A 163,188-nucleotide genomic window follows, 5' to 3' on the forward strand; every position below is an offset into this window, starting at 1 on the left:
GGCGGACATCGACAAGGGTGAGGACGAGCTCAGCAACATCCGCGTGATCCAGTCGGCCGGACCGCCGCCGAGCTGGATCGTGCAGATCCCGAGCACGCAGGTCTGGGATCCGCACGGTGGCGCGATCTCGAACGACCTCACCTCGGACATCGCTGCCATGCAGGGTGAACAGGCGGCGCTCGGCCAGGCGGTGAAGGACGCGATGGCCGCCGCCGGCATCGCTCCGACGGATCCGGTGATGCTCGAGGGCTTCAGCCTCGGCGGGATCACGGCCGGGTCGCTGGCCTCGGACCCGGACTTCGGATACAACGTCACGCACGTCGTCACGGCGGGTTCGCCGATCGCACGGTTCGACATCCCCGACGACGTGCAGGTCCTCTCGATGGAGTTCAACGAGGATCCGGTCGCCCGGCTCGACGGACAGGGGAACCCGGACTCGGCCAACTGGACGACGGTCCAGGGTGACGCCCCGAGACTGGGCGGCGTCAACCCGGAACAGCAGGACCCGGGGATCGCGGGTGCCCACAACGCGCAGCGGTACGAGATGATGGCCGACCAGACGTCGTCGTCGGGAGACCCGAGCGTCGACGCCTACCTGGACTCGGCGAGTGGCTTCTTCAGCGGTGATCAACAGGTGACCGACTACAGTCCTACGCGGAGATGATCGATCGCGGCCCGGGACCGGGCCGTCCGTCCACAGACCGTTCCCGACCGTGAGGCCTTCCATGCGCATCAGCACCATCGTCCGATCCGGCGCCGTGTCGGTCGTCCTGTTGGGGCTCCTGACCGCCTGCGGGACCGGAGCGCCGGCGGCGCAACGCACCCCGGCTCGTAGCCCGGACCGGCCACTGGCGGCCGTCGAGGAAGCGGTCGCCGAGATCCCCGGTGCCGACTTCAGAGCCGCCCGCGCCTGGGACGGCACGACCGCGTACGTCACCGCGACGCTCTCGGCGACCGACGCCTTCACCGGCGATCCCGGCGCCCTGGTCGACTACTCCCTGGCACAGCTCGCTTCCCAGGACGAGATCGACCGCGGACGCTTCGTGCGATTCGCCTTCGACGCGCCCGGACAGACCGTCGAGTCGACGATCGCCATCCTCGCCACGTTGGACATCGCGTCCGAGCAGTACGCCGGCGGCGATTCCGTGGAGCTCTCGAGCTCCGACCTCGACGCGCGGTACGGAAGCTGGCCCGGCGAGGTGCCGACCCTCCCCGCCGCGTTGGGCGGTGCGGGATGACGACGATCGAGACCGCGCGGTCCACCCACACCCTGCGGAGCGAGGGCCGGACCGACACCGGACTGGTCCGACGCCTGAACGAGGACGCGTTCTATGCCGGCGCGCCCGCCTTCGTGGTCGCGGACGGCATGGGCGGGCACGAACGCGGCGAGGTCGCGAGCCGCGAGGTCGCGGCGGCGCTCGAACGCGGCATCCCGATCGGCATGCCGACGACGACCGAGGCGGTCGTGACCACGATCGTCGCCGCCAACGCGGTCATCCGCAGCATCCCCACGCCGAACGGGGTCATCGGCACGACCGTCGCGGGCCTCGCGCTCGTGGCGCTGTCGCCGCAGACCGACCTCCACTGGATGGTGTTCAACGTGGGGGACTCCCGGGTCTACACCTGGGCCGACGGCGCACTCCGCCGGATCACCGTCGACCACTCGGCCGTCCAGGAGCTCATCGACGCCGGCTCCATCACGGAGGCGGAGGCGCGCGAACACCCCGACCGCAACATCGTGACGAAGGCGATCGGCGTCGAGGCAGGCATCGACCCGGACGTCTGGCTCCTGCCCGTCGCCGGGCGGCAGCGGTTCCTGCTGTGTTCGGACGGGCTCACCGGCGAGCTGTCCGACGAGCGGATCGCCGAGGTCCTGTCGCAGGGCTTCGAGGGCGCCGCCGACCGCCTCGTGGAGCTCGCGCTCGCCGCCGGTGGACGGGACAACGTGACCGCGCTCGTCGTCGACGTCGTGTCGACCTCGCTGATGTCCAGCGGCCCCGGCTACGATGACGCGGGTGGTCTCGGGTATCTTGAAGAGACGATGCCGCGAGGCTAGAGGAGTGGCCGTGTACTCGTACGAAATGGAACCGGCCGAGGTCCGCCGTTGGCTCGCTGTGGCGGGTCCCGGAAGACTGGTGCTGGTCGACGCCCAGGGCGACGACACCGCAGCTGCCGCATTCGCCGCAGACCTCCCGGGCGACGCGTCGCTGTCGTTGATCGTCGACCGCCTCGCGGCCGGCGGCCTCTCGAACACGCCCGCGTTCGCCGCGGCCGTCTGGGACGAATCGGGTGCGACGGTCATCGTGCGCGGGCTCGCCGCCGCCGTCGTGACGAGCGCCGCCGGGACCGAGACGGTCCTGGGTGCCCGCGCGACCACCTGGGTCGAGGAACACCACGCGGATGCGGTGAGCGTCACGCTCCGGAGCGACCAGCCGAACCCGTCCGGCGTGCGCCTCCCGCTCGGGTCGGGAGCCGTCTGGACGACCTCCATCACGGCGACCCTCGACGAGGATGCCACGGCTTCCCTCGCCGGTCCGGCCACCGACGAGCGCCGGTCGACCGAATCGTCCACCAGTGCGCCGACCGCGGCGGAACAGCTCGCGGCTCCGCCCGTGCCGGCCCCCGCCGAGCCCGCTGCATCCGCGGCGACCTCCGACGACGAGACGGACGACGAGGGGACCCCGGTTGCGCACGTCGAGCCCGTTCAGCCGCTCCACGTCGTGCCGTCCGTCTCCGACACCCAGTTCTTCCACGACGAGGACGACCCGGACGAGACCCCGACGACCCCGGAGGAGCCCGTCGACGAGGGCTACGACTTCCTGTTCGGCCAGACCGTGCTCCGTCCGGTCGGTGCGGCGGCGGTCGACGAGGCCGGCGACGCCGAACGCGCCGCGGCCGAGGCGTCGACGCACCAGCAGGCGGCCGCCACCGCCGTCGCAGCGCCGGAACCCGCAGCAGCCGGACCAGCGGACCTCGGCGACCACGACGGCCACACGATCCTCGCCGAGGATCTCGCCGCGTTGCGTGCGCGTCGCGCGGCCGAGACCCCGCCCGCTCGATCGACCACCCCGTCGGCCACGCCGCTCACCTACCTCGAGCTCCCCGGCGGTACTCGCCAATCGCTCGCCTCGCCCGTCGTGCTCGGCCGGGCGCCGAGCGTGTCGCAGGTCCCGGCGTCCGTCGTCCCGACGCTCGTCACGCTCACGGGTGACGACATCTCGCGGAGCCACGTGCGCGTCGCCGTCGAGGGCGGCACCGTCGTCGTCACCGACCTCCACTCGCGGAACGGCACGCAGGTCGTCCTGCCGGGTCAGGCGCCCCAGTCCCTCCGTCCGGGGGAGCCGACGCCGGTGATCGTCGGGACCGTCATCGACCTCGGCGGCGGCGTCGCGCTGCGCGTCCGAGAGGGCTGACGTGCGCCGTTCACCCTCGCAACCGCCGGCCATCCCCGGGCTGCGGTTCGAACGACAGCTCGGAGCCGGCGGGTTCTCCGACGTCTTCCTGTACGAGCAGCAGCTGCCGCGGCGCCAGGTCGCCGTCAAGGTCCTCCTCGCCGAGCACCTGAGCGAGCAGACCCGCGAGGCCTTCGTCGCCGAGGCGAACCTCATGGCGCAGCTCTCCGCGCACCCGTACATCGTCACGATCTACACGGCCGACGTCGCCCCGGACGGCCGCCCGTACCTCGCGATGGAGTACTGCGCGGGGCCGAGCCTCGCCGAACAGGCGAAGCTGCGGCGGTTCGCCGTCGCCGACGCACTGCGGACCGGCGTCCGCCTGGCCAGTGCGGTGGCGACCGCGCACGCCGCCGGCATCCTCCACCGCGACATCAAGCCGGCCAACGTGCTCACGAACGCGTACGGCTGGCCGGCGCTCACCGACTTCGGCATCTCGCAGGCCGTCGAACTCGAGGTGCCGTCGAGCGCCGGCCCCGGGCGACCGGGCGACGTCGGATCGACGGGGGCCTCGGGCACGCAGACGGTGGGGCTCTCCATCCCCTGGTCGCCGCCCGAGATGTTCGAGGACGAGCCGCATCCCGACGTCCGATCCGACGTCTTCTCCCTGGCCGCGACGGTCTACACGCTGCTCGCCGGACGCACACCGTTCGAGATCCCCGGGCAGTCCAACGGCGCAGCGGACCTCATCAGCCGGATCGAACGCGGCACCGTCACCCCGCTCGGGCGCGACGACGCACCGGCGTCCCTCGTCGCCACGCTGCAGAAGGGCCTCGCGAAGGACCGCGCCAACCGTTTCGAGAGCGCCGTCGACTTCGCACGCGCCCTGCAGCGGGTCGAGATGGAGCTGGCCTACGCGCCGACGCCCATCGACATCCCGAACCTCGTGCAACCGCTGTCGCAGGCTCCCCGACCGGACACGTCCACCAGTGCGTCGGACGAGACGCGGGTCCGGCAGGTCCCGACGGTCGAAGCCCAGCCCCGACCCGGCATGCCGAGCGTGCAGCCGTCGATCGGAGACGAGACGGTCGTGCGCTCGGCCGGGCCGCTCGTCCAACCGATCCAGCCGTCTGCACCGATCACCGTCGGAGCCGCAGCAGTGCCCTCCGAGACGATCCGGCGCGACCGTCTCGAGACCGCGGAGCCCTCGCCCGATCCGGCGCAGGACTCCGCCGCCGACGACGCCCGACGTGCCAAGAGCCGCAGACTGACCCGCCTCCTCGTCGCGGGTGGCGTCGCGGTGCTCGCGATCGGTGGGATCGCGGCGGGGATCATCTGGCAGGGGGCCGCCGCCGACCCGAAGCCGACGGCCGCCGCGACCGGGGCGCCGATCCAACTGAGCGATGTCCCCTCGCCGAAGCCGTTCGGCGTGAACATCAGCGAGGACGGCAGCGTCGTCACGTTCATCTGGGACAACCCTGACCCGCAGGACGGCGACTCGTACATCTACCAGGTGACGAGCAGCGGCAAGGATTCGCCGAAGGTTCCGACCTCGACATATGCGGTCGACCTGAAGCCGAGCGCTCCGGGCGCGCAACTGTGCATCGAGGTGGTGATCGTCCGAGGCGGCGTCACCTCACCCGATCCACTTGAGATGTGCTCGCAGCAGTAGCGGGAGCGACGCGTCGGACGGACGCATGGGGAGCGAAACGATGACCGACCACAGGGGGACCACACGATGACCATGGACGAGGCGACGGACACGGCGACGACGAAGGCGGCGGTGCGCGTCGAGTTCTGCGGCGAGGAGTACGCCGTGGACGCACGCAAGCCGTTCCTGATCGGGCGCGAGGGCGACCTCGTCGTCGACGAGAACCCCTTCCTGCACCGCACGTTCCTCAGCGTCACCTTCGATGCCGGGCTGTGGTGGCTCACGAACATCGGGAACACGCTCTCCGCGACGGTGACGGACACGACCGGCAATGTACAGGCCTGGCTCGCCCCGGGTGCACGCCTCCCGATCGTGTTCCCCGAACTCCAGGTGCTGTTCAGTGCCGGGACGACGACCTACGACTTCACGATCACCTCGGACCTCGAGTACTTCAGTCCGTCGCAGCTCTCGACGACGACGGCCGGGACGACGACGGTCGGGCCGATCCACCTGACGAGCAGCCAGCGCCTCCTCATCGTCGCCCTGGCCGAGGACGTCCTGCGCCAGGCGTCGCCCGGTCGCGGCGAGATCCCGGCGTCCGCCGCCGCTGCCGCCCGCCTCGGTTGGAGCCAGACCACCTTCAACCGCAAGCTCGACAACGTCTGCGACAAGCTCGACAAGTTCGGTGTCCAGGGGCTCCGCGGCGGGCCGGGGAAGCTCGCGACCGGCCGTCGCGCACGGCTGGTCGAGTACGCGGTCTCGACCCGACTCGTGGACGCCAGCGACCTCCCACTCCTCGACCACGCCGATCAGGCGGACGTCGGCGGGGGACATCCGGCTCGCAGTTGACCCTCGCAACCGTTTTCCATGACTGACTTCTTTGTTAGAGTGACTCCGCGTTTGCAGCGTGGCGCATCGACCGATGCCTGACCGAACATCACCTGGGGGACCGTGAGCAACTGGAGCGCCTGGCTGCGCAAGCGCAAGACGGCGGCGTCCATCACGGCCCTGTCGGTCCTCGTCGCCGTACCGGTGACCGCCGCGCTCATCCACCAGGGTTTTCCCGTCACGGAGGTCGACCTCGAGTCCCGCGACGTCTGGGTCACCAACGGCGAGTCGCTCCTCGCAGGACGGCTCAATGATCAGATCTCCGAACTCGACGGAGCGGTGTCGACGGCGTCCAACAACGCCGACGTGCTGCAGGACGGCGACGACGTCTTCCTGCAGGACAAGGCGCTGTCCTCGCTCGAACGGATCGACCCGGCCTTCACGAGCCTCATCCAGCGCGTCTCGCTGCCGACCGGCGCGACGGTGCACTACGGCGGCGACCGACTCTCGGTCGTGGCGGGGGAGACCGGCAAGCTCTGGTCCGTCGACGCCGCGGGGGAACTCCGGTTCGACCCGACGGAGACGAAGCCGATCGTCTCCATCGGCAAAGCCGGTCAAGCGGTCGTCACCTCGACGGGCACCATCCTCGCGGTCGCACCCGCGAAGGGGATCCTGTACCGCATCCTGCCCGACGGCACGAAGACCGAGTCGAAGCTCCCGAAGCTCGACGACTACCAGTTGAGTGCTGCCGGTGAGCAGGCGGTCATCCTCGACCTGAAGTCCGGCGACCTCGTGCAGCAGGACGGCTCCGTCGTCGAGCTGCCGGGCAAGCCGCTGAAGATTCAAGAGCCGTCGGCATCGGACGACGCCGCCGTCATCGCGACCGGCGACTCGCTCGTCCGCGTCCCACTCGGCGGCGGCGACCCGGAGGTGCTCGACGCGGACGTCACGACGGCGGCGACGAGTGCGGCCGAGGTCACGGCACCGGTCAACCTCGACGGCTGCATGCACGGTGCCTGGGCCTCCTCCAGCCGGTACGCGGCCGAGTGCGCCGACAAGAAGCCCGTCATCGAGGACATCAACCCGGAGACCATCGGCCAGCAGCTCGTCTTCCGGGTCAACCGCTCGGTCATCGCCCTGAACAACATCCAGACCGGCAACTCCTGGCTCGTGCAGGCGAACATGCGCCTCGTCGACAACTGGGACGAGGTGACGCCTCCGCAGGAGGAGGACGGCGAGGACGGCGATGAGAAGGCGTCCGAGCAGTCCTTCGAGGACACCCTCGCGGAGCGCACCGAGGAGAACCGTCCGCCGATCGCGCGCGACGACGCGTTCGGCGTCCGTCCGGGCCGCGCGACGGTCCTGCCGCTGCTCGACAACGACTCCGACGCGGACGGCGACGTCCTGACGATCCAGAACACCAGCGACGTCGCCGCGGAGACCGGCAAGCTGGAGTACATCGACGGCGGGCGTGCGCTCCAGTTCACCCCGGCCGAGGGCTTCGTGGCCGGGACGACCTCGTTCCGCTACTCCGTCAACGACGGACGACCGGGCGGCGTGGCCGAAGCGAACGTGAGCATCGCCATCAAACCGCCCGAGGTCAACGAGCCGCCGACGTCCCACCGCGAGGCCGCCGTCTCGGTCGAGGCCGGCCAGACGGTCACCTACAACGTGCTCGCCGACTGGCGCGATCCCGACGGTGACGACATCTTCCTCCAGTCGGCCTCGCCGGCGTCCAGCGACCTCGTCCGGTTCACCCCGGACGGCTTCGTCACGTTCACGCACGCGTCGCCCGAGATGGGTCCGCGCGACGTCAAGTTCGTCGTGTCCGACGGCGTCAACTCGGCGGAGGGCACCCTCAAGGTCGACGTGCAGCCCGCTGGAGCCCTGAGCCCGATCGGCACACCCGACTTCGTCTCGACGTTCGTCGGCGAGTCGGCGCTCGTCCAGCCACTCGCGAACGACCAGTCGCCGAGCGGCGCCCCGCTCGGTCTCATCGGCGTCGAAGCGTTGCAGGGTGGGCTCGTGTCCTCGCCGAGCCTCGAGAAGCAGTCCGTCACCGTGTCCTCGAACGAGCCCGGCACCTACTACCTGAAGTACACGCTCGGCGCCGGCATCGCCTCGAGCATCGGGCTCATCCGCGTCGATGTCCTCGAGAAGCCCACCGACGTGCGGCCGCCGGTCGCCGTCAAGGACGAAGGCTATCTGCGTCCGAACGAGACGATCACGATCCCGGTCCTCGCCAACGACGAGTCGCCGGGCGGGCAGGTGCTCGCCGTGCAGTCCGTCTCCGTTCCCGACGAGTCGACCTCGTTGTCCGTCGAGGTCCTCGACAGCGCGGTCATCCGCGTCTCCTCCTCAGCGCCGATCGAGCAGCAGCTCCAGTTCACCTACGTCGTGTCCGACGGCACCTCGTCGGCGACGGCGGCCGTGACGGTCGTCCCGGTGCCACCCCTGCCGAAGCATCAGGCACCGGTCGCGACCGACGATGCGGTCGTCGTCCGCGCGGGCGACATCGCCAACGTCGCAGTGCTCGAGAACGACTACCACCCGGACGCGGCGGTCATGCTCGTCGACCGCGAGCTCGTCGACGCCCCGACCGCGGGCCTCGCCTTCGTCGACGACGACGAGGTCCGCTTCCAGGCGCCGAGCGAACCGGGGACCTACACGACGACGTACCGCGTGTTCGACACCTTCGGTGAGGCCGACACGGCGACGGTCACCTTCAACGTGGTCGGTGAGGACAAGAAGAACAACCAGCCGCCCGTCCCGCAGTTGCTCACCTCGCGCGTGTTCGCGGGTGCGACGGTCCGCGTGGACGTCCCCCTCGACGGCCTCGACCCGAACGGCGACTCGGTCGTCGTCGACGACATCGCCTCGGCACCGCTGCTCGGCCGGGTCATCGAGCAGGGGAGCACCTGGTTCGTCTACGAGGCGGCTCCGGACTCCTCCGGCACCGACACCTTCCAGTACCGGGTCAAGGACACCTACGGTGCGGTCGCCGTCGGCACGATCAAGATCGGGGTCATCGGACGCCCGGAGGTCGACGGCCAGCCGAACGCGGTCGACGACTACATCGAGGTCCTCCCGGGCAAGGTCGCCTCGGTGCCGGTGCTCTCCAACGACTCCGATCCGAACGGCTACAAGCTGAAGCTCGAACCGAAGCTGCTCTCCGTCGACGACGGCCTCACCGCCGAGGTCAGCAAGAGCCGTGTCGTCATCGAAGTGCCGGAGGAGGAGGCGTTCTTCACGGTCCGGTACCAGATCACCAACGGCAAGGGGGGCATCGACAGCGCCTACATCCAGGTCAAGGTCACGAAGGACGCGAAGCCGCAGTTCCCCGAGGCTGACGACCACGTCCTCGAGGACGCCGACATCGTCGGCAAGAAGACCATCGACATCGACGTGCTCGACGGTGCGCAGAACCCCGGCGGGTTGATCGACGACCTGCAGCCGAGCCTCGAGGGCGCGAACGCCGCCTCGGGCGAGGTCCGCGACGGTGGCACCATCCGGGTGACCCTCACCGACCGACGTCAGGCGATCGCCTACCGGCTGACGGACCCGGTCACGCAGCTGAGCGGTGCAGCGTTCATCATCGTGCCGGCCGCGACCGACGGTGAGCCGCCACGGATGAAGAGTCCGTTGCCGGAGCAGATCGTCAAGGTCAACGAGACGCGCACCTGGAAGCTCTCCGACATCACCGAGGCGCCGTCCGGCAAGCCGGTCACGATCGCCTCCGAGGGTAGCGTCGTCAACTTCCGCGGGAACGGCACCTCGAGCTACGTCGACGACGCCACGATCACCTTCACGCCTGCCAAGGACTACCGCGGACCGGCCTCGGTGAGCTTCGAGGCCACGGACGGCCGCGAGAGCAAGCTGCTGACGCTGCCGATCACGGTCGGCGACCCGAACCTCGAGGACGTACCGCCGACGTTCACCCCGGTGACGATCCCCGTCGAAGCGGGTGAACCGGCGATCGTCGTGGACCTTCGCGCCTCGAGCGACCACCCGAACCCGAAGATCCTCGCTGCGCTGTCCTACCAGGGCCTCACCGGGACGACGGCCGGCGTCCAGGGCAGTCTGTCCGGGTCGCAGCTCACGGTGTCCGCGCCACAGGGTACCCAGCCGGGCACGTCCGCCACGCTGAACTTCACGGTGAGCTACAAGGAGTACTCGATCCCGGGAACCGTGACGGTCCAGGTCGTCTCGTCGTCCAGGCCGCTCCCGCGTGCCATCGACGACCGCGTCGAAGAGGGCCGCAAGAACAAGGCCGAGTCGATCAGCGTGCTTGCCAACGACTACAACCCGTTCCCCGACACCCCGCTCAAGATCGTCGACGCCACCGTGGAGAGCGCGCCGGCCGGTGGAGCGACGGCGACCTTCTCCGGGAGCACGGTGACGGTGACCCCAGGCTCGTCCAAGAGCGGGACCGTCAGCGTCATCTACACGATCCAGGACGCGACGAACGACCCCAACCGGAAGGTCCAGGGTCGCATCACTGTCATCGTGAAGGACGTCCCCGATCCGCCGACGATCGCGGTCAAGAGCGCGAAGAGCGGCAAGATCGTCGTCGTGGTCGGTGGATCGCCGGCCAGCAACGGTTCGCCGATCCAGTCGCACTCGGTGAAGTGGTCCGGCGGCGGCGACCGACAGTGCACTCCCGGCAACGACTGCTCCTTCGACGTGACGAACGGTCAGAATTACACCTTCAGCGCCTACGCAACCAACGCGGTCGGCAACAGCGCGAACTCGGAGACGGTCTCCGCCACCGCCTACGGCGTCCCGAGTGCCCCGCAGAATCTGTCGATGAGTGCTGGTGGCGACGCGCCGACGAGCCTGTCGATGCGCTGGTCGCAGCCGGCGGACACCGGCGGCGACGTCTCCAGCTACAGCTGGCGGCTCGTCAAGGGCTCGAGTCAGGTCTACAGCGGCACGACCGGAGGGACGAGTGCCTCGCAGGATGGTGTGTCGGCCGGCACCTACCAGCTGTACGTCTCCGCGACAGGAAAGGGTGGGACCGGGCCTGAGGCGGGGCCGGTCGAAGTCACCGTGAAAGACCCGCCGCCGAAGAACCCGAGCGGCTCGATCAGCCGCGGAGACGGGCCTGTCACCTGCCCGAGCGACAACCGTCCCGGCTGCTATCGCGTCGTCATCAACTGGAACGACTTCGAACCCGGCGCGTACAACATCCATCTCTATGAGAACGGCTCGGTCGTCAGCAGACTCGACGGCCAGAACATCGGCGCGAGTGGAAGCGCGCAGTTCACTCGGCTGTACGGCAAGACCAACTTCTCCCTGTACGTCAAGTTCACCCGTCTGTCGGACGGCAAGACCTGGGATGTCGCACAGACCAACGGCACCGACTGGTGACCTCCGTTCCGAATCCCACCCGATGAGAAAGCACCCCACACACCCATGACTGTCACGCAGGAACAGGCCACCTGGTTCGCCGATGCCTTCGGCAAGCTCGTCGGCAACGTCGAGCAGGCCATCCTCGGCAAGGAGCACGTCATCAAGCTCGTCGTCACGGCCATGCTCTCGGAGGGACACGTGCTCCTCGAGGACTACCCGGGCACCGGCAAGACCGTGCTCGCGAAGGCGCTCGCGAACACGCTCGACGGCACGAGCTCGCGCATCCAGTTCACGCCGGACCTCCTGCCGTCCGACGTCACCGGTGTGACGATCTACGACCAGGGCAAGGGGATCTTCGAGTTCCACAAGGGACCGATCTTCGCCTCCATCGTGCTGGCGGACGAGATCAACCGTGCCTCGCCGAAGACGCAGTCGGCGCTCCTCGAGGTGATGGAGGAGGGGATCGTCACGATCGACGGCACGAGCTACGAGGCCGGCCAGCCCTTCATGGTCATCGCGACGCAGAACCCGATCGAGCAGGCCGGAACCTACAAGCTGCCCGAGGCGCAGCTCGACCGCTTCCTCATCAAGACGACGCTCGGCTACCCCGACCGCCAGACCTCGGTGAACCTGCTGCTCGACGCCTCGAACCGAGCGCGCGCGACGAAGGTGCAGCCGATCATCGCCTCCAGCGCGGTCGTCACCATGGCGCAGCTCGCCACCGAGGTGCACGTCGACGCCAGCATCCTCGAGTACGTCGCCGACGTCGTCGCGGCCACCCGCGACGACCAGGACGTGGCGCTCGGTGTCAGCATGCGTGGTGCGCTCGCCCTCGTGCGCGCGGTCAAGACCTGGGCGATCTCGCAGGGACGCACCTACGTCACCCCCGACGACGTCAACGACCTCGCGCAGGCCGTCCTCGCGCACCGCATCATCATCGACCCCGAGTCCGACTTCGCCGGCGTGACCGCGCAGGACGTCGTCGCCCGGGTCCTCGTCAGCATCGCTCCGCCGGCGTACCGCGCAGCATGAGCGAGACCCTCGAGCAGCGCGCCGCCGCCGCGCCGGACGGATCCGATCCGGTCCACCCGGCGTCGGTCGGCGCGCCTGCCGAGGCGGGCCCGGACGGCCCCGATGCGCACGCCGACGGTGCGCCGGCCCCCGCTCGACGGCCGAACCCGTTCCGCAGCGCGCTCGACGGCGTCGGTGCCGTCGTCGTGCCCTGGGCCAGGGTCGTCTGGTCCGCCGCGCAGCCCGTGCTCGCTGTGGTCAGCGGCCTCGGCTGGGTGGTGCTCGCGATCGGCGTCATCGCGACCGTCGCCGGCTTCATCCTGGGGTGGGCTGAGCTCGTCTTCCTCGGCTTCGTGCCGCTGGCCGCGTTGCTGGCCTCCGTCGCCTACCTCTTCGGGCGGTCGACCTTCCGCATCTCCATCCATCTGAACCCCAGCCGGGTCACCGTCGGGGAGCGCGCGATCGGGCAGGTCCTCATCGCCAACCCCGGTCACCGCGCCACGACGCCCACGCGCCTCGAGGTCCCCGTGGGCTACGGCCTCGCGGAGTTCGCGATCCCGGCGATCCCGAAGGACGGCGAGCACGAGGAACTGTTCGCCGTCCCGACGAACCGGCGAGCCGTCATCCCGGCCGGGCCCGCCGTGTCGGTCCGTGGCGACCAGCTCGGTCTGTTGCGCCGCGAGGTGCGCTGGACGGAACCGGTCGAGCTCTTCGTGCATCCCGAGACCACACGCCTCCACCCGACGGCCGCCGGTCTCATCCGCGACCTCGAGGGCCTCGTCACGAAGACCATCACGAACAACGACATCTCCTTCCACGCCCTCCGCGGGTACGTCCCCGGTGACGACCGCCGCTACATCCACTGGAAGTCCTCCGCGAAGACGGGCCAGCTCATGGTGCGGCAGTTCGAGGAGACGCGGCGGTCCCAGCTCACCATGGTGATGACGACCGACTCCCGCTACTACGCCGACGACGAGGACGAGTTCGAGTTGGCGGTGTCGCTCACCGCGTCGATCGCGACCCAGGTGATCCTCGACCAGGTGCCGATCAGCGTCGTGACCGACCGGCTCGCGCTGCGGACCCACACCGTGACCTCCTTCCTCGACGACAGTTGCCGGCTGCAGCTCGCCGAGGGCACCTTCGACACCCCGCGCACCTTCGCCCGGGAGACCACGAAGCGCCTCCCGGCACCGAGCGTCGTCATCATCGTCGCCGGTTCGCGACTCGAGGCACAGGAGTACCGGGGGATCCAACGCCTCTTCGGTCCCGACGTCAACGTGTTCGGCATCCGCGTCGAACGCGGTGCACGGGCCGGCATCAAGGATGTCGCCGGGATGAACGTCATGACGGTCGGGGCGTTGAGCGACCTCGCCAAGGTCATGTCGAGGGCCCTGTGAGCGGGGTCGACGAGCGCACGACCGTGCGCCCCGGACGTGTTCCCGCCGGCTCGGCCGCGGACGTCGACGTCCAGGGCATCATCCCGACCTTCGTCGCGCCGTGGCCGTTGCCCGGCCGCTCCTGGATCGACCTCACGGTCGTCTTCGTCCTCGCGGCCCTCGGTCTGCTCGGCTTCGGTGCGGCCCTCAGCGGCACCGGGTTCCTCCTCGCCGGCCTCGGCGGTCTCGCGCTCGGCATGGCCGTCGGTGTCGCCTCGCACGCCCTCCGGTTGAACGCCCTCCTGACCGGCCTCTCGACGGTGCTCGTCTTCTACCTCTTCGGCAGTGCCCTGGCGATGCCGTCCGTGGCGACGTTCGCGGTCCTCCCGAACCTGCGGACCCTCGGTGGGATCAGCATCGGCGCGGTGTTCGGGTGGAAGGACTTCGTCACCCTGCAGACCCCGCTGAGCGCGCCCGCCTACATCATGACCCTGCCCTACGTCGCGGGGATACTCGTCGGGGTCGTCTCCGCCGTGCTCGCCGTCCGGTGGCTCCCGCGCCGTCCGCAGGTCGCCGTACGCTGTGCCATCCTGCTCGTCGGCCCGACCGTGCTGTACGCCCTCGGCGTCCTCCTCGGCACGCAGACACCGTTCCTGGCGGCCGTCCGCGGGATCGCGTTCGCGCTCATCGCCCTCCTCTGGCTCGGATGGCGTCCGGGCGCCGGTCGTGGCGAGAACGCTGCAGCGTCGACCACCGCCGTCCTCCGGCGCAAGAAGATCATCGGTACGGCCGTCCTCGCCGCCGTCGCGGTCGTCGTCGGCGGCGGTGCGGCCGTGGTCGCCTCGCCGTCCACGGACTCCCGGTTCGTCCTCCGCGAGGTCGTCACCCCGCCGTTCGACCCGCTGGAGTACCCGAGCCCGCTCGCCGGGTTCCGCGAGTACACGAAGGACCTCGCCGAGACCAAGCTCTTCACCGCCACCGGCCTCGAGCCGGGGGATCGCATCCGTCTGGCGGCCATGGACAGCTACGACGGACGCCTGTGGACCGTCTCGGGACCGTCCACGGCGACCGACGGCTCCGGTGCCTTCGAACTCGTCGGCGACCACCTTCCCGGACCGAAGCTCATCACCGCCGGTAGCGACCGTCGGGTGTCGATCGACATCACCGGCTACGACGACATCTGGGTGCCCAGTGTCGGGTACCCGAGCGCGCTCACCCTCGACGGCAAGGCTTCCGAGCGATCCGAGGACATCCGCTACAACGCCGAGAGCGGCGCGGCCGTCATCACCTCGGGCATCGGCAAGGGTGACGACTACGAGGAGCGGACCACGACGCAGGCGGTCCCGAGCGATACGGCCCTCGCGACGACCCCGACCGCGCCGGTCGAGCTGCCGCCCGTCACGAACATCCCCGACATCGTCGTCGCGAAGGCCTCGGAGTTCGTCGGCACCGAGACGACGCCGATGGGGCAGCTGCGCGCGATCGAGCAGACGCTCCGCACCACCGGGTTCCTCAGCCACGGGCTCGCTTCGGACAGCTCTCCGTCACGCGCCGGCCACGGCGCCGACCGCATGTCGGAGCTGTTCACCCGCACACCGATGGTCGGCGACGAGGAGCAGTACGCCTCGGCGTTCGCCCTCATGGCACGATCGCTCGGCTACCCCGCGCGGGTCGTCATGGGCTTCGCGCCCGAGGTGACCGAGGGCCAGGGTTCCGTGCAGGTCGTCGGGGACGACGTGACGGCGTGGGTCGAGGTGCCCTTCGAAGGGTACGGCTGGGTCGCGTTCTCGCCGACCCCCGATGAGACCGAGATCCCGCAGGACCAGGATCCCAAGCCCAAGACCGAGCCGCAGCCGCAGGTGCGTCAGCCGCCACGCAGCGACAACCTCGACGACAGCCTCCTCACCGAGGCCTCGATCGACGACGGGGACGACAAGGACAAGGACGACGGACTCGTGATCCCGGAATGGGTGTGGTGGCTCGCGCTGATCGTGGGTGTCCCGGTGTCGCTGTACGTCATCCCGCTCCTCGCCATCTCCGGTGCGAAGCGTCGGCGGACGAAGCGTCGCCGCGCGGCCAGTGGTGACCGCAGCGCCGCCGGTGCGTGGGACGAGCTGATCGACCGCTACGCCGAACTCGGGTACACGGTGCCCGAGGCCGCCACGCGGTCGACCACGGCATCCGCGCTCGGAGCCCAGGAACCGGAGGGCGCTACGACGCTCACCGCGCTCGCGGGGACGACCGACGATGTCGTCTTCTCCGGTCGTGACGTGGACGACACGACGGCCGACGAGCTGTGGCAGCGGTCGGAGGCCGAGGCGTCCCGGGCACAGGGAGCGCTCGGCTGGTTCGCCCGCCAGCGGAGCCGGTTCCGCTACCGGGCGAAGCGCAGTCTCGTGAGCCGGCTGCAGCCGTCCGGTGCGCTCGCCCGTCGAGCAGCACGCGACCAGCGCGCCGCCGGAGGCCGCTGAGGCCGATGCGGCCGCCGAGGCGCTACCCTCGGTGAGTATGGAGCGCTCGCTCGAGACCAGTGTGAGTCAGGCCGTCGACGCCTGGTTCCGGTGGCTGCCGCGCTGGCACCCCGCCGCCCACCGTGGACGCACCCGGATCTGCCGCCGGTGCATCGGGTCCCCGATCCTCCGCGCAGCGGGCCTCGTCGACGACGTCCCGCACCAGGTGCAGCACGGCCTCGCCACCCGGATGAAGGCCATCGTCGACCACGCGGTGGCCGAGTACACCGAGCGGAACCTCCCCGTCCTGCGCGCCGAACTACGCGCGGCGGACCTGCGCGAGGCGCAGCGCTCCTACCGCCCGGGGGAGGGGCTCGACCCGGAGTTCGACGGGCTGCAGCTCGACCCCGATCCGGATCCCGAGCAGCCCTACCTCTTCACCCTCGCGGAGCTCGGCGAGTCCCAGGCGAGGGCCGTCCCGCCACCCCCGCCGCTGTCGGACGACGCGAAGGAGGCGCTGCGCACCGAGATCGCCCTCGCCGACCAGTGCGCGAACGAGACGGGGCGCCGCATCTGCGAACTCCTCGTCGGGCACCGACTCGCCATCCACGACGCCGTCGAGCGGTACGTCGAACCGCAGGTCACCGCGCTCCTCGACGACCTCGCGCTGGAGCTGGATTCCCCCACCTCGCCCTGGTAGCCGTCGGGGTTCACCCGGACGCAGGAGGGGAGATCTCCCCATCGTGCTGTCCGACACCCGTCACTATACTTTCGAGCACTTGTCATCAGCACGATCCATGCTCATTGGGGGCGCAACACCATGACCGATCCCGGAGATCAGAACCCGCAGCAGCCCCAGTGGCAGCGACCACCCGCTCAGCCCGACCCGCAGCAGGGATGGCAGGGCAACGGCCCGCAGCAGTCGGGCTCAGGCCAGCAGCAGACGGGCCAGTACGGACAGCAGTCGCCGTACGGGCAGTCGCCGACGCAGTCGTCCGGCCAGCACAGCCAGCAGACGGGCCAGTACGGACAGCAGTCCGGTCAGTACAGCCAGCAGACGGGACAGTACGGCCAGACGGCGCAGTACGGGCAGCAGCCGACCGAACAGTTCGGTCAGCAGGGTGCCGGTCAGTACGGGCAGCAGCCCACGGGACAGTACGGCCAGCAGCCCACCGAGCAGTACGGCCAGGCGCCCTACGCGCAGGGCGCCGGCGGGTACGGCGGCGGCCAGCAGCCGCCCAAGAAGAAGCTCTCGAAGAAGGGGCTCACCGGCATCATCGCAGGCGGGAGCGCCCTCCTCCTCATCATCGTCGGTGGCATCGTCGGTGTCAGCGTCGGCAACGCCCTCCACGCCCCGGAGGTGACGGTCAAGAGCTACCTCGACGCCCTCAAGTCGGGCGACGCCGAACAGGCGCTCAAGCTCTCCGGTACCGAGGTGTCGGCGGCCGACGTGCTGCTGACCGACGACGCGTACAAGGCTGCGTCCGGCAAGGTCTCCGGCTACACGATCGGGAAGACGACGACCAGCGGGAACACCGCGACCGTCGAGGCCCGTCTCACCCAGGGGGGCGAGAGTGTCGACCAGGAGTTCACGCTCACCAAGGTCGGCAAGGACGCGGTGCTCTTCGACAAGTGGAAGCTCGAGGCTCCCGAACTCAGCACGGTCCAGGTCGACGTGGTCGCCCCTGAGGACGCGGTCGCGACGGTCGGCGGCGTCGACCTCACCGACGTCGAACCGATCGCCGAGGGGTCGTACCAGCTGCGCGCCCTCCCCGGTACGTACGACGTCGCCCTCAGCGAGAGCGACTGGTACACCGCCGAGGCGACGACCACGACGGCCGTGGGCTTCGGTCAGGCCGCGGAACCCGCGACGCTCGCCGTCGCCCTCACCGACGCCGGGACGACCGCCGTCGAGGAGGCCGTCAACGCGTACATCGACGGCTGCGGTGCGGCGACGGAGCTCGCCCCGGAGGGGTGCCCCTTCGAGATCCGCAACGACACCGGCTTCACGCCGTCCGGCGTGACATGGAAGTTCGACACGCGCCCGACCTTCACGGTCGGCGAGTTCTCGGGCGGCGGCTGGGCCGTCGACTCCGAGACCGTCGGACGCATGTCGATGACCTGCACGCTGACCGACCCCGCCACCGGCCAGACCGGCCCGGGCTACAGCATCAACCCCGTCGACTTCATCGTCGGCGGCACGGTCGAGGGCTTCACCGACGAGGGCGCGACCTTCGTCCCCTTCCCGTAGACCGACACCTGGACGACCCCTGGGAGCACTGCTCCCGGGGGTCGTCATCGTTTGACCACAGGTCGTCCGCGGGCTAGTCTTGGTTGGGTGTGCGCGCTGTCGTGCGCTCTCGTGCTGTCCACGTTCTCCGGAGCCTGGCTCGGGGGAGCGGACAGCAGTCTTGCACCATCGGGTTGATCCCCGCCGGGCTGGTCCCGGTTGCAGATCGCCCCCACGGCATACCCACCATGAAAGCGACGCGCACTCGCGCGGCGCCGGTGGGTCCATACGACCTCGTGGTCCGGGAGACCGGTCCACGAATGCTGCAGTACCACTGTCACCGTGCAGTCATCATCAAGGAGCAAGTAGTGCCAACCATTCAGCAGTTGGTTCGGAAGGGCCGCAGCCCCAAGGTCGTCAAGACCAAGGCGCCCGCCCTGAAGAGCAACCCCCAGCAGGCCGGCGTGTGCACCCGCGTGTACACCACCACCCCGAAGAAGCCGAACTCGGCGATGCGCAAGGTCGCCCGCGTGAAGCTGCGCAACGGCACCGAGGTCACCGCGTACATCCCCGGTGAGGGCCACAACCTCCAGGAGCACTCGCTGGTCCTGGTCCGTGGTGGTCGCGTGAAGGACCTCCCGGGTGTCCGTTACAAGATCGTCCGTGGCGCCCTCGACACGCAGGCCGTCAAGAACCGCAAGCAGGCTCGCAGCCGCTACGGCGCGAAGATGGAGAAGAAGTAATGCCTCGCAAGGGTCCAGCTCCGAAGCGCCCCGTCGTCGCCGATCCCGTTTACGGCGCCCCCATCGTCAGCCAGCTCGTCAACAAGATCCTGCTGGACGGCAAGAAGGGCCTCGCTGAGCGCATCGTCTACGACGCACTCGAAGGCGTCACCGCCAAGAACCAGCAGGATGCCGTCGTCACGCTCAAGAAGGCGCTCGACAACGTCCGTCCGACCCTCGAGGTGCGTTCGCGCCGCGTCGGTGGTTCCACCTACCAGGTGCCGGTCGAGGTCAAGCCTCACCGCGCCAACACCCTCGCCCTGCGCTGGCTCGTGAGCTACGCGAAGGGCCGCCGCGAGAAGACGATGACCGAGCGTCTCCAGAACGAGATCCTCGACGCATCGAACGGTCTCGGTGCAGCCGTCAAGCGTCGTGAAGACACGCACAAGATGGCCGAGTCGAACAAGGCGTTCGCGCACTACCGCTGGTAGTCGCCGCCCGATGCGAGGGCGGGCGACCCGCCCGCCCTCGCATCACCGAGTGAATCAGCTCACCCCTACCTATCCCCGGAGGACCCCGTGGCACAAGACGTGCTCACCGACCTGAACAAGGTCCGCAACATCGGCATCATGGCCCACATCGATGCCGGCAAGACCACCACCACCGAGCGCATCCTGTTCTACACGGGCGTCAACCACAAGATCGGCGAGACCCACGACGGTGCGTCGACGATGGACTGGATGGCGCAGGAGCAGGAGCGCGGCATCACCATCACGTCCGCCGCGACGACCTGCTTCTGGAACAAGAACCAGATCAACATCATCGACACCCCCGGCCACGTCGACTTCACGGTCGAGGTCGAGCGTTCGCTCCGCGTCCTCGACGGCGCGGTCGCGGTGTTCGACGGCAAGGAGGGCGTCGAGCCCCAGTCCGAGACCGTCTGGCGTCAGGCCGACAAGTACGACGTCCCGCGCATCTGCTTCGTCAACAAGATGGACAAGCTCGGCGCCGACTTCTACTTCACCGTCGACACGATCATCAGCCGCCTCGGCGCGAAGCCGCTGGTCATCCAGCTGCCGATCGGTGCCGAGTCCAACTTCGAGGGCGTCGTCGACCTCGTCGAGATGCGTGCGCTCACCTGGCGCGGAGACGCCAAGGGTGACGTCGAGATGGGCGCCAAGTACGCCATCGAGGAGATCCCGGAAGACCTCAAGGAGAAGGCGGCCGAGTACCGCACCGCGCTCCTCGAGGCCGTCGCCGAGACCGATGACGCACTCATGGAGAAGTACTTCGGTGGCGAGGAGCTGACCGTCGCGGAGATCAAGGCCGCGATCCGTCACCTCACCATCACGAGCACGATGTACCCGGTCCTCTGTGGCTCCGCGTTCAAGAACCGCGGCGTCCAGCCGATGCTCGACGCCGTCATCGACTACCTCCCCTCCCCGCTCGACGTCCCGGCCATCGAGGCCCACGACGCACGCGACGAGGAGAAGGTCGTGGAGCGTCACCCCGACTCGACCGAGCCCTTCACCGCGCTCGCGTTCAAGGTCGCGGTGCACCCGTTCTTCGGTCGCCTGACGTACGTCCGCGTCTACTCGGGTCGTCTCGACTCCGGTGCGCAGATCATCAACTCGACCAAGGGCAAGAAGGAGCGCATCGGGAAGATCTTCCAGATGCACGCCAACAAGGAGAACCCGGTCGACTTCGTCACCGCCGGTCACATCTACGCGGTCATCGGCCTGAAGGACACCACCACCGGTGACACCCTGTCCGACCCGCAGCACCAGGTCGTCCTCGAGTCGATGAGCTTCCCGGAGCCCGTCATCGAGGTCGCGATCGAGCCGAAGACCAAGGCCGACCAGGAGAAGCTGGGCACCGCGATCCAGAAGCTGGCCGAAGAGGACCCGACGTTCCGCACCGAGCAGAACACCGAGACCGGCCAGACGGTCATCAAGGGCATGGGCGAGCTCCACCTCGACATCCTCGTCGACCGCATGAAGCGCGAGTTCAACGTCGAGGCCAACGTCGGCAAGCCGCAGGTCGCGTACCGCGAGACCATCAAGCGCAAGGTCGAGAAGTACGGCTACACGCACAAGAAGCAGACCGGTGGTTCGGGTCAGTTCGCGAAGATCCAGTTCGATCTGGAGCCGATGGACGTCACTCCGGAGACGACCTACGAGTTCGTGAACGCTGTGACCGGTGGTCGCATCCCGCGCGAGTACATCCCGTCGATCGACGCCGGTTTCCAGGACGCCCTGCAGGTCGGTGGCCTCGCCGGCTACCCGGTCGTGGGTGTCAAGGCGATCATCACCGATGGTGCGGCGCACGACGTCGACTCCTCGGAGATGGCGTTCAAGATCGCCGGCTCGATGGGTCTCAAGGAGGCCTACTCGCGTGCCAACCCCGTCCTCCTCGAGCCGCTCATGGCGGTCGAGGTGCGTACTCCTGAGGAGTACATGGGCGACGTCATCGGAGACCTCAACTCGCGCCGTGGACAGATCCAGTCCATGGACGACGCCACCGGCGTCAAGGTCATCCGTGCCAACGTGCCGCTCTCCGAGATGTTCGGCTACATCGGCGACCTCCGGTCGAAGACCTCTGGTCGTGCCGTGTACTCGATGACGTTCGAGAGCTACGCGGAGGTCCCGAAGGCAGTCGCCGACGAGATCATCCAGAAGAACAAGGGCGAGTAGTCACTCACTCTCTCTTCACCGCGGTCCGGTCGGGTGTGCGAACACCCGGGCGGATCGCGTAACATGAATACACATCCCTGCAGTGCGTCGGGCATCGAATGGTGCCCGGCGTCCCGCACAACGTCCTGAGGAGGACTCACAGTGGCAAAGGCCAAGTTCGAGCGGACCAAGCCGCACGTCAACATCGGTACGATCGGTCACGTCGACCACGGCAAGACCACGCTCACCGCGGCGATCTCGAAGGTCCTGGCGGACAAGTTCCCGTCCGCGACCAACGTGCAGCGCGACTTCGCGTCGATCGACTCCGCGCCGGAAGAGCGTCAGCGTGGTATCACGATCAACATCTCGCACGTCGAGTACGAGACCCCGAAGCGCCACTACGCGCACGTCGACGCCCCCGGTCACGCTGACTACATCAAGAACATGATCACCGGTGCTGCGCAGATGGACGGCGCGATCCTGGTCGTCGCCGCCACTGACGGCCCGATGGCTCAGACGCGTGAGCACGTGCTGCTCGCCAAGCAGGTCGGCGTCCCCTACCTGCTCGTCGCGCTGAACAAGTCCGACATGGTCGACGACGAGGAGATCCTGGAGCTCGTCGAGCTCGAGGTCTCCGAGCTCCTCGCCTCGCAGGGCTTCGCTGAGGACGCACCGGTCGTCCGCGTCTCGGGCCTCAAGGCGCTCGAGGGCGACGAGAAGTGGGTGCAGAGCATCCTCGACCTCATGGACGCCGTGGACGCCAACGTCCCCGACCCCGTGCGCGACAAGGACAAGCCCTTCCTCATGCCGATCGAGGACGTCTTCACGATCACCGGTCGTGGAACCGTCGTCACGGGCCGCGCCGAGCGTGGCACGCTCGCGATCAACTCCGAGGTCGAGATCGTCGGCATCCGCCCGACGCAGAAGACGATCGTCACGGGTATCGAGATGTTCCACAAGCAGCTCGACGAGGCATGGGCCGGCGAGAACTGTGGTCTCCTGCTCCGTGGCACGAAGCGTGAAGACGTCGAGCGCGGCCAGGTCGTCGTGAAGCCGGGTTCGGTCACGCCGCACACGAACTTCGAGGGCACCGCGTACATCCTGTCCAAGGATGAGGGTGGGCGTCACAACCCGTTCTACGCGAACTACCGTCCGCAGTTCTACTTCCGCACCACCGACGTCACCGGCGTCATCACGCTGCCCGAGGGCACCGAGATGGTCATGCCCGGCGACACCACCGACATGACCGTTGAGCTGATCCAGCCCATCGCCATGGAGGTCGGCCTCGGCTACGCCATCCGCGAGGGTGGCCGCACCGTCGGCGCCGGCACCGTCACCAAGGTGCTCGCGTAAGCATCCGCTGACGCGAACCCCTGGTCGACCTCAGGGTCGACACGGTTCCACACGAAGGGCCCGGAGCATCACGCTCCGGGCCCTTCGTCGTGCGCGCCGTCGGCCGGTCGGCGACCCGGTGACTCATATGTAAGATATCGGGCGACCCATTCCGTATCGAGCCGCCCGAGGTGACCGTGTCCCGTTCGTCCAGCCGTCCGCGTCGTCTGCCACGCCCACGTGTCCTGATCCCGAGCGTCGTCGCACTATCCGTTCTGCTCGGCATCGCCGGCGCCACCGTGTCGGCGGCTGCGGAGGCCATGTCCGTCCGGGATGAACTCGAGTCGGTCCTGCCGGAGCTCGAGACGATCCGGGCGGGCGTCGATGGCGGCGCCACCGATGGGATCGACCCTGCCGCCGTGCAGCGCGCCGGCGACGCAGTCGAGCGGGCACTGGCGTCGACGCGGCGGCCTGACTGGTGGCTCGCCGAACGGGTGCCCGTCTCCGGGGCGAACTTCGAGGCGGTGCGCACGGCGGTCGAAGCCGCCCACGTGGTCGTCGACGAGGTCGTCGAGCCGGTCCTCGACCTGTCGCTCGACGGACTGGCGATCGACGGGCGATTGGACACCGAGCGGGTGGGGAGACTGGCCCGGACCTCGGCGCGCGCGCTCGAGCGACTCGAGGAGCAGGTGGCGCGCCTCGACCGCCTGGACCGTACGGTGCTCCTGCCGCAGGTGGCGTCGGCGCTGGGCGGACTTGACGGACCGCTGCGCGAGGCGTCGTCGCTCGCCGCGCGGCTCGCCCCGGTGCTGCGGGCGCTACCCGGGTTCCTGGGGGAGGAGGGACCGCGAGACGTGGTCGTGCTCTTCCAGAACTCCGCGGAGAGTCGAGCCCTCGGTGGCATCGCAGGAGCGTCGGTGCTCGTGCACGTCGAGGACGGAGTGCTCGGCGTGACCAGGACCCTCGGCGGCGCGGACTTCGTGTCGCACGCCGATCCGGTGGTACCGCTTCCGGCCGATGCCGACGCGCTCTACCGGACCGAGGGCTACGCTGCCGCCGGCACCTCCATCCATGAAGTGACGGCGCGACCGCACTTCCCCTACGGCGCGCAGGTGGCCTCGCGGCTCTGGCAGGAGAGCCAGGGTGTCACGCCGGACCTGGTGCTGGCCGTGGATCCAGTCGCGTTGTCCCGTCTGCTGTGGGCGACCGGCCCCGTGGTGCTGGCCGACGGCACGGAGGTGTCGAGCGACACGGTCGTCGACGAGCTCCTGAATCGTGTGTACCGAGACCACCCCGGTCTCAGCGACGAGGCGAACCGCGCGCAGGACGCGACCTTCACCGCCGTCGTACAGGCGCTCACATCGCAGCTGCAGGCGGGGTCCATGGTGGTGCCCAGGGCGATCGACGGTTGGGTCCAAGCGGTCGACGAGCGGCGTCTGCTCGCGTGGAGTCCAGACCGTGTCGAGGAGCGGGCACTGGTGCTCGCCGGGGTCGGCGGCACCCTGCCCGAGCGTTCGTCGCGCTCGGTGCCGTTCGGGCTCTACCTCTCGGACGCGGTCGGGTCCAAGCTCGAGTTCTACCTTCGGCAGCAGGTACGTGTCCGTGCGGGGTCGTGCGACGTCGACGGGACGCGCACGGTCATGGTCGCGTCGGAGCTCTCCAACACGATCGACACGGAGCCGGAGCTCGACACGGAGGCGTTCGACTACATCGCGGGGTTCCACGAGCGCGAAGGGCTCCCACGCGGTTGGATGCGCCTGCGGGTCATGGCCTACGTGCCCGACGGAGCCGACGTCCGCTCGGTTCGCGTGGATGGCGTCGAGGTCCCGTACACGGCCGGATCGGACGACGGACACCCGGTCGCCTACGTGGTGGTGACGATCGCTCCGGGCGCGACGGTGGCGCTCGACGTCGATGCGGACGTGTCCGGTGCCACGGTCGACGCAGTGCGGTTCACGGGTACCCCGGGGGTGCGTCCGGTCGAGGTCGACAACGTCGTCGAGCCCTGCTGAGCAGTGGTGCATCGGTGCCGGTGGCGCCCGAGACTGGGCGGATCCTGACCATCCGCCGCCCGCGACACGCCCGGGTTGCACGCATGGTGGATCCGTGGCAAACTAGTCCAGTTCAGTATTTCGGACGAGCGTGCCTGTGCGCGCTCCGGCGGATCACTGCCAGGTAGTGCATAGGAGCTCCCAGACGCGGCAACGCGACAGGGATCGAGCCTAGGCCGCGGGTAGCAGAACACCAATCACTTCATCGCAATCCAGGTCGCAGCAGTGCTGCGCCCAGCGCCGACCACGAGTCGGGGTGGAATCCGGTGGATGACCACGAGGGTCGCAAGACACGAGTGGTCGTTGACAGCAGAACAGTGGTGCGACACCAGTAGTGCCAATGGCGCGGAGCAACCGAACGTTGCAAAGCGCACGATATGCGTCCAATACGGAGCGATCCGCACGACGCGAGACAGAGAGTGAGTCACACATGGCGGGACAGAAGATCCGCATCCGACTGAAGTCGTATGACCATGAGGTCATCGATACTTCGGCGCGCAAGATCGTCGACACGGTCACCCGTGCAGGCGCAACCGTCGTCGGCCCCGTGCCGCTTCCGACGGAGAAGAACGTGGTCTGCGTGATCCGTTCGCCGCACAAGTACAAGGACAGCCGGGAGCACTTCGAAATGCGCACCCACAAGCGTCTGATCGACATCATCGACCCGACCCCGAAGGCCGTCGACTCGCTCATGCGTCTCGACCTGCCGGCGGACGTCAACATCGAGATCAAGCTCTGAGCTCGGTAGAGACGGAAGGAAGACATGTCTAACACGAAGACCAGCAAGGGTCTGCTCGGCACCAAGCTCGGCATGACCCAGGTGTGGGACGAGAACAACAAGCTCGTTCCCGTCACCGTCATCGAGATCACGCCCAACGTGGTCACGCAGGTTCGCACCCCCGAGGTCGACGGCTACGACGCCGTGCAGATCGCGTACGGCCAGATCGATCCCCGCAAGGTCAGCAAGCCTGACGCGGGTCACTTCGACAAGGCCGGCGTGACGCCGCGTCGCCACCTCACCGAGGTCCGCACCGCCGACGCATCCGAGTACTCGCTCGGCCAGGAGCTCACCGTCGACGGTGTCTTCGAGGCCGGCCAGAAGGTCGACGTCGTCGGCACTTCGAAGGGTAAGGGTTTCGCCGGTGTCATGAAGCGTCACAACTTCAAGGGCATGGGCGCATCTCACGGTGCTCACCGCAACCACCGCAAGCCGGGCTCCATCGGCGCCTCCTCGACCCCGAGCCGTGTCTTCAAGGGCATGCGCATGGCCGGTCGTATGGGTGGCGAGCGCGTCACCGTGCTGAACCTCCGGGTTCACGCCGTTGACGCCGAGAAGGGCCTGCTGCTCGTCAAGGGTGCCGTTCCCGGCGCTCGTGGCCGTATCGTATTCGTCCGCACCGCAGTGAAGGGAGCGTAGTTCCATGGCTATCGCTACTCTCGACGTGCTCGACACCAAGCTCAAGAAGGCCGGCACCGTCGACCTTCCTGCCGAGGTGTTCGACGTTCAGACCAACATCCCGCTCATCCACCAGGTGGTCGTCGCGCAGCTCGCTGCCGCCCGCCAGGGGACGCACAAGACCAAGCGCCGCGGCGAAGTGTCCGGTGCCGGCCGCAAGCCGTTCAAGCAGAAGGGTACGGGTAACGCTCGTCAGGGCTCCATCCGTGCACCTCAGATGACCGGCGGTGGCATCGTCCACGGTCCAGTGCCCCGCAACTACGCGCAGCGCACCCCCAAGAAGATGATCGCCGCGGCTCTCCTCGGTGCCATCTCCGACCGCGCACGCGGCAGCCGCCTGCACGTCGTCGACTCCCTCTCGATCGGTGAGAAGCCGTCGACGAAGGCCGTGTCCGAGTACCTGACGAACGTCGCTTCCTCGAAGCACGTCCTGATCGTCCTCCAGCGCGACGACGAGCTCAGCCTCCGCAGCGTCCGCAACCTGCAGAACGTGCACGTGCTGTCGTACGACCAGCTGAACGCATACGACGTGCTCGTCTCCGACGACATCGTCTTCACCAAGGCCGCCTTCGAGGCATTCGTCGCCAGCAAGACCGGCAACACGGCCGCAACCGAGGAGGTCTCGGCATGACCGCGATCAACAAGGACCCGCGCGACGTCATCTTCGCGCCGGTCGTCTCCGAGAAGAGCTACAGCCTGATCGACGAAGGCAAGTACACCTTCCTCGTCGACCCGCGCTCGAACAAGACCGAGATCAAGCTCGCCATCGAGAAGATCTTCGGTGTCGAGGTCGCTTCGATCAACACCCTCACCCGTCAGGGCAAGACCCGTCGCACCAAGTTCGGCACCGGCAAGCGCAAGGACACCAAGCGCGCCATCGTGTCGCTCAAGTCGGGTTCCATCGACATCTTCACGGCTGTTGGCTAAGACGGCCGGGAACGAAGAGGAATAAGAAATGGCTATTCGTAAGTACAAGCCCACGACTCCTGGTCGTCGCGGTTCGTCTGTCGCGGACTTCGCGGAGATCACCCGCACCACGCCGGAGAAGTCGCTGCTTCGTCCGTTGTCGAAGACCGGTGGTCGCAACAACCAGGGCCGCATCACGACGCGTCACATCGGTGGTGGCCACAAGCGCCAGTACCGTCTGATCGACTTCCGTCGCAACGACAAGGACGGCGTCAACGCCAAGGTCGCTCACATCGAGTACGACCCCAACCGCACCGCGCGTATCGCGCTGCTCCACTTCGTGGACGGCACCAAGCGGTACATCCTGGCTCCGAACAAGCTCAGCCAGGGCGACGTGGTCGAGTCGGGTGCCGGCGCGGACATCAAGCCCGGTAACAACCTGCCGCTGAAGAACATCCCCACCGGTACGGTCATCCACGCGATCGAGCTCCGTCCCGGCGGCGGCGCGAAGATGGCCCGCTCCGCGGGTGCATCGGTGCGTCTCGTCGCGAAGGACGGCCCGTACGCGCAGCTCCGTCTGCCGTCCGGTGAGATCCGCAACGTCGACCTGCGCTGCCGCGCCACCATCGGTGAGGTCGGCAACGCCGAGCAGTCGAACATCAACTGGGGTAAGGCCGGCCGGAAGCGCTGGCTGGGCGTCCGCCCGACCGTCCGTGGTGTCGCGATGAACCCGATCGACCACCCGCACGGTGGTGGTGAGGGCAAGACCTCCGGTGGACGTCACCCGGTCAGCCCGTGGGGCCAGAAGGAAGGCCGCACGCGCCACCCCAACAAGGAAAGCGACAAGCTCATCGTTCGTCGTCGTACCGCCGGCAAGAAGCGTAAGTAGGAGTAAGAGAAGATGCCACGCAGTCTCAAGAAGGGCCCCTTCGTCGACGACCACCTGCTCCGCAAGGTCGTCACGGCGAACGAGGCCAACAACAAGAACGTGATCAAGACCTGGTCGCGTCGATCGATGATCATCCCGGCGATGCTGGGTCACACCATCGCCGTCCACGACGGTCGCAAGCACATCCCGGTGTTCGTCACCGAGACGATGGTCGGGCACAAGCTCGGCGAGTTCGCGCCCACCCGCACCTTCCGTGGACACGTGAAGGACGACAAGAAGGGCCGTCGCCGCTAACGCGGTGACGTGAAGGAGGAAGAGAAATGGTGGAGTCGATCGCCCGCGTGCGACACATCCGCGTCACCCCCCAGAAGGCCCGTCGTGTCGTCGCGCTCATCCGTGGCAAGCAGGCTCAGGAGGCCTTGGCCATCCTGAAGTTCGCACCACAGAGCGCCAGCGAGCCCATCTACAAGCTCGTTGCCTCGGCCATCGCGAACGCTCGCGTCACGGCCGACAAGGACAACGTGTTCCTTGACGAGCAGGACCTGTACATCGCGAAGGCGTACGTCGATGAGGGTGCAACCCTCAAGCGTTTCCGTCCCCGCGCACAGGGCCGCGCGTTCCGCATCCTCAAGCGCACCAGCCACATCACCGTCGAGCTCTCGACGCCTGATGAGACTGCCGGCGCTGCCAAGGCCAAGAAGGTGAGCAAGTAATGGGTCAGAAAGTCAATCCATACGGCTTCCGTCTGGGAATCACGACCGACCACGTGTCGCGTTGGTTCTCCGACAGCACGAAGAAGGGTCAGCGTTACAGCGACTTCGTCGCGGAAGACGTCAAGATCCGCCGTCTGCTGGCGACCTCGCTCGACCGCGCTGGTGTCAGCCGCATCGAGATCGAGCGCACCCGTGACCGCGTCCGCGTCGACATCCACACCGCCCGTCCGGGCATCGTGATCGGTCGCCGTGGCGCCGAGGCCGAGCGCATCCGCGCAGACCTCGAGAAGCTCACGAAGAAGCAGATCCAGCTGAACATCCTCGAGGTCAAGAACCCCGAGGCCGACGCTCAGCTCGTCGCGCAGGGCATCGCCGAGCAGCTCTCCGCACGTGTGGCATTCCGCCGCGCGATGCGTAAGGGCCTGCAGGGTGCTCAGCGCACGTCCACCGTCAAGGGTGTCCGCATCCAGGTGTCCGGCCGCCTCGGCGGCGCCGAGATGAGCCGTTCCGAGTTCTACCGCGAAGGCCGTGTGCCGCTGCACACGCTCCGCGCGAACATCGACTACGGCTTCTACGAGGCGAAGACCACGTTCGGCCGCATCGGCGTGAAGGTCTGGATCTACAAGGGCGACATCACCAACAAGGAGCTTGCTCGCGAGCAGGCCAACCAGAAGTCGACGCGTCCGGAACGTCGCGACGGTGGCGACCGCCCCCGTCGGAACGCCGGTCCGAGCAGCGCCCCCAAGGCAGCTGCTGAGGCGCCCGCCGCCGCAGGAGTTGAGGCATAACCATGTTGATCCCACGCAAAGTCAAGCACCGGAAGCAGCACCACCCCGGCCGTTCCGGCCAGGCGACCGGTGGCACCAAGGTGTCGTTCGGTGAGTTCGGTATCCAGGCCCTGACGCCCGCTTACGTGACCAACCGTCAGATCGAGTCCGCTCGTATCGCCATGACGCGTCACATCAAGCGTGGCGGAAAGGTGTGGATCAACATCTACCCCGACCGTCCGCTGACCAAGAAGCCCGCCGAAACCCGCATGGGTTCCGGTAAGGGTTCGCCCGAGTGGTGGGTCGCGAACGTCAAGCCGGGTCGTGTGCTGTTCGAGGTCGCCGGAGTCGATGAGACCCTGGCCCGCGAGGCGCTGACCCGTGCAATCCACAAGCTGCCCCTCAAGGCACGCATCATCAAGCGCGAGGAGGGCGACGCATAATGGCGATCGGATCCAAGGAGCTCACCCCCGTCGAGCTCGACACCTTTGAAGACCAGCGCCTCATCGAGGAGCTCCGCAAGGCCAAGGAAGAGCTGTTCAACCTGCGCTTCCAGTCGGCCACGGGGCAGCTCGAGAACCACGGCCGCCTGCGCGCCGTGAAGCGCGACATCGCTCGCATCTACACGGTCATCCGTGAGCGCGAGCTCGGCATCCGGGCCACGCCGACCGTCGAGGTCGTCGAGGCCAAGGCTGAGAAGAAGACCAAGAAGGCCAAGGCCGCACCGAAGTCCGAGGACACCGCTGCAGTCGACGCCGAGACCACGAAGGAGGCCTAGACATGGCTACCGCTACTGACAAGGCCCCCGAGGGTCACGAGTCGGCCGAGCACGACGTCAAGGACGCCGCTGCTCGTGGCTACCGCAAGACCCGCCGTGGTCTGGTGACCAGCGACAAGATGGAGAAGACCATCGTCGTCGAGGTCGAGGACCGCGTGAAGCACCCGCTCTACGGCAAGGTCATCCGCCGCACCTCCAAGGTCAAGGCTCACGACGAGGCGAACTCCGCCGGCATCGGCGACCTCGTCCTGATCAGCGAGACCCGCCCCACCAGCGCCACCAAGCGCTGGCGTCTGGTCGAGATTCTCGAGAAGGCCAAGTAGGCCTCGCGGCTTACTGAGAGGAAAGCGAACAATGCTTCAGCAAGAATCACGAGTCAAGGTCGCCGACAACACCGGCGCCAAGGAGCTCCTGACCATTCGCGTGCTCGGTGGCTCCGGCCGCCGCTACGCGGGCCTCGGTGACACCATCGTCGCGACCGTCAAGGACGCGATCCCCGGTGGCAACGTCAAGAAGGGCGACGTCGTCAAGGCGGTCATCGTCCGCACCCGCAAGCAGACCCGTCGTTCCGACGGTTCATACATCAAGTTCGACGAGAACGCCGCTGTCATCCTGAAGGCTGACGGGGACCCCCGTGGTACCCGCATCTTCGGACCGGTCGGTCGCGAGCTTCGTGACAAGAAGTTCATGAAGATCGTCTCGTTGGCGCCGGAGGTTATCTAAGTCATGGCAAAGATCAAGAAGGGCGACCTGGTTCAGGTCGTCTCCGGCCCGAAGCAGGACCGCGGTGGTTACCGCGGCAAGCAGGGTCGCGTCATCGAGGTCCTGGCGGACAAGAACCGGGTGATCGTGGAGGGCGTCAACTACGTCACGAAGCACTCCCGTGTCGGCCAGACCCAGCGTGGAACGAAGACCGGCGGCATCGAGACCGTCGAGGCTTCGATCCACATCTCCAACGTCGCGCTCGTCGACCCGGAGACCAAGGGCCCGACCAAGGTCGGCCACCGCAACGAGGAAGTCACGAAGGACGGCGTCACCAAGACGGTCCGCGTTCGTTACGCCAAGAAGTCAGGTAAGGACCTGTAATGACCGACACAGAAGTGGCGACTGGCAAAATCCAGCCCCGTCTCAAGCAGAAGTACCGCGCTGAGATCCTTCCGCAGCTGCAGAAGGACTTCGGCTTCACGAACGTGCACCAGGTGCCCGGACTCGTGAAGGTCGTCGTCAACACCGGTGTGGGCGAGGCCGCTCGCGACAGCAAGGTCATCGACGGCGCTGTTTCGGACCTCACCAAGATCACCGGCCAGAAGCCGCAGGTCACCAAGGCACGCAAGTCCATCGCGCAGTTCAAGCTGCGCGAGGGTCAGCCCATCGGCGCCCACGTCACGCTTCGTGGCGACCGCGCCTGGGAGTTCCTCGACCGCCTGCTGAGCCTCGCTCTTCCGCGTATCCGCGACTTCCGCGGTCTCTCGGACAAGCAGTTCGACGGCAACGGCAACTACACCTTCGGTCTCCAGGAGCAGTCCATGTTCCACGAGATCGACCAGGACAAGATCGATCGTGTCCGCGGCTTCGACATCACCGTCGTGACCACGGCCAAGAACGACGACGAGGGTCGCGCGCTGCTCAAGGCGCTCGGCTTCCCGTTCAAGGCGGCTGAGTCCAAGTAGGCTGAGCTTCTGCCCGGTCCTCGGTGTATGTCGAGGACCGGGCTTCCGCCCGTTCGGGGCACTCCTGCCCAGAACGGTTCAACCACCACAGGTCGGCACCCTTGCACAGGATGTCGAAACCTGGTGAACAAAGGAAACACTCGATATGACCATGACAGATCCGGTCGCAGACATGCTGACCAGACTGCGCAATGCGAACTCGGCGCACCACGACACCGTGTCGATGCCGCACTCCAAGCTCAAGGTGAACATCGCCGAGATCCTCAAGTCCGAGGGCTACATCTCCGGCTGGGAGGTCGCTGACGCGGCCGTCGGACAGACGCTCTCGCTGAGCCTCAAGTTCGGCCCGAACCGCGAGCGCTCCATCGCCGGCATCAAGCGCGTCTCGAAGCCCGGCCTCCGCGTCTACGCGAAGTCGAACGAGATCCCCAAGGTCCTCGGCGGCCTCGGCGTCGTCATCCTGTCCACCTCCAGCGGCCTCCTCACGGACCGCCAGGCCGAGAAGAAGGGCGTGGGTGGGGAAGTCCTCGCCTACGTGTGGTAGCCAGTCATGTCTCGTATTGGAAGACTCCCCATCGACATCCCGGCAGGCGTCACCATCGACGTCGCCGGTCAGAACGTCACCGTCAAGGGCCCGAAGGGTGAGCTCCAGCTCACCGTCGCGAGCCCCATCGAGGTCAAGCTCGAAGACGCACAGCTGCTGGTCACGCGTCCCGACGACGAGCGCAACTCGCGCTCGCTCCACGGCCTGACCCGCACGCTCATAGCGAACCAGATCATCGGCGTCACCCAGGGCTACACCAAGGGCCTCGAGGTCGTCGGAACCGGTTACCGCGTCGCTCAGAAGGGCAGCGCCGTCGAGTTCGCGCTCGGCTTCTCGCACCCCGTCACCGTCGAGCCGCCGGTCGGCATCACGCTGACCGTCGAGGGCAACAACAAGCTCACGGTCGCCGGTATCGACAAGCAGGCCGTCGGCGAGGTCGCCGCCAACATCCGTAAGATCCGCAAGCCCGAGCCGTACAAGGGCAAGGGTGTGCGCTACGCCGGCGAGATCGTGCGTCGCAAGGCCGGAAAGGCTGGTAAGTAACCATGGCTCGTCCAACGAAGACTGCCGCACGTGGCCGTCGCCACACGCGTCTGCGCAAGAAGGTCGAGGGCACCGCGGTCCGTCCGCGCCTCGTCGTCAACCGTTCAGCCCGTCACGTGTTCGTGCAGGTTGTCGATGACACGAAGGGTCACACCCTCGTCTCCGCCTCGACCATGGAGGACACCCTCCGGACGTTCGACGGCGACAAGACCGCCAAGTCGCGCAAGGTCGGCGAACTCATCGCCGAGCGTGCCAAGGCAGCCGGCATCGACGATGTCGTATTTGACCGTGGAGGCAACCGCTACGCAGGTCGCGTGGCAGCAATTGCCGATGGTGCTCGAGAGGGCGGATTGAACCTGTGAGCGAAGACAACAAGCAGCAGCAAGAGCCTGTGGCGACCGTGGCCGAGGCCCCGGTCGAGACCGCGGCATCGACGGCGCCCACCGGCGACCGCGAGCCGCGCGAGGCGCGCCGCGGAGGCCGCGAGCGCAACCCCAACCGCGACCGCGGTAGCCGCGACAGCGACAAGAGCCAGTTCCTGGAGCGCGTCGTGACCATCAACCGTGTCTCGAAGGTCGTGAAGGGTGGTCGTCGCTTCAGCTTCACCGCCCTCGTGGTCGTCGGTGACGGCAACGGCATGGTCGGCGTCGGCTACGGCAAGGCTCGCGAAGTCCCGCTCGCGATCGCGAAGGGCGTCGAAGAGGCGAAGAAGAACTTCTTCCGCGTCCCGCGCGTCGGCTCGACCATCCCGCACCCCACCCAGGGTGAGGCAGCAGCCGGTGTGGTGCTCCTGCGCCCCGCCGCCGCTGGTACCGGTGTCATCGCCGGTGGTCCCGTCCGCGCCGTCCTCGAGTGCGCCGGCATCCACGACGTGCTGAGCAAGTCGCTCGGTTCGTCCAACACGATCAACATCGTCCACGCGACCGTCACGGCGCTGAAGCAGCTCGAGGAACCTCGTGCCGTCGCAGCCCGTCGTGGTCTCGAGTTCGACCAGGTCGCTCCGGCCCGCCTGCTCCGTGCAGAGGCAGAGGCCGTTCAGGCGGCCGCTGCTGCGAAGGTAGGTGCCTGATGGCCCAGCTGAGGATCACCCAGATCAAGGGCAGAATTAGTGAGAAGCAGAACCAGCGCGACACGCTTCGCAGCCTGGGTCTCCGTCGCATCGGTGCTGTCGTCGTCCGCCCGGACAACGCACAGAACCGCGGCTACGTGAACACTGTTGCTCACCTCGTACAGGTTGAGGAGATCGACTAATGGCTGAGAAGAACGAAACCACTGAGGAGAAGGCCCCCAAGGCCGCTGCCAAGGCAGCTCCGAAGACGGCTGCCGCGAAGGCCGAGCCCAAGGCGAAGGCGGCTCCCAAGGCTGCTGCAGCCAAGAAGCCCGCGAAGGACGAGCCCGCTGAGAAGCGCGAGCAGGTCCTGAAGGTGCACCACCTCCGTCCCGCCGCCGGTGCCAAGAAGTCCCGGATGCGCGTGGGTCGTGGTGAGGCGTCCAAGGGTAAGACCGCTGGTCGCGGTACCAAGGGTACGAAGGCGCGTTACAACGTCAAGGTCGGCTTCGAGGGTGGGCAGATGCCGCTGCACATGCGCACCCCGAAGCTCCGTGGCTTCAAGAACCCCTTCCGCGTCGAGTACCAGGTCGTGAACCTGGAGAAGCTCGCCGAGCTGTACCCGAAGGGTGGCGACGTCACCACGGTGGACCTCGTCGCCAAGGGTGCCGTCCGGAAGAACGAGAAGGTCAAGGTTCTCGGAAACGGTGACATCTCGGTTAAGCTGAATGTCGCGGTCGACAAGGTCTCCGGCTCAGCTGAGCAGAAGATCGTGGCAGCCGGGGGCAGCGTCAAGTAGCCCTCGGCCGGCTCCGCACAGGAGCTCACTCGGGTGGCCGGCATCATGCCGGTCACCCGGGCCGACCCCGCAACATCTCACAGGAGGCCCCTTTTGTTCAGCGCCATCGGCCGGATCTTCCGGACCCCGGATCTTCGTCGCAAGATCGGGTTCACGCTCGGGATCATCGCCATCTACCGGCTGGGGTCCTTCATCCCCGCTCCGTTCGTGAACTTCCCGAACGTGCAGCAGTGCCTCGCGAACCAGCAGGCCGCCGGCGCATCAGGCCTCTACGAGCTCGTCAACCTCTTCAGTGGTGGCGCGCTCCTCCAACTGTCCATCTTCGCGCTGGGCATCATGCCCTACATCACCGCGTCGATCATCGTCCAGCTCCTCCGCGTGGTCATCCCGCACTTCGAGACGCTGCACAAAGAAGGCCAGGCCGGTCAGGGCAAGCTGACGCAGTACACGCGGTACCTCACGATCTTCCTCGGCATCCTCCAGTCGACGACGCTCATCACCGTCGCCAAGAGCGGCGCGCTGTTCGGCAACCAGGGCGGCGTCTGCGCCGACCTCATCACCGCCCAGGGCGGCACCTGGTACGGCATGCTCCTCATGGTCGTCACCATGACCGCGGGCACCGGCCTCGTCATGTGGATGGCCGAGCTCGTCACCGAGCGGGGCGTCGGCAACGGCATGTCGCTCCTCATCTTCACCTCGATCGCAGCCACCTTCCCGGGCTCGCTGGCCGCCATCTGGACCGCGAAGGGCCCGGAGGTCTTCCTCCTCGTCCTCGCCGTCGGCCTCGTGATCGTCGGACTCGTCGTCTTCGTCGAGCAGTCGCAACGTCGCATCCCCGTGCAGTACGCGAAGCGGATGGTCGGACGCCGGACGTACGGCGGCAACAACACCTACATCCCCATCAAGGTCAACATGGCCGGTGTGGTGCCCGTCATCTTCGCATCCTCGATCCTGTACCTGCCTGCCCTCATCGCGCAGTTCAACCAGCCGACGACCGGCACCCCGGCACCCTGGGTCCTGTGGATCCAGCAGTACCTCACCAAGGGTGACCACCCGCTGTACATGCTCATGTACTTCCTGCTCATCGTCGGCTTCACCTACTTCTACGTCGCGATCACCTTCAACCCTGAAGAGGTCGCCGACAACATGAAGAAGTACGGCGGGTTCATCCCCGGCATCAGAGCGGGCCGCCCGACCGCCGAGTACCTCGACTACGTGTTGACGCGCGTGACCCTGCCCGGATCGATCTATCTGGGGTTGATCGCGCTCCTGCCGCTCATCGCCCTGGCGCTGGTCGGCGCGAACGCGAACTTCCCGTTCGGTGGGGCGTCGATCCTCATCATCGTGGGTGTCGGACTCGAGACGGTCAAGCAGATCGATTCGCAGCTCCAGCAGCGCCACTATGAAGGGCTCCTGCGTTGAGCGCGGCGTCCGGCAAGCCCCGTCTCCTCATCGTCGGTCCTCCGGGATCCGGCAAGGGCACCCAGGCGGCCTTCCTCGCGGAGCACTTCGACATCCCCGCGATCTCGACGGGCGACATCTTCCGCGCGAACATCAAGGAGGGTACGGCGCTCGGCAAGCAGGTCCAGGCGATCGTGAGCGAGGGCGGGTACGTCCCCGACTCCCTGACGAACGAGATCGTCCGCGACCGGCTCCACCAGCCCGACGCCGTCGAAGGGTTCCTGCTCGACGGGTACCCGCGGACCACCGACCAGGTCGTCGCTCTGGACGCACTGCTCGCTGAGAGCGACGCGAGCCTCGACGCCGTCGTGCAGCTGCAGGCCGACACGGAAGAGGTCGTCGCACGACTCCTCAAGCGTGCCGCCGAGCAGGGTCGCACCGACGACACGGAAGACGTCATCCGTCACCGGCTCGAGCTCTACGCGCACGAGACGGCTCCGCTGATCGAGGTCTTCACCGCCCGCGGGCTCGTCGTGGCCGTCGACGGTCTCGGCGAGGTGGACGAGGTCACCGCTCGGATCGACGCGGCCCTCGCTGCTCGAGGCATCGTCGTCCCGGCCGTCTGACCCTCGGGCACGTCCATCACGGTGTTCCGGGAGTCGATCGACAGGACGCCTGAGCCCGTCCGTGTGATGACGGCGGGGGAGCCGGTCGCGGCGGGTCCCGTCAATAGGTCGCGCGCTGCGGCGGACAGGCCCCGCCTGCTCATCGTCGGTTCCCCGGGAACAGGGAAGGGCGCGACGGCAGCGCTCCTTGCCGAGCGCTTCGGTATCCCGGCGATCTCCTCGAGCGACATGTTCCGCGCGAGCGTCACGCGTGGCACCGACCTCGGGAAGCAGCTGCAGGCCATCGTCAACGAGGGCGGCGAGGTCCCGGGCCCGCTCACGGACGAGATCGTGCGCGAGCGGCTCCACCAGCCCGATGCCTCGGACGGTTTCGTCCTCGACGGGTACCCGCGGACGGCCGACCAGGTCGCCGTGCTCGACGCGCTACTGGCCGAGAGCGGTGCACGCCTCGACGCCGTCGTGCAGCTGCAGGCCGACACCGAGGCGGTCGTCGAGCGACTGCTCGAGCGTGCTCCCGTGAAGGCGCGCGCCGACGCCGCGGCCGCTGAGGTGATCCGCCTCCGGCTGACCCGATACGAGCAGGAGACCGCCCCGCTCATCGAGGCGTTCGCGGTTCGTGGGCTCCTGGTGACCGTCGACGGTCTCGGCGACGTCGCCGAGGTGACCGCGCAGATCGATGCCGCCCTCGCCGAGCGCGGCCTGAACGTCCTCACGGACTGACCGGACGGGAGTCCACCACAGTGTTCCGAAAGTCCATCTACAAGACGCCTGACCAGATCCGCGCCATGATCGCGCCGGGGCTGGCCACGGCGGCATCGCTCGATGCGGTGCGCGCCCTGGTCGCCCCCGGGGTGACGACGCTCCAGCTCGACGCGGCTGCCGAGGCCGCCATCGTCGCCGCAGGCGGGCACTCCAACTTCAAGCTCGTCCCCGGCTATCGCCACACGGTGTGCACCTCGGTCAACGAGGACGTCGTGCACGGCATCCCCGGATCCCGCGTGCTGCAGGCGGGCGACATCGTGTCGATCGACAGCGGCGCCGAGATCGACGGTTGGAACGGCGACTCGGCGATGACCATCGTGCTGCCCGACCCCGCGCACCCGGAGCTCGTCAGCGAACGCGAACGACTCTCGGCGGTGACGGAGGGGTCGTTGTGGGCCGGGATCGCCGAGCTCGCGACCGCCCGGCACCTCAATCAGGTCGGTGCGGCGATCGAGGAGTACGTCGAGGACCACTCGCCCGAGGGGAAGCCCTACGGGATCCTCACCGACTACGTCGGGCACGGCATCGGACGCACGATGCACGAGGCACCGCCGGTGTTCAACTACCGGGTCCGCCAGCGTGGTCCGGAAGTGAAGCCCGGACTCGTGGTGGCCATCGAGCCCATGGTGGTGGCCGGGAGCCCCGACACCTTCGTCCGCGACGACGAGTGGACCGTGGCCACGCTCGACGGTGGCTCGGCGGCGCACTGGGAACACAGCGTCGCCGTGCACCGCGACGGCATCTGGGTCCTGACCGCCCACGATGGCGGTGCCGCGGCCCTCGCCGCGTTCGGCGTCACCCCGGTTCGTCCCGCCTGAGCGAGCGGCCGTCGAGTCGCCATCCGGGTTCCACCCGTCCCGGTAGAGTTGCTCGGCATGAGCGTGCCGATCGTGTTCCTTCTCGACGTCCTCCCCGCAGACACCGTCATCGACGGCGCCGACCTCGCGGCCTCGATCACGTCGGCCGGCGACGGGTCCGGCGTCCTGAGCGTCTTCGACCTCGGCCCCGCGCGGGGGGACGGGATCTTCGAGACGATCGGCGTCGTCGGTCGACACCCGCAGTCGGTCGAGGCGCACCTCGATCGCCTCACCGAGTCGGCGGCGATCCTCGATCTGCCCGCGCCGAACCACGCGCAGTGGCGGCTCGCCATCGCTCGCGCGGTCGCGGGACTCCCCGACGTCGATCAGAGCGCCGTCCGACTGGTCCTGACGCGGGGGAGTGGCGGACGCCCGACCGCGTGGATCTCCGCGACGCCGGCTGACGGCTTCCCCGAGCGCGAGACCGGCATCGAGGTCGTCCTGCTCGACCGAGGCCTCCCGAGCGACGTGCAGGAGCATTCGCCGTGGCTGCTCGCCGGAGCCAAGACGCTGTCGTACGCGGTCAACATGGCCGCGCTCCGTGAGGCGCACCGACGTGGAGCGGACGACGTGCTCTTCGTCAGCAGCGACGGCTTCGTCCTCGAGGGCCCCACCTCCACCGTGGTCGTGCGGATCGACGGGATCTTCGTGACACCGCCGCCCTCGAGCGGCATCCTGCCCGGCACGACGCAGCTCGCCCTGTGGGCGTATCTCGACGAGCAGGGGATCGCCCACGAATACCGGATGCTGACGCCTGCGGACGTGCTCGACGCGGAAGCGGCGTGGCTGCTCTCCAGCGTCCGACTGGCCGCGCCGGTGCGTGGCGTGGACGGACGTCCGCTGCCGATGGACGCCGGTCTCACGGCACAGATCAACGACGCGCTGCGCTCCCGCACCGACTGACGGGCCCTGGCCGACGTTGAGTTGGCGAAACCCGGAAACATAGCATAGAATCGATCTTTGGTGCTTTCTGCATGCCTTCGGCGAGCCGACATCCGCACCGCAATCCATCCGCACGACCAGTGCGACTCAACCTGAGCGACAGTGAGGCTATGGCCAAAAAAGACGGCGTCATCGAGATCGAGGGCCAAGTGGTCGAGGCTCTGCCCAACGCGATGTTCCGCGTTGAGCTGACCAACGGACACAAGGTACTTGCCCACATTTCGGGCAAAATGCGTCAGCACTACATCCGCATCCTCCCAGAGGACCGCGTGATCGTGGAACTGACCCCCTACGACCTGACCCGTGGTCGGATCGTCTACCGCTACAAGTAGGTCGCGCTGTAAGTAACGGCCGGTCGCGCCGCCACCATCCGGTGGTGGGCCCGGCACGATGACAGCGAAAAGAGAGAACTATGAAGGTCAAGCCCAGCGTCAAGAAGATCTGCGACAAGTGCAAGGTCATCCGTCGCAACGGCCGCGTCATGGTCATCTGCGAGAACCCGCGCCACAAGCAGCGCCAGGGTTGATCTCAGAGGACCTGCAGCACGCAGCCCTGAGCACCACAGCACCACCCCTCTAACGGCAGTTCCAGATCCCGCAGCACATCGTGCATCGCGGGTGACACCTCGGGTCGGAGGCCCGAGCACCGGAACTGCTCCACACCTCCACAACTCCTAGGAGAAGCCACCATGGCACGTCTCGCCGGCGTAGACATCCCACGCGACAAGCGCGTGGAAGTTGCACTGACGTACATCTACGGTGTTGGCCGCACGCGGTCACTCAAGACCCTCGCCGACACCGGCATCAGCGGAGACATCCGCGTGAAGGATCTCACCGATGACCAGCTGATCGCCCTGCGCGATTACATCGAGGGCACCTTCAAGGTCGAGGGTGACCTCCGCCGTGAGGTCGCCGCCGACATCCGCCGCAAGGTGGAGATCGGGTCCTACCAGGGCATCCGTCACCGTCGTGGACTTCCGGTCCGCGGCCAGCGCACCAAGACCAACGCGCGCACCCGCAAGGGCCCGAAGCGCACCGTCGCCGGCAAGAAGAAGGCTCGCTAGGCCCCGCCTAGTCGCCTCGTCATAGGACTCAGGAGATATTCATGGCAGCACCAAAGTCGGCCGTTCGGAAGCCGCGTAAGAAGGAAAAGAAGAACATCGCCGTGGGCCAGGCCCACATCAAGTCGACGTTCAACAACACGATCGTCTCGATCACCGACCCCTCGGGCGCGGTCATCAGCTGGGCTTCGTCCGGTGGCGTCGGCTTCAAGGGTTCGCGCAAGTCGACCCCGTTCGCCGCACAGCTCGCCGCCGAGTCGGCTGCGCGTCAGGCGCAGGAGCACGGCATGAAGAAGGTCGACGTCTTCGTCAAGGGACCCGGCTCCGGCCGCGAGACCGCGATCCGTTCCCTCCAGGCCGCAGGCCTCGAGGTCGGTTCGATCAACGACGTCACGCCTCAGGCACACAACGGCTGCCGCCCCCCGAAGCGTCGCCGCGTCTAATTCCTTCGGTTCACCGGCCGTGATCCGTCCGTAGCGATCGTCTGATCGCCGCGGACGGATCACGGCATGGTCCTGGTGACCAGGGCCAGCGAACACCATTCACTACCTCGCCAACGCAAGTGTCATATAGCGGACACTTAGCCGAAAGGAATCCATAGTGCTCATCGCACAGCGCCCTACGCTCACCGAAGAATCCATCTCGGAGTTCCGCAGCCGGTTCATCATCGAGCCGCTCGAGCCAGGCTTCGGGTACACCCTCGGGAACTCGCTCCGTCGCACCCTGCTGTCGTCCATCCCGGGTGCAGCCGTCACCAGCATCCGCATCGACGGCGTGCTGCACGAGTTCAGCACGATCCCCGGTGTCAAGGAAGACGTCACCGAGATCATCCTGAACATCAAGGGCCTCGTCGTCTCCAGCGAGCACGACGAGCCGATCACGGCGTACCTCCGCAAGACCGGCGCAGGCCAAGTCACCGCGGCCGACATCTCGGCTCCGGCCGGCGTCGAGGTCCACAACCCGGACCTCGTCATCGCGACCCTCAACGACAAGGCGAAGTTCGAGCTCGAGCTCACCATCGAGCGTGGCCGCGGCTACGTGTCGGCCACGCAGAACCGCAACGAGTTCAGCGAAGCCGGTCAGATCCCCGTCGACTCGATCTACTCGCCGGTCCTCAAGGTGACCTACCGCGTCGAGGCGACTCGTGCCGGTGAGCGCACCGACTTCGACCGCCTGGTCGTCGACGTCGAGTCGAAGCCGGCCATCACGCCGCGCGACGCCATCGCGTCGGCCGGTCGCACGCTGACCGAGCTGTTCGGCCTGGCTCGCGAGCTCAACACCGCCGCAGAGGGCATCGAGATCGGCCCCGCGCCGGTCGACGCCGTGCTGCCGGGCGAGCTCTCGATCCCGATCGAGGACCTCGACCTCTCCGTGCGCTCCTACAACTGCCTCAAGCGCGAGGGCATCAACAACGTCAGCGAGCTCGTCGCGCTGTCGGAGACGCAGCTCATGAACATCCGCAACTTCGGACAGAAGTCGGTGGATGAAGTTCGCGACAAGCTCACCGAAATGGGCCTCTCCCTGAAGGACTCGGTTCCCGGGTTCGACGGCGCCCACTTCTACAGCGGCTACGACGACGAGACCGTCTCCTAGCACGCGATCCACCTGACGACTTTCCAACCTGAAGAGAGACAAGAATGCCTACTCCCACCAAGGGACCCCGCCTCGGAGGCGGACCTGCCCACGAGCGTCTCCTGCTCGCCAACCTCGCTGCTGCGCTGTTCACCCACAAGCGCATCCAGACCACCGAGACCAAGGCGAAGCGCCTGCGTCCGCTCGCTGAGCGCCTGATCACCTTCGCGAAGCGCGGCGATCTGCACGCCCGCCGTCGGGTGCTCGCGACCATCACCGACAAGAGCGTCGTCCACGAGCTCTTCACGGAGATCGCGCCCCTCGTCGCCGACCGTCAGGGTGGCTACACGCGCATCATCAAGACCGGTTACCGCAAGGGCGACAACGCTCCGATGGCCGTGATCGAGCTCGTCCTCGAGCCCGTCACGCCGAAGGCGAAGCCGGCCAAGCAGTCCGCGAAGCACGCCGCTGCGCCGGTCGACGAGGCTGCGGCCGAGGAGACCCCCGCCGAGACCTCGGCCGACGTCGAGGCGACGGAAGCCGTCGAGGCGACCGAGACCGACGGCGAGTCCGTCGACGCCGGCGAGACCACCGACGAGGCTCCCGCGAAGGACGCCAAGTAGGTTCAGCGACACACGAACGGGACCCCGCTCTCCATCTGGAGGGCGGGGTTCCGTCGTTCCTGGCGGCGCCGCGACGGTGTCCTAGGCTGGAGACATGCCTACCACTCCCGCCGAACCGGTCGGCCCGCCGGCCCTGCCACAGCACCCCGACGTCGACCAGTGGCGTCCGGCGGTCCGCGCGGACATCGACGACATCGTGGCGCTGTGCCGCGCCATGGATCCGTTCGACAACCCCCACCGGGTGACGAGTCGCGACGAGATCGCGGACCAGTTCGACCACGCGTGGATCGACATGGACTCGGACAGCCTGCTCGCGATCGCCGCCGACGGCACGCTGGTCGCCTATGCGATGGTGATCCTGTCGCCCTCACGAGACGTGTCCGTGTATTCGTACGTCTTCGGCGGCGTGCATCCCGCATGGCGTGAGCGGGGGATCGGCCGAGCGCTGCTCGCGTGGTCGCTGGAACGGTCCGAGCAGCAGCTGGCCTCCGTCGAGACGGATGCGCCGGCTTCCTCGCGTGCCTACGTCGACGAACGGAACCCGGGGGCGGCCCGCCTGTTGGAGCGGTTCGGCTTCGCCGTGGCGCGCTACTTCACGATCATGGAACGCGATCTCTCCGCGCCCGTCGACGAGATCGACGTGCCCGACGGTGTCCGACTCGAGGCATACCACCCGGACGTGGCCGAACGTACGAGGGAGGCTCGGAACGACTCGTTCCGGGATCACTGGGGCAGCCTGGAGACGGTCCCGGCGATGTGGGCGCAGTTCGTCGGCGGATCCCACTTCCGTGACGACCTCTCGGTGGTCGCGATCGACGACGACGGACGGGTCGTCGGCTTCACGCTGGCCGAGGTGGACGAGGACAGCTGGTCCGCGCAGGGGTTCACCAGCGCGTACATCGCCCTCGTCGGAACCGTGCGCGACTGGCGTGGCCGACGACTCGCGCCGGCTCTGCTGGCCACAGCGCTCCGTCGGATCCAGGCGGCCGGCCTCGAGCGGGCGACGCTGGAGGTCGACACGGCCAGTCCCACCGGTGCACTCGGGCTGTACGAACGACAGGGCTTCGTCGCGACGACGCGTGATCTGGCGTACGTCCGTGAGCGCTGACCAGGTCGCGGTAGCGGACGTCCTCCCGACGCAGCGGTTCCGGCTCGCCATCGCCTACGACGGCACGGACTTCGCCGGATGGGCGAAGCAGCCGGGGCTCCGGACGGTCGAGGGGGTCCTGGAGGAGGCGCTCTACCGCGTGCTCGGGAAGACCGTGCCGCCGATGCCGCGGTTCGTGGTCGCCGGACGGACGGACGCCGGGGTGCACGCGGCCGGTCAGGTGGCCCACCTCGACCTCACCGAGCCACAGCTCGCGAAGATCACGCGATTGCAGGGGCGCCACGCTGAGTTCCACGACGGTACGCCGCGGAACGAGACCGCGAGCTCCCTCCTGGCTCGTCGACTGAACGGCGTCCTCGGGATGGACCGCGATGTCGTGATCCACGCGGCGGAACCGGCGGCGGAGGGGTTCGACGCGCGCTTCTCAGCGGTCTGGCGTCACTACCGCTACCGCCTCGCGGACGCCGACGTCCGCAAGGATCCGATCCTCCGGCGGACGACGAGCTGGACGACGGCGTCGCTCGACGTCGAGCTGCTCCACCGGGCGGCCACCTCGCTCGTCGGGCTCCACGACTTCCAGGCGTACTGCAAACCGAGACCGCGCGCGACGACCATCCGGACCCTGCAGTCCTTCAGCTGGGAGCGGGACGAAGCGGGCGTGCTCGTGGCGAGCCTCACCGCCGACGCGTTCTGCCACAGCATGGTGCGGGCTCTCGTCGGTGCCTGCGTCGCCGTGGGGGAGGGGCGCATGTCGCTCGAGGAGGTCGTGCGGCTCCGCGACGGCGGACGGCGCGAGATCGACTTCCGGGTGATGCCGGCGCGCGGGCTCACCCTGATCGCGGTCGGGTACCCCGAGCCGGGACTGCTGCACGCGCGTGCCGCCGAGACCCGACAGCGGCGGAGTCGCGAGCACGTGGAAGCGAGCGTCGAGTGACGTTCCCGGTCGGAATTGACCGCCGGGACGTCGTCGCGTAGACTCTCCCGTTGGTGCCTGCGCCTTCTGCGGCGCGGTACCCGAAGTTGAGCCCTCCACCTCGGGCGTTCCGTTCGGAACACCCAACAGGAGCGGGATTCACGAACGACCAACTCCGACCAGAAAGCAGCACTATTGTGACGCGCACGTATTCCCCGAAGGCCAGTGAGATCACGCACGACTGGGTCGTCATCGACGCCACCGACGTGGTCCTCGGCCGCCTGGCCAGCCACGCTGCAGCGCTCCTGCGCGGCAAGCACAAGGCGACCTTCTCCCCCCACATGGACGGTGGCGACTTCGTCATCATCATCAACGCCGACAAGGTGGCCCTCACCGGCGCCAAGCTCCTGCAGAAGAAGGCCTACCGCCACTCCGGTTACCCGGGCGGGCTCTCGGCCGTCACCTACGCCGAGCTCCTCGAGAAGAACCCGATCCGCGCCGTCGAGAAGGCGATCCGCGGCATGCTGCCGAAGAACACGCTCGGCCGCGACCAGCTGAAGAAGCTCAAGGTCTACACGGGCAGCGAGCACCCGCACGCCGCTCAGCAGCCCAAGCCGTTCACGCTCGACCAGGTCGCCCAGTAAGCACCGGACAAGAAAAAAGGATTACACAGTGGCGAACATCGCAGATTCCATCGAAGAGACCCCGCAGAGCTACTCCACCGAGTCGGCTCCTGAAGCAGCAGTCACCGCGCCTCGCGCCGTGCTGAGCGTCCCCGGCGCAGCCGTCGGCCGTCGCAAGCAGGCCATCGCCCGCGTGCGCCTCGTCCCCGGCAGCGGCACCATCACGGTCAACGGCCGCACGCTCGAGGACTACTTCCCGAACAAGCTGCACCAGCAGCTCATCAACGACCCGTTCACCGTCCTCGACCTGGCCGGCGGCTACGACGTCATCGCACGCATCTCCGGCGGTGGCCCCTCGGGCCAGGCCGGTGCGCTGCGCCTCGGCATCGCTCGCTCGCTGAACCAGATCGACGAGGAGAACAACCGCGCCACCCTGAAGAAGGCCGGCTTCCTCTCCCGCGACGCTCGCGTCAAGGAGCGCAAGAAGGCCGGACTCAAGAAGGCCCGTAAGGCTCCGCAGTTCTCGAAGCGCTAAGCGCTCAAGACAAGCGAAGCTCGATGCCTCAGCTGTTTGGTACCGACGGCGTACGCGGACTCGCGAACGCCGACCTGACGGCAGACCTCGCTCTCGGCCTTGCCCAAGCCACCGCAGTGGTGCTTGGGCAAGGCCGTAGTGCTGAGGCCCGCCGTGCCGCCGGGAAGCGCCCGGTCGCCGTGCTCGCACGCGACCCCCGCATCTCCGGCGAGTTCCTGTCCGCCGCGGTCGCGGCGGGCCTGGCGTCCTCGGGCGTCGACGTGCTCGAGGCCGGCGTGCTGCCCACGCCCGCGACGGCGTTCCTCATCGCCGACATCGACGCCGACTTCGGCGTGATGATCTCCGCCTCGCACAACCCCGCGCCGGACAACGGCATCAAGATCTTCGCCCGTGGCGGCACGAAGCTGCCCGACGCCGTGGAACGCCGGATCGAGGAATACCTCGACCGCCCCAAGCTCAGCCCGACCGGCGCAGACGTCGGCCGGATCATCCGCTTCGCCGACGCCGAGGACCGTTACGTCCTCCACCTGCTCGGCAGCCTCCCGAACCGTCTCGACGGCATCCATGTCGTCCTCGACTGCGCGCATGGCGCGGCTGCGGGTGTATCGCCGGAGACCTTCCGCGATGCCGGGGCCAAGGTCACGATCATCGGCAACGACCCCGACGGCATGAACATCAACGACGGCGTCGGCTCCACGCACCTCGACCTCCTGTCCAAGGCGGTCCTCGAGCACGGCGCCGACCTCGGCATCGCTCACGACGGCGACGCCGACCGCTGCCTCGCCGTGGACGCCGCGGGCAAGGTCGTCGACGGCGACCAGATCATGGCCATCCTCGCGGTCTCGATGCAGGAGCGCGGCAAGCTCAAGGACGACACGCTCGTCGCAACGGTGATGAGCAACCTCGGCCTGCACGTCGCGATGCGCGAACACGGCATCACCGTCGTCCAGACCGGGGTCGGCGACCGTTATGTCCTCGAAGCGATGAACGCGAACGCCTATTCGCTCGGGGGCGAGCAGTCGGGTCACGTCATCATGGCCGACTACGCGACCACCGGCGACGGCATCCTCACCGGCCTGCACATCGTGGCCGAGATGGCGCGCACCGGGAAGACGCTCGCGGAGCTCGCCGCAGTGATGCAGGTGTACCCGCAGATCCTCGTCAACGTCACGGGTGTCGACCGCACCCGCCTCGTCGGCGACGAGGTCGTCGACGCCGCCGTACAAGCTGCCGAAGCCGAGCTCGGAGACGACGGACGCGTGCTGTTGCGGCCGTCCGGCACCGAGCAGCTCGTCCGCGTCATGGTCGAGGCGGCCGACCAGCCGACCGCAGATCGTCTGGCGCACCGCCTCGCCGACGTCGTCCGCGAGCGACTCGCCATCTGAGTCGTCCGGCGGCTGGTCGGCACCGCAGCTGTGGAAGAGTGATCGCATGACTTCGACGACGACGGGCGCTGCCTCCGGGCAGCCGACGCCCTACGTGGAGATCGACCGTGCCGAATGGGCGCGACTCGCTCCGGAGACGGCCACACCGCTCAGCGAGACCGAGGTCGTGCAGATCCGCGGCCTCGGGGACCGTCTCGACATGCGTGAGGTCGAGGAGGTCTACGTGCCGCTCAGCCGGCTGCTGAGCCTCTATGCGAAGGGCACCCAGGACCTCGGGCGCGCGACGAGCCGCTTCCTGGGCGACCAGGCGCTCCGGACGCCGTTCGTGATCGGTGTGGCGGGTTCCGTGGCCGTCGGCAAGTCGACGATCGCGCGGCTGCTGCGCGAACTGCTGTCGCGCTGGCCGGACACCCCGCACGTCGAACTCGTGACGACCGACGGCTTCCTCTACCCGAACGAGGAGCTCCAGCGGCGCGGCATCATGGATCGGAAGGGCTTCCCGGAGTCCTACGACCGCCGTGCGCTCCTGCGGTTCATCACCGCGGTGAAGAGCGGCGCCGCCGAGGTGCGGGCACCGTTCTACTCGCACCTGCGCTACGACATCATCCCGACGGCGCAGGTCGTCGTCCGGCGCCCCGACGTCCTGATCGTCGAGGGCTTGAACGTGCTGCAGCCGGCTGCGACGGCGAGCGGACTCGCGATCAGCGACCTGTTCGACTTCAGCATCTACGTCGACGCACGGACGCGCGACATCGAGTCCTGGTACGTCGACCGCTTCATGGCGCTCAAGCGGGGCGCGTTCTCGAACCCGAACTCGTTCTTCAACGTGTTCGCCGAGCTCTCCGACGAGGAGGCGGCCGATCAGGCGCGCGGGTTCTGGCGCTCGATCAACGAACCGAACCTCATCGACAACATCCGCCCGACCCGCTCACGGGCGAAGCTCGTGCTGCGGAAGGACTCGGATCACACGGTGTCCTCGGTGCTGCTCCGCAAGCTCTGACCTGCGGCAGGGGAAGGGCCCGGGAACCGGTGGATCTCGGCAAGACCGTCCTGCTCCGAGGCTGAGCGCCGGCGCCTCGAGGTTGGTGCAGGATCCTCGCAAACTCGCGCGATTATGCTGCTCTACATGTGTGGAATCGTAGGATACGTCGGGAACGACAAGACGGTGGACGTCCTCATGGGCGGACTCAAGCGGCTCGAGTACCGGGGGTACGACTCCGCCGGGATCGCCGTGCTCGACGCGACGGGTTCGCTGAACACCCGGAAGCGCGCCGGGAAGCTGGCCGTCCTCACCGAGGACCTCGCCGCGAACCCCATCGCGCCGGGCTCGACCGGCATCGGTCACACCCGTTGGGCGACCCACGGTGGACCGACGGACCGCAACGCGCACCCGCACCTCGGTGACGAAGGGCGCCTCGCGCTCATCCACAACGGCATCATCGAGAACTTCGCCGAACTGCGCGCGGAGCTCCTCGCGGACGGCTTCACCTTCGAGAGCGACACCGACACCGAGATCGCCGCCGTGCTCATCGGCCGCGAGTACCGTTCCACCGGCGACCTCACTGAAGCCTTCCGTCGCGTCGTCGCTCGCCTGGACGGCGCCTTCACGCTGCTCGCCATGCACCAGGACCTGCCCGGTGTCGTCATCGGTGCGCGTCGGAACTCGCCGCTCGTCATCGGGCTCGGCGACGGCGAGAACTTCCTCGGGTCGGACGTCGCCGCGTTCGTGCAGTACACCCAGCGCGCGGTCGCGATCGGCCAGGACCAGATGGTCGTCATCACGCCCGACGACGTGACGGTCACCGACTTCTCCGGCAACCACGTCGTGACCGAGCCGTTCGAGATCCAGTGGGACGCCTCGGCGGCCGACAAGGGCGGTTGGTCGAGCTTCATGGCGAAGGAGATCAGCGAGGAGCCCGACGCGGTCGCGAACACGATCCGCGGGCGGGTCGAGGGCGGCCAGGTCGTCATCCCCGAACTCGCCGGTCTCGACGAGCTCTTCCTCGACATCGACCGCATCGTGATCATCGCCTGCGGCACCGCCGCCTATGCGGGCACGGTCGGCACCTACGCGATCGAGCGCTGGGCCGGGATCCCGGTCACCGTCGAGCTGAGCCACGAGTTCCGCTACCGCGACCCGGTCATCGACGCGCGCACGCTCGTCATCTCGGTGAGCCAGTCGGGCGAGACCATGGACACGCTCATGGCGGTGCGTTTCGCGAGCGAGTCCGGCGCGAAGACCCTGTCGATCTGCAACACCCAGGGCGCCACGATCGCGCGCGAGTCGGACGCCGTGGTGTACACCCACGCGGGGCCCGAGGTCGCGGTCGCGTCCACGAAGGCGTTCACCGCCCAGATCACGGCGCTGTACCTGTTCGGGTTGCACCTCGCGCGGGTCCGCGGCACCCAGACGCCGGCGTTCCTGGCGTCGCAGGTCGAGGAGCTGCAGGCCGTGCCCGACAAGATCGCCAGCATCCTCGGGGCGTCCGAGAAGATCGCGCAGCTCGCCCACTGGATGGCCGACTCCCGCGCGGTGCTCTTCCTCGGTCGCCACGTCGGATACCCGATCGCGCTCGAGGGCGCGCTGAAGCTCAAGGAGCTCGCGTACATCCACGCCGAAGGCTTCGCCGGCGGTGAGCTCAAGCACGGCCCGATCGCCCTGATCGAGCCGGGTCAGCCCGTCTTCGTCGTCGTCCCGAGCCCGCGCGGCTCGGCGATCCTGCACCCGAAGGTCATCTCGACCATCGAGGAGATCCGCGCACGCGGTGCCCGGGTCATCGCGATCGCTGAGCAGGGCGACGCCGCCGTCCTGCCATCGGCCGACGAGGTCATCCCGATCCCGCTCGCCGGTCCGCTGTTCGAGCCCCTGCTCGCCGTCATCCCGCTGCACATCTTCGCGATGGAGCTCGCGACGGCGAAGGGCCTCGACGTCGACCAGCCGCGCAACCTCGCGAAGTCCGTCACGGTCGAGTAGGGACGGTCCGCGAGGCCCGAGGTGGCCCGTCGTGCGGGCCTCCGGGCCGCACACGACGGCCGTAGAGTAGAGGGATGATCATCGGCATCGGGGTGGACCTGGTCGACCTCGCACGGTTCGAACGGGCGATCACCCGCACCCCGAACCTGCTGGCCAGGCTCTTCGTCCCGTCGGAACGCGACCTCCCGCTGCGCTCCCTCGCCGGCCGGTTCGCCGCCAAGGAGGCGCTCATCAAGGCACTCGGCTCCTCGGACGGCATCCGGTGGCAGGAGATGGCGATCGTGAACGGCCCCGAGGGGAAGCCCGACTTCGCGCTGTCCGGCGTCACGGCGGGTGTCGTGGCCGAGCGGGGGATCACCAGCATGCACCTGACCATGACGCACGACGCCGGGGTCGCCGTCGCCTTCGTCGTCGCTGAGCGGGAGGGATGACGCCTGTGCCCGAGCACGACCCGCGCCCGACCCGCGAGGCGATCATCGACCTCGACGCCCTGCGCCACAACGTCCGTCGCCTCCGCGAGGTGACCGGCGTCGGCGAACTGATCGTCGTCGTCAAGGCCGACGCCTACGGGCACGGTGCCGAGGCCATCGCCCGCGCGGCGGTCGAGGCGGGGGCCGATCGTCTGGGTGTCGCCGACATCACGGAGGGCGTCGCGCTCCGCGCTGCGGGAGTCACTGCGCCGATCCTCGCGTGGCTGCATGGCCCGCAGGCCGCCTTCGGCGCCGCACTCGACGCCGGGATCGACCTCGGTCTGTCGTCGGTGGCGCAGCTCGACCGCGTGATCGAGGCCGCTCGGGATCGGCCGTCCGTCGTGCCGGCCGTCCAGTTCAAACTCGAGACCGGCCTCAGCCGGAACGGTGCGGCGGAAGCCGACTGGCCGGAACTCTTCCGGGCCGCCGCAGCCGCCGAGACCGCTGGGCTCATCCGGGTCGACGGGCTGTTCTCGCACGTCTCCAACACCTCCACCGCCGACGACCGGGCCGCCGCTGCCCGCTTCGAACGCGGTGTCACCCTCGCCAGGGAGGCCGGTCTCGCACCGCGGAGTCTGCACCTCGCCGCGTCGGCGGCAGCGCTCGGTGAGCCGGCCCTCCGGTACGACGCCGTCCGCCTCGGACTCGCCGTGTACGGCCTGTCGCCCTTCGAACCCACCGAGGACGTCGACCGCTCGGCCGACGCCTTCGGCCTCCGCCCCGTCATGACCCTCCGGGCGTCGGTCGCCGCGGTGCGTCGGGTCGAACCTGGTGCCGGGGTGTCCTACGACTACAGCTACCGGACCAGCACGGCGACGACGCTCGCCCTCATCCCGCTCGGATACGCCGACGGCGTGCCGCGGAGCGCCTCGAACGCCGGCCCGGTCGTGATCAACGGACGCCGCTACCGGGTGTGCGGGCGGATCGCGATGGACCAGTTCGTCGTCGACGTCGGCGACGACGCGGTCGCGGTGGGCGACGACGCCGTGCTGTTCGGCGATCCGGCGTCCGGCGCGCCGCGTGTCGAGGAGTGGGCGGAGGCCGCCGGCACCATCAACTACGAACTCGTCACCCGCATCGGGCCGCGCGTGGTCCGGACGACCAGGGAGCGGTCATGACCGATCACGTCCTCACCCCGGGTACCGTCGAGGTGGCCACGCCCGAAGCGATGCACGCGTACGGCGTCCGACTCGGCACGGAACTGCGTGCAGGGCAGCTCCTGGTCCTGACCGGGCCGCTCGGAGCAGGCAAGACGACCCTCACGCGTGGGATCGGCGAGGGCCTCGGGGTCCGTGGCCCCGTCACCAGCCCCACCTTCGTGCTCGCCAGGACACACCCGAGCCTCGTCGGCGGCCCGCCGCTCGTCCACGTGGACGCCTACCGGCTCGGCTCGGCGCTCGAACTCGACGATCTCGACATCGACTTCGCCCGATCCGTCGTCGTGGTGGAATGGGGAGCCGGATTGCTCGACGGCGTGGTCCCCACCTGGTTCGAGCTCGTCATCGAGCGTCCGACCGGAGCCGGCGACGAGCCCGTGACGGACGATGCCGGCGAGGAACCGATCGAGCGCCGGACGCTCACGCTCTCGCGGTACCCCGCGACCGACGCCGGGTAGGCTGGACGACGTGCTGTTGGCGATCGATACATCCGCGGGTTCGAGTGTCGCCGTCGTCACTCTGGGTGGCGAGGTGCTGGCCGAACGGTCCTCCGACGACCCGATGCGGCACGCCGAGGTCATCGGGACGCTCGTCGCCGGATGCCTCGACGACGCCGGGATCGAGGTCGCCGCGCTCACCGGGCTGGTCGCGGGCATGGGGCCAGGGCCGTTCACCGGTCTCCGGATCGGGATCGCCGCGGCCCGCAGCTTCGGGATCGGCGCAGGCCTCCCGGTGCACCCCGTGGTGAGCCACGACGCGATCGCGCTCGACGCCTACCGGTCCGGTTCCGCCGCACCCGACGCCACGCTCCTCGTGGTCACCGACGCCCGCCGTCGCGAACGCTACTGGACGAGCTACGCCGGACTCGACGCAGCCGGCCTCCCGGTCCGCGTCGAGGGGCCGGCCCTTGCGAAACCCGACGACCTGCCGACCTCCGAGTCCGTGCGCCTCGACGCGCTGGTCGTCCCCGCCGGGGCGTTGGGACAGGTCGCCGCCGCACTCCTCGCCACCGACGGCGAGTTCGCGGGGGAGGAGCCGTTGTACCTCCGCTCGCCCGACGTCACGATGTCCGCGGGCACCAAGCGGGTGACGGCGTGAGCTGGTCGCTGCGCCGCGCCGGTGTCGCCGACCTCGACGCGATCATGCAGCTCGAGCACACCGTCTTCGTGAACGACGCCTGGTCGGCGGACATGATGCGCGCCGAACTGTCGTCGCCGCACGGGTACTACCTCGTCGCGACGGAGGTCGACGCCGACGACGCGACGCTCGCGGGCTACGGCGGGCTGTTCGCACCGTCCCGGTCCGACGACGCCGACATCCAGACCATCGCGGTCGCCGGGCACGCCAGAGGACGAGGCCTCGGACGACTCCTCATGCAGGCGCTCATCGAGCAGGCCAGGCAGCAGGACGTCGCCCAGGTCTTCCTCGAGGTCAGGGCCGACAACCCCGTGGCGATCGCGCTGTACCGGAGTCTCGGCTTCGAGGAACTCGGCGTCCGCCCTGGTTACTACCAGCCGGACGACGTCGACGCCATCGTCATGCGACTCACGGTCCAGCCGAGGCCGCCCATGCCCACCCACGGGCAGTCCCCGCTCGACCAGACCGATCAGCACCCCGGGAGCATCGCGTGAACCGTGCAGAACCGCTCGTCCTCGGCATCGAGACGAGTTGCGACGAGACCGGGATCGGCATCGTCCGCGGACACCACCTGCTGGCGAACACCATCGCCTCGAGCATGGACGAACACGCACGGTACGGTGGCGTCGTCCCGGAGGTCGCCGCGCGCGCCCACCTCGAGGCGCTCGAGCCCACGCTCACGGCGGCGCTCGCCGAGGCCGGCATCGCCCTGGCCGACCTCGACGCCGTCGCGGTGACGAGCGGCCCCGGTCTGTCCGGCGCGCTCATGGTCGGCGTCGGCGCAGCGAAGGCGCTCGCCGTGTCCCTCGGCAAACCGCTGTACGCCGTGAACCACCTCGTCGGGCACGTCGGCGCCGACGTGCTCGACTCCGAAGACGGGACGATCGAGTACCCGACGATCGCCCTGCTGGTGTCCGGCGGGCACACCTCGCTGCTGCTCGTGCGGGACCTCGTGTCGGACGTCGAACTCCTCGGTGAGACCATCGACGACGCGGCGGGAGAGGCCTTCGACAAGGTCGCGCGCATCCTCGGCCTGCCCTACCCGGGCGGGCCGCAGATCGACCGGGCGGCCGTCGGCGGCGACCCGAAGACGATCCGGTTCCCCCGCGGACTCAGCCTGCCGAAGGACATGGAGCGGCATCGGTACGACTTCTCCTTCTCCGGCTTGAAGACGGCCGTGGCACGCTGGGTCGAGGCGAAGCAGGATGCCGGGGAGCCGGTCCCGGTCGCGGACGTCGCCGCCAGCTTCCGCGAGGCCGTCGTCGACGTGCTCGTCTCGAAGGCAGTCAAGGCGTGCACTGAGCTCGGCGTACCCCGCCTGCTGCTGGGGGGTGGCGTCATAGCGAACGCACGGCTCCGCGAGGTGGCCGCCGAACGCACCGCTGCGGCCGGGATCGAACTGCGCATCCCGCCGTTGCAGCTGTGCACCGACAACGGCGCGATGATCGCCGCGCTCGCCGCGCAGCTCATCTCCGCCGGACACGAGCCGTCCTCGCTGGGCTTCGGCGCCGACTCGACTCTGCCGGTCACCGAGATCCAGGTGCACTGACCGCTCGACCAGCCGTCTCCCGACCGTCGACCGGATGCGCGGACGTCGGCGCATAGGATGGGCCGGTACCCGGTCACGGATCGAAGGAGCGGCGATGGATCAGCACGAGCACCCCGACGGACGACCTCAGCACCAGGACGGTGCGGTGGACGGGCAGTCGCGCCCGCCGCAGGCCGAGCAGCCGAACGGGCAGCCGCAGCAGCCGTGGGGCCAGCAGCCTCCGCCCCAGGCTCAGCCCCAGCCTCAGCAGCCTTGGCCTTCGTACCAGCCGCCGCAGCCGTCTCAGCATGCAGGTGTCGCGCCGCAGGGCCAGCAGCAGCCGTACCAGCCCCAGCCGCACGGACCGCAGCAGCCGTACCAGCCCCAGGGCCAGGCCTTCCCGCCGCCGACGGACTGGCAGAACGGCTCCGGCTCGCCCGTCACACCGCAGGCGCGCCCCGCACAGCAGGCTTCGTCCCCTTCGGCGCCTCCGTCGGGTTGGCAGGGCGACCACGCGACCTATCTGCAGACGGTGCCGACGGCGGTCTACCAGGCACCGAGCCAGGGAGGCTACGCCGCGTACCAGCAGTCGCAGACGCCGACCCCAGCCGCGTCGACCAGGACCTCGCGGAGCACCTGGTCGCTCATCACCGGTGTCGTCGGGCTCGTCGTCTCCGTCTTCGTCGGTTGGGGCTTCCCCCTGTCGATCGCCGCGATCGTGCTCGGGTTCGGAGCCAGACGCCGCGAGCCGCAGGGCCGAGGGCGCGCGCTCACCGGCCTCGTGACCGGGTTCGTCGGCCTCGCCTGCTCGGTCGGCTGGCTCGTCTACAGCGTCGTCGTGATCATCGGGTACGTCTCGACCTGATCCTCCTCGGGGCGCTGCGGCCCGACGGACGCCGTCGGGGTCAGGCGTCGGCGGCCGGCGTCACCCGTTCGACGAGCAGCGCACTGTGCTTGCCGGCGATCCTCGTGAGGATGATCGTGGCCGAGCCGTCGCCCTTGAGCGCGAGTCGCTTCCGGAACGCCGCGGGGTCGACGTCGACGCCGCGCTTCTTGATCTCGAGGACGCCGATCCCGCGATCCCGCATCGTGCGCTTGAGGACCTTCTCGTCCATCGGCAGTCGCTCGAGCACGCGGAAGGTCGTGGCGAACGGCGAGTTCGTCGCCGTGTCGGAGGTCAGGTAGGCGATGCCCTGCCCGAGCATGCCGGCCTCCAACCGGATGGCGAGGTCGCCGATGAGTCGGGCCCGGATCACGGACCCGTCAGGTTCGTGCACGTAGTCGCCGAGCTCCCGCACCGGGGCGTCGTCGGCGTCGGCCTCGGCGTGCAGTTCGTGGTGGACGCCGTCTGCGATGAGGAGCGCTGACCGTCGGACATCCGGACGGGCCAGCGGGCCGAACCAGAGCGCCATCTCGACGAGTTGTCCGTCGACCGACACCCACTGCGCCTCGGCGTCGTCGGGGATGAGGGAGCGGTCGAATCCGGGCCCGAGCTTGACGCCGACGGGCAGGCGCGCCGCCGCACCGAAGACCAGGTCGAGGGACGGGGTGTAGTCGGCGGCACTCGACAGCCGCGCGGTGTCGACATGTCCTGCGGTGCGGCGGGCGGGGTCGAACCAGACGGCGTCGAAGTCGTCGAGGGTGATGTCCTCGGCGGCGGCGTTCCGCACGCTCGCCATGGGGAAGGGGGCGAGGTTGTAGCTGGCGATGGCCGCGGTGACCTCGTCGATGTCGACCGCCGTGACCTCCAGGTCGAGCGAGGCCATGGCCATCGAGTCGGCGCCGATGCCGCTGCCGAGGTCGGCGATCCGCGTGAGGCCGGCCCGCGCGAACCGGCCGGCGTGCAGTGCGGCGACGGGAAGGCGCGTGGCCTGCTCGAGCCCGGCCTCGGTGAACAGCATGCGGCCGGCGAACGGGCCGAACTTGCCGACGGCCTTCTGCCTGAGCCGCGACTGCGTGAGGACCGCGGCGACCAGCTCGGGGGAGTGCCCCTCCTTGCGCAGCCGCCCGACCAGGCGGACGGCCTCGTCCTTCGTCGGGTAGGGCGGAAGGGAGTCGAGGAGCCTGAGGCCGTCGGCAGTGAGGAGTTCGACGAGTTCCGAACGGTCCATGGTCAGCGGGCCTCGGGCGGAGCGGGATGCATCCGGCAACGGTAGCAGCCACTGATTGGCACTCGCATTGCATGAGTGCCAGAAGATGCCTACACTGGAATCAGCACTCTCGCAGTGTGAGTGCTAACCACGTCTTCGTTTCAAGAAAGAGGTCAACCGTGTCGGTCTCCATCAAGCCGCTCGAGGATCGCATCGTCATCAAGCAGGTCGAGGCAGAGCAGACCACCGCTTCCGGTCTGGTCATCCCCGACACCGCCAAGGAGAAGCCCCAGGAGGGCGAGGTCGTGGCGGTCGGACCCGGTCGCATCGACGACAACGGCAACCGCGTCCCGCTCGACGTCGCCGTCGGCGACAAGGTGATCTACTCCAAGTACGGTGGCACCGAGGTCAAGTACGCCGGTGAGGACTACCTCGTCCTGTCCGCGCGCGACGTCCTCGCCGTCGTCGTCCGCTAGTCACCAGCGCACGGATCCGGCGGCTCAGGCCGCTCAACAGCCCGAATGGCATTCGCCGTTCGGGCTGTGTCCGTTTCCGGAGGGTGTCGCGGGGAGCAGCGGGTCTAGCCTGGACCAGTGCAGAACCCCAGCGATCCAGCCGACGTCGACATCCACACCGTCACCGTCGACGGGGGAGGCGACCGCCGTGCGAGCGTGGCCGTACCTCAGCAGGGAAGCCGGTCCGGACTGCTCTCGGCGGTCGCGGCCTACTGCCTCTGGGGAGCGCTTCCGCTCTACTTCATCGCCCTCGCACCGGCCGGGGCCTTCGAGGTGGTGGCGTGGCGGATCCTGTTCTCCCTCGTCTTCTGCGCCGTCCTCATCCTGGCGACCCGTTCCTGGCGTCGACTGTCCGGCATCCTCCGCCAGCGACGCATCGTCCTGACCATGGGTCTCGCCGGGGCGCTCATCTACGTCAACTGGCAGACGTACGTCTACGGTGCGCTCAACGGCCAAGTGGTCGAGGCGTCGCTCGGGTACTTCATCAACCCGATCGTGACCGTCTTCCTCGGCGTCTTCTTCCTCCGCGAGCGGTTGCGTCCAGCCCAATGGGCCGCGGTGGTCGTGAGCGTGATCGCGGTCCTGGTCCTCGCGATCGGGCACGGCAGCGTCCCCTGGATCGCCCTCATCCTGGCCTTCTCGTTCGGCCTCTACGGGTACATCAAGAAACTCGTGGGCGGCTCGGTCGACGCCGTGTCCGGGTTGACGCTCGAGACCGTGTGGCTCATGCCGGTCGCGACCGCCCAGCTCATCGCGGTCGGCGTGACCGGTGGGCTGACCATCGGCACCGCGGGCGTCGGGCACACCCTGCTGCTCGTCGGCGCCGGCGTCATCACCGCCGTCCCGCTCCTGCTGTTCGCGGCGGCGGCCCGCCGCCTCCCGCTCACCTGGATGGGTTTCATCCAGTACTTCGCACCGATCATCCAGTTCGTCGTCGGTGTCGCGGTCCTGCACGAGGCGATGCCGCCGGAGCGCTGGTTGGGCTTCGGTCTCGTGTGGCTGGCGCTCGCGATCCTCACCGTCGACATGCTCGTCGCCTCCACCCGGAGTCGTCGGGCCGCCGGGGCCGAACGGCGCCGCTCGATGAGGGTCTGAACAGCGGATTCCAGCGCTGATCGCGCGACCACTGCAGGAAAAGCGCGAAACAGGCCCTCCTGAGGTAACGATTTGGTCGTGTTACACGCTTGTAACGTCAACGACATTGTCCAGCGCACGTGCAGCGGATAACTTGACTCAACGGCAGCCCCTGGAGCTGCCACTCTTCTGACAAGCAAGGAGTACCATGAGCGTCTTTTCGAAGGCCACGGCCGCTCGCTCCCGCCCACGTTCCATCGTTCTCGGTGGTATCGCACTGATCGGAGCCAGCGCGCTGGTTCTGAGCGGTTGCGCCTCGAGTGGTAGCGGCGACAGCGGCAGCAGCAGCAAGCCTGCTGGCGACCTGACCCTGAAGCTCGGCACGGCGTTGCCGCAGACCGGTAACCTCGCGTTCCTCGGCCCGCCCGAGGAGGCCGGTGTCGGTCTCGCGGTCAAGGAGGTCAACGACGCCGACCTCGGCATCAAGATCGACCTGACGCTCGGCGACTCGGGTGACTCCGACAACAAGGCGTACGCGACCGAGGTCCCCCGTCTGCTCTCCGAGGGCGTCACGGCCATCATCGGTGCAGCGTCCTCGGGTGTGTCGAAGCTCTTCATCGACGAAGTCACCGGCGCAGGCGTCATCCAGTTCTCCCCGGCGAACACCTCCGCGGACTTCACGACGTGGGACGACAACGGTCTCTACTGGCGGACGGCGCCGTCCGACGTGCTGCAGGGCGAGGTCCTCGGGAACCTGATCGCGGAGGACGGCAACGCCACCCTCGGCATCATCTACCTGAACGACTCGTACGGCACCGGCCTCGCGAAGTTCACCAAGGAGGCGTTCGAGAGCGCCGGCGGTGAAGTGGTCGCCGAGCAGTCCTACAACACCGGTGACACCTCGTTCGACGCGCAGATCAGCGCGGTCAAGGCGGAGAACCCCGACGCGATCGCGATCATCGCGTTCGAGGAGACCAAGACGATCGTCCCCGGTCTCGCCGGCTTCCCGTCGGACAAGCTCTACTTCGTCGACGGCAACCTCGCCGACTACAGCGCGGACTTCGCTCCGGGCACCCTGACGGGCGCCAAGGGCACGCTGCCCGGTCTCGACACCGCGAAGCTCGGTGACTTCACCGACCGCCTCCAGGCGTTCGTGAAGGACGAGGGTGGCGAGCCGCTGAAGGATTACAGCTACGCGGCTGAGTCGTACGACGCCGTCATCCTGCTCGCCCTCGCGGCGCTGCAGGCCGGTTCGACCGAGGGTGCCGACATGGCAGCCGAGCTCCAGTCCGTGTCCGGTGGCAAGGACAAGGGCGAGAAGGTGACCACCTTCGAAGAGGGTGCGAAGGCCATCGCCGACGGCAAGAAGATCGACTACGACGGCAACTCCGGTCCGATCACGTTCGATGAGAACGGTGACCCGACCGAGGCGACCATCGGTATCTACCAGTACGGTGACGACAACAAGTACACCCGCACCAACTAGTCGCCAGCGCGACTGACGAGGCCCCGGAGCGATCCGGGGCCTTCGTCGTGCTCGCCCCCGACCCACCCCGAGTGTGGTGTGTCGTGTGTGGTGGTGCCAGCGCGGTGCGCTGACGCGAGCGCGGGTCCAGCGCGTGAGCGCGGGTCTCCGGAGACCCGCGCTCACGCGCCTGCCATGCGCTCACGCCGATTCCGACCCCATGCGGCTCAACGGGGCGCGCTCACGCCGGCGCACCGCGCTGACCATAGGGATGGGCTCCTGCCGGCGCACTGCGCTGACGGAGGGGGCGGTATGTTCCTGCCAGCGCACCGCGCTGACGGAGGGGGCGGCGTGTTCACGCCAGCGCACCGCGCTGGCAGCAGCGACCAGTTGGGCGCCCGGGTCAGCGGAACGCGCGATGCAGCCCTGCGCGTTCGAGTTTCGCAGCGAGCCGGCTCGGATGGACGAGGTCCTCCCAGGTGGCACGGACGACGGTGTACCCGAGCGCGCGCAGCCGGTCCTCCCGATGCTTCTCCGCCAGGACGATGTCGGCCACGTCCCGGCCCTGCGTGAACTCCTCTCGCACATATTTCTGGCGGCCGTCGAGTTCGAGGATGATGCGTTCGTCCGGCCAGACCGCATCGACCACGCCGATCGGTCCTTCCGCGTCGGAGAACGCCTGCTGGAGCACCGGCAGGGCGAATCCGAGCTGCGCGATCACGACCCGCATCTTCGATTCACCACCGTTCGCGGCGAGGGGGTCCGCGAATTCGATCGCGAAGCGCACCTGACGTCCTCCCCGTCTGCCCGGCAGGTCTCGGGCGAGCGAGCGGAGCGCCGTCTCGTCGGTGAGCTTGAGCCGGAGGGCTGCGTCAGCGACGGCCACGGCATCGTCGAGGCGGGCGATCCGCGCGAGATCGACAACGGTCCGAGCCGGGTCCGTGACGGCGAGCCCGTACCGCATCCGTCGGGCGACCGAGCCCTGCGTCGTGTGGCGGATGATGCCGGGTGCCGAACGCCCTCCGCGATCACCGCTCGTCAGCGTGTGCACCTCGGGAGGCCACGGGCCAACGATCGGGAGTCCCCACAATCGCGCCGCCGAGTAGTGGCTGAACACTGCGTCCTTCCGCAGCGCGACGGCCGCCGCATCGATCCGGACGCGGTAGCGGTCATCGGGGGACAGGGAACTCCAGATCGGTTCAGGGACGTAGATGCCCTTCCGCAGACGCACCAGATCGCCGTCGCGGTGGGCGGCGCTCACCAGACGCTCGGCACCGACCCGACGTGCGTCGCGGACGAGCAGGAGTCCGTTCGGGCGGAGGAGCAGGTTCAGATCGAAGGATTCCATCGACTCACCGTGCCCGTTCCCCTCGCCAGCACCTCGTGTCTTGGAAGAGATGTGGAGAACTCCTCCCGTCCGGCCTGCGGTGGAGCGAGGGTGAAATGGTGCCCAGCGCGGTGCGCTGACGCCAGCGCGGGTCGTCCCCCTCGGCGCGGGTCGCTGTGCCACGGGGGCGGTGATTCGGCGTGAGCGCGGCCCCAGCGCGTGAGCGCGCGCCTCCGGAGACCCGCGCTCACGCGCCAGGGCCGCGCTCACGTCAGCGCACCGCGCTGGCGAACACCGGAAGGGGGGAATGCACAACTCCTCCGTCCCCGTCTCAGGAGGCCGTCTTGGTACGACGGTGCCCCTCGGGGGAGGGAGGAGTTGTGGTTCGTTCACCGGTCGGGATCCGGTGGCTTCTGGCCCGTCACTCGGCCCACGGCCGGGACAGGCATGTTCGAGGGTACCGAAGTACCCGCCGACCCGCGAGTGGGGATCGCCCTGATCAGTCCTCGTCCTGGCCGAGCGTGCCCAGGTAGAGGCCGATCACCTTGTCATCCGAGAGGAGCTCGCGGCCCGTCCCGGTGTAGGCGTCACGACCCTGGTCGAGCACGTATCCGCGGTCGCAGATCTGCAGACAGCGACGCGCGTTCTGCTCCACCATGATCGTGGTGACGCCGGCTTTGTTGATGTCCGAGACGCGGATGAACGCGTCGTCCTGTCGGACCGGCGACAATCCCGCGGACGGCTCGTCGAGGAGCAGCACGTGCGGATCCATCATCAGGGCCCGCGACATCGCGACCATCTGGCGCTCACCACCCGACAACGAACCGGCGCGCTGCTTGAGCCGCTTCCCGAGTTCGCTGAAGATCCCGGTGACGAACTCGAGGCGCTCGTCGTACTGCTTCGGCTTCTGGAACAGCCCCATCTTGAGGTTGTCCTCGATGGTGAGGCTCGGGAACACGTTGTTGGTCTGCGGGACGAACCCGACGCCGCGGGCCACGAGCTTGTTCGCCCGGAGCCCCGTGATGTCCTCGCCGTTCAGCAGCACCTGTCCGCTGCGCACCTTCACCTGTCCGAAGATCGCCTTCAACAGCGTCGACTTCCCCGCACCGTTCGGTCCGATGATGCCGATGAGCTCACCCTTCCGGGCGGTCAGGTTCGCACTGTTCAGGATGTTCACGCCTGGCAGGTACCCGGCGGTCAGATCGGTGACCTCCACGACCATCTCGGCGGTCTTGACCGCAGTGCCGCCGACCGGCGCACCCTTCACGTCGCTCATTTCCGCTCCTCCTCGGGCTCGGCACCAGCCGCGAGCCGTTCGTCCTCGATCTCGGCGAGCAGCTCCTCGGCCGCAGCGCTGTCCTCTCCGGCGATCCTGCCGGTCACGACCCCGAGGTCGACGTCCTGATGGCTCCCGAGGTAGGCGTCGATGACGGCGGGGTCCTCCATGACGGTGTCCGGCGGACCCTCGGCGACGACGCGACCCTCGGCCATGACGACCACCCAGTCGGCGATGTGCCGGACCATCTGCATGTCGTGCTCGACGAACAGCACGGTCATGCCCTCGTCCTTCAACGCCAGGATGTGGTCGAGGAGGGACTGCGTGAGCGCCGGGTTGACGCCGGCCATCGGCTCGTCGAGCATGACGAGCTTCGGATCGCTCATGAGCGCCCGCGCCATCTCGAGGAGCTTCCGCTGCCCACCGGACAGGCTGGCGGCGTAGTCGTCACGCTTCGTGTCGAGCTTGAAGCGGCGCAGGAGGTCCATCGCCTTGACCTCGAGGTCCGCCTCCTGCTTCCGCCAGAGCGGCTTCACGAGGCTCGAGAAGATGCCCTCTCCGGTCTGGCCGGTCGCGCCGAGCTTCATGTTCTCGAGCACCGTGAGCAGGCCGAGCGCCTTCGTCAGCTGGAAGGTCCGGACCTGACCCATGCGGGCGACCTTGAACGCCGGGACGCCCCCGAGGCTCTTGCCGTCGAAGTTCCACGTCCCGGTGTTCGGCTTGTCGAAGCCGGTCAGCAGGTTGAACAGCGTGGTCTTACCGGCACCGTTCGGGCCGATGAGGGCGGTGATCGCGTTTCGGGGCACCTCCAGGTGCTCCACGTTCACCGCCTGCAGGCCGCCGAAGGTCCGGGTGACCTGGTCCGCGATGAGGATCGGGTCGACCTTCTTGACGCCCGGGACGATCTCGCCGACGTGGAGGCCGGTGGTCTTGACCGGTCGCGAGGTGGGTGAGCTGTTACTTGACAAAGGTCAGCTCCTTCTTGTTTCCGAGGATGCCTTGCGGCCTGAAGATGACGATCAGCATGAGCGCGACACCGACCAACACGTAGCGGAGCGTCGACGCCTGCGTCGAGCTCATGAACGGCAGGACGTCCGCCTTCACGAGCGCCGGGAGGACGTTCGAGAGGAACGCCATGATCACCCAGAAGATCACCGAGCCGAGCAGCGGCCCGAAGACCGTGGCGGCTCCACCGAGCAGGAGGATCGTCCAGATGAAGAAGGTGAGACTCGTGACGTAGACGCTCGGCACGACCGCGGAGGGGAGTGCCAGCACCACCCCGCCGAGTGCGCCGAACACGCCACCGACGACGAGCGCCTGCATCTTGTAGGCGAACACGTTCTTGCCGAGCGCCCGCACGGCGTCCTCGTCCTCGCGGATGCCCTTCAGCACACGGCCCCAGGGGCTGCGCATGAGGAGGAACACGAGGAGTGCGGCGACGGCGAGCAGCAGGATGCCGAAGATGCGGACCCACCACTGGTTGGCGTTGAGCTCCCACGGGCCGAAGCCGTAGATGCCCTCCGGGATCGGGTTCGCGGCCCGGAACCCTGCATGGTAGTTGCCGAGTCCGTCGGCCGAGTTGGTGAACTCGTCGAAGACCTGCGTGGTGAAGAGGAGCCGGACGATCTCGGCCGCCGCGATGGTGACGATGGCCAGATAGTCCGCCCGCAGTCGCAGGGTCGGGATGCCGAGGATGAAGGCGAAGACCACCGAGGCCAGGCAGCCGACGATGATGCCCGCCCACCACGGGAGGTCGAAGCTCAGGATCGAGATGGCGTAGCCGTAGGCGCCGAGCGCCATGAACCCCGCCATACCGAAGTTCAACAGACCGCCGTAGCCGAAGTGCACGGCCAAGCCGAGTGCTGCGAGCGCGTACGCGATCGTCTCCGGGCTGATGACCCAAGCGAGCGTGTTCGAGAGAATGCTTCCCCAGTCCATGCGCGTGCCCCTAACCGATTCTCTCGCGACGTCCGAGGATGCCCTGCGGTCTCACGAGGAGCACCGCGATGAGCACCACGAGGGCGCCGACGTACTTGATGTCAGACGGGATCCAGAGCGTCGAGACCTCGACGAGGATGCCGATGATGAGGGCGCCGACCATGGCGCCGAAGGCGGTTCCGAGCCCGCCGAGGGTAATGGCCGCGAAGATGAGGAGGAGCAGCTGCGCTCCCATGTCCCACTTGATGCCCGGTCGGAAGTACGCCCACAGGATGCCGGAGAGGCCGGCGAGGGTCGCTGCGAGGATCCAGACGATGCGGACCACGCGGTCGACGTCGATGCCGCTCGCCGCTGCGAGGCTCGGGTTGTCCGAGATGGCTCGCGTCGCCTTGCCGGTCTTCGTCTTGATGAGCCACCAGGCCACGCCGAGGAGCACCACGACGCTGACCGCCATGCTGATCATGTCGGTGACGCTGAGCGAGACCGTGCCGAACAGCTTGATGTTCTCCTCTCCCGAACCGGGCAGCTGGAACGTGCCGCCGCCGATGAAGTAGAGGAAGACGTAGCGGAGCGCCAGCGACAGGCCGATCGAGACGATCATCACCTGCACGATGCCGACGCCCTTGCGTCTCAAGGGTCTCCAGATGCCGGCGTCGAGCGCGAACCCGAACGCCGCACTCAACGCGAGGGCGATGATGATGGCCAGCCAGATCGGCCATTGCAGGAACACCCCGAACACGAGCGCCATGATCGCGCCGAAGGTCACCATCTCCGCGTGGGCGAAGTTGCTGAGTCCGGTGGTGCCGAACACCAGGGAGGCTCCGATGGCCGCGAGGGCCAGCATGAGCCCGAAGTTCAGGCCGTTGACGAGTCGTTCTGCGAGTTGATCCCAGAAGCTGACGGTGACGCGGACGCCCTCGCCGAGGAAGAAGTTCACTGACTTCGATTGGGTGAGGCCGAACTCGGCCTCGATGGTCGAGCCGCCCTCGGCGACGATGACGCCCTTCGGGAGGGTCTCCTCGTCGAGCGTTACCTTGTACGTACCTTTCTCGGGGACGCCGATCTTCCACTTGCCGTCGGCGTCGGTGTCGACATCGGCCTTGTAGCCGTTGCCGTCGACCGTGATGTTCACGCCTTCGAGTGGTTTGTCGTCGTACTTGACGTTCCCGGCGAAGTAGAAGTCGTACTCCTCGCCCACCTCGTCAGCATGAGCCGGGACGGCGCTCATGACGGACGTGAGGGTGATGGCCCCGAACAACAGGGCGATGAGGAGCACGAATCTCCGTGCCAGTCTCGGGTTTCGGGTCGTTCCAGCGAACTTCACTGCACCTCCAGTGCCGGGCCACTTCCGTGGACCGTTCTCCTGCGTCGGACAACGCTGTTCGACGATAGAACCTGATTATTGCCTACATGTTTCGCCCGTGCGTATTTCTCCGCATCGATTTGTCGGGATCGTGGAATAGGGGTAGGCCCTGCTCGGTTACGATGGTGATACCGGCAGGTCTGCGTTTCTCCGGTGTGTTCGTGGCTATGAGAGGGATAAATGGACCAGCCTGATCCGTTCGGATTCGTAGGACTCACGTATGACGATGTGCTGCTGCTGCCCGGGCACACCGACGTCATCCCGAGCGAGGCGGAGACCTCGTCCCGCCTGACGAAGCGGATCACCGTGAACACGCCGCTGCTGTCGAGCGCGATGGACACCGTGACCGAGGCCCGCATGGCGATCGCGATGGCTCGCGAGGGCGGCATCGGCATCCTGCACCGCAACCTGTCGATCTCCGACCAGGCCGAACAGGTCGACCGCGTGAAGCGGAGCGAATCGGGCATGATCACGAACCCGATCACCACCACGGCCGACGCCACCGTCGCCGAGGTCGACGAGCTGTGTGGCCAGTTCCGCATCTCGGGCCTCCCGGTCGTCGACGACAAGGGTGTGCTCGTCGGCATCATCACGAACCGCGACATGCGCTTCGTGTCGCCGTTCGAGAAGGCCACGACCCGCGTCAGCGAGGTCATGACGAGCACCGGTCTCGTGACCGCCCCAGTCGGCACCGACCGCAACGCGGTGATGGCGCTCCTCGCGCAGCACCGCATCGAGAAGCTGCCCCTCGTCGACGAGGCGGGCAAGCTCAAGGGCCTCATCACCGTCAAGGACTTCGACAAGAGCGAGAAGTACCCGCTGGCCACGAAAGACGACACCGGTCGTCTGCGGGTCGGTGCGGCCATCGGCTTCTTCGGCGACGCCTGGTCCCGTGCGGGCCAGCTGCTCGACGCCGGCGTCGACGTCATCGTGGTCGACACAGCCAACGGTGAGAGCGCCGGTGTGCTCGACATCATCCGCAAGCTCAAGGCCGACCCGGCGTTCGCCGGTGTCGACGTCATCGGTGGCAACGTCGCGACCCGCTCCGGTGCCCAGGCGCTCATCGAGGCCGGCGCGGACGCGATCAAGGTCGGCGTCGGTCCGGGCTCCATCTGCACCACGCGCGTCGTCGCGGGTGTCGGTGTCCCGCAGGTGACCGCGGTCTACGAGGCGTCGCTCGCGGCGCGCGAGGCGAACGTCCCGGTCATCGCCGACGGCGGTCTGCAGTACTCCGGCGACATCGCCAAGGCGCTGGTCGCGGGTGCGGACACCGTCATGCTCGGCTCGCTCCTCGCCGGCACCGACGAGAGCCCCGGCGACCTCGTCTTCGTGGGTGGCAAGCAGTTCAAGAACTACCGCGGCATGGGATCGCTCGGAGCCATGCAGACGCGTGGCGAGAAGACCTCGTACTCGAAGGACCGCTACTTCCAGGCCGACGTCCCGAGCGACGACAAGCTGATCCCCGAGGGCATCGAGGGTCAGGTGCCCTACCGCGGCCCGGTTTCCGCCGTCGCGTACCAGCTCATCGGCGGGCTGCGTCAGTCGATGTTCTACGTCGGCGCGCGCAACATCGGCGAGCTGAAGGCCAAGGGCAAGTTCGTCCGCATCACCTCGGCGGGCCTCAAGGAGTCGCACCCGCACGACGTGCAGATCGTCGTCGAGGCGCCCAACTACCGCAAGTAAGCACCCGCACGAACGCCGACGGTCCGGCAGGCTTCCGCCTGCCGGACCGTCGGCGTAGGTGTGGTCAGCGCATCCGACGTTTGTTCAGAGCGGTTAGCGTCACCCACATGACCAGGGCGAAGCCTCCGATCCACAGGGCATATAGCAGGTAGCCATCGAGGCCGAATCCCAAACGGACCGCCGTCGTGCCACAGATGACGATCCCGACAATGGTGCTGGCGAGGACTGATTGGCGGACGCGGAGAGGTCGCTTAGGAGGAACGTTGCGCGTCTCAGGGCTCATACGTAGACGCAGCGGCCTTGGTTGCCGCCGATGTAGATCTTCATCTCTCGTCCTCCTTGGCAGATGCCGTTCGTCGCGAGAGCGGTGGATGCGACCAAGAGGATGGCTCCGAAGACGACGCACAGCGCGGCGCCGACCCCTGGGAGGAGGCACAACGCTCCTTGCAGGGCCATCGCGCCTCCACCGATGATGAGGCCTTGGTCGAAGGCATTGAACAGGACATAGATTCCACCGGAGTCCTGCCCTCCGCCGAGACGCGTGTCGGAAGGGCCTTGTCCCACCGAGAAGCTGAACCCGTTCTCGAATACGAATGTCTCGATCGTGTCCTCACCTACCTGCTGTGTGGTGAACGGGACTTGTGCTGCCTTCAACTCCTCGACGGCCAGTCGAAGCTGTTCGGGAGTGATCTCGGGCTGAGCTGCTGTGCTCAGGGGCGTCGCGGTAACAGGTGGAGGAGCAGCGTTGGCTGTTGCCGGCGCAGCGAGAGCGATGACGACCGCCAGGATTGTTCCGAGACTGAAGGCCCTTGAAGTGGTGAGCATGACTTGGTATCCCCGTCTCTGACTGGCACGCCGCGGTGCGAACCTGGTCGTTAATATAGATATTTCTGAATCAAACGTCCAGAGTTTTGACGGGATCCGGTGTTCGTCCACCAGGCGACCGGTAGGCTGGTGCGGTGAGCATGGATATTGAGATCGGCCGGTCAAAGCGCGCACGGCGCGCCTACGCGTTCGACGACATCGCCGTCGTCCCGTCGCGGCGGACCCGCGACCCACAGGACGTCTCGGTGTCCTGGTCGATCGACGCCTACCAGTTCGAGATCCCGGTGCTCGCAGCACCGATGGACTCCGTCGTCTCGCCGACGACCGCGATCATGATGGGCCAGCTCGGCGGCGTCGGCGTCCTCGACCTCGAGGGCCTCTGGACGCGGTACGAAGACCCTGAGCCGTTGCTCGCCGAGATCCGGTCGTTGCCGGTCGGCCGCGCGACCGCGCGCATGCAGGAGATCTACTCGGAGCCCATCAAGCCCGAACTCGTCACGGCACGGCTCGCCGAGATCCGCGCGGCCGGTGTCACCGTCGCCGCCGCCCTCTCGCCGCAGCGCACCCAGGAGCTCTACGAGACCGTCGTCGCCGCAGGAGTCGACCTCTTCGTCATCCGCGGCACCACCGTGTCCGCCGAGCACGTCTCCAAGAACCAGGAGCCGCTCAACCTCAAGAAGTTCATCTACGAACTCGACGTCCCCGTGATCGTCGGAGGCGCGGCCACCTACACCGCAGCCCTGCACCTCATGCGGACGGGCGCAGCCGGTGTGCTCGTCGGTTTCGGTGGCGGCGCCGCTTCCACCACGCGTGCCTCGCTCGGTATCCACGCCCCGATGGCGACCGCCGTGGCCGACGTCGCCGGCGCACGTCGTGACTACCTCGACGAGTCCGGCGGCCGTTATGTGCACGTCATCGCCGACGGCGGCCTCGGGACCTCGGGCGACATCGTCAAGGCCGTCGCGATGGGTGCCGACGCCGTCATGCTCGGGACCGCATTGGCCCGTGCCACGGACGCGCCCGGCGGCGGCTGGCACTGGGGTGCCGAGGCGCACCACCTGCAGCTGCCGCGTGGTCGCCGTGTCGAGGTCGGCACCGTCGCGACCCTCGAGGAGATCCTCTACGGCCCGTCGCCGAAGTCGGATGGAACGGCCAACCTCATCGGCGCGCTCCGTCGCTCGATGGCCACCACCGGCTACTCCGATCTCAAGGAGTTCCAGCGGGTCGAGGTCGTCGTCGCGCCGTACCAGGGCGCCTAGCCCTGCCGGAAGCGAGCCGCTTCCGCAAGCGGTTGTCGGGTCGCATCGCGCCGACTAGCCTCTGAGGCAGAGCCTCGTGGACGAGCACCTGCCTCCGGCAGGATCATCGCGAGGGCGGTTCCTGCGAGCGGAGATCGACGATGGCCACCACCCACAACAACGTGTCACGTTCCACCAAGCTGGGGATGGAGGAGCGCGACGCCGCGATCGAAGCGTTGAAGTCGAAAGAGCTCGACATCCTCGTGGTCGGTGGTGGCATCGTGGGCACCGGTGCCGCGCTCGACGCCGTCACGCGCGGTCTGAGCACCGGTCTGCTCGAGGCGCGTGACTGGGCGAGCGGCACCTCGAGCCGGTCCTCGAAGCTCGTGCACGGCGGTATCCGCTACCTCGAACAACTCGACTTCCGACTCGTCCGAGAGGCGCTCATCGAGCGCGGGTTGCTGCTGCAGCGCATCGCACCGCACCTCGTGAAGCCGGTCCGGTTCCTGTACCCGCTCAACAAGCCGGTCTTCGAGCGTCTCTACATCGGCGCCGGCATGCTGCTCTACGACCTCTTCAGCTGGAGCGGTGGCCGTCCGCCCGGTGTCCCGCACCACCGGCACCTGTCCAAGCGTCAGGTGCTGACCTCGATCCCGAGCCTCAAGTCCGACGCGTTCGTCGGCGGACTCACCTACTACGACGCCCAGGTCGACGACGCCCGGTACGTCTCGTCGCTCGCGCGGACGGCGTCGGCCTACGGCGCGCACGTCGCGAGCCGCGTCCGGGTCGAGGGGTTCATCAAGGTCGGTCAGCGCGTCGTCGGGGTCAAGGCGCACGACCTGCAGACCGACGAACGCTTCGAGATCCGCGCCAAGCAGGTCGTCAACGCGACCGGGGTGTGGACCGACGACACGCAGTCGATGGTGGGGGAGCGGGGCCAGTTCAAAGTCCGTGCGTCGAAGGGCATCCACCTCGTCGTCCCGCGCGACCGCTTCCAATCGAACATGGGCCTCCTGCTGCGCACGGAGAAGAGCGTCCTGTTCGTCATCCCATGGGGCCGGCACTGGCTGATCGGCACGACGGACACTGACTGGCACCTTGACAAGGCGCACCCGGCGGCGACGGCAGCCGACATCGACTACCTGCTCGACCACGTCAACACGATCCTCGCCGTGCCGCTCACCCGAGAGGACGTCGAGGGCGTCTACGCCGGCCTCCGTCCGCTGCTGGCCGGCGAATCGGAGCAGACGTCGAAGCTCTCGCGCGAGCACCTCGTCGCCCACTCGGTGCCCGGTCTCGTGGTCATCGCGGGCGGCAAGTGGACGACCTACCGGGTCATGGCGAAGGACGCGATCGACGCCGCGGTGGACGCACTCGACGGCAAGATCCCGGCCAGCGCGACGGAGAACATCGCGCTGCTCGGAGCCGAGGGGTACCAGGCGGCCTGGAACAAGCGGGGCAAGATCGCGCGGGCCTTCGGGGTGCACACGGCTCGCATCGAGCACCTGCTGAACCGCTACGGGGTGCTGACGGACGAACTGCTCGACCTCATCAAGGAGGACCCGACGCTCGCCGAAGCGCTGCCGGGAGCGGACGACTACATCGGGGCGGAGGTCGTCTACGCGGCCTCCCACGAGGGTGCCCTCCACCTCGACGACGTCCTCGCCCGTCGGACGCGGATCTCCATCGAGGCCTGGGACCGCGGTGTCTCGGCGGCTCCGGTCGCCGCGAAGCTCATGGGTGGGGTCCTCGGCTGGGACGAGGAGCGCATTGAGAAGGAGGTCTCCTACTACCTGAAGCGCGTCGCCGCGGAGCGGGCCTCGCAGGAGCAGCCGAACGACGAGGCAGCCGACCGCGTGCGCCTGGAGGCACCGGACATCGTCCCAGGGGCCTGAACCAGCGGTGATCGCCCGCAGCGGAACGGCTGCGGGCGCCTCGGGCGGGCGGGCCAGGTGTGGCGGATAGACTAGGAGGACTGCCACAACAAGCCTGAGGAGTACAGCCATGGTGGATGTTCGGCGGGTCAAACTTCCCGGGGTCGGTGTGCTCCACACCTTCGTCACGGACGACGGCGGCAAGGTCGGCGTCATCGCCCACCGGTCCGGCCACAGCGACCTCATCACCTTCGCCGACCATGAGGACGGTGCCGACGCCGGCAAGGTGTCGCTCCGGCTCAACGAGGACGAGGCGCACACGCTGGCCGAACTCCTCGGTGGCACGCAGATCACCGAGTCCCTCAGCGCGCTCGACCAGATCCCCGGCCTCAGCATCGACTGGTTCACCGTCGATTACGAAGACCACATCGCCGGACAGCCGCTCGGCAACCCCGCCGAGAAGGGCATGGTCGGGCTGACCGTCGTCGCCGTCGTGCGCGGCGACTCCGCCAACCCGGCACCCGCGGCGGACTTCCGGGTCTTCCCGGGAGACACCCTCGTCGTCGCGGGCAGCCCCGAGAAGGTCGCCAAGGCCTTCGCCTACTTCCGTTCGGGCGCCGTCAAGAAGGTCGCCGTCGACGCTCCGCCCGGAGGGTAGGCATGCTGCACGCCGCGACCGACAACCCCCACCTCGGCCAGGATCTGCTCATCCTCGGCGTCCTGTTCGTCATCGCCTACATCCTCGGCCGCCTCGGCAAGCTGATCGGCCTCCCGTCGATCCCCGTCTACATGCTCGTCGGCTTGCTCGCGAGTCCGTACACGGGCTGGTTCCCGCTCGACTTCGCCAGCGCGCAGATCGAACTCATCGCCGTCTTCGGCCTCGTGCTCCTGCTGTTCAACCTCGGCCTGGAGTTCGATCAGGACGAGTTCTTCGGCAACGCCGGGAAGCTGATCGTCTCCGGTGGCTCCTACATCCTCGTCAACATGGCCGCCGGGCTGGTGTTCGGGTTCCTGGTCGGGTGGGGCACGCGGGAGGCGCTCATCATCGCCGGCATCACGGCGACGAGCTCGAGCGCGATCGTCACGAAGCTCCTCATCGAGCTCAAACGGCTGACGAACGACGAGACGCCGATGATCCTGGGCGTCACCGTGGTGGAGGACATCTTCATCGCGATCTACCTCGCCATCGTCGGTGTCGTCCTGAGCGGCGAGACCGAGGTGTGGCCGGTCATCGGCAAGCTCGCGATCGCCTTCACGTTCATCCTCGTGATGTTCGCGATCGCGCGGTTCGGCGGACGGTTCGTGTCGCGACTGTTCCGCACCAAGGACGACGAGCTCTTCACGATCCTGTTCTTCGGCCTCGCGGTCGCCTTCGGTGGCATCGGCGAGCTCCTCGGAGTCACCGACGCGATCGGCGCGTTCCTCATCGGCCTGGTCCTCGGTGCCACCCGGTTCCGCAACAAGATCGAGCAGATCGCGATCCCGCTCCGCGACGTGTTCGGTGCGTTCTTCTTCCTGAACTTCGGCCTCGCGCTCGACGCCACGAAGTTCGGCAGCGTCCTCGTCCCGGTCCTCCTCGCCGTCCTCATGACGGTGGTCCTCAACGTCCTGGCCGGTCAGTTCGTCGCCTGGCTCAACGGACTCGGTCCGCAGGCGGGGATCAACGCCGCGGTCATCCTGCAGAACCGCGGCGAGTTCGCCCTCATCCTGGCGACGCTCTCGCTGAGCGCGGGTCTCAATCCGCTCATCCAACCGTTCGCCGGACTCTACGTGCTCATCATGGCCGTGATGGGCCCGATCGTCGCCGGCCGGTCCGAGCAGATCGGCGCCGTCATCCTCCGTCCGCGACGCCGGAAGGCGCGCCGGGCGGAGCAGGTCGACACGACGGCGGAGGAGGCCATCGCGCTCGTCGAGGGCGAGGGCGTGGGCGACGACCAGGACCAGCCGCGCGTCGACACCGATCAGGCGGCCATCGACCGGCTCGTCGAGCAAGCGATGAACGACCAGGAACCACCAGCACGAAAGCGAGAGCCCGATTACTAGCACCGCCCCGTCGGCACCAGACCCCGACAACCACGGACAGGCGCGCCCGACGCTCCGCTCCGTCATGCTCCGTCCCCGGTGGATCGGCGTCCTCGTCCTCTGTCTCGCCGTCGCGGGCGCGTTCGCCGCGCTCGGGCAGTGGCAGCTCGCACGCGCCATCGAATCCGGGCAGGTGGTGCCGACCGAGACCGAGTCGGTCCGGCCGCTCGCGGACGTCCTCGAGCCGGGTGTCGGCATCCGGGAAGCGGACGCCGGCCAGCGGGTGAGCGTCTCGGGCACCTGGGTGCCGGAGGACTACCTCGTGGTGGGCGACCGGGTGAACGACGGCACGCTGGGGTACTGGGTGACGGGCCACCTGGCGACCGACCGCCCCGACCACGCCGGTCTCGCCGTCGCGCTCGGGTGGACGAAGGATCGCGAGGTCGCCGACCGCGTCGCGGAGGCGTTGAACGCGGACGCCCCCACCGGTGCCGTCGAGCTCGAAGGGCGACTGAACCCGCCGGAGGGCCCGGAGGAGCCGGCAGCGGACGCCGCACCGACCGACCTCGACAACATGTCGGTCGCCGCACTGCTGAACCGCTGGAACGACGCCGACGGCCTCCGGGTGTTCAGCGCGTTCGTCGTGGACGACGTCGCCGTCGACGGACTCGAGCCCATCTCCTCGCCCGCCCCCAGCCAGGAGATCCAACTCAACTGGTTGAACATCTTCTACGCGGCCGAGTGGGTCGTCTTCGCGTGCTTCGCCGTGTTCCTCTGGTTCCGGCTCGCCAAGGACGCCTGGGAGCGCGAGATCGAGGAGCTCGAGGATGCCGAGGAGCAGGCGGCAGCGCTCCGTCCGTGATGTCCGGTCGCCTGGCGGCCGCGGGTAAGATGGGCGCATGCCCCTCCAGCCGAAACCGTCGACGTTTCCCGCAATCCGAGGCGCGCTGAAGTTCTACCAGGTGGCCGCCCCCATCACCGGTGTGCTGCTCCTGTCGCTCTGCGCCGAGATGCTCATGAAGTACGCGTTCGGCCTCGAGCTCGAGCTCGGCGGTGCGTACGGCTTCCTCGCCTTCGTGCCCTCCGGCACCGCCACCGCGGTCAACCTGAGCACGGGCATCCTCATCATCCACGGCTGGTTCTACGTCGTGTACCTGTTCGCCGCGTTCCGGCTCTGGAGCCTCATGCGGTGGAACGTCCTGCGTCTGCTCTGGCTCGCGCTCGGCGGCATCATCCCGTTCCTGTCCTTCTTCTTCGAGAGCCGCATCCCGCGGGAAGTGAAGGGCTACCTCTCCGGCCGCGAAGCAGCAGCGGCCGCCGAACCCGTGGAGTCCATGCAGTGAGTGAAACCACCCCCGCCGCCGCAGCGGAGCAGACCGCCGCCCGACCGGTCCTCGTCGTCGACTTCGGTGCGCAGTACGCGCAGCTGATCGCGCGTCGCGTCCGCGAGGCCGGCGTGTACTCCGAGATCGTGCCGCACACCGTCTCCGCCGCCGAGGTCGCCGCCAAGAACCCCGTCGGGATCGTCCTGTCCGGCGGCCCGTCCAGCGTGTACGAGCCGGGCGCTCCGTCGCTCGACGAGGGCATCCTCGAGCTCGGCGTCCCGACGTTCGGCATCTGCTACGGCTTCCAGGTCATGGCCAAGCAGCTCGGCGGAGAGGTCGCGCACACCGGTCTCCGGGAGTACGGCGCCACCGACGCGACCAGCGTCGTCGACGTCCCTGGCACCCTCCTGCACGGCGTCCCGACCGAGCAGAACGTCTGGATGAGCCACGGCGACTCCGTCTCCAAGGCCCCCGCGGGCTTCGAGGTCCTCGCCTCGACCGCCTCGACTCCCGTCGCCGCATTCGCGAACGCGGAACGCGGCTTGTACGGCGTCCAGTGGCACCCCGAGGTCAAGCACTCCGCGTACGGCCAGCAGGTCCTCGAGAACTTCCTCCACCGCGCGGCAGGCATCCCGGCCGACTGGAACAGCGGCAACGTCATCGCCGAACAGGTCGACCGCATCCGCGCCCAGGTGGGCGACGCCAAGGTCATCTGCGGGCTCTCCGGCGGCGTGGACTCCGCCGTCGCCGCTGCGCTCGTGCACAAGGCCGTCGGTGACCAGCTCGTCTGCATCTTCGTCGACCACGGCCTGCTCCGGAAGGACGAGCGACGCCAGGTCGAAGAGGACTTCGTCGCCTCGACCGGTGTCCGACTGGTCACGGTCGACGCCCGCGAGCAGTTCCTGTCGGCGCTCGCCGGCGTCAGCGACCCGGAGCAGAAGCGCAAGATCATCGGCCGCGAGTTCATCCGGTCCTTCGAACAGGCCGAGATCGACCTCGTGAAGGAGGCCCGGAGCGAGGGTGAGCCCATCCGCTTCCTCGTCCAGGGCACGCTGTACCCCGACGTCGTCGAGTCCGGCGGCGGATCCGGTACGGCCAACATCAAGAGCCACCACAACGTCGGCGGCCTGCCGGAAGACCTCCAGTTCGAACTCGTCGAGCCCCTGCGCACTTTGTTCAAGGACGAGGTCCGGGCGATCGGCCGCGAGCTGGGCCTCCCGGAGGAGATCGTCGGCCGTCAGCCGTTCCCCGGTCCCGGACTCGGTATCCGCATCGTCGGTGAGGTCACGGCCGAGCGTCTCGACCTGCTCCGCGACGCCGACGCGATCGTCCGCGAGGAACTGACCGCGGCCGGGCTCGACCAGGAGATCTGGCAGTGCCCCGTGGTCCTGCTGGCAGACGTCCGTTCCGTCGGCGTGCAGGGCGACGGCCGCACCTACGGGCACCCGATCGTGCTGCGACCGGTGTCGTCTGAAGACGCCATGACGGCCGACTGGACCCGCCTGCCGTACGACGTCCTCGCGCGCATCAGCAACCGCATCACCAACGAGGTGAAGGACGTCAACCGCGTCGTGCTCGACGTCACGTCGAAGCCACCGGGGACCATCGAGTGGGAGTGATCGCTCCCTGAGTCATCGGAAGGCCGTCCCGTTCGGGGCGGCCTTCCGTCGTCCGTGCCCTTCGACAGGCTCAGGGACCGGGGTGGGTGGCTCAGGGACCGGGGATTGTGCCCGGTGCGAGGGGTTCGGTCCCTGAGCCTGTCGAAGGGTGGCGCCTCGACCGGCCGGCCCTCGAACGACGAAGGCCCGCCCCGCGGACGGGACGGGCCTTGCAGTGCGTGCGCTCCTAGTTGCGGGAGATGGCCAGCAGACGCAGGATCTCGACGTAGATCCAGATGACCGTGACCATGATGCCGAAGGCGCCGGTCCAGCCGTACTTGGCGGGTGCGCGGTTCTGCACGCCACGCTGGATGAAGTCGAAGTCGAGCACCAGCGAGTACGCACCCATCAGCACCGCGAAGATGCCGATGACGACCCCGAGCGGGATGCCGAAGATCGTCGCGCCGTACAGGCCGAACGGGTTGTTCAGCACGCCCGTGAACATGAGCACGAGGTTCAGGAGCTGGAAGACGCCGTAGCCGATGATGGCGACGAGGAAGACCTTCGTGAGTTTCTTCGAGGCGCGGACCTTGCCGCTCGCGAAGAGGGCGAGGGTCACGCCGACGACGGCGAGGGTCGCGAGGACCGCCTGGACGACGACGCCGGACCAGGCCGGGTTCGCCTCGAAGACGCGCGAGATGCCGCCGACGAAGAGTCCCTGGAAGACGGCGTACCCGAGGATCAGCGCCGGGACCGGCTCCTTCTTGAAGGAGTTGACGAGACCGAGGCCGAGGCCACCGATCATGCCGATGATCATGGGGAGGGCGTAGCCGCTACCTGCCTGCAGGAGGGAGGTCGTCCACATCCAGGACACGACGGCGAACACGACGAGGACGGCGAACGAGCCGAGCGTCTTGACGAGCGTGTTCTCGATCGTCATGCGGTCGGCGGTGCCGACGCCCGCCGGTGCGGTGGGCTGCTCGTACATCTTGCGGAGCTGTTCGGCGGTCAGCGAGGGGTTCGCTGCTTGAGCTGCCTGCAGCGTCCCGCCTCCCTGCTTCGCGAATGCCGGGTTCTTCGAGAACGCGGGATTGTCGAGGGCCATGGCTGATTCCTACTCTCAGTCGTGGAGGCTGTATCGCGCCAAGCGGCGCTGCTGACACCCAGAGTATCCGAGTTCCCTATGAATCAGCCGGGTCGCGCGTGGAAAACCCCGAAGCGACGCCGATGTTCGCGGTGGGCTGACAGCAGGCACCCTGCGTGCACGCCGGAGCGCCGTCCTAGGCTGATGGCGTGCGCATCGACTCCCTGCCCAACCCCCTCGTCATCGGACACCGCGGGGCTCCCGGCTACCGCCCGGAACACACCGAGTCCTCCTATCGTTTGGCCGTCGCGCTCGGCGCGGACGCCGTCGAGCCCGATCTCGTCGCATCGAAGGACGGCGTCCTCGTGGTCCGACATGAGAACGAGATCTCCGGGACGACCGACGTCGCCGCCCGAGCGGAGTTCGCCGACCGGCGGACGACGAAGCGCGTCGACGGCCACGAGCTGACCGGGTGGTTCACCGAGGACTTCACCTGGGCCGAGCTGTCGACCCTGACCGCACGTGAGCGGATCCCCGAGGTACGGACGGTGAGTGCGGGATTCGACGGCACCGAGGGCATCCTGCGGTTCGCCGACCTCGTCGCGATCGTGCGCAACGCGGCCGAGGTGCACCGACGGCCCGTTGGCATCGTGGCCGAGGTGAAACACGCCGACCACTTCGCGTCCATCGGCCTCCCGCTCGATCGGCTCCTGGCCGAGGAGCTCGCCGCGCTGGGCTTCGGCACCGATCCCGATGCCGAGCCGCTCATCATCGAGTCGTTCGAGCAGTCGGTCCTCATGGCGTTGCAGTCCCGTCGGGTGCAGGCGGAGTTCGTGTACCTCATCGAGCGATCCGGCAGGCCGAGCGACCTCGTCGCCCGGCTGGGTGATGCGGCCCCGTCCTACGCCGATGCGGTGACCGACGCCGGACTCGCGGCGCTCGCCCTCGAGGTCGACGCCATCAGCGTGGACAAGGCGATGCTCATCGACCTGGGCGATGACGGCGCCCGGCCGACGGACCTCGTGGAGCGCGCCCACGCGGCGGGCCTGCGCGTCTACACCTGGACCCTCCGCCCCGAGAACCGGTTCCTCGCGCCCCCGTTCCGGGACGGGAGCGATCCGGCGGCGGTCGGCCGATGGCTCGAGGAGTTCGTCCTGGTGCTGTCCTCGGGGGTCGACGGGTTCTTCGTCGACCAAGCCGACCTCGGGGTCGCCGCCCGGTCGGCGGCCGGCGACCGCTCCGATCATGACGACGCCGGAGTCCGTCCGAGCGATGTCGGAGGCAGCGCCTAGACTTGCAGGCGATATGGCGAGCTCTCCTTCTTCGAACGCCGACGCCGTGCAACCGGTGATCGTCGGCTGGCCCACGGCAACCGTCCCCGAGTCGTCCTCCGACGAGCGTGTCGGCGGGAGTCGGCTGCTGGAGGGGCTCAACCCGCAGCAACGGATCGCGGTGGAGTACCGGGGCCAGGCCCTGCTCATCGTCGCCGGAGCCGGGTCCGGCAAGACGAGCGTGCTCACCCGCCGCGTCGCGCTGCTGCTCGAGCAGCGGGAGGCCTGGCCGAGCCAGATCCTCGCGATCACCTTCACCAACAAGGCCGCCGCCGAGATGCGCGAGCGGGTGCAGGCGCTCGTCGGGCAGGCCGCGCAGGGCATGTGGATCTCCACCTTCCACTCCGCCTGCGTCCGCATCCTCCGTCGCGAGGCCGAGCACTTCGGCTTCACCAAGAACTTCACGATCTACGACAGCGGCGACCAACGTGCCCTGTTGAAGCGCATCATCAAGGAGCTCGAGGCCGACGCCTACGGCTTCACTCCGTCGAACACCTCCGCGAAGATCTCGAAGCTCAAGAACGAGCTGTCGGACGTCGAGTCGTACTCCCGCACGATCAACACGAACGACCCGCAGGAGCTCGTGTTCCTGCAGGTCTTCCGGAAGTACACGCGCGCGCTCGCCGATGCGAACGCCTTCGACTTCGACGACCTCATCAGCCAGACGGTGTTCCTGTTCCGGGCGTTCCCGCACGTCGCCGCGCAGTACCGGCAGCGGTTCCGCCACATCCTCGTCGACGAGTACCAGGACACCAACCACGCCCAGTACTCGCTCATCCGGGAGCTCACGCGTGCGCCCGAGGCCGGCACGGATCAGTCGGCCATCACCCGCACCGAGGGTGCCTCGCTCACCGTCGTCGGCGACTCGGACCAGTCGATCTACGCCTTCCGCGGGGCCGACATCCGGAACATCACCGAGTTCGAGCGCGACTTCCCGGGCGCCAAGGTGGTGCTGCTCGAGCAGAACTACCGCTCCACGCAGAACATCCTCTCGGCGGCGAACGCGGTCATCTCAAACAACTTCGACCGCAAGGACAAGAAGCTCTGGACGGCCGTCGGCGACGGGGAGAAGATCGTCGGCTTCACGGGATACTCCGGCCACGATGAGGCGCAGTTCATCGCCGACGAGATCGAGAAGCTCCGGAACGACGGCACGGCCTACAGCGACATCGCGGTGTTCTACCGCACGAACGCCCAGACCCGCGCGCTCGAGGAGATCTTCATCCGTGCGGCCCTGCCGTACCGGATCATGGGCGGCACCAAGTTCTACGAACGCGCCGAGATCAAGGACGCCCTCGCCTACCTCGTGTCGGTCGCGAACCCGGCCGACATCATGGCGCTGCGGCGCATCCTGAACACGCCCAAGCGTGGCATCGGACCGGCGACGGAGACGGCGCTCGCGAGCTTCGCCGAGAACAACGGCGTCACCTTCCGCGAGGCGATGCGGCGCGCCGACGCCCTCGGGCTCGGACCGAAGGTCACGAGCGCGATCCTGCAGCTGTCGGCGCTCCTCGACGAGGCGCAGGCCGCGCTCGACGACGCCGCAGCAGCCGACCGCCCGACGGCGTCCGCGACGGCGGTCGGCGACGTCCTGTCGCTCCTCATGACGAAGAGCGGCTACCTCGACTCGCTGCGCAACAGTCGCGACCCGCAGGATGAGGCCCGAGCCGAGAACGTCGACGAGCTCATCGCCGTCACCAAGGAGTTCGCCAAGAACAACCCCGACGGCGGCATCGTCGACTTCCTGACCGAGGTCTCGCTCGTCGCCGCGGCCGACGACCTCGACGACGCGACGGGCAGCGTGTCGCTCATGACCCTGCACACGGCGAAGGGCCTCGAGTACGACGCGGTCTTCCTGACGGGCATCGAGGAGGACCTCCTCCCGCACCGGATGTCGGCGAACGAGCCGGGCGGCCCGGCCGAGGAGCGACGCCTGTTCTACGTCGGCATCACCCGCGCCCGCAAGCGCCTGTACCTCTCGCTGGCGATGACGCGCGCCCAGTACGGCGAGACGGCCGTCGCCATGCCCAGCCGCTACCTGCAGGAGATCCCGGCGGAGCTGATCGAGTGGCGTCAGTCGCCCGGCAACGTCAACGGTCGTGGTGGAACGCAGTCGCGCGCCCTGAACGCCCGCCGTGCCCCCTCGAGCGACCGCTGGTCGGTCCGCTCGCTCCCCGAGGGCGCCTCCGCGGGCGACACCCGGTTCTCCGGCGGTTCGAGCAAGCCGGAGACGGCCTGGGCCAACCGCATCACGGCGAAGGTCCGCGACAACGGCGACCTCGAGCTCGCGCCCGGCGACCGCATCTCCCACACGGACTTCGGTGTGGGGCGGGTGAACGCCGTCACCGGCGAGGGCGCGAAACGCATCGCCCACGTGCAGTTCGAGTCGGCGGGAGCCAAGAAGCTGCTGATCAAGATCGCCCCGATCGAGAAGGTCGAGTGAACAGCTGTCCCGTCGGCCGTCCCCGGCGGGATCAGGTTCCCCAGTCCTGGCGAAGCCTCTAGGCTGAGGCATCATGGCTCTGTTCTCCAAGCGCAACGCGTCCGATGCCCGATCCGCAGCGGCGGAGGCAGCGACCTCCGCCCCGGAAACCGAGGAGGACACGACCCCCGCGGTCGCCGAATCGGTTCCACACGTGCCCATCTCGGTCACGACGGTCAGTTCCGCGGCACGGACACCGGAAGCCCCCGTGTCGGTGTCGGCTGCTCCGGCGGCCGCTCCGGCACCCGCGGCCGGGGAGCCCGACACCAACGTCGACCTCGCCCAGGCGCTCACCGCCCTGGCTGAAGGAGGCGACGAGCGCGCGATGCTGCACGTCCTGCGCCAGAGCATCCAGGGCAAGCTCCTGCTGTCCACGAGCCTCGACGGTGTCTCGGAGGAGGACAAAGCCGCGGGACGCGTCCCGCTCGGCGTCCACCGCGACCCGGAGGGCGCCGTCTACCTCCTCGCCTTCACCTCGCCTCGAGAGCTCGAGAAGACGCGGACTGCCGAGGGGCCCGTCTCCGGGGTCGCGGTGGACGCGGTGTGGGCGCTGCGTCAGGCGGCCGGTGAAGGGTACGCCGGCATCGTGCTGAACCCCGCCGACGGGAAGGCGAGTGCCGTCGTCCCGAAGACGCTCATCGCCCGGCTCTTCGGCGACGGCCGGAACAACGATCTCGCGAAGCAGGCGCTCGCCCAGCCGCGCGACGCCGACGCCCTCCAGCGGCTGGTCGCCGCACTCGCCGCACACGGCGGGTTCGTGGCGGGACGAGCCGAACTGGACGACGAGGGCAACCGCAAGACCGTGGGCATCGCGGAGACCCGCCTCGGCGACCGCCGCCTGCTCGAGGTCTTCACCTCGCCCATCGAGATCGCGGCGCTCGGCCGCGGCGACGACGCATATCCTGTCACCGCCGCGGAACTCGCGGCCGCGCTCCGCAGCGACGAAGGCATCACCGGGATCATCGTGAACCCTGCGGCGCCGTGGCTGGACGTCGACCGCGCCCAGCTCGCACCCCTCCTCGACGTGCGCTGAGCGCAGCTCCCGCTCCACTCGGAGTGATCCGACGACGGAGAGCGAGCAGGATGCCGCCCAGCGCGAGCGCTCCGATCGCCGCAGCGCCGGCCAGGAGCAGGGAGCGGTCGTCGGCGCCGGTCTCGGCGAGGCGCGCTTCAGGCACGGTCGGCGTCGAGGCGAATGTGATCTCCGAGGCGACGCCGAAGGCGGACCGCCAGGGGCGGATCATCGTGCCGCCGTTCTCCGGCGGGGTGTCGCTCGGCTCGATGCGCTCGACCCAGACGTAGTAGCCGTCCTCGGGAAGGACGCACGACGGCGTGGTGTACTCGCCGGGGCCTGCATCCACGAGCGTCTCGACCTCGCAGACCACCGGTGCTCCGAGCGGGACCTCCGGTGCCTCGACCGGACGCTCCGCGAACGGACCGAGCAGCTGGCTGCGGACGGTCACCGGGATCGGCGTGTACGGTCCACCCTCCGGACCGATGAGGCCCCACTCCGCTGCGAGGCCGGTGTCGGTCGCGATCCCGACGGACAGCCGGTCGGTGATCTCGGTTCCCGGTGTCGCCGTCGCGTGCGAAGTGGTGGTGACGACGACGGGCTGGAAGGGGAGTGGTGTGGGGCGTTCGCGGTCGGCGCTCGCTCCGGCGGCGACGGTGATGGGGCGGGCGATGAGGACGCTCTGCACGTTGGCGGCGCTTCGAGCGATCGTGAGGCCCGCCCCGTAGGGCAGCTCTCCGAAGGTGGCGTTCGCCGAGAACGCCACGACGGCGGCATCGGTGCTCGGGAGGATCCGCAGGCTCTCGCCGTTCCCGACGGCCCGCTCGGACGTGCCGTCCTCGAAGGTCGCGCCGTCGAGGGTGACCGTCCCGGTGTGGGTGCCCGGTGGCAGGGTGGTGACACCGGAGGAGATGAAGTCGACGGCGAGCTCCGTACGGACGAGGTCGAATCCGTCCTCGCCGCGTTCGATGGACATGGTGGCGCTGGCTCCGCGACTCGCGCCACCGGGCCCGTCGGCCTCGGCGAGCATCTGCTGCGCCAGGGAGAGCACCCGGTCGGCGCTCGCTCCTGCCCGGGCGGCGATCTGCGCCGGCGTCCACCCGTTCAGGCCCGTGATCATCCAGGTGGCGAGCTGGCCAGCAGCCGCCTCGTCGGCGTCCTGGCTGGCGCCCCAGTGCCGCGAGAGGTAGGCCAGACGGGCGGCGTCCTCCGGGGTGAACCACCCGAGCGATGAGCCGTCGACGTGCTCGTAGGCGTGTCCGGGCGGGATCGGGAGGTCGAGGTTGATGCAGAACCCGACCGTCCCGTCGTCGAAGGCCCATGAGCCGAGCCAGCGGCCGTTCGAGGCGTCGCGGTGGCCGTAGGCGGCGCCCGTGGCGGTCAGCGCGGAGGACGCGGTGGCGCCGCCGAGGACGATGCCGAGGACGAGCGTCAACAGGATCGGGACGGCTGCCAGGAGCCTGAGGATCCGTGGTCTGCCGCCGAGGAGGCGGCCGGTCTGGGGGAGGTGGTGTGTTGTCATGCCCCCCATCGTGCGAACCGCGGCACCTCGGTCAGTTGGGCGGGGATCCGAATGTGGACGGTACGGCTCCGCCAGCGGGCTGTGGAGGACGGTGCTGGAACGTCGTCAGCCGCGGTGGCCCGCCGCCTCCGTGCGATCCCGCTCCCGCATCGCCCGGAGGTACCAGGCGGAGGGTGCCGCACGGAGTCGCTGTGGAAGACGCGGCCAGGCGGCCCGCGCGACGGCGACCCGCCGCGCGAAGCGACGCTGCTGCCGCAGTGTCCAGCGGAACCCGTAGGCGCTCCGCAAGCCGTCGGGCAGCAGTCCCGCCGTCACGAGCCGGACGAGCGGGAGCAGGCACCGGACGAGGAAGGGCGCCGCGCGCGCGGTCATGAGCTCGACCGAGACCGCACGCGCCTCCGCGGTGACGTGGAGTCCCGCGACCCGGGCTGCGAAGTACTCGTCGAACGCGGCCCGGGTCGGAGGCCAACGGTCGGGCGGGAGTTGCAGGCTCGTCCCCACGATCGCGTACTCACGGTGCAGGCGCTCCCGCGACTCCTCGTCGAGCGCGCCGAACACGAGCTCGTAGACCTGGACGGCGGTGTCGTACAGCGTCGCCGCGACCCAGAGTTGCGCGTCGTGGTCGAACGCCGAGTACCCGGGAGCGGCCTCGCCCGGCTGGGCACGGACCGGCGCGTGGGCGTGGTTCACCCGTCGGGCCGCGCTGCGTTGCTCGTCCGGCGTGCCGAGGGCGAGCGCGTAGACGAAGGTGAGGGTGGCGTGCAGTCGGTCGAGCGGACGGGAACCGAAGTCGCTGTGCCGAGCCACCCCGGCGGCGACCGAGGGGTCCGCGATCTGCAGCAGGATGGCCCGCCCGGCGCCGGCGACGAGGATGCCCTCGCGCGCGAGGTCCGCCATGCCGGTCATGGACCCGACCTTAGTCGTTCACTGCGAACGTCCGGTTGCGGCGCAGCGCTGGGGGTAGAGTCGTCACTGGCCCTTTTTCTCTCGCCGCCGAGATAACGCGCGGCCGAAAATCGCCACGACAATCACAGCAGAACGCGCGAAGCGCGGATGGGAATGACACGTGGATCTTTACGAGTATCAGGCACGAGACCTGTTCGAGCAGTACGAGGTGCCGGTCCTCGCCGGCATCATCGCCGACACCCCGGACGAGGTGCGGGCCGCGGCCGAGCGTCTCGGCGGCGTGGTCGTCGTCAAGGCCCAGGTGAAGGTCGGAGGCCGCGGCAAGGCCGGCGGCGTGAAGGTCGCCAAGACCCCCGACGAGGCCTACGAGGCGGCGAAGGCCATCCTCGGACTCGACATCAAGGGTCACGTCGTCAAGCGCGTGATGGTCGCGGCCGGCGCACGCATCGCCCAGGAGTTCTACTTCTCGGTGCTGCTCGACCGCGCCAACCGGTCCTACCTGTCGCTCACGAGCGTCGAGGGCGGCATGGAGATCGAGCAGCTCGCGGTCGAGAAGCCCGAGGCGCTCGCGCGCATCGAGGTGAACCCGCTCACCGGTGTCGACAAGGCGGCCGCGGTCGAGATCGCGAAGGCAGCGAACTTCCCCGAGGAGCTCGTCGACCAGGTCTCCGACGTCTTCGTGAAGCTCTACGACGTCTACAAGGGTGAGGACGCGACGCTCGTCGAGGTCAACCCGCTCGTCCTCACGGAGGAGGGGCGCATCGTCGCCCTCGACGGCAAGGTCTCGCTCGACGAGAACGCCGCCTTCCGTCACCCGAACCACGCCGAGCTCGAAGACACCGCGGCCGAGGACCCCCTGGAACTCAAGGCCAAGGAGAACGACCTCAACTACGTCAAGCTCGACGGCGAGGTCGGCATCATCGGCAACGGCGCTGGGCTCGTCATGTCCACGCTCGACGTCGTCGCCTACGCGGGCGAGCAGCACGGCGGCGTGAAGCCGGCCAACTTCCTCGACATCGGCGGCGGCGCCTCGGCCGAGGTCATGGCAGCCGGCCTCGACGTCATCCTCGGCGACGCCCAGGTGAAGAGCGTGTTCGTCAACGTCTTCGGTGGCATCACCGCCTGCGACGCGGTCGCGAACGGCATCGTGAAGGCGCTCGAGATCCTCGGTGACGCAGCGACGAAGCCGCTCGTGGTCCGTCTCGACGGAAACAAGGTCGCGGAGGGCCGCGAGATCCTCGCCGCCGCCGCGCACCCGCTCATCACGCTCGCCGCAACCATGGACGAAGGCGCCGACAAGGCCGCCGAGCTGGCTTCGAAGTAAGGGATCGCACAAGCATGTCAATCTTCCTCAACAAGGACTCCAAGGTCATCGTCCAGGGCATCACCGGCGGTGAGGGCACCAAGCACACGGCGCTCATGCTGAAGGCCGGCACCCAGGTCGTCGGTGGCGTGAACGCCCGCAAGGCCGGCACCACCGTCACCCACGACGGCGGCGTCGAGCTGCCCGTGTTCGGCACGGTCGCCGAGGCCATCAAGGAGACCGGCGCAGACGTGTCGATCGCCTTCGTGCCCCCGGCATTCACCAAGGACGCGGTCATCGAGGCCATCGACGCCGAGATCCCGCTGCTCGTCATCATCACCGAGGGTGTGCCGGTCGGCGACTCGGCGGAGTTCTGGGCCTACGCCCAGTCGAAGGGCTCGAAGACCCGCATCATCGGCCCGAACTGCCCCGGCATCATCACGCCGGGAGAGTCGCTCGTCGGCATCACGCCCGCGAACATCGCCGGCAAGGGACCGATCGGCCTCGTGTCGAAGTCGGGCACCCTCACGTACCAGATGATGTACGAGCTGCGCGAGATCGGGTTCTCGACGGCGATCGGCATCGGCGGCGACCCGATCATCGGCACGACGCACATCGACGCGCTCGCCGCGTTCGAGGCCGACCCCGAGACCAAGGCCATCGTCATGATCGGAGAGATCGGTGGCGACGCCGAGGAGCGCGCGGCCGACTTCATCAAGGCGAACGTCACGAAGCCGGTCGTCGGCTACGTCGCGGGCTTCACCGCGCCCGAGGGCAAGACCATGGGCCACGCCGGCGCGATCGTCTCAGGCTCCGCAGGCACCGCGCAGGCGAAGAAGGAGGCCCTCGAGGCCGCCGGCGTCAAGGTCGGCAAGACGCCGAGCGAGACCGCCGACCTCATGCGCGAGATCATCGCCTCGCTGTAACACCCGCAGCTCGACTGCGACCACGACGCGGCGCCCGGTTCGGGCGTCGCGTCGTGGCGTTTCGGCCCACGCAGCCGTGTGCCTGACGGTCCGCACGCGCGGCTCCAGGTAGGGTCGAAGGCGCATGAACCGTCTGACCGTCGCCCTCCTCGCCGCCCTCGATGCCACCCTCGCCGTGGCCATCGGCATCGGTGTCGCACTCGTCCCACTCCTCGCCCTGTGGGCGCTGCACTTCCAGTTGGACGTCGACCCGGCCGCGCTGTGGCGCGGGGCCGTCGACATCTGGGCGCTCGGCAACGGCTCGAGTATGCGCATCACCCTCGACACGGCCCTCGTCACCCAGCTCGGACTGCCCGCCGGGATGGAGCCGTTCCTCGTCTCCCTCGCGCCCCTCGCCTTCACGATCGGCACGGTCCTGTTCGGCCTGCGCACCGGAACCCGCGCGGCACGCAGCACCTGGTGGCAGGGTGCCGTCGTGCTGTCGGTGCTCGTGTTCGCCCTGCTGTCGTTCCTCGTGACCCTCACCGCCCTCCACCCGGCGGTGCGTCCCTCGATCGTCCAGGGGACCCTCGCGCCGACCGTGCGCTTCGCAGGCGGGGTCGTGGTCGCCGCGCTGTGGGTCCGCTTCCGTGAGCAGGACACGGCCGATCCGATCCTCGACGGACTCCGCGCGATGCGGGACCGGATGCCGGACGGGACCTGGTCGATGGTCGTCGCGGCGCTGCGCGGTGGAGCACTCGCCGCCACCGCACTCGTCGCGGTCTCCGCACTCCTGACCGCCGTCCTCATCGCCGTCGGCTACGGCGCCATCATCTCCCTGCACGAGAGCGCGCAGTTCGGCGTCCTGGGCGGTGCCATCGTCACGGGCGCCGAGCTCCTGTACCTCCCGAACCTCGTGATCTGGGCGATGAGCTGGATCACCGGTGCGGGCTTCGCCATCGGGAGCGGTACCGCGATCTCGCCGATCGGCACGCTCGTCGGGCCCATGCCGGCCGTGCCGGTCCTCGGCGCCATCCCGACCGGGGAGAGCCCGCTCGGGTTCGCGATCCTCGTGGTCCCGGTCGTCATCGGATTCGCCGCAGCCGTGGTGCTGCGCCGTCGTCTGCTCGTCGACCTCGACGGGCGCGGCGGGCTCGCACGACTGGCGGCCGTCGGTCTCGGTGTCGGGGTGACCGCAGGCATCATCGTCGGTGTCCTCGCCGCGCTCTCGGCGGGCGCGGCAGGCCCCGGTCGCCTCATCGAGGTCGGCCCGAACGGTTGGGCGACGGGCCTGTGGACCACGCTGACGGTCGGGATCGCGGCCGTGGTCGGCATGGCGGCCGGCCCGACGCATCTGGCCGAGGAGGACCGCCTCCCGGAGCTGCACGCCCAGCCGAGCGGTCGGGGTGCCCGCGACCGATAGGATGCTCTGGTGCTGTCACTCGTCGTGCTGATCTCCGGTGGCGGATCCAATCTCCGCGCCCTCCTCGAAGCCTCACGCGACGCGGATTTCCCCGCTCGCGTCATCGCCGTCGGCGCCGATCGGGAAGCCGACGGCCTCGCTCATGCCGAGGAGTTCGGCATCCCGTCGTTCACCGTCCCCTACTCCTCCTTCGACTCGCGGGCCGAGTGGGGCGTGGCGCTCCTCGAACAGATCCGGGTCTGGAACCCGGACGTGCTCGTCCTCAGCGGCCTCATGCGCCTCCTGCCACCCGTCGTCGTCGACGCCCTCTCACCGCGCATCATCAACACGCACCCCGCGTACCTCCCCGAGTTCCCGGGAGCGCACGGCGTCCGGGACGCGCTGGCGGCAGGCGCCGCGCAGACCGGGGCATCGATCATCGTCGTCGACAACGGTGTCGACGCGGGCCCGATCATCTCGCAGGAGCGTGTCCCCGTCCTGCCCGACGACACGGAGCACAGCCTCCACGAGCGGATCAAGCCGGTGGAGCGTCGACTGCTCGTCCAGGCCGTCCGCGATCTCGCCACCGGAACCATCGACCTCGAGGCGCTCTCCACGGCGTCCCGCCCGCCAGCAGAAGGAGCACCCCAGTCATGAGCGGTCCCAGCCACGACCACAGCCTCTACCGCGAACGCGACCTCGTCCCCGTCCGCCGCGCGCTGATCTCGGTCAGCGACAAGACCGGGCTGCTCGAGCTCGCGGGTGCACTCGCGGCAGCGGGCGTCGAGATCGTCTCCACCGGGTCCACCGCGGCGACCATCCGCGGCGCTGGTCACGCGGTGACCGACGTGTCCGAGGTCACCGGATTCCCCGAGTCGCTCGACGGTCGGGTCAAGACCCTGCACCCCTCGGTGCACGCCGGACTCCTCGCCGACCTGCGGCTCGAGTCCCACGAAGCCCAGCTCGCCGAGCTCGGCATCGAGCCGTTCCAGCTCGTCGTCGTGAACCTGTACCCCTTCGTCGAGACGGTCGCGAGCGGTGCCACCGGCGACGACGTCGTCGAGCAGATCGACATCGGTGGTCCGGCGATGGTGCGTGCCTCGGCGAAGAACCACGCCAACGTCGCGATCGTCGTCTCTCCGGAACGCTACGGGCTGATCACCGAGGCCGTCGCGGCCGGCGGCACCACGCTCGCTCAGCGTCGCTCGCTCGCCGCGCAGGCCTTCGACCACACCGCCTCCTACGACGCGGCGGTGTCCGCGTGGTTCGCGAGCACGGAGACGACCGAGGCGGAGGCCTTCCCCAGCACGCTCACCATCACCGGTCGTCGGGAGGCCGTGCTGCGCTACGGCGAGAACTCGCACCAGGCCGCGGCGCTCTACGTCCGTCCGGGCGGTGCCGGGATCGCCCAGGCGACGCAGTTGCACGGCAAGGAGATGTCGTACAACAACTACGTCGACGCCGACGCCGCGGTCCGTGCGGCCTACGACTTCGCCAACCCCGCCGTCGCGATCATCAAGCACGCGAACCCGTGCGGCATCGCCTTCGCGAACCCGAAGGCACCCGACCCGATCGCCTCGGCCCACCGTCGTGCGCACGAGTGCGACCCGGTCTCCGCCTTCGGCGGGGTGATCGCCGCCAACCGCGTCGTGACTCTCGGCATGGCCGAGACGGTCAAGGAGATCTTCACCGAGGTGCTCGTCGCCCCGGGCTTCGAGGACGCCGCGCTCGAGGTGCTCAAGACGAAGAAGAACCTGCGCCTCCTGCAGCTGCCGGAGGACTTCGTGCGCGAGGACCGCGAGGTCCGGCAGATCTCCGGTGGCCTGCTCTACCAGGACGCGGACCGCTTCGCCGACGACCCGCAGGACACCGCCAAGGGCTGGACGCTCGTCACGGGCGAACCGGCCGACGACGACACCCTGCTCGACCTCATCTTCGCGTGGAAGGCGTGCCGCTCGGTGAAGTCCAACGGCATCCTGCTCGCCAAGGGCAGCGCGAGCGTGGGCGTCGGCATGGGCCAGGTCAACCGCGTCGACTCCTGCCACCTCGCGGTGAGCCGAGCCGGTGACCGCGCCGCGGGTTCCGTGGCGGCCTCGGACGCCTTCTTCCCGTTCGCCGACGGTCTGCAGGTCCTGCTCGACGCCGGCGTGCGCGCGGTCGTGCAGCCCGGTGGTTCCGTCCGCGACGAAGAGGTCATCGCTGCGGCTGAAGCCGCCGGCGTGACCATGTACTTCACGGGGGAGCGTCACTTCTTCCACTAGGCCGCGCCGACAGCCCCTGTGGGGGTTCTGGGCAGGCTCGTGGCGATCTCCCAGCGGCGTCGGGCCTTCGTGGCCCGACGCCGCTGTGTCGTTGGGCTACGGTTGTCGGATGACTGCCACCTGGAGCCGCAAGCTCATCGCATCCGCCGCCGCCGCCGTCGCGACCATCGTCGTGGGCTTCCTGGGGGTCATGTTCGTCACGTTCGTCGGCTACCAGTTCGCCGGGACGATCTTCGCCCAGGCGAGCCCGTACTTCTTCGAGAGCACGATCATCACCTTCGTGCTGCTGCTGATCGTGGGCATCGTCGGCCTCCACCGGTACCGACTCCTCGCCCTGCTCGGCGGCGCCGCCCTCGCCGTCATCGGAGCGCTCCTCGGACTCATCGTCCAGGTGGCGACGACGGGGCAGCCCATCGACAGCGCCGTGCTCGGCAGCATCGTCGCGACGCTCATCAGCCTCAACCTCGTCTTCGTGGTCGTCGTGGCGCTCTCCGCGGCCTTCATCGGATACCCGGTGTACTGGATGGTCATCCGCACCCAGGACACCGTGCTCGATGACGGACGCCGCATCGCCCTCGTGCGCATGCCGGCCTCCAACCTCGCCGAAGGCCTCGTGACGCACCTGGAGCGCACGCCGATCGACGCCGAGCTCGCCGACAAGCAGTGGGACGCCTACGTCGCCGCGTTCGACGCCGCCGGCTGGGACACCACCGAGGTCTCCTGGGCCGAGCAGCTCGCGGACTCCGTCTTCATCGAGGACGCCGTCATCGTGATCGGCGACGTCGCCGTCGTGACCCGCCCGGGTGCCGAGAGCCGTCGCCCTGAGATCGTCGCAGCCGAGACCACCGCCCGTGAGCTCGGCCTCCGGATCCACCGGATCGATGGTGAAGGCACCCTCGAAGGCGGAGACGTCCTCCGGGTCGGCACGACCGTCTACGTCGGTCGCAGCGGCCGCACCAACGCCGAAGGCGTCCGACAGCTCCGAGCCATCCTCGCGCCGCTCGGGTTCGACGTCGTGGCGGTCCCCTTCACGACGGCGCTCCACCTGAAGTCCACGGCCACCGCACTCCCGGACGGGACCGTGCTCGTCCACCCCGACCTCGTCGAGGACCCGTCCTTCTTCGGCCGCCACCTCGTCGTGCCCGAGCGTGAGGGCGTCGCGGTCGTCGAACTCGCTGACGACACCGTGCTCATCTCCGCGGCCGCTCCCAAGACGGCTGCGCTGCTCGAAGACCGCGGCTACACCGTCGTCCAGGTGGACATCAGCGAGTTCGAGAAGCTCGAGGGCTGCGTGACCTGCCTGTCCGTGCGGGTCAGCTGAGCCGATCGTGGAGCAGCAGGCTGGAGCGCGCGGCGGTCGGGATCTGAACCGGAGGACCGTCGCGCAGCGACTGGACATCCCGCTCGAGATGGCCAGACACCACGGGATCCCGCCGTTCTGGTCGGCGGAGCAGTTGGCGGCGTTCCTGGCCGACCCGCCCGCCTGGTACGTGCAGTCCCGCGCGAATCGGACCGGGAAGCGGCCGGTCTGGGTCGAATTGACGTGCACGATCTGCGGCACGAGCGAGACGCTCCGCCCGAAGAAGTGGTGGCCGGAGTTCTCGATGGTGAGCTGCTCCTGGCACGGCGCCGACGAGCTGCCGCCGGTGCCCGAGGGAGCGCGTCGGCGCGAGGTCGACGGCATCGGCGCCTTCGTGGGCATCGTCGACGAACCGACCTCCTGACGACGAGCCGGGCCGATCCGGTGCGTGCAACCGCATGGATCCCTTGCGGCCTGTCGACCGACTCCCATAGTCTGGTCTGCTGCGCCGAACCTCGTTCACCGTGATCGGTCGCCGCCCGCGTTCGAGTGCGACCTGTGCACCCGGCCCGCGGCTGTCGCCCCACAGGATGAGGAGGATGCCATGACGCTCTCGAACCACACCGCGCTCGCGCCGACGGTCGATCGTGCCCGCTCCGCCTCGAGCCGCCGCCCGGTGGCCGTCCCGGCGCCAGCCGGACCCGCCGCCGCAGCGGACGCCGACGCAGCCCACTAGCGTCGGGCAGTCCACCTCACCATCCGTCCGGCTTCGTCCGGACCCGTCACCGGATGCTGCGACCGCGCACAGCGACCTCGCCGTCCGGCAGCTCCACGACCATCATTCCGTCGGTGATCGACGTCACCGACGCTCTCGCAAGGAATCCCCGCAATGACTCCGCTCGGCGATGAACGCCGTCCTGTCCAAACGCGCCAGAGCACCTTCCGTGCCCTGATGCGGATCTACCCGTTCGCGAAGACGGCCATGCCGCGGATCGTGCTCGGCATGGTCGCCGCGCTCGTCGCCGGCCTGGTGGCGCTCGCGATCCCGCTCGTGCTGCAGGCCCTCGTCGACGGTCCGCTCTCGACCGGCGACTCCTCGCAGATCTGGCCGGCGGTCCTCGTGGTCCTCGCGCTCGGTGTCCTCGAGGCGGTCATGATCGCGCTGCGCCGTTGGTTCGTCCTGACCCCCGGGACGCATGTCGAGGCGCGGATGCGCAACGCGTTGTTCGCCAAGCTGCAGGACCTCCCCGTGACCTTCCACGACCGGTGGCAGAGCGGGCAGCTGCTCTCGCGCGCCGTCAGCGACCTCGGACTCATCCGCCGGTGGATCTCGTTCGGCTTCGTGCTCCTGATCGTCAACGGCGTCACGATCGTCATCGGTGCGGTCATCCTGTTCACCTGGAACTGGCTGCTCGGGCTCATCTTCATCGCGCTCGCCATCCCCGTGTGGGTGTTCGGGTTCACCTTCGAGGGGCGGTACTCGGTGATCGCCCGGCGCAGTCAGGACCAAGCGGGTGACCTGGCGACCGCCGTCGAGGAGTCTGTCCACGGCATCCGTGTGCTCAAGGCGTTCGGTCGAGGCAAGCACGCCTTGCGGAGCTTCGCGTCGCGCGCCGAGGACCTGCGGGGGACCGAGATCGAGAAGGCGAAGGCCATCGCCGGGATCTGGTTCTGGCTCGTCCTGCTGCCGGACGTCGCCTTCGCGCTCTGCCTGTTGGCCGGCGTCTGGCTCGCGTCGATCGGTGAACTCACCGTCGGTCAGCTGTTCGCCTTCTTCGCGACGGCCACGATCCTCCGGTTCCCGATCGAGTCGATCGGCTTCCTGCTCGCGATGACCTTCGACACCCGGACGGCGACGGACCGGTATTTCGAGGTCATCGACTCGGTCAACACGATCACCGACCCCGAGCACCCCGAGCGCATCCGTGAACCGCGCGGTGAGCTCGTGTTCGAGGATGTGCACTTCCGCTACCAGGACGCACCCGACCGCTACGCGGACGTGGTGAACGGCGTCGACCTGCGGCTCGAGCCGGGGGAGACCATGGCGCTCGTCGGTCTGACCGGCTCCGGGAAGTCGACCATCACGGCACTGACCACCCGCCTGTACGACGTCACGGGTGGGCGCATCCTGCTCGACGGGGTCGACATCCGGGCGCTCACCCGCGAGGACCTGCGCCGGCACATCGCGATGGCCTTCGAGGATGCGACCCTCTTCTCGGCGAGCGTCAAGGAGAACGTCCTCCTCGGGCGGGACGACATCGACCTCGACTCCGCGGAGGCCGATCGGATCCTGCGCGAGGCACTCGACATCGCCCAGGCCGGGTTCGTCGACGAACTGCCGAACGGCGTGGAGACGATGGTCGGCGAAGAGGGGCTCAGCCTGTCCGGCGGGCAGCGTCAGCGGCTCGCCCTCGCCCGGGCAGTGGCCGCCCGGCCGGAGGTGCTGGTGCTGGACGACCCGTTGTCGGCGCTCGACGTCGACACCGAGGCGCTCGTCGAGGCGGCGCTCCGCCGGGTGCTCGCCTCGACCACGGCCCTGATCGTCGCGCACCGACCGAGCACCGTCACCCTCGCCGACCGCGTCGCCCTCCTGGAGGACGGTCGCATCACCGCGGTGGGTCGCCATACCGAGCTGTTGCAGCACAACGCCCATTACCGCTACGTGATCTCGAGTCTGGAAGACGACGAACGAGAGTCCAACCGCCAGGAGGTGAACCTGTGACCCCGCCGACGACCGTCCACGGAGTGGAGGGTGAGGAGCGCGACGACCTCACCCGCGACGAGTCCGCGCAGATCCGACGCCGTTCACTGCGACTGCTCGGATCGCTGCTCGCGCCCCTGCGGCTGCGCGTGATCGCCGCCATGACCATCGTCGTGGTGTCGACCGCCGCCCAGGTCGCCGGGCCCGCGTTGATCGCCCTCGGCATCGACCGCGCCCTCCCGGCCGTCCTGGAACGCGCCGACTGGATGCCGGCCTTCCTCGTGGTCGGCGCGTACCTGCTGACGGGTGCCGCCGGAGCGACGCTCATCTCCTGGTACACCGTGCTCGCCGCACGGATCAGCCAGGCGATCCTGATCGACCTCCGGAAGCGCGTGTTCCTGCAGACGCAGCGGCTCAGTCTCGACTTCCATGAGAGCTACACCTCGGGTCGCATCATCTCCAGGCAGACGAGCGATCTCGACTCCATCCGCGAGCTGCTCGATTCGGGCATCAACCAGCTCGTGTCCGGCGTGCTGTACATGGGGTTCACCGCCGCGGCCCTCGTCCTCGTGGACTGGGTCAGCGGTCTCGTGCTGCTCGGCTCGCTCATCCCACTGTTCGTGCTCACCCGCTGGTTCCAGCTCCGCTCGCAGCGGATGTTCCGCGAGTCGCGGGTCCGGTCGGCGAAGCTCATCGTGTTCTTCGTGGAGGCGATGACCGGTATCCGTGCCGTGAAGGCCTTCCGGAAGGAGCGGCGGAACGAGCGCGCGTTCGGTGAGCTCGTGGAGCAGTACCGCGACACCAACGCCCGGGTCATCCAGCTGTTCGGAGTGTTCGATCCGGGCCTGGTCTTCATCGGCAACGTCTCCGTCGCGGTGGTGCTCCTCATCGGCGGGTTCCGGGTCGCCGACGGCCAGCTCGCGATCGGCGCGCTGCTCGCGGCGCTCCTCTACACGCGTCGGTTCTTCGACCCGATGGAGGAGATGGCGATGTTCTACAACTCCTACCAGTCGGCCGCTGCGGCGCTCGAGAAGATCTCCGGCGTGCTCGAGGAGCGTCCCGGGGTGCCCGATCCCGTCGCGCCGGTCGACCTGTGGACGTCGCAGGGACGCATCACCTTCGACGATGTGACGTTCGCGTACGCCGCCGATCGGGTGGTGCTCCCGAAGTTCGACCTCGAGATCCCCGCGGGCCAGACCATCGCGCTCGTCGGCACGACCGGTGCGGGCAAGTCGACGCTCGCGAAGCTCATCAGTCGGTTCTACGACCCGACCGATGGCGCGGTGCGCCTCGACGGCATCGACCTGCGCGACCTGCACCCGAAGGACCTCCGTCGGGCGATCGTCATGGTGACGCAGGAGGCCTATCTGTTCTCCGGTTCGGTCGCCGACAACATCGCGTTGGGGAAGCCCGACGCGACGATCGAGGAGATCACGTCCGCCGCGAAGGCCGTCGGCGCGCACACGTTCATCGAGGCGTTGCCGAACGGCTACGACACCGACGTGAACAAGCGCGGTGGTCGGGTCTCGGCGGGCCAGCGGCAGCTCCTGTCGTTCGCACGGGCGTTCCTCGCGGATCCGGCCGTCCTGATCCTCGACGAAGCGACCGCCTCGCTCGACATCCCGAGTGAGCGACTCGTCCAGGAGGCGTTGCAGACCCTGCTCGCGGACCGCACCGCGATCATCATCGCGCACCGGCTGTCGACCGTCGCGATCGCCGACCGGGTGCTCGTGATGGAGCACGGCCGGGTGATCGAGGACGGCGCGCCCGCGGAGCTCATCGGCGGGACGGGACGGTTCGCCGCGATGCACGCGGCCTGGCGGTCGTCGGTCGGCTGACCCGCACCGCGCAGGCGTGTCCACGGGGTCCTCCGGTGACGGAGCGACCCCGTGGGCACTACACCTCGTCACGTCGACCTGCCACAATGAGCGGATGACCAGTCTGGAACCGCGTTCACTGCGTGTCGCCGTCGCGGATGACGCGGTGCTCCTCCGTGAGGGTGTCGCGCAGATCCTCAAGGCGGGTGGTCACGACGTGGTCGGCTCGTTCGGCTCGGCGGTCGACCTGGTCGATCGCATCGACGCCGGGCTGCAGCTCGACGCCGTCGTGCTCGACATCCGGATGCCTCCCACCCACACCGACGAGGGCATCGTCGCTCTCGAGCAGTTGCGGGCGTCGGGCTTCGTCGCCGGGGTGCTGTTGCTGAGCACGTACGCCGTGCCCTCCTACGCGGTCCGCGCGCTCGGCTCAGGCGGTGGCACCGGCTACCTGCTGAAGGACCGCGTCGCCGACTCCGGAACGCTCGTCGACGCCGTGGAGCGCGTGGCGGCAGGTGAGTCCGTCGTGGATCCCGAGGTCGTCTCCCTCCTCGTCGCGGAACGGACCCGGTCCGACGGGCTGGACCACCTCACGGAGCGCGAACGCGAAGTCCTCACGCTCATGGCCGAGGGGCGGTCGAACTCGGGCATCGCGAAAGCGCTCGTCGTCAGCCTGAAGACGGTCGAAGCACACATCAGCCGCATCCTGGCCAAGCTCGGACTCGAGGACTCACCGGCGGACCACCGCCGTGTCCTCGCGGTCGTGCGGTGGCTGGAACACACGGATGGCTGACGGTCGCCCACACGGACGGGCGACGTCGCTGCCGATCCCGGCACCGGCCGGCGGCGGGCGACTGCCGTGGCCGCTGCGACTCGGCATCCTGCTGGCGGCCGTGCTCGTGTGCGTCCTGTCGGTCGTGTTCGGCGTCGTCCAGCCGGCCGTCGCCGACGGCAACGGTCTGCCGTGGTTGGTGGGCCACCTCGCGGCGCTGGTGGCGGCAGGGCTCATCTGGTGGCTGGCTCCGACGGCCACTCCAGGCTGGGTGATCGTCGGGTACGCGCTGGCCGAGACGGCTTACATGTGGGCGTACGGCGTCGAAGCGGGCTGGCTCTGGCCGCTCCTCATGTCGATCTCCGTGCTCCCCGGGGTCGCACTCGTGTGGCTGGCCCTGGCCTTCCCTGCCGGGCGGCTGCGGCGTGGCTTCGATCGACGGCTCGTCATCACGGCATCGGTCTACCTCGTCACCTATGCGGTCGTCACGCTCCTCGTGACACCGAACCACGTGCTCGACGTGAGCCACGAGCGGAGTCGGTACGCCGTCCTCGCGACCGGAGACGTGGCCGACGTGCTCGGTCGGGTCCACGCCGGCGTCATGGGGGCGTTCGCGGTCGTGGTCGCGGGTGTCGTGCTCCTGCGGTGGGCGCGGAGCAGTGGAGCGGCCAGACAGGTGGCCTTCATCATGCCGGTCGCGTTCGTGATGTGGCTCGTCATCGGGGTGGCGTGGTCCCTCGTCCGCCTGGGGGGATGGCCGGAGCACCTCCGGCTCGTCGTCGAGGACCTCAACGCGTTCTCGGTGGTGCTCGTTCCCGCCGCGTATGCGACGGGTCTCATCCGGATGCGGACGATCCGCGCCAGGGCCGTGGACCTCGTGCAGACCGGACAGCTGAGCGAGACCGGCCACGACCGCTGGGACGGTGCGGTGAAGACCGTCCTCGGCGACCGCACCGCCCGACTCGTCTGGCCGGGATCGCAGCGGACCACCGGCAGGGACCCACGCGGCCGGGCGATGTCGAGCGTCGGCGAGGCGGACGCGCCGCTCGTGTACATCGAGCACGACGCGGCTCTGCTCGACAATCCGCAGTTGCTTCGTTCGGTGTCGGCGTCGCTGCGCATCATGATCGACAACGAACGACTCACCGCTGAACTCCGCCACTCGTTGCGCGAGGTGAGTCGGTCGCGGTTGCGCATCGTGCAGGCGGCCGACGAGGCGCGCCGGCGGGCGGAGCGTGACCTGCACGATGGCTCGCAGCAGCAGCTGTTCTCCGTCGCGCTGCGACTCCGGATGGCGAGCGACGCGGCACGAGCCGACGGCCAACTCGCCCTGGCCGACGGCCTCGAGACCACCATCGACCAACTCGCGAGTGCCATCAAGGAACTGCGCGAGCTCGCTCGAGGCCTGCACCCGGCGCTCCTGGCCGAAGGCGGACTGGCGCCGGCGATCGCCGAACTCGGACGCCGGTGCACCGTCGTCACCAAGGTCACCGTCGAATTGCGCGAGCGACCCGGACAGCTCATCGAGGCGACCGTCTACTACGTCGTCTCGGAGTGTCTGGCCAACGTCACGAAGTACTCCGGGGCGTCGAGTTGCGAGGTGGTCGTCTCCGACGACCCCGACGGCGGGCTCCGGGTCGTGGTGGCTGACGACGGCGTGGGCGGTGCCGACCCCGCGCGGGGGAGCGGGCTGCGCGGCCTCGCGGACCGGGTCGACGCCGTGGGCGGGACGATGCACGTCGAGAGCCCGATCGGTGCGGGGACGGTCGTCTCGATCCACCTTCCCGTCTGATCGGGCGCGGCGCCGGTCAGTACAGCAGCGCCTCGCGACCCAGGCGGTAGCGTCCGCCGCTCATCGGGACGATCGGCGTGCCCTCGGCCTCGTAGTGCTCCAACGCGCGATCCTCGTGCCCCGTCGGAGGGAGACCGCCCGACCGGACGACCCGCCACCACGGCACGGCGTGCCCGTACTGCGCCATCACGCGACCGACGCCGCGCGCGGACTTCGACCCGATGATCGACGCGACCTGGCCGTAGCTCAGGGCGCACCCCTCGGGGATGTCGGCGACCACGGCCAGCACGGCCTCGGCGAACGCCTCAGCCGAGTCCGTCGGTGACGACCCGTTCACGGCCTCAGAGGCTGATGCTGCCGATGGTCTCGCCGTACTGGGTCTCGCCGACCGGGGAGAACCCGACGCGCAGGAAGAACGCCTCGGGACCGAGGTCGCCGGGCTCGTAGATGACGTTGACGTGGTCGAAGCCGCGCTGCTTGGCCTCCTCGATGAGCGAGGCGACCGCGAACCGGCCGACGCCGCGGCCCTGGTCGTCTGCGTCGACGTTGATGCGCCACAGGGCGGAGCGGAACTCCTCTTGCGTCGACTCGTGGTCGAAGTTGGCGGAGATGAAGCCGACGACCTCGTCGCCGTCGAGGATGACGCGCTGCCAGGAGGTGGCAGGGTTCACGACCGCGGCGGCGACCGCGTAGGACACCGGGGCGATGAACTGCTCCTGCCCGGGTTTCATGGTGAGCGCGTTGACCGCCACGATCGTCGATGCGGACAGTTCTTCCAGACGCAACTCAGCCATGAGCCCAGGCTAACCTGTCCGGCGGACCGCGGATAGTCCGTCAGACAGCCGACACGCTGCTCGTGGGGACATCCACGGCCGACCCACAGGCGGGGAGCGGGGCGCCCGCGTGCCGCCGGATCCAACTGTCTCGATGTCAAGAGACCTGGCCGGTCTTGTAAGCTAGGTCGTGGCCGTGCCGTCCACCTTTCGGATGCGGTCTCCTCCATGCCATGCGGAGCACTCCACCGCGTGCGCACCTCCGTAGGCCGCTCGGCTCAGGGCGGCATCAGAAAGGACAACCAGTGTCGAAGATCAAGGTCGAAGGCACCGTCGTCGAACTCGACGGCGATGAGATGACTCGCATCATCTGGCAGTTCATCAAGGACTCGCTCATCCACCCCTACCTCGATGTGAACCTCGAGTACTACGACCTCGGCATCGAGAAGCGTGACGAGACGGACGACCAGATCACGATCGACGCCGCGCACGCCATCCAGAAGCACGGCGTCGGCGTCAAGTGCGCCACCATCACCCCTGACGAGGCACGTGTCGAGGAGTTCGGTCTCAAGAAGATGTGGCGGAGCCCGAACGGCACCATCCGCAACATCCTCGGCGGCGTCATCTTCCGCGAGCCCATCATCATCTCGAACATCCCGCGTCTCGTGCCCGGATGGAACAAGCCGATCATCATCGGCCGCCACGCCTTCGGCGACCAGTACCGCGCGACCGACTTCCTGTTCAAGGGCGAGGGCAAGCTCACGGTCGAGTTCACGCCCGACGACGGCTCGGAGCCGCAGAAGTTCGAGGTCTTCCAGTCGCCCGGCGACGGCATCGCACAGGTGCAGTACAACCTCGACGCGTCGATCCGCGACTTCGCGCGAGCGAGCCTCAACTACGGCTTGAACCGCAACTACCCGGTGTACCTCTCCACGAAGAACACCATCCTCAAGGCCTACGACGGCCGGTTCAAGGACATCTTCCAGGAGATCTTCGACGCGGAGTTCAAGGAGCGGTTCGAGGCTGCCGGCATCACCTACGAGCACCGCCTCATCGACGACATGGTCGCCTCGGCCATGAAGTGGGAGGGCGGCTACGTCTGGGCCTGCAAGAACTACGACGGCGACGTGCAGTCCGACACCGTGGCGCAGGGCTTCGGCTCGCTCGGCCTCATGACGAGCGTGCTGGCCACGCCCGACGGCAAGATCGTGGAGGCGGAGGCCGCACACGGCACCGTCACGCGTCACTACCGCCAGCACCAGCAGGGCAAGCCCACGTCGACGAACCCGATCGCCTCGATCTTCGCGTGGACCCGTGGCCTGCAGCACCGAGGCGTGCTCGACGGCAACCAGGAGCTCATCGAGTTCGCGGCGACCCTCGAGGACGTCGTCATCAAGACGGTCGAGTCCGGTGCCATGACGAAGGACCTCGCGCTCCTCGTCGGCCCCGACCAGGCCTACCAGACGACCGAGGAGTTCCTCGAGACCATCTCGGCGAACCTCAAGGCGCGCCTGGCCTGATGACGTCGGCCTGACCGACACCAGCACCACACGGACGGGGTCCGGGAGCACACGCTCCCGGGCCCCGTCCGCCGTTCGGGTCTCGACGCCGGTCCGAGCCGTCGTGTTAGCGTCGAGGGACCACCTCGACGACGACGTGAGGACCATCGATGTCACCGATGACGAGAAGACAGTTGCTCGCCTGGGCTGCAGCGGGTGGTGCGACCGCGCTCCTGGCGGGCTGTTCCACCCCGGGGACGGTGTCACCGAACACCGGTCCGACGATCGCCCCGGCCGCCGCCGGCGAACGGATCACGCTCACCTACTGGGCCTGGTTGAAGGACCTCCAGAAGGTCGCGGACGTCTGGAACGCCGACCACCCGAACGTGCAGGTCGAGGCGGTCTGGATCCCCGGAGGCAACGACGGTGGGTATCAGAAGCTCTACTCGGCGCTCGCCGCGGGTGGTGGTCCGGACCTCGCGCAGGTCGAGATGCGGACGCTCCCCGAGTTCCTGCTCGTGAACGGGTTGGTCGACCTCCGGCGCTACGGTGCGGACGAGGTCGCATCGCGATACAACGAGACCCTCTGGAACCAGGTCTCCTACGTCGACGGGGTCTACGGGATCCCGCAGGACTCCGGTCCGATGGCGCTCTACTACCGCCCGGACCTGCTCGACCGGGTGGGTGCGAAGCCACCGGCCACGTGGGACGACTGGTTCCAGGTGGCGGGGGCGGTCCGCGAGGCCGGCATGTACCTGGATTGCTTCGCCCTCGACGACGCGTCGTGGTTCGCGGCGATGGCGACCCAGGCCGGCGCGTCCTGGTTCCGCGTCGACGGCGACCGGTGGATCGTGGACATGACGGACGACGCGACTCTGGAGACGGCCCGGTTCTTCGACCGGGCCATCGACGAGGGCGTCATGACCACCTCCTACAGCCAGTTCTCGCCGGCCTGGTTCGCCGCTGCAGCGAAGGACTCGATCGCGTCGCTCGCCGGAGCCAGCTGGGGAGACGCCCTCCTCCAGGGTGTCTCGGGGGCCGAGGGCAAGTGGCGGGTCGCGCCGTTGCCGCGGTGGGGGAGCGAGGGGTACGGCTCGACCTTCCAGGGCGGGTCCACGGCCGCCGTCCTGGCGAACAGCGCCCACCCGAGGGAGGCGCTCGAATTCGCCGTGTGGATGACCACGAGCGACGCCGGCATCGACGCCATGATCGAACACTCCGGCATCGGGTGGTCGCCGAACGACGCCTACATCGGCGAGCGCCGGCAGCAGCCGAGCGAGTTCTTCGGTGGCCAGAACTACAACGAGGAGGTCTTTGTGCCGGCGGCCAAGGAACAGAACAACGAGTGGCAGTGGTGGCCGCTGACGCAGCAGACCTTCAACATCCTCGCCGACGGGTTCCGGGCCAAGGCCTCGGGCGGCACCCTCGTGGATGCCGTGGTGCAGGGGCAGCGCGACGTCATCACCGCGTTCCGCAACAAGGGCCTGCGGATCGAGGCGGCATCGTGAGCGCCGTCACGGAACGCCCGGCGCGTGGTGTGGCGGACGACCCGTCGCGGTCGGGAGCGCAGCGCCGGCGCCGGACGTCGGCCGTGGCCCCGTGGGTCCTCCTCGGACCCTTCCTGGCGCTGTTCGTCCTCACCTTCATCCTGCCGATCATCGTCGCGATCGGTAGCAGCTTCCTCCGGGTCTCACGGAGGGGCGTCTTCGGTGAGGAGGGCGTCACCACCGAGTTCGCGTGGTTCTCCAACTACGCCCAGGCGCTGGAGAACGGCAACTTCATCGCCTCGATCGGGCGGATGCTCCTCTTCGGGGTCGTGCAGGTCACGGTCATGATCGCGCTGTGCACCCTGCTGGCGCTCCTCCTCGAGTCCGCCTCCGCGAAGTGGCCCGGGTTCTTCCGGGCCGTGTACTTCCTGCCCTACGGCATCCCCGGCGTGATCGCGACGATCCTCTGGTCGTTCCTCTACGTCCCGGGACTCAGCCCGATCATCGACATCGCCGGGGCGATGGGGATCGAGCTCGACTTCCTCGGCGCAGGCACCGTGCTCTGGTCCATCGCCAACATCGTGACGTGGACCTACACCGGCTACAACATGATGATCGTCGTCGCCCAGTTGAAGGCCATCCCCGGCGAGGTCTACGAAGCTGCGAAGGTCGACGGCGCCGGGCCGTTCCGCGTCGCAGTGAGCATCCAGCTCCCGCTCATCCGGCCGGCGCTCATCCTCACGACCGTGTTCTCCATCATCGGCACGCTCCAGCTCTTCGCCGAGCCCCAGGTGCTGCAGACCGTGTCGCCCGCGATCGACAACGAGTACACGCCGAACCTCAGCGCCTACACGACCGCGTTCGCCTACAACGACTACAACGTCGCCGCAGCGCAGGCGGTGCTCATCGCCGTGGTCGCGTTCGCGCTGTCGTTCATCTTCCTGCGCCTGACGTCGAGGAGGGCATCATGAGCGAGACCCGGAGCATCACGACCGCGACCTTGTCGAAGCGAGCCCAGCGGCTGAGCGACCAGCAGGGACGCCCGGGTGGGTCCAGGGGGATGCGGGTGCTCGTGACGGGCATCCTCGTCGTCGTCGCGGTCTACTTCCTGGTGCCGGTGTACTGGGTGGTGATCGCTGCGACCAAGAGCACCGAGGACCTGTTCGGGAGCAACGGCTTCCTCCTCGGCGCCGAGTTCTCGTTGTGGTCGAACCTGCACGAGGTGCTCACCTACGACGGCGGCATCTTCGTCCGCTGGTTCGGCAACTCGGTGCTCTACGCAGGCGTGGGAGCCCTCATCGCGACCTACCTCGCCGCCGCAGGTGGGTACGCGCTCGCGAAGTACCGGTTCCGCGGGCGCAACCTCGTCTTCGGCACCATCCTCGGCGGGGTCTTGGTCCCGGGGACGGCGACGGCGCTCCCGCTGTTCCTGCTCTTCAGCCAGATGGGACTCGCGAACACGTACTGGTCGGTGCTCCTGCCGTCGCTCGTCTCGCCGTTCGGGTTGTTCCTCTGCCGGATCTACGCCGACGCGACGATCGACGACTCGCTCATCGAGGCGGCACGGATCGACGGCGCGAGCGAGCTGCGGATCTTCCACACCGTGGGGCTGAAAATCCTCACGCCCGCGCTCGTCACCGTCTTCCTCTTCCAACTCGTCGGGATCTGGAACAACTACTTCCTGCCGCTCGTCATGCTGTCCGACAGCACCCTGTACCCGATCACCCTGGGCCTCAACAACTGGCGGAGCCAGGTCGACCGACTGCCGGAGTTCTACGAGCTGACGACCGGCGGTGCGTTGTTGTCGATCATCCCGTTGGCGATCGCGATGATCGTGCTGCAGCGCTTCTGGCGTGGTGGCCTCACCGAGGGATCCGTGAAGTAACCGACGGCCCGGAGACGGCGACGGGCCCCGGATCAGCCGATCCGGGGCCCGTCGTCAGTCGTGTCGAGCTAGAGGCTGCAGGTGTTGCCGAGCGTGGTGAACTCGTCCTGGAGCTTCGTGAGCGAATCGGTGAGCCCGGTCTGGTCGACGTTCTGCGGGTCGTCGACGGCGGTCTTCGCGACGTCGATGAAGTCGTTGAGGGCCTTCACCGAGTCGTTCGCCGCGGTCTTCACCTCGTCGTTCGTGACCTTGTCGGCCGCCGCCTTGAACGTTCCGGAGAAGTCGTCGAGCTGGCTGACGGCCGCCTCGGGGTCGGAGGAGAGCGAGCTCAGGCCCGACTGCAGCTGCGAAGCCGACTCCGTCACCTCGGACTGGATGAGCTTGCACGCATCCTCTTTGCTCTGGGCGCCGCCGGCACAGCCGGTGAGGAGCAGGCCCGAGATGGCGATCGCGCCGAGGAATGCTGCTGCGTTCTTCTTCATGGTGGTGTGATTCCCCCGTGTTCGGTGCCCGGGACGGGCCCGCCCGCGCGCTGCGGGTCGGCCTCCAGGCTACCCGGTGGAGCCCGCCACCCGCAGGCGGGTGCCGCCCGATCCTGATGAGCCGTCGTCGTCGACGTGGACGCGGGCGCCGTTTATTTGTAAGCTTGGCGAACAAACCGGTGGTGCGAGCGGGTCGCACCACGGATCGAAGGAACCACAGTATGCAGACGCGCCACGACGCCCTCCGGAGACGAACCGCGTGAGGGTGGGACTCGACATCGGCGGCACGAAGACCGATGCCGTCGTCGTGACGGACGACGGCGCGCTCCTGCACCGGCTCAGGTTGGTCACCGGCCGCGGGCCCGACGCGGTCGTCGAAACCGCCGTCGATGCCGTCAGCCGCCTCGCCGACGCCGTCGCCCGTCCGATCGACGCCTTCACCTCGGTCGGGGTCGGCATCCCCGGTCTCATCGTCCCGGGAACCGGCCGGGTGACCCACGCCGTCAACCTCGACGTCGAGGACCTCGAGCTCGGTGGGATCCTCGCGCGGCGCCTCGGGGTCCCCGTCGCCGTGGAGAACGATGTGAAGGCGGCCGCCCTCGGCGCCTGGCAGCTGCTCGACGGCTCCGGCACGATGGCCTACCTCAACCTCGGCACGGGCGTCGCCGCCGGCATCGTCACGGATGGCCGGCTCTGGCAGGGCTCGAGCGGGGTCGCAGGCGAGGTCGGGCATCTGTCGGTTGATCCGCTCGGCGACCGCTGCGGGTGCGGACAGCGCGGGTGCGTCGAGACCATGGCCGCCGGTGGTGCGGTCTCCGCCGCCTGGGGAGCCGATGTGGCACTGCCGGTGCTCGACCTCTTCGACCATGCCGACGCCGGAGACCCGCGGGCCATCGCGCTCCGCGCACGCCTCGGTCACGGAGCGGCCGCGGCCGTCCGCATCCTGACCCTCACCGTCGACGCCGACGACATCGTCCTCGGGGGAGGACTCACCGCTCTCGGCGAGCGACTGCTCGCCGTCATCCGCGAGGCTCTGGCCGAATCCGCCGCCGGGTCTCCATTCGTCGCATCATTGCAGTTGGAACAGCGCGTGCGCCTCGTGCCGACGGGATCCCCCGTCGCGGCGATCGGCGCAGCGCTCGTGGGAAGAGGAGAACCGTCGCATGGCTGAAGTCGTGATCGTGGAGGACGCCGGTGCCGCAGGCGCCCTCGTCGCGGAGGCGATCGTCTCTCTGATCGAGGAGCGTCCGGACGCCGTCCTCGGACTGGCGACGGGTTCGACGCCGCTCCCCGTCTACGAGGCCCTCGCGACCCGGTCCCGCGGCCTCGACCTCTCGCAGGTACGCGGATTCGCACTCGACGAGTACGTCGGCCTGCCGGTTAGGCACCCCGAGTCGTACCGTTCCGTCATCACGCGTGAGGTCGTCGAACCACTCGGCCTCGTGCCAGAGCGCATCCAGGTGCCGAACGGTGCGGCCGAGACCATCCAGCACGCCGGCGCCGATTACGAAGCGGCGATCCAGGCCGCCGGTGGCGTCGACCTGCAGATCCTCGGCATCGGGACCGACGGCCACATCGGGTTCAACGAACCGGGCTCCTCGTTCGCGTCGCTCACCCGCGTGAAGACCCTGACGGAGCAGACCCGCCGGGACAACGCACGGTTCTTCGACTCGATCGACGACGTCCCCATGCACTGCATCACCCAGGGGCTCGGCACCATCCTCCGCGCGAGACACCTCGTCCTCCTGGCCTTCGGTGCGGGGAAGGCCGCTGCGATCGCCGCCGCGCTCGAGGGACCGCTCTCCGCGAACCTCCCCGGTTCGGCCGTGCAGCTGCACCCGCGTGCCACGGTGGTCCTCGACGAAGCGGCGGCGTCCGAGCTGCAGCACGCCGACTACTACCGCTACGCGTACGCCAACAAGCCCGCCTGGCAGGGCATCTGACGGCTCAGGCGACGCCCGCCAGGCGGAGGAGCGCCGTGGTGAGGGCTGCCGCGAGGACGATGACGACGAACGGTGCGTTCCTCCAGGCGAGGACGCCGGCGACCAGGACGCCCGAAAGTCGCGCGAATCCCGCGAACTGCTGGTCCTGGGTCAGGGCCGTGGTCGTGAGCACCGCCATGAGCAGGACGATGGCGGCGTCCGCGAGCAGGGTCTCGACCCGTTCCGAGACCTCGGCGCGGGTCCGCAGGAGTGGCCCGGCCAGGCGGAACGTGTAGGTGCCCACCGCGAGGATCAGGATCCCGACCAGCACGAGCATCGACTGGTTCATGCGGTCACCTCGCGCCCGGGCTGCTTCCGGCCGAAGCCGAACAGAAGACCGACGAGCGACAACAGGACGGGGATCCCCGCCTGGAGGAACGGCGTCGCGGCGACGGCGACGACCGCACCGACGAGCGCGGCACGGCGCGTCCGGCGCTCGCGGAGGGCGGGGAAGATGAGGGCGAGCAGGACGGCAGGGAACATCACGTCGAGTCCGAAGGCGTCCGTGTCCTCGATCACGGTGCCGGCGAAGGCTCCCAGTGCCGCACCCGCCGGCCAGCAGAGGAGGATGCCGAGGCCACACGCCCAGAACGCTGCGCGCTTCCGCTCCAGGGTGTCCTGGTCGAGCGCGAAGACGACGGACTCGTCGTTGAGGAGGTGCGTCCCGAGCACGCGACGCCAGCCCGTACCGACGACCTCGTGGATCGCGAGGCCGAACGGCAGGTGACGGGCGTTCACGAGCAACCCTGCCAGGGCGGCGGTGAGCGGACTCCCGCCGGCCGCGACGATCCCGACGAACAGGATCTCCGATGCGCCGGCGAGGACGAGCAGGGCGAGCGCCAGCACGACCCACGGCTGGATTCCCGAGTGCACGGCGACGGCTCCGTAGGAGATGCCGACCAGCCCGTCGGCGACGCAGACCAGAGCGATGGCCCGCGTGGTCGGACGACCGAGGTGACTCCATATCGAACGCACGTACACTATATTGAACGTCGACCGAGCGTTCGTCAAACCGAACGCGCAACACTCTGGAGCGAACGCATGACGCAGCTCGAACCATCCGACGACGGAGCACCGCACGCTGCGGTCGCGGCGGCGCTGACCCGCGAGCGGCAGCGCACCGGCCTGTCACTCGCCGAGGTGGCCCGTCGAGCCGGGATCGCGAAATCGACCCTCTCACAGCTGGAGGCGGGGCTCGGGAACCCGAGTCTCGAGACCCTCTGGGCACTCAGCGTCACCCTCGACGTCCCGTTCGCCCGCCTGGTCGAGCCGGTACGGCGCCCGGTCCAGGTGATCCGTGCCGGTGAGGGGCCGACCCTCGCCGCGTCCGGGGCGGACTACGTCGCGACGGTGCTGTCGGCCTGCCCGCCGAACGCCCGACGTGACATCTACCGCATCGTCGTCGAACCGGGGGAGCCGAGGCGCTCGGAGCCGCACATGCCGGGTGTCGTCGAGCACTGGATCCTCAGCACCGGTCGCGCGTCCATCGGGCCCGTCGGCGAGGAGGTCGAACTCGGCCCGGGGGACTACCTCGCCCATGCCGGGGACGTGCCGCACGTCTTCGAAGCGCTCGAGCCGGGCACGACCGCCGTGGTGGTCACCGAACACGTCTGAGCACCTCGACAAGCTCGGTGACCGGGACAGCTCGATGACCGGCACCGCGCGACGGGTGCTCAGCCGTCGATGACGTGTACGAGCTCGTCGATGAAGCCGGCGAAGTCCTCGGAACGGCGGATGATCCGGGCCACGCTCGCGCGCTCCGAGAACACCTCGACGAACTGGTCGAACACCGTCTGGAACGCCGCACGACCCGACTCGCTGAAGGCCACGAGGGCGACGACGCTCACGCGCGCTCCGCCCCACTCCATCGGCGTCTCGTTCACGGCGATCGCGATGGCGGTCGAGTGAGCGGTCATCGCCATGGCGTGCGGCACGGCCAAGGTGTCGGTGAACGCCGTCGACGACATGCGCTCCCGCTCGATCGCCGCGGTGAGGTAGCTCTCGTCGATGATCCCCCGGGCGATCATGCGCTCACCGAGCAGACGGATCATGCCCTCCTCGTCCTCGGCATGCGCGTTCCGGAGAAAGAGGTCCGGGTGGAAGTACTGCAGGAGTTCGTCGGTGATCTCCGACAAGCGGGACGACCGACGGACGCGGCTGACCGCGGTGCGGACGCGCTCCACGTCGGCCGCGGTGAGGAAGGGCTGGATGACGACGATGCCGTCGGCGGGGGCGGGCGGCTCGATCGTCGTGAGCACGAGGTCGGTGTCGATGGCGGCCCAATCGACGTCGGTGCGCGTGATCACGGTGCGGACGTCGAGCACGTCGCCGAGTTGCGATTCGACGCGCCGGCGCAGCACCTCGTGCATGTCGTAGTAGCCGGCGGAGACGATCGTCGAGCCGAGGAGCGTGTCCTTGCGGGCCTTCTGCTCGAGCTGGGCGCCGACGTGCATCGCGATGTAGGCGATCTCGTCGTCGTTGATGATGATCGATCCGTGCCGCTGCAGTTGGCTGGCGATGAAGACCGCGAGCTCGTAGATCATCGGGTACGAGGTCTTGATCGAGCGGGTCAGCGGATTGCGTGAGTACGACTGGTCCTGTGCACGACGGATGAGGTTCTGGACGTGGAGGGTGAGCCGGACGATGAAGTCCTCGTCGGAGAGGTCGACGAGGTACTCGCGGCCGGCACGGTCGACGGCCTGACGGACGGCGGCGAGGTCGTCCTGGTTGACGTAGTCGTCGACGAGGACCTCGGCGGGTGCCCCGCTGCCCGGCGTGACCACCCGCGTCACGAGCAGGTAGCTGAGGTACACGAGGTCGCCCTCGCCGAGCGTGACGTGGAAGTGGGCGTCGACGAGCCGCGCCAGATCCTCCGCGACCGCCTCGACCTCCGGGGTGCGCGGAGCATGGTCTGCGGGCTCCGCCGGACGGTCCTTCGTGACCCGGTCGATGGCGATCGCGATGTGGAGGAGGACGTTCGCGATGCCGTACTCGTTCACGTAGTACCCGCGCGCGGTCAACGCTTCGAGGAGCTCGCCCTTGAACGGGCTGAACTCGTTCGGCGCGAACGCGCGCTGGAGCGCCTCGAGCTCGACGATGCCGCGGTCGGTCTCGTCGCGGAACATCCGGCTGAGGAGACGTCTCCGCTCGGTCTCGCCGCCCGCCATCGTCACCGTCGATCCGGAACGGTCGAGCGTCAGGGCGGTGTCGGCCAGCATGGCGCGGACCCGTCCGAGGTCGCCCTCGACGGTCGACTCGCTGACGTGGAGCCGCTGTGCCGTCTCGTGCACGTCGATCCCCGAGGGAGCGCTGATGAGCAGGCGGACCAACCCGTACAGCCGATCCCGCGGCGTCTCCGATTCGAACGCCGATGCGGCCCGGCGCCGGTAGACCGCGTACCCGTCGGCATTCAGCCGATACCCGTTCGGCCCGGACTCGACGACGTCGTGCGGCGCGGTGCGCGTGTTGACCGCCGTGACGTAGCTGCGGACGCTCCGCGGCGTGACGCCCAGGACCTCCGCGACCTCCGTGGCCGTCGTCCAGCCGTCCCGTCCCGCGAGGTAGCCGAGCATGCGGTCGTGTTTCTCGCGTGCCACGATGCCCCTCTCCGTCGGTCGGCCGTCGCGCGGTCCGGGCGAACCGCTCCACCGAGTCAACCACCTTCCCGGCTGCTTCCGCGCGTTCGACGACCTTTCCGCCCCGGCGGAAGAGCTTCTGGTGGAGCCGCGAGGGGCGCGACGGAATGATGGGTCAGTAGGCAATCGGCGGTTCTGGAGAAGGTTCGATGAAGATCCTGGTGATTTGCGGCGCGGGCGCGTCGAGCACGTTCATGGCCCAACGCCTGCGTCGCGCAGCAGCCGACCGATCGATCGACGTCTCCGTCGCAGCCGGTGCCGAATCACAGGTCCTCGGCGGCACGATCGCCCTCGACGGTGTCGACGTCCTGCTCGTCGGCGCCCACCTCGCCGACCACGAGGCCGCGCTACGCGCAGCGGCCGAACCCACCGGCACCGCGGTCGCCGTCCTGCCCGGCGACGTCTTCGGCGTCGAGGGTGGCGCGCGAGCCCTCGAACTCGTCCTCTCGATCCACTCACCAACCAGGAGGTAACCCCATGGCAACTCGAACCGTCCGCATCGGCTCGTCGCACGGCCTGCATGCCAGGCCCGCGAAGCTGTTCACGCAGGCTGCGAAGGACGCCGGGGTCCCGGTGACGATCGCCAAGGGCAGCGGCAAGCCCGTCAACGCGGCGAGCATCCTCGGTGTGATCGCGCTCGCCGTCGAGCACGGTGACTACGTGACCCTGTCCGTCGACGGCGAGGGCGCCGCAGCCGAGGGCACCCTCGACACGCTCTCCGAGCTCCTGGTGACCGACCATGACGAGCAGTAGTCCGATGACCGCGTTCCAGGGCATCGGCATCGGCCAGGGTGTCGCCGTCGGCCCGGTGGCCCGCATGGCCGACCCGCTCCCTGCGCCCGCCGACGTCGCCAGCACCCTCGACCTCGCGACCGAGACCGAGCGGGCGAACACCTCCCTCGCCGCGGTCGCCCGCGAGCTCGAGGCCCGAGGCGCCGCCGCCGGTGGTGCCGCTCGTGACGTTCTCGAGGCCCAGGCGATGATGGCGGAGGACCCGACCCTCGCCGAGGAGATCGCCACGCGGCTTGCCGACGGCAAGACCGCCGAATGGGCCGTCCACGCGGCCTTCGCCTCGTTCCGCGACCAGCTCGCCGCGATGGGCGGCTACCTCGGCGAGCGCGCCGCCGACCTCGACGACGTGTCGCAGCGGGTCATCGCCGACCTCATGGGCGTGCCCGCACCCGGCGTCCCCTCGCCCGGGCACCCGTTCATCCTCGTCGCCCGCGACCTCGCACCGGCCGACACCGCTCTCCTCGACCTCGACCTGGTCCTGGGCCTGGTCACGAGCGACGGCGGCCCGACCTCGCACACGGCGATCCTCGCCCGCGAGAAGTCGATCGTCGCGATCGTCGGCGTCGTCGGAGCAGCCGAGCTGACCGACGGCACGACGCTCGTCGTCGACGCGGCAGCCGGTGAGGTCACGGTCGATCCGACGCCCGAGCTCGTCGCCGCCACCCAGCAGCGCATCGCCGACCGCCTCGCGCTCGTGAACGCACCGGTCGTCCCCGGTGCACTGGCCGACGGCACCCCGGTGCCGTTGCTCGCGAACCTCGGCTCGGCCGAGCACGCCGACGCCGCCGTAGAGCTCGGCGCCGAGGGCGTCGGCCTCTTCCGCACCGAGTTCCTCTTCCTCGACCAGGCGCTCGCGCCGACGGTCGACCAGCAGCGGGCGCACTACGAGAAGCTCCTGAACGCCTTCCCCGGCCAGAAGGTCGTCGTGCGCGTCCTCGACGCCGGTGCCGACAAGCCGTTGGCGTTCCTGAACGACGCCCACGAGGACAACCCGGCACTCGGACTCCGTGGTCTCCGTGCGCTGCGGGCCAGTGAGGACATCCTGCGCGAGCAGCTCACGGCGCTCGCCCAGGCCGACGCCGCGACGGACGCCGACCTCTGGGTGATGGCCCCGATGGTGTCGACCGTCGAGGAGACGAAGTACTTCATGGCGATCGCCGCCGAGTACGGCCTGAAGACGCCCGGCGTCATGGTGGAGGTGCCGTCGAGCGCCCTCCTCGCCGACCGCGTGCTCGCCCATGCCGGATTCGCGTCGATCGGGACCAACGACCTCACGCAGTACACGCTCGCCGCGGATCGCCTGCTCGGTTCCGTCGGCGCGTTCCAGGACCCGTGGCACCCGGCGGTCCTCCGCCTCGTGCAGCTCGTCGGCGAAGCCGGCCAGCACCACGGCAAGCCGGTCGGCATCTGCGGCGAAGCAGCAGCCGACCCGCTCCTCGCCGTCGTCCTCGTCGGACTCGGCGCCACCACCCTGTCCATGTCACCGTCGGCGCTCGCCGACGTCCGTCACTCCCTCCAGCAGTACACGCTCGACGATGCCCGGCGCATCGCGGCAGCAGCACTGGCCGCCGACGGCGCGGCCGAAGCCAGAGCAGCGGCCACCGCTGCAACGACTCCCGAAATGAAAGAGGCAACATCATCATGACAACGACGTCTACTCCCAAGAAGCCGGGAGGTGCACGAGTCGGCGTTCAGCGATTCGGCACCTTCCTCTCCGGCATGGTCATGCCGAACATCGCGGCCTTCATCGCCTGGGGCCTCATCACCGCGTTCTTCATCGCGACCGGCTGGTTCCCGAACGGGATCCTCGGCGGCTACGGCAACGCCGACCTCATCGGCTGGCAGGGTGCCGCGACGGCGCTCGCGCAGGCCGACGACGGTACGACCTTCCCGCAGTACGTCGGCCTCGTCGGCCCGATGATCACGTACCTGCTCCCGCTGCTCATCGCGAACACCGGTGGCCGCATGATCTACGGTGAGCGTGGCGGCGTCGTCGCGTCCATCGCGACCATGGGTGTCATCGTCGGCAGTGCGATCCCGATGTTCATCGGTGCGATGATCATGGGCCCGCTCGCCGCGTGGCTCATGAAGCAGGTGGACCGCATCTGGGACGGCAAGATCAAGGCCGGCTTCGAGATGCTGGTCAACAACTTCTCCGCGGGTATCCTCGGAGCCATCCTCGCCATCGGCGGCTTCTTCGGTATCGCACCGATCGTCACCGCGCTCAGCAGCTTCCTCGAGGGCATCGTCGACTGGCTCGTCGCCAACTCGCTCCTGCCGATCGCGAGCATCTTCATCGAGCCGGGCAAGATCCTCTTCCTCAACAACGCCATCAACCACGGTGTGCTGACCCCGCTCGGTGTCCAGCAGTCCGAGGAGACCGGCAAGTCGATCCTGTTCCTCCTCGAAGCGAACCCCGGCCCGGGCCTCGGCATCCTGCTCGCGTTCTGCTTCTTCGGCATCGGTCTCGCGAAGGCGTCGGCCCCCGGCGCGGTCATCATCCAGTTCTTCGGTGGCATCCACGAGATCTACTTCCCGTACGTGCTCATGAAGCCGATGCTGGTCCTGGCCGCGATCGGTGGCGGTATGGCCGGTGTGGCGACGAACGTCGCGTTCAACACCGGTCTCCGCGCCCCGGCCTCGCCCGGCAGCATCATCGCCGTGCTCATCCAGACGGCACCCGACAGCTACTTCGGCGTGATCCTGTCGGTCATCGTCGCAGCAGCCGTCTCGTTCGGGATCTCCGCGATCATCCTGCGGGCCAGCCGGAAGCGCGACCTCGAGAACGAGAACGCCGGTGACCTCTCGGCCGCCGTCGCCGCGACCGAAGCCGCCAAGGGCAAGAAGTCGAGCGTGCTCGGCAACCTCTCCGCCGGAAGCGCCGCAGCCGGCGCGGACGTCGTCGACGAGGGCCTCGTCACGACGCTCGAGCGTGGCCCGATCCGCAACATCGTCTTCGCCTGCGACGCCGGTATGGGTTCGAGTGCGATGGGTGCCTCGGTGCTCCGCAACAAGATCAAGAAGGCCGGCATCGACGAGATCACCGTCACCAACAAGGCGATCGCGAACCTCGCCGACGACGTCGACCTCGTCATCACCCAGCGCGAGCTGACGGAGCGCGCGAAGGAGAAGACCCCGAGTGCCGTGCACATGTCGGTCGACAACTTCATGAACTCTCCGAAGTACGACGAAGTGGTGGAGTTGCTCCGCGGAGAGGGAGCACACTAGCAACGGAACGATCCCGGGGCGCACGCGAAGGGCGTGCGCCCCGGGGCTCCATCCACCGCCCTTCACCCGGCTCCGGACCGCACCGGCGGAGCCCCGCACGACGAATGCAGAGGAAGACATGTCGCAGGTACTGACCCAGGATCGGATCACCATCGTCACCGGGACGGTGACGCAGGAGGAGGCCATCCGCCGCGCTGCCGACGCCCTCGAAGCGGCCGGCGCCGTGACCGACGAGTACTTTGAGGCCATGCTCGCCCGCGAGCAGTCCGTGTCGACCTACATGGGCAACCTCCTCGCGATCCCGCACGGGACGAACGACGCGAAGGAGGCGGTCCGCGATTCCGCCCTGTCGTTCACCCGCTACGAGACCCCGATCGACTGGGACGGCGACGAGGTCCGCTTCGTCGTCGGCATCGCCGGCAAGGACGGCGGGCACATGGAGATCCTCTCCAAGATCGCCATCATCTTCTCCGAGGACGACGAGGTCGCCAAGCTGCTCGCCGCCGAGACGCCTGAGGAGCTCTACGCGCTCCTGAGCGAGGTCAACGAGTGATGCGAGCCGTCCACTTCGGCGCCGGCAACATCGGGCGCGGCTTCGTCGGCCTGCTCCTCCACGAGGGCGGCTACGAGGTCGTCTTCGCGGACGTCAACGCCGAGCTCATCGATGCGATCGCCGCGGCCGACAGCTACACGGTGCACGAGGTGGGCGACGGCGCGAAGGACACGGTCGTCACCGGGTTCCGCGCGATCAACAGCGCCACCGACGAGGAGGCCCTCGTCCAGGAGATCGCCACCGCCGACGTGGTGACCACCGCCGTCGGGCCGACCATCCTGCGCTTCGTCGCTCCGGTCATCGCTCGGGGGATCGCCGCCCGTCCGGCCGGCGCCGCTCCGCTCGCCGTCATGGCCTGCGAGAACGCGATCAACGCCACCGACCTCCTCGCCACCGAGGTGCGCCAGGCGGTCGGCGACGAGGCCTGGGCATCGCTGTCGTCCCGGGCCGTGTTCGCGAACACGGCCGTGGACCGCATCGTCCCGGGCCAGCCCGCCGGACAGGGCATCGACGTGACCGTCGAGACCTTCTACGAATGGGCGATCGAGACCCCGGCGTTCAACGGCTCGCTGCCGTCGATCCCCGGTGCCCACTTCGTCGAGGAGCTCGCGCCGTACATCGAGCGGAAGCTCTTCACCGTGAACACCGGCCACGCATGCGTCGCCTACTTCGGCGCGCGTGCCGGTATCGGGACCATCGCCGAAGCGCTCGCCGAGCCGTCCATCGCCGCAGCCGTCGGCGCGGTACTGGAGGAGACCTCCGCGCTGCTCGTCGCCAAGCACGGACTCGACGTCGACGCGCAACGCGAGTACCGCGAGACGATCCTCCGTCGCTTCGCGAACGTGCACCTGCCCGACACCGTGGAGCGCGTCGGTCGGCAGCCGCTGCGCAAGCTCAGCCGGACCGAGCGGTTCATCGGACCCGCTGCGGAGCTCGCCGAGCGCAGGATGGCCCACGACGCACTCGTGTCGGCCATCGGTGCCGCGCTCGACTTCGACGTCGCCGACGACGAGCAGAGTGTCCAGCTGCAGGCGAAGCTCCACGAGCTCGCACCGGGCACCTTCGTCGAGGAGGTCACCGGGCTCGCTCCCGAGCACCCGCTCGCTCCCGCGGTGCTCGCGCAGGTCGTCGCCCGACAGGCCTCGCTCGCGTAACGCCCTTCGACAGGCTCAGGGACCGGACTCCTCCGGACCCTGAGCCTGTCGCCGTTTCCGAAGCCTGTTCCGGTCCCTGAGCCAGCCTCCGGTCCCTGGCCGCCCCTCATTCCGGTCCCTGAGCCTGTCGAAGGGCCTCAGAACATCTTGCCGGGGTTGAGGAGGTTCTCGGGGTCGAAGAGCCGCTTGATCCCGTGCTGGAGCGCGAGCTGATCCTCGCCGAGCTCGTCGCCGAGCCACCGCTTCTTGAGCAGGCCGATGCCGTGCTCGCCGGTGAGGGTGCCGCCGAGGCGCAGCGCGGTGGTGAAGAGGTCGTCGGCGGCCTGCCAGATGAGGTCGGGTACCTCGACACCCTCGAAGACGAAGTTCGGGTGGAGGTTGCCGTCGCCCGCGTGCGCGACCGTGGGGATGGAGATGCCGTACCGGCGCTCGATCTCGCCGATCGCCGTGAACATCGCCGCCAACTGGCTGCGGGGGACCGACACGTCTTCGATGAGCGGGGTGCCGAACTGCTCGAGCGAGGGATGCAGGGCGCGGCGGACGGCCAACAGATGCTCACCCGTCGCGTGGTCGGTGGACATCTCGGCACGCCCGCCACCGGCGTGGAGCACCTCGAGGATCGCGGCGGCCTCCGCCTCGGCGTTCGGGCCGTCGGTCTGGATCACGACGTGCGCCTCGCCGCTCGTCGGGGTCGGCAGCTGCAGGTAGCGGTGCACGGCGACGAGCGCGACGGGGTCGAGCAGTTCCATGATCGACGGCTGGACACCGGATGCGGTGACGGCGGCGGTGGCCTCTGCTGCCGAGACCACGCTCGGGAAGTACCCGGCGATGGTCGCGACGGTGCCCGGCGTCACGCGCCGGATGCGGACGGTCGCCTCGACGATGACGCCGAGGACGCCCTCGGAGCCGACCATGAGACTCGTGAGGTCGAGGCCGGTGACCCCCTTCACGCTCCGGTGCCCGACGCTGATGAGCCGTCCGTCGGCCAGGACGACCTTGAGCGCGAGCACGGCGTCGCGCGTCACGCCGTACTTGGCGCAGAGCAGGCCGCCGGCACCGGTCGCGATGTTCCCACCGACGGTCGAGATCGCGCGGCTCGCCGGGTCGGGCGCGAACCAGAGCCCCCTGGCGAGCAGGAGGTCGTTGAAGGCGCCGTTGATGAGGCCCGGTTCTACCACCGCGAGGAGGTCGGGTTCGTTGATCTCCAGCACGCGTTGCATCTGGAGCGTCGACAGGACGATCTCACCCGCGCCGCCGAGCGCGCCGCCCGCCAGTCCGGTACCGGCGCCGCGCGTCACGACCGGCGTTCCGGTCGCCGTGGCGATCCGCATGACCGTCTGGACGTCTTCGATGGAACGCGCGGCGACGACGGCGATGGGTGGGGCGTCGGACACGTGACCGGACTTGTCGGACCGCGCGTCCGCGAGGACGGCGTCCGTCGTCGAGACCGCGTCGCCGAGGGCGTCACGGAGGGCGTCGAGGACGGTCTGCGTCGTCATCGCGGCAGGGCTGATCCGTCGGCCCAGACCGCCTGGACGTTCCACTGGTGGTCGAGGAGGACGGCGTCCGCGGCGTATCCCGGAGCCAGTCGTCCGAAGCGGTCGGCGAGGCCGAGGACACGGGCGGGGGTGCTCGTGAGGGCACCGACAGCCGCGTCCGCCGCCACACCGCTCGCGACGGCGAGTCGGAGCGCCCGGTCGAGCGTCAGCGTGGAGCCGGCGATCGAGTCGCCTTCCACGAGGCGAGCGAGGCCGTCCGTCACCTGCACCTCGAGCGCTCCCAGGAGGTAACGACCGTCCGATGACCCGGCTGCGGCCATCGCATCGGTGATGAGTGCGACGCGACCCGGCGCCTGCTCGAAGGCGAGCTTCGCGACGTCGGGGTGCACGTGTTCGCCGTCGAGGATGAGCTCGACCGTGATCCGCTCGTCGGCGAAGGAGGCGATGATCGGTCCGGGCGCGCGGTGGTGGATCCCGTTCATCGCGTTGAAGACGTGGGTGACGAGTCGGGCGCCGAGGTCGAACGCCGTCTTCGTCAGGGCCTCGTCGGCGTCGGTGTGACCCACCGCGACGATGACGCCGGCCTCGACGAGGACCTGGATCGCCTCGAGGGCGTTCGGCAGCTCGGGGGCGATCGTGATCTGCCGCAGCGTGCCGCGGCTCGCGTCGATGAGACGTTCGACGACCGCCGGGCTCGGGTCGATGAGCGCACCGGGGTCGTGCGCGCCCTTCTTGGCCGGTGAGAGGAACGGGCCTTCGAGATGGGCTCCGAGGACCAGGGGATCCTCGGCGACGAGGTCGGCGATGCCCTCGAGGCTCGCGACGAGGGCGTCCACCGGGTTCGAGACGAGACTGATGAGCGTCCTCGTGGTCCCGTGTGCCCGGTGGACCGCGAGCGCGCGTCCGATGGCTTCGCGTCCGTCGTCGAAGGACGAACCGCCACCACCGTGGACGTGGAGGTCGATGAACCCCGGCGTGAGGTGGCCGCCGTGTGCGTCGTGGACGGATGCGCCGTCGCCGACGGGGATGGACCGCCAGTCGTCGCCGGTGCCGGTGGAGCGGATGACGCCGTCGACCGCGTGCAGCCAGAAGGCGTCCTGGTGGCCGTCGACGTCGACCTTGGTGGCGGAGTGGATCAGGAGCTCGGTCATGCGAGCTGCTTCCGGCCGCGGACGACACCACTGGCGACGGCGACCACGGCGAAGACGGCCGCGATGACCGGCTGCCCGAGGTGCAACCAGGCGAGCGCCGCCGCCGCGAAGATCAGGAGCTCCACGACCGCCTGGCCGTAGACGTCGATGCGGATCACGGCGCGCGGCGAGAGGAACAGCGCCCAGAGGATGATGGCCACGACCGGGGCGGCGATCCCGACGACCACGTTCAGCGGGAACGGCCACACCGCGACGCCCCAGAAGCCGAGCGAGAAGAAGGCGAAGAGTTCGAGGAAGAACCGCAGGATCTCGTTGGGGCCGATCTTCACGTCGGCGGGAGTTCGTTCAGACACCACACGATTCTACGGCGCGTGGCCGCGAGCCCGCTCCGGGTCAGCGGAAGATGATCGTGCGCGCACCGTCGAGGAGGACGCGGTCCTCGGCGAACCACTTCACCGCCTGGGTGAGGGTGCGGCTCTCCTCGTCCTGACCGATGGCGACGAGCTCCGCGGGGGAGCGGGAGTGGTCCACGCGGACGACGTTCTGCTCGATGATCGGTCCCTCGTCGAGGTCGCTCGTCACGAAGTGGGCCGTCGCACCGATGAGCTTGACGCCGCGCGCATGCGCCTGCTTGTACGGGTTCGCGCCCTTGAAACCGGGCAGGAAGGAGTGGTGGATGTTGATGGCGCGACCGGCGAGGCGCTCGCAGAGCTCGGGGGAGAGGATCTGCATGTACCTGGCGAGGACGACGAGCTCGATGTCGTGCTCCTCGACGGCCTCGACGACCCTGGCCTCGAACGCCGCCTTCGATGCGGCGTCCGTCACGGGCAGCGCCTCGAAGGGCACGCCGTAGAAGGAGGCGAGATCGCGGAGCGAACCGTGGTTGCTGAGCACGAGGGGGATCTCGACCGGGAGCTGGCCGGCCCGCTGGCGGAAGAGGAGGTCGTTGACGCAGTGTGCCGCCGTCGAAGCCAGGACGAGCGTCCGGAGCGGACGACCGACGACGTCGAGCCGCCACTGGAGGGCGTATCGCTCGACGACGGGTGCGATGGCCGCCTCGAACCGATCGCGCGAGACCGCCGCCTCGACCTGGAGCCGCATGAAGAACCGTCCGGTGTCATCGCTCGAGAACTGCTGGCTCTCGGTGATGTTGCCGTCGGCCTCGACGATCGCACCGCTGATCGCGTGCACGATACCGGGCCGGTCCTCGCAGATGATCGAGAGCACCCAGTGGACGGAGCGCTCGTGCGTGGTCGATGGCACAGCGGAGGGATCGGTCGAGTTCGTCACCGACTCAGGTTACCGGGACCCGGCGGTTCAAGCCGCAGGGACGGACCGCTCGTCGACGAGGTCGGCGTGGGACGACTGCCGCAGGTACGACCGCACCGTCTCGCGGCTCTGCCGCAGGCAGTCGATGCGGGCGTCGATCGAGGCGATCTGCGCGTGGAGCGACTCGGCCGTCGCGCGGGAGCAGTCGGGCACGGCACGCGAGGTGCGTGCGTCGTCGAGATCGAGGACCACGCGCACGAGACGGGTCGTGAGCCCCGCGTCGAACAGGTTGTCGACCGTGACGACGTGGTCGATCGCGGACGGTTCGTACTCGTCGGGCGCGTGCGACGCGCGCACGGGCGCCAGGAGTCCCTCCTCCTCGTAGGAGCGGAGCCGGGTGGCCGGGACACCCGTTCGTTCAGCGAGTTCTGCAATGCGCATGAGCGGCCTCTCTGTCACCTTCACGTCAGCTGCAACGTCGGATCGAGCCCTCCGCATTCCCACCCTCGGGTAGACTCGTCCGCGGTCGCCGGATGTCGGTTGACCCTGGGCGCGCACATCAGCGCGTAGACGAACTCGTCCGCCACGTCAGCCGACGAGTGAACGCCATCGTTGGAGCAATCCGATGACCTCCTCTTCGCCCTCCTCGGCGCGCGCCGCCGAACCCGCCAAGTCCTCGTCGCCGCCGCCGTTCCCCTGGGTCGGCCTGATCGCGCTCGCGGCGGGCACCTTCCTCTCCGTCACCGGCGAGATGATCCCGACCGGCCTGCTGCCGGAGATGAGCACCTCGCTCGGCGTGACCGAGTCGCAGATCGGGCTCCTCGTCAGTGTGTTCGCGTTCACAGTGGTGCTGTCGAGCACGGCGCTCATCCACCTCACCAGGCGTGTCCCGCGACACGCGCTGCTCGTGGCCGTCATCGTCGTCCTCGGCGTCAGCACCGGTCTCGGCGCACTCGCCCCGAACTACGAGCTCCTCGTCGCCACCCGGGTGCTCGGCGGGCTCGCCCATGGTGTCTTCTGGGCGGTCGTCGGCGCGTACGCCGGTCACCTGGTCCCGAAGGAACAGCTCGCCCGTGCCGTGTCCGTGACGATCGCCGGTGGCACGCTCGCCTTCGTCCTCGGCGTCCCGCTCAGCACCGCGCTCGGGCACGCGCTCGGCTGGCGCCTCGCGTTCGGCGTCCTCGCCGCGGCCATGCTCCTCGGCGCCCTCGTCGTGTGGTGGAAGCTGCCGCCCGTCGGCCGGGAGGAGTCGCACGCGGCCGCCTCGGGTGCCACGGGTCGGGACCCGAGCATCGTCCCGGTCGCGATCGTCTGCATCGCGGTCGGCGTCATCATGGCGGGCCACTACGCGTTCTACACCTACATCGCGCCGTTCCTCATCGGCGAGGTCGGTGTCCCGGCCGACCAGCTCAGCATCCTTCTCCTCGTCTACGGCGTCGCGGGCGCGATCGGCCTCATCCTCACCGGCAGCGTCTTCGCGAGGCGCGCGACCACGGGGCTGTTCGTCGCCCTGGCTGTGTCTGCAGCCATGGTGAGCGTCCTCGCCCTCTCGGCAGGGTTGCTTCCGGGCGCGCTCGTCGCGTTCTTCCTCTGGGGGACGGCCTTCGGCATGCTCCCGCCGCTCATGCAGACGCGCCTCCTGCACGCGGCGAGCCCGCGCATCCGCGACACCGCGAACGCGTTCTACACGACGGCGTTCAACACGGGAATCGGTGGCGGTTCGGCGCTCGGCGCGTTGCTCCTCGCCGAGATCGGTCTCGGCGTGCTCCCGTGGGTGTACGTGTGCCTGGCCGTGGTCGCGACCTCGCTCCTCGCGGCGGACGTGCTGCGCACCCGTCGGCGCGAGTCCGTCTGATCGAGCCCGACCCCGTACGGTCGCGCTGACCGGGCGCGCTCACGGTGCCGCGGGTGCGTCCGTCGTCGGCACCGGTGAGGTGTCTGCACCATCGGTCGGCGCGATGACGTCGGGTGCGGTCTCCACCGGCGTCTCCGTCGCGGGTTCCGGCTCGGTCGGACTCGGCGCGTCCGTCTCCGGCGCGGGGTCCGCTTCGGTCGGGGCCTGCTCGTCGATGGGGTCGACGACGTCTTGAACCGGGACCGGAGCGGGAACCGCGTCCGGTGCGGTGTCCGGAATCGCGTCGGGGAGCGGCACCGCCACCGCATCGGCGGCGGCCTCGGTGCTCAGGAGCCCGGTGAGCGAGAGGTACTCGACGGAGGTCGTCGGCCCCATGCGAGACGGGTCGGACGGGTCGACGCTCCAGACGCTGAGCTCGTGGAACCCGATGGCCACGGCGGCGGGGGTGAGCGTCGCTCGACCACTGGCGTCGAGCGCGATGCGCTGCTCGTCGCCACCGTCGAGGGTGTATCCCACCGCGCCGCTCGAAGCACCGACGACCACGATCGGAGCGTCCGGCTCGAGGACCTGGAACGACAGGATCGTCTCGAATCCGGAGATCGAGGGTCCGTTGATCGTCATATCGGCGGGTTCCGCGGACACGGTGACCTGGTCACCGATGGTCTGGCGCACGGTCAGGGCGAAGGTCCCGGTCCGGTCGAGGACGACCGGTCCTGTCGACCAGGTACCGGGCACAGGAGCAGCGGCGACCGATGACCGCTGCACGCCCCCCGCCACGACCGTCGAAGCGACGACCACGTCGCCGTCGAGGATGTCGATGGTGGCTCCGGCCGCTCCGGTGCCACTGAATGTGGGCCACAGGTACCCGCCGCCGGAGTCGGCGACCATGGTCGCCGCCGGGAAGTCCTCGGGGTCCGTCGGATCGACGGGGTCCACCGGGTCGACGGGATCGACCGGGGAAACGACGATCGGTGCCGTCGGTGACGGGGCCTGCGGGTCGGCGGCCGGAGGCGGCGTGGCGCCCTGGACGGGTGTCGGCCGCGGAGTGGGCACCGGTCCCGAGGGTGTCGGGGTCGTCGGCGCGGACGGCGACGTCGTCGGACCCGTGGTCGGAGTCGCGCCCGGAGTCGGCACCGCGATCGGCTCGCTGGTCTCGCCGGCGGAGACGGAGTTCGCCGAGTCGGCTCCGGGCGGGAACACCACCGGCCCGAGCACGAGCGCTGCGGCGGTCACCGCCGCGACGACACCGACGCCGACCGCGGCGATGATCCCGCCGGAGAGACCCGCCGTCGCAGCACCCACGACGCCCGCACCCGACGCGACGCCGGCAGCCGACGCCGCACCACTGGAACCGGCTGCACCGGAAGCCGCTGCTCCGCCGCCGGCCGCCACCGAGGTGCTCAGGTGCGCCGTCAGAGCGACCCCACCGGTGACGCCGGCCGGCATCGCGGCGACCGCGGTCGTCGACGCGCCGTTCGTCTGCAACCACGCGGTGTAGCCGGCCGCACCGGCGGCGCCTGCGACGAGGGGGAGGAGGACGAGCGCCATGCGCGAGCCGACCTCCTTCGCCTCAGCGGCCACGATGGTGCACCGCTGACAGCCGTCCAGGTGCGTCTCGACCTTGGCCGTGTCCCGGGCGGACAGGTTCCCCCGCGCGTATGAGCCGAGCCTGCTGATCGTGAAGGCGTGCTCCGAGTCGTCGTCGACGGCCTGCAGGTGCGCCTGGATCCACGCTTCGCGCAGGCCCTCGCGTGCTCGGTAGGCGAGCGCGGCCACCGAGTTGGCCTTCATCCCGAGGAGCGGCGCGACCTCCGCAGGCGTCATCGCCTCGATCTCCGTGTACCAGAGCACCTCCTGCCACCGGGTCGGCAGGCTTCGGAACGCTCGGGCACTCAGGCTGCGGTCGAGGGCCTCGATCGAGGACGCCTCGTTCGTGTCCGGGTCCTCGAAGGAGTCCAGGGTGTCGAGTGAGGTCTCCCGACGCGACCGGCCCCATGCGGCCGCCGTGTTCCGGATGGTGGTGAACAGGTACGGGCGGAAGGCGCCGGTGGGTCCCTTCCCACGGCGGACCGCCTGATAGATGCGGGCGAAGGATTCCGAGACGAGGTCGTCGGGATCGAGGCTCGAGGTGACGGACCGAGCGACGGTCCGTCCGGCGTTCGAGTGCCGTCGCCACAGCTCCGCGTAGGCGTCCTGCGAGCCCGTGCGGGTGTGCTCGATGAGCTCGGCATCCGATCGCTCGGCGAGCGATGAAGCCGGGGATGTGTCCAGGCTCATGATGCCTCCGTCTGCGAGCTGCGCACTACCGGGCACCGTGCCCGCTCAAGAGAGCCGGGTGAAGCGGGATCATGACGCCGATTCCTCATCTTGGCACGATGCGTCTCGCGGACCGTCGCTGGCGCCGAGGAAGATCCGTTTCGATTGTTCTGGGAAACCGCGTCATCACCTGCTCGGGATGCACTCTCTCAGGATGAACAGCAGGATTCCCGGCGACGGGGACCCGGCTGGGTCGTCCTCGGACGGCCACGATGCGCGCCACGGCCGGTGTGCATCGGGCAACGGACCCGAAACGTTGCAGATCTCGACGGGAGGGGGCGCCTTCGTGCGTACCCGTCGACAGGCCGGGAGTGGTGCTCGGGGGCGAGCATCGCTTCCGGCCGCCTTTCCGACCGTCGCTCGGATCAGTCGAGCCAGCTGACCTCGGGGGAGCGGTGGAAGGCGATGCCCGCGGCCGACCAGCCCTGAGCAAGCTCTGCCAGCCGAACCCGGAAGTCGCTCCAGTCCGGTGCCCGTCGCTCCGACCAACCGATCTCCGCGATGGAGGCGACCCGAGGGAAGACCAGGAATTCGAGCGTCTGCACGTCGGCCACGGTCTCCGTCCAGAGCGGGCCCTCGACGCCGAGGATGTCCTGCTCGCCGACGCCTTCGACGATCTCGGTCGGCTCCCAGACGGCGGAGCGTTCGACACTCGTGGGGCCGTCCGCCCAGGTGAGGCCGGCCGTCGCGACGTCGGGGTACTGCATGTCGAGGTAGGCGGCGTCGGCCGGGGACATGATGACCTGTCCGCCCTGATCGACGAACGAGCGCAGCTTGTCGGCGTGACCGTCCTCGGGGGAGACGTAGTTCCAGTACTGGCCGACGGTGCCGGGGGCGAGGTCGCGTGACGCGCCGAACTCGTGCCAGGCGATGGCGGTCTTCCCGGTCGTGGCGACCAGCTCGGAGACCCGACGGGCGAAGTGGAGGAAGTCCTCCTGAGTGGTGGCGAGCGCTTCGTCGCCGCCCAGGTGGAGGTAGGGGCCCGGGGTCATCGCGGCGAGCTGGGTGAAGACGTCGTCGAGGAACGCGTAGGTGGACTCGGCACGGATGTCGAGGCTCGAGAAGCCGACCTCCGTGCCGGTGTACGGCTCGCGGGCGATGCCGTCCGGGTTGAGTTCCGGGTACGCGGCCAGCGCCGCATTCGTGTGTCCGGGGACGTCGATCTCGGGGACGATCGTGACGCGGCGATCGGCGGCGTACTCGATGATCGCCCGGTAGTCGTCGGCGCTGTACGAGCCGCCCGTACCACCACCGACGGCGGTCGCCGCACCGATCCCGGTGAGCTCCGGCCACCCGGCGATCTCGAGGCGCCACCCCTGGTCGTCGGTGAGGTGCAGATGCAGGTGGTTGAGCTTGAGTGCGGCGATCTGGTCGATGAACCGCTGCACCTGCGCGACCGTGAAGAAGTGCCTCGCGACGTCGAGCATCGCGCCGCGGTAGGCGAAGCGCGGAGCATCGTCGATGACGGTCGCGGTGATGGTCCAGTCCTGTGCGCCGGCCGTCGGTGCCCAGTTGGCCGGCGGGAGGAGCTGCCTGAGCGTCTGCGTGCCGTGGTGGACCCCGTCGGCGTCCGCGCCGACGATCTCGACACCGGAGGCCGCGGCGGTCAATCGATAGGCCCCGCTCGTCGTCGACAGGCTGGGGTCGATCGACAGCGTGATGACCGTACCCGCGGAGTCCACGACCTCGTCCGTGCCGGTCGTCTCGACCGGGAGGGCGAACCCCGTCGAGGTGCGCAGGGCGTCGGCGAGGATCAGAGCTGTGGTCGCAACCGACGGGTCGGTACGGATCGCCGACTCCGCCGACAACCGGAACGGGGGACCGGAGGCGTCGGTGGTCTGCGAGACGGGGCGGGGCAGCAGGCTCATGGGCGGTTCCTTCGGCGTCGGCGACGCGGGATCGTGGGGCTGGAACGGGGTTTGTTCGGAGGGTGAACAAGCGTCGGGCCATCCTGACACACCGGCCCCCACCGCTGCCCGGCCGCTCCACAGGACGGTGCGCGTCGGGCGTCCCGTTGCTATGCTGCTAGCAGTCGCAACTGGCGTATAGACGGAGTTCCGCTCCGCCTCAGATGGTTCACCATCGGGGAGCGACCCTGCACCTTGAAGACAAGGGCGGATTCGGCCGCACGCCTGGGCCGAAACGGCACATCACCGACATCCGTTCTGTCACAAAAGGGAGCCAGTCTTGTCCGACACCTTCAACGCGCCACTCTCCGAGGTCGATCCCGAGATCGCAGCGGTCCTCGAGCAGGAGCTCGGTCGCCAGCGCAACACCCTCGAGATGATCGCGAGCGAGAACTTCGTGCCCGTCTCCGTCCTGCAGTCGCAGGGCAGCGTCCTCACCAACAAGTACGCCGAGGGCTACCCGGGTCGTCGCTACTACGGCGGCTGCGAGTTCGTCGACATCGCCGAGTCCCTCGCGATCGAGCGGGCCAAGAGCCTCTTCGGTGCCGCGTACGCGAACGTCCAGCCGCACTCGGGCGCCACGGCCAACGCCGCGGTCCTCTCGGCGATCGCCACCCCCGGCGACACCATCCTCGGCCTCGAGCTCGCCCACGGCGGTCACCTCACCCACGGCATGAAGCTCAACTTCTCCGGCAAGCTCTACAACGCCGTCTCCTACGGCGTCGACCCCGAGACCTTCCTCGTCGACATGGACGTCGTCCGCGACAAGGCGCTCGAGCACAAGCCGCAGGTCATCATCGCCGGTTGGTCCGCCTACCCGCGCCAGCTCGACTTCGCCGCGTTCCGCGCGATCGCCGACGAGGTCGGCGCGAAGCTCTGGGTCGACATGGCGCACTTCGCCGGCCTCGTCGCCGCCGGTGTCCACCCGTCGCCCGTGCCGTTCGCCGACGTCGTGTCGTCCACCGTGCACAAGACCATCGGCGGCCCGCGCTCCGGCTTCATCGTGAGCCGCGACATGGAGCTCGCCAAGAAGCTCAACTCGAACGTGTTCCCCGGCCAGCAGGGCGGACCGCTCATGCACGTCATCGCCGCCAAGGCGACGGCGTTCAAGCTCGCCGCCACGGCGGAGTTCAAGGACCGCCAGGAGCGCACGCTCCGCGGCGCCAAGCTCCTCGCCGAGGCGCTCACCTCCGAGGCGTCGAAGGCCGCCGGTATCGACGTCCTCACCGGTGGCACCGACGTGCACCTCGTGCTCGCCGACCTCCGCACCTCCGAACTCGACGGCCAGCAGGCCGAAGACCTCCTCCACGAGGTCGGCATCACGGTCAACCGCAACTCGGTGCCGTTCGACCCGCGCCCGCCGATGGTCACCTCCGGTCTGCGGATCGGTACCCCGGCACTCGCGACGCGTGGCTTCGGCGACACCGAGTTCGCCGAGGTCGCCGACATCATCGCCCTCGCGCTGCGCAACGGTGCCGAGGCCGGAGCCCTCCGGGAGCGCGTCACGGCGCTCGCCGAGCGCTTCCCGCTCTACCCCGGCCTCCAGCAGTAGGGCGCGGGCGCATGACCGCACAGATCCTCGACGGCAAGGCCACTGCCGCCGCCATCAAGTCCGAACTCGCGATCGAGGTGGCTGCGCTCAAGGAGCGCGGCATCTCGGTCGGGCTGGGCACCGTCCTCGTCGGGTCCGACCCGGGTTCGCAGTGGTACGTCGCCGGGAAGCACCGCGACTGTGCCGAGGTCGGCATGGAGTCGATCCGACGCGACCTGCCCGAGACGGTCTCGCAGGAGGAGCTCGAGGCCGTCCTCGACGAGCTCAACGCCGACGAGAGCTGCACCGGCTACATCGTGCAGCTGCCGTTGCCGAAGCACATCGACACCGACGCGATCCTCGAGCGCATCGATCCCGAGAAGGACGCCGACGGGCTCCACCCGACCAACCTCGGTCGTCTCGTGCTCAACGTGAACCGCCCGATCCACACGCCGCTGCCGTGCACGCCGAAGGGCGTCATCGAGCTGGTGGAACGTCACGGGATCAGCTGGGCGGGCAAGCACGTCGTCGTCGTGGGCCGCGGGGTCACCGTCGGTCGCGCGATCGGCCCGCTGCTCACCCGTCGTGAATACAACGCGACGGTCACGCTGACGCACACCGGGACGGTCGGACTCGACGACATCCTCCGCACCGCCGACGTGATCGTCGCCGCGGCGGGCGTCCCCGGGATCGTCACGCGTGACGCCGTGAAGCCTGGCGTCATCGTCCTCGACGTCGGTGTGAGCCGTGAGACCGACCCGGAGACCGGCAAGTCCCGGGTCGTCGGCGATGTCGCCCCGGACGTGGCCGAGGTCGCCTCGTGGATCAGCCCGAACCCCGGCGGTGTCGGCCCCATGACGAGAGTCGGACTCCTCGCCAACGTCGTCCGCATGGCCACCCCCTAACCCAGCCCGCGAACTGTCACTCGACGCTAGTCCGGCGCCCCGCGACTAGCCGGAAGTGACAGTTCGCGAGCCAGGGCGGTGAGGATGGGCGACGGGTCCGTCAGGTGCGAGCGATTCACCCGGATGACCCGCCAGCCCGCTGCCATGACGCGGTCGAGGCGATCGATGTCGTGGAAGATCTGCCGTTCATCCGCGAAGTGCGTGCCGCCGTCGTATTCGACGAGGACCCGCTGTTCGGGATACACCAGGTCGCCCAAGGCCAGAAAGCGTCCGTGGGTGTCCGAGATCACCTCGTTGACGAGCGGTTCCGGAAGGCCCGCGCGGACGATCAGCAGGCGCAATGCGGTCTCCATCGGCGAATCCGTCCGCGGCCGCATCATCGAGAACGCGAGCCGCAGACGTTTCGCGCCGCGACGGCCGTTCATCCGCGCCAGCCCGCGGACGATCTGCTGCTCCGAGGCCAGTGGTCGCTTCCGGCGGAGCAGCACGTCGCCGGCGATCACCAGGTCGTCCAAGGGGAGTCGGGTTCCGAGCTGACACCAGGCGTCGACGGCGGTCAGCACCGGCAGTCCCTCGACGACGACCACCTCCCAGTGGTCGCCGTCGAGTTGATGCCCGCGCACGCCCGCTCCTCGAGGCGCGCGTGCCGGCGCGATGGAGGCGACATCGAGTGGTGCCTCATGTTCCCAGGTGGGCACGGGGAGGCCGTGCAAGGCCGCCGCGCTCACGTGGCTGAAGAACTGCCCATCGTGCAGGAGCGGGGCATAGGCGCGACAGCGTCCAGGGACGTCCGTGGGCTGGTCGAGCGGTGCCCGGACGCCTCGGTGCGGCGTGGCGAGGTCGCGCGCTCGTAGCCGCGATCGAGGCACGCCGAGTTCGTCGGCGTCGGCCATGGAGAACGGCTGCTTGCTGAGTTCGAGGGGGAGGGGACGTCGGCGGACCATCCCACCACGGTGCCGATTGTGACGTCTCGACGTCGGAAGTTCTCCACACCCTGCCCGCGAACTGTCACTCGACGCTAGTCCGAGCGGCCAGGACTATCCGGAATTGACAGTTCGCGGGCAGGGAGGGGAAGGTCAGGATTCTCGGGTGGCGCCGGCGGCGGGGCGGACGGGGAAGATGGTCGGGGCGGTGAAGGAGGCCTCGGCGAACGCCGCCGTGACCGCCTCGGCCACGGCCGACGCCAGGGCGACGGGGACCAGGGCGATCGCCGCACCACCGAAGCCACCACCGGTCATGCGCGAACCGATGGCACCCGCCGCCATCGACGTCTCGACGGCCAGGTCGAGTTCCGGCACCGAGATCTCGAAATCGTCCCGCATCGACGCGTGCGAGGCCACGAGCAGCTCACCGATCGACGTCGGGCCGTGCTCGCGCAGGGTCCGCACGGTGTCGAGGACGCGTTGGTTCTCGGTCACGACGTGACGGACGCGACGGAAGGTCTCGTCGTCGAGCAGCGCACGAGCGCGGTCGAGGTCGCCGACCGTGACGTCGCGGAGCGAGTCGGCGCCGAGGGCCGCGGCACCGGCCTCGCAGGAGGCTCGACGTGCGGCGTACCCGCCCGAGACGTGGGCATGCTCGACGCGCGTGTCGATGACGAGCAGCTCGAGGTCGTGCTCCTCGAAGCCGAGGGGGATGACGTCGGTCTCGAGCGAGCGGCAGTCGAGGAAGACGCCGCAGTCACGCTGGCCGAGGAGCGACGCCGACTGGTCCATGATGCCGGTCGGCGCACCGACCGCTCGGTTCTCGGCGAGCTGGCAGATCTTCGCGAGCGTCCGGCGGTCGTGGTCGAGGTGCCAGATCTCGGTGAGTGCGACGGCGACCGAGGCCTCGATGGCAGCGGAGGAGGAGAGGCCTGCCCCGACCGGGACGTCGGAGTCGATGTAGATGTCGACCCCGGGCACCTCCTGCAAGGGAGCCCCGAACTGGCCGAGCGCCCACGCGACCCCGAGCGGGTAGGCGGACCAGCCGTGCAAGGCGTCGGGATCGAGCGCGCGCACCGAGACCTCGACGATCTCGGGTGAGAAGCTGCTCGACACCCGGATGCGGTCGTCGTCGCGACGCCGGACGGCTGCGACGGTGCGGCGGTCGATCGCCATCGGGAACACGAAGCCGTCGTTGTAGTCGGTGTGCTCGCCGATGATGTTCACGCGGCCGGGCGCGGTCCAGAGGCCGTGCGGTTCGCTGCCGAAGGCGTTCTCGAATCCGCTCGTGGCGGTGCGCTGCAGGTCGGTCATACGGGGTTCTCCTCGTCGGCTGCGGCGATCGCGGCGCGCAGGGCGGTGGCGGTTGTCTCGGGAGGGACGTCGCCGATCCAGGCGCCCATGGCCGCCTCGGAGCCGGCCAGGTACTTCAAGCGGTCGGCTCCACGACGCGGGGAGGTGAGCTGCAGGTGGAGTCGGAGCTCATCGCGGTGGACGCGGGTCGGTGCCTGGTGCCAGGCGGCGATGTACGGGGTCGGGGTGTCGTACAGTGCGTCGACGCCGCGCAGCAGCCGCAGGTAGAGGACGGCGAGTTCGTCCCGTTCCTCGAGCGAGGTCGCGGCGAAGTCGGGCACGTGCCGGTGGGGGAGCAGGTGTACCTCGATGGGCCAGCGCGCCGCGAACGGGACGAACGCCGTCCAGTGCTCGCCGGCGAGGACGACGCGCTCGTCAGCCTGCTCCGCGGCGAGGATGTCGGCGAAGAGTCCGGGACCGTATGCCTCGCTCGCGGCGATGAGTCGCTGCGTGCGCGGGGTCACGTAGGGGTAGGAGTAGATCTGTCCGTGCGGGTGGTGGAGGGTGACACCGATCTGCTCGCCACGGTTCTCGAAGGGGAACACCTGCTGGATCGAGTCGATCTGCGACAGCGCGTGCGTCCGGCGGGCCCACGCCTCGATCACCGTGCGCGCCCGGGTGCGGGACAGCGAACCGAAGGAACCGGTGCTCGACGGGCTGAAGCTCACGACCTCGCATCGCCCGACCGAGGTGCGCGTCCGGCCGATCCCGATCGTCTCGAGGTCGGCGAGATCGACCGGGGCGTTCTCGTCTTCGAGCAGCGGTCCGAAGGACGGCGACTTGTTCTCGAAGACCGCGACGTCGTACTGGTCGGGGATCTCGGAGGGGTTCGAGGGGCTCGCGGGCGCGAGCGGGTCGAGGTTCGCGGGTGGCAGCATCACGCGGTTCTGGCGGGCGGCGGCGATCGAGATCCACTCACCCGTCAGCGGGTCCTGGCGCATGGACGCGGTCGGTGGTCGTGGCGCGAGCTCGCGTGCGTCGGGCAGGCGCTCCGCGGGTAGCGTCGTGTCGACATCGTCGAAGTAGATGAGTTCGCGACCGTCGGCGAGGCGCTGGGTCGAGCTCGCGATCGCCGGGTCGATGACGAAGGTGTCGTCGAGTGGGGGCATGGGGATCCTCAGAACGGGTTGTCGAAAGGAAACGTACAACGTTTCGCCTTGAAAAGTATAGGCAAGTCAGCGAAGATTCAAGCATGTCCGACGACGAGCCGATGCAGTTGCCCGCCCCACTGCGACGCGACCGCATCCGCGAGCTCCTCGATGAGCGCGGCTTCGTGCGCGTCGCCGACATCTCCGACGACTTCGGCGTCTCCCGGGTGACCGCCCGGACGGACCTCGACACCCTCGTCGACCAGGGCGACGCCGTCCGCGTGCACGGTGGCGCGATGCCCGTCCAGGGACGCGGCGCCGTCGAGTCGCCGATCGAACTCGCGACCGCGACCTCGGCGCATGCGAAGCAGCGGATCGGTGAGGCGGCGGCCGCGATGGTGCGCTCCGGTCAGAGCGTGATCGTCGACGTCGGCAGCACCGGCCTCGCCCTCGCCCGCGCGCTCAAGGCTCGCCGCGACCTCGCCGACGTCGTGGTCATCACGAACGGCCTGACCATCGCGCTCGAACTCGAGTCGGAGATCCCGAGGTTCTCGGTGATCGTCACTGGTGGATCGCTTCGGCCGCTCCAGCATTCGCTCGTCGATCCGCTCGCCGGTTCGCTGCTCGGCCAGGTCCACGCCGATCTCGCCTTCATCGGGTGCAATGGTGTCGACGCAGGCCATGGCGTGACCAACGTCAACCTGCCCGAGGCCGAGGTGAAGGCCAGGATGGTTCGCGCCGCCGAGCGGGTGGTCGTGGTCGCCGATGCCTCGAAGCTCGGTGTGCGGCAGCTCGGCCGGATCGCCGGGCTCGAGGCCTTCGACGCCCTCCTGACCGACGACGGCGCCGCGCCCGAGACCGTCGCGCTCCTCCGGGACGCGGGACTCGCGGTGACGCTGGTCCCACTCGGCGACTGACCTCGCGCCGCGTCCCGCCGCCCCGCGCCGCGTCCCAGCACTCGCGCGCCGGCGGCCTGTTGCGGCAGCATGGTCGCATGACTGATCGAGCGCATCCGGCCGTGTCCATCGTCGAGCAGACGCTGCGTGATCGCGGGGCTCAGGGCGAGGTCACCTGGCTCGACGATGCTGCACGAACGGCAGCGCTCGCAGCGGAGGCCTTGGGGATCGAGGTCGGGGCGATCGCGAACTCCCTCGTGTTCACGCTCGACGGCGAGCCGACGCTGATCCTCACGAGCGGCGCCCACCGTGTCGACACCGCCTGGGTCGGCGAGCGGCTCGGTGGACGGCTGAAGCGTGCTGACGCCGAGGTCGTCAAGGCGGCGACGGGTCAGGTGATCGGTGGTGTCGCGCCAGTCGGTCACCCGGAACCGATCCGCACCTATGTGGACGAGGCGCTCGCCGCCTACCCGGAGGTCTGGGCCGCAGCCGGCCACGCGCACACGGTGTTCCCGACGACCTTCGAGGAGCTGGTGCGGGTGACCGGCGGGCAGGTCATCGCGGTGGAGCCGCCGACGGATCCTGCGGGGTCGTCGGCAGCTGCGTCGGCGTAGCCATCGGAGCGGCCATGGCGAGCGGCAGCGTCCCCTGCTGCTTCGTCACCCGGCTCGGCGGCAGCGGAGCCGTCGCGGTCACGCCGTTCCGGCGTCCCCACCAGGTGCTCACGACGGCTGCGGCGACGCAGAGCGCCATCGGGATGAGCATGAACGGTCCGCCGGCGCCCTCGCCCCGTTCGAAGACCTGGTCGGTCTGCGACATGAGCGCCGTGGGGACGAGGAGGAGGACGTTGTTCGTCGCGTGGACGAGCACCGGAGCCTCAAGGCCACCGGTGCCGCGGGCGGCGAAGGACATCGAGGCGCCGAACACGAAGTAGTAGGCGATGAGCCAGGGGTCGCCTGCGAAATGGACCGAGGCGAAGACCGCGCCGGAGACGACCGCGCCGACGAGGAACGCGGTGATCGGTCGACTGAACCAGGATCCGACGGAACGCTGGATGAGGCCGCGTGCCCCGTACTCCTCGCCGGCCGACTGCAGCGGCGTTGTGAGGATCACGATGGCGAGCATCGCGATCATGGTGCCGTCGACGACGATGGGCTCGAGCGGGGAGAGCAGGACGGACGCGCCGACGTACACGATCCACACCGGGACGATGATGAGCGCGAGGCGGCCGAACCAGCGCCAACGGAAGCGCCCTTCCACCGACGACAGCCATCGCGGCCGGACGCCGAAGATCGCCCACTGGATGAGCATCGACACCGGGATGAGCGCGGCGAGCGACAGGTTGTTCGCGAGCATCGTCACGGGTGTCAGCGTCATGAGACCGTTCGCGACGTCGTCGAGCGTGTACGCCCCGGTGGCGACGTCCACGATGAGCGCGATGCCGCCGAGCACGATCGAGAGGATCAGGAACCCGACGACGAGCAGGAGGAGTGCGAGGGCTCCGCGCCACCATGCGGGTGCGGTGCGCAGGGCGTGGTCGTACGTCGCGAGCTGCGGCGACGGCGCGACCGGACCGACGTGCGTCGAGGCCGGTGTCGTCGAGGGGAATGGCGAAGGCGTCTGCGGGTGCTGTCCAGGATTCGTCATGCTGCCAGGGTAGGCAGCCGTCGCGGCAGGACGCGTCCCCCGAGCGATGGACGACGAGCGACGGATAGCCCGTGATCGGCCTGGTCCCGAACGCGCGACGGTGGGAGACTGCCAGGTATGGCCGGACACCGCATCTTCACGACGAGCTTCGCCAGCGTGTACCCGCTCTACGTCGCGAAGGCGCAGCGGAAGGGACACACGAAGGCCGAGGTCGACCAGGTCATCACCTGGCTCACGGGCTACGACGACGCCGCGATCGAGCGGGTGCTCGCCGACGGCACGGACTTCGAGACCTTCTTCGCGGAAGCGCCGGCGATGCACCCCAACGCGTCGCTCATCACGGGTCTCATCTGCGGCATCCGGGTCGAGGAGGTCGAGGATCCCCTCATGCAGCGCGTCCGTCAGCTCGACAAGCTCGTGGACGAGGTCGCCAAGGGGAAGAAGATGACGTCGATCCTCCGCGCCTCCGCCTGACCGTCGACCGGGTGACCCGCCGATGACGCAGACGGCCGCCGCGCGAGTGCGCGACGGCCGTGCGCTCGGAACCCGGTTGGATCAGTGCGCGAGCACCGGTTCCGCGGACGCCTCCGGGGCATGGTGCAAAGCGAGTCCCTGGTTGCGTCGGCGGAACAGCAGTGCCGCCGTCACGGCGCCGACCGCGAAGAACCCGGCACCCCAGAAGTAGGCGGTCTGATAACTCTGGATCGCGGCCTGTGCCAGCACCTCGGGAGTGGGCGGCGCGTTGTCGGTCACGTAGGCCGTGGCGGCGCTCGCCGCGAGGGTGTTGAGGAGCGCCACACCGATCGAACCGCCGACCTGCTGGCTCGTGTTCACCGTCGCCGACGCGACCCCGGCGAACGCCCGGTCGACACCGAGCGTCGCCGTCTGCATCGAGGCGGGCATGATCGATCCCATCGCGAAGCCGAGGACCATGAGCGCGGGCATGACGTTGCCGACGTAGGAGCTGTCGAGGTCGAGTCGGGTGAGGAGGAGCATGCCGATCGCCCCGAGCGTCATGCCGAACGGCACCATGACCTTCGGCCCGAAGCGCGGGACGAGGAGGTTGGTCCCCAGCTGTGCGGCGAGCACGAGCATCGCGATCATCGGGAGGAAGGCGAAGCCCGTCTGCTGCGGTGAGTAGCCGAGCGAGGCCTGCAGGTAGTAGGTCACGAAGAGGAAGATGCCGAACATCCCGGCTCCGGCGATCATGACCGAGATGAACGCGGCGCCGCGGTTGCGGTCGAGGATGATCGACAACGGGAGGAGCGGGTGTGCGGCCCGACGCTGCCAGAGGACGAACACGACGAGGAGCACGGCTGCCGCGGCCAGGAAGGCCCAGCTGAGCGGCGAGTCCCAGCCGTCGGTCTCGGCATTTGCGAAGCCGTACACGAGGCTGAACAGCGCGCCCGAGACGAGGACGGTGCCCGGAACGTCGAGCTTGGGGCGGGGGCCGGTCGTCTTCGGGGTGGTGATGAAGAGGACGGCTCCGACGATGGCGATCACGGCGATCACGACGTTGATGTACAGGTTCCAGCGCCAGTCGAACTGCTCGGTGAGGAACCCGCCGAGGAGGAGACCGACCGCGCCACCCGCGCCGGCGATCGCACCGAAGACGCCGAACGCGCGAGCGCGCTCCTTCGGGATCGTGAAGGTGGTCGTGAGCATCGCGAGTGCGGTCGGTGCGAGGAGGGCGGCGAAGACGCCCTGCAGTGCCCGCGCGGCGACGAGGGTGCCAAACGAGTCCGCGGCGCCTCCGAGGGCCGAGGCGATCGCGAACCCGACGAGCCCGATGATGAACGCCCGCTTCCGCCCCATGAGGTCGGACAGGCGTCCGCCGAGCAGCAGCAGGCTGCCGAAGGCGAGGGAGTAGGCGGTGACGATCCACTGGCGGTCGCCGTCGGAGAACCCGAGGTCGGCCTGGGCGGCGGGCATCGCGATGTTCACAACCGTGGCGTCGAGTACGACCATGAGCTGGGCGAGGCCGACGGTGACGAGCGTCCACCACCGGCGAGAGGAGACGGCCGGGGTTCCGGCAGTACTGTTCGAAGTCATGACCAGGAGCATATACGGAACCGAACAGTTTCGAAACCAAACAGTTCCAGAACTATGAAGTTCCTGAACTATGCTGTTTCGGGAGACGAAAGGGAGGTGGGCCGCGATGACGCAGCTCGAGACTCCGATCGACGCCCCGAAGCTCGGACGCAAGCGTGACCACTCCCGCGACGCGGAGATTCTGGAGGCGGCGCTCGACGTCCTCGCTGACACGGGCTACGCCGGGATGACGGTCGACATGGTCGCCGCGCGGGCGAAGGCCGGCAAGGCGACGCTCTACCGCCGATGGGCGTCGAAGTCCGAACTCGTGATCGATGCGGTCGCCTGCATGAAGCAGATCGATCCCGACTTCTCGAAGCTGCCCGACACCGGCTCACTCCGCGGCGACCTCGTCGCGATGATCAAGGCGCCGTCCATCGCCGAGGGCGAGCGCAAGATGCGTGTGTTCGCCGGCGTGATGTCGATGATCTCGGATGCCCCGGAGCTCACCGAGTCCATCCATGCGGCGATCGTGGAGCCGCGCATGGCGGTCAACCGCTTCCTGTTGCAGCGCGCGATCGACCGCGGTGAGATCCGCGCGGACGCCGATGTGGAGACCCTTGCGCTGATCAGCCAGGCGATGGTGAGCTATCGCGTACTCATGCTGCGGGAGCCGGTGACGCGTGACTTCCTCGTGTCGGTGATCGACGGCGTCATCATCCCTGCCGTCCGGAAGTAGTCCGATGGCCGACGGATCCGCTCGATCTCGAACCGGGCTGCTCGATCACGCGGCGCCGGTCCACCTCGGGACGCCCGACGCCGCATTGCGCTTCTCCGGCTTCCGCGATCCGGGCGGACGCCACCTCATCGTCGATGGCGCGGAGGCGTTCGAGTTGAGCTTCCCGTGCGGAAGCTGCGCGCTGCTGTTCCGTCGTCTGGACTATGGTGCTCGGGCGCTCGCCGCAGACGCACTGCACGAACGCCTCGACGAGGGCGTGCCAGCGATCGACGATCCGTTGTTACGTGGCCTCGCGTCGACGTTCCTGCCCGAGGGGACCTACCTGCCGCTCCTGCTGTCCATCGAGCCCGTCCTCGTCGCGCCGGGTGACGATCACGACTATTTCTCGCGGGAACAGGTCGCGCACCGCGGCATCGACCCCACCCTCGGGGCGCCGGAGAATCCGTCGACCGGCTATTACCGCGGCCCGACCCGGACGACCGGCGAGCACGAGACCCTCTTCGAGTTCCTGGTGCCGATGGTGCCGCCCGGTTGGAATGAGCGCGAGCGCGTGGCGTCCTACGAGGAGCGGCTTCGCTCCGGGGGAGCGGCGACCGTGCTCGCGGTCGCCGTGCTGGACCGGACGCAGCCGTTCGACAGCGCCGACGCCCACACGGGTCTCGTGCACTTCGTGCTCGACGGCCACCACAAACTGGAGGCGGCCGCGCGTCTCGGCGTCCCCGTGACGGTCCTCTCATTCGTCTCGGTCGACGCGAGCCTCGCGGACGAGGCGACGGTGGTCGGCCTCCCGGAGCTGCTCGTGTGTTGATCACGGCGCGTGCGTGACCGGGTGGATCACGCAGCGCTGGATCCCCCGATCCCTGCGTGACCCACCGGTCGAGGCGATGAGCGTCGCGAACCCCCGTCGCGAAGACACAGCCCACTGAGGCGTGGACTGCGGCGGCATCACCTCCACCAGTCTGCCATGAATAAGTCGTTCGTACCAGTTATGAAAAAGAGGTCGGCCGCGTGCGGTCCAAGCCTCTAGGCTGAGGCCCCGACCGGCCACGGTCGACGAATACGGCGCCGATGGATCGGGGCCGGAACACAGGCTGCCCAAGGAGATCAGGATGCCGGGGACACGGCGAACGCCCACTCAGGAACGCGGACAGGTGACGCAGGATGCGATCGTCGAGGGTGCCGCGAGCGTCTTCGACCGCATCGGCTACGGGAACGCGAGTCTGTCGATGATCGCGGAGGCGTCCGGGATCTCGCAGGGGTCCATGTACTTCCACTTCAAGTCGAAGGAGCAGATCGCCCTCGCGGTCATCCACGAGCAGCACGACCGGTCGATGCCCCTCATGGCGCGGGTGTCTGAACAGTACGACGGGGTCCTCGAACGGCTCATCCGGGTTTCGCGCGCCTTCGTCGATCAACTCGAGAGCGACCCGGTGGTCCGTGCCGGGATCAGGCTCACGCTCGATGAGGGTTCGCTGAGCCAACCGGCCGGAGCGTTCTACGAGGAGTGGGTCTCGGGGACGGCCGCTCAGCTCGACGTGGCGCTGCAAGCCGGGGACCTGGTGAGTTCGATGTCGGCGCCGGACCTGGCCCGCACGCTCATCGGATTCTTCACCGGTGTTCAGCTGACCGCACAGGCGACGGTCGGGCGATCGGACATCGCCGCCTCGGTCGACCGGATGTGGCGGCTCGCGATCGATGCCATCGTCCCCGAGACGCGGCGGTCAGCAGCGACGCGGGTCCGCGAGGACACCTTCGGCGTTGCGGTCGAACCGCGCACGGCACGACCTACCGCGTCGATGTAGCGATCCACACTGGGCGATGGACGGGCGACGTTCGTACATCTCGGAGCGACACGGCGGAGAACCGCGTCGGTGGTGGGCCCGGTGGGGCTCGAACCCACGACCCGCGGATTAAAAGTCCGATGCTCTGCCAACTGAGCTACAGGCCCATACGCGCTCTACTCTACGAGATTTCAACGGCACCCGTTGACGCGCGGGTCGGGGCCACAGGGGAGGATCGCCCGCCGGGGCGAGTACCGTTGTCGGGTGCGCGAAGCGCGTCGCAGGCAGGAGTAGGCATGACCGAGGGATTCCATCGTCCGACGAAGCTCCCGCCGTCGATGCTCGAAGCGATCCAGGGCGGCCTCGACCCGGAGGCCGTGTCGAGGATCACGCATGAGACGGCCGTCGCACTCCTCACCCGGGTGCGGGCGGATCCGGACCCCGCCGTGGTCGATCGCCTCGTGACGTACACGGACGAGCACGGGATCGACGCCATCGCCGAACTCTGGTCGCACGCCAGCCCGCGAAGCCTCCCCGGAGCCCTCTGGCGCATCTACCTGCTGCGCCTGCTCATCCGGCAGGACCCGGTGGGGACGAGCTTCAGCTTCCAGCGGGGCACCGAGCTCATCACCACCGTCGATCCCGTGATCGCAGGCGCCGCCGAGCCGACCGGGCCGGAGGAGATCATCGTCCTCGCCGATCAGATCCTCCGTGGCCTGTACACCGGCGACTTCGCGATCGCCCTCGAGCGGGCGGCTTCGTTCTGCCGGATCAACGCGGTCGGCTGCACCTCCCTGGCGAACGACCGGGACGCGGTCGACCCCGCAGACGCCGCGAGACTCACCACGAAGGCCGCACGGTTCAGCACCATCGCCGAGGAGCTCGCCGGCTGCGCCCGACTGTGGCGCACCGACTCCCTCGACTGATCCAGGCGCCCTGGTCAAGGCCTTCGACCTGGGAATGTCCACAGGTGATCCCTTGCTACACTGTTCAAGCCGGGCCGCAGTAACCCCGGGCTCCAAAAATCGCCGCTTCGAGCGGCCTTGCGCCGAGAGGCGTTTCTGCGGCCTGGCACTTGCTTTGTGCGGACATCCTCGTCCGTCTGCCGCCCGTCCCGTGATGTCACCGGAGCTGGGGTGTCGAATCGCGTCGATTCCTCCAATCGGATCCCGGGTCGGCACCGAACTCCGTGTATGACCGCCGCACTGTACACGCAGACCCGACCTCGGGTGGGCGTCGCGCAAACGGCCGGAGTCCGTGAGAAGCTAAGACTTGTGACCACGGGACCGGAAGCCGACGCTGCACCGCAGGTGTCTTTGGCGAACGTGCTCGACGCGCTCCTCATCCGCGTGGCCGGCGGCGACCAGGTCGCGTTCAGCGAGCTGTACGACCACATCGCGCCGCGCGTCCTCGGACTCGTCAAGCGGGTGCTCGTCGACCACGCGCAGTCCGAAGAGGTCACCCAGGAGGTGTTCCTCGAGGTCTGGCAGAACGCCCAGAAATTCGAGGCGGGCAAGGGTACGGCCACGACCTGGGTGCTCACCATGGCCCACCGTCGTGCGATCGACCGCGTGCGGGCCTCACAGGCCGGACGTGACCGCGATCTCAAGATCGGCATCCGCGACTTCGACGAGCGTGTCGACAACGTGCAGGAGACGGTCGAGATCCGGATCGAGCACGAACGCGTCAAGCGGGCCTTCGTCCGGTTGAGCGAGCTGCAACGTGAGGCTGTTTCGCTCGCCTACTACGGCGGCTACAGTCACAGCGAGATCTCGAACCTGCTCGGCGTACCGATCGGTACGGTCAAGACCAGGTTGCGGGACGGAATGATCAGACTTCGAGACGAGTTGGGGGTGCGTACATGACCGAGCGAGACGATGCAACAGACCTGGCAGCCGGAAACGCGCTGCACACCCTGACCCCGCGCGAGCAGGAGCGGTTCGACCGCCTGCGCGCCGAACACGAGTCCGTCCGCGAGGAAGCGGCGGAATTCGAGGAGACCGTCGCCATGCTCGACCTCGCAGCACCTCCCGTGCAGCCGTCGGCAGCGCTCAAGAACTCCCTCATGGCCGCGATCCAGAACCTGCCGCAGCTGCCCGCTGACGCCCCCGTCGACGCTCCTGTCGCCGAGGTGCAGGGGCTCCCGGCTGCGGTTCCGGACATCGACGAGGCGCCGGTATCGACACCGATCGCCGCGCCAGCCCCAGCAGCATCGACCACTCCGACAGCCCAGGAGGCCGGTGCAGCGGAGCGCAAGGCCGCCTCACGGTGGCGTCGCAGCGCCGTCGGCATGGTGGTGGGCGCAGCAGCGGCGGTCGGCCTCATCTTCGGCGGTGTCGGACTCGCAAACACCTTCGGTGGCGGATCCCTCACGCAGACGGTCGCGCTCGCGGAGATCAACGCGGCATCCGACGTCCAGCGCGCCAAGGTGTCCATGGACGATGCGACGGCGACCCTCGTCTGGTCGGGTGAGCTCGGCAAGTCCGCCCTGCTCGTCGACGGACTCGGCGCTCTGCCCTCCGACAAGGTCTACGAACTCTGGTACATCGGCGAGGGAGGCCCGGTCTCGGCCGGCACCTTCTCGGCAGCCAACGGCACCACCTGGCGCGTCCTCGACGGTGCCATGAGTGCGGGCGACAAGGTCGGTGTCACGGTCGAGCCGCAGGGCGGTTCCAAACAGCCCACCACCGACCCGATCATGGTCATCGAGACGGCATAGCTCCGGTCCCTGGGGTCGTCGAACAGACGCACCGACGACGAAAGCCCCGCCCGGGAATCCCGGACGGGGCTTTCGTCATGGCGGCGTCAGATCAACCGAAGCGACCCGAGACGTAGTCCTCGGTCGCCTGGACGGACGGCTTCGAGAACATCGTGGTGGTGTCGTCGTACTCGATGAGCTTGCCCGGCTTGCCGGTGCCGGCGATGTTGAAGAACGCGGTCTTGTCGCTGACGCGGCTCGCCTGCTGCATGTTGTGCGTCACGATCACGATCGTGTACTCCTGCTTGAGTTCCTCGATGAGGTCCTCGATGGCGAGCGTCGAGATCGGGTCGAGGGCCGAGCAGGGCTCGTCCATCAGCACGACGTCGGGGGACACGGCGATGGCACGGGCGATGCAGAGACGCTGCTGCTGACCACCGGAGAGGCCGGAGCCCGGCTTGTCGAGGCGGTCCTTCACCTCGTTCCAGAGGTTGGCGCCCTGGAGTGAACGCTCGACAAGGGCGTCCTGGTCGGACTTCGACATCTTCCGGTTGTTGAGCTTGACGCCGGCGAGGACGTTCTCCTTGATGCTCATCGTCGGGAACGGGTTCGGGCGCTGGAAGACCATGCCGACCTGACGGCGGACGAGGACCGGGTCGACGCCCGGGCCGTAGAGGTTGTTGCCGTCGATCAGGACCTCGCCCTCGACACGTGCGCCGGGGACGACCTCGTGCATGCGGTTCAGGGTGCGGAGGAAGGTGGACTTCCCGCAGCCGGAGGGGCCGATGAACGCGGTGACCGTGCGGGGCTGGATCTGGAGGGAGACGCCCTCGACAGCCATGAAGCTGCCGTAGAAGACGTTGAGGTCGTTGACTTCGATGCTCTTGGACACGGGGTTCCTTTGCTCGCGGCCTAGCGGCCGAACTTGGGGGCGAAGATCTTGGCGATGAGTCGGGCGATGAGGTTCAGCGCCATGACGATGAGGATGAGGACGAGGGCGCCGGTCCAGGCGCGGTCCACGTAGGAGGCCCCGTCGGTGCCCTGGTTCGCGTACTGGGTGTACACGAAGACCGGGAGGGTCATCATCGGGCCGTCGAAGAGGTTGTAGTTCATGCTCTGGGTGAAGCCGGCGATGATCAGGAGGGGCGCGGTCTCACCGATGACGCGGGCGACGGCGAGCGTCACGCCGGTGATGATGCCGGCGATCGAGGTCGGGAGGACGATCTTGAGGATGGTCAGCCACTTCGGCACGCCGAGGGCGTAGGAGGCCTCGCGCAGCTCGTTCGGCACGAGCTTCAGCATCTCCTCGCTGGAGCGGACCACGACGGGGATCATGAGCAGCGACAGCGCGATGGCACCGCCGATGCCGAGCCGGACGCCCGGGCCGAAGAAGATCGCCAGCAGGGCGAAGGCGAACAGTCCGGCGACGATGGACGGGATGCCGGTCATCACGTCGACGAGGAAGGTGATGCCCTGCGCGAGCTTGCCGCGACCGTATTCGACGAGGTAGATCGCCGTCAGGATCCCGATCGGGATGGAGATGACGGACGTGGCCAGCGTGATGAGCAGCGTGCCCGTGATGGCGTGCAGTGCTCCACCGCCCTCACCGACGACGTTCCGCATCGACAGGGAGAAGAACTCGATGTCGAAGCGGGCGGCACCGGCCGAGATCACCGTGATGGCGACCGAGACGAGCGGCAGGAGGGCGACGACGAAGGCCGCGGTCACCAGGGTGGTGAGCAGACGGTCCTTGGCCTTGCGGCGTCCCTCCACCATGAGCGACGAGACGTACACCGTCACCGCGTAGAGCGCGGCACCGAGCACGACGGCTCCGGGGACGTTGTAGCTCTTGTCTGCCGTCGACTGCTGCAACAGCAGGAAGATGACACCGCTGACGATGAGGCTGCCCGCGAGGATCGTGAGCGGCGCGAACTTCGGCAGCTTGCCCGCGGTGAGCGAGTTGGAGAACGGCGTGGCGATGGACGCCTGACGGCGGTCGGTCGTGGCGGTCATCAGTTCGCTCCCGAGAATTCTTTACGACGGTTGACGATGAGTCTGGCGATGAAGTTCACCACGAAGGTGATGATGAACAGGATCAGGCCGGTGGCGATGAGCTTGTTCACGTCGATGCCGAAGGACTCGGGGAAGTTCAGGGCGATGTTCGCCGCGATGGTGTTCGGGTTGCTCGAGGTGAGCAGGAAGAACGAGTAGACGGCGGCGGGGGAGAGCACGAGCGCGACGGCCATCGTCTCGCCGAGGGCGCGCCCGAGGCCGAGCATCGATGCAGACACGATGCCGGGGCGGCCGAACGGCAGGACCGCCATCTGGATCATCTCCCAGCGCGTCGCACCGAGTGCGAGCGCGGCCTCCTCGTGGAGCTTCGGGGTCTGGAGGAAGATCTCACGGGAGATCGCCGTGATGATCGGGATGATCATGACCGCCAGGACGAGGGCGACGGTGAGGATCGTGCGGCCGGTGCCGGACACCGTGCCGCCGAAGAGTGGGATCCAGCCGAGGTTCTCGGACAGCCAGGCGAAGAAGGGCTGGACGAACGGCGCGAGGACGAGCGCGCCCCAGAGGCCGTAGACGACCGACGGCACGGCGGCCAGGAGGTCGATGACATAGCCGAGGGCGACCGCGAGTCGGCGCGGCGCGTAGTGGGTGATGAAGAGGGCGATCCCGAGGGAGAGCGGCACGGCGATCGCGAGGGCGAGGATGGCCGCCCAGATGGTGCCGAAGACGAACGGGCCGACGTAGGCCCAGAAGCTCGTCGGAGCGCCGGTGAACGACGAGGAGTCGGCCGTCAGCGCCGGGAACGCCTGGACGATGAGGAAGATCGCGACCGCCGCCAGGATGACGAGGATGAGCGATCCGGAGACGACGGAGAGCGTCGAGAAGACGCGGTCGCCGACTCGTTGCTTGGCTTTGGGTCTCGCAGCTAGGGCCTCGACAGCCATGGGTTCCCGTTCTCTCGATGCGATGGTGGTGCCCCTCGACAGACTCGGGGAGCGGGTGATGCGAGTGCTGGTGACGCAGGTCGAGCGTGCCGGGCAGGACCCGGCACGCTCGACCGTTGGACTACTTGATGGACGCGATCGCGTCCTGGACCTTCTTGGCGAGGTCGGCGGAGAGCGGCGCAGCACCGGCCGACTTCGCGGCCTCTTCCTGGCCGGCGTCGCTGGCGATGTAGCCGGCGTAGGCCTTGACGAGGTCGGCGACCTTCGGGTCGGCGTACTCCTGGCAGGCGATGAGGTAGCTCACGAGCACGATCGGGTAGTGGGTCGCGTCCGTGGTCTCGCGGTCGAGCTTGATCGCGATGTCGTTCGCCTCACGGCCTTCGACGAGCGGCGAGCCCTCGACGACGGCGGCAGCGCCCTCGGCGCTGTACTCGACGAACTCCTCGCCGACCTTGATCTTCGCGACACCGAGGTCGCCGGCCTTCGACGCGTCGGCGTAGCCGATGGTGCCGGTGCCACCCTTGACGGTGTCGACGACGCCGGAGGTGCCCTTGGCACCCTCACCCGACTGGAACGGGAAGGTGTCGGCCGGCTCAGCGGTCCAGACGTCCGGAGCGTTCTTGTTCAGGTAGTCGGCGAAGTTCTTCGTCGTTCCCGAGTCGTCCGAGCGGTGGACGGCGGTGATGGGGGTCGAGGGGAGCTTGGCCTCGGGGTTCAGCGCGACGATCGCCGGGTCGTCCCAGCTGGTGATCTGACCGGCGAAGATCTTCGCGATGGTCGCTGCGTCGAGGTTGAGCTCGTCGACGCCCTCGACGTTGAAGATGACCGCGATCGGGGAGATGTAGACCGGGAGGTCGATCGCCTTGGTGTCGGCTGCACATGCGGCGAAGGTGCTCGAGAGCTCTTCGTCGGAGAGGGCCGAGTCCGAACCGGCGAACTGCACGCCACCGGCGATGAACGCCTTGCGGCCGGCGCCCGAGCCGTCGGGGGAGTAGTTGATGGTGACGTCCGGGTTGGCCGTCTGGAAGGCGGCGACCCAGGCTTCCTGGGCGCTGCCCTGCGACGATGCGCCGCTACCGGCCAGGCTGCCCTTGAGGTCGCTGGCGGCTGCGCTCGTGGCGGTGGCGCCGCCTTCGTTGGCCGCACAGGAGGTCAGTGCGACGGCTGCGACTGCTGCTACGACCGCGACGCGGCCGAAACGTGAGAACTTCACAGGGATGTCCATTCATTGGTGTGGGTGCGAGCCGGTGCTGGCTCGTCAGTGACGCTAACCATGCGGCATGACGAGCATCCCCCGTGATGGTAAACAACGGGTGAACGGATATCGACGGCTTCATGGCGACCGCCGTGGCGACGCCGCGAATGCACCACGAATGACCCCTGTTCAGGGGGAGCGTGCGGATGGGTCAGACGCGGGGTTCGTGCGTCTCGATCGCGATGATGCCGGAGCTCGGGTTCGTCCGGGAGAGGTGCACGATGGAGAACGCACCGGTCTCGAGCGCGGCGGCGCTCCCGAGGTAGGAGCCTCGGGTGGACCCGGTGGCGAGCGCGATCTCGTGCAGGATCTCGGGGAGAACCGGTCCGTGGCTGCAGAGGATCGCCGTCTTGAGCGCTCGGACGCGGCGGCCGACGACCCGGCGGACGTCCGATTCACCTCGCTCGTAGGCGTCCTGGCTGATGAGGTCGGAGCGTTTCGGCTCGATGCCCGCGGCAGCGGCGATCGGGCTGACGGTGCTGACGCAGCGCACCGCCGTGCTCGTCACGATCTTGCGAGGGCCGAAGGCGAGCAGGGTGGGGACGTTCCCTGCGGCCTGCTTGACGCCGCGTGGCGCCAGCGGCCTGGTCGCATCCTCGCCGGACCATTCGGAAGGCGGTGTGGCCTTCCCATGGCGCATCGCGATGAGGGCGAAGGTCGCGGTGACGCCTTCGTCGACCAACGCGGCGAACGCTTCGAGGATCTCCACGTCGCGCTCGTAGCTGAGGTAGCTCCGTGCCCGCTTGATGGAGACCCACTCCAGGGCGGCCACTTCGCCGTTCGGGATGAACGTGCTCTCGCGGACGGCCTGGTCGGTGACCTCGGCGGACCAGTAGTGGACGATCTTCTCGCGACCACTCGACAACGGGTACGTGGAGACACCGAGCGGCACACCGAGATGGACGCTCAGGCCGGTCTCCTCCTTGATCTCCCGAACTGCCGTCTGCGCGAGCGTCTCTCCGGGATCGACCTTGCCCTTGGGGATCGTGACATCGCCGTACACCGTCCGGTGGATGACGAGGAGGTGGACCTTGCCGTCGATGAGGCGCCAGCACACGGCACCGGCTGCGTAGATTGCCGTCGTCGTCATAGTCACTGCCTCGTCGTGTCGTGGTGCTCGGGTGGGTCGCGGTGCGAAGTCGTCAGCGACGGTTCCTCGGCCGGCGGCGGGCGGCGGTCTCGAGCATGAGGGAGTCTTGCAGATCCGTGAGCGGTCGTCCGTCAGCGTCGACCGCGTGGCGCGTCCAGACGCCGTCTGCGTCGAGCCACCATGACGACGTCTGGTCGTCGAGGGCCTGCTCGAACATCGCGGCGGTCGCCTCGAGGTGCTTGGGGTCGGTGAGCCTGACGAGCGCCTCGACGCGGCGGTCGAGGTTGCGGTGCATCATGTCGGCGCTGCCGATGAACACGTGCGGGTCGCCGTCGTTGTGGAAGGAGAAGATGCGCGAGTGCTCGAGGTACCGCCCGAGGATGGAACGTACCCGGATCGTCTCGCTCATGCCCGGCTGGCCGGGCTTCAGTGCGCAGATCCCGCGAACCCACAGGTCGACCGGGACACCCGCCTGGCTGGCCCGGTAGAGCGCGTCGATGATCGACTCGTCCACCATCGAGTTGACCTTGATGCGGATACCGGAGGGCTTGCCCTCCTCGGCGTTCGTGCGCTCCTGCTCGATGTGCTTGAGGAGGCCCTTGCGCAGGTGGCGCGGCGCGACCAGGAGCCGCTTGAACTTCTTCTCGATCGCGTACCCGGACAGCTCGTTGAAGAGCCGGGTGAGGTCTTTGCCGACCTGGTCGTCGGCCGTGAACAGACCGAGGTCCTCGTAGATGCGGCTCGTCTTCGGGTTGTAGTTGCCCGTGCCGATGTGGCTGTAGTGACGCAGGACGCCGCGCTCCTGTCGGACGACGAGCGCGAGCTTGCAGTGCGTCTTCAGTCCGACGAGCCCGTAGACGACGTGGACGCCGGCCTTCTCGAGCTTCCTGGCCCAGGAGATGTTGTTCTGTTCGTCGAACCGGGCCTTGATCTCGACGAGCGCGAGGACCTGTTTGCCGGCCTCAGCCGCGTCGATGAGTGCTTCGACGATGGGGCTGTCGCCCGAGGTCCGGTACAGGGTCTGCTTGATCGCGAGCACGTGCGGGTCGGCGGCGGCCTGCTCGATGAACGCCTGCACGCTCGTGGCGAAGGACTCGTACGGGTGGTGGACCAGGACGTCCTCGCGGGCGATCGACCGGAAGAGGTCGGGCTTGCCGTTCGGCTCGTCGGGCTGGAACTGCAGCGCGGTGGTCGGTACGCGTTTCGGGTACTGGAGATCCGGGCGGTCGATGCCGGCGAGGCTGAAGAGGCCGCCGAGGTCGAGCGGCGAGGGCAGGCGGTAGACCTCCTGCTCGGTGATGTCGAGTTCGCGGACGAGGAGTCCGAGGGTGACGTCGTCCATGTCGTCGGTGATCTCGAGCCGGATGGGCGGCCCGAAACGGCGGCGCAGCAGCTCCTTCTCGAGGGCCTGGATGAGGTTCTCGGTCTCGTCCTCCTCGATCACCATGTCCTCGTTGCGCGTGACGCGGAAGACGTGGTGGTCGACGATCTCCATACCGGGGAAGAGGTGACCGAGGTGGTTGGCGATGACCTCCTCGAGGGCGATGTAGCGCACGCTGGGAGCGGTGTCCAACGACGCGGAGCGGCGCTCCGCCGGACCGACGCGGACGAAGCGCGGCATCATCTGCGGCACCTTGAGCCGGGCGAACTCCTCGCGCCCGGTGCGGGTGTTCCGCACCCGCACCGCGAGGTTCAACGAGAGGCCGGAGATGTAGGGGAACGGGTGGGCCGGGTCGACCGCGAGCGGCATGAGCACCGGGAAGACCTGGTTGCTGAAGTACTCGCTGAGGTACTCGCGGTCGGCTGCGTCGAGTGAGTCCCAGGTGACGACCGTGACGCCGCGCTCGGCGAGGTCGGGACGGACGAGGTCGTGCCAGGCGCGGGCGTGTCGTTCCTGCAGGACGTGGGCCTGCTGTGAGATCTCGGACAGGACGTCGGCCGGAGCGTTGCCGACGTTGGTCGGGACAGCCAGGCCCGTGAGGATGCGGCGCTTCAGGCCGGCGACCCGCACCATGAAGAACTCGTCGAGGTTCGAGGCGAAGATCGCGAGGAAGTTGGCGCGTTCGAGCACGGGCAGCGCCGGGTCTTCGGCGAGCTCGAGGACGCGCTGATTGAAAGCGAGCCAGCTGAGTTCGCGGTCGAGGTAGCGGTGTTCGGGCAGCGCGGGATCGTTCCGCTCGAAGGCGGGGTCGAAGTCCTCTTCGTCTCCATCGAGGCCGACATCGAGCACGGTTGGGTCTGCTGGCATGTCTTCATCATGACACCGTGGCGGGGGTGGTCGCGACGACTGCGGTGAACACTGTGTAAATGCCGCCGCGCCGCGCCGCTGTGGAGGGGATCAGGCGTCGGTTCTCGCGTACTGCACGTCGATGGTGTGGTCGGTGAATCCGAGCGAGCGGTACAGCGACACCGCAGGGAGGTTGTCGGCTTCGACGTACAGCGTGACCGCCTCGACCCGTCGATCCCGCAGCCGGGAGAGACCGGCCTCCATCAGGAGCCGCCCGAGCCCTCGTCCACTGGCTGCCGGGTGCACGCCAACCGCGTAGACCTCGCCGACCGTGTCCTCGACCTTCAACCAGATGAAGCCCAGGAGGTCGCCGTCGGAACCTCGTGCGAGCAGGAAGTCGTCGGCGTCGAACCAGGACTCGGCCTCTCGAGCTCGGAGGTCGTCGAGGGTCATGCGTCCCTGCTCGGGGTGGTCGGCGAAGGCGAGCGCGTTGACCTCGAGCCACTCCTGCTCGTCGACGCCCGGCCGGAACGTGCCGACCGTGACATCCGCGTGCCCAGCGGTCGCCGATCGCGCGCGGCTCGCAGGCGCCTTGGTGAGGCGGAGCTGCAGCAGCGTCCTGATCGGTGAGAAGCCGAACTCCTGTGCGAGCACCCGGGAGGCGGGGTGGTCGCCGTGTGCCCAGATGCGCACCTGCGGGGGGCAGTTGGCGAGGACACCGCGCAGTGCTGCGCGACCGTAGCCGTGACCACGCCATTCGGGCTCGACGACGAACTCGAGCTCGCCATGGCCGACGATGGCCGCACCCACGACGGCGAAGTCGTCGGGGTCGACCGGCGGGTCCTGTGGTTCGACGGCGAGGATCAGCGTCCGGGCACCGGAGGCGACGTCGATGAGCGATTGATCGCTGAAGGGCGGCTGGCCGTCGACGAGCGACGCCGTGCGCACGACGCGCTCGAGCGCATCCCGGGTGCGGGCGTCGTCGACGTTACGAACCGACAGCGTCAGCCGGGGCATGATCGTCCTCGTAGACGTTGAAGCGGTAGCCGACGTTGCGCACGGTGCCGATGAGCTGCTCGAGGTCGCCCAGCTTGGCGCGCAACCGACGGACGTGGACGTCGACGGTTCGTGTGCCACCGAAGTAGTCGTAGCCCCACACCTCGCTCAGCAACTGCTCGCGCGTGAACACCCGGGAGGGGTGGGTCGCGAAGAAGCGGAGCAGCTCGAACTCCTTGAAGGTGAGGTCGAGCGGCTTGCCGTGGACCTTCGCGGAGTAGCTGGCCTCGTCGATGACGACGCCTGACGCCTGGATCTTGCTCGCCGAGTGCTCCTGCGAGGCGCGGCCGATCGCGAGCCGGATCCGCGCGTCGACCTCGGCCGGCCCGGCGGACTCGAGGATGACGTCGTTCACGCCCCAGTCGGCGCTCACAGCGGTGAGGCCGCCCTCGGTCAGGATGAGGAGGAGCGGGACCGACAGCCCGGACGCGCCGAGGATCTTGCAGAGCGACTTGGCGCTCGCGAGGTCCTGACGGGCGTCGACGAGGACGAGGTCCGAACTCGGAGCGTTCACGAGTTGTGCGGGGTCGGCTGGGATCTGCCGGGTGCGGTGGCTCAGGAGCCCGAGGGATGGGAGGACCTCGGTGCCGACCATGGAGGTCAAGACCAAAATTTGCGCCACGCGCATCCTCCCGACTGAGTTTGGAACCATATTAGGCGAACGACCGCACCCCACGTCGCACCGGGTGCCCGCTGGTGGTCCGATGGCGTCCGCTCTGTGACAATGGGTCCGTGAGCGAAACCACTCTCTCCCCCCGGCTGCGCTGGATCAGTGTCGTCTCCATCTGGGCGCTCGCGCTCGTCGGCGTCGTCGTGTCCGGCCTGCTCTGGAGCCCGGGGGAGACCTTCTTCGGGCTGTCGGCCACGCTCGGTCTCTGCACCCTGGCCGCGTTCTCGGCACAGCTGTTGACGCGACAGAAGGTGGGATTCGTCGATCGGATGTCGACGAGCGTCACCGGCGCCGTCCTCATCCTCGCCATCGGCGGTGCCGTGTATGGCCTCATCGCCCTGGCCTCGGGGTAGACTTTCCCCATGCTGCTCGCTCTCGAAATCTTCTTCATCGGCTTGCTCGTCCTCGCCAGCCTCGCCATCGCGTTCACCGCGGTGGTCGTGCTGAAGAACCTGTACCGCGGTCAGCGCTAGTCCGGGTCCCTCGATGATCGAGATCCCGAGCGGCCTGCCGAGCGAACTGGTCCCACTGTCGTGGCTCATCGGCGTCTGGGAGGGCACCGGCGTCATCGACTACCAGGTGGGCGACGAGACCGTGACCCGCGAGTTCGGTCAGCGCGTGAGCTTCAGCCACGACGGCCTGCCCTACTTGAACTACAACTCCTACACCTGGCTCCTGCCCGAGCAGCCCCCGCGCGACGCCGAGGGGGCCTCGTCCACGGACGAGGACGCCCTGTCGGACGACACCGCCGAGGACGTCGCACCAGACGGAGCCTCGGCGGACGAGTCCGGTGTGCCCGAGCCGCTCGTCACCGAGACGGGTTACTGGCGCCTCGAGCGCCCGTTGATCGAGGGCGATCCCGGTCCGGGCATGCTCCCGGGGCAAGGGCCCCGCCCGTTCGGCACCGCGCAATCGGTCGAGACCCTGCGTACGTCGACCGGCGCCTTCCCCCTGCAGGTCTCGATCGTCCACCCGAACGGTGTGAGCGAGCTCTACCTCGGCCAGATCGACGGCCCGCGGATCGACCTCGCGACCGACGCGGTCGTCCGGACCGCTGGAGCCAAGGAGTACGCCGCGGCGACCCGCCTGTACGGCCTCGTCGAGAACCACCTGCTCTGGGCCTGGGACATCGCCGCCCTGGGTCAGGACCTCCGGACGCACGCCTCGGCGCGCCTGGCCAAAGCCGACTGACGTGACCATCGCCAACGGAGCGGTCGTGCCGGACGCGATTCCGGGCTCGCCCTTCCTCACGCTTCCGGGTGCCGTCGAACAGGCGGACGCCGTCGACCACGGCGTCCCCTCCCATTACGGCAGCCCGAACATCGAGCAGCGCCTCATCTTCAGCGGTCGGGCGATCGTCGACCTGTCGAACCGTGGCATCGTGACGGTCACCGGTCCAGATCGGCTGAGCTGGCTCAACTCCATCACGAGCCAGGAGCTGCGATCGTTGTCGGCCGGCGCCTCGACGGAGACCCTCTTCCTCGACCAGAGCGGCCGGATCGAGCACGCGGTCAAGCTGCTCGACGACGGGACGACCACGTGGCTCGTCACCGAAGCCGACGATGCTGCGCCCCTCCACGCCTGGCTCGATCGGATGCGGTTCATGCTGCGCGTCGAGGTGGCCATCGCGACCGAGCAGTACGCCGTGATCGGTGCGGCGGCGGATCTCGCGGTCGAGGCAGCCGAGCCGAACGGTGTGCCGCTCGTCTGGCACGATCCGTGGTCCGAGGTCGCGGTCGGCGGCCATCAGTACGCGACGGGTGAGCACCCGGGTGCAGCGTGGACCTGGACCGAGACGATCGTCGCGCGCGAGCAGCTCGAGTCACTCGTGCAGCAGGTCCGTGCGGGGACGTTCTCCGCCGCGGGTTCGCTGGCCGCTGAGGCCCTGCGGATCGCCGCCTGGCGGCCGCGGTTGCAGTCCGAGGTCGACGAGCGGAGCATCCCGCACGAGCTCGACTGGCTGCGCTCGGCCGTCCACTTGAACAAGGGCTGCTATCGCGGTCAGGAGACGGTCGCCAAGGTGCACAACCTCGGGCACCCGCCGCGTCGCCTCGTCATGCTCCTCCTCGACGGTTCCGATTCGGTCCTGCCGCCGGCCGGTTCGAACGTGGTGCTGATCGGCGACGGCGACGACGCGACCCGGAAACCCGTCGGACGCATCACCTCGAGCGCGATCCACCACGAGCTGGGCCCGGTGGCGCTGGCGATCGTCAAGCGCTCCGCGGATCCGGCGGCCGTGCTGACGGTGGAGGCCGACGGCATCGACGTCGCGGCGTCGCAGGAGATCGTCGTGCCGGCCGACGCGGGGGCCACGGCGAACGTGCCGCGGCTGCCGCGCCTCGGCGCCGTCCGGCGCTGACCCCGGTGGGGACGGACGACGCCTCGGCCCCGGACGTGCGGGTCGACCGATGGACGGCTGCGGTGCGTCGACGCATCGCCCTCGGCGACGCCTGGCATCGTCTCGTCGGATCCGTACCGGCGGTGTTGCAGGTCAGCGCCACGGCGATCGGCGCGTACGCGTTCTCCCACTACGTGCTCGGGCACGCCGTGCCACTCCTCGCCCTGACCGTGACGATCTCGAGCCTCGGGTTCGTTCGCGACGCCCGCCCGGTCCGTGTCCTCGAGACGGCTGTCGGGATGAGCGTCGGGATCGCGCTGGCCGAGATCCTGCTCCTCGGCTTCGGTCAGGGGACCTGGCAACTCGCGGTCGCGCTCGTGCTCACATTGCTCGTCGCCCGGTTCCTGTCGCCGGCGGCGTCGTTCGCGATCGCGGCGGCGGTGCAGTCCGTCCTCGTCATGCTCCTGCCCGTGCCCGACGGTGGCCCGTTCGTGCGCACCCTCGACGGATTGATCGGCGGGGTCTTCGCCCTGCTCGCGACCGCCCTGATCCCGCGCGACCCGCGCCGCAGTGCTCGCCGGGACGGCCAGCGGCTGATCGACGAACACGTCCGGACCCTCGCATCGCTCGTCGCCGCCCTCCGTCTCGGCGACCTCGAGGAGGCGGATCGCGCGCTCGCACGGGCGAGGGCCACCCAGCCGGCCCTCGACGCGTGGCGCGGAACCCTCGACTCAGGGCTCGCCATCGCGCGCATCTCGCCGTTCCTCCGCAGGGCGGTGTTCGACCTCGAACGGCAGCGGACGATGCTCGACGGCATGGACCTCGCGACCCGCAACCTCCGGGTGATCGCCCGGCGCATCGACTACGTGTCGCGCGACGCCACGAGCCGCCCCGAGCTCGCGGACCTGCTCGCGCGCACCTCCGTCGCGCTCGGCATCCTGTCGCAGTCGATCGGCGACATCGCCCAGCAGCCGGTCGCGAGGCAGTCCCTGCTGGAGATCGCGAAGCACCTCGAGCCGGTCGCCGTCCTCCCCGACGCCTCGGTCTCCGAGCAGGCGCTCGTGCTCGTGCTCCGGCCGTACCTCGTCGACCTGCTCACGGCCACCGGCCTGCCGACGCCGGATGCCCAGGCGGCGCTGCCCTCCCTCTGACGCGAGACCGTCCTCGCCGCCTGTCGGATTTACACGGTCGTAACACGGGGGTCTTCCCCTGGACACGCCGCGAGTATACGTTATGTTCATTCCCAGTAAGCAAAGTGCTTACTGAGGGAGGGGAACCCCATGAACGACGTCGACGGCGTCACGCTCGGCCGCCGCATCAAGGACCTGCGGACGCTCCGCGGCATCTCGACCCGTGATCTCGCATCCCGGGCCGGAGTGAGCGCCGGCTACATCAGCCAGATCGAGACCGGCAAGGCCAACGCCAGTCTGCAGACCGTCCGGGCGATCGCCGGGGTCTTCGGACTCCAGTGGATGGAGCTGTTCGAGGCGACACCCCGTCGCGGCGAGCTGCTCCGGAAGGCCGACCGACCGGAGCTCGACTCGGCGTCGTCGGCGGTCCGGCACTTCGGCATCACCCGCTCACCCGCGACCGATGTCGAAGTGCTCGTGTCCGAATACGAACCGGGCATGGTCGTCGGCGACGAGAACTACGTTCACGGTGACTCCCACGAGGTCGTCGTCATCCTCAGAGGTCGGTTCCTGTTCCGCCTCCTCGACCAGGAGTTCGAACTGGAAGCGGGCGACAGCCTCGACTACCGCACGTCCACACCCCACATGATCACGAACATCGGCGACGTCGTCGGCGAGGCGCTCTGGGTGGTCACGCCGCCCTCCGGGGTCTCACCGCAGGTCTCGTCGGTCTCCAGCTGAACAGGACAAGAACATGAACGGACCACTGCACCGCACGCACCAGCCCTCAGCTCCAGCCCGTCGTCTCGGCAGCTCCGTCGCCGCAGTCGTCCTCGCTGGCCTCGTCCTCACCGGGTGCACCCCGGCGGCCGACGGCTCCGAGTCGCTCACCACCATCCGGTTCGGACTCCCGACGCAGATGGGCGCCAACAACTCACCCATGGCCGTCGCACAGCGACTCGGATACTTCGCGGAGGAGGGCCTGCAGGTGGAGATCGTCCACACCAAGGACGCGACTTCCATCGTGCAGGGCATCGACTCCGGCTCGCTCGAGATCGGCAGCACCCCGCCCGAGCCGATCCTGCAGGCGAAGGCGCAGGGGAACGGCGACGACCTCGTCCTCATGTACAACTACATCCGTCAGCAGACCGGCTCGATCGCTGTGCTCGCCGACGGGCCGATCACCTCCCTCAGCGACTTCGAGGGCGCGACGATCGGGCAGGCGAGCCTCGGCACGAGCAACATGCTCCTGTCCAACGGCATCCTCCACACCGAGGGGCTCGAGGCCGACACCGACTTCTCGAACCTCGCGGTCGGCACCGGCGCAGCCGCTCGGCAGGCGCTCGAGAACGGTCAGGTCGACGCCCTGTCGCTCTGGGACACCGAGTACGCGGCGATGGAGGCGACCGGCGTCGAGCTGCGCTACTTCACCACCCCGGAGGTCGAGTCCCTCTTCTCCACGAGTTACTTCACGACCCGTGACTACCTCGACGAGCACGCCGAGGAGGCCGCCGGCTTCGGGCGCGCCATGGCGAAGGCGACGCTGTTCACCTCGGAGAACCCCGAGGCGGCTCTCACGATCATGTACGAGGACTATCCCGAGACCCGGATCGCGGGCACCGATGAGGCGGACCAGCTCGCGAGCGACGTCGTGGCGCTGGAACGACGGATCGAACTGCTCCTGGCAGGAGACCCCGTCGGCACCGCCTCGTTCGGCGCATACGCTCCGGAAGCGGCTCGAGCCTGGGTCGACTTCGCGCTCGAAGCGGGCATCATCGACGCGCCGATCGACCCGGACGACCTCTACACCGACGAACTCGTCGAGCGCATCAACGAGTTCGACACCGCAGCCGTGATCGACGCTGCGACCGAGTGGAAGGACGGCGAATGAGCACCACCGAACTGACCTGGAGCGCGGACGTCCCAGCCATCGACCACCACTCGCACGCCGGCTACGTCCGTCCGGGCGAACACCTCCACGGGTTCGACGGGTACGAACGGGAGTACGCGATGGGGCACGTCGAGGCGAACGTGCCGCACGAGGTCTACGTCGCCTACAACCGGGCCGTCCTCGAGCACGACCAGGACCGGGTCGCAGCCCTGGAGTCCGAGTTCGGTATCCCCGGACTGATCGAGGAGAGCATCCGGTTCCAGTCCACCACCGTCCACGCCGCCTCGCTCGCCGAGGGGACGGCGGCCCTGTACGGCACCGGGACGCGGGCGACGTTGATCGAGGAGAGCGTCGAGGCGCGGCGGCGTGACTTCGCCGGGCTCTACGACCGTGCACTCCTCCTCTCCGGTACCGAACAGGTCTTGACGGACATCCCGGAGATCGACGCCAGGGTCTGGTCACCCGACCGGTACAAGCCGATCGCGAGGATCGACCCCTACCTGTTCCCCTTCGGGCACCCGCCGCTCGTCGACCGCGCGGAGGACGCTCGGAAGTTCCGCCGCGTGTTCCGCTCGATCCTGGACGGGTTGCTGGCGACCGCCGGCCTCGACGCCCCGCCCGCCGAGTTCGAGGACTACCGGGCCTTCGTGCTCGCCTCGATCACCCGGCGGCAGGAGTCGGGCACCGTCGGCCTCAAGATCGCCTCGGCCTACGTGCGGACCCTGGAGTTCCGGCGCACCACCCAGGCCGACGCGGCCGCCGCGTACGGACGACTCCGCGCCGCGGAACGCGCTGGGACGGACATCGACCCTGCGGACCACCGGTCGCTCGCGGACTTCCTCGTCTACGACATCGCCGCGCACGCCGTCGACCGCGAGCTCCCGATGCAGATCCACACCGGTATGGGACACACGGAGCCGGGTCTGAAACTCGCCGGGGCGAACCCGATGCTCCTCGAGCAGTTCCTCGACACCCCGGCGTTGAACCGACTCCGCGTCATCCTCATCCATGGCGGCTTCCCCTATGGGCAGGCGCTCGCCGCGCTGTCCCAGGCCCGGGGCAACGTGTTCGTGGACTTCTCCTGGATGCCGTACCTCCACGAGCACGCCCTGCATCGCATGCTGCAGGAGTGGTTGGAGGTCCTGCCCGCCAACAAGGTCATCTTCGGAACCGACACCGGGTCGCCGGAGTTCCACGTCTCCGGGACGCGACGCGGCCGGGTCGCGCTGGACGCCGCACTCACGGCCGGCCGCGCGTCCGGCCTCTGGTCGGCCAGACAGGCGGGCTGGTTGGCCGAGCGGGTCCTCCACCAGAACCTGCGCGACGTCTACGGACTCGACCGATGAGCGCGTGGCTGGCGCCGCCGCTGATCTCCATCGCCCATCTCGAGAAGGTCTACCCCACGAAGACGGGCGACGTCCACGCGCTGTCGGACGTCAACCTCGACATCGCGGACGGCGAGTTCGTCGCCATCGTGGGGCCGAGTGGCTGCGGGAAGACGACCCTGTTGAAGATCCTCGCCGGGCTGACGGGCTTCACGTCCGGTACTGCGACGATCGCCGGTGCGGAGATCGGCACCCCGCGCGGCGATGTCGGGATGGTCTTCCAGAAGCCGACGCTCCTCCCGTGGCGGACGATCCTCGAGAACGTCCTCCTTCCGGTGGAGTTGCACCGCAGGGTGGGGGAGGCCGAACGGGAGCATGCACGCTCGCTGTTGGCGATGGTCGGACTCCGGGACTTCGCGGGCAAGTACCCGCATGAGCTCTCGGGCGGTATGCAGCAACGTGCGGCCATCTGCCGGGCGCTCGTGCACGAGCCCGAGGTCCTGTTGATGGACGAACCGTTCGGCGCACTGGACGCGATGACCAGGGACGCTCTGAACGTCGAGGTCAACCGCATCTGGCGCGAGACGTCCAAGACCGCCGTGCTCATCACCCACAGCATCCCTGAGGCGGTGTTCCTCGCGGAACGCGTCATCGTCATGGGCCCGCGGCCGGGCCGCATCATCGACGTGGTCGACGTGCCCTTCGGCCGGGAGCGCACGCTCGACCTCCTCGGGTCCTCGGAGTTCGCGGACCTCAGCTCCCACATCCGGACCTACTTCGAGGTGACCGCATGACCGCACAGGACATCAGGCCGCGCGCGACACGCGCATCGAGTGCTCGTTCGCGGGCGAGTGCGTCCGGCGGGTCGGCAGGCAACCGGCGGACGGTGGTCGTCGGGGGCGTCTCCGTGGCCGTCGTCATCCTCCTCTGCTGGCAGTTCCTCCCGGGCCTGACCGGCACACCCGGCTACGTCGTACCCGCGCTGTCGGACGTCCTGCAGGCGCTCGTCGACCCTGCGGCGCTGCCGAGGTACGTGTCGAACGCGGGGACCACGCTCGGTGAGGTGCTCGCCGGCCTGGCGATCGGTGTCGTGATCGGACTCGTCGGGGCGATCCTCCTGGCACAGTTCCCGACCGCGTACGCCATCGCATTCCCCTACATCGTCGCGATCGAATCGATCCCCAAGGTCGCGATCGCTCCGCTGTTCGTGATCTGGTTCGGGTTCGGGATGCCCTCGAAGATCGTGGTCGTGGTTCTGCTCGCGTTCTTCCCGGTGCTCGTGAACACGATCCACGGCATCCGCGGTGTCGACCGTGACCAGGTCGAGCTGTTCGAAGCCAATGGGGCGAGTGCCGGGCAGATCCGGAGGAAGCTGCTCATCCCCGCCGCGCTCCCGAGTATCTTCAGTGGACTCGAACTGGCGGTCGCGAACGCCATGATCGGCGCCATCGTCGCCGAGTTCGTGGGCGCACAGCACGGGCTCGGCGTTCTGATCCTGCAGGCGCAGGGGGCCATGCAGACGGCGGCGGTGTTCGCGCTGTTGATCATCCTCTCGGCGCTCGGGATCACCTTGAACGCCCTCGTGCGGCTCGCTCGCCGGAAGGTCATCTTCTGGCAGCAGGACGCCCCGCGCTGACCGTTCAGCGCAGCCGAGCCGTGGCGGCGGTCGTCTCCGAGTGGTCGGGGGCGACCGCCGACCACGGCAGCGTCAGCTCGCCCAGGCGCCAGCGGTTCTGGCCGGCCAGCACCGGCCAGCCGCCGTCCCGGAGCGTCCGGACGGTCGCCGACCAGCGCTGGACCGGGCTGTAGACCGCCAGTGGCGCGTGCACGCGCCAGGCGCGGTCGAGGTCCGTCATCAGGGCGTGAACGCGTTCACCCGAGACGTTGTGATGGATCAGCGCCTTCGGCAGTCGCTCGGCGACGATGGACGGCAGTTCGAGGTCGGCGAGCCGCAGACTGATCGAGAAGGAAGCCGCTCGCCCCTGGTCGTCGACGGCGACCCAGCTGGACACCCGTCCGATCTCGTCACACGTCCCCTCGACGAGCACTCCGCCGGGCTGCAGCCGCGACGCCATGAGGCGCCAGGCCCCCGCGACCTCGGCTTGGTCATACTGCCGGAGCACGTTGAACGCGCGGATCACCGCGGGACGGTCCTCGCCGGTCGGCACCTCGAACCCTCCGCGTGCGAAGGAGACGGCGGCCGTCGGCATGAACCGGGTCGTGCCCGCTCGCACCTGCTGCAGCTGCGCGTCAGCGGTGCGGACGCGCCCCGGTTCGATCTCGAATCCGATGACCCGTACGTCGGGTCTGACGGCGAGCAGTCGGTCGTGCAGTTCCAACGCCGTGACGCCGCTCGCGCCGTAGCCGAGGTCCACCACCAGCGGGTTCGTCGTCCGTCTGAGTGAGGGGTGGGTCGCGATCCAGCGGTCCACCCGCCGGAGCCGGTTCGTACCCGTCGTCCCGCGGGTGATCGATCCGACGGGCATGGACCCATTCTCCCTCACGGAGCGGGGTCATCGTCCACCTCGCGGTCATGCGCCGTCGGTATGCTGGGGACATGCCTGAGACTTACACCCTCGTCCTGCTGCGCCACGGCAACAGCGACTGGAATCAGAAGAACCTGTTCACCGGTTGGGTCGACGTCCGACTCAGCGAACTCGGCGTCACCGAGGCCAAGCGTGCGGGCGAACTGCTCGCCGACTCCGGCATCACCCCGGACGTGCTGTACACCTCGGTCCTCTCCCGAGCGATCCAAACGGCGAACCTCGCCCTCGAGACCGCCGACCGCATGTGGATCCCGGTCAAGCGCAGCTGGCGCCTCAACGAGCGTCACTACGGCGCGCTGCAGGGCAAGGACAAGGCGCAGACGCTCGCCGAGTACGGTCCGGAGCGGTTCCAGACCTGGCGTCGTTCCTTCGACGTGCCGCCGCCGCCCATCGCCGATGACGACGAGTGGTCGCAGGCCGATGACCCCCGGTATGTCGGGATCGACGGCGAACTGCCGCGCACCGAGTGCCTGAAGGACGTCATCGACCGGATGTTGCCCTACTGGGAGTCCGACATCACGGTCGACCTGGCTGCCGGCAAGACCGTCCTCGTGACGGCGCACGGCAACTCGCTCCGCGCACTCGTGAAGCACCTCGACGACATCTCGGACGACGAGATCGCCGAGCTGAACATCCCCACCGGCATCCCGCTCGTCTACGAGCTCGACGCGGACTTCCGCCCGGTCGCCCCGGCCCGGTACCTCGATCCCGAGGCTGCAGCAGCAGGCGCCGCCGCCGTCGCGGCGCAGGGGAAGAAGTAGCGGAAACCCCACCAAACCACCACCCCGGTCGGGAGTGCGTCTTGGCGACATCGTCGCTGAAAGTGCCCCTGGCCGGGGTTTTCCGTGTCTGAAAAAAGGGGTTGAACCGCCTCGGGGTTGGGCGTACAGTGACTGCACTGTAACCCGATTGGGGGGATACGCATGGAGCAGTCGACCGACGGCACCCGTTTCCCCCTGTGGCGCGCCCTGGCGCTCGGTGGCTTCGCCGCCGCTGCGTTCACGGCGGTGGCCCTCTTCGGGTCCCCGTCCTCCGCGCATGCCGACGACGGCGGGTCCGGCGCCTCCGATCCGTCGCTCCTTGGTGCGGTGACCGAGGTCGTCGGCTCCCTCGAACGGCCCGTCGACGCGGTCGCCGAGGTCGTCGACGTGGTCGACACCACGGTGCTCGAACCGGTGGTCGACGTCGTCGACGAGACCGTCGCAGCGGTACCGGTGGTGAACGACGTGGTCGAGGAGACCGTCGGTGCCGCACCTGTCGCCGCGATCGTCGATCCGGTGGTGCAAACGGTCGACGAGACGTTGACCGGCGTCGCCGACGTCGTCGCCGCGGTCCCGGTCCCCAGCACGCCGATCATCGATCCGGTCGTCCCAGCGCTTCCGCAGGGCCCGGCAGAGGACGTGTCGGCCACTGACTCGACCGCCGTCGGCGCGATCCTCCCGACGACCGTCCTCGGACCGCCGTCCGTCCACCAGGGCGACTCGACGATCGTGTCGGGCGGCCAGGATCTCGAAGACACGTCGTCCACCGCGGCCGTCCTCGCCGACACCGGATCGTCCAGCCTCCCCGCCACCCCAACGAACCTTCCGCTGCTGCCGGACGCCGACGGCCGCTGGGCCGTCACGCCGAATGGCTCCGGGTCGTCCGGCTCCGGGGCGACCGCCGGCGGCCCCGCCGCGGCAGAACAGTCGATCTCCGTCATCCTCCCTGCACCCGGCGACGACCGTCGCGGACCCGCGGGGGACGACGACCTCCCGGCTTCACCCACGTTCCCCTCCGATACCTCTCCTGACTGACCCCCGGATCACTCTGCCGTTCGCGGCGGAGGCCCGCCCATCTGGCGGTTCAACGGTCCGAAGCCTCCCGACATGGGAGCACATCAGTCACTCTGCAAGGAGCAGGAATCATGAATTCGTATGTCAAGAAAGGCCTCTACTGTGGCCTGTTCGTCGCGGGACTCACGTTCCTCGGCGCCACGGCGGCCAACGCCGACACGTCCGGGGACGACAGTATCCTCGGCGGAACCCTCGTCGACGTGGTCCTCGAGGCCCCCGTCGAGATCGTCGACACCGCGGTGAGTGTCGTCGGCGACTCGTCGGCGACGTCCGCACCGGAAGCGGCGCCTGAGCCGGCGCCGGCACCTGAACCGGCACCAGCGCCGGAGCCGGCCCCCGCCACCACCAGTGGTGACGACAGTGTCGCGGGTGGGAACCAGGTCCAGTTGCCCGTCTCCATCCCGGTGACGGTCGAGGACAACGCGATCTCGGTCATCGGCGATGCCGAGCAGTCGGGTTCGACGTCCGGACCGGTGGCGGGGGAGTCCGCCTCGCCGGTCACCGACGAGGCGACGACGTCCGGTGACGAGAGTGTCGCCGGTGGGAACCAGGTGGCGCCGGTGGTGACCGTTCCGGTCACGGTCGGTGGGAACGCCATCTCGCTGTTCGGTGACTCGAGCAGTGAGCAGGCGGGTGCGCCTGCCACGTCGGGTGGTGCGGCTGTTCCGGCGGCGCCGTCGACGACGACCGGTGACGAGAGTGTCGCCGGTGGGAACCAGGTGTCGCCGGTGGTGACCGTTCCGGTCACGGTCG

162 protein-coding genes, 1 tRNA gene and 1 riboswitch (1 of these 164 cut by a window edge) are annotated in these 163,188 nt (G+C 68.8%); of the genes, 125 read left to right on the forward strand and 38 right to left on the reverse strand.

Annotation, left to right across the window (positions count from 1 at the left end; translation table 11 throughout):
• The 62 genes from QRN19_RS02640 to QRN19_RS02945 form a co-directional block, all read left to right on the forward strand.
• Positions 1 to 664, forward strand: the final stretch of a protein-coding gene (locus tag QRN19_RS02640) for a hypothetical protein (protein ID WP_285025058.1). Its footprint begins 986 nt before the window's first position; only the last 664 of its 1,650 coding nucleotides appear in the window; its start codon lies beyond the left edge, outside the window; it ends in the stop codon at positions 662 to 664.
• 61 nt (positions 665 to 725) lie between these two features.
• Positions 726 to 1,238, forward strand: a complete 513-nt coding sequence (locus QRN19_RS02645; protein WP_285025059.1) for a hypothetical protein — start codon at positions 726 to 728, stop codon at positions 1,236 to 1,238.
• Positions 1,235 to 2,056, forward strand: a complete 822-nt coding sequence (locus QRN19_RS02650; protein ID WP_285025060.1) for a PP2C family protein-serine/threonine phosphatase — start codon at positions 1,235 to 1,237, stop codon at positions 2,054 to 2,056. Before QRN19_RS02645 ends, QRN19_RS02650 begins: the two co-directional genes overlap by 4 nt.
• Positions 2,057 to 2,066: 10 nt before the next feature.
• On the forward strand, positions 2,067 to 3,413 hold the full coding sequence (locus tag QRN19_RS02655) for an FHA domain-containing protein (protein ID WP_285025061.1): 1,347 nt from the start codon (positions 2,067 to 2,069) through the stop codon (positions 3,411 to 3,413).
• Position 3,414: 1 nt separating this feature from the next.
• Entirely contained in the window at positions 3,415 to 5,064 is a 1,650-nt protein-coding gene (locus tag QRN19_RS02660) for a serine/threonine-protein kinase (protein ID WP_285025062.1), read from the forward strand.
• Between the two features lie 66 nt (positions 5,065 to 5,130).
• A complete protein-coding gene (locus tag QRN19_RS02665; protein ID WP_285025063.1) occupies positions 5,131 to 5,892 on the forward strand; it encodes a hypothetical protein in 762 nt (253 codons plus the stop codon).
• Positions 5,893 to 5,994: 102 nt separating this feature from the next.
• Positions 5,995 to 11,241, forward strand: coding sequence for an Ig-like domain-containing protein (locus QRN19_RS02670; protein ID WP_285025064.1), 5,247 nt, complete (start codon positions 5,995 to 5,997; stop codon positions 11,239 to 11,241).
• Between the two features lie 45 nt (positions 11,242 to 11,286).
• Entirely contained in the window at positions 11,287 to 12,255 is a 969-nt protein-coding gene (locus tag QRN19_RS02675; protein WP_285025065.1) for an AAA family ATPase, read from the forward strand.
• Positions 12,252 to 13,631 carry a DUF58 domain-containing protein gene (locus QRN19_RS02680; RefSeq protein WP_285025066.1) on the forward strand — a complete coding sequence of 460 codons (1,380 nt, stop codon included), beginning with the start codon at positions 12,252 to 12,254 and terminating at the stop codon, positions 13,629 to 13,631. Before QRN19_RS02675 ends, QRN19_RS02680 begins: the two co-directional genes overlap by 4 nt.
• A complete protein-coding gene (locus QRN19_RS02685; protein ID WP_285025067.1) occupies positions 13,628 to 16,081 on the forward strand; it encodes a transglutaminase domain-containing protein in 2,454 nt (817 codons plus the stop codon). Before QRN19_RS02680 ends, QRN19_RS02685 begins: the two co-directional genes overlap by 4 nt.
• Positions 16,082 to 16,118: 37 nt before the next feature.
• Positions 16,119 to 16,760 (forward strand): spermidine/putrescine ABC transporter substrate-binding protein, encoded by a 642-nt coding sequence (locus QRN19_RS02690; RefSeq protein ID WP_285025068.1) that lies wholly within the window; start codon positions 16,119 to 16,121, stop codon positions 16,758 to 16,760.
• A gap of 120 nt (positions 16,761 to 16,880) precedes the next feature.
• Positions 16,881 to 18,311, forward strand: coding sequence for a zinc ribbon domain-containing protein (locus QRN19_RS02695; protein WP_285025069.1), 1,431 nt, complete (start codon positions 16,881 to 16,883; stop codon positions 18,309 to 18,311).
• A 347-nt stretch (positions 18,312 to 18,658) separates the two neighbouring features.
• Entirely contained in the window at positions 18,659 to 19,033 is a 375-nt protein-coding gene (gene rpsL, locus QRN19_RS02700) for a 30S ribosomal protein S12 (protein ID WP_056008169.1), read from the forward strand.
• Positions 19,033 to 19,503, forward strand: coding sequence for a 30S ribosomal protein S7 (gene rpsG / locus QRN19_RS02705; protein ID WP_056008166.1), 471 nt, complete (start codon positions 19,033 to 19,035; stop codon positions 19,501 to 19,503). The genes rpsL and rpsG overlap by 1 nt, the downstream gene beginning before the upstream one ends.
• An 87-nt stretch (positions 19,504 to 19,590) precedes the next feature.
• Positions 19,591 to 21,705, forward strand: a complete 2,115-nt coding sequence (gene fusA / locus QRN19_RS02710) for an elongation factor G (RefSeq protein WP_064296706.1) — start codon at positions 19,591 to 19,593, stop codon at positions 21,703 to 21,705.
• A gap of 141 nt (positions 21,706 to 21,846) precedes the next feature.
• Positions 21,847 to 23,037, forward strand: coding sequence for an elongation factor Tu (tuf, locus tag QRN19_RS02715; RefSeq protein ID WP_064296705.1), 1,191 nt, complete (start codon positions 21,847 to 21,849; stop codon positions 23,035 to 23,037).
• Between the two features lie 176 nt (positions 23,038 to 23,213).
• Positions 23,214 to 25,028 carry a DUF4012 domain-containing protein gene (locus QRN19_RS02720; RefSeq protein ID WP_285025070.1) on the forward strand — a complete coding sequence of 605 codons (1,815 nt, stop codon included), beginning with the start codon at positions 23,214 to 23,216 and terminating at the stop codon, positions 25,026 to 25,028.
• Positions 25,029 to 25,497: 469 nt separating this feature from the next.
• Positions 25,498 to 25,806 (forward strand): 30S ribosomal protein S10, encoded by a 309-nt coding sequence (gene rpsJ, locus QRN19_RS02725; RefSeq protein ID WP_005050520.1) that lies wholly within the window; start codon positions 25,498 to 25,500, stop codon positions 25,804 to 25,806.
• Between the two features lie 24 nt (positions 25,807 to 25,830).
• Positions 25,831 to 26,484 carry a 50S ribosomal protein L3 gene (rplC, locus tag QRN19_RS02730; protein ID WP_285025125.1) on the forward strand — a complete coding sequence of 218 codons (654 nt, stop codon included), beginning with the start codon at positions 25,831 to 25,833 and terminating at the stop codon, positions 26,482 to 26,484.
• Positions 26,485 to 26,488: 4 nt separating this feature from the next.
• The gene (rplD, locus tag QRN19_RS02735) at positions 26,489 to 27,154 is read left to right on the forward strand and encodes a 50S ribosomal protein L4 (RefSeq protein ID WP_124768819.1); all 666 of its coding nucleotides are present in this window, start codon (positions 26,489 to 26,491) and stop codon (positions 27,152 to 27,154) included.
• Positions 27,151 to 27,450 carry a 50S ribosomal protein L23 gene (rplW, locus tag QRN19_RS02740; RefSeq protein WP_056008147.1) on the forward strand — a complete coding sequence of 100 codons (300 nt, stop codon included), beginning with the start codon at positions 27,151 to 27,153 and terminating at the stop codon, positions 27,448 to 27,450. Before rplD ends, rplW begins: the two co-directional genes overlap by 4 nt.
• A gap of 28 nt (positions 27,451 to 27,478) precedes the next feature.
• The gene (rplB, locus tag QRN19_RS02745; RefSeq protein ID WP_064296701.1) at positions 27,479 to 28,318 is read left to right on the forward strand and encodes a 50S ribosomal protein L2; all 840 of its coding nucleotides are present in this window, start codon (positions 27,479 to 27,481) and stop codon (positions 28,316 to 28,318) included.
• A gap of 12 nt (positions 28,319 to 28,330) precedes the next feature.
• Positions 28,331 to 28,612 carry a 30S ribosomal protein S19 gene (gene rpsS / locus QRN19_RS02750; protein WP_064296700.1) on the forward strand — a complete coding sequence of 94 codons (282 nt, stop codon included), beginning with the start codon at positions 28,331 to 28,333 and terminating at the stop codon, positions 28,610 to 28,612.
• A 26-nt stretch (positions 28,613 to 28,638) separates the two neighbouring features.
• Positions 28,639 to 29,031: a 50S ribosomal protein L22 gene (rplV, locus tag QRN19_RS02755; RefSeq protein ID WP_056008137.1), complete on the forward strand. Its 393-nt coding sequence runs from the start codon at positions 28,639 to 28,641 to the stop codon at positions 29,029 to 29,031.
• On the forward strand, positions 29,031 to 29,819 hold the full coding sequence (gene rpsC, locus QRN19_RS02760; RefSeq protein WP_064296699.1) for a 30S ribosomal protein S3: 789 nt from the start codon (positions 29,031 to 29,033) through the stop codon (positions 29,817 to 29,819). Before rplV ends, rpsC begins: the two co-directional genes overlap by 1 nt.
• A gap of 2 nt (positions 29,820 to 29,821) precedes the next feature.
• Positions 29,822 to 30,241, forward strand: a complete 420-nt coding sequence (gene rplP, locus QRN19_RS02765) for a 50S ribosomal protein L16 (protein ID WP_064296698.1) — start codon at positions 29,822 to 29,824, stop codon at positions 30,239 to 30,241.
• The gene (gene rpmC / locus QRN19_RS02770; protein WP_285025129.1) at positions 30,241 to 30,576 is read left to right on the forward strand and encodes a 50S ribosomal protein L29; all 336 of its coding nucleotides are present in this window, start codon (positions 30,241 to 30,243) and stop codon (positions 30,574 to 30,576) included. Before rplP ends, rpmC begins: the two co-directional genes overlap by 1 nt.
• Positions 30,577 to 30,578: 2 nt before the next feature.
• On the forward strand, positions 30,579 to 30,899 hold the full coding sequence (gene rpsQ / locus QRN19_RS02775) for a 30S ribosomal protein S17 (RefSeq protein WP_056008125.1): 321 nt from the start codon (positions 30,579 to 30,581) through the stop codon (positions 30,897 to 30,899).
• Between the two features lie 31 nt (positions 30,900 to 30,930).
• Positions 30,931 to 31,299, forward strand: coding sequence for a 50S ribosomal protein L14 (gene rplN, locus QRN19_RS02780; protein WP_064296696.1), 369 nt, complete (start codon positions 30,931 to 30,933; stop codon positions 31,297 to 31,299).
• A 3-nt stretch (positions 31,300 to 31,302) separates the two neighbouring features.
• On the forward strand, positions 31,303 to 31,662 hold the full coding sequence (rplX, locus tag QRN19_RS02785; protein WP_056008121.1) for a 50S ribosomal protein L24: 360 nt from the start codon (positions 31,303 to 31,305) through the stop codon (positions 31,660 to 31,662).
• Positions 31,662 to 32,246 (forward strand): 50S ribosomal protein L5, encoded by a 585-nt coding sequence (gene rplE, locus QRN19_RS02790; protein ID WP_056008119.1) that lies wholly within the window; start codon positions 31,662 to 31,664, stop codon positions 32,244 to 32,246. The genes rplX and rplE overlap by 1 nt, the downstream gene beginning before the upstream one ends.
• A gap of 145 nt (positions 32,247 to 32,391) precedes the next feature.
• A complete protein-coding gene (rpsH, locus tag QRN19_RS02795; RefSeq protein ID WP_064296695.1) occupies positions 32,392 to 32,790 on the forward strand; it encodes a 30S ribosomal protein S8 in 399 nt (132 codons plus the stop codon).
• Between the two features lie 6 nt (positions 32,791 to 32,796).
• The gene (rplF, locus tag QRN19_RS02800) at positions 32,797 to 33,333 is read left to right on the forward strand and encodes a 50S ribosomal protein L6 (RefSeq protein WP_064296694.1); all 537 of its coding nucleotides are present in this window, start codon (positions 32,797 to 32,799) and stop codon (positions 33,331 to 33,333) included.
• Between the two features lie 2 nt (positions 33,334 to 33,335).
• Complete coding sequence (gene rplR / locus QRN19_RS02805) at positions 33,336 to 33,695, forward strand: 50S ribosomal protein L18 (RefSeq protein WP_064296693.1); 360 nt, start codon at positions 33,336 to 33,338, stop codon at positions 33,693 to 33,695.
• 38 nt (positions 33,696 to 33,733) lie between these two features.
• The gene (gene rpsE / locus QRN19_RS02810; protein WP_229939737.1) at positions 33,734 to 34,402 is read left to right on the forward strand and encodes a 30S ribosomal protein S5; all 669 of its coding nucleotides are present in this window, start codon (positions 33,734 to 33,736) and stop codon (positions 34,400 to 34,402) included.
• Positions 34,402 to 34,584: a 50S ribosomal protein L30 gene (rpmD, locus tag QRN19_RS02815; protein ID WP_079001710.1), complete on the forward strand. Its 183-nt coding sequence runs from the start codon at positions 34,402 to 34,404 to the stop codon at positions 34,582 to 34,584. Before rpsE ends, rpmD begins: the two co-directional genes overlap by 1 nt.
• Positions 34,584 to 35,180 (forward strand): 50S ribosomal protein L15, encoded by a 597-nt coding sequence (gene rplO, locus QRN19_RS02820; RefSeq protein WP_079705265.1) that lies wholly within the window; start codon positions 34,584 to 34,586, stop codon positions 35,178 to 35,180. The genes rpmD and rplO overlap by 1 nt, the downstream gene beginning before the upstream one ends.
• A gap of 93 nt (positions 35,181 to 35,273) precedes the next feature.
• Positions 35,274 to 36,602: a preprotein translocase subunit SecY gene (secY, locus tag QRN19_RS02825; protein ID WP_064296691.1), complete on the forward strand. Its 1,329-nt coding sequence runs from the start codon at positions 35,274 to 35,276 to the stop codon at positions 36,600 to 36,602.
• Complete coding sequence (locus QRN19_RS02830) at positions 36,599 to 37,207, forward strand: adenylate kinase (RefSeq protein WP_285025131.1); 609 nt, start codon at positions 36,599 to 36,601, stop codon at positions 37,205 to 37,207. The genes secY and QRN19_RS02830 overlap by 4 nt, the downstream gene beginning before the upstream one ends.
• A gap of 66 nt (positions 37,208 to 37,273) precedes the next feature.
• A complete protein-coding gene (locus QRN19_RS02835; protein ID WP_285025133.1) occupies positions 37,274 to 37,927 on the forward strand; it encodes an adenylate kinase in 654 nt (217 codons plus the stop codon).
• 20 nt (positions 37,928 to 37,947) lie between these two features.
• Complete coding sequence (gene map / locus QRN19_RS02840; RefSeq protein ID WP_285025135.1) at positions 37,948 to 38,787, forward strand: type I methionyl aminopeptidase; 840 nt, start codon at positions 37,948 to 37,950, stop codon at positions 38,785 to 38,787.
• 57 nt (positions 38,788 to 38,844) lie between these two features.
• Positions 38,845 to 39,729 (forward strand): aminodeoxychorismate lyase, encoded by an 885-nt coding sequence (locus QRN19_RS02845; RefSeq protein ID WP_285025136.1) that lies wholly within the window; start codon positions 38,845 to 38,847, stop codon positions 39,727 to 39,729.
• Positions 39,730 to 39,878: 149 nt separating this feature from the next.
• Complete coding sequence (gene infA, locus QRN19_RS02850) at positions 39,879 to 40,100, forward strand: translation initiation factor IF-1 (RefSeq protein WP_017885304.1); 222 nt, start codon at positions 39,879 to 39,881, stop codon at positions 40,098 to 40,100.
• A gap of 80 nt (positions 40,101 to 40,180) precedes the next feature.
• Entirely contained in the window at positions 40,181 to 40,294 is a 114-nt protein-coding gene (rpmJ, locus tag QRN19_RS02855) for a 50S ribosomal protein L36 (protein ID WP_021759549.1), read from the forward strand.
• 162 nt (positions 40,295 to 40,456) lie between these two features.
• The gene (rpsM, locus tag QRN19_RS02860; protein ID WP_064296688.1) at positions 40,457 to 40,831 is read left to right on the forward strand and encodes a 30S ribosomal protein S13; all 375 of its coding nucleotides are present in this window, start codon (positions 40,457 to 40,459) and stop codon (positions 40,829 to 40,831) included.
• Positions 40,832 to 40,872: 41 nt separating this feature from the next.
• Positions 40,873 to 41,271: a 30S ribosomal protein S11 gene (rpsK, locus tag QRN19_RS02865; protein ID WP_056008094.1), complete on the forward strand. Its 399-nt coding sequence runs from the start codon at positions 40,873 to 40,875 to the stop codon at positions 41,269 to 41,271.
• Between the two features lie 157 nt (positions 41,272 to 41,428).
• Complete coding sequence (locus QRN19_RS02870) at positions 41,429 to 42,421, forward strand: DNA-directed RNA polymerase subunit alpha (RefSeq protein WP_056008091.1); 993 nt, start codon at positions 41,429 to 41,431, stop codon at positions 42,419 to 42,421.
• Positions 42,422 to 42,465: 44 nt separating this feature from the next.
• Positions 42,466 to 43,023, forward strand: a complete 558-nt coding sequence (rplQ, locus tag QRN19_RS02875) for a 50S ribosomal protein L17 (protein ID WP_285025142.1) — start codon at positions 42,466 to 42,468, stop codon at positions 43,021 to 43,023.
• 94 nt (positions 43,024 to 43,117) lie between these two features.
• A complete protein-coding gene (locus QRN19_RS02880; RefSeq protein WP_285025143.1) occupies positions 43,118 to 44,131 on the forward strand; it encodes a GNAT family N-acetyltransferase in 1,014 nt (337 codons plus the stop codon).
• Complete coding sequence (truA, locus tag QRN19_RS02885; protein WP_285025144.1) at positions 44,121 to 45,065, forward strand: tRNA pseudouridine(38-40) synthase TruA; 945 nt, start codon at positions 44,121 to 44,123, stop codon at positions 45,063 to 45,065. Before QRN19_RS02880 ends, truA begins: the two co-directional genes overlap by 11 nt.
• A 176-nt stretch (positions 45,066 to 45,241) precedes the next feature.
• Positions 45,242 to 45,688, forward strand: a complete 447-nt coding sequence (rplM, locus tag QRN19_RS02890) for a 50S ribosomal protein L13 (protein WP_071259493.1) — start codon at positions 45,242 to 45,244, stop codon at positions 45,686 to 45,688.
• Positions 45,689 to 45,716: 28 nt separating this feature from the next.
• The gene (rpsI, locus tag QRN19_RS02895; RefSeq protein WP_064296683.1) at positions 45,717 to 46,202 is read left to right on the forward strand and encodes a 30S ribosomal protein S9; all 486 of its coding nucleotides are present in this window, start codon (positions 45,717 to 45,719) and stop codon (positions 46,200 to 46,202) included.
• 23 nt (positions 46,203 to 46,225) lie between these two features.
• On the forward strand, positions 46,226 to 47,587 hold the full coding sequence (gene glmM / locus QRN19_RS02900) for a phosphoglucosamine mutase (protein ID WP_194602255.1): 1,362 nt from the start codon (positions 46,226 to 46,228) through the stop codon (positions 47,585 to 47,587).
• 46 nt (positions 47,588 to 47,633) lie between these two features.
• The gene (gene coaA / locus QRN19_RS02905) at positions 47,634 to 48,587 is read left to right on the forward strand and encodes a type I pantothenate kinase (protein ID WP_285025146.1); all 954 of its coding nucleotides are present in this window, start codon (positions 47,634 to 47,636) and stop codon (positions 48,585 to 48,587) included.
• 126 nt (positions 48,588 to 48,713) lie between these two features.
• Positions 48,714 to 50,561: a glutamine--fructose-6-phosphate transaminase (isomerizing) gene (glmS, locus tag QRN19_RS02910; RefSeq protein WP_285025147.1), complete on the forward strand. Its 1,848-nt coding sequence runs from the start codon at positions 48,714 to 48,716 to the stop codon at positions 50,559 to 50,561.
• A gap of 74 nt (positions 50,562 to 50,635) precedes the next feature.
• Positions 50,636 to 50,992: a holo-ACP synthase gene (locus QRN19_RS02915; protein WP_064296680.1), complete on the forward strand. Its 357-nt coding sequence runs from the start codon at positions 50,636 to 50,638 to the stop codon at positions 50,990 to 50,992.
• A gap of 5 nt (positions 50,993 to 50,997) precedes the next feature.
• Positions 50,998 to 52,149, forward strand: coding sequence for an alanine racemase (alr, locus tag QRN19_RS02920; RefSeq protein WP_502928017.1), 1,152 nt, complete (start codon positions 50,998 to 51,000; stop codon positions 52,147 to 52,149).
• Positions 52,146 to 52,646, forward strand: coding sequence for a tRNA (adenosine(37)-N6)-threonylcarbamoyltransferase complex ATPase subunit type 1 TsaE (gene tsaE, locus QRN19_RS02925; protein WP_285025149.1), 501 nt, complete (start codon positions 52,146 to 52,148; stop codon positions 52,644 to 52,646). The genes alr and tsaE overlap by 4 nt, the downstream gene beginning before the upstream one ends.
• 10 nt (positions 52,647 to 52,656) lie before the next feature.
• Positions 52,657 to 53,286, forward strand: a complete 630-nt coding sequence (gene tsaB / locus QRN19_RS02930; protein ID WP_285025150.1) for a tRNA (adenosine(37)-N6)-threonylcarbamoyltransferase complex dimerization subunit type 1 TsaB — start codon at positions 52,657 to 52,659, stop codon at positions 53,284 to 53,286.
• Positions 53,283 to 53,819: a ribosomal protein S18-alanine N-acetyltransferase gene (gene rimI / locus QRN19_RS02935; protein WP_285025152.1), complete on the forward strand. Its 537-nt coding sequence runs from the start codon at positions 53,283 to 53,285 to the stop codon at positions 53,817 to 53,819. The genes tsaB and rimI overlap by 4 nt, the downstream gene beginning before the upstream one ends.
• Entirely contained in the window at positions 53,816 to 54,874 is a 1,059-nt protein-coding gene (gene tsaD, locus QRN19_RS02940; RefSeq protein WP_285025154.1) for a tRNA (adenosine(37)-N6)-threonylcarbamoyltransferase complex transferase subunit TsaD, read from the forward strand. Before rimI ends, tsaD begins: the two co-directional genes overlap by 4 nt.
• Positions 54,875 to 54,968: 94 nt before the next feature.
• Positions 54,969 to 55,718, forward strand: coding sequence for a DUF4190 domain-containing protein (locus QRN19_RS02945; RefSeq protein ID WP_285025156.1), 750 nt, complete (start codon positions 54,969 to 54,971; stop codon positions 55,716 to 55,718).
• Between the two features lie 40 nt (positions 55,719 to 55,758).
• Here QRN19_RS02945 and QRN19_RS02950 read toward each other — a convergent pair whose 3' ends face one another.
• Entirely contained in the window at positions 55,759 to 56,964 is a 1,206-nt protein-coding gene (locus tag QRN19_RS02950; RefSeq protein ID WP_285025157.1) for a class I SAM-dependent methyltransferase, read from the reverse strand.
• 158 nt (positions 56,965 to 57,122) lie between these two features.
• Between QRN19_RS02950 and groES the strand changes: the two genes are divergently transcribed.
• The 3 genes from groES (at position 57,123) to QRN19_RS02965 (ending at position 60,018) form a co-directional block, all read left to right on the forward strand.
• Positions 57,123 to 57,419, forward strand: a complete 297-nt coding sequence (groES, locus tag QRN19_RS02955; RefSeq protein WP_056008047.1) for a co-chaperone GroES — start codon at positions 57,123 to 57,125, stop codon at positions 57,417 to 57,419.
• Positions 57,420 to 57,614: 195 nt separating this feature from the next.
• Complete coding sequence (gene rarD, locus QRN19_RS02960; RefSeq protein ID WP_285025260.1) at positions 57,615 to 58,553, forward strand: EamA family transporter RarD; 939 nt, start codon at positions 57,615 to 57,617, stop codon at positions 58,551 to 58,553.
• 187 nt (positions 58,554 to 58,740) lie between these two features.
• Positions 58,741 to 60,018: an ABC transporter substrate-binding protein gene (locus QRN19_RS02965; RefSeq protein WP_079001731.1), complete on the forward strand. Its 1,278-nt coding sequence runs from the start codon at positions 58,741 to 58,743 to the stop codon at positions 60,016 to 60,018.
• A gap of 382 nt (positions 60,019 to 60,400) precedes the next feature.
• Here QRN19_RS02965 and QRN19_RS02970 read toward each other — a convergent pair whose 3' ends face one another.
• The 5 genes from QRN19_RS02970 to QRN19_RS02990 all read right to left on the reverse strand — a co-directional run bounded on the left by QRN19_RS02970 (position 60,401) and on the right by QRN19_RS02990 (position 65,766).
• Positions 60,401 to 61,345 carry a PDDEXK family nuclease gene (locus QRN19_RS02970; RefSeq protein WP_285025160.1) on the reverse strand — a complete coding sequence of 315 codons (945 nt, stop codon included), beginning with the start codon at positions 61,343 to 61,345 and terminating at the stop codon, positions 60,401 to 60,403.
• Between the two features lie 478 nt (positions 61,346 to 61,823).
• Complete coding sequence (locus tag QRN19_RS02975; protein ID WP_285025162.1) at positions 61,824 to 62,600, reverse strand: ABC transporter ATP-binding protein; 777 nt, start codon at positions 62,598 to 62,600, stop codon at positions 61,824 to 61,826.
• The gene (locus QRN19_RS02980) at positions 62,597 to 63,568 is read right to left on the reverse strand and encodes an ABC transporter ATP-binding protein (RefSeq protein ID WP_285025163.1); all 972 of its coding nucleotides are present in this window, start codon (positions 63,566 to 63,568) and stop codon (positions 62,597 to 62,599) included. The genes QRN19_RS02975 and QRN19_RS02980 overlap by 4 nt, the downstream gene beginning before the upstream one ends.
• A complete protein-coding gene (locus tag QRN19_RS02985; RefSeq protein WP_079705278.1) occupies positions 63,558 to 64,538 on the reverse strand; it encodes a branched-chain amino acid ABC transporter permease in 981 nt (326 codons plus the stop codon). The genes QRN19_RS02980 and QRN19_RS02985 overlap by 11 nt, the downstream gene beginning before the upstream one ends.
• A 10-nt stretch (positions 64,539 to 64,548) precedes the next feature.
• On the reverse strand, positions 64,549 to 65,766 hold the full coding sequence (locus tag QRN19_RS02990; RefSeq protein ID WP_064296746.1) for a branched-chain amino acid ABC transporter permease: 1,218 nt from the start codon (positions 65,764 to 65,766) through the stop codon (positions 64,549 to 64,551).
• 315 nt (positions 65,767 to 66,081) lie between these two features.
• Between QRN19_RS02990 and guaB the strand changes: the two genes are divergently transcribed.
• The gene (guaB, locus tag QRN19_RS02995; RefSeq protein ID WP_079705279.1) at positions 66,082 to 67,584 is read left to right on the forward strand and encodes an IMP dehydrogenase; all 1,503 of its coding nucleotides are present in this window, start codon (positions 66,082 to 66,084) and stop codon (positions 67,582 to 67,584) included.
• A 279-nt stretch (positions 67,585 to 67,863) separates the two neighbouring features.
• Here guaB and QRN19_RS03000 read toward each other — a convergent pair whose 3' ends face one another.
• A complete protein-coding gene (locus QRN19_RS03000; protein ID WP_139205332.1) occupies positions 67,864 to 68,409 on the reverse strand; it encodes a hypothetical protein in 546 nt (181 codons plus the stop codon).
• Between the two features lie 140 nt (positions 68,410 to 68,549).
• Here QRN19_RS03000 and QRN19_RS03005 point away from each other — a divergent pair, with 140 nt between their 5' ends.
• From QRN19_RS03005 to guaA, 7 genes are all read left to right on the forward strand, one after another.
• Positions 68,550 to 69,668: a GuaB3 family IMP dehydrogenase-related protein gene (locus tag QRN19_RS03005; protein ID WP_285025264.1), complete on the forward strand. Its 1,119-nt coding sequence runs from the start codon at positions 68,550 to 68,552 to the stop codon at positions 69,666 to 69,668.
• A gap of 140 nt (positions 69,669 to 69,808) precedes the next feature.
• On the forward strand, positions 69,809 to 71,542 hold the full coding sequence (locus QRN19_RS03010) for a glycerol-3-phosphate dehydrogenase/oxidase (protein WP_285025164.1): 1,734 nt from the start codon (positions 69,809 to 69,811) through the stop codon (positions 71,540 to 71,542).
• A 109-nt stretch (positions 71,543 to 71,651) separates the two neighbouring features.
• Entirely contained in the window at positions 71,652 to 72,179 is a 528-nt protein-coding gene (locus QRN19_RS03015; RefSeq protein WP_056008027.1) for a cation:proton antiporter regulatory subunit, read from the forward strand.
• Between the two features lie 2 nt (positions 72,180 to 72,181).
• A complete protein-coding gene (locus tag QRN19_RS03020) occupies positions 72,182 to 73,564 on the forward strand; it encodes a cation:proton antiporter (protein ID WP_285025166.1) in 1,383 nt (460 codons plus the stop codon).
• 64 nt (positions 73,565 to 73,628) lie between these two features.
• Complete coding sequence (locus QRN19_RS03025; protein WP_285025167.1) at positions 73,629 to 74,405, forward strand: SURF1 family protein; 777 nt, start codon at positions 73,629 to 73,631, stop codon at positions 74,403 to 74,405.
• Positions 74,406 to 74,442: 37 nt separating this feature from the next.
• On the forward strand, positions 74,443 to 74,886 hold the full coding sequence (locus QRN19_RS03030; protein WP_056778703.1) for a DUF3817 domain-containing protein: 444 nt from the start codon (positions 74,443 to 74,445) through the stop codon (positions 74,884 to 74,886).
• Entirely contained in the window at positions 74,883 to 76,487 is a 1,605-nt protein-coding gene (gene guaA, locus QRN19_RS03035; protein WP_285025168.1) for a glutamine-hydrolyzing GMP synthase, read from the forward strand. Before QRN19_RS03030 ends, guaA begins: the two co-directional genes overlap by 4 nt.
• Positions 76,488 to 76,713: 226 nt before the next feature.
• On the opposite strand, the gene QRN19_RS03040 is transcribed toward guaA, so the two are convergent.
• The gene (locus QRN19_RS03040; RefSeq protein WP_285025169.1) at positions 76,714 to 77,571 is read right to left on the reverse strand and encodes a Bax inhibitor-1/YccA family protein; all 858 of its coding nucleotides are present in this window, start codon (positions 77,569 to 77,571) and stop codon (positions 76,714 to 76,716) included.
• Between the two features lie 194 nt (positions 77,572 to 77,765).
• Here QRN19_RS03040 and QRN19_RS03045 point away from each other — a divergent pair, with 194 nt between their 5' ends.
• The 3 genes from QRN19_RS03045 to QRN19_RS03055 all read left to right on the forward strand — a co-directional run bounded on the left by QRN19_RS03045 (position 77,766) and on the right by QRN19_RS03055 (position 82,396).
• Positions 77,766 to 78,842: a glycerophosphodiester phosphodiesterase family protein gene (locus QRN19_RS03045; RefSeq protein WP_502928023.1), complete on the forward strand. Its 1,077-nt coding sequence runs from the start codon at positions 77,766 to 77,768 to the stop codon at positions 78,840 to 78,842.
• 13 nt (positions 78,843 to 78,855) lie between these two features.
• Positions 78,856 to 81,324, forward strand: coding sequence for an ATP-dependent helicase (locus QRN19_RS03050; protein WP_285025171.1), 2,469 nt, complete (start codon positions 78,856 to 78,858; stop codon positions 81,322 to 81,324).
• A 73-nt stretch (positions 81,325 to 81,397) separates the two neighbouring features.
• The gene (locus QRN19_RS03055) at positions 81,398 to 82,396 is read left to right on the forward strand and encodes an SseB family protein (RefSeq protein ID WP_285025172.1); all 999 of its coding nucleotides are present in this window, start codon (positions 81,398 to 81,400) and stop codon (positions 82,394 to 82,396) included.
• Here QRN19_RS03055 and QRN19_RS03060 read toward each other — a convergent pair.
• Complete coding sequence (locus QRN19_RS03060; protein ID WP_285025173.1) at positions 82,323 to 83,897, reverse strand: hypothetical protein; 1,575 nt, start codon at positions 83,895 to 83,897, stop codon at positions 82,323 to 82,325. The genes QRN19_RS03055 and QRN19_RS03060 overlap by 74 nt on opposite strands.
• 105 nt (positions 83,898 to 84,002) lie before the next feature.
• Positions 84,003 to 84,803: an oxygenase MpaB family protein gene (locus tag QRN19_RS03065; protein WP_285025174.1), complete on the reverse strand. Its 801-nt coding sequence runs from the start codon at positions 84,801 to 84,803 to the stop codon at positions 84,003 to 84,005.
• 160 nt (positions 84,804 to 84,963) lie between these two features.
• Between QRN19_RS03065 and sucC the strand changes: the two genes are divergently transcribed.
• The 12 genes from sucC (at position 84,964) to QRN19_RS03125 (ending at position 99,056) form a co-directional block, all read left to right on the forward strand.
• On the forward strand, positions 84,964 to 86,127 hold the full coding sequence (gene sucC / locus QRN19_RS03070; protein ID WP_124768842.1) for an ADP-forming succinate--CoA ligase subunit beta: 1,164 nt from the start codon (positions 84,964 to 84,966) through the stop codon (positions 86,125 to 86,127).
• A 14-nt stretch (positions 86,128 to 86,141) separates the two neighbouring features.
• Positions 86,142 to 87,032, forward strand: coding sequence for a succinate--CoA ligase subunit alpha (gene sucD, locus QRN19_RS03075; RefSeq protein ID WP_064296653.1), 891 nt, complete (start codon positions 86,142 to 86,144; stop codon positions 87,030 to 87,032).
• Between the two features lie 124 nt (positions 87,033 to 87,156).
• Positions 87,157 to 88,434 carry a cell division protein PerM gene (locus QRN19_RS03080; RefSeq protein WP_285025176.1) on the forward strand — a complete coding sequence of 426 codons (1,278 nt, stop codon included), beginning with the start codon at positions 87,157 to 87,159 and terminating at the stop codon, positions 88,432 to 88,434.
• A 9-nt stretch (positions 88,435 to 88,443) separates the two neighbouring features.
• Positions 88,444 to 89,070 carry a phosphoribosylglycinamide formyltransferase gene (gene purN / locus QRN19_RS03085; protein WP_285025177.1) on the forward strand — a complete coding sequence of 209 codons (627 nt, stop codon included), beginning with the start codon at positions 88,444 to 88,446 and terminating at the stop codon, positions 89,068 to 89,070.
• Positions 89,067 to 90,674: a bifunctional phosphoribosylaminoimidazolecarboxamide formyltransferase/IMP cyclohydrolase gene (purH, locus tag QRN19_RS03090; protein WP_285025178.1), complete on the forward strand. Its 1,608-nt coding sequence runs from the start codon at positions 89,067 to 89,069 to the stop codon at positions 90,672 to 90,674. Before purN ends, purH begins: the two co-directional genes overlap by 4 nt.
• 109 nt (positions 90,675 to 90,783) lie before the next feature.
• A complete protein-coding gene (gene ddaH, locus QRN19_RS03095) occupies positions 90,784 to 91,995 on the forward strand; it encodes a dimethylargininase (RefSeq protein ID WP_285025179.1) in 1,212 nt (403 codons plus the stop codon).
• Between the two features lie 88 nt (positions 91,996 to 92,083).
• Positions 92,084 to 92,398, forward strand: coding sequence for a hypothetical protein (locus tag QRN19_RS03100; RefSeq protein ID WP_285025266.1), 315 nt, complete (start codon positions 92,084 to 92,086; stop codon positions 92,396 to 92,398).
• Positions 92,399 to 92,578: 180 nt separating this feature from the next.
• Entirely contained in the window at positions 92,579 to 92,710 is a 132-nt protein-coding gene (locus tag QRN19_RS03105; protein WP_285025180.1) for a hypothetical protein, read from the forward strand.
• Between the two features lie 153 nt (positions 92,711 to 92,863).
• Positions 92,864 to 94,696, forward strand: coding sequence for an ABC transporter ATP-binding protein (locus QRN19_RS03110; RefSeq protein WP_502928018.1), 1,833 nt, complete (start codon positions 92,864 to 92,866; stop codon positions 94,694 to 94,696).
• The gene (locus QRN19_RS03115) at positions 94,693 to 96,513 is read left to right on the forward strand and encodes an ABC transporter ATP-binding protein (protein WP_285025181.1); all 1,821 of its coding nucleotides are present in this window, start codon (positions 94,693 to 94,695) and stop codon (positions 96,511 to 96,513) included. Before QRN19_RS03110 ends, QRN19_RS03115 begins: the two co-directional genes overlap by 4 nt.
• A 94-nt stretch (positions 96,514 to 96,607) precedes the next feature.
• Entirely contained in the window at positions 96,608 to 97,285 is a 678-nt protein-coding gene (locus QRN19_RS03120; RefSeq protein ID WP_285025182.1) for a LuxR C-terminal-related transcriptional regulator, read from the forward strand.
• The gene (locus QRN19_RS03125) at positions 97,278 to 99,056 is read left to right on the forward strand and encodes a sensor histidine kinase (RefSeq protein ID WP_285025183.1); all 1,779 of its coding nucleotides are present in this window, start codon (positions 97,278 to 97,280) and stop codon (positions 99,054 to 99,056) included. Before QRN19_RS03120 ends, QRN19_RS03125 begins: the two co-directional genes overlap by 8 nt.
• Before the next feature lie 16 nt (positions 99,057 to 99,072).
• On the opposite strand, the gene QRN19_RS03130 is transcribed toward QRN19_RS03125, so the two are convergent.
• A complete protein-coding gene (locus QRN19_RS03130) occupies positions 99,073 to 99,393 on the reverse strand; it encodes an MGMT family protein (RefSeq protein ID WP_285025185.1) in 321 nt (106 codons plus the stop codon).
• A 4-nt stretch (positions 99,394 to 99,397) separates the two neighbouring features.
• Positions 99,398 to 99,850 (reverse strand): GNAT family N-acetyltransferase, encoded by a 453-nt coding sequence (locus tag QRN19_RS03135; RefSeq protein WP_064296643.1) that lies wholly within the window; start codon positions 99,848 to 99,850, stop codon positions 99,398 to 99,400.
• A 284-nt stretch (positions 99,851 to 100,134) separates the two neighbouring features.
• Here QRN19_RS03135 and QRN19_RS03140 point away from each other — a divergent pair, with 284 nt between their 5' ends.
• From QRN19_RS03140 to QRN19_RS03155, 4 genes are all read left to right on the forward strand, one after another.
• Positions 100,135 to 101,349: an NADP-dependent isocitrate dehydrogenase gene (locus QRN19_RS03140; protein WP_064296642.1), complete on the forward strand. Its 1,215-nt coding sequence runs from the start codon at positions 100,135 to 100,137 to the stop codon at positions 101,347 to 101,349.
• A 149-nt stretch (positions 101,350 to 101,498) separates the two neighbouring features.
• Entirely contained in the window at positions 101,499 to 102,836 is a 1,338-nt protein-coding gene (locus QRN19_RS03145; protein WP_285025187.1) for an ABC transporter substrate-binding protein, read from the forward strand.
• Positions 102,833 to 103,786 carry a carbohydrate ABC transporter permease gene (locus QRN19_RS03150; protein WP_502928019.1) on the forward strand — a complete coding sequence of 318 codons (954 nt, stop codon included), beginning with the start codon at positions 102,833 to 102,835 and terminating at the stop codon, positions 103,784 to 103,786. Before QRN19_RS03145 ends, QRN19_RS03150 begins: the two co-directional genes overlap by 4 nt.
• Positions 103,783 to 104,700: a carbohydrate ABC transporter permease gene (locus QRN19_RS03155; RefSeq protein ID WP_502928020.1), complete on the forward strand. Its 918-nt coding sequence runs from the start codon at positions 103,783 to 103,785 to the stop codon at positions 104,698 to 104,700. The genes QRN19_RS03150 and QRN19_RS03155 overlap by 4 nt, the downstream gene beginning before the upstream one ends.
• A 68-nt stretch (positions 104,701 to 104,768) precedes the next feature.
• Here the strand turns inward: QRN19_RS03155 and QRN19_RS03160 are convergent, their stop codons facing one another.
• On the reverse strand, positions 104,769 to 105,182 hold the full coding sequence (locus QRN19_RS03160) for a hypothetical protein (RefSeq protein ID WP_285025189.1): 414 nt from the start codon (positions 105,180 to 105,182) through the stop codon (positions 104,769 to 104,771).
• Positions 105,183 to 105,441: 259 nt separating this feature from the next.
• On the opposite strand from QRN19_RS03160, the gene QRN19_RS03165 reads away from it, so the two are divergent.
• Entirely contained in the window at positions 105,442 to 106,353 is a 912-nt protein-coding gene (locus tag QRN19_RS03165; protein WP_285025190.1) for an ROK family protein, read from the forward strand.
• Positions 106,346 to 107,125, forward strand: a complete 780-nt coding sequence (locus QRN19_RS03170; protein ID WP_285025191.1) for a glucosamine-6-phosphate deaminase — start codon at positions 106,346 to 106,348, stop codon at positions 107,123 to 107,125. The genes QRN19_RS03165 and QRN19_RS03170 overlap by 8 nt, the downstream gene beginning before the upstream one ends.
• Before the next feature lie 4 nt (positions 107,126 to 107,129).
• Here QRN19_RS03170 and QRN19_RS03175 read toward each other — a convergent pair whose 3' ends face one another.
• Both QRN19_RS03175 and QRN19_RS03180 read right to left on the reverse strand, forming a co-directional pair.
• On the reverse strand, positions 107,130 to 107,453 hold the full coding sequence (locus tag QRN19_RS03175) for an AzlD domain-containing protein (RefSeq protein ID WP_285025192.1): 324 nt from the start codon (positions 107,451 to 107,453) through the stop codon (positions 107,130 to 107,132).
• Complete coding sequence (locus QRN19_RS03180) at positions 107,450 to 108,139, reverse strand: AzlC family ABC transporter permease (RefSeq protein WP_285025194.1); 690 nt, start codon at positions 108,137 to 108,139, stop codon at positions 107,450 to 107,452. The genes QRN19_RS03175 and QRN19_RS03180 overlap by 4 nt, the downstream gene beginning before the upstream one ends.
• 66 nt (positions 108,140 to 108,205) lie before the next feature.
• Between QRN19_RS03180 and QRN19_RS03185 the strand changes: the two genes are divergently transcribed.
• The gene (locus tag QRN19_RS03185) at positions 108,206 to 108,778 is read left to right on the forward strand and encodes a helix-turn-helix domain-containing protein (protein ID WP_285025195.1); all 573 of its coding nucleotides are present in this window, start codon (positions 108,206 to 108,208) and stop codon (positions 108,776 to 108,778) included.
• A gap of 59 nt (positions 108,779 to 108,837) precedes the next feature.
• Here the strand turns inward: QRN19_RS03185 and QRN19_RS03190 are convergent, their stop codons facing one another.
• Positions 108,838 to 110,760: a BglG family transcription antiterminator gene (locus tag QRN19_RS03190; protein WP_350224024.1), complete on the reverse strand. Its 1,923-nt coding sequence runs from the start codon at positions 110,758 to 110,760 to the stop codon at positions 108,838 to 108,840.
• A gap of 188 nt (positions 110,761 to 110,948) precedes the next feature.
• On the opposite strand from QRN19_RS03190, the gene QRN19_RS03195 reads away from it, so the two are divergent.
• From QRN19_RS03195 to QRN19_RS03220, 6 genes are all read left to right on the forward strand, one after another.
• Entirely contained in the window at positions 110,949 to 111,272 is a 324-nt protein-coding gene (locus QRN19_RS03195; RefSeq protein ID WP_079001753.1) for a PTS sugar transporter subunit IIB, read from the forward strand.
• A gap of 4 nt (positions 111,273 to 111,276) precedes the next feature.
• Positions 111,277 to 111,552 carry an HPr family phosphocarrier protein gene (locus QRN19_RS03200; protein ID WP_064296634.1) on the forward strand — a complete coding sequence of 92 codons (276 nt, stop codon included), beginning with the start codon at positions 111,277 to 111,279 and terminating at the stop codon, positions 111,550 to 111,552.
• A 4-nt stretch (positions 111,553 to 111,556) separates the two neighbouring features.
• Positions 111,557 to 113,236 carry a phosphoenolpyruvate--protein phosphotransferase gene (ptsP, locus tag QRN19_RS03205; RefSeq protein ID WP_285025198.1) on the forward strand — a complete coding sequence of 560 codons (1,680 nt, stop codon included), beginning with the start codon at positions 111,557 to 111,559 and terminating at the stop codon, positions 113,234 to 113,236.
• Positions 113,233 to 114,819: a PTS mannitol transporter subunit IIBC gene (locus QRN19_RS03210; RefSeq protein ID WP_285025199.1), complete on the forward strand. Its 1,587-nt coding sequence runs from the start codon at positions 113,233 to 113,235 to the stop codon at positions 114,817 to 114,819. The genes ptsP and QRN19_RS03210 overlap by 4 nt, the downstream gene beginning before the upstream one ends.
• Positions 114,820 to 114,937: 118 nt before the next feature.
• Positions 114,938 to 115,372, forward strand: coding sequence for a PTS mannitol transporter subunit IIA (locus QRN19_RS03215; protein WP_064296632.1), 435 nt, complete (start codon positions 114,938 to 114,940; stop codon positions 115,370 to 115,372).
• Positions 115,372 to 116,526: a mannitol-1-phosphate 5-dehydrogenase gene (locus QRN19_RS03220; RefSeq protein ID WP_285025201.1), complete on the forward strand. Its 1,155-nt coding sequence runs from the start codon at positions 115,372 to 115,374 to the stop codon at positions 116,524 to 116,526. Before QRN19_RS03215 ends, QRN19_RS03220 begins: the two co-directional genes overlap by 1 nt.
• A gap of 137 nt (positions 116,527 to 116,663) precedes the next feature.
• Here QRN19_RS03220 and QRN19_RS03225 read toward each other — a convergent pair whose 3' ends face one another.
• From QRN19_RS03225 to QRN19_RS03245, 5 genes are read right to left on the reverse strand one after another with little or no spacing between them, the layout of a single operon-like run.
• Positions 116,664 to 118,025 (reverse strand): FAD-binding oxidoreductase, encoded by a 1,362-nt coding sequence (locus QRN19_RS03225; protein WP_285025202.1) that lies wholly within the window; start codon positions 118,023 to 118,025, stop codon positions 116,664 to 116,666.
• Entirely contained in the window at positions 118,022 to 119,176 is a 1,155-nt protein-coding gene (gene nagA / locus QRN19_RS03230; protein WP_285025204.1) for an N-acetylglucosamine-6-phosphate deacetylase, read from the reverse strand. The genes QRN19_RS03225 and nagA overlap by 4 nt, the downstream gene beginning before the upstream one ends.
• Positions 119,173 to 119,529 (reverse strand): YrdB family protein, encoded by a 357-nt coding sequence (locus QRN19_RS03235; protein ID WP_285025206.1) that lies wholly within the window; start codon positions 119,527 to 119,529, stop codon positions 119,173 to 119,175. The genes nagA and QRN19_RS03235 overlap by 4 nt, the downstream gene beginning before the upstream one ends.
• A 40-nt stretch (positions 119,530 to 119,569) precedes the next feature.
• Positions 119,570 to 120,466: a formyltetrahydrofolate deformylase gene (gene purU / locus QRN19_RS03240; RefSeq protein ID WP_370281774.1), complete on the reverse strand. Its 897-nt coding sequence runs from the start codon at positions 120,464 to 120,466 to the stop codon at positions 119,570 to 119,572.
• 27 nt (positions 120,467 to 120,493) lie between these two features.
• Positions 120,494 to 120,886 (reverse strand): MerR family transcriptional regulator, encoded by a 393-nt coding sequence (locus QRN19_RS03245; protein ID WP_064296627.1) that lies wholly within the window; start codon positions 120,884 to 120,886, stop codon positions 120,494 to 120,496.
• Between the two features lie 184 nt (positions 120,887 to 121,070).
• On the opposite strand from QRN19_RS03245, the gene QRN19_RS03250 reads away from it, so the two are divergent.
• Entirely contained in the window at positions 121,071 to 122,300 is a 1,230-nt protein-coding gene (locus QRN19_RS03250) for an MFS transporter (RefSeq protein ID WP_285025207.1), read from the forward strand.
• 39 nt (positions 122,301 to 122,339) lie between these two features.
• On the opposite strand, the gene QRN19_RS03255 is transcribed toward QRN19_RS03250, so the two are convergent.
• Entirely contained in the window at positions 122,340 to 124,577 is a 2,238-nt protein-coding gene (locus QRN19_RS03255; RefSeq protein ID WP_285025209.1) for a sigma-70 family RNA polymerase sigma factor, read from the reverse strand.
• Between the two features lie 404 nt (positions 124,578 to 124,981).
• Positions 124,982 to 126,484, reverse strand: a complete 1,503-nt coding sequence (locus QRN19_RS03260; RefSeq protein WP_285025210.1) for a beta-N-acetylhexosaminidase — start codon at positions 126,482 to 126,484, stop codon at positions 124,982 to 124,984.
• A 158-nt stretch (positions 126,485 to 126,642) separates the two neighbouring features.
• Positions 126,643 to 126,761: riboswitch (ZMP/ZTP riboswitch) on the forward strand.
• Between the two features lie 42 nt (positions 126,762 to 126,803).
• On the opposite strand from QRN19_RS03260, the gene glyA reads away from it, so the two are divergent.
• Entirely contained in the window at positions 126,804 to 128,075 is a 1,272-nt protein-coding gene (gene glyA, locus QRN19_RS03265; protein ID WP_064296623.1) for a serine hydroxymethyltransferase, read from the forward strand.
• Positions 128,076 to 128,086: 11 nt separating this feature from the next.
• Positions 128,087 to 128,959, forward strand: a complete 873-nt coding sequence (locus tag QRN19_RS03270) for a bifunctional methylenetetrahydrofolate dehydrogenase/methenyltetrahydrofolate cyclohydrolase (RefSeq protein WP_071259424.1) — start codon at positions 128,087 to 128,089, stop codon at positions 128,957 to 128,959.
• A gap of 26 nt (positions 128,960 to 128,985) precedes the next feature.
• On the opposite strand, the gene QRN19_RS03275 is transcribed toward QRN19_RS03270, so the two are convergent.
• The 3 genes from QRN19_RS03275 to galT form a co-directional block, all read right to left on the reverse strand.
• On the reverse strand, positions 128,986 to 129,903 hold the full coding sequence (locus QRN19_RS03275; RefSeq protein WP_285025211.1) for a hypothetical protein: 918 nt from the start codon (positions 129,901 to 129,903) through the stop codon (positions 128,986 to 128,988).
• Positions 129,904 to 130,035: 132 nt separating this feature from the next.
• Positions 130,036 to 131,196, reverse strand: coding sequence for a galactokinase (gene galK / locus QRN19_RS03280; protein ID WP_285025212.1), 1,161 nt, complete (start codon positions 131,194 to 131,196; stop codon positions 130,036 to 130,038).
• Complete coding sequence (gene galT, locus QRN19_RS03285) at positions 131,193 to 132,344, reverse strand: galactose-1-phosphate uridylyltransferase (RefSeq protein ID WP_086474413.1); 1,152 nt, start codon at positions 132,342 to 132,344, stop codon at positions 131,193 to 131,195. The genes galK and galT overlap by 4 nt, the downstream gene beginning before the upstream one ends.
• 83 nt (positions 132,345 to 132,427) lie before the next feature.
• Between galT and QRN19_RS03290 the strand changes: the two genes are divergently transcribed.
• On the forward strand, positions 132,428 to 133,240 hold the full coding sequence (locus QRN19_RS03290) for a DeoR/GlpR family DNA-binding transcription regulator (protein ID WP_285025213.1): 813 nt from the start codon (positions 132,428 to 132,430) through the stop codon (positions 133,238 to 133,240).
• Between the two features lie 77 nt (positions 133,241 to 133,317).
• On the forward strand, positions 133,318 to 133,833 hold the full coding sequence (locus tag QRN19_RS03295) for a YbaK/EbsC family protein (RefSeq protein ID WP_285025214.1): 516 nt from the start codon (positions 133,318 to 133,320) through the stop codon (positions 133,831 to 133,833).
• Here QRN19_RS03295 and QRN19_RS03300 read toward each other — a convergent pair.
• Positions 133,775 to 134,866 carry a CPBP family intramembrane glutamic endopeptidase gene (locus QRN19_RS03300; RefSeq protein WP_285025215.1) on the reverse strand — a complete coding sequence of 364 codons (1,092 nt, stop codon included), beginning with the start codon at positions 134,864 to 134,866 and terminating at the stop codon, positions 133,775 to 133,777. The genes QRN19_RS03295 and QRN19_RS03300 overlap by 59 nt on opposite strands.
• 117 nt (positions 134,867 to 134,983) lie before the next feature.
• Here QRN19_RS03300 and QRN19_RS03305 point away from each other — a divergent pair, with 117 nt between their 5' ends.
• A complete protein-coding gene (locus QRN19_RS03305; protein ID WP_285025216.1) occupies positions 134,984 to 135,340 on the forward strand; it encodes a DUF2200 domain-containing protein in 357 nt (118 codons plus the stop codon).
• An 81-nt stretch (positions 135,341 to 135,421) separates the two neighbouring features.
• Here QRN19_RS03305 and QRN19_RS03310 read toward each other — a convergent pair whose 3' ends face one another.
• Positions 135,422 to 136,918, reverse strand: a complete 1,497-nt coding sequence (locus tag QRN19_RS03310; protein ID WP_285025217.1) for an MFS transporter — start codon at positions 136,916 to 136,918, stop codon at positions 135,422 to 135,424.
• Between the two features lie 106 nt (positions 136,919 to 137,024).
• Between QRN19_RS03310 and QRN19_RS03315 the strand changes: the two genes are divergently transcribed.
• The 3 genes from QRN19_RS03315 (at position 137,025) to QRN19_RS03325 (ending at position 139,438) form a co-directional block, all read left to right on the forward strand.
• Positions 137,025 to 137,636 carry a TetR/AcrR family transcriptional regulator gene (locus tag QRN19_RS03315; protein ID WP_192018302.1) on the forward strand — a complete coding sequence of 204 codons (612 nt, stop codon included), beginning with the start codon at positions 137,025 to 137,027 and terminating at the stop codon, positions 137,634 to 137,636.
• 4 nt (positions 137,637 to 137,640) lie between these two features.
• Entirely contained in the window at positions 137,641 to 138,444 is an 804-nt protein-coding gene (locus QRN19_RS03320; RefSeq protein WP_285025219.1) for a ParB N-terminal domain-containing protein, read from the forward strand.
• Between the two features lie 301 nt (positions 138,445 to 138,745).
• Complete coding sequence (locus QRN19_RS03325; RefSeq protein ID WP_285025220.1) at positions 138,746 to 139,438, forward strand: ScbR family autoregulator-binding transcription factor; 693 nt, start codon at positions 138,746 to 138,748, stop codon at positions 139,436 to 139,438.
• 70 nt (positions 139,439 to 139,508) lie between these two features.
• Here QRN19_RS03325 and QRN19_RS03330 read toward each other — a convergent pair.
• A tRNA-Lys gene (locus QRN19_RS03330) sits at positions 139,509 to 139,584 on the reverse strand.
• Positions 139,585 to 139,713: 129 nt separating this feature from the next.
• Here QRN19_RS03330 and QRN19_RS03335 point away from each other — a divergent pair.
• From QRN19_RS03335 to QRN19_RS03345, 3 genes are all read left to right on the forward strand, one after another.
• On the forward strand, positions 139,714 to 140,343 hold the full coding sequence (locus QRN19_RS03335; protein WP_086474394.1) for a DNA-directed RNA polymerase subunit beta: 630 nt from the start codon (positions 139,714 to 139,716) through the stop codon (positions 140,341 to 140,343).
• A 348-nt stretch (positions 140,344 to 140,691) separates the two neighbouring features.
• Positions 140,692 to 141,282 carry an ECF RNA polymerase sigma factor SigK gene (sigK, locus tag QRN19_RS03340; RefSeq protein ID WP_229940357.1) on the forward strand — a complete coding sequence of 197 codons (591 nt, stop codon included), beginning with the start codon at positions 140,692 to 140,694 and terminating at the stop codon, positions 141,280 to 141,282.
• Positions 141,279 to 142,136: an anti-sigma factor gene (locus tag QRN19_RS03345; protein ID WP_285025221.1), complete on the forward strand. Its 858-nt coding sequence runs from the start codon at positions 141,279 to 141,281 to the stop codon at positions 142,134 to 142,136. The genes sigK and QRN19_RS03345 overlap by 4 nt, the downstream gene beginning before the upstream one ends.
• Before the next feature lie 91 nt (positions 142,137 to 142,227).
• Here the strand turns inward: QRN19_RS03345 and pstB are convergent, their stop codons facing one another.
• The 8 genes from pstB to QRN19_RS03385 all read right to left on the reverse strand — a co-directional run bounded on the left by pstB (position 142,228) and on the right by QRN19_RS03385 (position 151,322).
• Positions 142,228 to 143,007: a phosphate ABC transporter ATP-binding protein PstB gene (gene pstB / locus QRN19_RS03350; RefSeq protein ID WP_285025222.1), complete on the reverse strand. Its 780-nt coding sequence runs from the start codon at positions 143,005 to 143,007 to the stop codon at positions 142,228 to 142,230.
• A 20-nt stretch (positions 143,008 to 143,027) separates the two neighbouring features.
• Positions 143,028 to 144,128, reverse strand: a complete 1,101-nt coding sequence (gene pstA, locus QRN19_RS03355) for a phosphate ABC transporter permease PstA (RefSeq protein ID WP_285025223.1) — start codon at positions 144,126 to 144,128, stop codon at positions 143,028 to 143,030.
• A complete protein-coding gene (gene pstC / locus QRN19_RS03360) occupies positions 144,128 to 145,072 on the reverse strand; it encodes a phosphate ABC transporter permease subunit PstC (protein ID WP_079705344.1) in 945 nt (314 codons plus the stop codon). The genes pstA and pstC overlap by 1 nt, the downstream gene beginning before the upstream one ends.
• Before the next feature lie 121 nt (positions 145,073 to 145,193).
• Positions 145,194 to 146,285: a phosphate ABC transporter substrate-binding protein PstS gene (gene pstS, locus QRN19_RS03365; RefSeq protein ID WP_085511019.1), complete on the reverse strand. Its 1,092-nt coding sequence runs from the start codon at positions 146,283 to 146,285 to the stop codon at positions 145,194 to 145,196.
• A gap of 193 nt (positions 146,286 to 146,478) precedes the next feature.
• Positions 146,479 to 147,417 (reverse strand): NUDIX hydrolase, encoded by a 939-nt coding sequence (locus tag QRN19_RS03370; RefSeq protein WP_285025226.1) that lies wholly within the window; start codon positions 147,415 to 147,417, stop codon positions 146,479 to 146,481.
• 52 nt (positions 147,418 to 147,469) lie between these two features.
• Positions 147,470 to 149,665: an RNA degradosome polyphosphate kinase gene (locus QRN19_RS03375; RefSeq protein WP_285025228.1), complete on the reverse strand. Its 2,196-nt coding sequence runs from the start codon at positions 149,663 to 149,665 to the stop codon at positions 147,470 to 147,472.
• Between the two features lie 90 nt (positions 149,666 to 149,755).
• Positions 149,756 to 150,661 carry a mycothiol synthase gene (gene mshD / locus QRN19_RS03380; protein ID WP_285025230.1) on the reverse strand — a complete coding sequence of 302 codons (906 nt, stop codon included), beginning with the start codon at positions 150,659 to 150,661 and terminating at the stop codon, positions 149,756 to 149,758.
• The gene (locus QRN19_RS03385; protein ID WP_175116223.1) at positions 150,633 to 151,322 is read right to left on the reverse strand and encodes a response regulator transcription factor; all 690 of its coding nucleotides are present in this window, start codon (positions 151,320 to 151,322) and stop codon (positions 150,633 to 150,635) included. The genes mshD and QRN19_RS03385 overlap by 29 nt, the downstream gene beginning before the upstream one ends.
• 110 nt (positions 151,323 to 151,432) lie before the next feature.
• On the opposite strand from QRN19_RS03385, the gene QRN19_RS03390 reads away from it, so the two are divergent.
• The 9 genes from QRN19_RS03390 to QRN19_RS03430 all read left to right on the forward strand — a co-directional run bounded on the left by QRN19_RS03390 (position 151,433) and on the right by QRN19_RS03430 (position 159,690).
• Complete coding sequence (locus tag QRN19_RS03390; protein WP_064296602.1) at positions 151,433 to 151,723, forward strand: hypothetical protein; 291 nt, start codon at positions 151,433 to 151,435, stop codon at positions 151,721 to 151,723.
• Positions 151,724 to 151,856: 133 nt separating this feature from the next.
• A complete protein-coding gene (locus QRN19_RS03395) occupies positions 151,857 to 152,561 on the forward strand; it encodes a heme-binding beta-barrel domain-containing protein (RefSeq protein WP_285025232.1) in 705 nt (234 codons plus the stop codon).
• A 1-nt stretch (position 152,562) separates the two neighbouring features.
• The gene (ygfZ, locus tag QRN19_RS03400) at positions 152,563 to 153,729 is read left to right on the forward strand and encodes a CAF17-like 4Fe-4S cluster assembly/insertion protein YgfZ (protein ID WP_502928021.1); all 1,167 of its coding nucleotides are present in this window, start codon (positions 152,563 to 152,565) and stop codon (positions 153,727 to 153,729) included.
• 62 nt (positions 153,730 to 153,791) lie between these two features.
• Positions 153,792 to 154,859, forward strand: a complete 1,068-nt coding sequence (locus tag QRN19_RS03405) for an FUSC family protein (protein ID WP_285025233.1) — start codon at positions 153,792 to 153,794, stop codon at positions 154,857 to 154,859.
• 129 nt (positions 154,860 to 154,988) lie between these two features.
• Positions 154,989 to 155,579, forward strand: coding sequence for a helix-turn-helix domain-containing protein (locus QRN19_RS03410; RefSeq protein WP_285025234.1), 591 nt, complete (start codon positions 154,989 to 154,991; stop codon positions 155,577 to 155,579).
• A gap of 13 nt (positions 155,580 to 155,592) precedes the next feature.
• Entirely contained in the window at positions 155,593 to 156,729 is a 1,137-nt protein-coding gene (locus QRN19_RS03415; RefSeq protein WP_285025236.1) for an ABC transporter substrate-binding protein, read from the forward strand.
• On the forward strand, positions 156,726 to 158,075 hold the full coding sequence (locus QRN19_RS03420; protein WP_285025238.1) for an amidohydrolase family protein: 1,350 nt from the start codon (positions 156,726 to 156,728) through the stop codon (positions 158,073 to 158,075). Before QRN19_RS03415 ends, QRN19_RS03420 begins: the two co-directional genes overlap by 4 nt.
• On the forward strand, positions 158,072 to 158,848 hold the full coding sequence (locus tag QRN19_RS03425; RefSeq protein WP_285025239.1) for an ABC transporter ATP-binding protein: 777 nt from the start codon (positions 158,072 to 158,074) through the stop codon (positions 158,846 to 158,848). Before QRN19_RS03420 ends, QRN19_RS03425 begins: the two co-directional genes overlap by 4 nt.
• Entirely contained in the window at positions 158,845 to 159,690 is an 846-nt protein-coding gene (locus QRN19_RS03430) for an ABC transporter permease (RefSeq protein WP_285025240.1), read from the forward strand. Before QRN19_RS03425 ends, QRN19_RS03430 begins: the two co-directional genes overlap by 4 nt.
• 4 nt (positions 159,691 to 159,694) lie before the next feature.
• On the opposite strand, the gene QRN19_RS03435 is transcribed toward QRN19_RS03430, so the two are convergent.
• Positions 159,695 to 160,540, reverse strand: a complete 846-nt coding sequence (locus QRN19_RS03435; RefSeq protein WP_285025242.1) for a class I SAM-dependent methyltransferase — start codon at positions 160,538 to 160,540, stop codon at positions 159,695 to 159,697.
• A 71-nt stretch (positions 160,541 to 160,611) separates the two neighbouring features.
• Here QRN19_RS03435 and QRN19_RS03440 point away from each other — a divergent pair, with 71 nt between their 5' ends.
• From QRN19_RS03440 to QRN19_RS03450, 3 genes are all read left to right on the forward strand, one after another.
• Positions 160,612 to 161,361: a phosphoglyceromutase gene (locus QRN19_RS03440; protein ID WP_285025243.1), complete on the forward strand. Its 750-nt coding sequence runs from the start codon at positions 160,612 to 160,614 to the stop codon at positions 161,359 to 161,361.
• Positions 161,362 to 161,523: 162 nt separating this feature from the next.
• The gene (locus QRN19_RS03445; protein WP_285025244.1) at positions 161,524 to 162,396 is read left to right on the forward strand and encodes a hypothetical protein; all 873 of its coding nucleotides are present in this window, start codon (positions 161,524 to 161,526) and stop codon (positions 162,394 to 162,396) included.
• Between the two features lie 110 nt (positions 162,397 to 162,506).
• Positions 162,507 to 163,188 (forward strand): chaplin family protein (locus tag QRN19_RS03450; protein WP_285025246.1); only part of this gene is annotated, 682 nt, incomplete at its 3' end.

It is taken from the genome of Plantibacter sp. ME-Dv--P-122b (genome assembly GCF_030209375.1).
In the GTDB taxonomy this organism is placed as follows: Bacteria; Actinomycetota; Actinomycetes; order Actinomycetales; family Microbacteriaceae; genus Plantibacter.

Bases quoted from the DNA above. Each gene is read 5' to 3' on its own strand.
- QRN19_RS03220 (WP_285025201.1), top strand. From the start codon at position 115,372: ATGCGAGCCGTCCACTTCGGCGCCGGCAACATCGGGCGCGGCTTCGTC.
- QRN19_RS03060 (WP_285025173.1), bottom strand. From the start codon at position 83,897: ATGACAACACACCACCTCCCCCAGACCGGCCGCCTCCTCGGCGGCAGA.
- QRN19_RS02990 (WP_064296746.1), bottom strand. From the start codon at position 65,766: ATGAGCGCCGTCCCGGCTCATGCTGACGAGGTGGGCGAGGAGTACGAC.
- rpsQ (WP_056008125.1), top strand. From the start codon at position 30,579: ATGGCTACCGCTACTGACAAGGCCCCCGAGGGTCACGAGTCGGCCGAG.
- QRN19_RS03435 (WP_285025242.1), bottom strand. From the start codon at position 160,540: ATGCCCGTCGGATCGATCACCCGCGGGACGACGGGTACGAACCGGCTC.
- rplE (WP_056008119.1), top strand. From the start codon at position 31,662: ATGACCGACACAGAAGTGGCGACTGGCAAAATCCAGCCCCGTCTCAAG.
- QRN19_RS02880 (WP_285025143.1), top strand. From the start codon at position 43,118: ATGCCTACCACTCCCGCCGAACCGGTCGGCCCGCCGGCCCTGCCACAG.
- QRN19_RS03025 (WP_285025167.1), top strand. From the start codon at position 73,629: ATGCTCCGTCCCCGGTGGATCGGCGTCCTCGTCCTCTGTCTCGCCGTC.
- QRN19_RS02845 (WP_285025136.1), top strand. From the start codon at position 38,845: ATGAGCGTGCCGATCGTGTTCCTTCTCGACGTCCTCCCCGCAGACACC.
- QRN19_RS02975 (WP_285025162.1), bottom strand. From the start codon at position 62,600: ATGAGCGACGTGAAGGGTGCGCCGGTCGGCGGCACTGCGGTCAAGACC.
- rpsS (WP_064296700.1), top strand. From the start codon at position 28,331: ATGCCACGCAGTCTCAAGAAGGGCCCCTTCGTCGACGACCACCTGCTC.
- QRN19_RS03320 (WP_285025219.1), top strand. From the start codon at position 137,641: ATGGCCGACGGATCCGCTCGATCTCGAACCGGGCTGCTCGATCACGCG.
- rpsK (WP_056008094.1), top strand. From the start codon at position 40,873: ATGGCAGCACCAAAGTCGGCCGTTCGGAAGCCGCGTAAGAAGGAAAAG.
- QRN19_RS03310 (WP_285025217.1), bottom strand. From the start codon at position 136,918: ATGACTTCGAACAGTACTGCCGGAACCCCGGCCGTCTCCTCTCGCCGG.
- QRN19_RS02645 (WP_285025059.1), top strand. From the start codon at position 726: ATGCGCATCAGCACCATCGTCCGATCCGGCGCCGTGTCGGTCGTCCTG.
- rplP (WP_064296698.1), top strand. From the start codon at position 29,822: ATGTTGATCCCACGCAAAGTCAAGCACCGGAAGCAGCACCACCCCGGC.
- rpsJ (WP_005050520.1), top strand. From the start codon at position 25,498: ATGGCGGGACAGAAGATCCGCATCCGACTGAAGTCGTATGACCATGAG.
- rplB (WP_064296701.1), top strand. From the start codon at position 27,479: ATGGCTATTCGTAAGTACAAGCCCACGACTCCTGGTCGTCGCGGTTCG.
- QRN19_RS03000 (WP_139205332.1), bottom strand. From the start codon at position 68,409: ATGCTCACCACTTCAAGGGCCTTCAGTCTCGGAACAATCCTGGCGGTC.
- ptsP (WP_285025198.1), top strand. From the start codon at position 111,557: ATGACCGCGTTCCAGGGCATCGGCATCGGCCAGGGTGTCGCCGTCGGC.
- QRN19_RS03270 (WP_071259424.1), top strand. From the start codon at position 128,087: ATGACCGCACAGATCCTCGACGGCAAGGCCACTGCCGCCGCCATCAAG.
- rpsH (WP_064296695.1), top strand. From the start codon at position 32,392: ATGACCATGACAGATCCGGTCGCAGACATGCTGACCAGACTGCGCAAT.
- QRN19_RS03175 (WP_285025192.1), bottom strand. From the start codon at position 107,453: ATGAACCAGTCGATGCTCGTGCTGGTCGGGATCCTGATCCTCGCGGTG.
- guaB (WP_079705279.1), top strand. From the start codon at position 66,082: ATGGACCAGCCTGATCCGTTCGGATTCGTAGGACTCACGTATGACGAT.
- QRN19_RS03160 (WP_285025189.1), bottom strand. From the start codon at position 105,182: ATGAAGAAGAACGCAGCAGCATTCCTCGGCGCGATCGCCATCTCGGGC.
- QRN19_RS03395 (WP_285025232.1), top strand. From the start codon at position 151,857: ATGATCGAGATCCCGAGCGGCCTGCCGAGCGAACTGGTCCCACTGTCG.
- QRN19_RS02675 (WP_285025065.1), top strand. From the start codon at position 11,287: ATGACTGTCACGCAGGAACAGGCCACCTGGTTCGCCGATGCCTTCGGC.
- QRN19_RS03155 (WP_502928020.1), top strand. From the start codon at position 103,783: ATGAGCGAGACCCGGAGCATCACGACCGCGACCTTGTCGAAGCGAGCC.
- rplD (WP_124768819.1), top strand. From the start codon at position 26,489: ATGGCTATCGCTACTCTCGACGTGCTCGACACCAAGCTCAAGAAGGCC.
- mshD (WP_285025230.1), bottom strand. From the start codon at position 150,661: ATGCCCCGGCTGACGCTGTCGGTTCGTAACGTCGACGACGCCCGCACC.
- QRN19_RS02695 (WP_285025069.1), top strand. From the start codon at position 16,881: ATGACCGATCCCGGAGATCAGAACCCGCAGCAGCCCCAGTGGCAGCGA.
- QRN19_RS03215 (WP_064296632.1), top strand. From the start codon at position 114,938: ATGTCGCAGGTACTGACCCAGGATCGGATCACCATCGTCACCGGGACG.
- QRN19_RS03170 (WP_285025191.1), top strand. From the start codon at position 106,346: ATGGCTGAAGTCGTGATCGTGGAGGACGCCGGTGCCGCAGGCGCCCTC.
- pstC (WP_079705344.1), bottom strand. From the start codon at position 145,072: ATGGCTGTCGAGGCCCTAGCTGCGAGACCCAAAGCCAAGCAACGAGTC.
- purH (WP_285025178.1), top strand. From the start codon at position 89,067: ATGAGCGGTCCCAGCCACGACCACAGCCTCTACCGCGAACGCGACCTC.
- QRN19_RS03415 (WP_285025236.1), top strand. From the start codon at position 155,593: ATGAACGGACCACTGCACCGCACGCACCAGCCCTCAGCTCCAGCCCGT.
- rpmD (WP_079001710.1), top strand. From the start codon at position 34,402: ATGGCCCAGCTGAGGATCACCCAGATCAAGGGCAGAATTAGTGAGAAG.
- QRN19_RS02985 (WP_079705278.1), bottom strand. From the start codon at position 64,538: ATGGACTGGGGAAGCATTCTCTCGAACACGCTCGCTTGGGTCATCAGC.
- QRN19_RS03420 (WP_285025238.1), top strand. From the start codon at position 156,726: ATGAGCACCACCGAACTGACCTGGAGCGCGGACGTCCCAGCCATCGAC.
- rplR (WP_064296693.1), top strand. From the start codon at position 33,336: ATGGCTCGTCCAACGAAGACTGCCGCACGTGGCCGTCGCCACACGCGT.
- QRN19_RS02950 (WP_285025157.1), bottom strand. From the start codon at position 56,964: ATGGACCGTTCGGAACTCGTCGAACTCCTCACTGCCGACGGCCTCAGG.
- QRN19_RS03275 (WP_285025211.1), bottom strand. From the start codon at position 129,903: ATGGTCCGCCGACGTCCCCTCCCCCTCGAACTCAGCAAGCAGCCGTTC.
- QRN19_RS03015 (WP_056008027.1), top strand. From the start codon at position 71,652: ATGGTGGATGTTCGGCGGGTCAAACTTCCCGGGGTCGGTGTGCTCCAC.
- nagA (WP_285025204.1), bottom strand. From the start codon at position 119,176: ATGACCGAGCTCCTGATCCACTCCGCCACCAAGGTCGACGTCGACGGC.
- rpsM (WP_064296688.1), top strand. From the start codon at position 40,457: ATGGCACGTCTCGCCGGCGTAGACATCCCACGCGACAAGCGCGTGGAA.
- rplW (WP_056008147.1), top strand. From the start codon at position 27,151: ATGACCGCGATCAACAAGGACCCGCGCGACGTCATCTTCGCGCCGGTC.
- rpsG (WP_056008166.1), top strand. From the start codon at position 19,033: ATGCCTCGCAAGGGTCCAGCTCCGAAGCGCCCCGTCGTCGCCGATCCC.
- QRN19_RS02680 (WP_285025066.1), top strand. From the start codon at position 12,252: ATGAGCGAGACCCTCGAGCAGCGCGCCGCCGCCGCGCCGGACGGATCC.
- QRN19_RS02650 (WP_285025060.1), top strand. From the start codon at position 1,235: ATGACGACGATCGAGACCGCGCGGTCCACCCACACCCTGCGGAGCGAG.
- QRN19_RS03125 (WP_285025183.1), top strand. From the start codon at position 97,278: ATGGCTGACGGTCGCCCACACGGACGGGCGACGTCGCTGCCGATCCCG.
- glmM (WP_194602255.1), top strand. From the start codon at position 46,226: ATGCCTCAGCTGTTTGGTACCGACGGCGTACGCGGACTCGCGAACGCC.
- rpmC (WP_285025129.1), top strand. From the start codon at position 30,241: ATGGCGATCGGATCCAAGGAGCTCACCCCCGTCGAGCTCGACACCTTT.
- QRN19_RS02970 (WP_285025160.1), bottom strand. From the start codon at position 61,345: ATGGAATCCTTCGATCTGAACCTGCTCCTCCGCCCGAACGGACTCCTG.
- QRN19_RS03255 (WP_285025209.1), bottom strand. From the start codon at position 124,577: ATGAGCCTGGACACATCCCCGGCTTCATCGCTCGCCGAGCGATCGGAT.
- rplC (WP_285025125.1), top strand. From the start codon at position 25,831: ATGTCTAACACGAAGACCAGCAAGGGTCTGCTCGGCACCAAGCTCGGC.
- QRN19_RS03345 (WP_285025221.1), top strand. From the start codon at position 141,279: ATGACCGAGCGAGACGATGCAACAGACCTGGCAGCCGGAAACGCGCTG.
- QRN19_RS03110 (WP_502928018.1), top strand. From the start codon at position 92,864: ATGACTCCGCTCGGCGATGAACGCCGTCCTGTCCAAACGCGCCAGAGC.
- QRN19_RS03010 (WP_285025164.1), top strand. From the start codon at position 69,809: ATGGCCACCACCCACAACAACGTGTCACGTTCCACCAAGCTGGGGATG.
- coaA (WP_285025146.1), top strand. From the start codon at position 47,634: ATGACTTCGACGACGACGGGCGCTGCCTCCGGGCAGCCGACGCCCTAC.
- rplX (WP_056008121.1), top strand. From the start codon at position 31,303: ATGGCAAAGATCAAGAAGGGCGACCTGGTTCAGGTCGTCTCCGGCCCG.
- QRN19_RS03370 (WP_285025226.1), bottom strand. From the start codon at position 147,417: ATGACGACGACGGCAATCTACGCAGCCGGTGCCGTGTGCTGGCGCCTC.
- QRN19_RS03050 (WP_285025171.1), top strand. From the start codon at position 78,856: ATGGCGAGCTCTCCTTCTTCGAACGCCGACGCCGTGCAACCGGTGATC.
- pstA (WP_285025223.1), bottom strand. From the start codon at position 144,128: ATGACCGCCACGACCGACCGCCGTCAGGCGTCCATCGCCACGCCGTTC.
- rplV (WP_056008137.1), top strand. From the start codon at position 28,639: ATGGTGGAGTCGATCGCCCGCGTGCGACACATCCGCGTCACCCCCCAG.
- infA (WP_017885304.1), top strand. From the start codon at position 39,879: ATGGCCAAAAAAGACGGCGTCATCGAGATCGAGGGCCAAGTGGTCGAG.
- QRN19_RS03445 (WP_285025244.1), top strand. From the start codon at position 161,524: ATGGAGCAGTCGACCGACGGCACCCGTTTCCCCCTGTGGCGCGCCCTG.
- rpmJ (WP_021759549.1), top strand. From the start codon at position 40,181: ATGAAGGTCAAGCCCAGCGTCAAGAAGATCTGCGACAAGTGCAAGGTC.
- rplF (WP_064296694.1), top strand. From the start codon at position 32,797: ATGTCTCGTATTGGAAGACTCCCCATCGACATCCCGGCAGGCGTCACC.
- QRN19_RS03305 (WP_285025216.1), top strand. From the start codon at position 134,984: ATGGCCGGACACCGCATCTTCACGACGAGCTTCGCCAGCGTGTACCCG.
- QRN19_RS03120 (WP_285025182.1), top strand. From the start codon at position 96,608: ATGACCAGTCTGGAACCGCGTTCACTGCGTGTCGCCGTCGCGGATGAC.
- QRN19_RS03040 (WP_285025169.1), bottom strand. From the start codon at position 77,571: ATGGCCCTCGACAATCCCGCGTTCTCGAAGAACCCGGCATTCGCGAAG.
- QRN19_RS03105 (WP_285025180.1), top strand. From the start codon at position 92,579: ATGACGCTCTCGAACCACACCGCGCTCGCGCCGACGGTCGATCGTGCC.
- QRN19_RS03315 (WP_192018302.1), top strand. From the start codon at position 137,025: ATGACGCAGCTCGAGACTCCGATCGACGCCCCGAAGCTCGGACGCAAG.
- QRN19_RS03020 (WP_285025166.1), top strand. From the start codon at position 72,182: ATGCTGCACGCCGCGACCGACAACCCCCACCTCGGCCAGGATCTGCTC.
- rplQ (WP_285025142.1), top strand. From the start codon at position 42,466: ATGCCTACTCCCACCAAGGGACCCCGCCTCGGAGGCGGACCTGCCCAC.
- QRN19_RS02835 (WP_285025133.1), top strand. From the start codon at position 37,274: ATGACGGCGGGGGAGCCGGTCGCGGCGGGTCCCGTCAATAGGTCGCGC.
- QRN19_RS03430 (WP_285025240.1), top strand. From the start codon at position 158,845: ATGACCGCACAGGACATCAGGCCGCGCGCGACACGCGCATCGAGTGCT.
- QRN19_RS03250 (WP_285025207.1), top strand. From the start codon at position 121,071: ATGACCTCCTCTTCGCCCTCCTCGGCGCGCGCCGCCGAACCCGCCAAG.
- QRN19_RS03195 (WP_079001753.1), top strand. From the start codon at position 110,949: ATGAAGATCCTGGTGATTTGCGGCGCGGGCGCGTCGAGCACGTTCATG.
- QRN19_RS03325 (WP_285025220.1), top strand. From the start codon at position 138,746: ATGCCGGGGACACGGCGAACGCCCACTCAGGAACGCGGACAGGTGACG.
- QRN19_RS03225 (WP_285025202.1), bottom strand. From the start codon at position 118,025: ATGACGACGCAGACCGTCCTCGACGCCCTCCGTGACGCCCTCGGCGAC.
- QRN19_RS02945 (WP_285025156.1), top strand. From the start codon at position 54,969: ATGGATCAGCACGAGCACCCCGACGGACGACCTCAGCACCAGGACGGT.
- QRN19_RS03135 (WP_064296643.1), bottom strand. From the start codon at position 99,850: ATGGCTGAGTTGCGTCTGGAAGAACTGTCCGCATCGACGATCGTGGCG.
- QRN19_RS03200 (WP_064296634.1), top strand. From the start codon at position 111,277: ATGGCAACTCGAACCGTCCGCATCGGCTCGTCGCACGGCCTGCATGCC.
- QRN19_RS03425 (WP_285025239.1), top strand. From the start codon at position 158,072: ATGAGCGCGTGGCTGGCGCCGCCGCTGATCTCCATCGCCCATCTCGAG.
- QRN19_RS03185 (WP_285025195.1), top strand. From the start codon at position 108,206: ATGACGCAGCTCGAACCATCCGACGACGGAGCACCGCACGCTGCGGTC.
- QRN19_RS03440 (WP_285025243.1), top strand. From the start codon at position 160,612: ATGCCTGAGACTTACACCCTCGTCCTGCTGCGCCACGGCAACAGCGAC.
- QRN19_RS03290 (WP_285025213.1), top strand. From the start codon at position 132,428: ATGTCCGACGACGAGCCGATGCAGTTGCCCGCCCCACTGCGACGCGAC.
- QRN19_RS03335 (WP_086474394.1), top strand. From the start codon at position 139,714: ATGACCGAGGGATTCCATCGTCCGACGAAGCTCCCGCCGTCGATGCTC.
- QRN19_RS03065 (WP_285025174.1), bottom strand. From the start codon at position 84,803: ATGACCGGCATGGCGGACCTCGCGCGCGAGGGCATCCTCGTCGCCGGC.
- QRN19_RS03030 (WP_056778703.1), top strand. From the start codon at position 74,443: ATGCCCCTCCAGCCGAAACCGTCGACGTTTCCCGCAATCCGAGGCGCG.
- QRN19_RS03300 (WP_285025215.1), bottom strand. From the start codon at position 134,866: ATGACGAATCCTGGACAGCACCCGCAGACGCCTTCGCCATTCCCCTCG.
- QRN19_RS03080 (WP_285025176.1), top strand. From the start codon at position 87,157: ATGAACCGTCTGACCGTCGCCCTCCTCGCCGCCCTCGATGCCACCCTC.
- galK (WP_285025212.1), bottom strand. From the start codon at position 131,196: ATGACCGACCTGCAGCGCACCGCCACGAGCGGATTCGAGAACGCCTTC.
- QRN19_RS03245 (WP_064296627.1), bottom strand. From the start codon at position 120,886: ATGCGCATTGCAGAACTCGCTGAACGAACGGGTGTCCCGGCCACCCGG.
- QRN19_RS03055 (WP_285025172.1), top strand. From the start codon at position 81,398: ATGGCTCTGTTCTCCAAGCGCAACGCGTCCGATGCCCGATCCGCAGCG.
- ddaH (WP_285025179.1), top strand. From the start codon at position 90,784: ATGACTGCCACCTGGAGCCGCAAGCTCATCGCATCCGCCGCCGCCGCC.
- rplO (WP_079705265.1), top strand. From the start codon at position 34,584: ATGGCTGAGAAGAACGAAACCACTGAGGAGAAGGCCCCCAAGGCCGCT.
- QRN19_RS02690 (WP_285025068.1), top strand. From the start codon at position 16,119: ATGGAGCGCTCGCTCGAGACCAGTGTGAGTCAGGCCGTCGACGCCTGG.
- rplN (WP_064296696.1), top strand. From the start codon at position 30,931: ATGCTTCAGCAAGAATCACGAGTCAAGGTCGCCGACAACACCGGCGCC.
- galT (WP_086474413.1), bottom strand. From the start codon at position 132,344: ATGCCCCCACTCGACGACACCTTCGTCATCGACCCGGCGATCGCGAGC.
- sucD (WP_064296653.1), top strand. From the start codon at position 86,142: ATGTCAATCTTCCTCAACAAGGACTCCAAGGTCATCGTCCAGGGCATC.
- QRN19_RS03210 (WP_285025199.1), top strand. From the start codon at position 113,233: ATGACAACGACGTCTACTCCCAAGAAGCCGGGAGGTGCACGAGTCGGC.
- QRN19_RS03145 (WP_285025187.1), top strand. From the start codon at position 101,499: ATGTCACCGATGACGAGAAGACAGTTGCTCGCCTGGGCTGCAGCGGGT.
- QRN19_RS02665 (WP_285025063.1), top strand. From the start codon at position 5,131: ATGACCATGGACGAGGCGACGGACACGGCGACGACGAAGGCGGCGGTG.
- QRN19_RS03260 (WP_285025210.1), bottom strand. From the start codon at position 126,484: ATGAGCCTGCTGCCCCGCCCCGTCTCGCAGACCACCGACGCCTCCGGT.
- QRN19_RS03375 (WP_285025228.1), bottom strand. From the start codon at position 149,665: ATGCCAGCAGACCCAACCGTGCTCGATGTCGGCCTCGATGGAGACGAA.
- QRN19_RS02915 (WP_064296680.1), top strand. From the start codon at position 50,636: ATGATCATCGGCATCGGGGTGGACCTGGTCGACCTCGCACGGTTCGAA.
- QRN19_RS03410 (WP_285025234.1), top strand. From the start codon at position 154,989: ATGAACGACGTCGACGGCGTCACGCTCGGCCGCCGCATCAAGGACCTG.
- QRN19_RS03295 (WP_285025214.1), top strand. From the start codon at position 133,318: ATGACTGATCGAGCGCATCCGGCCGTGTCCATCGTCGAGCAGACGCTG.
- QRN19_RS03005 (WP_285025264.1), top strand. From the start codon at position 68,550: ATGGATATTGAGATCGGCCGGTCAAAGCGCGCACGGCGCGCCTACGCG.
- tsaE (WP_285025149.1), top strand. From the start codon at position 52,146: ATGACCGATCACGTCCTCACCCCGGGTACCGTCGAGGTGGCCACGCCC.
- glmS (WP_285025147.1), top strand. From the start codon at position 48,714: ATGTGTGGAATCGTAGGATACGTCGGGAACGACAAGACGGTGGACGTC.
- QRN19_RS03100 (WP_285025266.1), top strand. From the start codon at position 92,084: ATGGCCAGACACCACGGGATCCCGCCGTTCTGGTCGGCGGAGCAGTTG.
- rpsC (WP_064296699.1), top strand. From the start codon at position 29,031: ATGGGTCAGAAAGTCAATCCATACGGCTTCCGTCTGGGAATCACGACC.
- QRN19_RS02965 (WP_079001731.1), top strand. From the start codon at position 58,741: ATGAGCGTCTTTTCGAAGGCCACGGCCGCTCGCTCCCGCCCACGTTCC.